This window comes from Telluribacter roseus, assembly GCF_017355915.2.
Taxonomy (GTDB): Bacteria; Bacteroidota; Bacteroidia; order Cytophagales; family Spirosomataceae; genus Telluribacter.
Window position 1 is genome coordinate 1 of sequence record NZ_JAFEUV020000003.1, and the last position, 194,757, is coordinate 194,757.

Genomic DNA, 194,757 nt, shown 5'->3' on the forward strand with positions numbered 1-194,757 from the left:
TCACCTCTTCCCATCCCGAACAGAGAAGTTAAGCCCCGCACCGCCGATGATACTGGGTCTTCGCCCGGTAAAGTAGGTAGCCGCCACACCCTATCAAGCTACAAGGAGCCGCAGCACACGCTGCGGCTCCTTTGCTGTTTATATATACCTACAACCATTACACTTCGTCAACGATAACAAGAGCTCCGCCGATAGGTGGAGTACTTTACTATATCACAAAGAGTACACATTTCTTCTTGACCTGCTAAGCAAGAGCGGTACGGCAACTGCCGTACTGCTCATTTTTTATGAGAAGCTATACTAGTGTTAGGCTCTCATTCTGCTTACTTCCTCAACCTTACTGGCTACAATTTCTATCACCTTTACTGTCTGATCTTCTTTGTTCTGATACTGGCGGTAGTTCAGGCGACCTTCTACGGCTATTAGTTTACCTTTGGCCAGTAGTTGTTCACACGACTGTGCCAGCTTACCCCAGGCGACGATCGTGTGCCAGGAGGTATTCGTAACTTCTTCCTTATGCCGGTTCAGGTAGGTTTCGCTGGTAGCCAGGCTAAAAGTAGCCAGCTTGCCTCCTTCGAATTCTTTTACGGTAATCTCTCTTCCTACGTTACCGATCAATTTCACTGCGTTCATAGTACCTATTGTTTTAGTGTTTTTAAATAATCATTAGTCGTTCAGGCTGTTGCAAACCCGCAGTACAAAGGTGGCTGATCGGACGAAATGGATTCGGTTAGTAAGTGTTTATAGTCGTATAAAAATGCTTGTAGTCGTTTGCAAATGGGTATTATTTTTTGTATCTTGTAGAGAGACAAGAGAATAGAAACTATATAAATGAAATACTGCTTAGAATGTGAAACACCTATTGCGGGAAGGGCAGATAAGAAATTTTGCTCGGATATGTGCCGCAACAGCTACAACAACAGGCTCAACTCCGACTCGTATAATGTGGTGCGGAACATCAATAACCAGCTACGCCGCAACCGGAGGATACTGGAAGAAATCTGTCAGGATGACAAGGCTAAGACAACCAAAAGTAATCTAATCACCAGAGGGTTTGACTTTAGCTTTATTACCAGCCTTCGCACTACTCAAAAGGGCAACATCTATCACTTCGTGTACGACTATGGGTATCTCGAGCTAGAGAATGATATTTACCTGATTGTAAAGGATAGCCGTAGTGAAAAGTAATAAGTAGCCGTGTTTGGCGGCAGCTTGTTGTCCTTTCAGAATAGAGGGTTAGTTCAAAGCCTTGAACTCCTCCCATAGAGCCATATCCGGATCAGGGCTAGTCCGCAGATGTTGCACCCTTATTTTTGGATCTTTGATCCAGCGGTACATCCATGAAAACCCCTCCTTTCCGGTATAGTAGCTGGTAGATTTGTAGACAGGATCTTCCATAGCCTTATCCAGGCTTACAAATTCATAGCCTTCACGCTTAAGTACATCAACCAGTTGTTCGAAGTAATCTGCAGCTAACGGGTTGCCGTGGCAGAGGAATATCTGGCTGATATTTCTGCCATGGATTTGTTGCGACAGTTTCTCGAAGTATCTGAATGACTCTACCGTAAACTGGAGGTACGCGTTAGCTACAGCTTTGGCTTTTTCGGCGTTCCCCTCCTTCTGTGCCTTCACGTAAAGCGCATTATACATATAGTCGGTACTCTCTACGGTGAAGGGGGCCGCAATATACCCTTTTTGTTCAAGGTAATCCTGTATCTGTTTGTGCTGAATGCTGTCGGCACCGAGCCCGTTGTAGGGAAATCGGAAGTACTTTATAGCCTTGCTTTCATTGAGCTGCTTTATCAGGAATTCGTTGGTTATAATCTCTTCCTTAAATACTTCAGAGGGAGTAGTAACGTAGTTGGGATGACTGTACGTATGGTTGCCAACTGTTACGTAAGGATTGTCGATCCACTGCTTCATGATGCGTAGCCTTTTATCAACTTCATTGTTCATAAAGCTCCCCTGCCCGCACAGGAAGGCGGCTACGGGTACCTTGGTAGCGGTTATCCTGGAGAGTAACCGGCCATTGGTCTGCTCGCACTGCTCGCTGGTATAATGCGCAGGCATGGTCAGGAAAGGGTTGTCGTCCATGGTGATAGCCACGTATTTTTTCTGAGCCAGGGCCGGAACTGCTAGTAAGAGAATCAGTAGGAGACGGAGTAGCATAAGAAAGAAGTAGGTTTAGGGGTTATGGATCAGCTTTGTATGGGGTATTCCTGCCTTATTTTGTTTTTGTAAAGTAGTCGTATCCTGTTTGTTTTGCAGATAAGGGTACGGAGAGTAGAGCCTTATCCTTGTGGGGGTAAAGGAAAAATGTAATTTTGACAAATAGACCGGCTTTACCAATACTTTTCATACAAATGCAGGATAGCAAGTACAACGATTTTACGCTGGGAAGCAAAAAGAAGAAAATCTTGCTCATAGAAGATGACGCGCACGTATGTTCGTTTGTCAACAAAGGATTGAGTGAGGAAGGCTACGAGGTAAGTATAGCGATGGATGGAAACGTAGGGCTGCAGATGGCGCTGTCGCTCAGCTATGACCTGATCATTCTGGATATTATGCTGCCATCGATAAGTGGTATAGATGTATGCAAGCACATTCGCGAAAACGACGGGCAGATACCTATATTACTACTTTCGGCATTGGGAAGTACCGAGAACGTCGTGATGGGACTGGACATAGGTGCCGATGACTACCTTACCAAGCCGTTTAAATTTATTGAGCTGGTGGCCAGGGTCAAAGCGCTGCTAAGACGCAAGGAAAATAAAAAGACCGAGGAGGCCAATGGGCACGATACTATGCACTTTGCGGATCTGGAGCTTAATAACTATACCAAAGAAGTCAGACGAAACAACCACGAAATATCACTGACTTCAACTGAGTACCGCCTCCTGCTGATGTTTATGAGTAATCCCCGGCGGGTACTGTCGCGGGTGGAGATACTGGAAGAAGTATGGGGTGTTAATTTTGATATGGGTACTAATGTAGTAGACGTATATGTCAACTACCTCCGGAAGAAACTGGAAAAGGCAGGCGAGCCAAGACTTATACATACCGTAATCGGGATGGGCTATGTGATGAAGGAAAGCCACGAAAACTGAGAGGATGACTTATGAAAATCACGACCAGAATCTTACTGTTACTTACCGGAGTTTTCTTATCCCTGATTTTACTCCTGAGTGGTTTTATCTACTACGCCTCAGCCAACTACTCCTTTGAGGATTTCTACAAGCGACTGGAGATCAGAGCGGCTACTACTGCCAAGATCTACCTAGAAGACAATCAGGATATCAATGCGATCAAGGAGGTCAGGCAAAGCTATCTGGAACAACTCCCTAAAGAGGAGATTCAGATCATGTCTACTCCATCGGGTGACTCAGTGCGTATCAAGGCAAGTACCTTAAATGTACCGGTCTACTTTCTGGAAGAGATCAAGAAGGAAGGGAGTGCCAACTACCGGAAGCAAAACCTGTTCTATACCGGCATTCGGTACCGGTCCTCGGATGCCGATAAGGATTACCTGGTCATTGTTTCGGCCGAAAACTACTACTATACCCACCATATCAGGTATCTGCGCAATCTGCTGGTATCGACGCTGGTCATATCACTGGTACTGGTACTGCTGATTTCATTCTGGATTTCCCGGAAGATCGTCCAGCCCCTGCAGGATATTACTACCCGCGTTAAGGATATAAGCTCCGAAAACCTGAACCTACGACTCAAATCTTCTGATCATAACGATGAGCTAAGTACCCTAGCCAAGACCTTCAATGACATGCTCGACCGTCTGGAAGCAGCTTTCGAAACGCAGAAGAACTTTGTAAGTAACGCTTCCCACGAGCTGAATACTCCCCTGACCTCCATTATCGGTGAAGCAGACGTGATCCTTTCAAAGCCCAGGCAGCCCCATGAGTACCAGGAGGCCATCGCGGCTATACTGGAAGAGGCCGAAAAGCTGAATAAGAAAACCCAGGCGCTCTTGTTCCTGGCTCAGACAGGGTACAATGGAAAAGTGCTGAAGTTTGACAAGGTGCGTATTGATCAGCTCATACTGGATGTAAAAGAAACCGTTGATAAGATTTACCCTGCCAATAAAGTACTTATTGACTTCAGCTTCCTGCCCGAGAGTCCCGAAAAGCTCAAAGTAAAAGGTAACGAACAGTTGCTGCACCTGGCCCTTTCGAATGTAATCATGAATGCCTGTAAGTACTCCAACAACGACATAGTACGGGTGTCGCTGGGGGCATCGTCGCAGCAAATCATCATAGTAGTAAAGGATCAGGGAATAGGCATTCCCGAAGATGAGATCAAGTACATATATGATCCTTTTTTCAGGGCCAGCAACACCAAGCGGTTTGAGGGGTACGGCATTGGTCTGCCCATTACCCGTAATGTAGTGAAGATGCACGAAGGGGAGATACTGGTTAGCTCAGTTATTAATGAGGGAGTCACGGTGGAGATCAGAATACCCATCGGTGGCTACAAATTATAACTTAACAAAGATATTTTTTAAACGTATAGCGGTTTCTAATCCGGCTTTAATCCTGCTCTTAATTCGCTCTAATTTTGTTCTTACAACATTCTAATTTTGCTCTTACTGCATTCTAATTCCGCTCTTAAGCCCCTCTAATACCCCCCGCGTAACTTTGTAAGTATAAAATCAACTTATGAAGCTATGGCGAAGACTATTCTTATTCCTACCGATTTTACAATTGAATCACTGAATGTCGTGAAGGGGGCTCTCAGACAGTTGGAGGAGGAAGAGGTTAATCTCATTCTTGTATATTCTGCTCACCTCTCGGACTGTATCACCGATCTACTTTTTTTCTCTAAAAAGAAGTATCTGGATGACCTGCAGAACGCTAAGTTCAAAGAAGCCTGCGAGATACTGCAGAACAAGTACGCTTCTCAAATCAATGCTTTCAACTTTGATTTGTTTACAGGAGGTACTCAAGGTACCTTCCAGAACTTCCTGCTGGGCAATAAGATCGATACCATTTTTATTCCTAAGACGTACCGGTTAAAGAGCAGCGATAAGTGGGGCTTTGATCTGCTGCCTTATTGTAAAAAGAGTGGTCGGCAGTGTGTGGAGATCTCCTGGAAGGAAACGCGCAATGTGCCTGAGAAAGATAAAGTAGCAGAATTATTCATGATGTCTGATCCTATATAAATGGCGGATCGGGGTATAAAATAAAGAACAAGATATGAGAGGTAGAATTGGCACATACTACGCAGGCTTCTTCTTGACAGCAGGTTTGATCTTTCTGCTTCTCGTTACCAGTGCGTCCAGTCCGAATCAAATGCTGGCTGGTACGTGGGAAGAAGTGGCCTGGGAGTACGAAAAAGTAGACAGATCCCGGGACGGAGATTCGCTTTCAAGCAAAGTGATTTCAGAAGATGTAAAACACTTGATAGCTCAGGATCTGATTGTTCACAGGGCCGAGAAGTGGCAGTTCTGGCCCGACGGTACTCTAAGTCTCATGGCGGAGGGTAATAAACCTATAAAGCGGCTAAACTGGCGGCTCAAAGGTCGGGGACATATACTCTTACTGCATTATAACAATGAGATAGAAGAGAGCTATAATATAGTAAAATTAACTCAGGACGAACTGACGCTGCACTTCTATACCGAAATGCAGGCCCGCGGAATAGCAAAAATTACCTTTAAAAAAGTTCGTTAAGCCATGCTTAGAAAATACAGTAATAGCAGAAGCCTGAGAGATAACATACAGTTAGGGATACTGACGGCATTTTCGGCAGGTATGGTAAACGTAGCATCGCTTATCATATTTTTTGCTTTTTCATCAAACGTAACCGGACACTATGCCATTCTTGCGGAAGAAATCGCCAAGGGGCACTGGTACCAGGTAGCGGTGGTATTTGCCTGGATATTGCTCTTCTTTACGGGGAGCTTTACCGCTAACTTTATCATTATCAACCTCAATAAGAAAAATGCCTACGTAGCTCATGCACTTCCGCTGCTGCTGGAAATGGTGTGTCTGATAACGGTAGGTATATATGGGCAGTACTACTACCGCGAGACGCTCACCGAGACCGAAACCCTGGTTGCCTTTCTGCTGTTTGCGATGGGATTGCAGAATGGCCTTACGGCCAGTATATCCAACTTCGTAGTAAAGACCACCCACCTCACCGGCCTTACTACTGACCTGGGTATCCTGTTCTCTATGTTTACCCAAAAGGAGTTCAGGGATAACCCGACGCTGGTAGGGCGGGCCAAGCTGCTGGTGTCCATTGCTGTTTCGTACGTGGGGGCAGGAGTACTGTCGGCCTTGATCTACCACCGGCTTCAGTTCAGGGTATTCTTTGTCGTAGCCTTTGTGATTGTGATCATTATCTGCTACGACTACTCAAGATTACGATTCCTGCAGCTGATCAAGAGAAGGAACGTTGGCAAGGAGCTCGAAAACAAGATGGAGGCCATACATGAGGATCATGAAACCGTCTAGTGGAACTTACATGAGAAGGATAAGAGTCCTTAAATCAGAAGAGCCTATCTCCGCTAAGTCGGGGATAGGCTCTTCTGATTTACTGGTAGTTGGCTTTTGCTAATCTACTTCGCTTTCGGCCTGTATCCGCTGATAGACCTGCCGCGCGTGCTCATACGCCTTCTGGGCGGCTTCGCGCTCCCGGGCGGCTATCTGCGGCGCTTTCTGACTCCAGCACTGATCTACGGCCCGGGCACACCAGTCGGCGCTCTTGCGGGAGGCACGGATGGGCTTGTTATTGATTTCAATAAAAATCGGATTGGTATGCGACGAAGGCAGGATACGCAGAGCTACCCAGCTACTACGCTCAATGGGTACTTCAAAGGTGAGATTACGGACGGTGCCATCAGCGAGTAGGGCCTTAGTGGCTACTACCTTGCCATTGACTACCACCTCTACGGGTACCTCCCGGCTGGTACCCGTACGGGCGCGTTCCAAATCCCAGTACGGTTGCTTGTCGTAGCTGCGTTTGCGGATCTCCTCGTTAGGTACCTCGTCCAACCGAGCGGCTACCTGGGCCGTTACCTGTACCTTAGCCGGTTGTCGTAGCTTGAGTTCGCTCCCTTTAATGCCGACGGGGAGGCCGTTGACCTGGAAGTCCATCAGGTGACTCTTGCCATCCGACACGTAGGCCCGTCCCTGCCGGATACCTTCCACCCAGTCCTCATAGGTGAGTTTGTCGCTCAGTTGTACATAGCTGCGTCCCAGTCCGACCCGCTCTCCGTATATACAGGGGAAGTCCGTCTCGCCGCTGATGCGGGTCCGGAAACCGCAGTTGAGGGTATGGTACCAGATGTTGAGCTCCCATACCGAGGGAGTATCTACGGTAGAGATAAAGTCCACGGCGTCGTGCGTAACATCTACGATGTACTCATTGGCCCCAATACCGTCAAACTTCGGCATCTCGAAGTGGGGGAGCTGGCTTGTCTTTACTTCCAGTCCCCAGCCCGAGTGCGCGAAGCCCACTACGGCCCCCTGCTTCCTGGCCCACTGCAGTACCGGCAGGTCCCAGGTCGGCCAGTCTTCCAGTACCTTGGTGCCTGGGTAGTCCTGATCCTTGAGGCGTAGCAGTACCAGATGACCACTGTGGCTGGACGGAAAGCCCGATACCTCCAGATCGTAGCGCATGAGGTTGTTGGCGGTGGAAAGGGCGTTGTCCTTGGCTTCAAAAAACTGCTTCTGGTAGTAGTAGCCCGGCCCCCAGGTCAGGACACTACCTACGTGCAGCGCTTCACCCAGTATATGGCGCATCATATCCTGCGGCAGTACCCCCTCCGTAGGTGACTCGTAGTGCATACAGCCCGCCGCGTGGATGTGGTGATCGCCCGAGTACCACCCCTGACGTGCTTGGCCCTTCCGGGCTTGACCCATGCGGGCAGGATCAATCCACCGTTCCAGCCGAACCTTCAGCGTCTGAGACTGTCCGGGCAGTACCGTCAGGGTTTGTTGTTTCTCAAGGTACTCAGGGCCGCGCGTGTACCTGACGCTGTACTCTCCGGCCGGAAGCCGGATGGTTTCGCCGTGCGCGCGGTAGATCTGCGGGTGAAAGTTAAAGTCAGGTGCCAGACGCTTGGCGCGGGAAGGGTAGATGCGCCCCTGCGGGTCCTGGATCAGAAAGGAGGCCGTCGTGGGCTGACCGTGCTCGTCGAGCACCTGAAATTGGACCTCCTGCGAGGGCTGACAGGTAAAGAGGATATCCACGTCGTTGCGAAATCCAATGTCCTGGGTACCCTGTCCTACGTTAAAGCTGATTTTGGCTTCGCGCTTTCCCCTATCGCGGCTGTAGAGCTGGATAATACGGTACTCAAGCTCAAGCCCCGATAGCTGGGGGCGTAGCGGAGGCTTGTCGTACATGCTCATATCCAGCCAGCGATTAGCCACATCAAAGGCAGTAATAGTCTGCTGGGGGCGCGAATCAAAGCTAAACTTAATGTCATTATTGCCCCGGGCGTACACGGGTAGGGCGTGGGGGCTTTCGGCTTTGAGTTGAGCCGTTACACCTGCCTCATTCCGTACCTTAACGAGGTATGTGCGCCACCCTTGCTCGGACAGTACGGGTTTGGCTGCGCCCTGATCTACCTTTACCCGGCTCTCGGGATTAATGTGTACTTCCAGCAGGCAGTACTTGTCCAGTACTTCCTGTATCTGCGTACGGGCTTTGGCTGCATCCATAGTGTGGGAGGCGTGCTCCAGTACCTGTCGGTCGGCGGCAGAGAGCGGCTCTCCCAGGTACTCCATAGCTTCCAGCAGACGCTTTACCTGGGCATTGAGGGGTTGCAGTTCTACGGATTCGACTGTATGCCTATGCTGTGCCGTAGTCACGTATGGCAGCATATCTAGTAAGAATAGAAGTAAAGGTACCTTCCGGTAAATCCGGTACCTGGACAAAAACTGGCGGACTAATGAAAAGACGCTCCTGTGGGTGTGCATATGTACGTGCTTTAGAAAAGGGCAGCAGTAGTGTTGCCTGCTGTATCGCTTGTGAGGGCACAAGTCAAAGCAAGATATAAAGACTTATAGTAAAGCCCAATAAGTTATAGCAGGAAGCTTTTGGGAATGGCAGAGGTTACTAAAAAAGCAGCAGGATTAGGATGTAACCTCTAGTCGATATAATTATTTCGACTATTTAACAATTAGGTAACAAACCGTCAGAAAACAGAGCGCGGTGGTGGGAAAGCGAAGGGCAAAAGTGTAGAACTAAGGCAACAAGTAACTGCTTGCCTCATTTAAGGTTTTTCTGTAAAAATCTATGCCTTACCATCAGGCTGCAAGAGTTGATGTATTGCCTCTTGCTGTTCCCAGACCAATAACATCCTGTATTACGCCACAGATTTCACTCATTTTTTGCTCTTCAAAAAAGGTCAAAAGCGCAGGGAGACAAGCCGGGTTGATGGTCCCAAACATCTCACGAAAGCTGTTTAGATCATCATTAGTATAGTCTACCTCATAACCGCGCTCAACTACTTGCATAGCTTTGATCACTTGAATAATGGAGCCATGGAAATCTCTAACCATTTACACAGAATTTTGCTTTACAACATTTTATTGTAACCATAAGGGTTCACTGGTAGCTAATAGCAAAAGAACTGTACCAGCAGTTACTATACGTTTGGGTTCTGACGGGCTGGGAGTTGTGAGAAAGAGGAGTCTTCCGGCGAAGCTAAGAAGAGATGTAACCTGTCACTGGGAGGGCAGAAGTGGCTACCAGGGGTTAGTTGTACGGGAGTATGCAGGTGTACGCTGAGGTAAATCGGATAGAACATGAGTAGGTCAGCTGACGTAGGAGGTTTAGTACTAGAAGCTTACCAACACCTTGCATACCTATGAAGCAGACCATATGGTGTAGCGCCGCCCTGGCTATCTTCTCACTGGTGACCATTGCTGCTTACCAGAGTACACCATCTGATGAGCAGGAAGACCCTTTTACTACGCCTCGTACCGTCAGCCAGGTACCTACTACACGTCCTCTGCCACCGGAAGAAGCCCTGAAGACATTTCGGCTACCCAGGGGGTATAAGCTGGAAGTAGTAGCCAGCGAACCCATGATCGCGGAGCCGGCTTCGCTGGCCTGGGACGGTAACGGCCGCCTGTACGTAGCCCAGCTGGAGACCTACATGCAGACGATCGATGCCAGGGAGCAGGACGAATCCCGAAGCCGCGTAATGCTGCTGGAGGATACCGACAACGACGGTAAGATGGACAAGAGCTCCGTATTTATTGACGGGCTGCTGTCGCCCCGCATGATCCTGTGCGTAGGGCGCGAGCTACTGGTCAATGAAACCAACTCCTATGATATAATTGCCTATAAAGATACCAACGGGGACGGCCGGGCCGATCAGAAACGGGTAGTGTATAAGCATCCGAAGAAAGCCTTTGGTAACGTAGAGCACCAGCGCAGCGGGCTCGACTGGAACCTGGACAACTGGATATACGTCACTACTGATCCGGTCAGGTTTCGGTACAAGAAGGGGCGATTAGAGGCAGATACACTCGTCAGTGGCTCCAACGGACAGTGGGGGCTTACGCATGATAACTACGGTCGCCTGTTTTTTAGTCGGGCGGCGTCGGGCATTGCAGCCTCCGGCTTTCAGATCAATCCTGTGTACGGGCAGCTTGACCTGGCTGATGCCACCGATAAGGAATTTAGTCAGGTGTGGCCCATCATCAAGACGCCGGATGTCAACGGCGGCCCCCGTACCCTGCGGCCCGACAGTACTATGTTTGGCTTTACGTCGGTGTGTGGGCAGTCGGTTTTCCGGGGCGACAGGCTGCCACGCAGTATGCAGGGGGATTATATAGCGGCTGAGCCGGTGGGACGATTTATCCGCCGCGCCAACATCATCGATAGCGACGGCAAGATCACGCTGAGCAATGTCTACAAGCAGGATGAGTTTATTGCCTCCACGGATATGAACTTCCGCCCGGTCAATACCTATACCGGGCCCGATGGCTGTCTGTACATTGTTGACATGTACCGGGGCATCATTCAGGAGTCGACCTGGGCGCAGCCGGGCAGCTTCCTGTACGATCAGATCATGAGCAAAGGCCTTCACAAAAACGTAAGGAACGGCCGCATCTATCGGCTGGTGTACGAGGGGATGGAGCGGGGACCCAGGCCCCGTATGCTGGATGAGCCGGCCAGCCAGCTGGTCACCTACCTGGACCATCCCAATGGCTGGTGGCGCGATAATGCACAGAAGGAGCTAGTAGTACGGGGAGATAAATCAGTAGTACCCGCCCTGCGCAGAAAGGCAACCGGCCAGACCCGTACCTCAACACTGGGCCGGTTGCACGCCTTATGGACACTGGAAGGACTGGAGTCGCTGGATAAACCAACGCTGCTGGCGGCCCTCAAAGCTACCGATGTACAGATCCGAAAGGCGGCCGTTCGGATGAGTGAGCCTTACCTTCATAAAGCGGACGCCACTGTACTGACTGCGCTGCAAACCATGGCCCACGATGCCAGCCGGGATGTGCAAAGCCAGTTGGTGCTGTCACTAAGTACTTCCTACTCACCGCAGGCGAAACTACTTGCCGAAAAAATAATGGCCCAGAAGCCAGATGACGAACTGCTGGCGGGTATACAGAAAAGCCTTAAGAAGAACGAGGAGGCTCAGCGGTACGGCTACAAACTCCTGGCGCTGGAAGAGCCGGTGCGCAGGTCTATAGTAGAAGGGGCTACTATCTTCAACTCCCTCTGCGCCTCCTGCCACGGTCCGGAAGGGCAGGGGCTGGCTACCCGCATTGCCCCGCCGCTCATCAGCAAATTCAAACTCATCGAGAACAAGGATGAGGTAATCAAGATCATGCTGCACGGCCTGAAGGGCCCCGTAGATGGTCATGTATACAACGACCAGATGCCCCCGATGGGCAGCAACAGCGACGAGTGGATAGCCGCGGTGCTTAACTACGTACGCTACGACCTCTGCATGCGCAGCTTCCCCCAGATGAACGCCGGGTACATCAACTGGGTTATCGTAAAGCCGGAGCAGGTACAAGCCGTCCGGCAGCAAACGGCCGGACGTACCACCGCCTGGACCTGGCAAGAGCTACTGGCCGAGCGGGAAAAGCTGCGTGGAGCCCAGAAGTAGTAGCGGTAGCGGAGTTATGGCTGGGTAGAAAGGTTCATTTCCAGTGCCGATCTATCCCACTGCGCCAGATCAGCGGCCGCCTCGTAGGTACTTCGCAGAAAGCCCAGTAGCATGGCCGAAGGGTTTTCGGCCCGTTGTATGACCTCGTAGGGTAGTATGAATTCTCCCAATTGTGGATGGTAGTACGCTTGTTCGGGTTGTACGGTAGCCTGTTTGTATCCATCCGGCTCGGGGTAGATATAGCTGTAAAAGGCGGCTTGCGGAAATGCCCCACTACCTGGCCAGAAACCACAACTACTTACTTCCTGCGAATACGCTTCCTGAGCTACCCAGTCGGGCAGGTTGGGTACACCGCCCGGGTGCTTCGGCGCCTCGCGGCCCGAGAAGCGCGTAACGGCCAGGTCAAAGCTACCCCAGAAGAAATGCACCGGACTGCACTTCCCCCTAAACTCCGAACGGAAGCGGGTAAATACCTCCTGCGCCCGAAGCAGTGCCTGATGAAGTGCCGCCGCCTGCTGGGGATCGTAGGTAGCGTGTGCATGATCCTCGTGGAAAGGAATAGGATCTACCAACTCGTTGGGTACGGGATGAATATCTACCTCAATACCCAGTTGTCTCAGGGCACTGAGTACCTTCTCATAACAGCCAGCCACCGACAGCTCCTGTAAATCAAAAAAGCGTTCTTCTCCTGCACTGGTCTTAATGAGCAGCTGGTGCTTATGAAAATCAAAGTCAATCTGAAAGGGTTTGTTTACATCCGGGATGGTAGAGGTAGTCAGGCCGGTGGGGGTAACGTACAGCGTTACGTGCCAGGAGTGGTTAATCCAAGGCGTTTTAGTCAGCCGGATCTTCCCTACGATCTGCGTCCACAGATGCAGTGTTTCGTAAGTCGCCCGGGCTTTTTCAAAGGAGAGTTCAGGCCATACTGATTTCATAGTCTTCCAGACTTGGGATTTATATTTCAGGTACTTGCGATTGAGTCTCTTTACAGAAACTACCAGCCAGAGGTTCTGTTTTAAGTCATTATGAAAAGCAGCGTTAGGAGTTTTTATAGTAAGATTTAATAAGGAAATGAAGAGTCGGCGGGAAGGGAAGTAGCCATCTTCAATAAGCCTATATAAACCAAATAGCCCGACTCACAGGAGTCGGGCTATTTGCTAGATACTAGCATTGATTAATCATCTTTGTCGCGGCTCAGGAAGGCGTACAGAGCTGTTACTACCAGTGCCCCGATAGCTACCTTTTTAGCCAGCCCCATTGGATTGTGCTTCAGCTCAGCTTTCATGCCCCGCTCGGCAAATATATTAGGGAAATGCCCCTTCTTGATATCATCAATAATACCTTCCACTACGTTGACGCGGTCGGCCAGGAGTAGCGGGAGCCAGTGGCCATAGCTGGACTCGCTGTACTGAAAGGCATAGCGCCGGAGCTGGCCACTGAGGCCCTGAGGCGGCACTGTGGCTCCAAAGACGGCCGTTACATTCGGGCGCTCGTTGGAGTGCATTACCTCCGTAATGATAGGCTGCTGTGCCGGACGCTCCCAATTATACCCCTTATGCTCATCGTTGTTACGCTGCTTCATGGGGTAAGTCGGATCATTTTTAGGGTCCGCATCTATACCCCAGCCTTTGATGTGTGAGTGGTCACCGCCTCTGTTATTTTCAAAAGGCATGTCTTCAATCTTCTTTTCCATAACGTCCTTTTTTACATTCTGGCTGATGGTGGAATAAGTACTGGCTTAATGCAGTTATCCAGCTTATCGGCAAATATGCGATAGGCATCGGACACCTCTTCCAGAGGTATGCGGTGGGTGATGAGAGCCTTAGGGTCCAAGATACCATTCTGCACGTGCTCAATCAATCTTGGCAGCAGGCGTTTTACCGAGGCCTGGTTGGCCCGGATGGTAATACCCTTGTTCACTACGTTGCCGATAGGTACCAGGTTATCTGTAGGTCCGTATACCCCTACAATGGACACAATACCTCCCTTCTTTACAGAGTTTATGGCCCAGTGCAGTGCCGTAGCTGATCCGGCCTGTAACAATAGCTTCCGACCGGTTATAGTCTGCAGAGTACTGCCCGCGGCTTCGGCTCCTACGGCATCAATACATACATCGGCTCCCAGTGAGTCGGTTGTGCGTTTGATAAATACCACCGGGTCTTCCAGTGACTTAAAGTTGTATGCCTCGCACTGAGCGTAGTTCTTGGCAAATTCCAGCCGGTAGTCTATATGATCAATAATGATCACGCGCCCGGCTCCAAACAGCCACGAGCAGCGGGCTGCCATAATCCCCACCGGACCGGCTCCGAACACAACCACCGTATCACCGGGCTGAATACCGCCCATTTCGGCAGCCTGATAGCCGGTGGGTACCACGTCAGTAAGCATTACGGCATCGTCGGGGTCCATACCCTCCGGTATAATCGTAGGTCCTACGTTGGCATAGGGGACCCGTACGTATTCGGCCTGGCCACCGGCAAAGCCCCCGGTGGTGTGGGAGTAGCCAAATATCCCTCCGGCAGCCGTAGCCATCGGATTAGCCTCATGGCAGTTACCAAACAGTCCCTGCTTACAGAAGGCGCACCGCCCACAGGCAATATTGAAAGGTACCAGTACGGTGTCACCCACTTTGATCTTGTGTACATCCGAGCCTATTTCCTCCACCACTCCGACAAACTCGTGTCCAAATGTTTCGCCGACCCGGGTATCAGGCACGTTGCCATTATACAAGTGCAGGTCAGATCCACAAATACAGGAGCGGGTTACCCGCACAATGGCATCTTCGGGATGCTGTATCTGGGGTAGGGGTTTGTGGTCGATGCGGACCCGTTGCGGTCCTCGGTAGTTCATTGCCAGCATAGTCTGTTCCTTTCCGTTTTATCGTTTCCAAATCAATTAAGCAATCTTACCTCGTAGTTTGGGAAGGGCTACCGGACTAGTACCAGAGTAGATAGACGTACATCCGGTAAAACGTATAAACCGGGATGGGGTAGTATTGTTTGGCCTGGACACCAGTGACAACCAAACTTGTAATTAGGCGTGACTCTGGAAAATCCTGTAAATGGGGAGGTATATCCTACCAGGTATGGCGAACGGCCACCGGGCTGAATCAGGGAGAAGAAGGCTCTCCGGAGTCTAAAAAAGCCGGGGCTTTGGAGAAAATTGGCGCAGATATTGCTTGCTGGGTAAATCAACTTGATAAGAGTAATTTTACACCAAGAATAGACTTGATTATCAATGGAAAATGTCCCTCCCGCTGAAAAAAAACTACTCCTTTGGCAAATGCTCGGAATCTGTGTATTGGTGCTACTTGCACTGGTTCAGATGAGGCGAGCCATACCAGATCCTTCCCCCGTTACTGAACTGATCCCTGAGGCCAATGTGACTGTCGCCCATGACTCCCGAAGGTACAACGCTACCAAGGCCCTCAAGGAAGGCCTGAAAGATCCCGCAAGCTATCAGGAAATCGACTACCGCGAATTTTTTGCTAACAGTTCTGATCCTAACCGGTACTATCAGGCTTCCATTCGATTTAAAGCCAAAGATGCCTCAGGAGCCTATGCTGTGCAGAGGCTTTGCTTCCACTTCACCAGAGAGGGCATCGTAACCGAAACCTTCCTGTGCGACTTCAGGTAGCGCAGGAAGGTTTAGAAATCAGCCGCAGGTACTTGCATCGAAGTACCTGTCTGATTCTCTCTGTAAAGCGGGGATGGAGTGAGGCAACTGGTGCCCGGGTAGTTCGTACTGTGGACTCAGGCAGCTGTTGCCTTGTGTCTTTCGCGTGTCTTTAGCATTGATTTGCTTCGCCGGGTAGTGTTGTTAAACTTGTAGGAACAGATAGCTCCCCAAATACCCACAGACCACATCAGACAGATGATGATTTCGAAGATTCTCATTATGTAGTAGTGTATAGAAAAGTGTGTGTTGTTGTTATCTCCCTTTATTATGGGAGTAATTTTCCCGCAAATTAAAGACATCTCTCGCTACAACCAAAAAAGTTTACTAGATTGTTGTCTGACAGTCTATTGATGGTACTTCGCCTTGTCTTACAAAAGGTACTTAATTTGAAGAAACTGATACAGTAGAGCTGTTATTGATCTTATCGGGCACTGCTTTGGTCGAGGTAGTAGGAACTTGAAAAGCTTTGGAGTAGGCGCGATAAAAGAGACTTACAATAAAGTAAGTTAAATTAAAAAAGCCGCTAAATCGTGAGATTTAGCGGCTTTTGTGGTCTCGTAGGGATTCGGGTTTCTTAACTTAATCGCCAGTAAATGAGTGCCTTAGTACTGTTGTTAAGGTAACTTAATACATGATTGTAACAACAAATTATAGCATATATTTCAATGTGTAGCTTCATGTTACTGAAATACAGCACGGTATACTGACAATGTGTTGTCTCGTTGGTCGATTGTACTGTTTATCATATAGATGTCTGGCGCTTAAGTAGTGGCTTTTACATTTACGAAAAGTCTAGTATATTATGCCCAACTTGATAGATGTACACTTAATGAGTTTTCTAATATGGAAAAAGCCTTTCTTTGCCACAGTAGCGTACAGAAGCCACTTGTTCGATCAGTGATAAGGTATCTTGATGAAGGAAGTTACGAATATGATGAGATAACTTTTGAAGCAGGTAATGATGTGAATTTAGAGATTGAGAGAACATTGACTCAGGCGGAGATTATTGTCCTTTTTATATCTAATGAGTCATTACAATCTGTATGGGTAAAAAAGGAAATGCGGCTGGCTGAAGAAAAGTATAACCAGAAGGGAAGGCATACAACCCTTACATTTCTAGTTGATGAAAATATAGAATACACAGATGATCGTATACCTGAATGGCTTAGAAAGAATCTAATTTTAAGGCATCTAAAAAACCCTAAGATAATTGCGGCAAAAATAAAACATGCCATTAGAGAAAGCATGTACAATAAAAGTGATAAGTTTAGAAGGTTAAGCTCTTCTTTTCTTGGAAGAAACACTGAGATAGGTAAGTTTGAATCTTTTCACTATCAAAATATAAGATCTAAAAATTTAAGTTTTATCATATCTGGACTGGAGGGTGTTGGGCGGAGAAGCTTTTTACTTGCCTCGTTAAAGCATGTTAATGTTGTTCCTTCATCTATATCTGAGATGATACTTTTTTCATTAACATCTAAAAATAGTATAGAAGATTTACTTGCTCAACTTGAGAATGTTCAAGAGGAATTTAACCCTGACGACTTTATGACCTTGTTAAGTTTGGGCTTGGAGGATAAAGTTAATTATGCTATCGATAGAATAAATGAATATCTTGACTTTAATGAAATAGTTTGTATAGTAGATGATGGTTGTATTATCAAACCTAGTCATAGAGTTGCTGAATGGTTTATAAAATTTGTTGAATCTAATAAAATCAAAAGGAAGTATGGATTGAATATAGTAAGTAGATACCGGCCTAATAACTTATCTGAATGGCCTAACTCTCTTATTCATATTCATTTAGAGGAGATGAATAAGTCTGATCAAGTTAAGTTATTTAACTCTTTTATAGGTGATACGGATATAGGGTTAGATGCTGAGCAAAGTAATTATATTTATCAAATTTTGAATGGCTTTCCAGATCAGATAAAGTATGTAGCTCAAACTTTACTGCAACATGGATATCATACTCTTAAAAATAATCCTAAATCTATACAGGATTATTCGGATAAGAGGATTAACGTCGTTGTTAAAGCTTTTTTAGATGATTTGGAAACGAGAGATATATTAATTTTGTTAAGCCAACTAGACTGTGTTTCTGAAAAGATGCTGTTCAAGATAGCGTCAGATCATAAAGCTCTGAATGATGGTTTAATAAAGTTACATGTTGGTGGCGCAATCGAGAGAACAGGTGTAAGTGGGGAATTGATTAAAGTAAGTGAGTCTATTGGAGACTACGTTAAGAGGAGCAAAGTACAGCTTAATCCTAGTTTTCAACAAAAGTTAAGAAAGAGAATAAAGGAGTCTTTAACGATGGATGGCACCATTACAGCGGCTGACTCGTCAGAGTTACTAATAAATATTAAAGCTCTCATTAAATCTGGAAATAAAATTAATTCTAAATATTATATTCCTTCATTTGTACTACAAGCTATATCTGACTTGTATAATAATCAGAATTACAGGTCAGTTGTGGAGCTTGCTGAAATTGTTTTGGAACGGAATAGCCATGATTTAGATATCATTTATCAAGTTAGATATAACTTATGTATGGCACTGGCTCATCTTTCAAGAAAGTCGCAAGAATATAAAGATAGTTTTTTTAGGCACTTGCAATATTTAGAAGGGGCAGATTATAACTTTGTAAAAGGCTTTTTTCATAGAGTTGTAAAACAAGATAACTTTGCACAGAAAGAATTTGAAGAAGCAATCAAGAGGAGACCAACTTTTTCGAGAGCGAAAAGAGAGTTAGTTACTGTTTTATTAGGCCAAGATAAGCCAGTAGAGGCTCTTAAGTGGGCGAAAGCTAATTACGAAGAGGGGTCAAGTAACCCTTATCATATACATGCATACTTTCAGTGTCTGATTAGAGATGCTAAACCAGTGCAGCACAAAGCGTTACTTCAGAAACTTTTAGCTGAAATTCAAAATGTCGTAATCATCAAAGGACAGACTTTTTATTCATCAATGCTTGGGCAGTATACTTGGATTATAGAAAATGATTATGCAGAAGCTATAAGAATTTTTAATAACGCTATCATAAAAGGAGATAAAGTATATGCGCCTAAGGCTTTACATAGACTTGCAACCAAATATGGTATGATTCCATTAGCTAATTCAGTTGCAAAGTATTTTGAGCAGGAAGAGTTAGAAGAATAGTACAATGCTATTTGCTTTTAATAATTGAGCTCGAAGCCTAAAGTATAATGCCTAAAAACATTATATTTTAGGCTTTTCTTTAGTTTGATGCGTCGTAAAGTTTTATATAATCTATATTTTTACTTTTAGTAGTTTGTTAAAATCTTAAATTTTTGGCTTTTTTATACTGTTTAGTTTTTCATCATTAGATACGTCTTCTGCAATATCTTGAATTAAGTTTAGAAAGCCACTGTTTCCTTTCAAGGAGCCTTCTAACTCAGCTTCTTTACCCTTCATTGCTCCTGCAATAATTTCAAACATTCTATTTATGGTGTTAAGACTTTGTTCAACTTTGGCTTTCTCAGCCTGTAACTGAACTATTTCCTTCTCTAACTCTGCAACTCTCTCATTACCTCCTGTCTCTTCACCTAGTAAAGTAGTAACACTCACTCCCAATATATCAGCAATTTCATAGAGCCTCTTCACGGTAAGCTCTATATGACCGTTCTCTACCTTGCCATAGTTGTTTTTGGCCATGCCAATCTTCTCTGACATATCCATTTGGGTAAGTCCTTTGGCTTTTCTCAATTCCCTTATATTCTCTAAATATCTCATCATACAAATATAATTTTCCTAAAAGATTGTTAAAACCATCCAAATGGAAAAATAAGTAGCTCATAATATTGACTTATATTCCTTTTGAATATACTTTTGGCAAAAAGTAAATATATAAGGAATATGCAGACGATCCAACAGAGTGTACAGAACCGATTACAGGAAGTAATTCGGCAAAAGGAAAGAGAAGGTTTTCCTTTCAAACCGTCAAATGAGTTCTACCGTGGAATAAAAATCCATAAACGGCGTTTCGGGCAATTTCTTAGAAACGAGAAACAGCCAACACTAGACGAGCTAGTAAGAATAGCTTCAGTTCTGGCAGTCAGTCCAACAGATCTTTTCAAAAACGAAAGCCCGGCTACTACTGCGAATAGTACCGGGCCAAGTCAAATCATCTAACCTTTTCACAATTAAACTCTTATGACTATGGTAAAATTAGCCAATTCCCATTTAAGTCCTACAATCAACCAGGCAAGCAGGTATATAAGTGATGGTAACAGTACCTCACGTATAGCTTTTTCCGTATCATTTGGCATCCGACAGCCAGACAAGCTACCACGAAACACAGAAGGCTACATCTACATGTGGCTTAACTATGGCCGTAAGCGTTTGGCCTTTAGTACTGGTATTAAGGCTATTCCTAAACGATTTAATTCAAAAACAGGTGAAGTAGAAGGAGAGCCCGAAAAAACTATGGCACTGGCTACTATGAAGCACAATGCCGAAAAGTATGCTTATGAATTAAAAGTCACGGAGCGTACTATTGACCTACCTCTTATCAAAGCCGTTGTACTTAACACTTTCATTGAATCAATACCACTTCTGGTAGAGTGTGTAAGGCTGTTCAATTTGAGGGTAATAAATCAGCTCTATGAAACGGGAGACCTTGAAAAGGGGTCTTACGATAAATTGCAGGGCTGGAACAAGCACATAGAAAGTTGGGTGAGTAAGAAGCTAAGTAGCAAAGCCCGTATAGATGAGTTAGTTCCGGCTGATGCCAACCATTTCTTTTTCTGGCTCAGGAATAAGTGCTTTCTATCTCATAATGTAGCCGTTCGGATAGTAGCCCACCTGAAAAGGATTCTAAATTATGCCGTAGAGAATGAATGGATTATGCGTAATCCATTTATGAACTATCGAAAAAAGCTGGAAAAGAAGAAGCTGGATTATCTGACAGAACAGGAAATGGAAGTGCTTGAAACGGCCAAATTTGCTAGCCAGGCATTAGACCAGCTAAGGGACGTTTTCTTGTTTCAGTGCTATACCTCTCTGAGTTATAATGAGCTTAGGGATTTAACACCCTCCCATATTGCCTATGTGGATGGCTATGCTTACATCAGAATTGCCCGTAAAAAGACCTCTGGTAAAACGGGTATAGATCAGATCATACCGCTTGTACCACAAGCCATATTATTACTTCAACAATACCAAGAACACGAGATTTGCAAAAGGTACGATAGGTGCTTTCCTGTCCAATCAAATCAGAAGTTTAATGCCCTCCTGAAGCAGATTGCTATGGTAACAGGTATCAAGAAACGCCTAACCTCCCACGTAGGCCGGAGAACAGCAGCTACTCACTACCTGAAGCAAGGCGTTCCCCTGGTGTCAGTCTCGGCTATGCTTGGTCATAGCAATACCCAGGTAACACAAAACCACTACACCCATGTACAGCCAGAAATGGTAGTACGTGACTTTAAGCCCTTTCTCAAAGTAGGTTCCTAACTATTTCAGAACCTTTATCAACAAAAAATCCCCTTTCCGGCCAGAAAGGGGACAAATTCAAATTTTTAACACCCGAAATATTATGTCTAAAAATACAAAAAGATTTTCAGATTCTGAAAAGAACAATCAATCCAACGGCAATAAAGTTTCGCAAATCTCAAGCTATTTAAAAGCTAAGTATGATTTCAGGTATAATGAAGTGACGAAAGAAACGGAGTACAAACCTAAAAATTTAGAGGATTATAGCCCTATTGATGAAATGGCTATTGCTGATTTGCGCTTGGATCTGTCAGAACAAGGCTATACGGCTTTCAAAGGATTGCTAGATGATCTCCTGAAGTCGTCACGGTTCCCACAGCGGTTTAACCCTTTCAAAGCGTACTTCGAGACTCTTCCGGAGTGGGATGGCAAAAATGACTTTATCAGCGAACTTACTGACCATGTACGGCTAGAAGATGAAGGTCAAAGGGAATGGTTCAGACTGATGTTTAGAAAGCACTTGATGAGAACGGTTGCTTGTGCCTTACGTAAGCTGTCATTTAATAAGCATTGCTTAGTTTTCTTGGGGAAGCAAAATGATGGTAAAACCTCTTTTATAAGGTTTTTAGCTCCTGTAGAATTAAAGGACTATTATAAAGAAAACCCACCATTAGATCATAAAGATAGTATCACAGCTTTGGGAGATAACCTAATTATCAACCTTGACGAGTTAAACGACCTGAATAAGACAGATGCGAATAAGATCAAGTCTTTACTTTCTCAGGCAGATACTAAGGTCAGGCGGCATTATGCAGTAAAGGACTCTGTACAGGTACGGTATGCTAGTTTTTTTGGGTCTACGAATGAACGTGAGTTTTTGAATGATCCTACCGGAAGTGTTAGGTGGATTGTATTTGAAATTGATGGTATTCAACACGACTACGGCGGGGAAAGGGGGTATTCTAAGCGTGTGAGCATAGACAACATTTGGGCACAGGCTTATACGATGGTAATGGAGGGAGAAGCCTTTGATTTAACAGCAAGCGAAGTAAATAGGGTAGAAGAAATAAACCAGAAGTATCAGCGAAGTACATCGGAAATGGACTATGTAGAGAAATTTATCAAACCCTCTGAGAAGGGAGTCCCTCATACTTTTGCCGTAACCCCTACAATGATTCTGGATGCTATCCATGCAGTTACAAAAACCACAAGCAAGCTAAATATCGTACAGCTCGGTAAAGCCCTGGTTAAGCACAAGTGTAAGAAGGTCTCAATACGGCTGATTCCAGATTCTAACCCTGTAAACAGGTACCTCATAACAAGTGACAATCCCGATTTTTTGAATTTTCTGGCCGCTCATGCTGACTACATAACTACATAGCTTCAATCCTACTCATTGTGCTCTGCTAGACAGCTATTTAGCCTGTATATAACTTCTATATTTCTTCTTAGCTACAAAGGTAAATACTACTATACTACAAACTAGCCAGATTTTGATTTTGAAAGCATAGATGTAGATAAGTTTTACCGCTAAAAGAAAAAGGATAACTAGCTGATAAGAAGATAAGTAGCGCAGTTTGTAGCCATGTATTGAAGTGTAGTAGAGTATTTTAAAAACTAAAAAATAATTCAAGATCCATGACAAATACATTTTATAACAACGCTGAGCTAGTTCAGAAAGCGAAGGAAGTTTCAATAGTAAAGCTTCTCCAGTCAGTAGGAGTGGAGCCAGTAAAAGAGATAGGTAAGGAGCTACTCTATTACTCACCTTTAAGGACTGAGAAAACTCCTTCCTTCTTCGTAAACCCTTCCAAGAATCGCTTCAATGATTTTGGCGGATCAGATGACATGAAGGGCGATTGCATAAGACTTGCTCAATTGCTTCATGAATGTAGCTTTCTAGAGGCCGTAGACAGACTTCTGGCGTTGGAACGGGTAGAACTCCCATCTTTTTCTTTTAGCGGTCTCAGAGCGAAAGAAACGGCCAATAAAAACTTTGAAGTCGTACATACTTGTAAGCTCAGAAATCCAGCTCTTATTGAATATGTAGAGAGTAGGGGTATTACTCTGGATATAGCCGATATATACATTAGGGAAGTCACCTATCGCTATAAGGGAAGAACCTTCTTTGCTGTTGGCTTTGAGAATGACAACGGAGGGTATGAACTAAGAAACGGCTTAGGCTTCAAAGGTGGAAAGACAGCTAATGGTATCACCACCTTTGAACGTGGCTCCCAATCTGCAGCTTTGTTTGAAGGATTCTTTGATTTTCTCTCGGCCTTAAAGTACTACGGCAGATTAAGCCCTACTATCACTACAATAGTACTGAATAGCTGTAACAATCTGAAAAGGGCTTTACCGCTATTGACTAACCGTTTAGTGGTTAACTGCTTTCTTGATAATGACAAAACAGGCGATACTACGCTAGAAAGGCTGGAAAAAGAGGGTATAGAGTGCAAGAACTGGTCTAAAGAGCTGTATCCTACCTGTAAAGATTTCAATGATTTCCTGATACAGAGCCATAACAAAGTAGTAACAAACGGCCCATTACTGAAAAAGTGATTTTACCACCGATTAGACCCCATTTATAAACGATGTTAATCCCATAATCAATTATGAAAAAATGTAAAATATGCTCAAATCGATTTGAGCCAACCCGGTCAGATGCTCGCTACTGCTCCAATGCCTGTAAACAGAAAGCACATAATCTAAGGAAGAATGAGGTACAACAGGCTGACGCTCCGAAGCTGGTGTTTTACCACGATGAGTACCAGGAAGTATGTAATATGTTTGGGTTAGATTATGAAAGCTTGCCTTTCATGTTTTACTGTTTCCTCAGAAAGGGTATTCCCTTGAAGGCTACCGTACAAAATGTCTATGACTACATAAACTCAGTATGGCATCATAATAACTATGACCAGATTCTAAAGACTAATGCGTATCGTAACTTCATTGAAGATTTCTTGGGTGGCGAATTTATTATCCTTTCAAATAAAAGCTGATAATATCTAATGCACAAGTACTCCATTTATATCTAAAAGGAGTACTTGTGTTTTACTTAGCATCTATTTTTATATTTGGAATAGTTCAAGTTGTTGAGATAGGAGCCTGTCTTTTTCAGGCTTTTTATTAGGGTCGGTTATATACTCTGCTATACAGTCAGCTACATACTTACCTAGATTAACAGGTACCGCATTTCCAATCATTTGCTCCCTATGAGTTTTACTTCCAAGCCATACAAAATTTTCAGGAAAAGTTTGTATAAAGCTTCTTTCAAGAGTAGTTAGTGGCCTAACATTATCACTTGGATCACATGGATCACCAGAGTGTTTAGGATATCCTTTTGGAATTGGTCGATTAACACCACGTATGGTAGGACTGGGTTCATGAACACTGAATATGCCCCTCCTTGCGTAGCTTCTTGGATGTCTGTAGTAATATTCTATATCTAATTTGCCTTCGAAATATTCATAAACGGTCAATGGTTTTTTTGATTGGTTCTTTGACAGGTAATAATCTAAGAACCCATCTTTGGAGTTTAGGTGACCAACCATTATAAAACGTTTCCTAGCCTGCGGAACACCACAATAGCTAGCATCAAGTACGGTATAGCTAATGCCGTATCCGCTGTTTTTAAATATTTCTATCGCTTTTCTTAGAACATTACTTTTTAGAATGCGCTCCACATTCTCCATTACAAACCATTCTGGTCTAACATTGGATATAATGTTAGCATATGAAATAGTTAAGTCAGCACGGCCTAAAGATTCATCTCTTTTACCTGCACTTGAGAAGTCTTGGCAAGGAGGGCCACCAATAATAATATCAGGTTCCCACTTTTTGAATATATCATAGTCTTCAATACATGATAAATCCACCTGATGTATAGGATGATTAAAGTTAGCCGCATACACATCACAGGACTCTTTCCAATAATCAAATGCGGCTACAACTTCAAATCCAGATTTCTCAAATCCTAGTGAAAGGCCTCCACAACCAGCAAATAAATCTACTACTTTCATTTCTTATGTTATGCGAATAGTTCAGGGGAATTAAAAATGATTGCATCAAAGCGTCTTTCAGGGCTTAACAAGTTCTGCCCGCCCCCTAAAATAATATCTTTGATCTGATTCTTTGTAATACGTGGTCTAGTTAATACATCACCTTTCATGTAGGTATGGGTAATCTGGCCACTGACAGCAAAGGCCTTGTCATTCTTTGTATCATACGATAATCCATCGATAACTTTTCTATGATCAATTTGCCCTGTAATACTGAAATCATATAACATCTTAAAAAGCCATACAGCGGTTCTTACTTGTCGTGTTATAGTCCTTTGCGTATGTATCTCTTTACGAGCAACATCTAAGAATAGTTGCGCAAAAGCTAAGTTGCTCCAAACGAAAACATCAAGGCAATTCTCACAGAGCCTAGGGCTTTTTCCCTCCGTCTTCCAAATTGGCTGCATAACTAAAGGCTCTTGACGGTCTAATATTGTGGTTGCAATTCTATCTATTGCCGCAGCCATCTTTGAAACTGATGCAAGAATATTAATTCCCTCTTGCCAATCTTCTATTGCATCAAAACCATCTCCGATCAAAGTTCTGAGATTGACCAAGTCATTTTTAAAATGAGCCGCTATGCTACATGCTAGATATACTATTGTATCAGGTCTAATAACAAGTTCGCACCCGAATTGATCTTCATTCAAACTGCAAGTTGTATTATCAGGTAACGCGGTTAGCTTTACCTCAATTCCTCTGAAACATTGTCCACTGGTTCTGCTCATTGTTACTAAATCTACTCTTGGAAAGTGACCTATAACTAATTGTTGGAAAGGAGTGAAAGGGCTCTCAAAGGAATAAAATATCTCATCCGAAAGTGGATTTACGCCATAGAGGTCTGTTGTACTTATTAAATCGTGGTATACTCTATGCCTATCATTAAGTTTTAAATAAACGTTCTTATGGCCAGAACTTTCAAGAAATGCAGCTAATGCGGCAGGGAATGACGAGTTGAACTGATTTTTTCCCCAATTATCTTTATTTGTAAAATCTCTATTGGAGTACCTTAAGCCGAATAGACCAGGTGTGTGTGATAGTGATGGCATTTTTGTTTAAGATGGTTAAGGAGGTGTTAATATACTATTTTATAACTTATGCATAAGATGATTTTTGTTGTATACAAAACTGTAACGACAAAAAAGCCGCTTTACAGGCTGTAAAGCGGCTTTTGCAGGTAATAAGTGGTCTCGTAGGGATTCGAACCCCAAACCTTCTGATCCGTAGTCAGATGCTCTATCCAATTGAGCTACGAAACCGTTGTCGTTGTATTGGATTGCAAAAGTAGGGCATTGGTCGATACGACGCAAGTACTATGGCAAAAAAACTTGTAAAAAATTAGATCGCCAGCTCATATACCCTGATAGTCAGGGGCTCGTTTTTGTAAAAAAGCCTGGATACCTTCAAGCGCGTCCTGCGTTTGGCCAAGCTGGTTCTGTAATTGGGCCTCCAGTTCGAGCATGGCGGGTAGGTCAGACTGGAATGAGCGGTAGAAAGCCTGCTTCATAGCACCAATGGCCTGGGTAGGGGCGGAGCGGTAGTAGGTGATTACCTCCTGTACGGCCTCGTCTAGCTGCGCAGCCGGTACGGCACGGGCGATAAGCCCTATCTGAGCGGCCTCCGGCGCATAGATTCGTCTACCGGTAGAAGCCAGCTCAAAAGCGCGGGCCATACCCACCAGGCGCGGGAGCATGTACGTAGCGCCAGCGTCGGGCATAAGGCCTATACCTACAAAGAGCAGTGACAGATAGGCCTCCTCAGAAGCAATGACCATATCGCAGTCCAGGGCCAGTGAACAACCAGCCCCGGCAGCGAGGCCATTGAGGCGGCATACTACGGGCTTGGGAATAGTACGCAATGCCATGATCATGGGGTTGTAGCGGGTGCGTAGGGCTTCGCCAAAGCTGGCGGCTTCCCCGATGCCTATCTTAAGGTCAGCACCCGAGCAGAAGGCCCTATCGCCGGTGGCGGTAAGCAGTACTACCCTGACACTACTGTCAGCGGCGGCGGCCTGCACGGCGGAGGTAATTTCCAGAATCAGATCAGGACTGAGAGCGTTATAGACTTCGGGGCGATTGAGGGTAATACGGGCTACGCCCTCTATTACTTCATAGAGCAGGTGCTGATACATGTAAAACAGGGACTAGTGGTTATACAGCGGTAGCAGCTCCGCCATCCGCCTAGAAAAATACAAATATGGATACTGAGCTCACCACGATACCCAGCGCCAGACCGGCACCTACCTGGGCGGGGGTGTGGGCATTGAGGTGAAGGCGGGCGCTCATGAGCCAGCCGGTGATCAAGATACCCATAATAAGCGGATAAAACAATGTGGAGTCGCCGTAGCGCAGGAAGAGGCAGGCGATCGCTCCCAGGCAGCCACCCATACCGGTAGCATGGGCGCTGATCTTCCAGCGCAGGCTGATCAGGGCTACTACTGCCATAGAAAACGTAATACTGCCCAGCACTACCGCTATACTGGGAGCCAGATCGCTGATGGGCTCAAACTGCCAGCCAAACAGGTAGGTAGCGAAGGTATAGATAATGACAGTAGTAATATAGGGCAGACGCCGATCGGGCAGGGTGTCGAGGTGCAGGCTCCTGATGTAGCCCAGTTTATAAAAGTAGAAAATGACCAGAGCCGGGGCCAGAAAGGTATTCATAAACAGCAGGAGCAGTAAGCTTCCCTGCGCAGACAGGCTCAGTGTGTTGATACCCAGCACCTCGGGAACAAACAGGAAAAGTAACCCAAACAGGTAAGTGGGCATCAATAGTGGATGCAGTACTATCGATAGAAAAAGCGCGATTCGCGTATTCAACGTATTCGTAACAGCTTGGTTCATGTAACAAACAACAAAATTAGTGTTAAAAGATACACGAACAAGCTGACTAGCACCGAAAACGCCTGATGGAACCTCTATATCTGCTTACGCAGGCGGGCTACCGGTATATTTAGCTGTTCACGGTATTTGGCAACGGTACGGCGGGCAATGTTGTAGCCCCTTTCGTTAAGCAGCTTTTCCAGCTTATCGTCGGAGAAAGGCTTCCGTTTGGGTTCGCTCTCTATCAGCTCGCGCAGTATGTTTTTCACCTCGCGGCTACTTACATCCTCACCTGACTCGGTAGAGATTCCTTCGGAGAAAAAGTACTTAAGCGGATAAAGTCCGAACTCCGTCTGGATGGACTTGCTGCTGGCTACCCGCGATACCGTCGATACGTCCATTTCGATGATGTTGGCAATATCTTTCAGGATCATGGGTTTGAGCTTTGTCTCGTCGCCATCTTCAAAGAAATCATACTGGTACTTCAGGATGGCGTTCATGGTACGCATCAGAGTAGCCTGGCGCTGCTTGATGGCATCTATAAACCACTTGGCCGAGTCGAGTTTCTGCTTTACAAACGTAACCGTCTCGCGGATGTGGCGGTTGGTCTTGTCGCTCTTGTGGTAGGTATCCAGCATTTCGGCAAAGGTACGGTTGACCCGCAGCTCAGGCGCGTTACGTGAGTTGAGGGAGACTACCAGTTTGCCGTTGTGGCTGCTGAGTATAAAATCCGGTGTCAGGTACTGCGCTCCGTTGTCGTCGCCTTCGACGGATCCTGGCTTGGGATTCAGCCGGATGATCATGTTAAGTACCTGGCGGGCTTCCTCCTGGCTCATATTGAGCCGCTTCTGGATCTTCTCGTAGTGCTTCTTGGAGAACTCTTCGAAATAGTGCTCAATGATTTGCAGAGCTAGCTGTACGATCAGGTCGCGCTGGTCTTTGCGGCGGAGCTGAAGCAGGAGGCACTCCTGCAGGTCGCGGGCTCCGATACCGGCGGGCTCTAGGCTCTGAACTTTCTTTAGTACACTTTCCAGCTCCTGCTCGCTGGTATAGATACCTTGTGTAAACACCAGGTCGCTGGCGATGGCCTTGAGCGGGCGGCGCAGGTATCCATCGCCTTCCAGGCTACCCAATAGGTGCAGACCCAGATAGCGCTGCTGGTCGGTAAGGTTCAGAAAGCCAAACTGTTGATACAGGCTGTCAACAAGTGTAAGGCGGGTCGCTACCGGATACTCCCGGTCTTCGTCGTCATTGCCGAAGGAGCCGTCGCCATACATTTTATAGCCACTGAGTTCATCCTGATTAAGATAGCTTTCAATATCAATATCATCATTGGACGCATGGCGCTCATCGTAATCAGCGTCATCTTCCATGTCTGACTCATATTCACTCTTCTGAATCTCCTCTGCTCCTTCCTCCAGAGCAGGATTCATTTCTAACTCTTCCTTAATACGAGCATCAAGTTCGGCAGTGGGTATTTGCAATAACTTAATAAACTGAATTTGCTGCGGAGACAGCTTCTGCAGTAATGTTTGGTTTAAACTCAGTTTTTGCATGTATTAGTAGAGGTTTTCATACGCGGTTTTTTACTCAAATCACTTCACACGAACCTTGAACACCAAACAATCATGATTCGTTTTCAGGGGTATCAATTGTTGTACCAAATTAGTGCAATTTGAGAAATTAGTTAAAAATTTTTTGTAACCATTTCTGACCTAGTTGATTATTAGCCCATTAGCCCGCAAAATACTTTGAAGGGTCTGTAAGGGTAAGATGCTGGGAAACATAGACAAGCACGTATTATTACTATATGATACGTAGGTTTTCGCTATTGCTATTTATAAATTTGCAGCCTTATTTTGCTAAGTCACAACATTTAAGAAGTACATATCAATGGGTCCAGTACAGATCAAGCAGTTAATCCAAGAAGCTCCCGTAGGTGAGTCGGTCGTAGTAAAAGGGTGGGTACGTACCAAGCGTGAAAGTAAGAATGCCATATTTATTGCCCTTAATGATGGCTCTACGATTCATACTATTCAGGCGGTTGCCGAACCGGGACAAATAGCCGAAGAAACACTGCGCCTGATCACTACGGGAGCCTGCCTTAAAGTAACCGGTCAACTGGTGGAGTCGATGGGTTCGGGGCAGTCGGTTGAGGTAAAGATAGAAGAGGTACACGTATACGGCACGGCCGATCCGGAAGTATATCCCCTGCAGCCCAAGAAGCACTCGCTGGAGTTTCTGCGCGAGATAGCTCACCTGCGTCCACGCACCAATACCTTTAGTGCTGTCCTGCGCCTGCGTCATACACTGGCCTACGCAGTACATAAGTACTACAACGATAACGGGTTCTTTTACCTGCATACGCCTATTATCACGGCGTCCGATGCCGAAGGAGCCGGGGAGATGTTCCGGGTAACTACCTTAGATATGTACAATCCTCCTAAGGATGAGGCGGGCAAGATCGACTTCAAAGAAGACTTCTTTGGACGTGAGACCAACCTGACGGTATCTGGTCAGCTGGAAGGTGAGCTGGGAGCACTAGCCCTTTCTAAAATATATACGTTCGGACCTACCTTCCGGGCCGAAAACTCCAATACTACCCGCCACCTGGCTGAGTTTTGGATGATCGAGCCGGAAATGGCGTTCTTTGAGCTGGAAGACAATATGAATCTGGCCGAAGACTTTGTGAAGTACGTGATTGGCTACGCCCTTGAGCACTGTGCCGATGATCTGGCCTTCCTGGAAAAACGTCAGGCCGAAGAGGAAAAGAACAAGCCGCAGAACGAGCGTTCCATGCCGCTGCTGGAAAAGCTGCGCTTCGTGGTAGATAATCCGTTTGAGCGGCTGACGTATACAGAGGCCATTGATATCCTGCTGAAGTCAAAGGCGCATAAGGAGAAGAAGTTCCAGTACCCGGTAGAGTGGGGCATAGACCTGCAGAGCGAGCATGAGCGTTACCTGGTAGAGAAGCACTTCAAGAAGCCCGTGATCCTGACCAACTACCCCCGCGAGATCAAAGCCTTCTACATGAAGCAGGATGAGGAGTCGTCGGCGGCCCCCGGGCCAACCGTTCGGGCTATGGACGTACTATTCCCCGGTATCGGTGAGATCATCGGTGGTAGCCAGCGGGAGGATAACTACGAGAAGCTCCTCCAGCGTGTACACGAAGTAGGTATTGAGCCTGAGAACGTGTGGTGGTACCTCGAAACCCGTAAGTTCGGTTCGGCTCCTCACTCCGGTTTCGGATTGGGCTTTGAGCGTCTGGTGCTGTTCGTGTCGGGTATGGGTAATATCCGCGATGTGATCCCGTTCCCCCGCTATCCCAAGAGCGCCGAGTTCTGATAGTCATTTATATATTTGGAAAGAGCCGTATAGCCAGTAAGCTGTACGGCTCTTTTTGTTTTGCTTCAGCTACTCCCTCTCAAATCCGCCCGTTATCTCCTTTACCTTATTGAAGAAGCCCCGCTTCCGGTCAGAATTGATGCCCCAGTCAGCGGGCATGCTCTGGTAGCCTTCGTGGAAGCCCTCCCCCTCTTTGCGGTAGTCGAAGTACCCCCAGGAGGCGTAGGCCCTGGTGGCATTGATAAAGTTATTGTCCGGCTGGTCAAACGCGAAATGGTCGTCCTCGTTGAAGACGATAGGCTGGTTGCGGTAACTTTCTACCTGCCGGGTTTGCTCCACCATCTTCGTGATCCGGGCCGGGTCCTCCACGCCGTTGCCGTGCAGAAGTATATAGTCGGAGGTACCTACTACATTAGGTTTGGGTATGGCACCCCCTCCGTAGCTGGTACTGACCAGCAGGCGGTAGCCGTTTTCCTCTTTCTGCTTTACCCACTCTATAAGCTCATGTACCCGCTCGGGTTGCAGGATAGCGTGGTCGTACCGGATGTTGCACTCGTTGTTGATCTCGATCAGGACGTTGCGGTAGCCTTTGCGGAACAGCCAGCCCGTAGCGTTGTCGACGGCGTTGATGACCGCCCTTTCGTCTTCCAGGTACTCATCCTGCCCGAAGTAGAAGAGGCCCAGCATCACTACCATTCCCAGCTCGTCGGCTCTCTTCAGGATGCGGTCCAGGCGGGTCATGTAGTCGGGGCGCAGGTTACCTTTGGCATCAAAAGCCGAGTTGAGCCAGCCCTTGTTGCCGTAGCCGGTAGGGCTGCCGCCCTGCAGGTTGAGCGTAAAGCCCAGCAGGCCGTGCCGGTACCATTCATCCATGGCCTTCACAAACTCATTGGTATTACGGTCGGGGTCCCAGGTGCGGGTATCGGGGTAGCCAAACAACTTCCGGGTCTCCGGGTTCAGATCATCAAAGATCCCCTGTACCATTCTTGAATTCATCAGCAGGCCTTCGATTTTGTGTCCGTTCCAGTAGCGGCCTGCGTAGGTAGGCTTCCCATTGATGTAGAATTGTTCCCCCCTTATTTCCACAATCGTCTGGGGACGGCTCTGGGAGTAGCCCGTGTAGCTGGTGAGTATACCTATGATACCAGCTACTATCCATGTACTGATCCTGCTTCGCATATGCCTAAGAGTGAAAGGTTTCTGTAATAATTCCTACTTAATGAAAGCTTATTTGCAAACATGACTACTTAGATATAGTTATGATAGTAAAATAGGTACGGTAGCTACATTACATCTCTTCACTGCTACTGCTAACGCTATTTAATCCTCTGTCTATATACGTAATCTTTCAGAATGCCTTACCCCATGCGGTTGGTACGGATACCGCAATTATAGGGCATACAGTACTTAAAACATGATCTACTCCAGTGCAGCCGGCACTCTCGCTGAGGTGGGTGGCACGTTAATTATGTAGGTATAATTTGAAAAATTAAGAGAAACTATGGCAAAAAGTAAAACCGTATTAGACGATAACCTCCACTGGTATAAGGACGCCATTATATACGAGCTGCACATCAAGGCATTCAGAGACGGCAACGGAGACGGTATAGGCGACTTCCAGGGTATTATGGAAAAGCTGGACTACCTGGAAGATCTGGGCGTTACGGCCATATGGGTACTTCCCTTCTATCCTTCTCCACTCCGCGACGATGGTTATGATATAGCCGACTATTACAGTATTAATCCGTCATACGGAGATATAAAACAATTTAAGGCCTTTCTGGACGAGGCCCATAACCGTAACCTGAAGGTTATTACAGAGCTGGTGATCAACCACACCTCTGACTCGCACCCGTGGTTTCAGCGGGCGCGCAAAGCTCCCAAGGGCTCACCCGAGCGGGACTACTACGTATGGTCAGATGATCCTACCCAGTATAAGGATGTCCGTATTATTTTCCAGGACTATGAAGTCTCCAACTGGACGTGGGATGCTGTGGCGCAGCAGTACTACTGGCACCGTTTTTTTCACCACCAGCCCGACCTTAACTACGATAGTCCGCTGGTACAGGAGGAGGTGTTCAAAATTATAGACTACTGGTGCGAAATGGGCGTGGATGGCTTCCGTCTGGATGCCGTACCTTACCTGTATGAGCGAGAAGGTACCAACGGTGAAAACCTGCCCGAAACACACGCGTTCCTGAAAAAGCTGCGGGCACACATAGATGAAAAATATCCGGGTACCGTGTTCCTGGCCGAGGCTAATATGTGGCCCGAGGACTCAGCATCATACTTTGGAGATGGTGACGAGTGCCACATGAACTACCACTTCCCGGTGATGCCGCGGATGTTTATGGCGCTGCAGATGGAGGACCGGTACCCCATCACCGATATATTTGACCAGACACCCGATATTCCCGAAACCTGCCAGTGGGCGATGTTCCTCCGCAACCACGATGAGCTGACCCTGGAAATGGTAACGGACGAGGAGCGTGACTACATGTATAAGGTATACGCCAAGGACCCCAAGGCCAAGATCAACCTCGGGATCCGGCATCGCCTGGCTCCGCTGATGGAGAACAACCGCCGCAAGATCGAGCTGATGAACTGTCTGCTGTTCTCGCTCAACGGTACGCCGGTGATCTACTATGGCGACGAGATCGGCATGGGGGATAATTACTACCTGGGCGACCGGGATGGCGTACGTACGCCTATGCAATGGACGCCTGATCGTAATGCTGGATTTTCCAATGCGAATCCACAGAAATTATATCTGCCTACTATTCTTGATCCGGAGTACCACTACGAGTCGGTCAACGTAGAGACCCAGCGCCGCAACCCATCGTCGCTGCTCTGGTTCATGAAGCGCATGATCAACATGCGTAAGCGCTACAAGGCGTTCGGCCGCGGTGACATGAAGTTTATCAATGTGGATAATCCGAAGGTATTGGCTTTTGTACGTACCTATGAGGAGGAGACCGTGCTGGTAATGGTGAATCTCTCGCGGTATTCGCAGCCTGCCGAACTGGATCTGAGCGAATACAAGGGTTTCCAGCCGGTGGAAGTATTCAGCAAGAACCGCTTCCCAGCCATCAAGGAAGATAGCCCTTACTTCTTTACACTAGGGTCGTATGGCTACCAGTGGTTTGTACTGGAGAGGGTACACCCCGAAGTAGATGAGGCCGCTCCGCTACCAAGGCTGAATGTAAACCGCTGGGAGGGACTGTTCCTGAAAAGTGGCCTGAAGCAGCTGGAGAGTAAAGTACTGCCCAATTACCTGTCAATGGTGAGCTGGTTCAATGGCAAAGAGCGCACCATGCTGAATGTAGAGGTAGTGAAGCATACGCCTCTGCCATTCGGAGAAAATACCATGCAGCTACTGCTCTTAGAAGTACATTACGAGAGTGGCTTGCCCGAGACCTATCAGATAGCCGTTACCATGGTGACGGGAGATGCGGCCAAGCGCATGAGCGATAGCTGTCCGCATGCGATCCTGGCTGAGGTACAGATAGGTGAGGAGGAAGGACTGCTGTGTGATGCCCTATTTACCACCGAACTGCAGCAGGAGCTATTTAACCTAATGGTAGCCGGTAATCAGCTATCGATGGATAGCGGTGAGTTGGTAGTACACGGAAGTTCTAATCTGTCCGAGCAGATACAGGGACAGGAGGAAATAAAGCCCAAACTGCAATCCACCGAGCAGGACGCTTACATTGCCTACGGTAATAACTATGTACTGAAAGTATACCGTCGGGTGGATCGGGCCCTTAACCCCGACGTCGAAATCACACGATTCCTGTGCGAGCATGCTAATCTTGCCAATATTCCTGCCTACGTAGGTACTATCGACTGGAAGATAGATAAGGATTTTATTGAGCTGGCTATGATGCAGAAGATGGTCGAGAGCCACGGCGACGGCTGGAGCTACATGCAGGAGAGACTCTATAACTACTACGAACGGATTCTGGCGCTGGATCAGGATAAGTTGCCTCAGTTTGAATTAGGAGGAACGCTTGTCGATCCGATTCCTTTTGATGATGTACCCGAGGAGCTCAAAGAGCTACTAGGCGGGCCTATTACAGAAGGTACCCGTCTGCTGGGGGTACGCACCGGCGAGATGCACCTGGCTCTGGCTTCGGATAGTAGTAAGAAAGATTTCGCTCCGGAAGACTTCTCCCTGCACTACCAGCGCTCGTTGTATTCGTCGATGCAGTCACTCGTTCGCGAAGCCTTCCAGAATCATTCGCGTACACTCAAGATGCTCCCGGATGATGTGAAGCAGGAAGCACAGGAAGTACTCAAAAATAAAGAGGATATCTTAAAGCTGCTGAAGAGGATCTACGCCAAGAAACTGGATGTCGTTAAGATCCGTATACATGGTAACTATCACCTCGGCCAGGTGCAGTTTACCGGAAAAGATATGGCGGTATTTGACTTCGGAGGCGACCCTAGCCGCAGTTACAGTGAGCGCAGACTTAAGCGTTCGCCCCTGCGCGACGTTACAGGTATGATTCACTCGTTCTACTATGCTGCTTATTCGGCGCTGCTGCTCAATGATCAGATCCGGGATGAGGACATACCTAAGCTGACACCCTATGCTGAGCTATGGGTACACTATGTGTCTGGTTTCTTCATGGAGTCTTATCTGCAGACGGTGGAAGGCAGTCAGTTTATTCCTAAGGAAAAAGAGGATTTGAACATGATGATTCAGACTTATATGCTTGAGAAGGCCATTTATGATCTGAATCGGGAGCTACGCTACCGTCCTGACTGGGCTATGGTTCCGCTCCGCATTATCAAGACCATCCTGAGTCAGGTGACGGTGCCGAAAGGTGAAGCCGTAGCCGGTGCCTGATCCATTACAGGTGTTACTATTTTTGCATACCTTTGCAGGTAATTGAGTACAACTACTGCAGGGGCAGGTCCACAGCCTGCCCCTGTGTAGTATATATGCTAACCAGTTACCTGACAATGCCCCTTACATTAGTTATTTTCCTGCTCATGGTACCCGGCTTTGTAGTCGTAGGGGTGTACCTTGAGCGTAAGGTATCCGCTTTCATTCAGGATCGTTTGGGGCCCATGGAAGTAGGAAAGTGGGGACTGCTGCAGCTGTTTGCTGATCTGCTCAAACTTCTCCAGAAGGAAGATATCGTTCCCAAAGCCGCCGACCGTTGGCTGTTCCTGCTGGCTCCCATCGTCATTTTTACAGCTATTTTTGCCGGTTACGCCGTATTGCCACTAGCCCCCGATCTGTCCGGGTCAGGTGCTGCCGTGGGAGTATTTTATCTGCTGACTATCGTATCCATTGATGTTATCGGTCTGCTGATGGCCGGCTGGGGCTCTAACAACAAGTACTCCCTCTTCGGAGCCATGCGGGCCGTGTCCCAGATTATATCTTACGAGGTACCGCTGGGGCTTTCGGTGCTGTGCGTGGTCATGATCTCCCAGACGCTGGACCTCCAGGTGATCAGCTATCAGCAGGGAATCTATTCGCCCGATACCAACTACCTCTTTGGTCTGAAAGGGCTGGGGCTGGACGTGACCCAGGTAGGGGGCTTCCTGACCTGGAACATCTTCCGCAATCCGTTTCTGCTTATAGCCTACGTCGTATTCTTTATCGCTTCACTGGCCGAGTGTAACCGTGCCCCCTTTGACCTGCCCGAAGGAGAATCGGAGATTGTAGCCGGATTTCATACTGAGTACTCGGGTATGCGCTGGGCGCTGCTGATGCTGTCGGAGTATGGGATGATGCTGCTCGTTTCGCTGCTGGGAGCTATCCTGTTCCTCGGTGGCTGGAACACTCCTTTCCCGAACATTGGTCCCGTACGCCTCGCCGACTGGACCAGCGGTGAGCCGGGTACTATCTTTGGGTACCTGTCGGGCGCTTTCTGGCTCTTGTCTAAGGCGGTGCTGGCCGTGCTGGTACAGATGTGGGTACGCTGGACGCTGCCCCGCCTGCGCGTAGACCAGCTCATGTACCTGGGGTGGAAGGTACTAACGCCCGTAGGGCTGGTCCTGTTTTTCTTCTCCGGCGTGTGGCGCCTGCTGGGGGTGTAAGGAGCAATTTATTAATTCATACTTATTAAAGTCTTTAACTTTTGACGCCATCGTTGGGGTTTTTCACCAGCGATATGTCAGAGGGTTTACTTAGGCTTCATTTTGCTGTAGAGGGCAAGGCCGTTATGGACAACTCCAGCAACAGTAAGTTAACAAATTGGTAATAAGGTACTAGTAGGTACTGTCCGTGACATATTCATTCTTTGCAGGATAGATTAATTTAGCCTGCACTATGTACACAAAAAAACTAATTTCCGCCTTAGGGTTAGCCGGTTTGGTCGTTGCCAGCTTTTCTTGTCAGGATCACAGCCTTGACATTCCTTTCAATCCGCCTACCATAAGTAATCAGGGTGTGGCTCTTCCCTTCACGGTACTTGGCAATGAACTGGGGGTGGAAATCCGCAATGGAGGGTTTGGCTCTGCCGCTACCGCGCACCCTCATAATCCGGGCGAATTTTATGCCATGACCGACCGTGGTCCCAACACCGACGCCACCGGCGGTAAGTACTTTCCTGTTCCTGACTATACTCCCCGGATAGGTCATTTCAGAATGACTGCGGATGGGAAAATCGAGAAAATTGGCGAAATCCTAGTCAAGAATCCGTCGGGTCAGCCTATTAGCGGTCGGCCTAATCCGGCCGGAAAAGGAGCTACCGGTGAGATTGCTTATGACCTGAAGGACCAAGTTCTTGCTCCGGACGAGTACGGCCTGGACTCGGAAGGCCTGGTTGCCATGAAAGATGGTACTTTTTGGGTGTCGGACGAGTACGGTCCGCACATCGTGCATCTGAAAGCCGACGGAACCCAAATAGAGCGGCTCAGTCCGGTTAATATAAACACCGGTGGCCGTAAACTGCCGGCGGTGCTGGAACGACGCTGGGCAAACCGTGGTATGGAAGGACTCGCGGTAACACCCGATGAAAAAACGCTGGTCGGGATTATGCAATCGCGCTTGTATAATCCTACTAATGCCGCAGCCATTAATCGCACCCTTACCCGTATTGTGACCTTTGACATTGCGACAGGAACTACCAAGCAATATTTGTACCGGCAGGAGATTGACAACAATTCCAACTCGGAAATTACGGCCCTAAGCGCCACCGAGTTTCTGGTCGTTGAGCGTGACGGTAATTTCAGTGCCGATGGCAGTGTGATGAAGCACATCTACAAAATCGATATTTCCAAGGCCACTGATGTTACCGGCGATTTTAATTCAATGGATGGGATGCTGGTAAATGGCAAAACTCTGGAAGCCAACACCTGGGATCAGCTGGCTACGGCGGGCATTGTACCCGTCCAGAAAACCCGGGTAGTAGATCTGATGCAGGCGTTAGGCAACTATCCGCACGATAAGCTGGAAGGAGTGTGGCTGATTAATAGCAATACACTTGGGATAATCAATGACGACGACTTTGCTATCTGGAGCGACCCTGTAAAAAAACTCAGACAAAAGACACTTTCGCCTACCAATGGTACAGTGGTCGATGGAAATCGCCTGTACCTGGTCAAGTTCTAAACCAACCCGGTGGTTTCGTACCATCGCAGGTGTTTTTCACCAACGATCCGACGGAGGTGCCGGATGGGTAAAAGAACAAGCCCATTGTACAAAACACCCGGGCCGGAAGCCGGCCCGGGTGTCAAAAAACAACCCATTCACGTTAGCAGGCCGCTAAGCCTGCACGTACTGATTATGCGTCTTCATCCAGGTGGCACACCAGCAGCGGAGTCTGGCTATCGAGTACCATCGCCTTGGACAAGCTCGGATTTAGTATATTAGACAGCCAATCGCGTTTCTGGTTAGCCAGTACCAGCAAGTCGGCTTTTTCTTTACTTACGTATTCGTTCAGCCCTTCCCGCACCGAGTGAGCCTCCACCTGCTTCAGCATGAAAGTCTCATTAGGGAATAGCTTCTTTATATTCTCAATAAAGTACTCATCATTGTAGATATTCAACTGGTCGGGTGAGTTGATCTTGAGTAGGGTCACCGTGGCCTTGCAGTGTCGGGCCAGTTCAAATACAAAGCGTAGCGCTTCGTTCTCAATGTACTCAAGCTGCGTAGCATACACGATGGTTTCTATCCGGGGGGCATCCAGCGTACCCGGAACTACCAGTACCGGGCAGAGGGATTTGATGGCAATGCGGCTGGCGACACTTCCTAGCAGTTTGTCCAGTACCCGTCCCTGGCCAGTACGTCCCAGTACTACCAGGTCAGGCTTGATCTGTTGAATGGCCTCCATGATACCGTCGGTAGCCACACCATAGCGGAAGTCTATTTCTACCTTGAGACCATCTGTTTCTACCTCTCTCCGTAGCCTGACCAACTGATCGAAGGCCCGCTTCTCTGACTCGTCCATCAGGCTTAGCGTCTGGTCTGAGGGCAGGTTGCTGTCCAGGAGCATCGGACGGAACACGTGTGTCAGGTATATAGTGGCTCCATTCAGCAAGGCTATCCGTTTGGCCAGGGTAAGAGCTACATCGGCGTTGTCGGAGAAGTCGGTAGCAACTAGTATCTTTTTCATGAATCCTGTGTCTGTTTTTTACGATGTAAAATTCATAGAAAAAAATCCCTGCATCCCTGACCTGAGGCAGGATCCAAACATGACAGTTATCAGGTATTTACATTATGTTTACAGACAAATCAGATCCAGAACAGTTGTTTCTGCCAGAGACTCATCTATTTACTCAAAACGCCCCAGATTTTATGAAGCTTCGTAGCCTGTACCTTCCCCTGCTGCTTATTGCCCTAGTGAGCAGTGCGGGCATTGCTCAAAAGTCAGCCAATCCCGCCGCTGATGGATTTAATATGTCCGGCTCTGATCCCAGGGCTGTGGCTCTGGCCGACCAGGTGATGGAAGCCATGGGGGGGCGTAAAAACTGGGACAAGACGCGTTACCTGACCTGGAATTTCTTCGGGAACCGCCGGTTGTTCTGGGATAAGTGGACAGGCGATGTACGGGTAGAGAACCTGAAGAATGACCAGACGGTACTCCTGAATATCAATACCGATAAGGGGCGTGTCTTCAGAAATGGTCAGGAACTGACCCACGCCGACTCTATTGCTAAGTACGTCAAGCAGGCCAAGAGCTCCTGGATCAACGACTCGTACTGGCTGGTAATGCCTTACAAGCTCAAGGATTCGGGCGTGACCCTTAAGTACATAGGAGAAGAGCAGACCGAAGCTGGCGAAAAGGCCGAAAAAATACAGCTCACCTTTGAAGAGGTAGGCGATACACCTCAGAATAAGTACCACGTCTGGATCAGTCCGGAGACGCATCTGGTCAATCAATGGGCATATTTTTCGAAGGCTGACAACGAAAAACCGAACTTTGTACTACCCTGGAAGAGTTATAAGAAGTATGGAAAGGTCATGCTTTCGGGCGACCGGGGGCAGCGGCAGATTACAGATATACAGGTATATGATAAGTTGCCGCCCAGCGTGTTTCAGTTATTTGACAAGCCGAAGCTACAGTAGCTGAGGTACCAAAACATTTGATTTGTACACTTTGTAGTGAGTGTATGTATAGCAGTTAAGAATAGCTTTTTTATGACACCCCAAACTTTATCGGCCCCTTCATCAACCACTAACAAGGCCATCGGCAGGACGGGCGTACTCATCGTAAACTTAGGTACTCCCGATAGTCCTAATGTGCCGGATGTACGGAAGTACCTGCGCGAGTTCCTGATGGACGGCCGGGTGATCGACATCCCCTTCTTCCAGCGCTGGATGCTCGTCAACCTCATTATTGCTCCGTTTCGTGCCCCCAAGTCAGCCAAAGTATACCAGGAAGTATGGACGCCGGAGGGCTCGCCGCTGAAAGTCTATGGCTTTGCCGTCGAAGAAATGCTGCAGAAAGCGCTGGGCGATGAGTATGTTGTAAAGCTGGCTATGCGCTACCAGAGCCCTGGTATCGAGTCGGTACTCAGTGAGATGCAGCGGCAGGGACTTTCGAGGATCGTGGTGATTCCTTTCTTCCCGCAGTATGCGTCGGCTACGACCGGCTCGGTGTACGAGGAGGTGATGCGGGTACTGAAAGGCTGGCAGGTAATGCCCGAGCTGCGGTTTGTCAATAGCTTCCTGGATCATCCCAAGTTTATTGAGGGCTTTGTGCAGCTCGGTAAGAAGTACATAGCCGAGCATCAGTACGACCACTATGTATTCAGCTACCACGGGGTACCGGAGCGCCAGATCTACAAGGGTGATGTGACCAAGCAGTACTGCAAGATCGGAAGTTGTTGTGATACCCTGACGCCCATGAACCAGCATTGCTACCGGGCTCAGTGCTTTGAAACTACCCGTCTGCTGGTGAAAGAGCTGGGCATACCCGAAGGAAAATATACTACCTGCTTCCAATCACGCCTGGGCAAAGATCCTTGGATACAGCCCTATACTGAGGACCTGGTACGGGAATTGCCTAAGAAAGGAATGAAGAGCGTACTGGCTTTCTCGCCCGCATTCGTCGCTGACTGTCTGGAGACTACCATTGAGGTAGGGGAGGAGTACAAGGAGATGTTTGAAGAAGAAGGAGGGGAGCACTGGCAACTGGTAGAAAGCCTTAACGATAGCGAGATCTGGGTCGAAGCATTAGTAGACATGGTCAAAAGAGCTTAGTATTTTTTTATTTAATAATATACCTAACTAATTGTGAAAGTAGCAGTAATATCCACTTCGCCGAGGAAGAATAGCAACTCGTTGAAAGTAGCCAACTACATCAAAGACGTGTTGGCTGAGCAGGGAGCGAAGGAAGTAGAAGTGTTTAGTTTTGAAGAGGTAGATATACCTATGTTGGGACGCGCTAGCCTGAATAAGGCTAACCTCACGCCGTTCCAGAAGGAGCTGTATACTACCTGGAATGAGGCCGACCTCATTATATTTACGCTGCCCGAGTACAACTGGACACTGAGCGGTGAGCTAGTGAATACCATGCACCAGCTTGGCAGCAAGGACTTTGCCCATCTGTTCGATGGGAAGGTATTTGCGATGGTGGGTGTTTCGGCCGGTCGGGGAGGACGTACTCCATGTCTGGATATGATTACCCTGACCAACAAACTCATCAGCTTCCTGAATCAGTACTCAATTGTATCACCTAAGATTTTTGAATCGCACGATACAGGGATCAACCTGGATCAGGACGGCCGCTCAACCGGTAACCCGGTATATGAGAAAGGTGTAAAAGACTTTGTCGATTATACGCTGAAGGTCGCCTGGAAATGGCACGGAGAACCTTGCTTAGCATAAAACAAGAGAGGCGGTGTTAGCACCGCCTCTTCTGTTTTATTAAAGTACCGATTCCTTCTTATACAGCTCGGCCAGCTTTTCTACGGCGTAGTCTACTTCTTCTACGGTGTTGTACTTGCCAAACGAAAATCGGACGTTACCACGATCGGGATCTACATTAAGAGCCGTGAGTACATGCGAGCCTACGTTGGTACCGCTGGCGCAGGCGCTACCGCCCGACACCGATATACCGGCAATATCCAGGTTGAACAGCAGCATATCGCTCATATCCGACGACGGCAGGCTTACACTTAATACCGTATACAGACTCTGATCCAGATCAGCCGAAAGGCCGTTGAAGGTAATGCCTTCAATCTTTTGCAGAAGTTGCTCCATCACCCGTTGCTTTAGCCCTTCTATGTGTCTACGGTGGCTGTCCATGTCGCGGTAGGCTATTTCGAGGGCTTTAGCCAGGCCTACTATTCCGTAGACGTTCTCGGTACCTCCGCGCATATTACGCTCCTGCGCTCCCCCGTGTACAAATGGATGTATCTTGGAGCCGGGGCGGATGTACAGGAAACCCACCCCCTTGGGACCGTGAAACTTGTGCGCGGAGCCTACTATAAAGTCTGTCTTTAGCTTCTGCAGGTCATGTACATAGTGCCCTATAGTCTGCACGGTATCACTGTGGAAGATGGCTTTGTACTGTTCACAAAGTTGCCCCACCGCGTCAAGATCCAGCAGATTACCGATCTCGTTGTTGCCGTGCATGAGCGACACCAGCGAGCGGGGGTTGGTCTGTAGCAGCTCTTCCAGGTGTGCCAGATCTATCCGGCCCTGCGCATCTACCTGCACCAGGCTCAGCTTGATCTTGCCCTGCTTTTCCAGGTGCTCGAGGGTGTGCAGTACCGCGTGGTGTTCGAGGGGGGAGGTGATGGCGTGCTGCAGGCCAAAGGTATCGATGCTAGAGCGGATGGCGGTATTGTCAGCTTCGGTACCCCCCGAAGTAAAGAATATCTCGGCAGGGGCGGCATTAAGCAGCTCGGCTACCATTTTGCGGGATCGCTCGATGGCTGAGCGAACTACCCGTCCGTGCGAGTGTATGGATGATGGATTGCCAAACTGCTCCGTCATCAGCGGGAGCATCACTTCCAGCACCTCCGGATCGAGGCGGGTAGTAGCGGCGTTATCAAAGTATACTTTCATGGTCGAATCAACAATCTGTACACAAAGATACGGCGCTTCGCTGACGATTGCTAAAACAAGGGATGGTTAGGCGGGGGAGGTAGAGGATTCAGGTGTAGTATGGCCGATTGTAAAGTTACCTATCTACCTGGTAGTAGGGGAGGCACAAAAACAACAAGGTACTCCTTACATAAAAGGAGTACCTTGTCAAAAATGATAGTATGAGGACTAGCGACTACTTGCGATCCGAGATTACTTCTCTGATATCTGATATGATTTTATTCGCCAGGTTATCAGCGGTAGTGCGGGTTTCCGACTCGGAGTAGATCCGGATGATCGGCTCCGTGTTGGACTTACGCAGGTGTACCCACTCTTTATCAAACTCTATCCGGACACCATCTATAGTATTGATAGGTTGCTTGGAGTAGCGGGTCTGAATACGATCCAGTATAGTATCTACGTCTATATCAGGTGTAAGCTCGATCTTGTTCTTGGAGATGTAGTAGTTCGGGTAGCTTTTGCGCAGGACAGAAGCTGACTTGCCAAACTTAGCCAGGTGGCTCAGGAATAAGGCTATGCCCACCAGCGCGTCACGGCCGTAGTGTGATTCGGGATAGATAACGCCACCGTTACCTTCGCCGCCGATGATGGCGTTGTGCTCTTTCATCATGTTCACGACGTTGACCTCGCCTACCGCTGAGGCGAAGTAGCTTCCGCCGGCTTTGACGGTTACGTCGCGCAGGGCAGCAGTCGATGACAAGTTCGACACGGTATTGCCCGGCTGGTGCTTCAGTACGTAGTCGGCTACGGCTACCAGGGTATACTCCTCACCAAACGGAGTACCATCCTCGCAGATCAGGGCCAGGCGGTCTACGTCAGGGTCTACTACTATACCCAGGTTGTAAGAGCCATTTTTTAGTTCGTTACGGATCTCACGCAGGTGCTCTGGGAGTGGCTCCGGGTTATGCGCAAAGTGGCCGGTCGGGTCACAGTTTACTTTAAGGATATTTTCCATCCTGACTCCCAGTGCTTCGAGCAGCATAGGTACAGCTATACCACCCGTGGAGTTGACGGCATCGACGACTATCCGGAAGTTGGCAGCCTCAATGGCAGCTCTATCCACCAGCGACAGCGACAGGATGTGGTTGATGTGTTTGGCCAGGTAGGTTTCGTCCTGCTGGTAAGTACCCAGTTTTCGGACTTCCACAAAGTCGAAGTCTTCCTCTTCGGCTATGCGCAGTATTTCACTACCCTCTTCGCCCGATATAAACTCACCGGAGGCATTGAGTAATTTCAGCGCATTCCACTGAATGGGATTATGGCTGGCCGTGAGGATAATGCCGCCGGCAGCCTCTTCAGCAGGTACGGCCAGCTCGACGGTAGGAGTAGTAGAAAGGCCCAGGTCCATGACGTTAAGTCCAACCCCCTGGAGGGCACCCGCTACCAGACGACTTACCATACCACCCGAAAGGCGGGCATCGCGCCCGATCACTACCAGGTTATTGGAGGTGTTGGTTCGACGCAGCCAGGTACCGTAGGCGGCTGCAAATTTTACGACATCAACAGGGGTAAGGGCTTCACCGGTTTTGCCACCAACAATTCCCCTAATCCCGGAAATAGATTTTATCAGCGTCACAGCTCAATTGTACTTATTAGTTCGGGTACAAAAGTAGCGAATTTCCTATGCCGTAACAGGATTAATATATGAAATCGGTGAGGCTCTTACTGAGTGGTACAGGAGGAGCCGTCAGGCCGGATCTATATCTACTTCCGTAGTGAGGGTAGAGGTAGCCTCGCCATGAAAGGTACCCATAACGGGGGCCAGCTGATCAAAGTCAGCGGATGCGCCCAGACTGATATGATTATTGGCGATGGCCTTGCCTTCGGTAGGGTCAAATCCACGCCAGCCGGCTCCGGGCAGGTACACTTCTACCCAGGCGTGAAGTTCGTGCTCCTGCTGCGGGTTGCCATACAGGTAGCCACTCACAAAGCGGGCGGCAATACCCAAGCTACGGCAGGCAGCAATGAATAATCTGGAGTAGTCACGGCACGATCCGTAGCGGTCGCGGAGGGTGTTGTCGGGTGGAAAGGCATCACCTTCTACCCGCAGCTGATAGGCGAAGTTTTCGTAGATGTACCGGCTGAGCTCTACCAGAAACGGTACCGTCTCCCATTTGGCGGTAGCGGCTATCTGGCGGGCAAACTGCTCAATGTAGGGTGTAATCTCGTTGCGGCTCAGGTACGGGATCAGGTACTTGTAGAGGCGCTCCGGGTACTGAAAGGGCATGTTACGGGTACCAAACGGAAACAGTACAAAGTCGAAGACATTGAACTCATCGGAGCTAAGTACCATAGTAGCCTCTACCACCAGACGACTGGTAGGCGCCGCGAAGTACACGATCTGCTGAACATTGTCCTCCGCATCCACATTCCGGACTACCTTAGAGGGCTCCGGCTGAACGTTCAGCGTATACTCGATAAGTTGCTGGTGCGGGTACGAGCGTGGATAAAGGTACAGCGTATGCGGGTTCAGTCCGATGGGTTTATCATATTCATAAACCAGGGAGTGTCTTACTTTAAGATTCATGATGCTGTTCCGTCATTTTAGCACTAATCGGTGTCATCCATTCTACCGGAAGCTTCTGTACCGCATTCTTTAACAAAGCGCTCCACTGATTGGCTATATGATCCAGATCATCCTTCTCGAAGCGGTGCTCAATGATATGGAAAGAGTCTTTCTCGTACATCACTACATCCACGGGGTAGTCGACATCATTGGAACTAACCCGGGTAGAGTCGAAGGACAGTACCCCCATCTTGAGGGCATCCTGCATAGAGGTTTCGTAGCGCAGACTGCGGTAGAGCAGCGGCTTACCGTAGCCGGAGTTACCAATGATAAAGAAAGGAGACCCCGGCCCTACTTCAATCCAGTTGCCCTCGGGGTACAGCAGAAAGAGCTTATGCTCCTCGTCGTCCTCGAGCTGGCCGCCTACAATGGCAAACAGGTTAAACGAAAGACCCGCTTCGTGCAGGGCGGTCTTGTCTTCTTCGGCTACGCGCCTTACCTGTGCTCCAAAGGCATTGACTGCCTTGTATAGCTTGTTAAAAGTATCGTCCTGCTCTTCGAGCACCTCTTTGAAGTAGGTGATCGCCTTATCGCGCACCGAGCGTAGCCCCGAAGTCATGATGAATAAGGAGTGATTTTCGAGCTGATGGACAGATACCTTTTTGTTGCTGGATACTTCCGACCCGGAAGTGAGTCGGGTATCAGCAAGGGCCACGAGACCTGAGGCTACTTTTATGCCGAGGCAATAGGTCATGAGTACAAATACTTTAAAAAATATGGATGCAAAGGATGCGGAGTATAGGTTTCTCTACATTCTTCTAACCGCTAAATTATGAAAAAAAGTCTTGTCATTCCATCCGCTGACTCTGGAATTGTCCGTTGAAGGTTTGGCTTTGTGACTGCACTGGTTTCAGACCAAAGTACACGTCAAAAATGGCGTTGTCGATCTCGTTGTTGCGGGTCTGGAACTGATCGAGGTACTGGTGAAGGCCCGTACGGAAAATATCCTCTATCTCGGTATATTCAATTTCGCTGCGCAGCTTACTCAACGCTTTTTCGGCCGGATTGGTATAGCCTCTTTCGGGGGTAGAGCCGGCAATACAATAGAGCGATAGCTCGGCCTGACGCATGCAGTACGCAATGGAGCGGGGGAATAGCTTGTCCAGGATCAGAAACGCCACAATGTTCATCGGAGTCAGGGCAAGGTGGGTTTGACGGTACATATTGTACGCACTCACCGATTTGAGCACCGCCGTCCACATCATCAGGTCCAGTGTAGAGCCTACGGTATTGGTATCCTGCAGCAGGGTAAAGTACTTTACATCCAGAAAGCGGGAGCTTTTGTCGGCCCGTTCGAGGTGGCGCCCCATGCGGCCGAAGTGCCAGGCTTCGTTGCGGGTAATGGTAGAGTCTACTATGCCATGAAAAAGCTGGCAACGCCTTTTGACCTCGTTAAAGAAGCCTTGCATGTGGTCCATGTTCCGGAGGTCGTCCGGAGAAACATCGCGCAGCCACAGGTAAAACGTGTTGATCGTTTCCCACATTTCCTTCGAGATAGTCTCGCGGATAGTACGGGCGTTTTCGCGGGCCTCGGACAGGCAACTGACGATGGAGTTAGGGTTGCGCTTGTCGAAGGTCATAAACTGAATGACATCCTCCCGGGTGGCCTTCTCGTAGTATTGATGAAACAGGTAGTTGTCGGCTGTAGCAATCAGAAGAGGCTCCCACTGCTCATCCACATTGGGGGGCAGATCCAGAGCCAGATTAAAGTTTACCCCCACAAAGCGGGCGTAGTTCTCGATCCGCTCCATGTAACGGTTCATCCAGTAAATTGAATTAGCAACGCGGCTCAGCATCTTATAGTTGGTGATTAGTCTATAACTTATTCTAGTGTTGTCCTGCTGGTCAGATTACACCATAGGTGATCTGAGGAATTACCAAAAAAGGACTGGTATATGCAAGTAAAGCGCAGATGATCAGGAAAAAGTATAACAAAGACCTTGATCCTTTCAAAATCATTGCTGCTAAGTAACTTGGATCCTCATTTTAAGTAATACCTACTACGGCACGATAGGCACTGCTGACTACTTCTGTCATCTTCCCGAAGTCCAGCGTATCAATGGTATCTGACCTTTTGTGGTAGTTAGGGTTTCGGATAAAAGAGGTATCGTTGATCATAAGGGCCGGATAGCCAAACCGCCAGTAGCTACGCTGATCGGAGAGTCCGGCCAGGCCGTCGCCCGACGGAAAGTGTATCACCTGCACATCAATGGCTGAGCCCTTTGCCATCAGACTATGTACCTTGCTGGTAAAGTCAGAGTAGGGCTGAATACCTACCACAATGATGAAATTGGCGGTATGGGGGTAAATCTTAGCCAGCTCAGGTGAAGGAAAGCCCTGTGAGTTGGGCGCATCCGAGAAGTACCCGATCATTTCGTAGCAGATCATACCAAGTACCTGCACGTTTTGATCGTGCAACGATTTGGCATGAATGTAGCTCCCCATCAGTTCGGTGCTAAAGAAGGGAGGCTCCTCGAGGCAGTAGGCCACGAAGTCGATCTGGTAGTCGAGTTGGGGCTGCTGTTCAAACACCAGCCGTGCCGTCTCCAGCAGGCCGGCCACGGCGCTGGCGTTATCATCCGCGCCGGGCTGGTCACCGCATACGTCGTAATGCGCTCCTACGATCAGCCTTCTGGTGTGGCCGGGGTTATAGGTAGCGATGATATTCTTGTACTCATTACCGGCCGCCCGCCAGGTTTGTAGGCTGGTAGGGGCACCGGCCTTGCCGAATTCACTTTCTATATACTGTACTACCCGTTCCAGGGATTCTAGGTTCTGATAATTTCTGGATGGTGTAATGGATGTTAGGTATTCGACATCTTTATATAATCTTTCGGTGTGTGCTCCCATATCTGGACCCTCTTAGTCAGGTAATCATTCTGTGATAGTCCCTTCTAAACCGATTTAGTGCCAGACTGTTTAGGGCTATTCCAATCCCAGCTCCTTCCTGACCTGCCGGGCACCGGCGCACATGTTAGTCAGTTTCTGCCGGGAGGCCCAGCGGGCGGTCTGGCTGAGGCCACAGTCGGGAGCGATAGCCAGCTTTTCGGCGGGTAAATGTTTCAGGCACTGGCGGATGCGCTCCGCTACGTCAGCTACGCTTTCGACGTAGTAGTTCTTGACGTCAATAATCCCTACGGCCACATCCATCCTCTGCCCAAACTCCGCAATCAGCGCCAGCTCGTCAAACTCGCGATTGGCCATTTCTACGTGTACTTCATCCACGCTCAGGTCCAGGAAGTCGGGCAGCATGGGGTGAATCTTACGATAGCCTACGGGCCGTCCCTTGAAGTTGCCGAAGCACAGGTGCGTGGACAGGCGGCACTTGCCCACGATAGGCGCTACCGTACGGTTAAAGATGTCGACAAAGCGGCGGGTGTCTTCCTTATAGGCGTAGCAGCTCATGGAGGGCTCGTCTACGGTGATCTCGGTGCAGCCTGCGGCTACCAGGTCTTCCAGCTCCTTGCGTACAATGGGCAGGAGTGCTTCGGTCAGGTCGTAGCGGTCTTTGTATAGATCACCGTCCGGGATCATCCGGCCGCTGAGGGTATAGGGGCCGGGTACGGAGGCCTTTAGGGTAGGTCCCTGCGGGGCGAGGCGGCGGAGGCGTCTGTATTCGGCCACAGCTCCCAGTCCGCCCGGAGCGGTGAGAGGCTCCACCACGCTGTGCTTGCCGCGCTGGTCGTGGGCCGGTGGTCCGAATTTCCGCGTTTCGGCGTGGTTGGGTACTATCCCTTTCAGAAATCCGTAGAAGGAGAGGTTGAAGTCCAAGCGGGTCTGCTCCCCGTCGGAGATTACATCCAGTCCCGCCGCGACCTGGTCATGAACAGCGGCTACGACGGCATCTTCAATCATTTCTTCCACGTCGGCCAGTCCAAAGCGGTCCAGGTTCTGCGAAGCGAACTCCAGCCAGCCCGGAAACGGGTAGCTGCCGATCACGGTGGTACGTATGGGTATAGGTTGCATGGGGTATAGGTAGTAAGGGGTTAGGTTTTCAGGTGTTAGGAATTAGGTACTTATAATCTGTTTATCAGGTAGGTAATAGTGTTTTGTAGAGGTAGGTGTGGCTCGTTCTGGATTGCTGCTTTATCGCTATCGTAACTACAAAAAGATAGTAACTTTTCCCTGGCCTGTGTCTCCACAGGCCAGGTTTTCAGATAGTAGCTTTTTCCTGCGGTTGAAAAAGCTAATACCTAAAAGCTAATAGCTCTTAGCTAACAGCTACTTCCCTACGTTGGCGTACAGCCGGGCCAGGCGGTGGGCGTGTTCGTCGTAAGCCGCTTCGAACAGTTCTACGGCGCGCTCAGCTCCTACGACGGCTCCGGCGCTGAGTACTTTGGGCGGCTGCCCTGCCTCGGTCAGCAGGCGCGCTACTTCGGCCTTGAGGCAGTTGACCAGTACGGCACCTCCGAGGGTACTTCCGGGCGCTACGGGCGTGTCCAGCCCCGGTATCTGTACCATAGCATCACCTACGGGTGCGCCGGTATCTAGTACCAGGTCCGCAAAGTCACTCAGTTTGCGGCCATCGGCTCGTTTGGAGGTACTCTGGTCGGAATGTTCTTTGGTGATGAGGGCTACTACTTTTACTCCGCGCTGCTGGAATAGTTCGGCCATCTCGATGGGTACTACATTGCAGCCGCTGGAAGAGATCACCAGAGCCGTGTCCTGATCCGACAAGTCGAAGTTGCGCAGGATGCGGTCGGCCAGTCCGGGTACATTCTCCAGAAACATCGCCTGCCGCTGGCCGTTGGCCCCTACTACCAGGTTATGGAAAGTAAGCGATAGCTCTACGATAGGGTTGAAGCCGGGAAAAGAGCCGTAGCGGGGCCACATCTCTTCTACCATGATGCGGCTGTGGCCACTTCCAAACACATGTACCATGCGTCCGGCCAGGATGGAGTCGGCAAACCAGCGGGCCGCGAGCTCAATAGCCTGCTGCTGTTGTTCTATGGTATCGAGTAGGGAACGGCTCTTAGATAGGTACTGTTGAATAACGTTCATTATGAAAGGTAAGGTTATAGGACTTGTAATTAGATGATGTTCAGCTCCTGCAGGATCTGACGGGTGATTGTCTTGCGCTTTGGACCAAAGTCTTCCATCTTCTGGTCAAGGGGCTTATAGATGCGGGTGGCGAAAAAGTAGACATTCCCCTTCGACTCTACGTAGCCCACGTACCAGCCAATGTCGGATGGGTCTACTTCGGCCCAGCCGGTCTTGGCGCGCAGGGTATAGGCGTCAGTGCGTTCTTCCACCATGATTTCTTTGCCGATCCGGTAGGTACGCTCGCTGAACGGGAGCGACTGGGCGTGTATCTTCTGCAGGAACTTGAGTTGTTCCTCGGGCGAAATCTTCAGACTCGTTCCCAGCCAGAACTGCGTCAGGCCGCCACTTATATCCTGATTGCCGTAGTCCAGCTTCTTGAGGTAGCTCTTGTACTTATCTGCTCCGATGCGCCGGGCCAGCTCCTGATAAAACCACACCGTCGAGTTCTTGTAGGCCATCTTCAGGTCGTTGTCCTGGTTCCAGGCGGGTACCATGCGTTGGGTACCGTCCCACTTCAGTACTTCATTTTCGTCTTTCACGGCCTTTTCTTCCAGCGCAATAAAGGTGTTTGGTACCTTGAAAGTCGAGGCGGGAGAGGTACCTTTTCTGAATTCAGCTTTGTCAGTAGTGAAGTACTGCTTTTTGCCCAGGTCGTACAGGCTGAAGCTACCGGTTACGCCCGCTTCCTGAAAGTACTTGTCGTAGGGGAGTTGAGTCTGGGCGGAGGCTACCAGGCTAACCAGCGACAAGCCTGCTATGACTAGTAAATATTTAATGGCTACGTACATTTTTCTATTATAGTTTTATTCCGAGTTCTGCGAGTTGAACCTCGAAGCTAGATCTCTTTAAGCCAGTGGGCATATCTTTTTCGTACAGTAGTTGTAGGGCCCTTGTATCAGCGGCAGGTATAACTGCCGGACTACTATCTAATAACTCAGCGCTCTCGAGGCTTGGAATGTTAAGTCTACCTAGTAGGTGCTCTTCATGGTAGTACCTCCTTGAGTGCCCTCCTAGCCCTAGGGCATGGCAGAACTCATGCCTGAGTATAGCGTTTCTAAGTCTGTCTTTCAAGAGTGGACTTAGATGGATCTCCACCTGCTTTATCTTGTTTGTTACTGAAAAAGTAGGGCTAGCGAAGCCATCTACATCTACTCCAAGGTCTTTTGCAGCCTTGCTAGCCTCAAATTCACGTTCTGAATCGGGAAAGTGGACCTGCACATTCCCCTCCTCCCTGGTAAGTACTATCTTTGGGAAAGCTATGATCTTCGATAGTTCATCTACGACTTTGGCTACCTCTGCACTGTCTTGACGGCTACAGGAACCAGCTATGCTTACCCTTATTGTCTGGTCCCACCTTTTTACCTTATCCGGGTACCCAAATCCCACATCTGCAAAGTATAAAAGGTCCTCCTTAGAGTACTTCTGTAAGAACAGGAGTGAGTCAATTCTGGTCTGACCATCAATAAAAAGGTAAAGTAGCATGGATAGCACACCTATGCGTAGTATCCAAAGTAGTGGTTTTAGCTTAGCTCTCACCGTAGTAAGATCGTTAGATTTATATCCATACACCTGATTGATTAGCAACTCCGGGACTTACTTCTCACTACGCTTTCTAAGGGCAAAACTGGCCGCCCCGATGGCACCCGCCATATCGCCAAACTGGGCCTGCACCACGGGCGTCTGCTTACCGCCAGGTCGCCACTCATAGATATCCAGAAAGGAGCGGAGCGGCTCAAACAGCGCGTCGTCGGCCAGGGTAATGCCTCCGGCCAGTACAATGCGCTCCGGGGAGAAGGCATTGATCAGTGAGCTGAGGGCTATGGCCAGAGAGCGTACCGACTGGAGCCAGACGTAGGTAGCAAAGTGGTCGCCCTTGCGGTAGGCTTCTACCAGTTCCCAGGTAGAGGTACAGCGATTGCGGGAGCGCTTGGCTACAGAGTAGTTGCCGATGGCGTACTCAAGGCTACCGGGCGTGCCTACGATGCTGCATTCATCGTCGCTGGTATTGAGACACAGGTGTCCCAGGTGGCCAGCCATCTGCGACAGGCCCTGGTGGAGCTCGCCATTGAGCAGAATACCACCCCCTACACCCGTTCCCAGGGTCAGCAGTACTACGTTGCGGTTGTCTCGTGCGGCGCCAAAGGCGGCTTCGGCCATCAGGGCGGCATGTGCGTCGTTGAGAATGTAGGTAGGGAGGCCAAAGTAGTCGCCCCATACATAATTTTCGAGGCCGTTGAGCCGGTTGGGCAGGAAGGCAATACAGCTGTTGGACGCGTTGGGGAGGCCGGGAGCCGACAGACCCACGGTACTGATCGGCTCCTGCCAGTAACTTTGCAGGTACCTGACCATGTCCTTCACGTTTTCCCGCCACAGGCCCTGGGGATCATCGTGGGTAGGTATGTAGTGCTGCTTGAGTACTTCTCCAGCCTCGTTGATCAGGATACCCTTGATGTTGGTACCTCCCAGGTCTATTCCGATGGCGACGCGCATGCTTACGGCCCGTTAGTGGTATTGACCTTCGGTGATTGTCCAGCCGCCATCTACGGTGAGTACCTGACCGGTGGCAAACTTTGAATAATCGGACATAAAATAGATAGCCGCGCCGTCGAGGTCTGAAGGTACCCCGTTGCGTCCGCCGTCCAGGGGTTGTTTCTGCTGGATAAATTTCAGGATCTGATCGTCCTTGGAGGCCCGCTGCGACATGGGCGTATCCACCAGGGCCGGCGCCAGTACGTTGATGCGGATGTTGTACTTGGCGTAGTAGGCAGCCGTGGACTTCGTAAACCCGATTACGGCTGACTTGGAAGCAGCGTAGGCGTGGGTAGAGAAGTAGTGCGGCGAAGGCGACTGCCCCAGTACCGAGCCTATATTCAGGATGGTACCTCCCCGGCTCATGCCCATAAACGCCTGCACGGCGGCCTGGTTGGATAGCATCAGCGAGGTCATATTCATCTCGAACGTACGGTTCCAGCCCTCCAGCGTAAGCTCATGCAGAGGGCCGTCGCCGTACTTGCGGCCGCTGCCACCGGCTACATGGTACAGTCCATCAAAACTACCAAACTCACGTACGCACAACTGAATGGCCTCCAGGGCTGTCTGGGGTTGGGTGGCATCGCCCTGTTTGGCCCGGGCCTGACGTCCCAGCTCTACTTCGGCCATGAGGCAGGTTTCGGGATTACGACCCACTACTACTACGTTGGCTCCATGCTGTACAAAGGCCCGGGCTGCTGAAAGTCCCAGACCGGTAGTACCTCCGATAATAACAATAGATTTATTGATTAGCCAGTTTTCCACGTTGTACTGTATTTTGAAATGATCGTCCAAAATAAGGAAAGTTTATTAAAAAAATACCCCTGCCCTTAATACAAAGGCAGGGGTACTTAGTAAGATAGTAAGTGGATTAAGCCACTGAGCGCAGCAGCGACAGGGACGATTTCTCAAACTTGGCGCGGGCGTAATCCAGCGAAACAGTAAACTCTTTTACTTCATTCATGGATGGCAGCTCAAACATGGCGTCGGTCATGATGGACTCACAGATAGCCCGCAGACCACGAGCGCCCAGCTTGTAGGCATCGGCCTGGTCTACGATAAAGTCCAGTACATCTTCCTCAAAGTGCAGGTCGATGTCCTCCATCTTGAACAGCTTCTTATACTGCTTGACCAGCGCATTTTTGGGCTCCGTCAGGATGCGCTTCAGGGTGTCGCGGTCGAGTGGGTTGAGGTGAGTCAACACCGGCAGACGACCGATCAGCTCGGGGATCAGTCCGAACGATTTCAGGTCCTGAGCCGTTACGTACCGCATCAGATTACCCTTATCAAAAATCTCGATGATACGGTTGTCACCCGAGAAGCCGATCGGGCGGGTGTTGATCCGCTTGGCGATGTGGCGCTCGATTCCGTCAAATGCTCCACCGCATATAAAGAGGATGTTCTCTGTGTTCAGCTGGATCATCTTCTGGTCGGGGTGCTTACGGCCTCCCTGGGGCGGCACGTTCACAACAGAGCCTTCGAGGAGTTTCAGCATGGCCTGCTGTACGCCCTCACCGCTTACATCACGGGTGATAGACGGGTTGTCGGACTTACGCGACACCTTATCAATCTCATCAATGTACACGATACCCCGCTCGGCAGCTTCTACGTTGTAGTCAGCGGCCTGCAGCAGTCGGGTCAGGATGGTTTCGACATCTTCACCCACGTAGCCGGCTTCGGTTACGGTAGTCGCGTCGGCAATACAGAATGGCACCTGGAGGATGCGGGCTATAGAACGGGCCAGATAGGTCTTACCGGTACCGGTTTCGCCCACCATGATGATGTTGGACTTTTCGATCACGACATCATCGTCCGATACAGGCTGGTTGAGACGCTTGTAGTGGTTATATACCGCGACGGCCAGGGTACGTTTGGCTTCGTCCTGCCCGATTACGTATTGTTCCAGAAACTGCTTCATCTCTACCGGTGTCACCAGGTTGAGCTTTGGCAACTTCGGTTTCTTTTCTTTCTTCTCTTTTGGATTAAGCTCATCCATCACCACCTGATGCCCCTGCAGAATACAATGATTGCAGATATGAGCATCTATACCCGAAAGTAACAGTTCGACTTCGTTTTTTCGGCGTCCGCAGAACGAACAACTTACTTGTGCCATTTTATCAGTTTATATAATAGAATAATTAGAGTCAGGTAGTACAATTTCCAGTGTGAGCTTGGGCTCTATTCAGCACGTAGTCGTACAAGTATTTGTCCTGTCTGCTGTTTTGTATTTCAGAAACAGAAGCCCCCGGGAAAATATCTTTTCTTTATATGATTGGAGTATTACCCCAGCAGCTTTGGAAAAGTTTCGTAAAGTTCCGGTTTTTTGAGCGGCTAACCAAGCTTGCCAGGTACCGTAGAATAAAAAAACCTGTAAGGCTCCGACCGGATACCTTACAGGTTAGATACAGATGGGCCCGGGCCCAAAACTCTTTTATTATTTTACGCGGGTAAGGATTTCGTCGATCAGGCCGTACTCTTTGGCCTCGCTGGCCCGGAACCACTTATCGCGGTCAGAGTCTTTCTCGATCGTTTCTTTAGTTTGTCCGGTATGGTTAGCCAGGATTTCGTATAGCTCATCGCGTAGTTTGATGATCTCGCGGGCCGTGATCTCAATATCGGTCGACTGTCCCTGTGCTCCACCCGAAGGCTGGTGGATCATCACGCGGGCGTGTGGCAGGGCTGCGCGCTTACCAGCGGCTCCACCGGCCAGCAGTACCGCACCCATCGAAGCCGCAAGGCTGGTACACACCGTAGCTACGTCAGGACGTACGTACTGCATGGTATCATAAATACCCAGACCGGCATATACCGATCCACCGGGGCTGTTGATGTACATCAGGATGTCCTTCTTGGCGTCGGCCGACTCCAGGAACAGCAGCTGAGCCACTATGATATTGGCGATGTTATCGTCTACGCCGGTACCCATAAAGATAATACGATCAGCCATCAGACGGGAGAATACATCCACCTCGCGGAAGTTCATAGGACGCTCTTCTATGACGGCGCGGGTCATGTTTTCGACAGTGTGTTTTACATAACCGTCCACGGTAAGGCCATTCAGGCCCATGTGGTGTACGGCGTATTTTCTAAATTCGTCTCCGTGGTTCATTAGTATTGAATTAATAATTTGAAAATGACAAGTTGAAAATAAGTGCTAATAAAAACAACTAAAACCGGGAAGAGTTAGTTTGGCTGAATGTTCTGCGGCCCGGCGTTGTTCTGTACAAAAATGCTCATTAATACAGATTATCCTTGTCGGCCAGGCTGATAATTAATCGCAAAAACCGATAAGGCAGGATCACTACTTAACCATTTAAAGAAGTACACGGCTATGAAAACAGTTGAAAATCTACCCGAACGACTGCGCCAGCTACGCTTACAGCAGGAATTATCACAGGAAAATATGGCCGATATGCTGGGCATATCTACCACGGCCTACGGAGATATCGAACGGGGGCGCACCGAACTGACCATCTCCCGGCTGGAGAAGATCGCTCAGGTACTAGGAGTATCCCTGCCGGACCTGCTGGGCCTGTCGGCTACTACCCTCACCGAAACGGAGTGGCTCCGGCGCGAAAACCAGCGCCTGAATCTGGAAAACTCCCGGCTCCGCCAGGCGCTGGACCAGTGGCAGCGTAAGTTTCAGGAGTGGGTGGCCGCGGCGTTGGTCCGCAATGCCCAGGAGAGCCGCGAACGGATTGGATTTAAATAGGTACCCACAGGTAAGTGTTCGGGTGTGGTCAGAGCCTTAGGTACATATAGCATAAAAGGGAAAGGCCGAAGCATTGCTCCGGCCTTTCCCTTTTTATAATTGAAGTAGTTGTTCAGAATCAGGAGAAAGCTAAAAGATAATCCCTGACAACCTAACTCCTGCTTACTCTGCTTTATCTTCTCCGCGGGCGATACGCTCAAACTCGCTTACTTCGATGGTCTTCTCTTCGGTAGCTACCTGACCACGAACTACGTCAAGTACCTTGTTGTCGAATACCTGGTTGAATACGTTCGAGTAGTTGTCGCGCTCTTTGTCGGCCAGGTAACCAGCCGCGATGCGGTCGATGGTCTCGTTCATGCTATCGTCATCACCGTACATACCAAACTGGCTGCGTACCATGTTGCGGGTATACTCGAGCAGCTCAGGGTACTCCACTTTGATACCATGGGCTTCGGCAACCTTGTTTTTGATCAGGCTCAGCTTCAGTGACTTCTCGAAATCATCAAACTGCTCTTCGATCTGCTCACGGGTAAACTTACCTTCGTTGGTGCGCTCGAGCCAGTCTTTCAGGAAGTCGGCAGGAAGCTCAATAGCCACGCTGTTCAGCAGGGCCTGCTCCATGTCGCGACGCAGCAGCGCCTCTGACTCACGCTCGTAGTTGCCCTTGATGATTTCAAGTACTTTCTCACGGAACTGCTCCTCACTCTCTGCCTGACCAGGACCCAGTACCTTATCGAAAAACTCCTGGTTCAGTTCGGCAGGAGCTGAACGGGTAATATCTTCAATCACAAACGTAAACTCGCCCGCCAGTTGGTCGATGTCTTCCTTCTTCTTGCCGGTTACGTGGGCAATGGCCGAAGCATCGTTGAATGTGTTCTGAATATCGAAAGTAACCGTATCGCCTTTCTTCACACCTACAAACTTAGACAGGCTCTCTGCATTAAGCTGCTTGGTAGGGATGGCCGTCTTGGTCGAAAACTCCGACGACTCCTGCTTCAGCTCACCGTACAGCATATCACCTTCTTCGGAAGTCTCCGGGTGGGTGCTGTCCGCAAAGCGCTCACGCAGGTTGGTCAGGGTGCTTTCCAGCTCCTTCTCATCGGCGTTGATGGTGTAGTGAGGTACGGCTGCAATGTTGGTGAAGTCTACCTCAAAGTCAGTAGCCAGACCCAGCTCATACACAAACTCAAAGTCAGTTTGGGTATCCCAGTCAATAGCGGCCGCCTGATCACGGTTGGGTAGGGGATCACCTACTACCTGAAGCTTATTATCACGAATATAGTCGCTCACGGCATGGCTGAGCATGTGGTTTACCTCATCCACCAGGATGCTCTTACCGTACATACGGTTGATGACATGCGTAGGTACCTTACCTGGACGGAAACCTTTCAGATTGACGCGCTTGGAGTAATCTTTGATGGTTTTATCAACCTTGGGCTGGTAGTCTTCCTTGGTAAGCTTCACTCTGAGCGAAGCCGTGGTCGGCGAGCTCTTCTCTAACAGAACTTCCATTGGTTATTTATGCAGTTATATTAAAATAATAATCCTATAATTCAGTTCTAAACCGACGGACTGGTAGCGACAGTCCTTGTACTCGTCCTCCCGGTACTAGTTTTGTACATGTTTTATAGAAGGAGGTGCTTTTGTAAAACATGAAAAATGAAAAAGCCCTCAAAACAAATGGTCCTGAGGGCTTTTGACGGGTGTGCTACGGAGCTATTCGGTTCTAATAACAACTTAATAGTAGGGAATTAAAGCCCCGTCTACCCCATTTTTGAGTACGGGCGGAGGGAATCGAACCCCCACGCCTTGCGGCACTAGATCCTAAGTCTAGCACGTCTACCAGTTCCGCCACGCCCGCGTTTTTCAATCATTTCCTGACAGCAGGATGACTGATTTGGGAGTGCAAAGGTAAAGACATATTTAGAAATGATCCTAATTTTTTTGAAAAATTTAGTGTTAAAAAAAATGCTATTGTAATCCGTAAGGTAATTCGTTATTTTGGTAGAGAGTTTTTAGAAACAAAATGAAGACGTGGAAGCTATTGTGATTGATCTCGAGCAGGAGCGTAAAGAGATACTGAAAAGATATCGTAAGCTGTTACGTACAGCGAAGCCATTTCTTAAAGATAACGATGCTAAGCTAATCAAGAAAGCCTTTAATACCTCTGTAGAAGCCCACAAAGAAATGCGTAGGCGGTCAGGAGAGCCTTATATATATCATCCGCTGGCCGTAGCGCAGATCGTGGTGGAGGAGATTGGCCTGGGTACTACAGGAATTGTGTCGGCTCTGCTGCATGACGTGGTAGAGGACACAGATATGACCATCGATGATATCGAGCGGTTGTTTAGCAAGAAAGTAGCGCAGATTATTGACGGTCTGACCAAGATATCCGGGAAGTTTGAGTACGGCTCCTCACAGCAGGCCGAAAACTTCCGGAAAATGCTGCTCACCCTGTCGGATGATGTACGGGTAATACTTATCAAGCTGGCGGACCGTCTGCACAACATGCGGACGCTGGATAGCATGCCGCGTGACAAGCAGCTGAAGATTGCCTCGGAAACCATATTTATATATGCGCCCCTGGCACACCGTCTGGGGTTGTATGCCATTAAGTCGGAGCTGGAAGACCTGTACCTTAAGTACGCCGAGCCGGATGCCTACCGGGCTGTAGCCCGCAAGTTACGCGAGACCAAGAGCGCCCGGGACCGGTTTATTGCCCGCTTTACGGAACCAATAGAGCACGACCTGAATGAAGCCGGCTTTAAGTACGTGATCAAGGGGCGCCCCAAGTCCATCTATTCCATCTGGAACAAGATGCGCAAGCAGAACAAGCCCTTTGAGGAAATTTACGACTTGTTCGCTATCCGTATTATTCTGGATTCACCCTCCGAGTTTGAGCGCGAAAAGGCCTTGTGCTGGCAGGCCTATTCTATCGTTACGGACCACTACAAGCCCAACCCTGACCGTCTCAAGGACTGGATCAGTACGCCCCGCGCCAACGGGTACCAGTCGCTGCATTCAACGGTCATGAGCAAGACGGGGCAGTGGGTGGAGGTACAGGTGAGGACCGTGCGCATGGACGAGATCGCCGAGAAAGGATACGCTGCCCACTGGAAGTACAAGGGCAACAGTACCACTGTACGCGGCAATATTGAGATGTGGATCAACCAGGTACGTGAAACGCTCGAAAACGGACTGGGTGATAAAACGGCGGCCATCGAGTTCCTGGATGAGTTCCGGAGCAACCTGTTTACCGAAGAGGTATTTGTATTTACGCCAAAGGGAGAGTTGAAAGTACTGCAGCGTGGTGCCACGGCCCTTGACTTTGCCTTTGATATTCACTCCGAGGTAGGAGCCCGCTGTATGGCCGCCAAGGTAGGGGGGACGCTGGTACCTATCAGCTACGTCCTGAACAATGGCGATCAGGTAGAGATCATTACTTCCAATAAGCAGAAGCCCAACGAGGACTGGCTCCGGATTGTGGTTACCTCCAAGGCGAGGGGCCGCATCAAGGAGTACCTTAAGGAGGAAAGTCGCCGGTATGAAACAGACGGGCGGCAGATGGCTGAGAAAAAGCTGAAGACCCTGGGTATAGAGGTCAACTATGAGGTAATCAACCAGCTTCGGGCTTTCTTTGAGTGTAAGACTCCTACGGATTTCTTCTACCGGATCGGAAAAGGGTACATCCAGCTGGATGAGCTCAAGAAATTCAAGAAATACAAGGAAGCCAAAGACCGGAAGACCAAAATCAGTACCGATGAGGTAACCGACGGAAAGGCTTTTACCAAGCTGCTCAAGAAAATCCACGGCGATCAGGCAGATAGCGATACGCTGCTGATCGGGGAGGATATGGATAAGATAGATTACAAACTGGCTGCCTGTTGTAACCCTATTGCCGGCGATGACGTATTTGGCTTTGTGACCATCAACGAAGGCATCAAGATCCACCGTACTACCTGCCCCAATGCCGTGGAACTAATGTCCAAGCATGGCAATCGGGTTATCAAGGCCAAGTGGAAGTCACAGAAGGAAGAGGCGTTTCTGGCGGGACTGCGTATTACGGGTACGGACCGGATGGGTCTGGTCAACGACGTAACCCGGATTATTTCCAATGAATTGCACATAAACATGCGGGGAATCACCATTGACACCAAAGATGGTGTCTTTGAGGGAGATATCAGACTGTACGTTCAGGACACCAAGCACCTGGATATGCTCATCAACAAGCTGGACCGGGTGGATGGCGTTTTTAAGGTACAGCGCTTTGATGCCAACCTGAACATCATATCCTGATATTGAACCCCTACTGAGCAAAAGACGTTATGGATTATTAGACTTTCTGTGATTTGCGTCTAAAAACCACGTAATTTGCACCTGATTTTTGAAGCTATGCCACAAGCACGTACAGCCAACCTGGAAGCCGCCAAGAAAATACTGACGGCACACCTTGAAAATAAGGGGCTCCGCAAGACTCCGGAGCGCTTCGCGATACTGGAAGAAATCTATACGCGCGAAGACCACTTTGACGTGGACGAGCTATATATCAGTATGAAGAATAAGAAGTATCGCGTAAGCCGCGCTACTGTATACAATACACTGGATGTACTGGTGGACTGTGATCTGGTAACCAAGCATCAGTTTGGTAAAAACCTGGCGCAGTACGAAAAGTCCTATGGATTCAAGCAACATGATCACCTGATCTGCACCGAATGCCATAAGGTAATGGAATTCTGCGACCCGCGTATCCAGTCGATTCAGAACATGGTAGGGGAGATGCTGCACTTCAACGTAGTACATCATTCCCTTATATTTTATGGAAGCTGCACCCGTTCCAACTGCGAAAACAAGAAGGATGTTCCCGAAGAAGAAGCAATGGGACAGAGTACGGAAGAGTAAGGCACTAATACACTCATCAACGCTATTCTACAGTAATTCTCCAACATAACTTATATCTATGCGATGCAGATAGGCACTGTTATGTGCCATAGAGCCGCGTGCTCCTGTCAGCGTCCTGTACTTAAATCTCGATAGTAAATGAAAGTTGATGTATTACTTGGTCTTCAATGGGGAGACGAGGGAAAAGGTAAAATAGTGGATGTGCTGGCTCCCCAGTACCAGGTGGTGGCCCGTTTTCAGGGAGGACCCAACGCCGGCCATACTCTGGAATTTGATGGTTTCAAGCACGTGCTGCACCAGATTCCCTCGGGTATTTTCCGGAGTGATATCCAGAATATTATAGGTAATGGTGTCGTGCTGGATCCTATTATATTCCGTAAGGAAATCGAAGGATTAGCGAAATTCAATCTGGAATTGAAGAAGAATCTGTACGTATCCAAGAAAGCCGCGCTTATACTACCAACGCACCGCCTGCTCGATGCCGCTTACGAAAGTGCCAAGGGAGAATCCAAGATTGGATCTACGCTGAAAGGCATCGGACCCACCTATTCAGATAAAGTATCCCGTCAGGGACTTCGGGTAGGTGATATCCTGTCGGCCCGCTTCCGGGAGAAGTACCAGAAGCTGGTGGATGCCCACAAGGTAATACTGGACTTCCATAACTTTGATTACAGCTCGCTACTGCCTCAGGCTGAGGAGGACTTTTTTACGGCGGTTGAGTTCATGAAGGAGTTTTCTCTGGTAGAGAGCGAATACGTAGTGAATGAAGCCCTGCAGAAAGGCCGTCATATTCTGGCCGAAGGAGCACAGGGATCACTACTGGACATTGATTTTGGCTCGTATCCCTTTGTAACCAGCTCCAACACCATGACGGCCGGTGCCTGCACCGGATTGGGTGTATCCCCACGTCAGATCGGAGAAGTATACGGTATATTTAAGGCCTACTGTACCCGCGTAGGGAGCGGACCTTTCCCCACCGAGCTACTGGAGGAAACCGGTGAGCGTATGCGTCAGGAAGGTCGTGAGTTTGGCTCTACGACTGGTCGCCCGCGCCGGTGCGGCTGGCTCGATCTGCCCTCGCTTAAGTATGCTATCATGATCAATGGCGTTACGCAGCTAGTCATGATGAAGGTAGATGTATTGAATATCTTTGACACCATCCGGATATGTACGCACTACCGTCTGGCTGACGGTACTGTGACCGAACAACTGCCCCATGATCTGTGTGATGAGGTTATTGAGCCTATCTACCGTGACTTTGAGGGTTGGCAGCAGTCGCTGGAAAATATCCATAGCTTTGATGAGCTCCCCGCCGCGCTTGCCGCCTATGTGGAGTTCCTGGAAAATGAACTGAAACTTCCTATCCGCTTTATATCTACGGGTCCTGACCGGGAGGCACTTATTCACCGCGAAGCGGCCAAACTGGTAGGGTAGTCCTCTTTTTTACTCTGGGTTTATGAAGATTTCATAAACCCAGAGCTTTTTTTTTTGTTTATGTCCACAGGGCCTCCACGGGTATCATACCCTAGTTAATGCACTGGTATGGCTGAACGCAGCAGCATGAAATTACTGATATTCGATACCATACTGAATGGGCATCATTCTGACTATATTACCTATCTAATTGATTACTGGTATAGCAATCAGCTACCCGGACAGCTCTTTGTAGTAACTCCCCGGGGGCTCGCGGCCTCTCTGCCCGCCGAATATTCGGCTTCTTCCCGACTCCATTTTGTTGAAATTACCGAACAGGAACTGCATCTGGCCCAAAATGCCTCCCGGCTCAGCCGCGCCTTTGCGGAGTGGAACCTGTACATCAAATACGCTGAGCAGATTCGCCCCGCCCACGCCATGCTCATGTACTTCGACCTCTTCCAGTTGGGTATATGGCTGGGTAAGAAGTCGCCCTGTCCGGTGTCGGGTATTTACTTCCGGCCCAGCTTTCATTATGGCATGACTGCTTCGCTGAAGGAGAAAGCGGTGGTACTTCGTAAGAAGTGGCTGCTCAAAGGGGTACTTACCAGCAGTGCTCTGGAAAATCTGTTCTGCCTGGATAAATCCTCCGTACCACTCATTCAGGAGATGGCCCCGAGGGTAAAAGTACTGCCACTCAGCGACCCGGTCAGAAGATATGACGTATCAGACCGCGACGTAGCAGCCCTACGAACCACGCTGGGGGTGGAGGAGCAGCGCAAGGTACTGCTGCTATTTGGGTACCTGGATGACCGCAAAGGCATAGAACCCGTACTGGATGCGATTAGTCTATTGTCTCCTGAGGAAAGCTCCCGACTGGCTCTCATTCTGGCGGGGCCCATTACGGATGAATACCGTAAGGTAGTTGACGCCCGCATTGCATCCATTCAGAATAACGCGCAGATCATCTGCCACTACAAAGAGATCAAGGGTGCTCCCATACAGGCTCTTTTTGATGGGTCGGATTATGTACTGACGCTCTACCAGAGGCACGTAGGCATGAGCTCGATCGTCATCCGGGCCGCTCTGTCCGAAAAACCACTCATCTCTTCTGACTTTGGCTACATGGGAGCTCTGGTCAAAAAAGAGGCCCTGGGTATAGCCGTAAACTCCGAGTCCGCAGTAGCCATCAGTGAGGCGTTTCGTCAGGCCCTCCGCGGCAACATTACCTTCTCACTACCTGCCATGCGTAAGCTGGCCGAGCAGAATACTTCCCAGATGTTTGCCCAGCAGATTCTGGAAGTTATTGCCGAAAATACCGCTACGGCTGCCCATTGATCAAGTACCCCTTCCGGAACAGTACCTTGTCACAGGCCTAAGCTGCCGTAGGGTATCGTTTTGGCAGCCATTTACGTTTATCAATTAGGTAATAATTCCTAACTTTGAGTAGTGACCATCCAAACTCTTCCTGACAGTGTCTTCTAATTCGTACTTCGATCGTCGTGGTTTTCTAAAGAAAAGTACCCTGGTTGCTATGACGGCTGCCCTGGGTACTGAGATTGCTTTTGCCGATAAGCTTCCCAAAGGCTATGTACCCCTGGTATTTGATGAAAAGGATGCCCTGAAAGGCAAGCACAAGGACCTGACCGTGCTTAGCGACCGGCCCTGGAACGTAGAAACGCCAATACATCTGCTGGACGACAAGGTGACGCCGATTGATAAGATGTTTATCCGGAACAACGGTCTGGTACCTGAGAGCATAGATGTTTCCAAATGGACGTTGACCATCGATGGTGAGTCGGTCAAAAAGGCCAGGAGCTATACCCTCGATGAACTGAAAAAGAAGTTCAAACACCATACCTACCAGCTTACCCTCGAATGTGGGGGCAACGGGCGTTCTGGCTTTACACCTACTGCCTCCGGTAACCAATGGGGTGATGGCGCTGTGCACTGTGCCCAGTGGACCGGTGTACGGCTGAAGGATATACTGGCGGAGGTAGGGGTCAAGGAGGATGCTGTGTACATTGGGTACTATGGCAAAGACCTGCACCCGAGCCGTGACCCCGGCAAGTCACCTATCTCAAGAGGAGTACCTATCAAAAAAGCCCTGGAAGACGAAACCCTGATTGCCTGGGCGGTAAATGGACAGCCGCTTCCGGAATTTCATGGCTATCCTTTGCGTTTGGTAATAGGTGGATGGCCGGCGTCTGTATCAGGTAAGTGGCTGCATCGGATTTCTATTCGCAACAAAGTACACGACGGTGCCAAAATGGAAGGCCATAGTTATAAAGTACCTCGCTTCCCAGTACAGCCGGGGGAGAAGCTGGCCGAGACCGACGAGAACTTCCGGATCATAGAGTCGATGCCGGTCAAGTCAATGATTACCTTTCCCAAATCAGGCGCTATGATCCCCGAAGGGCAGAAGCTACCCCTGCGTGGCCATGCCTGGGCGGGTGATCAGCAGGTGAAGAGTATGCAGGTATCCATCGACTATGGCGCTACCTGGCAACCCTGCAAGCTGGAGGCTCCGGCCAACCGCTTGGCCTGGCAGCACTGGTCGGCAGACGTACAGTTTCCTTCCAAGGGCTACTACGAGGTATGGGCTCGTGCCACCGACGATAAAGGAGTAACGCAACCCATGGTGATACCCGCATGGAACCCGGGGGGCTACCTCAATAATGCCTGCCAGCGAATAGCGGTCAAGGTAGGGTGAGGAGATAGAGAAGGTTGCTTAAATTAAAGATGTAAGCTATGAAATTACGAGGAACTACGCTGCTGGGAGTACTTATACTAGGTATATTCCTGCTGAGCGCTTTTCACCAGACTCTATATACACCCCCAACTACCCCGGCCACGGAATTGGCAGTAGCCAGTGATACGTTGAAGAAAGATCCGGATACGGGACTGGTTATAGATGATAACCTGATGATGGTGAAGGCTCAGTGTACCAGTTGCCATTCACCCAAACTGATTAGTCAGAACCGCTTTACCCGGGATGGCTGGCGGCAGAAGATACGCTGGATGCAGGCCAATCATAACCTGTGGGACCTGGGCGACACGGAGAAGGTAGTGCTTGACTACCTTGAAAAGTACTATGCTCCCTCGCAAAGCTACTCGCGCCGTGCTCCGCTGACTAATATAGAGTGGTATCCGCTAAAACTGAAGTAATGAGTACTAACTCCGCATTCTATAAAACCTTATTTCAATACGACACGCTTTTCAGAGTAGAGGAAGATCTTTCTATGCTGAAATTCCCTTCTGTGCCTGCTGAACCTGAAAAGGATTCAACACCTGCTCCCCGAGTGGATACTCAGCAAGCAGATACTGCCGTAGCGGCTGCTCCCGCGGTACACACTCCTAAAGAGGAAACTCCACAAGTAGTGGTTCCTCAGGTAGTAGCGCCGGTTGAGAAGAAAGAGCCTGTTGCTGCACCACCACGACCCGTCGCTCCCCCTCCTCCCGTAGTGCCGGCTGTACCTTTCCCGGCGCTCAAGCATAAGGTGCTGGTACTGGTGGATGAGCCTACCCAGCCTGATCTGCTGCCTTCGGAGTACATATTGCTTTCTAACATTCTTAAAGCGGTAGGCCACTCCATCGACGAGGCCGATATTGTTAATCTTAGCTATGTTCCTGCTACAGATGCCCGTAGCGTATTTGCCGATAAGCTTACCAACCATTTTATCACGTTCGGGGTGCCGCTGATCAAGCTGCAGCTCGACTTGCTACTGCCGCCCTATACCCCCAAGCAGGTCGAAGGTATCTGGTTCCTGCTGGCTGATCCGCTGGCCGTAATTGAAGCGGATAGAAACCTGAAAAAACAGCTTTGGCTTGCCCTTCAGAAAATATTTGCAGTAGGTTGAGCGCGAAGCAAATATTCACCGGCTATCACAATATTTTTGTTTCTTTGGAAGTTTTGGAAGATAATCGTATAGTGATTATTGTCTCTGGTCTATGTATTGTCCAAACGTGCTAGTATTCAGGGTGATAAGTGCGGTTGAAGTAATCATTTAGTCATACACAGTACTACTATATCTATGGCCACTATTTGGAAGCGTATCACAAACCTATTCGGCTCGTCAAAGCCCGGCGATCTGGATTACTATGATGAGGAGGCCGGACCAGAAGGAGAACCCGCTACGCCAGTGGCTGCCGGAGGTACTACTACACCAGAGGCGGTAGTGAGGCCCCAATCACCTATTCCGTCGCGGGTGCAGGCCGATAACGTAACACCCGAGCCCCAACCAGATCTGACACTGCATAAGGTAGAGACACCTATAGTAGAGATACCCTACTGGCTTGAGGACGAAGATACACTCCGTGATGAGGGGGTGCTGTTTGGACTATCGGAGTCGGAGCCTACCGAAAAGACGGAGATCATCAATAACTACTTTGCCCACTTGGCTGCTGACTACGAACGTGCCATCGAGCAGCAGAATGAGCGGGTGCAGGAGCTGAACTTGTTTATAGGTCAGAAAGAAAACCGGATAGAAGAACTACAGGCCAAGCTGAAACAGCTGGAGGAAAGCAAGCCGAGTGGCGAGCATAACCTGCCCCGTACGCTGGTGGGCCTGGCTCTGTCAATAGCCATGTGCGTGGGTAACTACTACCTGATTGAAGAAACGCTGCGCCCCAACTTTGCTACCAGTTCTTTTATAGCGCTTGGCGTATTCCTGGCGGGTATGTTCAACCTGTTCGGAGGTATATCACTGTTTCACGATGCCGACTCCAGCGTAACACGCCGGCGACTACTTGAGGAAGTAGGTATGCCCTTTGCGGCGGCCTTGTTTGTATTGGCTCAGGCCTGGCAGCACCAGGTCTGGTGGCAGGCGGTATCGTTGTTCATCTTTGTGTTCTTCCTGTTCCTGTTTGCTGGTAAGCTGTTCCTGAGCAACATTACCGTACTACGCAATGATCTGCGGGTGTGGCTCGGAGTGAAGCGCGAGCGTATAGAAGCTACCGACCACTCCGGATCCTGGGAAGATGAGATTACCCGCCTGCGGGGTGAAATAGACGAGTTGCGTGTACAAAAATGGCAGGTACTTAAGCAGCAGGGCGAAGCCGAAACGGAATGTGACCGCCTGTACGCCCGTCGTGACATGCTCGTGAAGCTCTTCGAAAGTGAGTTTTATCTGGCCCGCCGCATGAAAGGTCGCCTGACTGAGCGCCAACTGCGGGAGATACGGGGGCAGTAGCCACAGCCTGAGAGCCAGGCGGAATTTCAAGGTATAATTTGATGTTAGTCAGTAAATAACATAAAGAATTTAGATGGAGGATCAACATCCAAATCAACAGCCCGACTACCAGCACGGCTATACGAGTGGTATTGAGGGGATAGATCGTCAGGTGTACGAAGCGTACCTGTCGAGCAAAGTAAGTCATGAGTGGGTAACGGAGCGTCTGGAGGAGAAGCGGGGCGAACTGGGAAAGCTAGAGGGTCGGAAGCAGGATACCATTGCTCAGCGGAAAGCTGCCTTTGATCGCCTGCAGGACCAGCTCATGGGGCTGAACCAGACGGCACGGCGGGTAAAAGAACTGGAGGATACCATCAGCGAAGGCGACCAGCGGACCGAAACCTTACGTGAAAAGCGAGAAAAAGCTGCTGGCGACTACTCGCTCATTGCAGGTATTATATTCCTGGCGGCCGGCATATCCTTTATCCTGGGTGACCTGATTATTTCACACGAAATTGTAGCCTACGCGCTCAACATCCGTAACTCTACTGAGGCCTGGGCGTTTGCGATCGGTCTGGCGATGGTATCTGTACTGCTGAAGCCCGCCTATGATCGTTTGATTGAAGGGCCCTATCAGAAGGAAGATTCGCCTAAGGCCAAAAAGCGCTATGGTCGCTTCAAAGTGATACTGGCGGTATTTGCGGTAATTACCCTAACGGTACTGGGATGGTTCCGCTACGAAGCCTACCGGACTGATAAGCTGAAGGAAGCTATTAACAAGTCGATCAAGAACCTGCAGCTCAATGCCGTAGATCCGCTGACCGGTGCGCCTATCAACAGTCCCGAGCTGACCAATAAAATAGAGCAGGCGCTGCGTGACTCGGATAACCTGAACCTGGATCTGGTCAATAGCCCTTGGGCCCTTCTATCCTTTGTATTAAGTGGAGTCCTGTTTGCCATAGCCGGTGCCGTATCACTCGGAATGGCCCTGCCGGTACTGCAGAGTTTCTGGTACCGCTGGCTACAGATCGACCCGAATCTATGGCGACTCAAGCGCCGCCGGAAGCGGGTACTTAAAGAGCTGGCTGCTCAGGAAAAAATCCTGGCACAGCAGATGGTACAGAAGAACATCATGGAAAACGACCTGGCTACACTGCCTACGCTGGACCAGCTGAAAGAGGAGGAGCAACAGCTCCGCGCTGAGATCGAAAGGTTGGAAGAAGAGCGTAAACTGGCCTTTACCGACAGCCGCATCCAGTCATACAGCGATGGGTACCTGCGTGGTGAAGTAGCCCGTGACATCATGACGGAGGAGGAATACGAGCAGTGGCGCAACAGCCACCTGACGGTGTCGAATCTGGCGCTGCGGGCCCGCTCCAACGCTACCGACCGGGCCGTCCCCCGTACGCGCAGCACCGGCATGCGTCCGCACCAGGCCATCCGCAAAGCCATCACCGATCGTTTTGATCAGGATAATCAGTAGTGCTGATCAACAGGTAATTAGAAAGTACTACAAGCGTATACTCCCCGTGCTAAAGGACTCGGTAGTCCGTCGGCACGGGGATTTTTTATATATTGACCCTAAATATTCAAGTAGTAAAGCAATGATAGAGACTCCCCACTTACGCCTGATTCCTTGTGATGATACTATTTTCGAGGCTATCCAGATGGGTAACAATGTACTGGGCCGTGTGCTGGGTGCTAATGTACCTAAGAAGTGGACCAGCTACCGGGAAGTGTTCACTCCCTCGTTTCACCGGTGGCAGGCACATCCTCCCCTGCGCGACTGGTGGACGCATCTGGTTCTGTACGTACCAGACAATATGCTGATAGGCTCGTGTGGATACAAAGGGGAGCCTGATGCGGAAGGAGTGGTGGAGATTGGCTATGAGATCCGGCCCTCTCACCGGGAGCGAGGATTAGCAACCGAAGCCGCCAGGGGGCTGATAGATCATGCCTTTGCCCATGACTCTGTACGTAAAGTCATCGCTCATACACTCTCCGAAGAGAGCCCCTCCACGAGTATCCTGAAGAAGCTGGGCTTTGAGCGTACTGGCGATATACAGGATCCCGACGACGGTATTATCTGGCGCTGGGAGCTGGCCAAACAGGGTTAGAATCAGACGTTACTGCGCTTTTTCTGATAAATGTCCTCTGTATTCTGACCTCTACCAATGATGACCCTGATCCCGGCTTACCAGAAAGACGACGTACTACTGGCGGATATTGAGCGAACCCGGTCCGAGGAGACGGGCTTTCGGGTGTGGTGGCTAGGGCAGAGTGGTTTCCTGCTGCAATGGCGGGGGCGGCATCTGCTGTTTGACCCCTATCTCTCCGATTCGCTCACCAGGAAGTACGCGACTACCGACAACCCCCATGTACGTATGAGCGAGCGGGCTGTAGATCCGGCCCGGCTGGATTTTCTGGACGTCGTCACGAGTAGCCACAACCATACCGACCATCTGGACGCCGAAACTTTACAGCCTATATTAGCCCATAATACGGAAATACAGTTAGTGATACCCGAGGCTAACCGCTCGTTTGTAGCTGAGCGATTGGGCTGTGATGAGGCGCTTCCGGTGGGTATGAATGACACCCAGGTGAAGGAGGTGGGGGGATTCCGGTTCTATGGCCTGCCTGCCGCCCACAATGAGCTAGAGCGTGACCCGGCGGGGCAGTGCAGGTATATGGGCTATGTAGTGGAGTTCGGGCCTTACAAGGTGTACCATAGCGGCGATACCCTCTGGTACGATGGACTGGCGGAGTCACTGGCTCCTTTTCAGGTAGATGTGGCTTTCCTGCCGATCAATGGTAATAGACCCGAGCGGCGTGTAGCCGGTAATCTCAGCGCGGAAGAGGCGGCCCAGCTGGGACGAGTGATCGGAGCCCGTTGCGTGGTACCTCACCATTACCACCTGTTTACATTCAACACTGAAGATCCCGAACGCTTTGCCGAGGCTGCGGAGCGGCATCAGACCCCCTACCGTATACTTCGGATCGGAGAGGGGATGCAGGTACTTTAGCAAGAGCAGAGCAGGACCTGTGACGTGCGGGGAAAGGTTCTTTTGGAGCAAAACCGTAGGTAAATCCAGTAATGAGGTAGTAATATTGCACATAAGAAATAGCATATATCCAATATTTTTTTAACTTGAAGCATCATTAAGCGTTCTAAAAGAAAATCAGTAACTCATATATCAGAAGAGACCTATGTCAAATCTAACCTCTGAAACCTATCCCTGGCTGAAGTACTACCCCAAAGGGGTGCCCTATGAGATAAATCCGGATGCATATCCTTCACTTATAGAAATGATGGAGGAGGGCTTCTCGAAGTTTACCAATAATCCGGCTTACTCTAATATGGGGAAGGAGATGACCTTCGCCGAAGTAGATCGTCTGTCGCGTGATTTTGCGGCATATCTTCAGAGCCTCGGCCTGAAGAAAGGAGACCGGATCGCGATCCAGATGCCTAATCTGCTGCAGTACCCCATCGCTATGTTTGGTGCCATTCGGGCGGGGCTCACGGTGGTCAATACCAATCCGCTCTATACTCCCCGCGAGATGCAGCATCAGTTTAAGGATTCCGGGGCAAAAGCCATTGTGATCCTGGCCAACTTTGGTAGTAACCTGGAAAAGATCCTAGCCAATACCGACATCAAGCACATCATCATTACCGAGATCGGTGACCGGCTGGGCTTCCCCAAGAAGCTGATCGTAAATGCCGTAGTGAAGTACGTCAAGAAGATGGTACCTGCCTATAGTTTGCCAGGTGCGGTACCTTTCAATGAAGCCCTGGCCAAAGGAGCCGGCGCTACCTATACCCGTCCGCAGGTTTCTAACAAGGATCTGGCCTTTATCCAGTATACCGGCGGTACCACAGGTGTATCCAAGGGGGCTATGCTTACCCACCGCAACCTGATCGCCAATGTAGAGGCCAATAACGCCTGGCTTAAGCCTCTGATTGATGTGGAGGCCGGAGATTTTCATCCGATTATCGTAGCGGCTTTACCCCTGTACCACGTGTATGCCCTCACGGTCAACGCTTTGTTTGCGCTGAAGAGTGGCGCTATGAACCTGCTCATTACCAATCCACGGGATCTGAATGCCTTTATCAACGACCTGAAGAAGTACAAGGTCACGATGTTCACGGGCGTAAACACGTTGTACAACGGCCTGCTCAACCATCCGCGATTCAATGAGATTGACTTCTCTAACCTGAAAGTGACCTCAGCCGGAGGTATGGCTCTGCAAAAGGTAGTAGCGGAGCGCTGGCGGGATGCTACGGGCTGTCTGCCTGCCGAAGGGTACGGTCTGTCAGAAACATCGCCGGTACTATCGTCCAACCCACTGGTTGGTGAAAACCGCGTAGGTACCATAGGAGTACCCTGGCCAAGTACCGAAATGCGCATACTGCGTGAGGATGGTACCTGGGCGGATGTAGGTGAGCCGGGTGAAGTATGCGCTAAAGGTCCTCAGGTCATGCAGGGGTACTACAACCGTTCCGATGAGACAGCGGCTGTGATCTTTGAGGAAGAGAGCGGACGCTGGTTTAAGACCGGAGACATCGGTGTGCGTGATGCAGATGGCTACTTCCGGATTGTGGACCGCAAAAAGGACATGATTCTGGTATCAGGCTTCAACGTGTACCCCAATGAGGTAGAAGATGTACTGGCCCAGTGCCCTGGTGTGCTGGAGGTAGCCTGTGTGGGTGTACCGGACGAAAAAACCGGAGAGGGAGTAAAGGTATACGTGGTAAAGAAAGATCCTGAGCTAACCGCTGAGAAGATCAAGAGCTACTGCCGCGAAAACCTCACCGCCTATAAGTGTCCCAAGCAGATAGAATTCCGGAATGAGTTACCAAAGACCAACGTAGGTAAGATTCTGCGTCGGGCGCTGCGTGATGAGGATGTAGTAAAGGCAAAGTAGAGTACCGCTTTTATTATCTAATATTACTATATATCGTGGAGGATTAGAAAGAGATAGGTTTGAGTTAGTGGATAAGGGTAGTTCTCGTCTTTCCGGAAGCGCATAATCCAGTTCTGTGGATTATGCGCTTCTGAATTTATGGCCTGAGTTTTTTTAACTTGCACGAATAGTAGTAGAAGTTACTTTTAATCTACAAATGATACGTACCATGAGACTTCATAGACAGAATGTTGTGCTGTTGCACGGACACGGTGTAGACGATGCTATTTGGGAGGATCTGGATGCACAGATAAATGATGTTTGTACTGTCATCAGACCTAATGTATCCCTCCTGACCTCGTGCCATAGCATGGAAGACTACGCCGATGAACTGAACAGATTTTTGACTAGTTCGGCCGTAGAGAAATGTATACTTATAGGACATTCGATGGGAGGCTACATAGCTCTTGAATTTGCCCGCAAGTACCCTCATATGCTGGAAGGCTTTGGCTTGTTCCATTCTACAGCTTTTCCTGATGATGAGGCAAAAAAAGAACAGCGGGATAAGATGGCCGAACTACTGCGTAATCAGGGAGCCGCAAACTTCCTGCGCCATACCGGAGCCAATATGTACGGAGAGCGTTATAAAGAGCTATATCCGCATAAGGTGCAGGACCATATAAGCCGCTATGGCAAATTACCAGCCGAAGCACTGGTCGCCGGTATCAATGCGATGCGGAACCGGCTGGACGGTACGGATGTACTGGCGAGTATGCCCTTTCCGGTACTTTTTATTATAGGTATGCAGGATGCCATAGTGCCTTTCGAGCGTAGTATGGAAATGGTGCGGTACCCCAGGCAAAGCTATCCCATCGTTCTGGCCGAAGCCGGACACATGGGCATGGTAGAACGCCCGGACGCTTCTGCCCGCATTATCCGCTGGTATGCCGATCAGCTATGAGTGATAAGTACAGCTGATATTTAAGTCCACTGGGTGAGCATCCGGTGGACTTTTTTCATTTTATTTGTAAATAGTGGAAATAAATTAAGCCATTAACCCAGCGACTATGTCAACTTCTTCTCCCAATAATTTATTAGTGTATGCCATTACGGCGGTGGCGGCTACGGGCGGGCTCCTGTTTGGGTTTGATACCGGTGTCATCAACGTGGCGCTGCCATCGCTCAAGGCTCATTTTCAGTTGCAGGATTCGCCTAGTACAGTAGGCTGGATCGTGAGTGCCGTACTGATTGGGGGGATGGTTGGCCCCTTTATTAGCGGGCCGCTGACGGATATGCTGGGCCGGAAGAAGATCAACATCATCGCAGCCCTGGTATTTGTGGTAGGTTCCATTCTTACCGCCGTAGCCCCTTCGGTAGCCTTCCTGATCATTGGGCGGTTGATGCTCGGTCTTGCTATTGGTATTGTAGCGGCTACTATTCCCCTATACATAGCCGAGATCGCCCCCGCTGATAAGCGTGGGCAGATGGTTACCTTTTTTCAGCTAGCTATTACCCTGGGTATTCTGCTTTCGTACGTAGTAGGCTTTATGTACGGCGAGCTGGCCGATGGCTGGCGTAGTATGTTCTGGGCGGGTTTTATACCGGCGGCTATCCTGCTGATCGGTATGCTGCTGGTACCTGAAAGTCCCCGCTGGCTCATCAATAAGGGCAGGGGCGAAGAGGCCATGGCGGTACTTACCCGGCTGCGTGGCGAAGCGAACGCCCGTCATGAATTCCAGCAGACCATGGAACTGATCGAGCGGGAGCGTATGAGCCGGGCCGACTGGCGTGAGCTGTTTGGCAAGCGACTCCGTATTCCGCTGCTGATCGGGATCGGGATCTTTGCTATCCAGCAGTTTTCGGGTATCAATGCTATTATCTACTATTCAACCGATATTTTCAACTCGGTCTTTCCCTCAACGCGGGAGGCTACCCTGGCTACGGTAGGGGTAGGTGTTGTCAATGCTGCTTCTACACTGATCGCGGTATTCTTCCTGGATCGCTGGGGCCGTAAGCCCCTGCTCTATACTGGTCTGGTAGGTACGGCCGTATCACTGGCTACGGTAGGTTGCGCTTTTCTGTTTCGGGACTCCATCAGTGCTGATGTGCAGCAGATCATGCTGGTAGGAGGTGTGTACGTCTATCTGTTTTTCTTTGCCATCAGCCTGGGGCCCATGGGCTGGCTGCTGATCGCGGAGGTGTACCCGCTGCGTATCCGTGGCTTTGCTACCAGTATGGGTAGTTTCAATCACTGGTTTTTTGATTTCTGGGTAGGCTTTACTTTTCCGCTTATGCAAGCATCGGCGCTGGGAGTCAACGGAGGTATCTTCTTTATATACATGGGTGTAGTACTACTGGGACTGATATTTACCAAGTACATCGTACCCGAAACCAAAGGGCTGAGTCTGGAGCAAATAGAAGGCTTGTGGAAGAAGTAAATAAGCCGTGCGGGAAGGTTATTTCCCTTGCCGCATTCCAAACGAAAAAAGGTTAGGTTACGTTATACTAACTGTGACTTAACTTTTTGGAGATATATATTCATGAAAAAACAACCCAACCAAGTACTACCGGGGAGATTGTGGGGAGTCGTATTGTGGTGCATGCTATTGCTGTCAGGCTGCGATCGGGATGGTTCCAACACTACTCCTCAGAATAAATATTTAGTAGAAAGCAAACAGGTAATCGAACTCTCCCGTGAGCAACTTAGTCAGCAGCTGTCAGCCCTGAGTCCTCTGCTGGCGGGGCTGGTACGGAACGGAGTGAAGGTTCACCGCATTACTTATAAAACCAAGAATACTGACGGAACGGACATTACGGCTTCGGGGGCTATTATACTTCCCTCTACTACGGAGCCGGCTCCCATGATTAGTGTACAGCATGGTACCATCCGGAGCGAGTCAGAGGCTCCCTCTAACTTCAGCCCCGGAACCGAAGCTTACTATGCCGGATCGCTTTTCAGCGCGCTGGGGTACATCATTGTATACCCTGACTACATCGGCTACGGGGCTTCCAAAGACCTGCCGCATCCGTACGAGCACCGGGAGAGCCTGGGCTCGGCTTCGCTGGATATGCTGCGGGCCGCTAAGGAGTTTCTGAGAGAGCAGAAAGATGTAAAGTGGGATGAGCGCCTGTTTATTACGGGCTATTCCGAGGGAGGCTACGCAACCATGGCCTTACAGCAGAAGCTGGAACAGGAAGCCGCCGGGGAGTTTAACCTGCGGGCCTCAAGTGTAGGAGCGGGCGCTTACGACAAGACCTCTACCATGAAGTACCTGGTCAATAACCGGACCAGTGGCGTTGCCAGCCGCAACTCGCTGTACCTATGGGTACTGCTTACGTACGATCGCGTGTATGGGCTCAACCGTCCGGCTTCGTACTACTTCAAGGAGCCTTATGCCACTCAGATCCAGCAGCGGGGTAAGGATGCTATGATAAGTGTGTCCTTCAATGAGATCATGTCGGATGAGTTCAAGCAGAGCCTTGAGAACGGTACTGACAAAGGCTTTCTGGATGCAGTGGCTGATAATAACGTCTATGACTGGAAGCCCGTAACACCTACCCGCCTGTACCACGGCGAATCGGACCGGCTGGTATTTTACTTCAACTCGCAGAATGCCTACGACGCCATGATCAAGCGCGGCGCTACTAACGTAAGTTTAGTGCCAATCAAGGGAGGCGACCACGATACATCCATTGATAAGTTCCTGCTGGGTACGCTGGAGTTTTTTACATCTACTCAGTAGAGTAGCTGCTAAGTAGTGATACGAATATTTCTTTTTTGCCCATAGTTTGTAACAAAAACTATGGGCAAGTTTTTTATGTAGGTAAGAAGGCGCTACTATTCTATACCGGTTGTTTGTATAATCGGTGTCAGCTATTTAACCCAGTGTTGCAGATTCTATGATACCACTGCTTATTCTACTTCAGGCTCATACACCGGCTATCGCCAAAGGGGCAGATAGGATTAGTCAGGGGTTACCGCGTGAGGTGCGGCAATTTCTGGAGTTCAATCTCTTCAAGGTCAAAAACTTTGAGATTACTGTATTTGATATTATTCTGATCCTGGCTATCATTTCGCTGGGGCGGCTCCTGATCATAGTAGTAGCGGGAGTACTCAGGCGTGGATTCTTCCGGCGTAACCAGGTAGATCAGGGACGGCAGGAGGCGGTTATACAGCTTGTCAGGTATTTTATCTATACCATTGTAGTGATAATAGGGCTTGAAGTAGCCGGTGTACAGCTTTCAATCCTACTGGCGGGTTCGGCAGCTCTGCTGGTGGGTGTGGGGCTGGGATTACAGCAGACTTTTAATGATCTGGTTTCTGGATTAATTTTGCTGTTCGAGGGCAGTATCAATGTCGGAGATATTGTAGAGCTGGATAATGGACTGGTGGGGCGCGTGACGGATGTGGGGCTGCGTACCTCAAAGCTCGAAACCCGTGACTCCATTGGAATTATTGTGCCTAACTCTAAGTTTATCAATAACAACATCATCAACTGGTCGCACAATCGCTCGCTGACACGCTTCATTATCAATGTACGTGTGTCTTATCGAAATGATCCCCAGAAGGTGGAGAATATATTGCTGTTGAGTGCCCGCGAACATTCGGAAGTAGCTCAGAATCCGCCGCCTACTGTACGTCTGATGGATTTTGGCGAATCGGGGCTCATGTACGAGCTCTTGTTTTGGACCTACAGCGCGTGGCGTATCGAATACATCAAGAGCGAAATACGCATTGCTGTTTTTGATAGGTTCAGGCATGAAAAAATTGATATACCCTATCCGCAGCGTGATATCAATCTGCACTTTGGGTGGGAAGAGCTGGTCGAGAGAATGATAAATAAAAATAAAGGGAATAGTAACGAACCTGGTACATAAATAGCTTAGATTCTGCTGTCAGAGCGGATAGTATAAAAACAGAATGGCAACACTCCTTGACTTAGTAGGTAACACCCCTTTGGTCGAACTGACCCACCTCAATCCCAATCGTAACGTACGCATATTTGGTAAGCTGGAAGGTAACAACCCGGGCGGTAGCGTCAAAGACCGCGCCGCGCACAGCATGATCAGCGGAGCCATCGAGCGGGGAGAGCTGAAGCCCGGCATGAAACTCATCGAAGCTACCAGCGGTAATACGGGTATCGCGCTGGCTATGATTGCCCGCCTCTATGATATAGACATAGAGCTAGTGATGCCTCAGAACTCTACCCGGGAGCGGGTACTTACCATGGAGGCCTTTGGCGCTACCGTAACCCTCACCGAAACCATTGAAAGCGCCCGTGACTACGCCGAGCAAAAGGTACAGGAGGGCGGCTTCCTGATGCTGAACCAGTTTGCCAACCCTGATAACTGGCTGGCCCACTACCGCACCACCGGTCCCGAGCTATGGCATGCGACCAATGGACGTATCACCCATTTTGTATCGTCTATGGGTACTACGGGTACTATCATGGGGGTTTCCCGATTCCTAAAGGAGAAGAGCCAGGATGTTCAGATTGTGGGCTGCCAGCCTACCGATGGCTCCAGCATACCCGGCATTCGCAAATGGCCCCAGGAGTACCTTCCCAAGATATTTGAAGCGGATCGGGTGGACCGCGTAATAGAGGTATCACAGGAAGATGCTACCCTCATGGCTCGTCGCCTGGCCCGCGAGGAAGGGATCTTTGCCGGAATGAGTAGCGGTGGAGCAGCCTGGTCGGCCATACAGCTGGCTCAGGAGCTGGAAGAAGGGGTAGTCGTATTCATCATCTGCGACCGCGGCGACCGGTACCTGTCGAGTGAACTGTTTGGGTAAAGAGTAGGAGCTGAGGGAGACTGTTTTAAGATAATAATCTGGATTGTAAAGTAACAGAAAGGGTAAAGGGGTAGTTAAAACCTAATCAACCCACTGTAAATATGAACTTTAAATCAGATTGATTATGAAAACAGTACGCAGCTTATCCCTAACACTCCTGTTGGCTGGCTCGGCCCTGGTGTTTACTTCCTGTTTCAGCCAGAATACCCTGCGCAATAACAATGTCAATATCGGCAGGTACGATATCGCGGTTATTGATGGGTGTCAGTATATAGTAGTAGGACGTAACAACAGAGCAGAAACAATGAGTATTACCCACAAGGGAGACTGTAACAACCCTATTCATCGTAGGTAAATCGTATATCGTATAAAGCCGGAAGCCCCGCTGATCCCAACAGACGGCGGGGCTTCCGGCTTTTTTATTCTGTAAAATAATAGTAAAGTTTGGTTTGTTGGTGTAAGGCTTACGGAGCAACTAGCTTATCTTGCTCTTATAGCCCCAAGGGGCTGTCGTATTCACACTTACTCCATTCAAACTACTTCCGAACCATGAGAAATCGTAATGTTCTTTTCGGCACTCTCTTCCTGTTAGGCTCAGCCTTGGGGGCTACTTCCTGCGTTGGCCCCAACACACTGCGCAACAATGACCGAAACATTGGTAAATACGACATCACTACCATTGATAGCTGTCAGTATATTGTGATAGACCGTGGTAGGGATGGAGTAGCTCTGGCTCATAAGGGAGACTGTACTAATCCCATTCATCCACGAGTTAGATAGAGAAAGAAAAGGAGCCGGGCTATGTAGTCCGGCTCTCGATGCTTGGCCTATGGCAGCGCAAACGCTACATAGCTGTCACCCTTAGGAGTACCCAGCTTGGTACCTCCGCAGGCAATCACTACATACTGCTTCCCCTTTGCCTCGTATACAGCCGGTGTGGCAAAGCCCGCAGCGGGTAGCTTCGTTTCAAACAGTACCTTACCCGTCTTCTTATCAAAAGCCCTGAACATACCGTCTTTGGTAGCGGCGATGAAGAGTACTCCTCCGGCGGTCACTACGGGGCCACCGTAGTTTTCGGTGCCGGTAGGCGGTATGCCTTTTGCGGTAAGCTCTTTGAATTCACCCAGTACAGTCTTCCATACGTACTCGCCGGTATTAAGGTTGATAGCGCTTAGCTGCCCCCAGGGAGGTGTGATAGCCGGATAGCCGTTCTTATCCAGAAACTTGTTGTAGCCATCCATCTTGTAGGGCAGAGGGAACGTACTGGTAGGTACATCGCCACCTACTTCTTTCTTTTCCTGTTCAAACAGGAAGTCAATCAGCGCCTGTCGCTCCTCCGCTTTCAGGTGCGAAAATCCTGGCATCATTCCTTTGCCACTGCTCACAATGGCATGGGCGGTGGCCTGGTCGCGGCGTTTGTTGATGCCTTTGAGTGAGGGATACCCACTGGCCGGATTGCCCTGAAGCTCGGGACCGTGGCAGTTGGAGCAGTTGAGGGTATATACTTTATGACCCGGAGATAGACCCACCAACTGATCGGCCTTAGGTACTTCCTCCATACGCATAACCCAAGCCATTTCGTTGGAGTTGACGTAGAGTATGCCCGTTTCGGTATCGTAGGCTGGGCCTCCCCACTCACCGCCGCCGTCAAAGCCGGGGAATATGAGGGTACCTTCCTCGCTGGGCAGCTCAAACTGATTCTTGTGACGGATCTTTTTGAGCCGGGCTAGCAGTTCCTCCCGGTTCTCTGCGAAAGGGCTGATGTCATTGTCGCCGATGGTCTGGCGGGAGAAAGGAGCGGGCTTCTGAGGAACGGGCTGCGAAGGCCACGGATGTTCGCCCGGAAGCCCATTGGTAGGTACCGGTACCTCTTTGATCGGGAACAGCGACTGACCCGTCACCCGATCAAATACAAATACAAAGCCCGACTTGGTGATCTGGGCTACGGCGTCAATGGTTTTGTTTTTGCGACGGACCTGTACCAGCGTAGGGGCCGACGGCAGGTCACGGTCCCATACATCGTGGTGGATAAATTGGTAGTGCCACTTGTGCTTACCGGTAGCGGCATCCAGCGCCAGGAGGCAGTTGGCGTACAGGTTTTTGCCGGGGCGGTTGCCGCCGTAGAAGTCATAGCCAGCCGAACCGGTAGGTACATATACAATACCCCGCTCACGATCAATGGCCATGCCCGCCCAGTTGTTGGCCGCTCCCACGTCCGTATTCTTCCAGTTATCCTTGCCCCAGGTCTCGTAACCCGGCTCACCCGGATGCGGAATGGTCCGGAAGGTCCAGGCCAGTTGGCCGGTTTTGACATTGAAAGCTCGTACATGGCCCGGTGCGGCATCAGGTCCTTCAGACAGCCGTACGGGCATTACGATAAGATCCTTATAGATAGTACCTGGCGTGTTGGAACAGATAAATTTGTTCTGAGCTATGTCGGGTAGGCCCAGGCGCAGGCTGGTGCGGCCTCCTTCACCAAACGACTCAATCATCTTACCCGTGCGAGCGTCCAGGGCGTAGAGCCACGGACCCGCCGTGAAGAGTATGCGTTTGTCGTCGCCCTCGGCCCAGTAGGTTACGCCACGGCTGGTATTGTACCACTGCGGATCGCGCGAGTCAGCAAAGCGCCACAGCTCCTTACCCGTAGCGGCATCCAGTGCAAATACCTGCACCGAAGCCGTGGTAGCAAAGAGCACGCCATCCACCATGATGGGGTTACACTGCATCTGGCCGGAGGTGTCGCGGGTATGGTACTCCCAGGCTACCTTCAGACCTTTTACGTTTTCGGGTGTAATCTGTTTAAGGGTAGAGTAGTGGGTGCGTTCAGGGCCACCCAGGTACTCGGGCCACTCAGCCGTAGAGGTATTTATATCAGTGAAGTTAAACAGGAGAGCACTTCCTGCCAGACCCACTCCGAGCGCCAGTATTGTTACTAATTTTTTCATGTAAAAAAGAAGAAGCCACTTTCGTCATAAAAGTGGCTTCAGAATCATAATTACTCAAATGTCTTATCAGAACCAGCCTGCTCCCAGATCGCGGAAAGGCCAGGGAATAGCTACTAGCATAATGATCAGTGCCATGGCGTAGAAATACAGGACTGTGCGGTGTCTCAGAGCACCCTCTGCCTTGCGTGAACGAACACGACCTACGGTGATCAGCGTGACAGCCAGCAGCATCATGATAGAATGCTCTACCGTAAAGAAGCGGTACAGACGGTCGGCCATCATATCAAAATCTACCTTAGGGCTTATAACATACAGGATTATGCCTATCAGTAGCTGAATATGGGTAGCAATCAGGGCAAACGAATAGAGTTTGTTATCGTTGGTGTCGCCTTTCTGCCAGTTAGAGTAGGCCGAGCCAATTGCAGCCAGCAGGAGGATCAGCACTACGTAGCGTAGCCCTGAGTGAGCATGTAGTAAACCGTTATACATATAGTAAGGTGATTACTGTTAGGATGAGTAGTTAGTAGATTAGATTTACAAATAAAAAGAAAATTACGGAACCGTACGCAATTTATCCCCTCTGACAACCGCCTTGAAACGAATTTTGTTCGGGTACCGTTGAACTCAAATAAAGAAGTACTTATACACCAATTGCCCTACATGATACTTTATAATATAACAATAAGTGTTCTGCTCGAAGCCGAACAGGAGTGGCTTCAGTGGATGAAGGAGGTACATATACCGGAAGTAATGGCTACCGGGCTCCCCGTCGAAAACCGTATGCTACGCTTGCTGATGGAAATGGACAACGGTGGTGCTACCTACACCTGCCAATACTACTTTAAGTCCATGGCCGACTACGATATTTACCAGGCTGTGTACCAGCCCAGGCTTATGCAGAAGCACCATGAGCGTTACAAAGAGCGCTATGTGTCCTTCCGGACACTACTGGAAGAGGTATAATACCCCCCTACAACTCCTGAGGCGGCATTTGCGAAAAAAGCCATCAAACTGGCTTGACATATACCTGCTTTTTCACTAGATTTATTCTACCGATTTCGTCATCCGGCGGTTGTGCACGGGACGCGTAGCGGTTCGGCACCCTGTTTATCGGAGCGCCGAACCGCTATTTTATCCCCGGCCTTCCGCATAGGCTGAGAGGCGGTGCAATTCATGTTTCACCTTAAATTTAGTGTGCTTATGAGACTGCAGATGCGTGCTGTTCACTTTGATGCTGATCAGAAACTATTATCGTTCATTCAGCAGAAGATGAATAAACTGGATACGTTCTATGACCGTATCACTAGTGGTGAAGTTATCTTAAAGCTGGATAAAAGTGAAAACACTAAGATACAAACCAAGCTTCTGGAAGTGAAGCTTTATGTACCCGGTGGTAGGGTGTTTGTGAAAGAGCAGGGAACTACGTTTGAGGAGGCTACCGATCTGGCTCTGGATGCGCTAAAAATGCAGGTAAAGAAATATAAGAATAAACGCAAAGATGGTAGGGCACCTAAGTTGAACCAGGTAGCCCCTACTGAAAGTGAAGAATCAGAATTGGAAGAATTATAATCACGAATAGATCAGATAGTCGCGGGGCGATTCACATAGGTGGGTCGCCCCGTAATGCTTCGGAAGGCCGTTACTTCGTACTATGTTGACTTCCGCTCAATAAATAACTAGAACAAATACTCAGAGGAGCAGTTATTACTAATTCAGAAGAAATTTGATATCTTTATTTGCAGGCTAAGGCTTGCTGATGATGCGATAAGAATGGTTAAAACTGTAAGGGAATGGCCTTCCTTTACTTAAAGCAATACTATATGTCGCTGTATATATCCCGTCCATCAACCTTTAGTAGCCGCTTTTACGCCAGTGTCGAGAGCTTCACGCATACCCGCTACTGGCAGCTTAAGCTGTCAGTAGTCTTGTTTGGGTTTGTACTGCTGACTACCTATCCCAACTATCTGGATATCCTGGTAGATCCTGCTCCCCGCACTACCTTTTCTTACTTTTATGATAAAGTAGCCTCGCCGCTGTCGCCGGTTACATTTGATGAAAAAACACATGGTTCTAAAATAGCCTTCCGGCTTACGGTACCTCTGCTGGCCAAGCTGATCAATGTAGGCCATACGGTTACCGGTAAAGATATACTGCTGATCTACCTGATTCAGTCCCTGCTGCTTATACCATTCCTGCTGATGTTGATCCGGCTGCTGAACCGTTACATGGACTCAGTCAGTACGGTATTTCTGGTGGGTGCGTGCTCGGCTACCTACCTCGCCAAAGCTTTCTTCTGGGACTATGAGTGCTGGTTTGACGGCTACGCCTACTTCTTCCTGTTAGCGGGTATGTGCTTTAGGCGGCGGTGGCTCGTGTTCGCTACTTTATTGCTGGCCTGTTGGACCGACGAACGGGCCGTTATAGCCCTGGGCTCCGTTTACCTGTTTCACCGGTTGCGTGAGAACGACTTTACGCTGCAATCATTGAAAGATCTGCTGCCCCAGCGTCGCTATCTGGATGCTTCCGCGGTAGTGCTGCTGGTAATAGCAACCTACGGCCTGATCAGATGGTGGCTGACTACTACTTTTGGATTGTCAACGCCTTCGGGCCTAAAGGCGGGAGTAAGCCTGTCGTTTCTGCCCTTTCAGCTTAAGCACCGGCTTATAGGTATTCCATTTACTTTCGAAGGGCTCTGGATTCCTTTTGCGCTGGCTATGTGGGCGCTGATAGACCAGCGACTCCGCCTACTGGCGGGCCTGCTGCTGGGGGGTATGCTCATTCACACGATCATTGCCTACTGCGTATTTGATATTACCCGAAGCCTTGCCTACGCTTTTCCTTTGATCATTATTGCGGCTATCCTGATGGCCAGGGACTACGCCCACAACCGGAAGCAGATTCTGATGCTGGTCATGCTTATCTGTGTCCTGATCCCTACGCACTACATAGTGATGTATATCATACAGATCCCCTGGTCGCTATCTTCATTCCAGGAGTTCAGTATGGCATTGCGGGCTTTATAAGTAAAAATAGTGTTGGCCGAGGGGTTAGAATAGTCTATTGTACCTATTATCAGGTAGTAATAGCAGACGTATGTATGTAGCCTGGCAGGTAGTTTGAATCATAAGAGATAAAGAGGTTATACGAAGTACTGGTATGAAGCTGCAAAAAGAAATATTTAGCGGAAAAAGGCCGGGACGTATTGCTCAGTTTGAGCTACTTAGGGTACGTCCTGCCACACATAATATAGTAGTATATGACGTTTAAGGAATTCTACCAGTTAGCCCATTTTGATTACCTGTACCTTTACATTGAACGATTTACCCAATCCCGCTTCTGGCAAGTTAAGCTATCCCTCGTCTTATTTGGCTTTGTCTTTCTTACTACCTATCCCAACTACCTGGATATACTGGCCGATCCCGCGCCACGAACAACGTTTGACTACTTCTATCAAAAGGTCGAGTCACCCTTATCTCCGGCGGTAGTAGGGCACACCGGATCACATGGCGCCAAGATAGCATTCAGACTCACGATCCCCCTGCTGGCCAAGGTACTTCGTATAGGATGGACGGTAACCGGTAAAGACGTAGTGCTGGTCTTCCTCCTTCAATCCCTGCTGCTGTTCCCTTTTCTGCTGCTCCTTACCCGGATAGTGAACCGCCATCTCGACGCCGTAAGTACTGTATTATTTACGGTTGCCTGTTCGGCGACTTATCTGGCCAGCGCATTCTTCTGGGACTATCACTTCTGGTTTGACGCCTACGCGTTCTTTTTTCTGCTGATGGGCATGTACCTCCGCAACCGTATAGGTATTTTCATCTTCTTACTGATGGCCTGCTTTACCGACGAACGCGCTGTTATAGCGCTACTCTCGGTCTATCTGTTTCACCTACTGGAAGAAAGCAACTTCACCATTTCTGGTTTTCGAGACCTCTTTCCCCGCAGTAGTATCCGTAGCAGATCCAGTATTGTACTCCTGGTGGTAGTTTCGTATGTACTCATAAGGCTTTGGCTCACTACCGCCTATAACCTGCGTACACCATCCGGCGAGAATGTAGGCGTAAGCCTGTCTATCATACCCTTTCAGCTCAAGCACCGGCTTATTGGTATACTCTTTACATTTGAGGGGTTATGGATTCCTTTTCTTCTTTCCATTATAGTGTTGATCCTGAGAAAGCAGAAACTACTGGCGGGGATTCTGCTGGCTACACTATTGCTGCATATAGTGGTGGCCTATAGCGTCTATGATATTACCCGTAGCCTGACCTATGGCTTTCCAATTTTTTTCATTGCCTTATTGATAGCGGGCAAAAGCTTTGAAAGGGACAGAAGACACATCTTGCTCATAGTGCTCCTGTGCTGCCTGGTAGTGCCTACGCACTATGTGATCTATAATATCATCCAGATTCCCTGGACTATTACTGCCTACGACGAGCTGAAATTGGTTATGAAAAGCCTTTGACAAGGGCGACGTTATACGTGAAGGGCGGCCTGAGATACGGGTCGCCCTTCACGTATATATACCTCCCTAAGTTCGGCTTTTGTCCATGCAAATAAATTAGAGATAGTGATAGATAGATACCTACTTCCTGTGTCTTCTACATTTATGCATTTAGTATAGCTCGCTGAAGTGCAGGATTGGAGATATCAAAGAGACCAAGCTATTCTGAAACACGGAAGGATGACAGGTGAAATAAATTATTAAAAGCAGTGGATCTGAAATTATTGATTGTTTTTCATAGGTTTGACTTACGATTTGCGTGGTAGGTAAGCCCAATGTTAGAATAAAATTTTAAATATATAATATTAGATTAAAATAAGGTAAAACTTGTATGCGTACAATTATACTAGTAGGTGGAGTCATTGCGCTACTGGCTCTGGGTAAAGTCTTCTATTTTACCAAACCTGATATGGAAAAAGGAGCGGCTGGCGGTCCAGTGGCCGGCGGACCGGCGCCCGGCGGGAGTGCATCGGCTGGTGGTAAAGGAGGTGGAGGTAAGGCCGGAGGGGCAGTGCCGGTGAATGTGTATCTGACAAAACTGGAGACGGTCGAGAATGCTCTGTTTGCTTCGGGTACGGTAGTACCCAACGAAGAGGTAGATATGAAAGCTGAAATATCGGGACGATTGATAAAGCTTAATATCCGGGAAGGAAGCTACGTGCAAAAGGGGCAGCTGATCGCCAAAATCAATGATAAGGACCTGAAAGCGCAACTGTCCAAGATTGAGTACAACGAAGAGCTGGCCAAGCGCATAGAGGCTCGCCAGAAAAAGCTGCTGGATATCGAGGCTATAAGCCGCGAGGAGTACGAGATCACCGCCAATAATATCCGGACCATTGGTGCTGACAAGGAGGTGATCCTGGCGCAGCTCGAAAAGACCGAAATCAGAGCTCCGTTCAGCGGTACCATTGGCCTTAAGAATATCAGCGAGGGGGCTTATCTGTCGCCCGGTACTTCGGTAGCTACCCTGGTACAGACCAATCCGGTAAAGGTTGATTTTACAGTACCTGAAAAATACTCCCGCTACATCCGGCTGGGCAGCCTGGTGAGGCTGAACCTGGACGGTGATAATACTGATTACTCGGCTCGTGTGGTAGCCGTAGACCCCAAGGTAGATGCTGAGCTCCGGACGCTGCGGGTAAGGGCGGTAGCAGCCAACCCCGGCAACCGCTATGTACCGGGTATGTTCGTAAAAGTACAGGCCAACCTGGAAGGCAACAATAACGCCATCATGATCCCGACGGAGGCTATTGTACCGGTACTGAAAGGTAAAAAGGTATACATCGTGAAGAATGGAAAAGCGCAGGAGGCCATGGTGACGACAGGCATGCGTACCGATCAGAAGATCCAGATTACGGATGGGCTCAAAGCGGGTGACTCCCTGATCGTGACGGGAATCATGGCTCTTAAACCAGATGCTCCCGTAAAAGTTGTTAAGCTTTAATCCAACAGGTACTGTAACGATCAACAAAGTATGAGTATCTCTACGCTTTCTATCAAGCGCCCGGTACTAGCCATCGTGATGAACCTGCTCATCATTCTGTTTGGCTTTCTGGGTTTTAAGTACCTGGGTATGCGGGAGTTCCCGTCTATTGATCCGCCGGTGGTATCCATCCGGACCAGCTATACGGGAGCTAATGCTGACATTATCGAGTCACAGATTACGGAGCCCCTCGAGAAGCAGCTCAACAGTATCGAAGGGATCAAGTCCATTAGCTCTACGAGTAGCCAGGGCGTCAGCCAGATCACCGTGGAGTTTGACATTGGCGCCAACATGGAGCGTGCCGCTAACGATGTACGCGATAAGGTGGCATCAGCAGCCCGTACGCTGCCCCTGGACATTGATGGTCCGCCTATCGTTAGCAAGGCCGACGCCAACTCCGAACCCATCATAGTACTTACCTTTCAGAGCAATACCCGATCGCATCTGGAAGTGAGCGACTACGCCGAAAACGTGATAGCGCAGCGCCTCCAGACCATCAACGGGGTGAGTGATATCCGCATATTCGGGCAGAAGAAGTACGCCATGCGGGTATGGATGGACCCCAGTAAAATGGCGGCGCTAGGTATTACAACCCAGGATGTAAAACGAGCGCTGGACCGGGAGAATGTGGAACTACCCAGCGGTAAGATAGCGGGTAACACTACCGAGCTTACCGTAAAGACGCTGGGCCGGTTTAAGACGGAGGAGGATTTTAACGAGATGATCGTGAAGAATACCTCCACGCAAACCATACATCTGAAAGATATCGGCCACGCTGAGCTGGGACCTGAGGTAGAGGAAACCATTCTGCGGCTGAACAACGTGCCCATGATTGGTCTGGCCATTACCCCGATGCCGGGCTCCAACTACCTCGAGATATCGGATGAGGTCAACAAGCGTCTGGCTGATATCAAGAAAGAGCTCCCCGCTGACTACGAACTGGAAACGCTCCTGGACAACACCATATTTGTGCGCCGCTCTATCGAAGAGGTAGGCGAAACGCTCCTGATCGCTATAGTACTGGTAGTACTTATTATCTACCTGTTCTTCCGCGACTGGTTGGTGGCTTTCCGCCCACTGATTGATATTCCGGTATCTCTGATCGGTACCTTCTTTATCATGTACCTGATGGGCTTCTCGGTTAATGTACTTACGCTGCTGGCTATAGTACTGGCTACGGGACTGGTGGTGGATGACGGTATTGTGGTGACGGAGAATATCTTCAAAAAGATTGAGGAGGGTATGAGCCCGATTGAGGCGGCCATCAAGGGGTCCAACGAAATTATCTTTGCCGTTATCTCAACTTCCATTACGCTTTCGTCGGTGTTCCTGCCCGTGATATTCATGCAGGGATTTGTGGGTAAGCTGTTCCGTGAGTTTGGTATAGTTATATCGGCGGCGGTACTGATATCGGCTTTCGTGTCACTGACGCTGACGCCCATGCTCAATGCCTACCTGAACCGGAAGACGCACAAGCGTAGCTGGTTCTACGAAAAGACGGAGCCCTTCTTCGAGCGCCTCACCACCAATTACAGCAATGCCCTTTCCAGCTTCCTGCGGGTGCGGTGGGTGGCCCTGCCGCTGATTGCCCTGACGCTGGGTATGATCTGGTTTTTTGGGAAAGGCCTGCAATCCGAACTGGCCCCTCTCGACGACCGTAACTGGTTCCGTATCTCCATGACGGCTCCGGAAGGCTCTTCCTTTGAGTTCATGGACAGGTACGTGCAGAGCGTCAGCCAGGTACTGATGGACTCTATGCCCGGTAAGAAGGGTATTATGCTGGTTACCTCGCCCAATGGCTTTGGGTTGGGGGCCTCCAATACCGGTAACGGTCGTATAGCGTTGATGGACCGGAAAGAACGGGAGATGACACAGCAGGAGATCGCTGACTGGGTAACCAGGCAACTCAAAAGACTACCCGATGCCAAGTCCTTTGTGGTGCAGCAGCAGACCATTGCCGTAGACTCACGCGGTGGACTACCCGTACAGTACGTCATACAGGCGCCCAACTTTGATAAGTTGCGTGAGTACCTGCCCCGATTTATGGAGGAGATATCCAATGATCCTACGTTTGCGGTAACGGACGTAAACCTCAAGTTCAGCAAGCCTGAGCTACAGGTGGTGATTGACCGCGAAAAGGCCAAGTCGGTAGGGGTGTCGGTGGCCGATGTAGCACAGACCATGCAGTTGGGCTTCGCCGGACAGCGCTTCGGGTACTTCACCATGAACGGCCGTCAGTATCAGGTAATAGGCCAGTACGACCGGGCCAACCGCGATGATCCTTTGGATCTGAAGAGCATGTTTGTCAAGAACGCACAGGGAACACTGGTACAACTGGATAATATCGTGAGAGTGGAAGAGGAGAGCAGTCCTCCGCAGTTATTCCACTACAACCGGTACATGAGTGCTACCGTACAGGCAGCTCTGGCGCCTGGCAAGACCATCGGTGATGGTATTGAGGCTATGGATAGGGTTCGGGATAAGTTGAACGACGAAAGCATTCAGACTGCCCTCAGCGGCGCTTCCCGTGATTACGCCGAAAGCTCATCCAATACCATGTTTTCGTTCTTCCTGGCTCTGGTTCTGATCTACTTCATCCTGGCCGCCCAGTTCGAAAGCTTTGTGGATCCGTTCATCATTATGCTTACGGTACCCCTGGCTATTGGTGGAGCCGTGTTCTCGCTCTGGTACTTTAATCAAACCCTGAATATTTTCAGCCAGATCGGGATGATTATGCTCATTGGTCTGGTTACCAAGAACGGTATCCTGATCGTGGAGTTTGCGAATCAGCTGCGCGAGCAGGGGAGAGGGATCAAAGAAGCCGCTCTGGAGGCCGCTACCTTACGATTCCGGCCTATCCTGATGACCAGCCTTGCTACGATCCTGGGGGCCACGCCTATTGCTATGGCGCTGGGCTCAGCGGGCAAAAGCCGGATGTCTATGGGTATCGTGATCATGGGTGGGCTGGCCTTCTCGCTGGTGCTGACGCTCTACGTCATACCGGCTATGTATACTTTCCTGTCGCGTCAGAAGAACTTCGAGCGGATGCGTGAAATAGAGCGTCTATCGCAGGAGACGCAGACCGAGGAGATGGAGGTAATATAAGGAACGAGACAAGTACCTGTAAGAAGGGCTAGCGATCTGCCAGCCCTTCTTATTTTTTAAGCTTTTGAAAGTTCATCGTAGGCCGCTCCCAAGCTACGCTCAATGCCCTGTCCCTGCATATAGGTTACTCCCGGCACACTGGTCGCTTTAATAATCTCATCCTTCGACTTACCCGCTTTGATCTCACTACCTACGTAGGTGATTAGCTTCTCGAGGTAGTCTCTAAACTGCCTGATCTCCTCTTTGCCCCCCGTGATCTTCTCCGGATCAAAGGCATGGCCGAATACGAACAGCGTCTTGTTGTCGAAGGTTTTGAGCGTCTTGTCTAACACTTTTATCCAGCTGGTAACGCTGGCTCCGGCGGTCATATCCACAAATGGGTAGCGACCGTTGAAGAGCAGATCACCCATGTGAGCTATGTTGGCATTCTCGAAGTGGATAATGCTGTCGCCATTGGTATGGCCGGCTCCGAAGTAGTACATCCTGATGCTCTCATTGCCTACCTTTTGCTTCCAGGTGTCGGTATAGGTAATATCGGGGAGGAGCTGCTTGTCCAGGGCATTCTGCTTCTGGGCTACTTCCTTTTGGTTCTGAAGGGAGTTCTGATGCGCCACTACGTGCTCCGCCAGCCCTTTGAAGGCAATATTACCTCCCGAGTGGTCGCCGTGGTGATGGGTGTTGATGAGGTACCGGATGGGCTTGTCTGACTTCTCTTTCAGCGCGGTAATCAGGTGCTGCGACTGCTCCGGAAACTGGGTATCTACCACGGCCATGCCCTGCTTATTGATGAGGTAGGCAATAGTACCTCCACGTTCGGTAAAGACGCCTACGCCCTCGCGCAGGTCTTTCATCTTGAAAGGATCTTCGGCCAGTATACCTGCCAGTAGTTCTTTACTGGTAAGCATAGCGCCCAGGCTTAGGGCTGTGGTCTGGAAAAAATGTCGTCGGTGCATAGGGAACAGGTGAAAAGTGAGAAACGAATAGAAGTAGACTATGAACTAAAAGTACGTATAGGCAAGGTACTTAACTAGGAAGGCCGCTCTAAATTGAGCGGCCTTCCAGTATTATGTCAAGCTAATAGCTAAAACCTACTAGCTACCAGCTACTACAGTTCGAATGCTTCTTTGATTTGGTCAACGAAGTCAAGCTTCTCCCAAGTAAACAGTTCTACTTCCACCTGCTTTTCAGAGCCATCCGCACCCTTGAAGGTTTTCTGCACTACTTCGTTCTTACGTCCCATGTGGCCATAGGCAGCCGTTTCGGAGTAGATAGGGTTACGGAGCTTGAGGCGCTGCTCGATTGCGTAAGGGCGCATATCGAAGATCTCACCGATCTTCTGAGCGATTTCACCATCGGTCAGTGATACCTTGGCAGTACCTTTAGTATCGATAAACAGACCACAGGGCTTGGCTACCCCGATGGCGTACGATACCTGTACCAGTACTTCGTCGCACAGGCCGGCGGCTACCATGTTCTTGGCCACGTGGCGGGTGGCGTAGGCGGCAGAGCGGTCTACCTTTGAGGGATCCTTACCGGAGAAAGCACCACCACCGTGGGCTCCTTTACCACCGTAGGTATCTACGATGATCTTACGGCCGGTGAGGCCGGTATCACCGTGAGGACCACCGATCACGAACTTGCCGGTAGGGTTGATATAGTAGGTAATTCCATCGGTGAAGAGTTGCTGTAGCTCAGGTCTCAGCTGATCTTTAACCCGTGGAATAACGATATTGATGATATCTTCTTTGATCTTGGCCAGCATAGCCTCTTCGCTGTCAAAGTCATCGTGCTGAGTCGATACTACGATGGTATCAATACGCTGAGGTACGTGGTTGTCGCTGTACTCGATGGTCACCTGTGACTTGGCGTCGGGGCGCAGGTAAGGCATTAGTTCAGGCTCGTTGTTACGAATGTTCGAAAGCGCCTTCAGGATCTTATGAGCCAGATCCAGCGCCAGCGGCATGTAGTTTTCGGTTTCGCGGGTAGCGTATCCAAACATCATACCCTGGTCACCAGCCCCCTGAGCGTTGGCTTTTGCTTCAAAGTCCTCGTTCTCCACCTTACGATCTACCCCCTGGTTAATGTCGGCGCTCTGGTCGTGAATAGCCGAAAGTACACCGCACGAATTGGCCTCGAACATGTATTCGCTCTTGGTGTAGCCAATCTTACGAATTACATCGCGGGTAATCTTCTGTACATCCAGGTAGGTGTTGGTTTTTACTTCACCGGCCAGTACCACTTGTCCGGTCGTAACGAGGGTTTCGCAGGCTACTTTACTGTTGGTATCCCAAGCCAGAAAGTTATCAATGAGGGCATCCGAGATCTGATCGGCTACTTTGTCCGGGTGTCCTTCCGAAACGGACTCCGACGTAAATAGGTAAGGCATAAGTATTCGTTAATGTAGTGATTTATAAAGTACTGGTTTGAATATATTACTAATTACAATAACCAGATAGAGGGCGGGAGACGTGAACGTTGTTTGACCTGACCGCTTTCCGGATGAGGCCCGCATCGTTCATAACCACCGTGGCGCTCTGACTCGGTTGGCGCTTCCGCCGAAGCTTCTGGATGCAATGTGCAAAATTGAATTTTTTCGGGAATATAACCAAAAGATAAACAGTAAATCAAAGATGTTTCTCTTTGATTTAAATCCGCTTTACCAGCGCATGGATCATACCGCGGGTAAAAGCCCCCAGCGGGACGGTCGACATAATACGCAGATCATCCATAAAAGGAGTGTCTTCGTCCAGAAACGCCAGCAGCCGGGGCGTGGGATTACGCTTGTATAACCGCGTAAATACGGTCTTACCCGGATACCGGTTGTACAGGAGTACATTAAGTAAAGTACTATCCATGAGCCCCTTAAAAAATTGCCGGAGACTTTTCTTAGGCCGCACCGGAGCCCCTACCGTAAGCAGTTGCCCCACCAGCTGCTGTGTGAAGCGCTGGGTACGGCTGAAGGCATAGCCGGTAGATGCCTTGACATAACCACCCGAGGTACCAATACGTACTACGTACTTCAGATCTTTGGTATCAGCGGGCTCGTCGGTCATGGGTATTACTCCGAATTCTTCGTGTTCGATGCTGAAATCTTCTATTCTCAGGTAGTCGCGGATGTAGGTATGCAGTTCCGCATCGTACTCGGCCGGCGGTAGTAGCTTATCTGAAAACAGCGTATACTCCACCAGAGCCCGGTGAGAGTCGATGGGTAGTACATAGCCAAAGCGTACCCCTACGCCGTTCTGCTCCACGCGGTAGTCCATCATGATCGGGCAACCCGGGTCGAAAGCCGCCTGTGGTGTGGTGATTTCCCAGCCCTTGAAGTGCTGGAGCATATTGTGGCGCTCGGGTTTGTCGAGTTTGAGGGGGGTGACGCTGTCAAAGACGTAGTCGGCCATGTACTGTCCCTGGTCAGTGATGACAAACCCGCCATTGGCGGTATCACGTATCCGCTCAATGGTAGCCGTAAGAAACGTGATGTTTGGATTGGTGCGGAGATCAGTCAGGACAAAGTCGTAGAAGTCAATGCCCCGTATCCACTTGTAGGTATAGTCGCCCAGGTCAAGCGTTTTGGCAAAGCCCCGGGCTCCGTAAAAGTACACTTGATTCCAGCTTCGGAATACGATCGGGTCGAAGGGGTGGTCGCTGCCTTTCTCCCAGAAACACCAGGTGCGGTCATTCTTAGCCTTGGCTTCTTTATCAATAATCAGAATAGACTTGTTGCGTAGGATCGATTGATTGATATGATAAGCTAAGCTAAGCCCGGCCAGTCCGCTACCTGCTATTATATAGTCGTATCGTTTCATGAAGCCTCGGAGGTCTCCGGGGAGGAGTAGTTTGTGATGAATTCCAAAAGAGAGAGCCTTGCCATGGATTGACAAGGCTCTTCTACGATACAACCTTTAAAATTCTATGTATGTTTCGAAATAAGGAGTACTGGCCTTAGATCGGAACGTTGACGTGGCGCTCGGCGTGGTAGCTTGACCTTACCAGCGGGCCCGACTCTACGTACTTCAGGCCACGCTTCAGACCTTCCTCGCGGTACAGGTCAAACAGCTCCGGTGTGATCCACTCGATCACCTCGTGGTGCATCTTGGTGGGCTGCAGGTACTGGCCCAGCGTCAGGATATCCAGGCCGTGCTCTACCAGGTCATCCATTGCCTTGAAAACTTCTTCTTTAGTTTCACCCAGCCCCAGCATGATACCTGACTTGGTACGCTGACCGAAGTCTTTGGTGCGACGGATCTGCTCGAGGCTGCGGGCGTACTTGGCCTGCGGGCGTACCCCACGGTACAGCCTTTCGACGGTCTCCATATTATGGGATACTACCTCCTGACCGGCTTCGATCATACGGGTAAGGGCCTCCCAGTTACCTTTTACATCGGGTATCAGCGTTTCGATGGTAGTCTCAGGACTCATCTCCTTCACCATCTTCACGGTCTGGTACCATATTTCAGCTCCACGGTCTTTCAGCTCATCACGGTTGACCGAGGTAATAACGGCATGCTTCACGCCCATCAACTTGATAGCCTCCGCTACACGACGAGGTTCGTCTGCATCGTACTCATTAGGACGGCCCGTAGCTACGGCACAGAAGGTACAGCTGCGGGTACAGACATTACCCAGAATCATAAAGGTAGCCGTACCGGCTCCCCAGCACTCGCCCATGTTGGGGCAGTTACCGCTTTCACATATGGTATGTAGCTTATAGTTATCTACAAGTTGGCGTACACGCAGGTAATCAGGCCCGGACGGTAGCTTTACACGTAGCCAGTCGGGACGTTTCTTGCGTTCAGAGGGTATTACAGGTAGTTCAATCATATCAGCGATCACTAATTAGTAAGGGGTAGCCTACGGGTCATGTTCTACACCCTTTTATTGTTTTTATATAAAAACCCTACGGGCTACAAAGGTAGTGATACTTCCTATTTTTTGTTGCCAAAATAGAGTGTTACATAGCCCGAAGTAAAGAAGCTGCGGTTCTGAGCAAAAGGCATAATCATGATCTGACGGGAGAACGCTTCCGCCAAAAATCCAATTTCTAGCCCTGTCATATTATCACGAAAGGCGCTTAGCTCGAAGCTAAGGGCTGTTTTCAGGTGCAGGCCGGGTACTATCTTGGTCTTGTCAAAGCCCTGGAAAAAGCTCCCTGAGCCTACGATAAGCTCAGTCTGAGCGTGTCGGACCGGATCATAAGGCTCCGAAACAATCACACCGGGACGGCTCTGGAACTGGATGACGTAGGGCTTCTCGAGGCCTATGGAGGGGCCGGCCGCTACGATACCACTGATAGAGATGCCTTCGTCGGAGTGGCGGTTAAAAAACATCACCTCCCGGCCGTATTCGGGACGGAGTACAAAGAGGTAGTTCTGCTTGCCGTAGGTGAAGCGGGAGCCCGTGATAAAGTTTTGCGAGGCTAGCTCCTTTGGGTGCTTTACGTTCACTAGCTCCAGAGCAAGGTACCTGAACTGGTGCTTGCCTTTGAGTAGAGTAGGGAGCGCTTTAGAGTGGCGATACACAAATCCGCCCAGGATACCGGAGTTGGTATTGGTGGTGATTCCTATCGACGAAACGGAGTTATAAACTTCTTCTTCGGCATCGGGATCGGTGCGTCGCTGCTGGGCCCATGATTCAGTAAAGAGTAGCAGAGTCAGGGCACCTGCCAGAATATATTTGAAGCGATTCATAAGTAAAGATTTGTAGTCATACATCAAGCACTGGTACTACATGTTGTGGTAAGTGAAAATAGGAACTTTTATCCTAATTTCTACTCGTAAGGTACCTCTTTAACTGTTTTTTGTAAATTTATGTTCTTATAACGAAAAAACTTGCCAAATGCCTACAATCAAGACCGAATACTTGGGTGAACTACGTACTGAAGCGACTCATCTTCAGTCAGGAACGGTAATCATTACGGATGCTCCCACCGACAATCAGGGCAAAGGAGAGGCCTTCTCACCGACTGATCTGGTAGCCGGAGCGCTGGGTAGTTGTATGATTACCATCATGGGCATTGCCGCCCGTCGTGATGGCATAGACCTCAAAGGTTCGGAGATGGAAATAACCAAGGGTATGTCGGCCGATGCCCCCCGGCGGATCGCCCGGGTAGAGGTAAGGCTGAATATGCTGACCGACCGGGAGCTGTCGGCTGAGGAGCAGGCCCGGCTGGAGCGTGCGGCCCATACGTGCCCCGTGGCACTGAGCCTGCATCCGGATATTGAGCAGGCCGTAGAGTTTGTCTGGAATGTAGCTGAAAAAGCCTGATACGAGAAAAGGCCGGATATGTATCCGGCCTTTTCTAATTTAATAAGCTATATAGTCAATATCTATATTTAGGCTGCTTCAAGGGCACTCACTTGTTCTTTTATGGCATCAAAGCTGATGTCAAAATGAGAAGCGTTATAAACGCACTCTCCCCGGCTGATCAGAAGTACCTGAGGTGATTCGTGATCGACGGCAAACTCCTGCGCAATCTTATTGGATACCGAACGGAAAGTCAGCAGATCCAGGTAATATGGATGCAGACTACCTACTTCGTCCTTCTTCCAGTTGCGCTCAAGCCGGGCCCAGGCCGTAGCACTTATCGAGCAGCGGGTGCTGTGTTTAAATATCAGTACCGGGCGCTCGTGCGATTCCTGCTTTATAGCTTCCAGCTGGGCTTCGCTGTCAAGTGGTGTCCAGTTATTCATAACTTAATTTAATATAGGTTGTAGTACTTAGTTTGAAGAGTAGTTTATACTCTCTTACAAACCCTAATACCTTACCATAAAGTTTCATTTGCTTTGATCGTTGCGCACTGATAGATGACGGGTATCCAGCTTCTTGATCATCTCATGCGACAGACTATCAGCATATACACCATAGGCATCAACCAAAGTACCCTTCAGTCCGGTTTTTGATTCGATGGCGTACAGGATGGCCATATCAGATGGATTGGTAGGACCCTCAAACCGGTAAACATCTACGATCTCAAACTCCTCAGGAGAAAGAGTGAGCGGCTTACCATCCTCAAAAAACTCAATGGCATGCGATGTCAGGTTGAAATCGTACTTGTAGCCTCTCTCTTTAAGCTCTTCAAGTACCTCTGTCATGGTATCCAGTTTATTGAATGACTCCATGCCATCCTCATTGGACTGGTCTATTGCTCGGTTGTCCATAGCTGTGTTTGTTTATATAGGTTTAGAGATTAGAAATATTAAATCTGCGTAGCTTTGCAGCGAGATCTAACATTGTAATTCATTGAGTGCTTTCTTATATCAGTTATCCATTCGAATCTATTCGTTTCTCATGCATATAGTGGCCTGGTTTCATCCTAAAGCCAGGCTATGGGTACAGGGGCGAAAGGGATTAGTACAACGACTGGCCGATGAACTACCTGGCCGCATCGGACAACGCCCGGTGGCCTGGTTCCATGCTGCCTCACTGGGCGAATTTGAGCAGGGAAGGCCAGTCATCGAAGCGTTTCGCACGCGCTATCCCCAGTACTTTATCCTGGTTACTTTTTTCTCCCCTTCCGGCTATGAAGTTCGAAAAAACTATGCCCTTGCCGATTATATATGCTATTTACCTGTAGATACACCCCAAAACGCCCGCCGGTTTGTAGAAATCACCAGGCCCGAGTTTGCCTTTTTTATTAAATATGAGTTCTGGTACAACTATCTGCGCGAACTGCGGCAGAAGCAAGCCCGGATTCTTTCCTTCTCGGCTATTTTCCGGCCCCAGCAGCTGTTCTTTCAGGCCTACGGCGGTTTTTACCGTAGCATACTGAGGTACTTCGACCACATATTGGTGCAAAATGGGGAATCGCAGGAGCTGTTGCGGTCGATAGAGATCAGGGAGGTAACCTTGGCGGGAGATACCCGATTTGACCGGGTGAAGCAGATTGCCGAAGCAGCGCGTGAGCTGCCTGACATAGCCGCCTTTGTGAACGACTCGCTTTGTATGGTGGTTGGGTCGGCCTGGGAAGCCGACATGCAGGTACTGGTCCCGTTCCTTAACTCGGTACAGGTACCTCTCAAAGTCATCATCGCTCCCCACGAAATCCATGATGCCGAAATAGAGCGGTGGCGCCAGCAACTGACCCGGCCCTCACTACGCTACTCGGACTATGCCTCGGGTAAGGTAGAAACCGCTGATGTGGATACCACGCAGTACTTATTCATTGATAATGTAGGGATGCTGTCGTCGCTGTACCGCTATGGGCACATAGCCTACGTAGGGGGAGCCTTCGGCGCCGGACTACACAATATACTCGAAGCCGCTACCTTCGGCTTACCCGTGTTTTTTGGAAACCGGAAGTACCAGAAGTTTCAGGAAGCGGTAGACCTGATCAGGCTGGGAGGTGCGCAACCCGTGGCAAATACAGAGGAGCTCCGGCAGTATGTACAGCCGCTCCTGCTGGACAGCGCCCTGCGGCAGCAGAAAGGAGAGAGTTGCCGGCAGTACGTACTGACCCGTACCGGCGCTACAGATAAGGTGATGAGTATTGTGGAGCAGTACATGCTGACTTAGCTACTGCTCCACGGATGTTGTTTAGACGAACTCCTTATTGATCAGATGCTCGAACAGGTGCGCCTGGGTACCCAGCAGACGGGCCTTGGTACCAAGCTGTGATATACGAATGGTTAGGCTGCTCTTGAAGTCGGAGAGACAGTACTTATTGATAGCCTGCTCGATGGGGTTGGAGATAAAAGGTCCCGCATCGGCCAGTACTCCACTTACAATAATGATCTCGGGGTTGAACAGGTGTACCGCGGTAGCGAGTCCCTTGCCAAGCTCAGTACCTACATTGCTGAGCAGGTCAATCGAGAACTCATCTCCGGCGTGGGCCGCCTCTATGACATGATGCGTATCAAGCGTGTCTATATTGCCCTGCACCATTTGCGGAAGTATACTTACCCGTCCGGCTTTGATACCGTCCTGTGCCTGACGGATCAGGGCCATGGCTGATACTACCGTATCCAGGCAGCCGATCTTGCCGCAGTGGCAGAGCATGCCATCCGGCCTTACCTGTATGTGTCCCAGCTCACCGGCATAGCCCGAAGCTCCGTTGAATACTTCTCCATTCAGCAGTATTCCCAACCCTATCCCCCAGTCACTGTTGATGGTCAGCACGTGTGACTTTTCTTTGGCCAGACCAAAGCGGTGCTCGCCGATAGTAGTAGCACGGGTATCGTTGATGAGGCAGATGGGGCGCTGGAAGTGCTCCTGAATACGGTTGGCCAGAGGCTCCCCGGGCTTGGTCAGGCTCAGGTAGGTTTGGTTGATTCCGTACTGGGTATTGATCAGCCCCGGCATGGATATGCCTATTCCCCAGAGCCTGTCCCGACGGATATCGTGGTCATCCAGGAAGTTATCAGTTTCAGTTAGGAGGTTATCCAGAAAGGTAGAGGTATCGTCAAGTTTGATATCAATTTGGCGTCTTACAATAAGCTGATTTTTCAGATCAAATATTACCAGCTGGGTTTGGTGCCGGTTGATGTCCATGATCAGGGTCAGGTACTTCTGAGGATTGAGGCCGTACAGTACGGGAGGGCGTCCAGCCCGCGCCGGACCCGTGCCGGTCTCGATCATCCATCCTTCGCGGATGAGTTCATTAACAATGGCCGTTGCCGAAGGAATACTGGCATGAAACAGGCGGGCCATCTTATTAATGGATGTATCTCCTGACTGAAATAGCTCTAGTAGTAGGTTGCTTCTGAGTCGGTTTTTGCGGATATCAATGACGGAACTAGGCTCCTCTGAAATAGAAGTCATGGGGTTTAGTGGCTAGCGGTGTTAAACCATGGAAATATAAACAGTAAAGCAGTTCAAGCTACTATTTATAATCAAACAATATATGTAAATAAGACATTTAAAATGTATATCTACTTTATCTGACCCTAAATTAATTAATTTAATTTATAAAAGGTTTCTACTTTATTAATAAATTTAATTTAAGGGGTGGTTATTAGCACGTTCTGTGCAGGATCAAGTGCCGTGGCAGAGGTAGTGCAAAGGAGGTGCCATATTTAAAGAGGTATGATTTTGATAGGAACTTCTCTATCTTCGTTCGTTGAGGATTGATACAAGAGTATAACTATATAATCACATCATATAGGTTTGAAAGAAGGATTAGTAATGCGCTCCACGGGCTCGTGGTACGACGTACGTGATCAGCAGGATGGCCATATATGGCAGTGCCGGCTGAAGGGGAAGTTTAAGATCAAAGACCTGAAGGTAACCAACCCTATAGCCGTTGGGGACCGTGTGCAGTTCGATATTGAAGACGAGGTAGAAAATACCGGTATCATACTGGATATACTACCACGTGACAACTACATCATTCGCCAGTCGGTGCACAAGACAGCCCACGCTCACCTGCTGGCTGCCAATGTAGACCAGGCTGTACTTATCGCTACACTGGTTTTTCCGCGTACTTCCCTTGGGTTTATAGACCGTTTTCTGGTGACGGCGGAGTCATTCCGGATACCGGCTGTACTGATATTTAACAAGCAGGATCTGCTCAACGAAGCAGCCATCGAATTTCAGCAGGAGCTGATAGATCTGTATGAGAGCCTGGGGTACCGCTGCCTTACTACTACGGCAACCGAAAGGGAAGGCCTGGATGAATTTGCGCAGCTGCTGGATGGTAAGATCTCCCTGCTGTCGGGCCACTCAGGGGTAGGGAAGTCGTCGCTGGTCAATGCCATAGCACCCGAACTGGACCTGCGTACCCAAAGCGTCTCCACCTTTGCTAATAAAGGCGTACATACTACAACCTTCGCGGAGATGTTTGAATTAGGCCCGGGTACCTTCCTGATCGATTCACCCGGTATCAAGGAACTAGGTCTGGCCGATATGCAGCCGTCCGAAATCAGCCACTATTTTCCGGAGATGCGGGAGCGGCTCAATGAATGCCGCTTTCACAACTGCCTGCACATTAATGAGCCGGGCTGCGCGGTCAAAGATGCGGTAGAAGGCGGGGAGATAGCCATGAGCCGCTTTGAGAGTTACCTGAGTATGCTGGGCAATCAGGACAATCGGAAGTAAAGCTGATGATGAATCGCCATGGCTCCCTTCCGCCACTTTAACCCTATTTTGTAGTACACATCATGCTGACCAACGTTGAACATATCGGTATTGCCGTAAGAAGTCTTGCGGCGTCGAATGAGCTTTTTACGAAGCTTCTTAATGCAACTCCGTACAAGCAGGAGGCCGTAGAGTCAGAGGGGGTAAGTACTTCTTTTTTTAAAGTCAATCAGACCAAGATCGAGCTGCTGGAAGCTACCCGCGAGGATAGTGCCATCGCTAAATTTATTGAGAAAAAGGGGGAGGGAATCCACCACATAGCCTTTGAAGTGGAGGACATACAGGCCGAGATGGAGCGTCTGAAAAACGAAGGCTTTGTATTACTCAACGAAACTCCCAGGCAAGGCGCCGATAATAAGCTGGTGTGCTTTCTCCATCCTAAAGGTACCAACGGGGTACTGGTAGAGTTGTGCCAGGAAATCCGATAAAAAAGTAGCTGGTTACCTTAACCTTATCCATTACCCATACTGCTTCTTAGAACGGGTAGCCAATGGCTATGTTCAGTACCAGGTTTTCCTGCCGCCAGGCTTTGCTTCGCACATTAAACTCATCAAATACCCACGGACTTCGTTGTTCTTCCCGGTTAGGGTTGGTATACCAGGGCTTCCTGAAGGGAGTAGCTACGTCAAGCCGGAGTACCAGGTAGGAGAAGTCAAGTCGTATACCCAGTCCGCCTCCCACTGCCAACTGTTTGTAGAAGTCTCTGGAGAAGGTTGTTTCGGGTGGATAAAAGCCATTGACATCGTAGCGATAGTTCCAGATATTACCGGCGTCTACGAAGGCTGCTCCCTCGATGATGGAGGTAATGTCAAACCGTAGTTCCGTATTTACTTCCAGCCGTATATCGCCAAAAGAGTTATTGCCAAATATAGCTTGAGTGATGGAGTCGGCATGGTAGGTGCCGGGGCCCAGGGTGCGGGCGCGGAAAGCACGAATGCCTGTACTACCACCGGCAAAGTACTGCTTAAACTGGGGTAGTACCAGGGAGTTGCCATATGGAATACCCAGTCCCCCGATAAAGCGGTTAGCCAGGCGCATCTTCGGCGACAGGTCCAGGTAGTACCTGGCCTCCCCGTCAAACCGGGCAAATTGTTCATAAGGAATACCCAGGATCTGTCCCCTTACATCGGAGTCTCTGTTTCCGTTGCGTACCAGCAGGCCGGCCAGGTTACCCGCCAGGTTGATGCCCCCATTGAGCACGAACCGGTGCCTGGTGTAAGGCTTGGGCACAGGGTGGTACGTAATATTATACAGCGATTCCAGAATAAGTCGGTTCTCCAAGATGCGCAGGTAGCGCAGGACATCCTGTGGGTTCTCGCTTAAAAAAATACTTTCAACAAAAGCCTCGGTAATATTGGTAGGACGAATCAGGTTAATGGAGAAGGGCGTCAGTGAGTGCTCCACCTCCTTATTACGCTGCCACAGGTACCCCCACTGCGTACGGGAGGAGGTCTGGGTATACAGGCCTTTCTGCCGGAGTGTTTCGTAGGTAGCCGTCAGGAGGGTCTTGGGAAGGGCCTGATTCGCCACGGGATCATACCTGAAAAAAGGGATAAGAAACCGCGGGAAAGACAGCTCCCCCTGATTAGTAAATCGTATAAAGTCATTGCCGAGGTTCCTGTTGCTTCCGCCTCCTACCTGCACATCCATACCGAAGTTGCTGCTCAGACGCAGTTGCTCAGCTCCCCTGAAGGCATTGCGGTTGCTCCACGTCAGGCTTAGCTGGCTACCCGCCAGGTTATTCGATTTGGTAACGCCACTCAGTTCGCCTCGCAGTGATTTCTTGGGCAGAGGTGTTAGGTAGTAGTACACATTCAGCAGGGCTGAGTCGGAGCCAGGTACCAGCTCGAAACGGTTCTTGACAAACTTAAAGTTACGTAGGTTGATGAGGCGGGAGAGCGATACGTCGTGCATCTCGCTGTTGTATTGCATACCACTCTGGAAGCCAATGGCATCATCAAATATGCGGGACCGGAAGCTACGGTGCTGGTCTACAATGTACAGACCGCGGCGCTTTTGAGCCTGGCTGGGCAGGGTATCCGGTGAGAGGGCATCGTAGTCGGTATACACATAAATATCATTAATGTAGTACTGTTTCAGGGCCGTCTGGGGAGTAGTAAGCTTAGGCTGCAGATACAGGTTTACCTTATGATCACCAATGGTAGAGTCTACCTCCATAATTAGGTAGTCGGGGCTGAAGTAGTAGTACCCGTGGGTTTTGAGGTACCGGTCAACGCGCTGGCGCTCGGTTTCGATAATATCAAAACGGTACGGATCATTAACCCGCAGCAGGGTTTTATCTTTGGCGTCCAGCAGGTGTTTGCTGAACTCGCTGCTGTCGTGTACTACAAAGTTGATCTCATTGATGAAGTAGCGCGGTTTGACATAGGCGGTGTAGTGGGCTTCTACGGTTCTGTTTTTTTTCGGCACCAACTGACCTCTGGCGGTAGACCTAAAGTAGCCGTTGTTGCTCAGATAAGCCTCCATAACCTGGGCATTGGTGGCTACTACCCGCTGGCTGGCATACACCGGTGGCTCCCCAAGCTTTCGTCGAAACCAGCTACGAAAGCCTTTTTCGCGCTTGGGCTCTCCAATAACATAGTACAGCCACACCTTGTACGGAAACCCGAACAGCGTCTTGTTGGGATTGGGCCGCAGCATATCTTCCAGCTGGCCTTCCAGTCCGGATATCTGTGCACGGGCGGATGAGTCGGGTTCTACCTTTACACTTCCTCCTACGTACAGGCTTTCGTTGGGGGGGATGTAGCGACTAATGGAGCAGCTACCCAGCAAGAGACCTGTCAGAACAAGGAATATATAGCGTATACCTGGTTTCATTTCTTATTCTTTTGAAACAATTCGAGGAACTGGTTGTAGTCCAGATTCACAATAAAGCTGACGCCCGTTTCGATGATAAATCCTTCCAGAACCGCCTGGTACTGATTTTTCCGGTAGGCTCGTACCAGATATTGACCATCTTTAGTCAGCGCATAATTCACCGCCAGGTTGTCGATTACTTCATTGGATGAGGGACCATGGGCAGCATTTTCTATTTCGAAGTTCCGGCCCACTGATACCGTCAGGCGATCATCCAGAAAGCTTCTGCTAAGACCTACGTTAAGATCGGTACGGGCACCGGAGGTACCTGAAGTAGAGTTCAGGTCAAAGTTTAGATTAACCCCTTGAACAAAGTTGGTGGCCAGCATATTGAGCTGCTCGCTCAGGAGCTGGCTCACGCTCTGGCGGGCAATGGCCTCGGCATTGAAGCCCGAGCTACTACTGGCGGCCTGCTCACCCATGAACCGGTTTAGTACCAGCAGCGCAAACACCTGCTTGTTCATTTCGGCGGGGTTGTTTTCCAACTGCGCCAGCAGGTTCTCGTTCCGGATTCTGGTAGCTGTTTCCTCGGGTACCTGCGACGAGACATCGATACCAAAGCTGATAATAGGGTTGGTCAGGTTTCCCTGCATTTTCAGGAGTACATCCAGTGGTACCTTTCCGTAGTTCTGGCTGGTGGGGCCGAGGGGAGTCAGATCAGCATTGACAGTATATATTGCCGTAATATCAACCTCAGCTTTCATAGGATCGCCTGTCCAGAGCAACTGGCTGCCTTTCCGGATGGTAAACTGTCTCTTTAGTACCTGGAAGGTAAGATCGTAAGAGCCCTCGCTAAGCTCATACAGCCCCAGCAGGTATAGCTGTCCGTTGGGGGCTATACCCGTATTGAGCTGGGCGTTGCCACGTACCTGCAGGTTGTCTCCGTTCAGCTCATCCACAACAATGGTCAGCTGTGACTCGTCCGTCGCCTCAATGTTGAGTGATAGCTCAGAGGCAAAGTCAACCTGTACGCCTTCGTCGGCCACGGTAGAATCCTCTTCCATCTGGACGGATGCACTCTTATCTACAAACCGGACTACGCCTTCGGTAGACCCAGCTCCCGCAGCGTCATCAGGCAGGATAAGGGTAATGTTGCTACCGGGCTGGAGCCTTACGGTACCGTCAATAACCGACTCGGTACCCACGCCTTTCACATTGATACGAGCGTCAATGGCACCGTTTCCAAACGCCATATCGTTATCGGTTCGCTTCGCGTTCAGGACAACAAAGTTGGTAGCGTTGATGGTCAGGTTGTAGCCTACATTGGGGATATTCTTAATATCGACATTGCCGTTGATCTGCAGGTTCTGGTTAAGCGAATCCTTAATCGCAAAGTTGTTAAAGACGACCTGCTGACCCCGTAGCTGGATCTGCTGCTGATTGATGCTGTAGCGCGTTCCCAATTGGGCGATCTCGAAGGCCAGGCTATCAAACCCGATCTGTCCATTCAGGACAGGGCTTTCAGTACTACCTCGAATGGCTACCTGCCCTGTCAGCGCTCCGCTGGACCGCCGGAGCTGCTCAAAGCTAAACGCTTCGATGGTCTTGGCACCCAGTCGCTGGATGTTGAGGTCGAAGTTAAGTGGGGTATTAGACTCCAGCAGGTAGTATCCGGTCAGCTTTACGTCGTTCTGCTGGCTTTGCAGACTAGCATCAACTGTGATCCGGTTGGCGGTCTGGTTGGTGGCATGAACATCCAGCGCACCAATGGGTATCTGCATGAAGGAAAGATTATTGATCAGGAAGTCTCCCGTAAATGATGGTGACTCCATGTAATTGCTAAGCAGAATATCACCATTAAGAGTACCTGATGCCAGGGTAGTATCCTGAGTGACGAGCGCTACAAACTGGCCGATCTGCAGGCTGTCCGCTACGATACGGAGAGGGCCGTTGGGCTGGTCGGTGCTGGAGTTGATAACCAGTTGCTGATCCGTACGGCGGATAGTGAAGTTCTGAACCAGCAAACCATTGGGGCCATACTGTATAAATCCGGAAGAGTCGGTCTGCCAGGGGCGGTAGTCCAGCAGCAGCCCTTCGCGCAGATGAAAGCGGTACTGGTCATTGGCATAGGCAAGCCTGCCCGATATGGCGTGCCGGTTGTCATCGGTAGAGTCCCTTACGGCAAAGTCAAAGAGCAGATTGTTGTTAGCCGCCGTACCCTCCAGGAAGGCACGACGTACTCTGAACTGATCGTAAAGTACCTGACCTACCTGCCCCGTAAAGCTGGCTTCTCCTCCCACTCCGGATATGTCCATGGATACGTTTTCGATCCGGATGGTATCGTATTCTATCAGTGGAGCCACCATGCTTACCCTTAGGGTAGTGTCGGCCTGGTTGCTAAGCCGGGCAGCCAGCTGTACGGTTTCCATAGTGGTGAGCTCCGGAACGAACGTCTGTATGGCGGGGTGGTTGGCTACACTCGCCTGCACCTGGATGTTGTAAGGGGTTGTGATAGCGGTATAAGCCGTATCGGATACCGTGAAGTACTTGTTGACTTCGGTCATGACGATATCTCCCAGCTGCGGATAGCTGAATTCCCCGCTCATGCGGGCTTTCATGAAGGGAGCGTATAGCACCGCCTCTCGTACACCTTCGTTGTTCTGCAGGAGCAGGTTCAGGCTGTCGATGCTGATGGGGACGCCATCATTGTTGATGACAAACTGGTTGGCACTGACAACTCCCAGCGGATTTTCGGGATTAGTAGATGTGAAGTCAACATTGATGCGACCGGCCAGGCTCACGTTCTCGGAGTACAGATTCAGCGGCTGCAGGTTCAGGCGCTCAACCACGGCATTGGCCTGCACCGTAGGGTACTCCTGCGAGATGTCGGCGTTGGCGGTAATCTGCAGCGCAATGTTCTGGTCCTGGATGCTGGCTTCAAAGTCAGCCTTTCCCCGGTTGATGCCACCCGTCAGGGTAAGGTTATTGTACTCATAGCCCTTGATGCTGGCACTCTGTATGGTACCATCTACCCGCGTCTGCATGGTAGCCGGATCAAATCCCTGTCCCTGTACCTGGGTACTCAGCGTTAGTTTGCCCAGCTCCTCGGGGGGCTGCTTCAGCAAGCGGCCCATGTCAAACTCATCAAAGCTGAGCCGTCCGTTGTAGCGGGCCTGCTCGGGAGTAGTAGCGTTTTTGATATTTCCGTCAAAGGAGCCGGTACCCAGTGAGGTGGTAAGGGTGGCGTCCATGGTAAGGTCACCCATTGTGCCCCGTATCTGCCCCGTGAGTCCGACCCGCTCCGGTAGTTCGATGGAGGTAGGCACTGAGCCTTTGGGAACTATCTGCAGCAGGTCCGACCGGGTCGATGACAACTCCCGGATGTTGACGTCCACTGAAAGCCGATCAGCATTGGGGAGGCCTCTTATGCGTCCCTGCAGGGCCAGTCGGGTACCTTCCAGGGTGCGGAAGTCAGCGTTGGAGATGAGCAGGTTGTCAACCGTGCCCGTGACTAGTCCGGTACCAGAGAGGTAGGAGTTGGGGCTATTGCTGAAAGGCGGCGTTCCGGCCAGGTCAGGTAACAGGGCTATGATATCGCTGTACGCCAGCTGGCTGTTGTTGAGCCGGAGCCGTACCTGTACATTGCCCGGGTTCTCGGATAGCTGTTCCTGGTTCTGATACCGGAGTACCAGCTCATCGCGCAGGACAGATTTGGGTGTCTTGAGATACAGGTTGCGCAGGTAGGTCTCTTTGGCGGTATAGCCAAAGTTAGTACGTAGCTCCTGCAGAGTAAAACCACTTTTTTCCTGAAAGGACATCTGCTGCAGGCGACCCGAAATATTATCCGGGGCAAATACAAAATTGGTAAGGTTGGTGTTGAAGTTGCGGACTTCCAGATGCGCAAAGTCTATCCCTTGGGGTTGCCGGGGCTGGTTAAAGTCGTCGTACATCAGCGCGTTGTTGACCAGTCTGATCTGGCCTACCCGTACGTTCCAGCCCCCCGCCGAACTGGTATCAGCAGCAGCGGACGAGGTCGGCTCCGAAGTCGTTTTACGCGCTGGCTGTGCGGCAAATTCTACAAAGGCTGTGGTGTTCTCGAGTAGGACATTTCTAAGATCAGCGTGCTGGCTACCCATGTAGATCTTGTTGACGCGCCCTTCCAGCCGACCTAGGCTTACCCCGTTTTTCATGCCCGTAGTTTCGTCGGTAAAGTCCCATTTGAAATTACGGATACTCACATCACCCACTCTGATATTGAGCGTATCGGCGGGGTCGGAAGGAGTGGTTGCGGGCTGGGCTACAGTAGGAGTGACCAGGGCTTCATAGAGGCGCAGGTTCGCGCGGGCACCGTTCAGGGACAGGCGGGTGGGGTGATACAGCGAGCGGGTCGGATTGAATGCCTCAAAAAGAATCTGAGCTGAGTTGATTTCGGCTTCGGCATCCGTACCAATGACAGCATCCCGGTAGGTTAGATAGACGCGCCGGAGGTTAAGTTCATCCAGACGCATCTCGAGGGGAGTCGCAACTGTATCGGCCGGAGTAGGAGGCTCATTGGTCACAAAGGCATCCACCACGAACTGATAGTTGAATGTAGTGTCGGGCAGAGTACGATTGATTTTGGCCCTGATTCCCTCCAGTTCCACCTGGTTGATGCCTATGCGCCCCCTGATGAGGCCCATCATGTCCAGATTGACATAAAGCCGGTCACCGGCTATAAGCGTATCTCCCTGTTTATCTTCAATATACACGCCCTCCAGCGTAAGCCAATCGGGAATATCGAAGCGTATTTTGTCTATCTCGACGCGGGTCTGAAGCTTTTTACGCAGGTATGAGTTAGCTTGCTTGGTAAGGAAGTTCTGTCCTGCCGGGGTCTGTAAACCCCAGAACAGCGCCCCCACCAGCACAATGAGAACCATAAAGATAATAGCCAATACGGTTACAGCTTTTCTCATATATTATACTAGCCCCCGTACCTCGTGCGGTGACGGATAGTACGGGGGAAACAGGTCAATAGGTGGTGTTTTTAACGTTTGAAATATTCCTGGTCAATGGCCTCGTTGACATTCAGCGAAGTAGTGACCGTTACTGCTTTTTTGTCTTTTGTATTGGTTTCTATCGAAGTAGCCGGGTACATGATCCCGTAGGCGCACTTCTTGTAATTGGAATAATCTATGACTACTTCCTCACCGGGAAGGATTCTTTTCTGTCGTACCAGCAGGCCGGTAGCGTCGTCAAAGTACAGGTTATACCTGGCTCCTTTTCCCTGTAGTTCCACCTGATTTACCTGCTTGCCGTTGAGGGTTTCCTTGCCGACATAGGTACCTACAAAGCCCCTTGTTCTGTAATCAATGAAGGGGATCAGCAGGTCGTACATTTCCAGGCGCATGGTATTCTGCTCATTCTGACTCAGGTCTTTTACCTGGTAGTTGGCCACCTTATCGTAGCTACCCATGGGCAGTTTCATCCATCCTTCGTTGCCTTTGACGCCGTAGATAAAGTTACGCTTCAGGATTACCTTGCCCTTATACATAGCCTTGTCCGGCAGCGAAACATATATGTCGGCATCGTAGTCAGCAGAGGAGTTGGAACGGTATGTACGCTTCATCGAATACGATTTCAGGTCATTCCATAGCGTCTCCCCGCCCGTAGCCTGGTAGAACTTTGCAAACACTGAGTCAACCGGAACCTTGGTGGCTTGCCCGAATGATAGAGTGGTGGCCATCAATAAGGCCATTAAGGTTACTAATACATTTTTCATGGTTTTTGTTTTAGCTAAATGAATGCATCGTCATCAGATCATAGCGTCGCTTAAAGCAGGTATGATCTGCCTTTAAAACGCATGCAAAAGTAGCTATCGTTCACTGGGAGGGTGTACTTCTTTTATAATACTACTATTAGTGGCAAAAATTGTTCCAGCAAATAGTTGGAAGCCCTCTGGTAGTTTGCTGAGGACGAGCCTCCTACCAAAAAGTACCTGTGGCCCGTCACTGTCAGGAATAAAAGCGGAGGCCAGGGCTAACAAGATGTACTTTACAAAAGTTAGGAAAGCTAGAAGAGTACAACCATAACTCAACTGCTCTATGCACTACTACAATTCAATCATAGATACCATTGGCGATACCCCTCTGGTCAGGCTGCACAAAGTGACCAAGGGGATCAAGGGTACAGTACTGGCCAAAGTAGAGTATTTCAACCCGGGCAATTCGATCAAAGATCGCATGGCGATCAAGATGATTGAAGATGCCGAAAAGGACGGAGTACTCAAACCCGGTGGTACCATCATAGAAGGTACCAGTGGAAATACGGGTATGGGCTTGGCACTGGCGGCCATATCCAAAGGCTATAAGTGTATTTTTACTATGGCTGACAAGCAGTCGCAGGAGAAGATTAACATCCTGCGCGCGGTGGGAGCCGAAGTGGTAGTATGCCCTACCAACGTCGAGCCCGACGATCCGCGTAGTTACTACTCCGTGGCCCGTAAGCTAAATCAGGATATTCCCAACTCGTTCTACCCGAATCAGTACGATAATCCGTCCAATACCCAGGCTCACTACGAAACCACCGGGCCGGAAATCTGGCAGCAGACCGAGGGACGCATTACCCATTTTGTAACGGGAGTAGGTACCGGTGGTACCATCAGCGGCATCAGCAAGTACCTCAAGGAGCAGAAGAAGGATGTATTTACCATCGGGATAGATACCTACGGCTCGGTGTTCAAGAAGTATAAAGAAACCGGGATATTCGATGAGAAAGAAATATTCCCTTACCTGGTGGAAGGTATCGGAGAAGACATCCTGCCCAAGAACGTAGACTTTGACGTCATAGATCATGTCATCAAGGTGACCGATAAGGACTCCGCCATTATGGCCCGCCGACTGGCGCGTGAAGAGGGGCTCTTTGTGGGATGGAGCAGTGGTACGGCCGTACATGGAGCGCTGGAGTACGCCCGCGAGCACCTCACCGATGATGATGTCATGGTCATTATCCTGCCCGACCATGGTACCCGCTACCTCAACAAAGTGTACAACGATACCTGGATGAAGGATCACGGATTCCTGGAGCGCAGCTTTGCGACGGCCCGTGATATCGTACACCGCAAGAAGGGCCAGGCCCAGCTGCTGACGGTTTCGACGGGTACCAAGGTAGGAGAGGCCATCAGCCTGCTCAATCGCGAAGGTATCTCGCAGATACCAGTCCTGGATGGAAACGAAGAGGTAGTGGGTAGCCTGACCGATTCAGTGATCCTGCACCGCCTCATTGAGAACCCCGATGTACGCCAGCAGAATGTAGAGGAGGTGATGGATAAGCCCTTTAAGTTCGTGGCTCTGGACAGCACCGTAGATACCCTGTCGTCCCTGATCGACCGCGAAAATAAAGCGCTGCTGGTACGTGATGAAGCCAATCGGGTGCACATCATTACCCAGGCAGACCTGCTGGCGGCCATGACACAGTAGTTGGTTCCGGCTAATAAAAGGAGCGGCCTTAGCACTCGTATTGGTGCTAAGGCCGCTCCTTTTTGTACTGCTATCAGTGCGTATTACGCGTCGTCACCATCACTGCTGGCGGATATCTTACCAAACTTGTACTGGAAGGTCAGGCCTACGTAGCGGTTGGTGCGTTGCCACAGGGAGTTCTGGGCGTAGGTTTCGGTCCGGAGTTCATTCTTGTAAATCCGCGACAGAAGTATATCCTGCATGTTGAACGACAGGGTAGCCTTACGGTCCAGCAGGTCTTTACGAATACCCATATTGGCTACAAATACTCCCTGACGGGTACCCTGGGCAATGGCGCGGGGACCGTCGTAGTTGAGGTAAGCCGAGGCACGAACGTCGTAGGGCAGCTGCAGGAAGGCATTGAGGTTGCCCGAGTAGCTCCAGGTGCGGTTGTCGATACTGGCCGCGGCCGATACGACCTCAGACCGGAATACCCGGCCACTGGCATTGACTTTCAGTTTCGTTCCCAACTGATGCGATACATCCGTCTCAAAGCCGTAGGCAAGCTCCCGACCCACGTTAGCAAACTGAGTATAGGAGATACCTTCTTCGTCAATAGTACGAAGGCGGGTAATAGCATTATTGGAATAATCTACGAAGACCGAGGGCCCCCAGCCGCCTTTCTGTTCGTAGTCGGAGTAGCCTACTTCCGCCTTATGCGTAAACTCAGGGCGCAGGTTAGGATTACCGGTCTGGATATTACGAGGGTCCGATATATCGGTGAAAGGGTTCAGCCAGTCGGCCTGTGGGCGCTGTACCCGGCGACTGTAGTTGAGCTTGAGCTGTCGTTCGTCGTCCAGTTTGCGGGTGAGCGCCAGCGAAGGTACCAGGTTGAGGAAGTGCACCGAAAAGTCCTGCCCGCGGCTGATCTGGTCGATGTGCTGCGTAGCATCGATGAGGCGAAGGCCCCCGCGTATGCCCCACAGGTCGCTCTTCTGGGTAAAGGTCATGTAGCCGGTATGGATGGCATCGGAGTACCCAAATTCATTACTGATGTTGTTATCCAGTGCATACCGATCCAGAAGTACATCGTAGGTATAGAAGGCGTTGTTATTCTGGCGGCTGTTGAGGCGGGTGCGTAAGCCTACCTCCAGGGTAGCCTTGGTCGTTACCGGCCAGGTGTAGTCCGTATTCAGAAACAGGGACTGGCGGTTGTTGTCGCGCAGGTTCTGCTGGCGACGGACCAGTTCTTCGGCGGCGCTGCGCTGGTCAAACTCTGAGTACCCATCGGAGCCTCCCTCGGAGTAGTTGGCTGTAAAGGTAAGTACATGGTCATTATCGCTGAACACGCGGCGGTAATCAATGTTGGCGCTAAGGTTATTGCCGATGGTGTTGCCGTTGGCCGTACGGTCAAACTGCTGAATAAGCTCTCCGCCAGGCAGGCGCGTTTCGTTGTTGTTGAAGCTGTTGGTGGAGTTGTTGTCCTTCGAGTAGTTGATTGCGGCTGAGATGCTGTTCTTTTCGTTGATATCGTAGCTGACGCCCAGGCGGCCAAAGAGGTTCTGGTTACGATCCCTGCCGTTACCCGTTTGTTGCAGCAGAGTAGTAGTTTCGCCCAGGAAGTTTTCCCGATCGAGTGAGCGGCGGTACATCCACACACGCTGCTGCGCATTGCCCGAAGCCCGCAGGCCCCACTTGCCGCTCTTGTAGCTGATATAGCCCGAGGCGTTGTTGTTCCAGTCGTTGGCGACGCTGGCCCGCATGCTGCCGTTGATACCCCGTATGCGTGTTTTCTTGGTAATGATATCAATCACCCCCGACGCGCCTTCGCCTTCGTACTTGGCTGAGGGAGTAGTCATGACATCAATGCGTTCAATCAGCTCAGCCGGGAACGACTGCAGTACCGTAGGCAGGTCGTTGCCATACAGGGTAGAGGGCTTACCGTCTATCAGTACGATCACGTTGCCCTTGCCACGCAGCATCGGTGTTCCGTTCTCATCCAGCGATACCGAAGGTATTTTTTCCAGAATTTCGCTGGCGTTGTTGCTGGTAGCGAGCAGGTCTTTGCCTATGTTGATGATCTTCTTGTCAATATCGTTGACGATCATCGTCTTTTCGCCCCGTACTACTACTTCGTTCAGGCTTTGTACCGCCGAGGCCAGTCTGATTATCCCCAGGTCGGTGGTGCCGGCTTCGGTGGCTATATTTACGTTAGGAACAAACTGCGTGTCGTAGCCCATCAGGGTAATTCGGATCAGGTAATGGCCGGGAGGAGTATTGGGAATGATAAACACCCCATTTTCATCGGCGGTAGTACCGGTCACGACGGTCGAGTCGGTGCGGAGCAGAGCCACGGTGGCAAAGCTGGCCGGTGTGTTGGTACTGTTTCCTTCTACTACTTTTCCAATAATTTTTCCCTGATCCTTACGGTTTTCTTTGGTTGGTTTGCGGTTAATTCCCGCCACTGCATCCATAGTTGGGGAGGCCAATACCAGCGCACCCACCAATCCAAAGCATCTTAGTCCCTTTTTCACAAGTATTGTATTTTTAAAGTTGGTTACATAGTAGCTCCTGGGTTACTTCCTTCTTCCCCTCTTGCCCGTTTCTCCTGATGTATACCCCGCTTCGTATTAAATAGTTTTGAATATATAAGGTACCCTCCTTCGGATATATACCTGCTTCGGAGGGAAAAAATATAAAAAAAGAAAGATAGGTGGTATTTTTAAGGAAAGTAGCCTTTATTTGAATTTATTTTAAATTATTTTAATAATATCTCCCTAATCTAATCCATGAAACACATTATTACTACAGTGCTCCTGTGTCTGAGCCTGACGGCAGCCTGGGCGCAGTACAACATCCTGCCCCGGCCTTCGCAGCTGACACCGGGTAAAGGTGAGCTGGTGATTACCTCCCGAACTACGGTAGGAGCCCCGACCGATGAGCGCTGGAGCCACGTAGCCCGCCTGTTTGCTGATCAGCTTGCAACAGCCAGTGGTCTGAAAGTAAAGATGACAAACGGGAAGGGTACCATTACTTTTCAGCCCTCTAAAGATGCCTCTCTGGGGCCGGAAGGGTACAAGCTGAACGTGACGCCGAAGCAGATACTCATTGAGGCTACTACGGCTAAGGGAGCCTTCTACGGTATGCAGTCGTTGCTGCAGTTGCTGCCCGTGGAGGTATTCAGCCCCCAGGCGGTGAGCGGTGTGAAGTGGGCCGTTCCGGCGGTAAGTGTTAGAGATGTACCCCGCTACGAGTACCGCGGCATGCACCTGGACGTGGCTCGTCACTTCATGCCCGTTGACTTTATCAAGAAGTACATCGACCTGATGGCCCTCCACAAGCAGAACCAGTTTCACTGGCACCTGACCGAAGACCAGGGCTGGCGCATCGAGATCAAGAAGTACCCCAAGCTGACCGAAATTGGCTCAAAGCGTAAGGAGACTATGATGGGCCACTACGGTGATAAGAAGTGGGACGGACAGCCCTACGGCGGGTTCTATACTCAGGATGAAGTGCGCGAAGTAGTTAAGTACGCGCAGGACCGTTTTGTAAACGTAATTCCTGAGATCGAGATGCCCGGCCACTCCGTGGCGGCACTGGCCGCGTACCCGCAGTATGGTAATAATCCCGACAAGATCTACGAAGTAAGTACTACCTGGGGCGTGATGGATGATATATACATGCCCCACGAGGAGACATTCCTGTTCCTGCAGGATATCCTGACGGAGGTGATCGACCTGTTCCCCAGCGAGTACATCCACATCGGAGGCGACGAAGCACCTAAGAAGCAGTGGAAGGAAAGCCGCTTTGCGCAGGAACTGATCAAAAAGCATGACCTGAAAGACGAGCACGGGCTGCAGAGTTACTTCATCCAGCGCATTGACAAGTTTATCACGTCCAAAGGCCGCAAGATGATCGGCTGGGATGAGATTCTGGAAGGAGGGCTTTCACCTAATGCCATCGTCATGAGCTGGCGGGGTACCGAAGGAGGTATTGCCGCGGCTAAGGAGCGGCACCAGGCCATCATGACACCCGGCGGTTTCTGCTACCTCGACCACTACCAGGCCGATCCCAAGACCCAGCCCGTAGCGTTCGGTGGCTTCACTGACCTGGCCAAGTCGTACTCGTATGAGCCTACACCCACGGAGCTGTCGGCCGAGGAGGCGAAGTACATACTGGGTGTACAGGGTAACGTATGGACGGAGTACATGAAAACACCTGCCTACGTAGAGTACATGGTGTGGCCACGCGCCATTGCCCTGGCCGAGGTGGGCTGGACGCCCAAGGACAAGAAAGACTTTGAGGATTTCAGCAAGCGCTGGGATGTACACAAGAAGCGCCTCGACCTCCTGAAGGTTAACTACTTCGGTGCTCCGATCAACGATCAGTTTCAGTACCAGTGGCCGCTAAAGAAGGCTGCTAAGAAATAGGATCAGATACTACTGGTAATACGGGAGAAGGGGAGCTGCTGAGCGGCTCCCCTCTCTGTTTCAAACCAGAGTGGACGATCGGTTGTTGTGACTTAATATACAATGTGACTTAATATACAATAGGATATCAAACGTACTGTTAATACTATGAACTGGAATGATGTGCTGGACTATGCCAGCAAAGGAAGTCCCGAGCCACCGCGCCGGGTAGAAAAAACCGAAGAAGAGTGGAAGGGATTGCTATCGCCGGAAGAGTACTTCGTGACCCGGCAGAAGGGTACTGAGCGGGCCTTCGTGGGGGAGTACTGTCATCGCCACGATCCCGGCCTGTATGCGTGCCGCTGCTGCGGCACCCCCTTGTTCGACTCTACCGTAAAGTTTGAGTCGGGTACGGGCTGGCCGAGCTTTACGGAGCCGGTGTCGCAGGATGCAATCAAGTACGAGATGGATACCAGCTACGGCATGCGGCGCGTGGAGGTTATGTGCAACGTGTGCGACTGCCACCTGGGGCACGTGTTTCCGGACGGGCCGCCGCCCTCAGGGCTACGCTTCTGTGTTAATTCTATCTCTATTCTGAAACAGGATTAGGGTATAGAAACAGGTACTTTTAATCCTAAAGCTGCTTTCTCTCTGGTGGAGGAGGCAGCTTTTCTTCTTTAGCCCTGGCTTCGAACCAGCGCATCCGGTAGGCATTGATCGCGGTAGTACCCAGGCTATCGATGAGCCGGTAGTTAACTACCAGCCCTACCGCAGCCCCCACACCCGGTATCAGCTGCGCCATCTTCGCCAGATCTATATAGTCACGGTACTCGAGCTGGAAGGTGAGCCAGTCAAACTGGTTGATGTCCTGGGGGAGTTGTTTGCAATGCTCATCCCAGTTTACTATTTGCTGATATACCTCCCGCCGTCGCTCCTGACTCGAAAAAGCCAGTTGAAAAATGTGCAGGATAAAGAGCCGCTCGCGGTAGTCATCCACGGAGTGTCCGTACAGGGCTGCTATCTCGAAGAGCATCTTCATCTTGATACCCAGCAGGAGCGGAAAGTCCGCTACGGCCAGCCAGAAACCCCCGGCCCCCGTTACGGCCCCTTCGGTAGCTCCCGCTTTCTTATAAAAATCAATGCGCTGCCGGACTGTAGCTTCACAAGATTGCAGCCGGCATTCTGTAGCCGGAGCGCGGGTAGTAAAGCCAGCTCCGTACAGCACCGCCCGGGTCATCTGCTTGATGGCAGCCGTCACGGCCTGATGTACCTTATCGGGTATGATGCGGTTGATCCGGCGCTGCATGGCCTTGGCCAGGCGGTTGGCTGTTGAAGGCGGTTTCTGCATTTTGTGTTGCCACTGCTGCAACTCCTGCTGGATTACCTGCTCGTAAAGGGGCATGGCTAAAGGAATTATAGGTTACTATTTGAATACGAATAAACTTATAATATATTAGTAGGCAAATACCTAAGTGCCTGTTGTTGCCGGAGTTCCGGCCTTAGGCTTAGCTGTACAGTAGCGCGAATGAGTACGGTGGCAAGGCTACTCTTCCTGTAGAAAAGTAGTATTGCATGAGTTTGGTTCGAGATTCAGCTCTGCATTACATAGTTAGTACCCCGATCAGTTAGATCAATACCTACCTCCCATTTCCACTCCTTACTCCACTTCTGATGCGATCCGCCTAATGACGGACCGGCAGGGCCGTTTGTCTATGGCTGCATCAGCAAGGGCTGAGCACATTGCTAATACTATATTTTATATCTAAATCCTGTACCTATGTCAACACTATTCAGAACAGGTGTGTGTATTGCCACTTTGGCAGCCTGCGTAGTAACGGTCCCGCTTACCGGTGCTCATGCACAAGCACGTAAGGAGAAGAAGAAAGAGGAGAAAGAGGCAGCACCGGCGGCCACCGCCGACAAAAAAGAGGCCCCTCCCAAGAAACTCGCCGATGTAATCAAGAAATGCAAGGAGTACCCGGGCCTATTTACCATGTACCAGGATACCACCAACGGAACGGCCTACCTGCTGGTGCGCAACGATCAGGTAGATAAGGAGTACATCTACTTCAATCATGTGACGGATGGGGTACTCGACGCGGGCTACTTCAGGGGCGCGTACGGCGACAACGGGGTCTTCTCGATCCGGCGCTACTTTGACCGCATGGAGCTGATCGGGGAGAATACCTCCTTCTACTTTGATAAGGACAATGCGCTCAAGCGGGCCGAGGGAGCCAATATCAACCGTCCGATCATAGCCAGTCAGAAAATCGAAGCACAAAATGATGAGAAGACGGCCTTCCTCATTAAGGCTGACGATATTTTCCTGGGAGAAGTACTGGGGCAGATCAAGCCATCTCCCAACCCCAACAGCAAGCCCGGGCAGTCGTTTGATCTGGGAAAATTAAGTAAAGAGAAAACCAAGACCTCGGCCATCCGGAACTACCCGGAGAATACGGATATCGTGGTAGAGTATGCGTTTGAGAACCCGTACCCCGTCAAGTATGGCTCCAGCGCCGTAACCGACAGCCGTAACGTAGTGGTAAAGGTACAGCACAGCCTGATCCAGATGCCGCAGAACGACTACCAGCCGCGCCGCGACGACCCACGGATAGGGTACTTCAGCGACAAGGTTACCGACATGACCAGTCCGGAGGTAACGCCCTACCGCGATCTGATCCACCGCTGGCACCTGGTCAAGAAAGACCCTACCGCTGCTCTGTCGGAGCCCGTGGAGCCCATTGTCTGGTGGATAGAGAATACTACGCCACTTGAACTGCGTCCTACGATCAAGGCCGCCACCCTCCAGTGGAACAAAGCCTTTGAAAAAGCCGGATTTAAAAATGCCGTGGTGGTCAAAGAGCAGCCGGATGATGCCACCTGGGACGCCGGTGATATGCGTTACAATGTACTGCGCTGGACCTCCTCGCCCATACCTCCTTTTGGTGGCTACGGTCCCAGCTTCGTCAACCCCCGTACCGGCCAGATCCTAGGCGCCGACATCATGCTGGAGTACGTATTTGTTACCAACCGCCTGCAGTCGGGTAAGGTATTCAATAGCGCAGCGCTGGGGCTGGAAGAAGCCGAGGTACAGCAAATGGGCAACCGACATTTCTGTACGCTGGGTAGTACCCTGCATCAGAACAACCTCTTTGGTATGCAGATGATGGATGCCCTGGGCGGCTCGGGTATTGAAGTAGAAAAGGATGAGATGCTCAAGCAGTCGCTGTACTTCCTGGTATTGCATGAGGTAGGGCATACCCTGGGGCTGAACCACAACATGAAGGCCAGTCAGATGATCCACCACAAGGACATCCACGACCGTACCCGGGCGGAGCAGGCAGGGCTCACCGGTTCGGTAATGGACTACCCGGCGGTTAACTACAGCCTGGACCGGACTAAACAAGGGTACTACTACACTACCCAGCCCGGCCCTTACGACCTGTGGGTAATTGAGTACGGCTATGCTCCCGTGGATGAGGCGCAGCTACGCCGGATACTGGCCCGCTCCACCGAGCCGGCCCTTATGTTTGGCAACGACGCCGATGATATGCGCGCCCCCGGCAAAGGTATCGATCCCCGGGTCATGATCAACGATATGTCGGGTGATGCCATCGGCTACGCAGTAGATCGGGTAGAGCTGGTGAAGAAAGCCTATCCTACCCTCCGCAAGAAGCTCATCACCAGCGACCAGTCGTTCCATGAGCTACGCAATGCCTACCTGGTACTTACCGGCGAGCAGGCCAACAGCCTGCGCATCATCAGCCGGTACATCGGCGGTATCTACGTAGATCGTGCCTATAACAACCAGACCGGAGCTACCCAACCCTTTACCCCCGTACCGGCCTCTGAGCAGAAGCGGGCCATGAAGGCACTGGCCCAGCTGGGCTTTGCTCCCGATGCTTTTAACGTACCGGACGGTATCTATGCCTATCTGCAGACGCAGCGCCGGGGATTTGATCATTTTGGCAGCAACGAAGATCCGCAGATACACGGCCGCGTCCTGATGATTCACCAGGACCTGCTGAATCAGCTGATGCACAAAAACGTGTGGGAGCGCATTACCAACACCCAGCTCTACGGCAACGGCTACAACCTGAATAGCTTCGCCAGCGACCTCACCGAGGCTATCTTTAAAGCTGATATGAATAAATCGGTCAATACCATGCGCCAGAATCTGCAGCAGGAGTACGTAGACCGGCTGGCAGGTATCATGCAGGGTAAGGAGTACGATCACGTAGCCCGCACCACCGCTTTTGGTCAGCTAAAAGCCATACAGACGATGCTCGCTACCGCTAAAACGGACGATGCGGCTACCCGCACCCACCGTGATTATCTGAAATACAAAATTGAGACGGCCCTCGAGACAAAGAAAAGCTGACCTGGGTAGTAACAAGCCGGAGCGCCACTTAGTGATAGGTGGCGCTTTGGTGCTTAAGTACAATTCCGGGTGCAGGTCAATTCGGATACTGATAGGGGAGTAAAGGGTGTTAATTCAAAGGGGTCGTGCTTGGTAAGGCGTGGCATATGCGTATAAAAGGCTGCTTTTATAAGAAATGTCGTTTAACCATAGTTAGGGCAGGCTGTTTTATAAAAAATATACTATCCGGAATGAAAAAATAAATCCCCTAACAATCGTTTTCACATCCCCCGAACCTTCTATTTTTGCGGTATGTACAAACGTCTTTTGCTTCCCCTCCTCTTTCTGCTTGACCCCGAGCAGGTACATCATTTTGTGTGTGATGCCCTCCGGTTTTTTTATCGTTTGCCGCTGGTGCCCGGCCTGATGCGGAAGCTCTTTGTATATGAGCATCCATCCCTGGTACAGGAAGTAGCCGGTTTGCGGTTCCGTAATCCGGTAGGACTGGCCGCGGGCTTTGATAAAAATGCTGAGCTGGTGGATGAAATGGCGGCGCTGGGATTTGGGTACGTAGAGATAGGTACCGTTACGCCCCGCCCGCAGTCCGGCAACGACCGGCCGCGCCTGTTCCGTCTGAAGGCTGACCGCGCCCTCATCAACCGCATGGGGTTCAACAATAAGGGAGCTTCGGTAGCGGCCGCTAAGCTTAAGGCACGGAAATCGGACATATTGGTAGGGGGAAATATCGGTAAGAACAAGGTCACCCCCAACGAGCAGGCGCTGGACGACTACATCGCCTGCTTTCATGAGTTGTACGAGGTGGTGGATTACTTTGTAGTCAACGTAAGCTCACCCAATACACCGGGGCTACGTGACCTGCAGGAAAAAGAACCACTCATGCACCTGCTTCGGGAGCTGCAGACCCTGAACCTGACCAAACCCAAAGCCAAGCCTATCTTTCTGAAGATAGCGCCCGATCTGAATCAGAGCCAACTGGATGATATCATTGATATAGTAAAAGAAACAAAGATTGCGGGAGTGATTGCCACCAATACGACTATAGTACGTAAAGGACTGACTACACCGGCCGAAGAAGTGGACAACATAGGGGCGGGTGGCCTGAGCGGGGAGCCGCTCCGATACCGTTCCACTGAGGTTATTCGTTATCTTTGTAGTAAATCGGAGAATGCTTTCCCTGTCATTGGCGTGGGAGGAATAGCATCTCCTGCCGATGCACTCGAAAAAATAAAGGCCGGAGCCTCCCTGGTGCAGGTATATACCGGTTTTATATACGAAGGTCCGGGCCTGGCCCGCCGTATCTGCAAAGCATTAGTCTCGGCAAATGAGCCTCGCGCCTGATGTGACGTTTCGATTAGAGAGAAATTTGTAAATCATTATTGCTACAATGCCCGAGAAAACACCCCGAGGAAATTCAATTCGCCCGAAGGAAAAGAAGGAGGAGACTTCATCCGGATTTCAGCTCTCGCTGAACTGGAGAGGTATCATCTCCAATCCTAAAAGTTCGCTCGCCTGGGGCATGTTCTTTATGCTGATCGGGCTTCTGCTCGAAATCTCTTTCTTATCCTATATTTTCACCGGTACCGCCGACCAGAGCGTGGTGGACGGACTGGGGCAGGAACCCGTACGGGAGGCTGGCCGCCAGACCCGCAATGCCCTGGGGTTATTCGGCGCTACGGCCTCGCATATCTTTGTGTACCGTTGGTTTGGGGTAGCGGCCCTGGCTTTACCGCTGGTACCTTTTCTGTCGGGCTGGAAGCTGGTATTCAGGAGCGAACTGCTTCCCCTGGCGCGCACTACCAAGGAGGTAATCTTCTACACCCTCTGGATCAGCATGCTCATGGGCTACGTGGTACTCATGAGTGGTACCGAGCAAAGCCTGAGTTTCCTGTGCGGGGGCTTTGGCTACGAGGCCAACCTCCTGCTGTTCGGATTGCTGCGCTGGGGTAGTATACTGGCTATCGCCTTCGTCCTCTTCCTCTACGTGGTGTACTTCTACGAGGTTACATCCATTAATCTGAAAAAGAAAGGAGCCACATCTGCCCAGGCTGACTCGTACGCTCCGGCCGACTACCCGTCGGCAGATACGGATGGTGTGGAAACAGGGGAAATGGCCGAAGCACAGCCCGAGCCGGTTAGTACCTACCGGCCGCTGGAGGAGTATACCTACGAAGAAGAAGTACCGCCTCAGCATGTACCACCTGTACATGCTTTGCCCGACGAAGTTTTACCCGAGAGTACCCCAACGGATACGGATCGTACTCCGCTACCAGAGCCGCTACCCAAGCCGGTAGAGCCACTAATGGAGGTGCCGGAAAACTACGAAGAGGTGGAGCGGCGCAACGAATTCTTCCTGGATGAGTCGGTGCTGGCCGCCGCGGAGCCTCCCCTTATTCTGGAGGTAGAAGATGGCCCCGATCTGACGTTGCCGGTGGAGGACGATGAAGAGGACATCAGCGAAAAGATCCTTCGGGAGGCGGGCTACTACGATCCTACGATTGATCTACCCTCGTACCAGTTCCCTACCGCGGATCTCCTGAATGAAATCAACGAGAGCCAGCAGGAGAAGGTATCACAGGAAGAACTGGAGAGCAACAAAAACCGCATTGTCGAAACACTCGGCAGCTATGGTATCAACATCTCCAAGATCAAGGCTACCATTGGCCCTACCGTAACGCTGTACGAAATCATACCGGAAGCGGGCGTGCGTATCTCCAAGATCAAGAACCTAGAAGGAGATATCGCGCTGAGCCTGGCGGCTCTGGGTATTCGTATCATTGCGCCCATGCCGGGTCGGGGTACGATCGGTATTGAAGTACCTAACAAGAATCGCGAGACGGTATTTATCCGTTCGGTACTGGGGAGCGAACGCTTTCAGAAAGCCAACTACGACCTGCCGGTAGTACTGGGTAAAAACATTTCTAACGAAATACACATTGCTGACCTCGCCAAGATGCCCCACCTGCTGATGGCCGGAGCCACCGGACAGGGTAAATCAGTAGGTCTGAACGTGATCCTGGCCTCGCTGATCTATAAGAAGCACCCTTCGCAGCTCAAGTTCGTACTGGTAGATCCCAAGAAGGTGGAGCTTACTCTGTTCAACAAGCTGGAGCGTCACTTCCTGGCTAAGCTGCCTAATAGCGAAGAGGCGATCATTACCGATACCAAGAAGGTAATCTATACCCTTAACTCCCTCTGTATCGAGATGGACGCGCGCTATGACCTGCTGAAGGAAGGCGCTGTACGTAACATCAAGGAGTACAACGCCAAGTTTGTACAGCGTCGCCTGAATCCGGAAAAAGGACATAAGTACCTGCCCTATATCGTCCTGGTCATAGATGAGCTGGCCGACCTGATGATGACAGCCGGTAAAGAGGTAGAGACCCCCATTGCCCGCCTGGCTCAGCTGGCGCGTGCGGTAGGTATTCACCTGGTACTGGCTACGCAGCGGCCTTCGGTCAAAGTTATTACCGGTTTGATCAAGGCCAACTTCCCGGCCCGTCTGTCGTTCCGGGTAACGTCCAGCATCGACTCCCGCACCATCCTGGATACGGGTGGAGCCGAACAACTGGTAGGGCAGGGGGACATGCTCCTGGCGATCAACTCCGACATCGTGCGTCTGCAGTGTCCGTTCATTGATACCCGCGAAGTAGAGGATATATGTGAATTTATCGGTAGTCAGCGTGGCTATGAAGAGGCCTATGCACTGCCGGAGTACGAGGGTGAAGACGGTGGAGAAGGACGCGCCGAACTGAACGTGGAGGACTTCGACCAGTTGCTGGGTGAGGCGGCCCGTCTGATCGTCACGCACCAGCAGGGTAGTACCTCTCTGATTCAGCGCAAGATGAAGCTGGGGTACAACCGGGCCGGACGCATTATGGACCAGCTGGAGGTCATTGGTGTGGTAGGTCCCTTTACCGGAAGCAAAGCCCGTGATGTACTTTTCCACGATCTAGAAAGTCTGGAGCAGCACATGAAGAGCATGGCCATTGCCTAGTAGCTCCCGCTCCCCTAACATCGGGAACAAGGAATCATGCTGCTACGTTAAACCTCATGTAAGTTGGCTTGTCAAATGTATTGAACGCCTGTACGATCAGGTGGAGAGATATTTATCTAAATATAAGTATAGTAACCAATATAAATCATGAAAAGAACAATAGTAGTAGTAGTGTTGGTGATGGCTGGCTTTCTGACTGCTTTAGTCAACCCCACACTGGCTCAGAACGACAAGAAAGCCGCGGCTATACTGGACGCTATGAGCGATAAGTACAAGAACATGAAGTCGTTCAAGGCGGCTTTTACCTATACTCCCGAAGGTGGTAAACCTCTGAAAGGGGATGCTACAGTAAAGGGTACCAAGTTCCGTCTGAAGATGGCCGGGCAGGAGATCTTTAACGATGGTACTACCATGGCTACCTATATCAAGGAAACCAACGAGGTGAATATCCAGGATTTTGATCCGAATGAAGCCGGTGGCCTGGACCCCACCAAGATCTATACGGCCTATAAGAATGGCTTTAAGTATAACTTCCTGAAAGAGACCAAGGAAGGTGGACAAACCTACGAAGTAGTAGAGCTGACTCCAACTACCAATAAGAATGGTCAGGTGGCAAAGGTAGAGATCCAGGTAAATAAGGCAGACAAGTCGATCAGGAGCTGGAGGATCTTCCAGAAGAATGGTCAGCGTGTAACGTACAAGGTGGACAACTTCCAGCCTAATGTAAATGTAGCCGATACCTTCTTTGCCTTCAACGCCAAGCAGTATCCTGGTGTAGAGGTAGTGGATCTGAGATAGGTAGGTGTTAGCTGATAGCTTTTAGTTATTAGCCTTTAGGTATTAGCTAATAATTTTTTACTTTAAATAACAGAAGAGGGTGAAACGGTTAGCGTTTCACCCTCTTCTGTTATTATCTGCTATTATATAAGTGTAGTTAAAAGTAAAGCTAACAGCTAATACCTAATCACTAACACCTAAACAAGTACATTCAGGACCTGCTCCAGGATAATCTTTCCGTCGGTGTTACCCAGGGCGCAGTCAGCGGCGCGCTCAGGGTGAGGCATCATCCCAAATACATTACGGCCTTCGTTGCAGATGCCGGCTATGTTTTCCAGGCTACCGTTGGGGTTAGCTGCGTCGGTGATGTTACCATTCTCATCGCAGTAGCGGAACAGTACCTGATCGTTGTCGTTGAGGCGCTTCAGGGAGTCAGCATCCGTAAAGTAGCGTCCTTCGGCATGGGCGATAGGTATTTTGAAAGCTCTATCCATATCCAAACCGCTGGTCAGCAGGGAATTGTTGGTCTGAGCCTTTAGATGCACATTACGGCAGATAAACTTCTGTCCGTTGTTACGCAGCAGAACGCCGGGGGTTAGTTCAGCTTCGCATAGGATCTGGAAACCATTGCAGATACCCAGTACATAGCCTCCGCGCTTGGCGTGCTGAATCACCTCGTTCATGATAGGTGAAAAGCGGGAAATAGCTCCCGAACGCAGGTAATCACCATATGAAAAACCACCAGGTAATACGATCATATCGCAGCCCTGCAGGTCGTGGTCTTTGTGCCAGAGCTTTACTACCTCCTGGCCCAGGTTATGCTGTAAAGCGTATACGGCGTCATCGTCACAGTTAGAGCCCGGGAATACTACTACTCCAAATTTCATATCTTACTTATATAAAGTATGTTCGGTTAATGATACAAAGATAACGCTTTGACGCAATGATTCATTCATCAAGTACCAATATTAGATTCAGGCCGGTAGAGTAATAGTCAAGGACAGGGTGCTGGCGGCCCCGAAGCTAAGAGTAAATGCTACCTCCTGAAGTACTTTTGCAGGTGAAATTCTTATGTAGCTCACTATCTCCCTTGCTCCCTATGAAATACTGCCTGCTACTTATTGCACTGGCTGTTGGACTGGCCTTTAAAGTACCCCAGCCACCGGCTGATACGCGTCCGAATATAGTATGGATCACCTGCGAGGATATGAGCCCGGAGCACCTGGCCAGCTACGGCAGTAAGCTCACCCGTACCCCCCACACCGACCGGCTGGCGGCGGAGGGCATCAAGTATACCAATATATTCTCTACATCGGGAGTATGTGCGCCGAGCCGCTCGTCCCTGATTACGGGCATGTACCAGACCTCCATTGGTACCCATAACATGCGTACGCTGGCGCTCTCAGCCAATGCCAAAGATGATTATCCGGCTGGCTTTGTACCCTATTCAGCGGTGCTGCCCCAGGGGGTAAAGTGCTTCTCGGAGTACCTGCGGGAGGCGGGCTACTACTGTACCAACAATGTAAAGCAGGACTACCAGTTTGAGGCACCCGTCACGGCCTGGGATGAGAGTAGCCCCCGTGCGCACTGGCGGAATAGTACAAAGACTAAAGAGGGCAGAAAGCCTTTCTTCGCTATCTTCAACTTCATAACCACGCACGAGTCGCAGGTGTGGTCGCGGGAAAAGGAGCCGCTGCTGGTGCGGCCGGAGGATGTAGTAGTACCACCTTACTACCCCGATACCCCGAAGGTACGCCACGACATAGCCCGCCACCAATCCAACGTGATGCGGATGGATGCCCAGGTAGGGGAGGTACTGAAGCAACTGGAAGAGGATGGCCTGCTTGATAATACTATTGTATTCTTTTACAGTGATCACGGCGACGGTCTGCCTTTTGTAAAGCGCGAACTATACGACCGGGGGCTGAAGGCGCCTCTGATCGTGCGCTTTCCGGATAAACGTGCTGCCGGTACTTCTGACAATCAATTAATTAGTTTTGTAGATTTTGCCCCTACGGCCCTGTCGCTGGCCGGACTACCCATCCCGAAGCACATGCAGGGGCAGGCATTCCTGGGTGAGCACAAGGGCAAGGCTCCTCGCCGGTACATCTACGCCGCCCGCGACCGGATGGATTCGGAGATAGATCGGGTAAGGGCGGTACGCGACCAGCGCTACAAGTACATTCGCAACTACCAGCCCGAGAAACCCTTCTATCAGGACATCAAGTACCGGTTGCAACAGCCGGGCATGCAGGACATCATCCGGCTGCGGGACGAGGGCAAGTTGAATAGGACGCAGATGCGGTGGTTCCAGACCAAGCCTCGGGAAGAGCTGTACGACTGCCAGGCAGATCCGATGGAGCTTACGAACCTGGCGGACCAACCGGATATGCAGACCAAGCTGAATGAGCTACGGAAAAAGATGGACGAATGGCAGCAGCGCTACGGCGACTACGGCGCTATGCCCGAAATGGACATGGTCCGGAAATGGTGGGGAACCTCTGATCTGAGCAAAGGAGCTCCCGTTACGGCTACTCCGGTTGTGCAGCAGAAAGAGGGGCGTGTGGCTATACAATCGGCTACTCCGGGCGCATCTATTGGCTACCGCTTTACCAACAGTGGTCCCTGGTCAGTATACAATAAGCCCTTTGGTATGGAGGGGGATTCTTTATACATCATAGCACACCGGATTGGGTATTCACCTTCAGGAATAAAAGCAGAAAAACTGGCACGATGAATGCACGGGGAGTATAGAGTTGACATTGAAACAAATACCCACTCTATATATAGTATCCTCTCTGTGAATGTATGATTAAAAAACTACTCTTAGTAGCCTGCCTCGTCGGAGGTAGTCAGGTGTATGCACAACAAACGTATTTCAGGTCCCGCATGGGCAATTCAGATTTTCAGATTGATTATCGCAACGGTCGCTATCTGATGACGGAGCTGCCCGTAAAGGAATGTCAGGACTCAATGGCCCGGCAGGGCGAATTTATCGTGACGGAGGTGGAAGAGAAAAAAGATAGCTTCTTTCACTTCGGCTATACCATTATGCGGGGTATATGGGTGGAGGGCGTATATGTTCATCATCTGACGCTGGTTTGTAACAGCAGGAAAGATCCTGAGCAGACTTTCGTGCTCTACTACGACAACCGCTTCTTTGCCGGCAACCGCTATCTGGTCAGACGCTGATTTCTGTAGAAAAGCTCAACAAAAAATCCCCGACCAACTGGCCGGGGATTTTTACTATATAAGTACTTGCAAACCTATTAATAACGATATGTATCCGGCTTGAACGGCCCCTGAGGCGTTACACCGATATACTCAGCCTGATCAGACTCAAGAGTCTCCAGACGGGCACCTACGTGAGCCAGGTGCAGAGCTGCTACCTTCTCATCCAGTACCTTAGGAAGTACATATACTTTGTTTTCGTAGTTCTGTGAGTTGTTCCACAGCTCGATCTGCGCCAGGGTCTGGTTAGAGAATGAGCATGACATCACGAATGATGGGTGACCCATGGCACAGCCCAGGTTCACCAGACGGCCTTCGGCCAGTACAATGATGTCCTTACCGTCGATGTTGTACATATCCACCTGAGGCTTGATCTGCGACTTGGTATGACCGTACGCCTGGTTCAGCCACGCCATGTCGATCTCGTTGTCGAAGTGACCGATGTTACATACTACGGCCTTATCACGCATTTTGCGGAAGTGACGATCCGTAATGATACGAACGTTACCGGTAGCCGTAACAAAGATGTTAGCACGCTCAGCAGCTTCGTCCATAGGGATTACTTCGTAGCCATCCATTGCAGCCTGCAGGGCACAGATAGGATCGATCTCGGTTACCAGTACGCGGCAGCCAGCTCCACGAAGTGACTCAGCCGATCCTTTTCCTACGTCACCATAACCCGCTACTACGGCTACTTTACCAGCCAGCATCAGGTCAGTGGCACGACGGATCGCGTCAACCAGTGACTCGCGGCAACCGTACTTGTTATCAAACTTCGACTTGGTTACTGAGTCGTTTACGTTGATAGCAGGCAGGTGCAGCGTACCTTTCTTCTGACGCTCGTACAGACGGTGAACACCGGTAGTAGTCTCTTCTGAAAGACCCTTGATGTTAGGGATCAGCTCAGGATAGACATCAAATACCATGTTGGTCAGGTCACCACCGTCGTCAAGGATCATGTTCAGAGGCTGGCGCTCTTCACCGAAGAACAGCGTCTGCTCGATACACCAGTTGAATTCCTCTTCGTTCATGCCTTTCCAGGCGTACACGGGGATACCGGCAGCAGCGATAGCGGCAGCGGCGTGATCCTGCGTAGAGAAAATATTACAGGAAGACCAGGTAACTTCGGCACCCAGAGCAGTCAGGGTTTCGATCAGTACCGCGGTCTGAATAGTCATGTGCAGACAGCCGGCGATGCGGGCGCCTTTCAGGGGCTGCTGAGGTCCGTACTCAGCACGGATTGACATTAGACCGGGCATTTCGGCCTCAGCCAGGGTGATTTCTTTACGACCCCACTCGGCCAGTGTAATGTCTTTTACTTTGTACGGAATGTACGTTTGTGTTGAAGTTGACATATCAGTATGTTGATTTTAGTCAGAATAATGACAAAGGTACCAGCTAAGACTAACTTTTAGAAGAAAAGTAGATGAATATTGTCCAATGAAGCTTAAAATTGGATATATTATCTAATATGCCTCTACTGCAGCAGAAAGATCTAGAAAGATCATCAGCTATATAACTGCTTTTCAGATATTTTGTCTACGATCATCATAAGCTTAAAGGACAGCCTTCACCAGGCTGTCCTTTAAGCTTATAGCAGGTACTATACCCCTAGCTGCCGCCAGTTTGCAACTGGTGGCTTAGGCTATTAATAAAGTCTATGACTGGCGCATCAATTCATTTTCTTTATGCCTGACTTCCAGATAGGTAGTAGTAGGGTAGTTACCGTTGGGCATACAAGTCAAAGACTTGCAAAATATATCCCAGCAGTTGGAAACTGGCGGGAGCCTCGGGCATCCCATCATACCGGGATCAGTACGGTATAAGTACCATCAGGATAGAAAGTAATCTGTTTTTCATTGTATACATTTCCACCTCGTATACGGAATTGTTTTATTCTTAGCGGTTCGCCGGTTTTGGCATGGCGGACAGGTACTCCGGGTTTTTCCTCTACATTAAACCATCTTTCCTGCTTGGGAGGGCGAATGTACAGTCGGTCCTGAATGACCTCCTGCAGGCAACTAATCAACTCTTTTTTCTGACTTTCAGTCAAGGGGCCCGGTAGATGATCCTGGTTGTAAATAAGGACTACGTACCCATTGAAGGAGGCCCACTGCGTTGGAGGATTGTCCCGGTATCGGTCATCAACGATTGCTTCTAAGTACCACGTCTCTCTCCCCATAAGGTCCTTAGACTTCGTTAAGTGTACCACTCCTTTATCCCCCAAGAAATACCGTTTCTGATAAGATTCTTGTATATATTCCATCAATAAGTTTCGCTGTTGATCGTTATGCAGCTTCACTTCCTGGCATATTTGACCTATACTGGTTGCTGGCTTAAGGAGTAGTAACAGCAAAGGCAATAAGAGATAGAATCTTGGTTTCATACGTGCGTAGCTTTATGGCAGGAATAAGTCGGGCTAGAAGTGGATGTTACATTTGTAAAAATAGAAGCTTGTTTTGCCTGGCAGGAATCTCTTGACGAATAACAAGATAAGAACAAAAACAAATTGACGCCATTTTCATCAAAAAAGCGCAACCTGAATGAGGGTTGCGCTTTTTTAGGCTGAGAAATACTACCTACTACAACAATACGCAGAAGCTCTTGAAGATAGCTCCCAGGCGTACGGCGTCGAAGATACGGGCCTGGGTACCCCCGTGGCCAAGTACCGACTGCTCGTGTGAAGTTACGCACAGTTCGCAGCCATTCAGGGCTGATACCACCAGGCTCAGCAGTTCGAAGAACTCCTTACCCAGTACCGGATTCATCATGATGCTCATCTTGATACCCGCCTGAGTAGTTTCGTAGTACTCTTTCTTCACGAAGTGACGGAAGCGGTAGAATACATTATTGGCATTAAGCAGCGATACGCACGAAGCTACCTCAGCCAGTTCCTTCTCATCAGCTCCTTCTTTGGCGGCCAGTTCTTCCAGCGCGGCGATAAGGGCAGTGCTTTTCTCGTTGATAGCTACACCCAGGGCCAGCAGGAGAGCTTCCTTACGGTTCAGGTTTTGCGATTTAAGTACGTTGCCTACGTTGATCTTGAGGTCCTTGAGGTAACGGTGGTCCTGCTTGGCTAGTTTGTCAAGCAATACGCTTTCAAAATCAGTTGGAAGGTTTACTTCCTTATATAGCGACTCCTTCGGGTTGGTCGCGGCGGCAAATGGATACATGGTAATTGATCTGGTTAAATAAGAATTAAAAAAGAGGGGGAGGCTTTAGGCCACCCCCGGTATAGTTTCTGCCTTTACGAAAGATTAAGCTTCGATAGTAGCCTCACCTTTTGTCCAGTTGCAGGGGCACAGCTCGTCAGTCTGCAGAGCATCCAGTACCCGGATCACTTCGTTTACGTTACGGCCTACCGACAGGTCATTTACACATACCCAACGGATGATACCCTGTGGATCTACGATGTACGTTACACGGTATGCTACTTTCTCGTTGGCTTCAAGGATACCCAGTTCTTCGGCCAGTGACTTCGACGTATCAGCCAGCATAGGGAACTGCAGGCCACGCAGGTCATCGTGGTTTTTGCGCCATGCCAAGTGAACGAATTCAGTGTCAGTAGAAGCACCAATCAGGATCGTGTCACGATCAGCGAAGTCTTCCACGTGCTTGTTGAATTCAGCGATTTCGGTAGGGCACACGAATGTGAAATCTTTAGGCCACCAAAACATCACCATCCACTTGCCAGCATTCTTGTGGTCTTCTGAAGTAATGTCATAAAACTCCTGACCTTTTTCGAGGGATACAACGGCAGTTTTCTTGAACTCAGGGAAAACCGAACCTACAGATATAATTGAGTTTCTCATGATTAGTAGTATATAAGAGTTGCACTTTTTAACGAATGCAAAGTTACAGGCCACCGAAGAGACTCCCAAGTCAGGGCGTAGTATGATTCGTGGAAAATGTTAAACGGAAAGCAGGAGCTGATAAATATCAGTTCGGGGAGGATGTGGATGATAGGGGAGGTGGTAGAAGAGTATTTAGGAATAATAGTATGCATCTAAGTAGGTAAAGGAATAGGCTGCTATTCTTAATCTGGATAAGAACAGCAGCCTATTAAGTACTGGTATAGTATCTGCCTGATTATGAAGAGAAGCTCCTGATGTACTCCAGGGTACTGACTTCTGCCCTCAAAGCAAGTACTTTATAGAAACTGCACCACACTCTCAAGGCCTATCCCCCGTGAGCCTTTGATCAGGATATGGGTATCCTGCTGGGGGTTATCCATGATCCAGTTGTGCAGCGAGAATTTGTCCGGGAAGTAGTACGCCTTGGGTAGGGGAGGTAAGGCGTGCGCTATGAGCTTGCCGGATAGAATAACCAGGTCAAACCCACCCTGTGCGACCAACTGCCCTAGTGCCAGGTGCTCCGCTTCGGTTTCGTCGCCCAGCTCGAGCATATCACCCAGGATCACCATCTTACGGTTGGCTTTGAGTTGGGTAAAGTTGCCAATGGCCGCCGCCATAGACGAAGGATTAGCATTATAAGCGTCCAGTATAATAGTATTGGAGCCTTTCTGGAGTACCTGCGAGCGGTTGTTGTCGGGCTGGTAGTTAGCTATGGCCTCATGAGCATCCACTTCCTCTACACCCAGATGGATACCTACGGCCAGGGCTGCACACATGTTATCAAAGTTATAGCTACCCGGCAGGTGGGTAGTCACGGTTTTGCCGTTATTGCCACGGTATACTACCCGTGGAGTATCTTCAAGTAGGGTAGGATTAACAGCGCCATTTTCCGAGCGATAAAAAACGATTTCTTTAAAAGCATGGCGCTTGCTGATCATTTCCATCAGGGCGTCGTTCTGTGCATTCACAAATACAGTCCGCTTCTTTTTAGACAGGAAGTCATATAACTCGCCTTTCCCCTTACGAACACCTTCAATTCCTCCGAAGCCTTCCAGGTGTGCTTTACCTACATTAGTGATCAGGCCGTGCGAAGGCTCCGCGATGCGGCTGAGCAGGGCTATCTCCTGCTGGTGGTTGGCTCCCATTTCTACCACAGCCATTTCATATTTATCGGGATCAATAGCCAGTAGGGTAAGCGGTACTCCTATGTGATTATTAAGGTTGCCGCGCGTGGCGTAGGTCCGGTACTTCATGGCAAGTACGGCGGCTATCAGTTCTTTAGTGGTCGTTTTGCCGTTGGAGCCGGTCAGGCCAATCACCGGAAAATCGAACGTACGGCGGTGGTGACGGGCCAGGTCCTGCAGGGCCAGTAGTACATCCTCTACCAGCAGGTAGCGATCGTCCTGCACTACCTCCGGGTTGTCTACTACTACGTAGGCGGCACCCTTGGCGAGGGCTTCGGCGGCAAAGAGGTTTCCATCAAATTTGTCACCCTTAAGGGCAAAGAACAGGCAGCCGGGCTCAATCTTGCGCGTATCGGTGGATACCGTCCGGTGGCTGAGGTAGATCTGGTATAGTTCGGCAGTGGTAGTCGACATGTTATAGAATAGTAGCTAAGACCAAATAGCGGTAATTTTCGTTTATTTTAGAGCAGGTCATCCAAAACCTGATTTTATTCGTAGGTCCAAAAATACATGAATATTCTTCAACGATGAGAATACCTCTCCTGTATCTATTTATACTTCTTCAGATACCATTCGGGCTGCGGGCTCAGACGCCCTGGTTCAGGACGGACACCCTGACGCCGGTTACCTATCAGGGCAAGCCTATGCTGAACCCGTGGGCGGGCGGACTCAACGCCGGACAATTCTCCAAAATGCACCTGAACGACGACGGCGTAGAGGATCTGGTGGTATTTGATCGTACCAATAGTAAAGTTACTACCTTCCTGGCCGACCCGGCTGCCAAAGCTTACCGGTATGCCCCCGCCTACGAGGCACGCTTCCCCGCCATGCAAAACTGGATGCTGCTCGTTGACTATGATCGGGACGGACATAAGGATCTTTTTACCTACACTCCGCAGGGTGTACAGGTATACCGGCAGGAGGTGGCGGGTACTACCTGGAGCTGGCAGCTGGTGAAGCCCTTGCTGTACTCGTGGGGGTACTCGGGCCGTATCAACCTGTTGGTAGCTGCTACCGACATACCGGCACTGACCGACATTGACGATGATGGCGATCTGGATGTACTTACGTTTGAGTTGCTGGGCAATTACGTGGAGATGCACCAGAATATGAGCATGGAAAAATACGGTGTTCCCGATAGTCTAGAGTTTGTACGCAACGGGGTATGCTGGGGTAACTTTGTGAAGGAGCACTGCAATGATTTCCAGTTTGGTATTGACTGCGGTTCGGTGGAGAATCTTGCTAGCCGTACGGCTCCCAATGCCCGGCCTATGCATGCGGGAAATACCCTGCTGGTTCAGGATCTTGATGGGGACGGGAAGAAGGATATGCTGATGGGGCATGTGTCCTGCAATAACATAGCCCGCCTGGTCAATACCGGAGGCAACCGCGTGGCGAACTACAGCAGCTTCGACGTGGATTTTCCGGCCAAAGACCCGATCAACTTTACCATTTTTCCGGCTGTATTCTACGAAGATGTAGATTTTGACGGCGTAAAGGACCTGCTGGCAGCGCCCAATGTCTATGCCAACGAAGGTAACCTCATGGACTTCCGCGCTTCGGGCTGGTACTACCACAACAACGGTACAGACACGCAACCGGACTTCGTACTGCGCCAAAAAGGGTTCCTGCAGGACCAGATGATAGACGTAGGAGAGAATGCCGCTCCGGCCTTTTTTGATATAGACGGCGACGGTGACCTGGACCTCCTCATTGGTACGGGAGGCATGCGTAAGACCAATGGGTACCGGGCCAGTATGTGGTATCTGCGCAATGTAGGTACCAGCCGTGAGCCGCGGTACGAAGTAGCCTCCGAAGACTACCTCTCGCTGTCGGAACTGCAGCTGGTTACTAACATGCGTCCCCAGTGGGCTGATTTTAACGGCGATGGGGTGCCGGATCTGGGATGGTCGGGCGTTACCTTCCGGGGGCTGGAGTACCGCTACATTCCCAATCGGGCGACTCGTGGTGAGGCTGCCCGGCTCAATGTTGCGGAGGCAGTAGAGCTGATACTACCTGCCGAGCTGCAGCCCGGCGACGCTCCCTATTTTTATGATGTAGACCGCGATGGCGATCTGGACCTGGTCGTGGGCAAAACGCAGGGAAACATCGCTTACTACCTCAATACCGGCACTGCCCGGCAGCCGGTATTCCAGCACCAGACCGATGAACTGGCTGGTGTTGCCTTCAACTACCGGGGGCGTTTTGTAAGCATCGCCGTTGATGATATAAATATGGACGGCCAGCCCGACCTGCTTACCACCGACCAGAGCGGCATCATGAGGTTATTCCATACCGGTGAGTGGGGCAAGTGGAGCAAGCGGGACAGCCTGCTGGTGGAGAATCCGGTACTTGGTCAATCAGGCCAGCCTTACCTGGGTACTTACCTCCAGCCCACCGTGGCCGACTATAACGGTGACGGAAAGCCCGATGTGGCCATAGGTACCAATGCCGGAGGCCTCCACCTGCTAACCAATATCCTGCCCGTGACCATTACGGCTCCCGAGCCAGCACTTAGCAGGCGTATTGAGGTATTTCCCATCCCGGCCGATGACTACGTATATATAAGGACCGACAGCGATGCCGACATTGAAGTACTTAATACACAGGGCGTATCAGTACTGGCAAAACCAGTGTCAGCTAAAGCCGGGCAGGAGACTGTTCTGAATACTCAGTACTGGGCACCAGGCCTTTATCTATTTCGGATTAGCAACTCCAGAGGTGTAGTAGTAAAGAAAGTGCTGGTGCGGTAGCCAGGCCGGCCTTAGTAGTTTGTTTTTCTTACGCTAAATGAAATAGTTATTGTATTAAACAACTCTTTACTTTTAATTGTTGACGTTGTGTCAGCGATGCTATTCTTATCTTTTCTGACTACAGTCTAATAATTTGCAAAAGTATATTTGCTTGGAAATCGCTTATTTTTTATATGTTTATTGCAAATAATAAACGGGCAACTATTCTATGAGAAAGTCAAATATTTATCTTCTTGTTGAATTAGAGAAGTTTCTGAAAGCACTTGCCTCACATCACCATGATTTGCAAAAAGCCTTTTTAGTTAACGCAGCTTATTTCCAGATTCTGGAGCCTGATTATTTTTCTGATAATCTTCTTATTACATGGAAGGATATAGTCAGACAGGCCAGTGGGTTAAAAGATCCTTTTGCTGTATCAGCTGGAGTCCTGAAAAATCAGATCATGTGTAATATAAGTCAGATGTCGGAGCAGGAATGCTATGAGCTGGCTATGAAAATCAATAACCTGTCGGTAGCGGTAAATGCTGAGTTGAAAGAAGCAGAATCCTATAGTCGTACAGTTTCTTCTGCTAGTAACCTATCTTCTTTTTCAACTTACTACCGGTAAGTAGCCGCCTGCAATTACGTCTGATACGGAAGGTTTTTGCGCAGTAAATGGCGGAGACAAATATAGTGTCTCTGTTGCCATGGTTGTGCATGTCCTTTCATGGGTTATAATTTACCGTTAAAAAATATTTTTTGGGACATATAGTATATATCGGTATACTTGAAGAATATTTTATAAGCATTTCAGAACATATAACGAGGTAGATAGTTGTATGGGAGGCAACTTAAAGACTACATGCTTAGAGTCTTTTTTACATTTATAATGACAGTCTGAGTACTGAATTGACATATATCCATCTTAACCGTTCTCATGAATCAAAAAATACCAAACCCAAAGGTCGCTACCATGGAGCTGACCTTGTTGTTTTGTGCCATCGTTGCTCTTACTGCTACCTACCTGAATGCCAAAAAGAGCCATTTCTCTCCCATATCAATAACGTCCCCCTATATTGTTGCTGCCCAGACTGATAGTGAGGAAATCTTTGATAATACGTATGGGGAATTTCGCGGGGCAATACTGGCCTCGTATGACGATCAGTTTCCCCTGCTATTTAAGCATATCAAAGAGTACGAAGTAGAAAAAGGATTGCGGGATGGAATTATTGTACTGTTACGAAAGAAGACAAAAGTAGTAGTAGTGAAAAGGGATGAATTAGTATCGCTGGTGGAGGTGCAGGCCGGAGAGTATTACAAGAAAAAACTATACGTACTTACGGGCTGTCTGAAAGAGAGCGGAATGGTTATACCGGATAAAAATAATTTCGGTGAACTGGCTACCACCGATCTATGATAAAAAATGAGATAAAAGTGCAATCAAAAATCTTGCCATTTTAGATTTATTTACAGATATTGCTGGTATATTTTATAATCCACCCTACCAATAACTGTGATCATCTAAATGAATAACACTTCCTCGTGTGAAATCTATGAAAAGCTCTACTCAATCATTAATTGCCTGATAGTCGGAAAGGGAGATGTTAAGTCCCGCCTGCTACATAAGGACCGCTATTTTGTCGAGCTTGATGAAGAGAATTTTTCGGAAGCCCTGTTGCCCCTGTGGCTTTCGATCCGAATCCGACTGATGGGATATGGGAAGTATGCGACCCGTAACCAGAAGTTGGCCGCCGTAAAGCAAAACGGAGTGCAGCTGAGTCTGGAAGAATGTTCAAGCATAGCATCTGATTTACATGAACTTTATATAAAGCTGCAGAATGAGTATTATGCTCGTTAGGCTGTAGTTTTAGATCAAAGTCCCCAAAGACTTTTTTACTATACACACACTTAACTTATTCTTCAGGAAAGCCTTACGTTGGTGCCTGATATTAGTATGTTGCTCTTGCCGCTCAAAAAGGAGAAAGGCAAGAGCATTTTTTTTATATCTCCTGAATGCGTGGATGTTCCGTATAGGAATACCGGCTCTACCACTTCTTAAATATAAAGTACACCGCCAGTACGATCAATCCAAAGCCTACCAGGTAGTTCCAGCGTATGGGTTCTTTCAGATAAATGAAAGCAAAGGCTACAAACACCGTCAGACTTACCACTTCCTGAATAGTCTTCAACTCAAAGGCATTGAAACTGTACGACCCGATGCGGTTGGCGGGTACGGCTACGCAGTATTCTACAAAGGCAATCAGCCAGCTGATCAGGATCACCTTCCACAGGTCGGTCTCCCGAAACTTAAGGTGCCAGTACCAGGCGGTAGTCATGAACAGGTTGGACAGAAACAGCAACAATATGGTGCGCATGGATGGGGTAATTTAGAGGTAGTGATGTTTTCAAAGCAAATATCAGCAATGGCCGCCATAAAATCAGAAGCCTGGCGCGTAGCTGTCTTACATGACACCACAGGAAAGTTATTAGTAAAAAGAAATAGTACTTCGGGAGGAAATAGTTAGACTGGTTGACTTTATGTAGGTAGTACAGTACATACAGAAGGCTACCTGGTACTCACGCACGATGCGACTAATAAATTGATATACTCAACTCTTAACCTCCCTGATTGCCCATGAACCTGACCCAGCTTACTGATAAGTTGAACGCCGTCGAAGAATACGAGCGCGAGCGTGTACCGGAGCGAAAGCTACGGAGTAGTAAAAGTTTTCTGGGATTGTACGCGGGAGAGCATACGGCTGGTACAGAGTTCGTAATCGGACCGTTGTTCGTAGCGCATGGGGTAAGTGCAGGGGATCTGGTTCTGGGGCTATTGGTAGGTAACGTTCTGGCGGTACTAAGCTGGGCTTTCCTTTGTGCCCCTATTGCTGTAAAGGAGCGTATCACACTGTACTACAAGCTTGAAAAGATATGCGGGCCGCGCCTGACCAAAGTATACAACCTGGTCAATGCATTGATGTTCTGCTTCCTGGCGGGCTCCATGATCGCGGTATCCGCTACGGCGGTGGGTATACCCTTCAACCTGCCACTGCCTACACTACAGGATATTCTGCCCAATAGCGCCCTGTGGATAGGTATAGTACTGGTGGTGGGGCTGGTGACTACCATTATCGCCATGCTTGGTTATGATCTGGTCTCTTATGTAGCCAATCTGGCGGCTCCCTGGCTGTTCCTGGTGTTTGTGGCGGCGGCCGTGGCGGTGCTGCCCGAGGCAGGAGTTACTTCCATTGGCGACTTCTGGAGTGTGGCCAACGACAAGATCTGGACCGGAGTACCTCTGGAAGGGCAGTCGAAGTTTACCTTCTGGCACGTCATGTTTTTCTCGTGGTTCTGCAACATGGCTATGCATATCGGTATGGCCGATATGTCGGTGCTGCGCTACGCCCGCAGCTGGAAAGCCGGTTTTACGTCAGGAGCCGGGATGCTCCTGGGGCACTACATAGCCTGGGGTGCATCGGGTATCCTGTATGCCATATTTCTGCAGCAGGCGGCTAACAAGCTTGAGTTTTCACCCGGACCGGTAGCCTACTACGCCGCCGGACTGGCGGGAGTGATCTGTGTGGTCATCGCGGGCTGGACTACGGCCAATCCTACCATCTATCGGGCGGGGCTGGCCCTGCAGTCGTGGTACCCCAAGTGGAAGACCTGGAAAATCACCCTGCTGGTAGGGTTGATCACTACCTCGGCGGCCATGTTTCCGGCGCTGGTAATGCGCTTGCTGGACTTTGTCGCCCTGTATGGGCTGCTGCTGATGCCGATGGGTGCTATCATCTTCTCGGATGTATATCTGCTGCCTCGCCTGGGTTTGAGTGAAGAATATGCCCGTAAGAAGGGATTATATATCAACTGGGCCGCCGGACTCACCTGGGTACTGACGCTGGCATTCTGTCTGGTTCTGAACTGGGTGTTCGGTATCGAAATATTCTTTCTGGGGCTGCCAGGCTGGTTTGTGGCGGTTGGGTTGTACCTGGTCATGAGCAAGGTTTTCCAATCATCCAAAGCCAAAGTATCTCACACCGTTGATGTTATATAAGACTCAGCTAGTAAGCTCTTTCAAAACTACGTAGTATGACTTTATCTAAAACACTAGCCTATGTAATCGGTGCCATTGGTTTGGGACTGACCATCGTACCCTCCATGCTGGCTTTTTCGGGTACAATTTCACAGGATCAGAACAAAACGCTTATGGCGGTGGGTATGGTACTCTGGTTTCTGGCCGCATTTCGTATCATGAAAAGAAACGGTTGAAGTGCATCTGCTACGGGAGCCTCTACCATGGAGTAGGGGCTCTCTGTATACCTTTGTCAGAGTTGTACCCATTTTGATATTCTCATTAGGTACCACAGGATCCTCAGGCTACGCCTTTCGGCAGACCAGATCTTAGGAGGTACTGTGTCCTGCCGGCCCGTGGCTGTACTACATGAGCACCACGAGTCGGTACCTTCTTCCCTTTGTGCTAGTGGGCTTCCCATTCGTACATTTCTTAACTCTTTACTACCTTTACCCTACATCATCTCCTCAGTATGTAATGAGATATTTGTCAGGGTACACAAATCAGGTAATACTCTTGCTGATCGTATTTGTAGGATTAGCGGGCTGCTCCGAACCTAATAAAAAAGTAGTAGTAGCTACCGCTGCTAACGTGCAGTACGTAATGCAGGAGCTGAAAGAAGAGTTTGAGCGGGAATCAGATACCGAGATAGAAATGGTAGTAAGCTCATCGGGCAAGCTCACCACCCAGATCCGTGAAGGGGCTCCCTTTGATGTATTCGTATCAGCCGATACCCAGTACCCCGCCGAAATCCATAAGCACGGAGGGAGTGATATGGCTCCCCGCGTATACGCGCGAGGCACCCTGGTACTCTGGACACTGGACTCCACAGCCACCGACCTCTCTGTCAACTCACTGGCAGCAAACTCCATCCGCAAAATAGCAATGGCTAATCCGCGTACGGCTCCCTATGGTGAAGCCGCCGTACAGGCTATGCAGAAAGCAGGTATCTACGAGCTCGTAAAGGGAAAGCTGGTATACGGCGAAAGCATCGCCCAGACCTCTCAGTACATCGCTTCGGGAGCGGCCGATGTGGGCTTTACGGCTATGTCGGTAGTACTGTCACCCGAAATGCGGGGAAAGGGACGCTGGGTAAAAGTGGACAGCTCAGCCTACCAGCCCATCGAGCAGGCGGCTGTACTGCTCCGCCACAGCGAAGATTCCTTCAAGGCCAAGCCCAGCCGCGAGTTTTTTGAGTTTTTGTATTCCGAAAGAGCCAAAGCAATTTTCCGCCGGTACGGCTACTCCGTAGAGTAGCGGCTAATTAAGTACCTGAATCGGCTAATCTTAAACCCCTACCCGCAGCTTACATGGATCCCGAACCTCTCTGGCTTACGTTACGACTGGCTACTCTTACTACCCTGATCCTGTTTGTGATTGCGTTGCCGTTGGCGTACTGGCTGGCGTTTACGCGGTTTAGGGGACGATCTATTATAGAGGCTATCATAGGTATGCCGCTGGTACTGCCGCCTTCGGTGCTGGGTTTTTACCTGCTGCTGGCTTTCAGTCCTTCCCGGGCCTTTGGACAGTGGCTGGAGTCAGCCCTGGGACTGCGGCTGGTATTTTCGTTTCAGGGGTTGGTAGTAGCATCGGTTATTTATAGTCTGCCCTTTATGATCTACCCGTTGCAGGCAGGTCTGCAGTCGCTGCCGCCATCCCTGCGCGAGGCCTCCTATACGCTGGGTAAGAGCGCCTGGACTACCTTTTTCAGGGTGCTGCTTCCCAATAGCAAGTCCGCCATCCTGACGGCGCTGGTACTTACCTTTGCCCATACGGTGGGGGAGTTCGGGGTAGTACTGATGATCGGTGGTAACATACCCGGCGTGACCAAGGTAGCCTCCGTTGCCATTTACAACGAGGTAGAGGCGCTTAACTATGATGCGGCCAACCAGTATGCACTAGTGCTTTTTGTGGTAACATTCTTAATTTTATCCATCATTTATACCATCAATAACCGTCTGCTGCGTGTCCGATACCCCGCTTGACATATCGATCCGGCATAATCTGAATACGGCTCAGGGGGTGATATCCCTGGAGGTAGCGCTGGCGGTTCAGCCCGGGACAATACTGGCGCTGACGGGGCCTTCGGGGGCCGGCAAAACTACCCTGCTCCGGATCGTGGCGGGGCTGATTCAGCCGCAGGCAGGGCTAGTCCGGCACGGCAGCGAAGTATGGACGGATACGACGGGGCGTGTTTTCAGGGCGCCGCAGCGGCGGCCGGTGGGTTTTGTCTTTCAGGACTATGCACTGTTTCCCCACCTGACGGTGCGCCAAAACCTGACTTTTGCGCTGGATAAGGGGCAGGAGGAGGCCATAGTAGACGAACTGCTGCGTGCCGTAGAGCTCACCGAACTGGCCGGCCAGAAGCCGGCTCAGCTATCGGGCGGGCAGCAGCAGCGAGTTGCGCTGGCCAGGGCGCTGGTACGTAAGCCCCAGGTACTGCTGCTGGACGAGCCTCTGGCCGCTCTGGACCGCGACATGCGGTACCGGATGCAGGACTTACTACTGGACCTACACCGCCGGTACCGGTTCACGATGATCCTGGTTACGCACGATCTGGCGGAGATATTCCGGCTGGCCGACCGCGTAGCCCGGATCGAAGGAGGGCGTGTAGCGCAGGAGGGAAGCCCCGGCGAAGTCTATACCCATAGGCAGGAACTGAGTCAGGAGCCCTTGCTGTACGGAGAGGTACTATCGGTAGAGGCCAACGGTGGCGGACTGGTGGTGCTGGCCCTGATACAGCAGCAGGTACGTCGGCTGAGAGTACCGCAGGCGCTGGCCACACAACTAACGCCGGGGCGCTCATTTCTGCTCCGCTACTCTCTTGAAACACCCATGATTGAGCTGATCGACTAGTAGTAAGTGTCCAGGTATGCAGGCTTATAGTATATAAACTAATATGCATTAACTAATGAAGCACTTCGGTATTATAGTAAGTATAGTACTATTGTCAGTACAGGCTCTCCTCGCTCAGCAGCGTCCCAACGTGGTCATTTTTATTGCGGATGATGTAAGCTGGAATGATTTCGGCTGCTATGGCAACCAAGAAGTCAAAACTCCTAATATAGATCGTATAGCCAGGGAAGGGCTACGCTTTACTAATGTATATCTGACAGCCAGCTCGTGCAGCCCCAGCCGCAACAGCATTCTGTCAGGACGGTACCCGCACAACACCGGTGCGGCCGAACTGCATACACCATTACCCGCCGAAGTACCTACCTTTCCGGGGGCTCTCAAAGAGGCCGGATACCACTGCGTATCTGCTGGCAAATGGCACTCGGGACCCCATGCCGTCAAAGATTTTAGTCTGCTACAATCCAAAGGGAATGGAGATGGGGGAGAGGAGCAGTGGGTAAACGTGCTGCGCGACCGGCCGCGGGAGAAGCCTTTCTTTATGTGGTTTGCGGCTCTGGATGCGCATCGGGAGTGGGGCGAAAACCAGTACGCTGGCAGTAACCCTCCTGATGCCATATCGCCTCCTCCCTACCTGGCCAATACTCCCGCTACCCGCAGGGACCTGGCGCAGTACTACGACGAAATAACCCGCTTTGATACCTATATAGGTGAAGTGGAGGAAGAACTTAAAAGGCAGGGCGTACTCGATAATACACTGATCATAATAATGGCTGATAATGGGCGCCCTTTTCCCCGAAATAAAACGCGCCTCTATGACGAAGGAATCAGGACACCTTTTATTGTCAAATGGAAGAATGGGATAAAGGTACAAGAACCTCAGGTGTCGGAGAGCCTGATCAGTGTAATAGACATAGCCCCAACTATACTCGAGCTGGCGGGGCTTCCGGCACTCCCGGGCTTTCAGGGGAAAAGTTTTTCGAAAGTACTCAAAGAGCCCGGCAGGAGCTTCCGCAACTATGTGTTTGCGGAGCACAACTGGCACAACTACGAAGCTTACGAGCGTATGGTACGGACCAAAGACTGGCTCTATATCTACAATGGCCGCCCACAGTTTGCCAGTTCTTCGGCTTCGGACATTCATCGTTCGCCAGCGTTTCAGGATTTAGTGAAGGGCTATCAGACTGGGGAGCTTACCAAAGCACAGCAGGATAATTTTATCCAACCCAGACCCGTCGAAGAGCTGTATAATTGTGCTAAAGATCCTTATCAACTGACTAACCTGGCTGAACAGGCTGCTCACCAAAAAGAACGGCAGAAGTTGAAACAGGTACTTAAGAACTGGATAGACCAGACCGGCGATACCCAACCCGACCATCTTACGCCTGCGGATTCAGATTGGTTTAGTGGCAAAAAGCTGGATACACCACTGGTACGTGGTGAAATGCCGGGTGCCGGAAGCGGGGCCGTCAGCACTACAAACAAAGGACCCTTCTGATGATTTACTTACCCCCGTATTTCCTCTATGCATATACTTATCATTGAAGATGAACCGCTTGTTGCCCGTAACCTACAAAATACCGTACGGCAACTCGAACCCGAGGCTCGACTGGACGGCCCGCTCGAAAGCGTAGAAGCCGCCATCAGCTGGTTCAGAAATAATCAGCACCCCGACCTGATCTTATCGGATATTCAGCTGTCGGATGGGGTAAGCTTCGAGATATTTCGCCAGGTCGACACCGATTGCCCTATTATATTTACTACGGCCTACGACGACTACGCCATCCGGGCTTTCCGCCTCAATAGCATTGACTACCTACTGAAGCCTATCCACGAAGAGGATCTGAAGCGGGCCTTTGACAAGTACCACCGCTGGCGGGGTACCGATAGGCCTGCCCACTTTCCGGCGCAGCTGAGTAGTCTGCTCGAGCAGTTGGATTCGCGTCCCACCAAAGCCTACAAGCAACGCTTCCTGGCGCATCACCAGCGCACGGTGGTGGCTGTACCGGCCGAGCGGGTAGCTTTCTTTGTGCGTGATGAGGTCATCTGGCTGGTCACGTCGGAGGGGCAGCGGCTCATTACTGACTACGCTTCACTCGACGAACTGGACGAACTACTGGATCCGGCTCATTTCTTCCGGGCCAGTCGCCAGTATACGGTCAGGAAGGAGGCGCTGGAAGGCTACCGTACTCACTATACGGGAAAGCTGGAACTGGTCATGCTGGCGGCGCCTGATGAGACTATTTCGGTCAGTAAGGAGAAGGCATCGCAGTTCAGGCGGTGGTTTGAGGAGGGATAGGTAGGTACGGCAGCAGGCATTCTTTCTATTTCAAAACCATTTTCAACCTTTATATGCAAACTTTTTATAAGCTATTACGAATTGCACTTATGACTTTACCCCTGCTGGCCATGCAGCAGGCCAAGCCTACCCGAATCGTATTTTTTGGCGACTCCATCACCCAGGCGGGCGTAGGTCCTAAGGGGTACATTACCCAAATGAAAGAACTCCTGCAGGCGCGTGGCCAGAGTGATCAGTATGAGCTGATGGGAGCAGGTATAGGCGGAAATAAAGTATATGACCTGTACCTGCGTATGGATGAGGATGTACTGGCCAAAAATCCTGATGTAGTGGTGGTATACGTAGGTATTAACGATGTATGGCACAAGCGCACCCACGGCACCGGTACCGATCCGGATAAGTATGTGAAGTTCTACGAAGCCATCATCAAAAAACTACAGGCCAATAATATCCGGGTAGTACTGTGTACTCCGTCGGTGATCGGAGAAAAGACCGACTACTCCAACGAGCAGGATGGGGACCTCAACCGCTACGCCGGATTTATCCGTGACCTGGCTACAAAGCATAATCTGACGCTGATAGATCTGCGGAAAGACTTCCAGGAGTACCTCGTGAAGAATAACCCCGAAAACAAAGAATCGGGCGTACTTACTACCGACCGGGTTCACCTTACTGAGAGTGGTAATAAGTTCTTAGCTGAGCGCATGATCAATGCCCTGGTGAAGAAATAGGAACAACTACTATTTACGTATCAAAAAGGAGAGCCAGTAGGCTCTCCTTTTTGATTATGAAGCTTTGGTAGCTGCTTTTAAATTTTCCTGTCCGAGCTCCTTGATGGGTACGGGCTTCTTCTTCCCGTTGATAACTTCTTTGGCCTTTGCTACATCAATCGGATCACCGAAGAGGTAGAACAGCTTCATCTTGAAGCCTTTGGCGTTCTTCATGTCCTCCCAGATATCCATGTACTCGTGGAAGTTGATGTAGATCGGATTGGCCTTATGCTCTAAGCTGGTGGTAATACCATAAATAGCCTGCTCCTCCTCTTCCTGATAGGTACCAAACATCCGGTCCCAGAATATAAAGGTAGCGCCATAGTTCTTGTTGATGTACTTCTCCTGTGAGCCGTGGTGTACCCGGTGATTGGATGGAGTCGCAAAGATGTACTCGATAGCAGGGTGCAACTTACGGATGTACTCCGTATGTACCCAGAACTGGAACAGTACCGCTATCTGGTTAACAATAAAGAATATGACCGGGTGAAAGCCCATAATAGCAATGGGGAAGAAAAAGATCAGCTTCAGGTGCTGTACCCAGCTCAGGCGGAACGAGACCGTTAGGTTGTAGTTTTCGCTGCTGTGGTGTACCACGTGCGTAGCCCACCAGAACCGCTGTTCGTGTGAAATGCGGTGCGCCCAGTAGCTACACAGGTCAAAGAAAACATAGCAGGGTATAAATGTCCACCAGGCAAAGTGCATACGCCAGGGCACCAGGTTATACATCCAGACTATAATGGAAAACAGCGAGAATTTTAGGAGAAAGGCAACTATCACATTCCCGATTCCGACCAGTACTGAGCCTATGGTCTCATTTTTGTCATACAGGTGCCTGTCGTGCCGGTAGGAGATATACCACTCGATTAGCACAAAGAAAAACATGACTGGTGCGGCCCATACTATAATCTCGGGGGCACTTTTTGTAAGTCCGTCAATTTGGGTGAAGTTAATTTGTGGAGCACCAAAAAGAGTAGATAAATTGAGTAATACTGCCATTCCTTTGTTGAATTGTGTTTAATAAATTATAAGTCAGCTTTAAAAGAAATGTTTTAAAGATCCTCCAATCTATTGTTCAGTAGTTAGGGTTGAAAGATTTATAAGTAGTAAATAACTCATTTTTACCATAGTATCCCAGCCCTATCTGCTTAAATCTGCCAAATCAACTGTAAAAAAATTGTTAAGGGGCCGTTGAGGGCAGATCAGGCTTGCTCAGCGTACGCCAGAGGTAAAAGGTAAGATAGGCTTCCCAGCCACAGAATTTGCTGAAAATGGCGTCCAGTTCGGCCCGCTCAGGTCGCCTTGCCAGGCCTTTTACCTTATGCAATGCATTATACAAGCCTACATCACCGTAAGGAATACAGGTAGCTACTTTCAGGGATTTCATAAGGGCGTAGTTGGCGGTCCACTCACCGATGCCTTTGTACGAAGTCAACTGCCGGATCATGGCTTCGGGCGTAGGCAGGGCAGTGAGCAGCTCTTTAGAAACTTCACCCGTGCTGAAAGCCCTGGCAATTGTAATGAGGTACTCGGCTTTCCGTTCCGAAAACTGATGAGCTCGTAGCGCTGCGGGCGACACCAGAGCTACCTGCTCCGGCTCCGGAAACAGATAGTACGTTTGGTCCTGCCAGTCTATCCGTTCACCAAAGGTCTCTACCAGCCGCCGTTTGAGCTTATAGGCAAAGGACAGGTTGATCTGCTGGCCAATGATGCTCCAGCAAAGGGCTTCGAACAAATCAGGAATACCGATCAGGCGCAGGCCACGGTACTCGTCAGCCATGAAGGCAAGCTCCGGATCAGACCTGAGTAGCTCGTAAAATGGTGCAAGGTCCGTATCCAGATCAAATAGATCGCGTACGTACCTCACCAGAGCTGCTTCGTCTGTCACCTCTCCCCGAAGTACTTCACTGATCAGGCAGCCCTCACCTTCATATATTTTTACCAGTACAGGCTTTCCGGCTATTCTGGCGGGCTTGATGACCGCATCGGGGAGTATCCGGTGCATGATGTCGTCATAGTTGCGGTCCAGAAACCACAGACACTCCTGAAAGTTGAACAGGGGAGGAGTAGGCGTCTGAAAAAGATCCGGTGAGTGTGCTTGCAAAGTGGCCATAGCAGGGTAGGAAATAAAAGAGCCCGACGGAGCCGGGCTTTTATTATATGTAGTAAGGTATATCAAAGGCTTACCACAGGCTGGCAGGGTACTTGCCCGAAGTATGTAACTCAGCAAGGGCTGCCTGTACAGTGGGCTTATCTTCGGGGTAGGTAACGCCAAACCAATCCGACTGGCTCGTAAATACCCTGCACTTGCTCTGATCATTGTAAATCATGTTGGTGACGATGTAGGGAATATAAAACTCGGCCTTAGGGGTGGTGAAGTTAGCCCGGGCATATGATTCGAACAGCTTCCTGGTAATGGGGAAAATAGATGGCTTAAATCCCCAGAAGTTCATGGATACAATGGTCTCGGGAGCAAGTTCGGTCAGCATCTCATCTTCCTCGTAGTAGATCTTGTCCATATCCTGGGATATTTTGGTGCGTTCTACTACTGATGACAAGTTACCGTTCTCATCTACTACACACACACCACGCGACACGGTACCATTTTCGGATAGGGTACGCTTCAGTTCGTAACCGATCATGGCGTGCTGGCTATCATCAGTATCGCTCTGAAGAAACTCAGCCATGGTTGCGAAAGCTTCACGTCCGTAGAAGTCATCGGCATTGATTACCGCAAAAGGGGTAGATGTTTGCTCCCAGGCACACAGCATGGCGTGTCCGGTTCCCCACGGTTTAGTGCGTTCCACAGTTCCCAGGTCTTCAGGAACGTACGACTGTATGCCCTGTATGGCAAAGTCATACTCGATCTTTCCCTGAAGCTTGGGGGCAAAAATGGCCTCTACATCATCCTTTATTTCTTCCCGCACGATAAATACCACTTTGCCAAAGCCACCCCGAATGGCGTCAAAAAGGGAGTAATCTATGATGGTCTCACCATTGGGACCAAACTGGTCGAGCTGTTTGATGCCACCGTAGCGGCTGCCAATGCCGGCGGCCAGTATTAAGAGAGTAGGTTTCATTCGTATGTGTGATTTTGGGTGTATATCTAAAAGGAGCGGCAAGTTAAAAACTTATGCCTAAGCTTTGAGAGGGTTGGCCTGAGTTTTAGAACCAGTACATAAAAAAAGCGCCGCGTGGAAGCTCGCGACGCTTTAAACTACACTTAATCAAAAATAAAACTCTTTGACAACGCCTTCAGCGAGTGTCTCTAAATATCTTATACAGCGAAGCTTTCCCCGCATCCGCAGGTACGCGACGCATTGGGGTTGACAAACTGAAAGCCTTTGCCATTCAGGCCGTCGCTAAAATCTAACGTGGTACCAGCCAGGTACAGAATACTCTTTTTGTCTACCACGATCTTGATGCCTTTATCTTCAAATACCATGTCGGTAGGCTTATACTCCGAATCAAATTCGAGATTGTACATAAGGCCCGAACAGCCACCGCCTACTACACCAACACGGATATGATGTTCGTCCGCACGGTTCTCCTCGTTACGGAGTTCCAGTATTTTATCTTTAGCCTTTTCAGTTACTGTTACCATCGTCTGAGCAAATATTCGTCTTACCTTCAGTACTAATAACTTTTTCTAAAAAAGGAAAGTTCAGCATTTGGGGTGAAGAATGTATATAATGATTGATCAAGTAGGGTAGGTTAATGTCCTAATTAATTCTTATCCAATAGTTTCGGGCCTTCTTTGTTGATGCCAGAGACATGCATTTTGCTGCCGATGCCAGCCTGCTCAAAGGCGTTCTGCATGGCGAGGCCTATACGTTCAGCGTCGCTGCGGCTGCGGCTTAGCGCAAACATGGAGGGACCCGCTCCTGAAATGCTGCATCCAAGGGCTCCGTTGTCAATAGCGGCCTGCTTTACCTCATTGAACTCCGGGATCAGGATGGCCCGTACGGGCTCGATGATAACATCCACCATCGACCGGCTTATCAGATCAAAGTCTTCCTTCATAAGACCCGTGATCAATCCGGCTACGTTACCCATTTGTGAGATGGTATTCTTAAGCGACACCTCATTGCGAAGGATGTACCGGGCATCTTTGGTGTTGACCTCAATGTCCGGGTGTACAAGCGTACAGTGCAGGCTAGCGGGCACCGGAACGGTAAAGACATCCAGGGGATTGTAGCTCCTGATCACTACGAAGCCACCCAGCAGGGAGGGCCCTACGTTATCAGCATGGGCCGATCCGCAGGCGATGCGCTCACCTTCGATGGCAAACGGTAGTAGTTGCTCACGCGTAAAAGGCTTATCAAGCAGCTCGTTGATGGCAAATACACCGGCTACAGCACTGGCCGCACTGGAGCCCATACCGCTGCCTAATGGCATATTCTTATGAAGCGTTACCTCACAGCCTACGTCCAGCCGGTTCAGCTTATTCAGGAAGTGCTGCATCACTACCGTCACCGCGTTACGCGAGGCATCGCGGGGGAGTCGGCCTTCGTCACCCGTTATGTCAGTAATGACAATACCGGGCTCATCGCGCCGACGTACCTCTACGATATCACCGGGCTCGTCCACGGCAAAGCCAAATATGTCAAATCCGCAGGCTACATTGGCAACCGTAGCGGGGGCGAAGGCTTTTATATAGTTCATAGGTTAGAATAGTTCTGCCTGTTACCCCAGGTAGCTACTGATACTCATAATGTCGGCAAATACGCCGGAGGCCGTTACTTCGGCACCCGCGCCGGGGCCTTTTACGACCAGCGGACGGTCCTTATACCGCTCCGTGGTGAATGATACTATGTTATCACTGCCCGATAAGGTATAGAAGGGGTGCTGTGGTCCCACGGTACGCAGCTCTACTTTAGCCACGCCCTCTTCAAGGGTAGCTATGTACCTGAGTACTTCTCCTTTGGCCTGCGCATTGGCCAGCAGCTCCTCAAAGTACTCATTGGAGGCTTCCAGTTCGGCAAAGAAAGCCTCTACACTGGGAGCCCTGAGGCAACTATCGGGAAGTAGCTGGGCTACGGTCACATCTTCCGGCTCCAGGGGTACCCCTACCTCACGCGACAGGATCAGGATCTTACGCGCCACATCGACCCCACTCAGGTCGTCGCGCGGATCGGGCTCGGTATAACCTTTGGCTTTGGCATCACGTACCACGTCCACAAACTGAACGCCGGGCCTGAAGTTGTTGAAGATGTAGGAAAGGGTACCGGATACAATAGCCTCTATTTTCAGAAACTTATCACCGCTGGCCATCAGTCCCTGTATGGTATTGATGATAGGTAGTCCGGCTCCTACGTTGGTCTCGTACAGGAACTTCACCCCGCGCTGCAGGGCGGTGCGCTGCAGGCGCTGGTACTCTTCGTAGCGGCCGGAGTTGGCTACTTTATTAGGCGTAACAACCGAGATGCTGGCGTCAAGCAGCGTCTCGTAGTAGCGTACGATGTCCTTGTCGGAGGTACAGTCTACAAATACGCTGTTTGGTAAGTTGAGCTCCTTGATCCGCTGCACAAAAGCGGGCAGGCTGGTCTTGACACCCTGGTCAGTCAGCTGGTCATGCCAGTCTTTCAGCGATACCCCCACGGGGTCGAGCAGCATTTTCTTGGTGTTGGATAGCCCGATGACATTTACAATCAGCAGCTTTTCGGTGCGCAGGTACTTTTCCTGAACGCAGAGCTGATTGAGCAAAGTACTACCTATTAATCCGACACCCACGATAAACAGGTTAAGCGACCGGGTTTCGGACTGGAAAAATACACCGTGGATGGCATTGAGGGCCTTCGACAGGTCATTCCTGGAAATAACGACGGATATATTCAGCTCCGATGATCCCTGAGCGGTGGCTATAACATTAATACCGTTCTTGCCAAGTACCGAGAAGAGCTTACCGGATACACCGGTACTCTTTTTCATGCCTTCACCCACAATAGCCAGGATAGAGACATTCTTCTCGATGCTGATGCTATCAATATCCCCGATGGCTATTTCGACTTCGAACTCTTTCTCCAGTACCTCACGCGCCCGCTCAGAATTGCGGGGGTCAATCGTGAAGCAGATGGAGTGCTCCGAAGAAGCCTGTGAGATAAGGATTACGCTGATATTATTAACAGACAGAGCCGTGAACAAGCGGGCTGATATACCCGCTACACCGATCATACCACTACCCTGCACGTTCACCAGGGCGGTATCATCAATGGACGAGATACCCGTAATGGCGTAGTCCTTGCCATTGGCGATACGACTTACCAGGGTACCTTCAAACTCTGTATTGAAAGTATTAAGTACTTTTAGGGGTATGTTCTTGGCAAAAGCCGGCTGTAAGCTGGGCGGGTAAATAACCTTTGCCCCGAAGTGCGACAGCTCCATGGCTTCGGCGTACGAAATCGATGGGATGGTGAAGGCATTGGGTACTTTACGCGGATCGGCCGTCATCATACCGTCTACGTCAGTCCAGATTTCGATGACTTCAGCATCAAGGGCCGCTCCAAATATAGAGGCTGTATAGTCTGATCCCCCGCGTCCAAGGGTAGTAGTAATACCGTCGGCCGATGAAGCTACGAAGCCGGTAATACACTGCAGTGCACTACTCTTGGCAAAGTGCTCCAGAATGAGCCGATCCGTAGTGGCAAAGTCTACCTCAGCCATGCCGAAGTTGGCGTTGGTCTTGATCAGCAGACGAGCGTCACAGTACTCAGCGGCTACGCCTCTGTTCTTGAGGGCTTCGGTAATGATGGTCGTAGACAGCCTCTCCCCAAAGCTCATGATCAGGTCGAGGGTACGTGGGGTCAGTTCGCGAATAAGGTACACGCCGCGAAGCAGGTCTTCCAGTTCATTCACCAGTCCCTTTACGGCGGCAAAGGTACTGCTCTGGCTTTTGACACCAATAAGTCCCCGGATGGTCGTAAAGTGACGTTCTTCGACTGCTTTCAGTAAGTCAAGGTACTCTCCATTCCCGGCGGCGGCCATTCGGCCAATCTCGATGAGGCGGTTCGTGACACCTCCCATCGCTGAGAATACCACCGCTATGCGCGTACCCTGCGCCAGATTATCTTCCAGAATACTGATTACCTGCTTGATGCTGTCAACCGTACCGACCGACGTACCGCCAAATTTGAGAACTTTCATTAATTACTGATAGCGAGTTGAAAAAATAGCTACGGAATAGGCCCGGAGGTGGCCAATCCGGCTGCAAATATAGTAATTCGTAGGCTGTCAGGACGAAGCATACCAAAAAGTATAGGGATTCTGCGTCTTTTGTTGGGGGAAAGGCTGAGGTTGGGGAAGACAGGTACTTCCTGTTTCTCTTTACCCGGATGAATTCAGCTTCGGAGCTACGCCGTGAGCTGGAATCAGACAGGACAGTGGATGAGGTAATTCGGGGACAGTCTTTACTAATCAAAGAGGACAATGCTCTTGCTGCCGAGTAAAGGTAAAAGCCCGCGTCTCCACGGGCCTTTCCATAAACAAGTACCTGACTCTTGCTGCGGCCAGGTGTAACAACCTGGTAGTAGTATACTCTACTACTAAAAGTTAAAGGCTAGTCCTGCTCCGGCGTTGAGTACCCCTATGTAGCGTCTCCGACTTTGCAGTGATTCGATGGGTCCTACATCACCTACAAAAGCGTAAGTCGGAACATCTTTGAAGTACATGTTAGAGCCAATCCAGCTACCCGTGATCTGGAAATGGAGTCGCTCCGTAATGGGTACCCGGATGCTGCCACCGGCTCCCAGGCCCAGGGCTTTAGAATTGGCTTGCGCTACCCGTGCCTCCACCGGAAAATTGCCGGTAGAAGAGGTACCAATCACTGATAAACTGGGTGATCTGGCAAAGGCTACTCCTACCTGTACATGCCCCTCCAGTATAATAGGACCCATGCGTAGAAACACGGCCGGGCCCGCCAGTACCGATCCAAATTTCCACTGCGTTACATCCTTCTGCCACGTGTAGGTGTCCCTGTTAGGGAGCAAGATACTGTATTGCTCTATGATGGGGTCCGGATTGGTTTCATTAATATTCAGGCTTCCCGACAGGCGTGCACCCAGCCAGGAGTTGAAGCGTTGTTCGTAGCTAAGCTGGCCAAAGTAGCCCGAGCCCGCCAGTCCCGCGTTGGGGTCATTGAATTGCTTGCTGGCAAACTTCCCGATGGGGATGCTGTATCCGGCGGAGAAGGTAATGGCGTGAGGGGCGGTACTTTGTCCCCAACCGGTAGAAGCCAGGCCGAGGAGTAAAAATAACGCGTACAGAAGTCGAACAGATGAATGCATACTAGGTAGGTTTTTGATAAATGTGTACGAATGCCTCTCGGGGGACCTGGTCATACTCTTTCCGGGTCAGGAAAGGGTTGATCTCGTACAGGTAGGGCTCGTTAGGATGAGGTATTTCCTCGCCAAAAAGCTCCCGTTCGGGCAGGCTGGTACGACGCACCAGTTGTTCATTAAACGATTTTCCCCACCGGGTGTTATCGCCAAGCACAAGTTGAATCTTTTCCCAGTCATCGTAAAAGTACTCCCGTAGCAGGGGTATAATCTTCATCCTGAATACTTCACACAGCTCACTATACGACCGCACCGGCAGCAAATAAGCGTGACCTAAAGTATGATCCCGATCGTAAAGAACTTCGATGCGCTGGTTGATGGTAGCTAGAAGCTGCCGCAGGTCAACGCCCTCTATGATACGCCCGGCCAGTAGCTCGGGTTCGGGGGCGTACTCTTCAAAATCAAATCGTCGGCGGAGGGCCGTATCCAGCAGGGCAATGGAGCGGTCGGCCGTATTCATACTACCAGCTATGTACAGGTTAGCGGGTATACCAAAGCGGCTACGGGAGTAGGGGAGCTGTACGCTCTGCTCATGCACGCTCCCCAGCCTTTTGTCCAGCTCAACAAGGGTAATGAGTTCTCCGAGTACGGCCGATACATTGGCCCGGTTGATCTCGTCAATTACCAGCAGTACCGGCTCGGCTTCGGCAAAGCGTTGGCGCCGGTTGTCGGGTGTATCGCTCAGGCAGCCTTCAAAAGAGCTGTAGTTGGCCTTCCGGAGAGCTTCGAGGCACGCTTCGTAGAAGATCCCCTTCTTTACCTGATAGCTTACCTGACCGCCTACTACCTCGGGACGGATGCCTTCTATGAATTCTTCGTAGCTAAATGAGGGATGGAACGTGACGGAGTAGTGGCTTTTTACCTCCTGCATCAGCTGCTGCAGCCGGTAGGTCTTGCCGGTGCCCGGCGGGCCAAACAGGATGTAGTTGAGCGGAATGCCGGGCCGGGCCGGACTCTTGGGAGAAACATAGCTTTCGCTGCTTTCTGCCACCTGGCTGGGCGCTGGACCGTCATCGGCACTGGCCGGGTTGCTGACTCGCATGAGCAGTTCGCCCCGGAAGGCTTCGTCCGTGGCGGCCCGGTAGGCCGAGTTGTTGTGGTGGTCCCGCTTGGGACTCTGGCCCATCTTTTCGGCTATTTCGTTGATGCAGTCCTGCCAGGCCTTCTGGACCAGTGGGTTTTCGATCCAGTGCTTTTGCTCGTAGGGAATCTGCAGGTGTACGTACCGGCTGCTTCGGGTGAAGTTGACGAACGAGAATTGATTGATCTCCGAAAGCTGCTCACTACCGTCCTGCTTGATCAGCAGCAGCAGGTGGACTCCCTTGTCGCGCCGGATAGCCAGAGCAATGTTGGTGTTGACATTGGCCGAGATCATCTTGTCCTTACGGACTACGATGGCCAGCCGGTTGTCGTTTTCGGAAAGACTATGGTACTCAATCAGGTCGTGGAGAAGTTTGAAAAAAATACGGCAGGCCTCGGGCTGATTGATTTCCCGCAGTTTTTTTATCAGTTGTTCTCTTTGTTCGTCTTTAGGCATAGTCTCTCCTCCAATTGGTGGCCAATATACATAAAAACCCAAAGCTCTGGCCAAGTGGCTTTAAAGGCCATCCAGTGGATAAAATTCTACATTAGCAGGAAAAACAAAAGGGCTTACTACCTGGGTACCTATTGGTACGAAATTATTGCATACTTATTGAAAAACACAGACTATTGTTATGGACAGAAAAGAAATGAATGAAGAAACCCATGCGACCAAAAACACGGCGAATAGCAGAAGAATCTGGCTTTTCGTACTTGGCGTGGGTATTATATTATCGCTTATTGCTCACTTTGGCGGATGGTTTAACCACGGAGAAATGACGCCGAATATGAGACCTAAACAGGATGTGGTACCTTCGGATACTACCAGAGGTGATGTTATTGTAAATCCGGATACTTCGGCAACAGACATACGACGGTAGCACCCATCAGGTGCTACCTTAGCGCTTCCCAGAGAATCTCTACCGGATGCAAGGCAGTGCGTCCGGTTCCGTCTTTGATCTGGTGGCGGCAGCTGGTGCCCGGGGCCGCTATAATGACCTCGTCGGGTTGCTGGCGTACCGTCGGGAACAGTACCAGTTCTCCGATTTTCATCGAAACATCATAGTGCTCGGCTTCGTAACCAAAGGAGCCGGCCATACCGCAGCAGCCCGAGGGAATTAGCTGTACTTCGTAGTTGGCGGGTAGCGAAAGAGCTTTCTTGGCGGGTACCAGCGAGGACAGGGCTTTCTGGTGACAATGCCCGTGTAGTTTGACAAGTCGCTTTTCGGTAGTGAAAGCGTCTTTTTTTATGCGTTTACCATCTATCTCGCGAGCGATAAATTCTTCAAATAAGAGGCTATGCTCCGCAATGCGGCGGGCATCCTCCACCAGGTGCTCAGGAACCAGGTCCAGGTACTCATCCCGGAACGTCAGAATAGCCGAGGGCTCTATACCAATCAGTGGCGTATCGGCTGTGATCAGCTCTTTGAGCAGCTCTACATTCTTTATAGCGATCTGCTGGGCTTCCTTTACAAAGCCCTTGGATAGGTACGTGCGCCCTGACTCTATGTGCTGGGGAATGATTACCTCGTAGCCTAGCTTTTCCAGCAGGAGTACGGCCTTTTGTCCTATTTTAGCATCATTATAATCCGTAAACTCATCGCAGAACAGATATACCTTTCGCTCAAAAGTACCTGCTGACTTCTTGCGGTGCTGCTTGTACCAGTTACGCAGGGTAGTAGAAGACAATTGAGGCATGGTACGGTCGGGGTGGAAGCCGACGGAGCGATTAGCCACGCGCCGCAGGGCCGGATTACCAAACACGGCGTTATACGCCCAGGGGGCCAGTGAGGCCAGCTTCATCTGTTTGGTAAAGTTGGCGATGAGCCTGGACCGGGCCGGAGCGCCTTGCTTGTCGTACTGCTGCTGGGTAAATTCGGCCTTCATCTTACCGACATCCACCGTAGAAGGACACTCAGCCTTGCAGCCCTTGCACGATAGGCACAGGTCCAGGGCCTCTTTCACCATGTCAGCGCTGGTGGCATCCTCCTTAGGGCCCGGCCCCGCCGTATAGTACTGCCGCAGCATGTTGGCACGGGCGCGGGTAGTGTCCTTTTCGCTGCGGGTAGCCATAAAACTAGGGCACATGGTACCTCCGCTCAGCTGTGACTTGCGGCAGTCGCCGGAGCCGCTGCACTTTTCGGCCAGCCGCAGTATACTTTCGTCTTTGGAGAAGTCAAAGGTAGTTTTGGGTGTGGGGGCGGCGTAGTCGGGCAGGTACCGGAGCGACTCGTTCATGGGCGGCGTGTCCACGATCTTATTGGCGTTGAACACCCCATTGGGGTCCCAGATGCGCTTGACCTGCCGGAACATCTCGTATACCTCTTCGCCCATCATAAAAGGGATAAACTCCCCGCGCAGGCGGCCGTCGCCGTGCTCGCCCGAGAGGGCACCGTTGTACTTTTTGACCAGCACCGCCGTATCCGCCAGTACCTGCCTGAACTGTTGCTTGCCTTCGCTGGTCTTGAGATTAATCATGGGCTCTACGTGCAGTTCGCCCGCTCCCGCGTGGGCGTAGTAGGAGGCGTGCAGGCCGTGCCGGGTCAGTAGTTGTTCTACATCGGCTATGTAGTCAGGCAGGTCTTCGACGGCCACGGCGCAGTCCTCGATGAGGTTGACGGGCTGCGTGTCGCCGGGGAGGTTACGGATCAACCCGAGGCCCGCTTTACGGATATCCCAGGCTTTGTTGGCGTCGGCCCCGAACAGGAGCGGATGAGCATAGCCCAGCCCTTCCTGCTGCAGGTCGGCAATAAGGGATACGGCTTTCTGCTTGACTTCCTCTTCGGTATCACCCCAGAACTCTACCATCAGCAGAGCCGCCGGGTCGCCTTCCAGAAAAAAACGGTTCTTGGAGTACTCATGGTGGTCTTTGGTGAAGTCCATGATGTACTTATCCACGAGCTCCGAGGCCTTGGGCTGGTGCTGCATGGCCACGCGGTTGACGTGCAGGGCTTCGGCCAGGGTAGTCGTATGCACGCACAGTACCCCCACGAAAGCCGGTGGAACATCTACCAAACCTATTTTTACTTCGGTTATAAAACAAAGGGTACCTTCCGACCCGGCAATGAGGTGGCACAGGTTGATGTTCTGGTTTTCGAAGCCTCTCACCAGTGCATCCAGGGCGTAGCCGGAGTTGCGGCGCGTAACACTGGGCTTCGGGAATTGCTGCTTGATGAGCTCCTGATCTACCGGGTTGGACAGCATGCCCCACATACCGGCGTAGATAGCCTGCTCGCGCTTGCTGTTGGCCTCTTTATCGGCTAGTCTTTTTACAAAATCTCCCGTACTGAGGTTATGAAAGGTGGCCTCACTACCGTCCGACAGCAGGGCTTTTACTTCCAGCAGATGGTCGCGGGTGGTGCCCCAGGTGATGGAGTGCAGTCCGCAGGAGTTGTTCCCGACCATTCCCCCGATCATAGCGCGGTTGGCCGTAGAGGTTTCCGGTCCGAACAGCAGCCCGTAGGGAGCCAGGTGCTTGTTGAGGTCGTCGCGGATCACACCCGGTTGCACGCGTACCCACTTCTCCTCCGCGTTGATTTCCAGGATCTGGCCGAAGTACTTTGATATATCTACCACGATGCCTTTTCCTACTACCTGTCCGGCCAGCGAGGTACCGGCCGCCCGTGGAATGAGCGTTACCTTCTGCTTATTGGCAAAGTCAATAAGCCGACGAATATCTTCCACCGTGCGGGGCAGAGCCACGGCCAGCGGGAGCTCCTGGTATACAGAGGCGTCCGTCGCGTACAGGTGGCGTTGTGCCTGGTGCAGGGTAGAGTCGTCGTAGTAGAGCTCACCTTCAAAAGCAGACCGGAGGGTATTAAACTGGAACAGGGATACGCGGTTCATAATTAGCTCAAAGCAATTAGCTCCTTAGATATTAGCTTTCTTAGAAGCTATATAATGGTAGGGAGTATGTTCTTTAAATAGATGTAGTAACAAAAGTAGCGTACAAAAGAGGTATACTGTACACGCGGCAGCAAGGATTTCGTGGTGAAGCAAGCTGTAGCTGGCAAAGTTTTTTTATCACTGCACCTACTAATCAACAACCTTACGTACAGGACCTGATATGAAAATCTACAAAGTAGTTCTGGCTCTGCTGAGCCTGCTGATTGCGCCTATGACCTGGGCTCAGAACACAGCGCGCGTAACTATTATAGCGCCGGAAGGTATGAATCAGAAAGTATCCCTGACGGCAGAGCGGGTCAGATTTCACGAGACATTGGGCATGGGCCTGGCTGATACCGAGTTTGATAACCTGGGAGTAGTGGATCTGAGTACACAGAAAAGCGGAGTGTTTGACGTCGAACTGGATAAGCCAACGCTGGTACGGATGACCCTGCCTCCGTCGGGTGCCGGGGGCTCCAGCGAAGGAAGAACCCACATTCTGTACCTGAAGCCGGGCGACAACCTCACGGTGAAGCTCAACAATGACCGGGGGCTTGAGTTTTCGGGGAGTAGCGCAGCTTACCAGCAGTTTCTGCGGGATTACTACCGCGAAAACCACTACCAGTACCTACCGGCCTTCAGCTACAAACCTACGCAGGTAGATAATCAGGCTATTCTGAAGCAGAGTGATAGCCTGCAGCAACTACGCCGGACCCGCTACAACGAGTTTAAATCATCGGCCAGTGTAGACAAAGAATTTGATGCGTACGTACAAGCTACCTCCATGACGGAGCCTTACCTGCTGCAGGCGCTGGTCATGGACCGCGACATGCGCAAAAATCGTCCCGTGAAGCTAACGCCCGACCAGCAGAAGAAACTAACGGAGCTTACTCTGCAGAACTTCAAACCCCTGCCCGACGAAGCTTTGATGAACCAGACCTACCGCAATGAACTGCGCAACTGGATCCAGCTACAGGCGGCTCAGGGTGGACAGGCAAGTACCGAAGGACAAAACACTATGAGTGCGCAGGCGATCGAGAAGGCGTATCAGCTAACGCAGGAAAAACTCAAAGACTACCCCCGTCAGCGGGAGTACCTCTCGACTTACTGGCTCAACCAGGCCACCACTGTTTTCCCGACCACTCAAACTGCCCGTACGCTCCTGGCTGAGTATAAAAAGAGCTATCCGCAGTCGCAGCAGATTGCCTACTTCGAGAAGTGGCTCAACACCAAAGACCAGCTCAAAAACGGTACTATGGCTCCGGATGTAACGCTGATGGGCGTAGATAGTACCCCAATATCCATAAGCAGCCTGCGCGGAAACCCGATGATCCTGGCTTTTGCCTTCAACCTGAAGCAGCATGAGCCCTCGCTGAAAGCGTTGGAAGAGAGCCATAAGGATAAAGTGAACTTTGTATATGTGAGTGTGGCACCGGGTATACCCTTTACTACCTGGAAACAATACGCCGAAGCGCGGCCGGGGGTAATGCACCTGTGGGCGTCGGAAAAGGCAGTGCAGGAGCTGAAAGAAAAATATGCTATTACGCACGGTCATCCGTTTGTACTGATTGATGCGCAGGGACGCATCGCAAACCGCTGGATACCTATGGGCTTTCCTGAAAGCAAAACACTACAAGCCGAACTGGATAGAGTAGCGGGTAGGTAGATTGATACTACGGCTGACATTTGTTTAGGTAGAGGATTTAGCGAATTTTGCAGCGTCTGATACCAACTATGGAAAACATATACTAATGAAGCTTAGTATTTTAAAGTACTTAGGCAGGATAGTTGCGCTGGGCTTTCTGGGAAGTAGTTTACTGATCCAGAATAGCTCAGCGCAGTTTATTATGGATGACTTTACGGATACTACCAAGCATCAGTCTGCTCTTTTTGCTATCTATAAACAAAGCGACCGGCTGCGGTTTAGTGGCTATATTCAGCCGCAATTCCAGATAGCTCAGTCCAAAGGAGCCCCTAGTTATAACGGAGGTGACTTTCCGGAAGGGGTCAACAACCGGTTCATGATCCGGCGGGGGCGGATACGTTTTGACTACTCACACTTCAACAAGAAGGGACAGCAGACCGTTTTTTTTGTTTTTCAGTTTGACGGTACGGAGCGGGGCGTCTTTATCAGAGACTTTTTTGGGCAGTTCTACGAGAACAAGTGGGGGCTCCTTAATTTCACCACGGGTATATTTCCGCGTCCCTTTGGCTATGAAGTCAATCTGAGTTCGGCCAGCCGCGAGTCGCCGGAGCGGGGGCGCATGTCACAGATCCTGATGCGGACCGAGCGTGACCTGGGAGCCAGAGTCTCCTTCGAAGCTCAGGAGGATGATCATCCGCTGGATTTCCTGCGGGTGGATCTGGGGGTATTTAACGGACAGGGACTGACGGCTACGACCGACTTCGACAGCCACAAGGACCTGATCGGGAGAGTGATGCTGAAACCAAGGCTGGTATGGCCTAAAGTGGTGGTATCGGCGGGTACTTCAGTTTTATACGGAGGTATGGAGCAGTTTACCAACGAAATCTACCGGATGGAGAGGGGCGGCTACCGGCTTGATACTTCCCCGGCCAACATTGGTAAGATTGCCCCCCGCCATTACTACGGAGGCGATATACAGATCAAATTTCTGTCCGAAAGAGCCGGTACCGAGTTCCGGGCTGAATACATATCAGGCACCCAGACATCCACCCGAACTACCTCCGAAACCCCCGGTGAAATTCCGGAACTTAACAACGGCCAACGGGCTCCGCTGTTTATTCGGCCCTTTAATGGTGCTTATTTTTACTTCCTGCAGACTTTGTTTAGACCCGAGCACCAGTTGGTACTTAAGTACGACTGGTACGACCCCAACACCGGTGTAGCGGGCAGTGGGATTGGAGAGGGGTATACGGGGGCCGATGTGGCCTTTCGTACATTAGGCATGGGATACAACTACTACGCTACAGACAACCTTCGCTTTCTGCTATACTATGATATAGTAAAAAATGAAAAGACTGCACTGGAAGGCTACCGTCAGGACCTGAGGGACAACATATTTACAATGCGGGTACAGTATAGCTTCTGACAGGAGGCAGTACATAAAAAAAGCGCCCTGACAGCAATATTGCTATCAGGGCGCATATCTGTTTTATCAGCAACTGGATCTACCTACCTAATTATCGGGTAGTGTAAGTATCAGCGGTAGCTCCCGGGAACGGACGAAGAATATCTATGATGATATCTTTGACCATAGCCTGACGGTCATCACGCTTATTTGCAGGCTTTACTCGTCCGGATGCCCATCCCTGCCAAATCATTTTATCCTTGGCCTGATTCTGATAAATGTTCAGAATAAAGCGACCTTCCTGATAGTTGTAGGTAGAGATGTTGTTGTTCATAGGACCATACCACCACCAGTAAGGGCCCATGTTATTGTTGGATCTAACCTGCTGACGATCTTTTACGTCAGTTAGGTACCGCAGTACGATATCCGGATTGTTCTGGTCCAGTACATACCCTTTGCTTTGCATTACTTCAGTAATGGCATCGCTTAGGCGTCTTCTGTTGAGTTCGCTACCTAGTAGAGGGTCCTGCTGAATATCTTTCTCAGCTTCTACCCGGAAGGTCTTGAACTGACGCAGATTTACCGCGGTATCATAATCATGCTGTACCTGAAAAGAGGGACTACAGGCTACTGTTACCGCCCCCACCATCGCTACCATTAAGTAGGCTGCTATTTTACTTATCATTTTCATGGATCTTATTTTTAGTTTGTAAACAGTCTGGCTAGTGTGTATTAAGACACACATAGTATTAACTCAAAAAACCATTCCATTAGTATACTAACCATTTCTTAACTGCAATTTTGTCAGCTCTTTACAAGCTGCTATGGCCATTTTCGGAAAGTTTTTCAGTATCTAATCTGTAGATGTATTCAGGAGCTGACTTTGGGTCTTATAGTTGGAATTACTTACAGATGAGAGCCTTTCTTTTCACACTAGCAGATTAGGGTCTTCTACTTATACCAGATGGTGATACAGTTCTCCCTCAGGTTCTAACGAATGGCTATTTTGAGTTGCCTTCAAGCGTGGACAGATCCACGCCCAGTACCTTAGTGGCTATATCAGCGAGTAGTTTTTTGTCTCCTTCAAAATGAAAGGTGCGGTGGCGGTGGACCAGGCTTTCTCCTTTCTTCAAAGCCTTCACGGAGGAGTTAGATTCGAGTTCATAGAAGGGGCCCATCTGCGAGCCATCTTCCAGTGGCCCGTCGTTGTAAGCATTGAGGGCATCACCCTGGTAAGGCTCCTGATGAATCTCCCAACTCGACTTCAGGTAGTCTCCCTCCGGATTGAGATCATACTGTACCACGGTCAGTATACCTTTTTCGGCATCGTAGCTGCCGGCTACCGGCCGGGCCGACTGGGGTGCCAGCCCTATTTTGCTGCGGTACTTTCCATCGGCGTTCAGTAATACCGCGGTATCGGTCACGCGAAGGCGTTCGCCGGGTATCTTGCCGAAGTAGTTGTCGGTCAGGAGTAGTTGGACTGAGCGCTGCTTGTCAATGGGAGCGATAATGGTTGTTTTCTCCGTGGGTTTGAACATCCCCATTATCCAGATACCCAGTACCCCTTTTTCCTTAGTCCAGTCGTCGCCCCGGTTGATGAGCGTGTTCCTGGATTCATACGCCACGGACTTAACCTGATCGGGCAGCGTAATACCCAGTCTGTCCTGGATAGTACCTTTGTCCAGCATACTTATTTGACGTTCGATGTCAAACGTAAAACGGGTCCCGCTGTAGTTATCCAGCTGCGCGCTCTTTCTGAATAGAGCAGAGGAAGCATTGGATTGAACTACCTCAAAGGGTTCGCTATCGATCAGGGGTGGGGTCTGCCAGTTATCAAAGGTGAAGGCTTTCCCTTTTTCAAAGTATACCGAATACTGCCCTCCCTCCGGCGACAGCCAGAATCGCTCTTCACCCCCGTAGGCATTCATGTGCGGGGTATGCTTGCCGCTGCTGATGTGGGCGTAGTTGAGCCAGCCGTAGCTGCCTCCGTCGGTACCACCGGCCGTGCTGGTCATAACGCGCCCCTGGTAGTCGGGTACCAGTACAGCCTGTGCCATCGGATTGTCCGGGGCTTGTAAGAGTATCACTTCTTTCTGCTTTTTCAGAAAATCTACATCGTAGCCAAAGGTACCTTCCATGGTGGTTGTGTCCTGTTTCGTGGAGGAGTTTGCGGTGTTGTTCTGGTGTTGGCAGGCAAGTGTACTTATAAGTACCGCTACCGCCATAGTAGGGAGGAAAGCTTTTATCATACATTCCTGTTAGTATAGAGCTATACTACTAAAAGCAGCACAAAGGCTATATATAATAGCAGGGATGATGTAAGGCCTTTTTAAGTAGGTAGGCGGAGTACCGGAGGCTCATTTTCAAACATTATTTCGCTAACTTGCCGACTATTTTAAAGCACGCGCTGAATAGGCAAAAAGGCAGATACATACTTCCTCTTTTTCAGCTATTTTAGCGGGTTATAATCCTTTGATTTTTAAGTAATGATAGTAGAAACTGCGCAACGTACGCGTCAGACCTCCGAGTACTACTTTTCTGTGAAACTGGCCGAGGTACGGAAACTGGTGGCCGAAGGACATGACGTAATTAATCTTGGCATCGGTAATCCAGATATGATGCCTTCGGATGAGACCATTGAGGCCCTGACCGAAGCCTCGCATAAGCCACAGGCGCACGGGTATCAGCCTTATACCGGTACCCCCACCTTTCGTAAAGCCGTTGCCGACTACTACCAGCGTACCTATACTGTGACGCTGGACCCTAACTCTGAAGTACTACCTCTTATTGGTTCCAAAGAGGGCATAACACATATATCACTTACTTTCCTTGATCCGGACGATGAGGTGCTGGTACCCGAGCTGGGATACCCGGCCTACCGCGCCGTGAGCCAGATGGTAGGTGCCAAAGTCAAAGAATACCCCTTGCGCGAAGAGGAGGGATGGCAACCCGACTGGAAAGCCATGGGTGAACTGGTGACACCACGTACCAAGCTTCTCTGGCTCAACTACCCCCACATGCCCACAGGTGCTCCCGCTACCCGGGAGCTGTTTGAGGAGGCGGTCGCCTTTGCGAAGGAGCATCGTGTACTACTGTGCCACGACAACCCCTACAGCCTGGTGCTGAATAAGAAATCACCCATCAGCCTGCTATCAATAGAGGGAGCCAAAGAGGTAGCTATCGAGCTGAACTCCATGAGCAAGTCGCACAACATGGCCGGCTGGCGCCTGGGCTGGTTATCAGGAGCGAAGCCTTACTTGGACGCCATACTTAAGATCAAGAGTAACGTAGACTCCGGCATGTTCTGGGCGCTGCAGGAAGCTGCCGCTACTGCGTTAGCGAATACCGACGAGTGGCACCGTGAGCGAAATGCGGTGTACCAGGGACGACTGGAAGCGGCCGAGGCCTTTCTGGCGGCTCTGGGTTGTACCTGGGATCCGAAGCAGGAGGGAATGTTTTTCTGGGGTAAGCTACCTGAGTCCGTCAAATCGGCCGAAAAGCTGGTAGATGAGCTGCTGTACCAAAAGCATGTCTTCATTGCCCCGGGCTTTATCTTCGGCCCTAAAGGCCAGCGCTACATCCGCCTGTCTCTCTGTACCCCCAAAGAGCGCCTCTGGGAAGCGGTGGAGAGGATTAGAATCAATGAGTGATTGAGCGGCCGCCGCTGCGGAGATTTGTGATTGAGTGAATAAAAACAGGGCTAGTTCTTGGCGTCGTGCCGCTTAGGCGCTGAATATCTTTTGGATTAGCGTACCATATGGTCCTCTCTGCCAAAAGGATGTAAAAGGGTAGCTTGAAATCGCAACCTAATTCTGACATAAAAGCATATAGCTTATAGCATACTGCATAAAGCCTTAAAAATGATAGTAAGTATAATAGGAGTAGGGTTATTGGGTGGTTCGTTTGCGCTGGCCCTTCGTGAGAAGTATCCCAACATGAAGTTTGTGGGGGTGGACAAGTCGGAGGTGAACCAGAAGATCGCTCTCGCCAAAGGTATTGTGGACGAGATAATGCCTCTTGAGGAGGCCCTGCAGGTGTCTGACCTCAATGTGCTGGCTACGCCCGTCGATACCATCATGCACCTGCTGCCCGTACTCCTCGACCGCCTGCCCGATGGTAGTACGGTGATGGATCTGGGCTCAACCAAGGAACTGATATGCAACGTAGCTGATGTGCACCCGCGCCGGGCGCAGTTTGTAGCGGTACATCCCATGGCCGGTACCGAAAACTCTGGTCCGGGAGCGGCCTTCCGGGAGTTGCTGCCGGGTAAGAACGTCATTGTCTGCGACCGTGAGAAAAGTAATCCTGACGCGGTAGCACTGGTAGAAGCCCTGCTGCGCGATGTAGGCATGAAGATCCATTACATGACCCCTACCGAACACGACCTGCACTTGGCCTACGTATCGCACCTGAGCCACATCAGTTCTTTTGCGCTGGGGTTGACGGTGCTCGAGAAAGAAGAAGATGAAAAAGCCATTTTTGATATGGCGAGTACCGGTTTTTCCTCTACGGTACGCCTGGCTAAGAGTTCACCCCAGATGTGGGCACCCATCTTCGATCAGAACAAAGCCAATGTATCCAAAGCTCTGGGCGACTACATTGAATTCCTGAAACGCTTCAAGGAAGCTATCGACAGTAAAGACCTGGAAGCCAGTCTCCGCTTTATGGCCCGTGCCAACGACATAGGGCGGGTGCTGGGGGGAATTGAGAAGAAGTAGCAAACAGCAGGTACCGTTTTTTTCGTTACATTTAGTAGATAATCATAAGGCTGCTATGGAAAATGGATTCAGGATTAAAACGGTGGAAGGGCTGACGGACGAGCTGTTTTTTGATCTATGCCAGGCCAATTCAGAGCTACGCATGGAGCGCGATCGACATGGAAATATAATCGTTATGGCGCCTACCGGAGCAGATACAGGACATTTTAATGCTGATATAAACGGACAACTCTGGTATTGGAACCGCCAGACGGGCCTGGGCTATGTATTCGATTCCTCCGCAGGCTTTACGCTACCTGATGGCGCGGTACGTTCACCGGATGTGTCCTGGATTGCCAAAGATCGTTGGGAAAGCCTGACGGAAAAAGAACGTCAGAAATTTGCTCCACTCTGTCCTGACTTTATAGTTGAAGTACGCTCTCTTAGTGATAGTTTGGCCGATCTGCAGGCTAAGATGGAGGCGTATCAGGCAAATGGCTGCCGACTCGGCTGGCTTATTGACCGGCCCGGCAATGCTGTCTACATCTACCGCAGGCACAACTCCCCTGAAATAGTGCGTAATGAGCCGGTAAGGCTGTCAGGTGAAGATGTACTGCCGGGCTTAGAGATAGAGATACGATATTGATTCTGCTTCGCGGTAATTTTCTTCCGCTTCGTGTATATAAGTTTTCCGGTTTCGTAGCTTCCCCTGACCTTTGAAGCACGAAACCGGAATTTTTATATACTCATGAAAAAGTACCTGCTTATTGGATGCCTGCTGATAGGGGGAAGTGCCGCTCACGCCCAGACCATTTTGCACAACGTAGAGGAGGCCCTAACGCTGGCCCGTCGGCACAACCCGGACCTGCAGGCGGCCCGCCAGACTGCCCAATGGCAAGCCGGAGCGGTAGATGTAGCCAAGGCGGGACGCTTGCCTACGCTACGTGCTACCAGTTCACTGGATTATAACTATGCCTTGCCAGTACAACTGGTTCCCGCCGAGTTTCTGGGAGGAAGGCCGGGGGAGTACCAGCGGCTGCAGTTTGGAGTACCCTATAACCTGACCGCCGGACTGGAGGCCAACTATGGGTTGCTCAACCCGACGCTTTCGCACGACATCCGCCTAGCGGACCTGAACCAGCAGGTGGCCGAAGCCCAGGTAGCCGCCCAGCAGGATCAGCTGGCTACGCAGGTGGTACGGGCTTACTACCTGACGGCCCTGGCACGGGAGGCCATGCAGATCTCGGAGGTGAATCTGCGTAATGCCGATACGTTGCTGATACTGGCGCGCGAGCGTTACAACGCAGGTGTTACCGAGCAGCTCGACCTGAACCGTACCCAAAGTACCCGCCTGTCGCTGGCCGACCAACTGGAACAGAACCGGCTGGCCTATACCAATAACCTCCGACAACTAAACCTGCTGGTAGGGCAGGAGGTACTAGTACCGGCTGATGCCGCCAAAGGCTGGGCCGTAAACGAGGAACTACCCGCAGCCACTACCCCTGACGACTACCCCCAGATCCGTCTGAAGGCCAGCCAGCTCAACTATTTTCAGGCAGCTATTCAGCGGGAACAGGCAACCCGGCTTCCGCAGCTATCCTTATATGGCCGCTACTCAGCTCAGGCCCAGCGCCGGGAATTTAATTTTCTGGATTTTGAAAAGCCCTGGTTCAGCATCGGAGTAGTAGGCATCCGGCTGGATGTACCCATTTACAACGGGGGGATTAGGTTGCTCAATATAGCCCGCGCTAAAATACGAGCCGACATAGCCCGGACCGAGATGGAGGCCGAACGCCGCCGGCAACTGGCCCAGGATGAGGAGTGGCAAACTTCCTTTGCGCAGGCTCGTCGGTCGCTGGCCCTGAGCCGCGAAAATCTGGACCTGTCAACTCAGAACCTGGACTTGGCCCTGCTCAAGTACCAGGCTGGTACCTACACCTACGATCAGTACCTGACGGTATTCAACGAGTCGCTGCAGACCCAGAACCGCTACCTCCGTACCCTGGCCGATGCCATGATCTACGGCGGACTTCTGCGCACCCGGCCCTAGCAGCAGGATACTTTTCGATGGAAGATTGAATATTAATGAACATTACTTTAACCAATGTGAAGCTAACGGCTAATCCCTTATAGCTAACACCTACTTACCATGAAATCTACATACATCCCGGCCCTGCTTGCGCTCACCTTTATGAGCTGCAAATCAAGCGAAGAAGGCACTACTCCTACTTACAAAGAGCTAACCGAGGCGGTGTATGCTTCGGGCAACGTATACCCGCAGAATGAGTACAAGCTCTTTGCCGAGGCCGATGGGGTACTTACCCAGCAGCTGGTCAACGAAGGCGACAGCGTAAGTAACAACCAGCTCCTGTTCGTGCTGGCAAGTGCGGCTACCGATGCCCGCTCACAGGCAGCGGCAAACATCTATCGTCAGACGGAGGCGAACCTGGCGCAGAACTCTCCCGTACTTAGTGAGCTGGAAGCGCAGCTACGTACCACCCGTACTCGGTTGGAGAATGACTCGGTCAACTACTTTCGTCTGAGGGGCCTTTACGAACGGAACGCCACTTCACGGGCCGAGTTTGAACGCGCCGAGCTGGCCTACCGCACCAGCCGGAACGAACTGGCGGCACGCCAGCAGTCTCTACAGCGCACCCGCAACCAACTGTACGTTGACCTGCAGAATGCCCGCAGCCAGTACCGTGTTTCCTCCGTTGATGCCAGCAACTACCGTCTGCGTAGCTACGGTAGCGGTAAAGTATATGAAGTGTACAAAAAGCCGGGCGAGCTGGTACGCCGAACCGAAGCCGTGGCTCTGATCGGGAGCGGCAACAGTACCTACGTACAAATGGCGGTGGATGAGAGTGACTTTACGAAGGTGAAAGTAGGGCAGGAGGTACTCATCAAAGTCGATGCCTTCAATCAGAAGGTATATAAAGCCCGCGTCTCCAAGATCTACCCCAAGCTCAACCGCGTGGACCAGTCGTTCCGGGTAGATGCGGAGTTTGAAGGTGAGGCACCTGAAGGGTACTATGGGCTAACCGTAGAGGTCAACATCATTATCAGCCAGAATCCCCGCGCTCTGACAGTACCCAAATCATACATAGTAGGCGGTGATAGCCTATGGGTACAGGAGAGTGGTGAAAAGAAAAAGATCCAAATCAGCAAAGGCGCCGAAAACCTGGACCTGGTGGAGGTGAAGAGTGGCTTGACGGAAACGAGTGTTATTCTTAAGCCTATTTAAGTTTTACCACAGAGTTAAAAGAGTAAAAGAATTGATGTAAATGAAGTGACGCATAAGGTACTAAACTGTGCCTTTGAGGTACATACTGCATTAGGTCCCGGATTGCTGGAGAGTGCTTATAAAAAATGTCTCTTTTATGAACTTACTCTGCGAGGTATTTATGTAGAGAAGGAAAAACCAATGCCCCTAGTGTTCAAAGAGGTAAAGCTCGACTGCGGATATAGGATTGACCTGTTTGTTGAAAACCAGCTGGTAGTAGAGCTTAAAGCGATTGATGCAATCCATGATGTACATATTGCTCAGGTACTTACCTATATGCGATTGAGTAATTCAAAGGTAGGGCTGCTACTCAACTTCAATGTGACAAGCCTGAAAAACGGCATCAAAAGATTAGCCCTCTAAAAACTCCTGTAACTCTGTGCCATAACTCTTTTGACCTCTGTGGTAGAAAAAACTTCCTTAAATATGAATTTAAAAATCGCCTATAACATCGCGCAGACGCACTTGCTGACCAAGAAGAAGCAGACCATGGTGGCCATGTTAGGCGTCACCTTCGGGATCGCCATGTTCATCGTCATGATCAGCTTTATGCAGGGCGTCAATCAGTTCCTGGAAGACTCCGCTCTGGATGCTTCGCCGCACGTACGCATCTACAAGCAGATTACCTCCGACCGTCCCAGCATTATCCAGACCATCAACCCCGACGGCTTCAACGTAGTACACCACCAGAAGCCCAAGCAGGAGCTGGCCCGCATCAAGAATGGCCTGGTCATAGCGCGGCATATCGAGCAGCAACCGGAGGTACTGGGCGTATCGCCGCAGGTAAGTACGCAGGTGTTTTTCAACGTAGGTTCGGTACCCGTGCCGGGCACGCTGGCCGGGGTAGACGTCCAGCGCGAGGAGAAACTCTACCGCCTCAGCAAGCGGATGAAGTCAGGTACCATTGAAGATCTGCAGTCCAATTCCAATGGCGTGATCCTGGGTCGGCTCCTGGCCCGCAAGCTCAACCTCAAAGTAGGTGATAAGGTCAATGTGACCTCCTCGACGGGCGGTACCGCGCTGTTGCGGGTAGTGGGTGTGTTCAGCTTCGGTATCCAAACCGTGGACGACGCCCGGGGCTACGTCAACCAGGCCAAGGTACAGGAACTAATCCAGAAAGATGCCAACTACATCACCGACCTGCACATCAAGATGAAAGACCCCATGCAGGCCATTCCGTTCGGGCAGCAACTGGCCCGGCAGTACGACTATAAGGTGGAGGACTGGGCTACGGCCAACCAAGCCATTCTGGCTGGCGAAAAAATTCGGGGCGTTATGACCTTCGTAGTGTCATTTACGCTGCTGGTAGTGGCGGGTTTCGGAATCTACAACATCATGAACATGAACGTCATGAACAAGATCAAAGACATTGCCATCCTGAAAGCAACCGGCTTTGGTGGCAAAGACGTGATCGCCATCTTCATGATTCAGTCCATCATCATTGGCTTTCTGGGAGCGGTGCTGGGCGTAATGATTGGCTTCAGCCTTAGTTATCTGCTCTCCATTACGCCTTTCAATGCCGGCGACTTTCTGGCCATTGATACCTTCCCGGTCAAGTTTGACCTGAAGTACTACGTCATGGGTGTCCTGTTCGGCGTCATCACCACGCTGCTGGCGGGCTACTTCCCTTCCAAACGAGCCGCCAAAATTGATCCGGTAGAAATACTGAGAGGGTAACAAAACGCGCTGATAAACTCATATACTCTTAACTCATGAACTCTCAAAGAACGGCTGTCCTTAAAGCCACTCATATAAATAAGTACTTTACCGAGCCGGTCAGGTTTCAGGTCCTGAAAGACATCAGCTTCGAAGTACAGAAGGGCGAGTTCCTGTCCATCATCGGGAAGTCCGGCTGTGGTAAGTCTACGCTGCTCTATATTCTCTCCACCATGGATACCAGCTATGAGGGTACTCTGGAAGTAAACGGGCAACCGCTCACCGGCCGGAGTCAAGACCAACTGGCGGCCTTTCGCAACGAGCATCTGGGCTTTGTTTTCCAGTTTCACTTTCTGCTGCCGGAGTTTTCGGTATTACAGAACGTCATGCTACCGGGGCTGAAGCTGGGGAAGTTTCCGGCCCGCGAAGTGGAGGAGCGGGCTTACCAGAAGCTGCGCCTGGTAGATATGCACGAGCACGCTCTGAAGCCCTCGTCCAAGCTATCGGGCGGGCAGCAGCAGCGGGTAGCCATAGCCCGGGCGCTGATCAACGAGCCTACTATCATTATGGGCGATGAGCCTACCGGCAACCTGGACAAGGCTAATTCGGAGATGGTATTTGATATATTCAGGGAAATATCCCGTACCAACGGTCAGACCATTATCACCGTTACGCACGATCCTGACTTTGCCGCGGGTGGTGACCGGATCATGGAGATGTCGGACGGAAAAATAATCTCACACGGCTATGAAGCTAAAATTTAACCTTTACGTTGAGCTGATATTTGGCTTCTTCACCCTTTTGGGCTTTGCTGCTCGTTTTTGGGCAATTCCCGAAGTGGGCGTAGGTACCCATATCATTTTTGCCATTATCCAGTTCATTTCCATGAATCTGATCTGGATCTTTTACTACTGGCTGGACTATAAGCTCAACCAGGTCATGCCTTTTGATCAGGGCATAGGCCGGCGGGTAGTAGTACAGCTGCTGATAGGCTGGGGAGCTCTAAAGCTTTTCCTGATCCCGGTGGGAGCCTTCTTTTTAGTGTTAGCAATACCTTCCATTGTTGCCTACGTTAATAAGCTCAATGTCGTATTCATCGGATTGACTGCATTTTTCGGAAGTACGGTCATGAATTCGGGATTCATTGCCATGCATTTTCTCAAGCGCTGGAAGGAGAATGCCGTCCGGGCGGCCAATCTGGAAAAGGAAAAGGCACAGGTACAGTTCAACAACCTCCGCAACCAGGTCAATCCGCACTTCCTGTTCAACAGCCTGGCCTCGCTGGATACCCTCATTCAGGAAAACCCTGCTCTGGCGCGGCAGTTTGTTCACCAGCTTTCCAAGGTGTACCGCTACGTACTTCAGAGCCAGGAGAAAGGACTGGTCTCGCTGGAAACTGAGGTAGAGTTTGTGAATAATTACATCTCGCTACTGAAGGCCCGCTTCAACGGCTCCCTGCGGGTAGATATACATATCCCCGATGAACTCTACGAACGACCCATCGTACCCGTGACGTTGCAGGTACTGATTGAGAATGCCATCAAGCACAACGTGATCAATCAGGAACATCCGTTGCAGATTGAGGTCGGTGCCAACGAAGATCAGCTGGTCGTGACGAATACCGTCTGGAAAAAGCGGCAGATAGATACTTCCAATGGGTATGGTCTTAAGAATCTGCAGGCTCTGTACCACTACCTCAGCAAGGAGGAGGTACAGATCGAAGAGTCGGCCGATCGGTTTACGGTACGGGTTCCCTGGGCGGTGGAGGGGTAGTTGAGTACCATCTTTGCTGCCAGGTTTTTCTGAACCTAATCCTAATAATGGTTACCTTCGCGGCTGAATTTTAACGGATAAATTGTGGCCTGGTATCATACATTTTTTGAAGGCTTGCCCCAGCAGGCCTGGAAGCTCAATCAGAACGAAGAGTACACGCAGTGGGAGGTAGACTTCCTGGCGGATGTACTCGAACTGGAACCTGAAAGTAGGGTACTGGATGTATTTGGAGGCTACGGCCGCCACGCGCTGCCTTTGGCTGAGCGGGGCTATCATATCACCAGTGTGGATATCGCAAAGGGCTACTCCGAAGAGCTAAGCCAGGCGGCTACGGCCGAAGGCCTGCCGGTAGAAGTGGTGTGCGGCGATTTCCTGACCGTACCGTTGGAAGGGAAGATGTTTCAGGCGGCCTACTGCATGGGCAACAGCTTTAGCTTCTTTCCCTACGAGCAGATGGTACCCTTTATACAGCGCATCGCCGATCTGATGGAGCCGGGCGCCCGCTTTGTATCCCATACCGAACTTGTTGCCGAAAGTGTACTGCCGCATTTTGTAAATCGGAGCTGGATGCCGGTAGGAGAAGGCGAAGAGGAGATGGTCTTTCTGATGAACAGTACCTACGATCCCCTGCAGGGTTGCATCGAAGCCGAGCTTACGTACGTGAAGGGTACCGAGCGCCTGACTCACGTAGTGCAACAGTATATCTACTCCCTGGCTGAGCTGAAGCGCATATTCAGCCAAGCCGGCCTCACCATTACCGAAACCTTTACCGATCTCGACGGCGAACCTTTCCGCCTGGGCGACGAACAGCTATACCTGCTGGCGGTGAAGGATCATTGAGTGATTGGTGATTGAGTGATAGAGCGGGAGGAGGAGAAAGGAGGAAAGAAGAAAAGTGTCGAAGGGAGAAAGGAATTAAGATCAAATCAAAATGATATTTTATTTTCTCCCTTCCTTCGCACGGCGGTCGCCTTTAAGTCTTTTACCAAATCACTCATTCGCTCACTCACTCATTCACCCTTTGCATAGACGGTACGGGGAATGTCTGTTTTGGCCAGGGCACCAAAGCCTCCCTGTATATCCAATACCTTATCAAAGCCCCTTGACTTCAGGATGGAGGCCGCTACCATGGAGCGGTAGCCACCGGCGCAGTGCAGGTATAAGGTTTTGTCTTTGGGATACTCCGCCATTTGCTCGCTAATAGAGTCGAGGGGCAGGTTTAGGGCACCTTCTACGTGTTCGACCTCGTACTCGGTAGGTTTGCGTACATCCACTACCGTCAGATTCCCTTCCTTAATTTGCTCGGCCAGTTGCTCCGCTGAGATGGAATCTATGGTATCTACTTCTTTACCTGCCTTTTCCCAGGCTTCAAAACTACCCTCCAGGTACCCTAGCGTATAGTCATAGCCGACGCGGGCCAGCCGTGTTACGACTTCCTCTTCCCGACCGGGTTGGGTAATGATCAGCAGCGGTTGTTTCAGATCCGGGATAAGAGCGCCCACCCAGGGAGCAAAGCTGCCATCAATACCAATATTGATAGAATTAGGGACAAATCCTTTGGCAAACTCCTGCGCCGGACGGGTATCCAGTACCAGGGCTCCGGTTTCGTTGGCCGCCGCTTCAAATGCCTCTGGACTCAGCGCCTGTACGCCCCGTTCCAGTACCTCGTCTATACTGTCGTAGCCTTCCCGGTTCATCCTGACATTCTGCGGAAAGTACTGCGGCGGGGCCAGCAGTCCATCTGTTACTTCGCTGATGAACTCTTCCCGGGTCATGTCGGCTCGCAGGGCATAGTTGGTCTGCTTCTGGTTGCCCAGCGTGTCGGAGGTTTCCTTGCTCATGTTCTTCCCGCAGGCCGATCCCGCTCCGTGGGCTGGGTATACCACTACGTCGTCGGGCAGGGGCATGATCTTGCTGCGGAGGCTGTCGTACAGGTAGCCCGCCAGGTCGTGCATGGTCAGGTCGCTCTTCTGAGCCAGGTCGGGGCGGCCTACATCGCCGATAAACAGGGTGTCCCCGCTAAACAGCGCAGTAGGTTTGCCTCCTTCATCCAGAAGCAGGTAGCAGGTCGACTCCATCGTATGGCCGGGGGTATGAATAGCCTTTATGGTCACCTTACCTATCTTGAACTCCTCTCCGTTGTGGGCTATATGCGCTTCAAAACTAGGATTAGCCTGGGGACCGTACACAATGGGAGCGCCGGTTTTCTGCGACAGGTCCAGGTGGCCCGACACGAAATCGGCGTGGAAGTGTGTCTCGAATACGTACTTGATGGTAGCCCCTTCGCGGCTGGCTTTGTCGAGGTAAGGAGCTACTTCGCGCAGAGGGTCAATGACCGCCGCTTCTCCTTCTGACTGGATAAAGTAGGCGCCCTGCGCCAGGCAGCCGGTATAGATCTGTTCAATTTTCATGACGTGATGAGTGTAAGGTAGCTTGTTGAGAACAACAGGTCTAAGGTATAGCTATTAAACCGTTTTTTGACAGGTATACAACAAAAAGGGAGGTACCTGCTGGTTCCCTCCCCTTCCATTTGATATAAATACTCTCTCTGTGCGGACCAGTACTTTGTCCTGATTTACACCTGTACCAGTTTCCACTTACCCCGCCGGAATACCCATATCCCCAGCAGGGCCAGCAGCGACTCCGCAATGGGTACTGACATAAATACGCCCAGCGGCCCCATATCCAGCCCAATCGCCAATATATACGCCAGCGGTATCTCCACCAGCCAGAAGCAGACCAGGTTCAGCAGGGTAGGGGTGCGGGTGTCGCCGGCGCCGTTGAGCGCCTGGATGATCACCATCCCAAAGGCATAGAAGCCGTAGCCCATACACAGCACCCGTAGCGCCCGTACGCCCGTATCCACTACTGCCGGGGTGGAGTTGAACCAGCCAATAATGGTACTGGCCTCTATATAGAACAGGAGCGCCACCAGCACCAGGAATACCATGTTGATATAGGCCGAGCGCCAGACCGACGTTTCGGCCCGCTCGGGCTGGTTGGCGCCCAGGTTCTGACCTACCAGGGTAGAGGCGGCATTGGCCATTCCCCAGGAAGGTAACAGGGTAAATATGATCACCCGTATGGCTATCGTATAGCCAGCTACGACATCACTACCAAACTCCGCCAGGATGCGCGTCAGGAATATCCAGCTCGCCGACGATACCAGAAACTGGCCCGTTCCTCCGGCCGCGATACTGAGTATACTCGCTATGACCGGGCGATCAGGCGTAAAGTCGGCCCGGCTGATAGCAATACCCCGGGTAGTTTTGTAGAGGTAGTACAGCTGATAGCCCACCCCGACGGTACGGCCGATGGTGGTAGCGATGGCGGCTCCCGTTACGCCCATTTCGGGGAAGAAGCCCCAGCCGAATATAAAGAGCGGATCCAGTACGATGTTGAGGCCGTTGGCGATCCAGAGTGAGCGCATGGCTGCCGAGGCCGCTCCGGCTCCGCGCAGGGCGCCACTCAGCGAATACAGCAGTACGATCACCGGACTACTCAAAAACTCAATCCGGGCGAAGGTGGTACCTACCGCAATGACCTCTTCCGAAGCGCCCATTAGCCGCAGGATATGCTCCGCCGACAGTACGCCTACCAGCCCCATCACAACCGATACTACCAGCGAGATCAGGATCACCTGCCCGATGGCCCTACCAGCCTGCTCGGGATTGCCCTCACCCACCCGGCGCGATACCATGGCCGATGCAGCCATACTCAGTCCGATGGCTACTGAGTACACCAGCGTAATCACCGACTCCGTAAGGCCTACGGTAGCGACAGCCTCAATACTTACTTTGGATACAAAGAATACGTCCACCACCGCAAAGAGCGACTCCATGACCATCTCCAGGATCATGGGGACCGATAACAGAAATATAGCGCGGTTGATACTCCCGCTGGTATAGGTTTGCTCCGACCCGTCCAGGGCCATACGAAGCAGCTTAAACCACTTTTTCATAGATAATAGGTGCAAATAGGAATAGGAAAGTGGGACACCGGAGCGTAACGGGGACGCAGCGATTCCTTATAAAAATAAACCTGTAAAGGGAGAGAGTTGGCCTGAATTAAGCCAGGGCTGGAACAATCATGGGCGTAGACGTTTTCACAAAAGTAAAAAAGAGTTTTTGACTGTGGCTGATTATCAGGAATAAAATTTTGGTAAAATAGGAGGAGAGGTAGCAGGCAGGTATGAATGGTAGTACCTGCTGGCTGCCTCCGCTGGTATGGGTAAAAGCAAGTATAGTCAGACTACCGGAACAGGGACTGATAAAGGCTGGGAATCCACTAAAATATAGGCCTGGATAACCTGAACTTTTGGCCCCTCTGGCTGGTTATATTTAGCCGACCCAATTAACTTTTTTTTACGGCAACCTTTGCTAGAAAACACATACTGAATGATAGATAAAGATAAAATGATATCAACTGCCAAGCGGCAGGAAACCGCCGTACTCGTGGCGGTAAGCAGCCAGCGGCAGTCTGCGGAAAAAACGCAGGAGTATCTGGATGAACTGGCGTTCCTGGCTACTACGCTGGGCGTTAACACCATCCAGTCCTTTACCCAGAACCTCGACCGTCCTGATATCCGTACCTACGTAGGAAAAGGAAAGCTGGAAGAGATTCAGACCTTTATCGCGGCTAACCCCGTGGACATGATCATCTTTGACGATGATCTGACACCCTCGCAGGTGCGTAACCTCGAAGGTACCTTCAAAGAGATCAAAGTACTGGACCGGGGCCTCCTGATCCTGAATATATTCGCGATGCGTGCTCAGACCGCCCAGGCCAAAACCCAGGTCGAGCTGGCGCAGTATCAGTACATGTACCCGCGTCTGACCCGTATGTGGACGCACCTGAGCCGCCAGAAAGGGGGCGTAGGGATGCGCGGACCTGGTGAAAAGGAACTTGAAACGGACCGCCGTATCGTGCAGGACCGGATTGCTTTCCTGAAGGACAAGCTCGAGAAGTTTGACCGGCAGAGCATCACGCGCCGCAAGGAGCGTAACCGCCTGGTGCGCGTAGCGCTGGTAGGGTATACCAACGTGGGTAAGTCCACGCTGATGCGCCGCCTGGCCAAGGCCGACGTATTTGCCGAGAACAAGCTCTTCGCTACGGTGGACTCTACGGTACGGAAAGTTACGTTGGAAAATATTCCTTTTCTGCTCACCGACACAGTAGGGTTTATCCGGAAGCTGCCTACTACCCTGATCGAGTCGTTCAAATCGACGCTGGACGAGGTACGCGAGGCCGATGTACTGCTGCACGTAGTGGATATCTCGCACCCGTCCTTTGAGGAGCACATCGAAGTAGTTAACAGTACCCTGGCCGATATTGGTGCCGCCGACAAGCCTACCATCCTGGTCTTTAACAAGATTGATCTGTACCAGCAACCTGCCGAAGACGAGTATTGGCACGACGAGGAGGAGGGAGCAGGTGAGCCGCTGGTAGAGCAGGTACCCGCCGAAACGCTCATCGAACGCCTCAAGAAGAGCTACATTGCCCGCAAGGCCGACCACGTAGTGTTTATATCGGCTGAGCAGAAGGAGAATATGGAAGAACTCCGCGACCTGATTTTCAAGCTCGTGAAGGAAAAACACTTCACCATCTACCCCAACTGGGAGAACGTCAGCCTCTCCGACTTCGATTGGGAAGAATAAGGGTTTGGTATAAATAGGAAAATTTCAGAAATTCGCACACGGTTTCCGGGCAATGCTCTGGAAACCGTTTCTTTCTGACCCCGTAGTTCAACGGATAGAATAGAAGTTTCCTAAACTTTAGATATGGGTTCGATTCCCGTCGGGGTCACAGTACAACTTGATAGATGCCTGTAAGCCAGTGGCTTATGGGCATTTTTGGTATTAACGGGGCCATTATGGGGCCATTTTGTGCAGGAAAGTTTAGATAAGGGCTATTTATCAGAAGTAAGACCAACAAGTAGACACCGAGAAGCGAACACATGAGCAGTGTATTAAACAGAAGTTGTTACTTAGGTTGTTTATGGTCTAGCGGTTCTCGAATACATGAAGCAGGTTTCGTTAAAATCAGCGTATATCTACACCATGTAGGTTAGGTCAGAAGCCCAGGAGGGATAGCTGTAGATCATACTTTGTAGCGTCTTTGCCGGAATACCAATAGCGACAGTCAATCAGATAAGAACGGAAGGGTTCAGGCCAAGCAAAAGTCATGGTTTTCCAGACTTGTTTGATTTCGGCTTCTAGAGCCTTAATCTCCTTTTGAGATTGAGTCTATTCCTTGGTGCCGCCCTGTAGACTTCCATGGGCTTTTTTTGCATCCGCAAGCTTTTGTTCCAGCAGACCCAGCTCATTGATGGCCGGCTTGCCGTCTATCTTCAGACGCCAGGTTGATTCTTCTACAAGTTGCATGGCTAATACAGAAAAAGGTACTTTACGAAATTGTAGGGTGCCTTTTTCTGGGAGTAGGACAGTATTTGAGAAGGATGTTAAGCCTTTAAGAAGGTATAGAAGTCTTTATTAGAATAATCAAAACATAAAAATAGCTTTATTTACTATTTCTATACAACAGTATTATGCAACTAGCTAAACTAAGGTATCATGACTTTTATAATGATTACGAATATGTAGATCCAAAGGGCCTGATAAATGATATTCCTTCTATATTTATTCTAAAAAAGGTTGCTTTAACAATCATGAAGCTGTTTTATGGTAGAAATAATAATTTGACTCAAATAGGATTGTTTAAAGAATGGACACATAGGCTTCCAAGTCATTATGTTTATTGTCTTGATTATGTAGTTAGTAGGGTAAATACAGATATACGAAGTATTTCATTTATTGATAATCATGCTGCACTTTCTCTTGTTGATCTTGTTTTAGCTAACTATAACGATTTGCCGAATGTAGATTCTATTTCTGTCGATCAAGAAGAGAGGCTTTTCAAAGCTTATATGTACTGTGTACAGAGGTGGAATGATAAGCAGGAAGATGGTATCAAAGAAATTTCAAAGGAGGAAAGTCCAGCAGAATATATGCTTTGTTCCCAGTTCTTTCTAAAAGAGGGTCTTGCTTTTAGAGACTCTAGTTTGCAGATTGTAAAATCAATTTATTTTTTTGAATTCTGTGAGAAAGAAGAGGTGTTCGCTGAGTATCTCAGGTTATTTTTAAATGAAGTAAATGTTGATTCATGGCGAAGCTACCTCAAAGGGATATTAAGTTTGTACGGTATCCACTTATTTAGTACATATCTTGATAGAGGAGTATTATTAAATGTTGATGAACAATGGGGAGATAATATTGATTTTATTGATAGTCTGACTCTTGATGTTGATAATTATAGAAGTACCGAAGATCTTTTAATGTTACGAGAATTTCCGCTTATCAAAGTAGATCCAGGAGTATATCTAATACTCAGTATGATCTACTTTGTTGATAAACTTTACCAAGGTATTCAATTTGATTTTGCCCGAGTGCTCGTTAAAAATAAAGCAGAGTTCAAAGGGAATGTTATCAAAAGTAAACCTGCATTTTTTGAAATATTTGGTAGGGAGGCAGAGCAATTTCTTTTCTACAAAGCATTGGAGAGATGCTTTGAGAGTACTAACTGTGTAAAAATTAGAGGTGATCGTTTTTCGCAACAAGGAGTGGATGGTGGTCCTGATTATTATATCAGAAGGCATAAGACAATATTTATTTTTGAGTTCAAGAATACTTATGTTGCTTCTCAGTATAAACTCTCTACTGACATTAACACGATTAAAGATTCGATTCTCTCAAAGTTTTGCTATGATGATGGGAAGAAAAAAGTTGGTGTTCCGCAGATCGTTAGGGTGGTCAAGAAGTTAAGTAATAGTGAATTTAATCGTGAAGATTTAGATACTTATAATTTGGAGGGAATTAATGTATATCCGATTCTAGTATACGTTGACCCTTCATTAGATACCCCAGGTGTTAATCATTTATTAAACTATGAGTTTAACAAGAGGGTGCAGTCTGAAAATATAGGTCCAAGTATTATGATAAAGGATTTGACTTTAATAAACATTAATTCTTTTATTGAGTTTCAGGATTTGTTTTATAGAAAGGTTGTTCGGCTAGATGAAAATATAGATAATTATATAAAAATGGGTCGTAAATCTATCAATATCTATACTAAATATGCTTCATTTAGTGATCATTTACCTGTTTCTGTGTCAAATAAGAAGTTCAATACATATGCTGTGAGAGATTTTATTGTTAAGCATTTGTATAAGGATGTTAATTAATGAATGCTCTAGTCATTTCTTTCGTAGTATTCTTTTGGTAGTGGTAATTTAAGGGATGACTTGTTATGTTTGATTTATAATAAGTGAAACAACCCATTGTAAGTGCCAGTGCTGTGGTAGTCTGAACTTACGGAAGAATGGCCATTCCACTTCCGGTAAGCCGAAATATCACTGCAAGAACTGTGATAAGTATGGTACCATCAGCAACGTAGCTCAACAGCGAGCCAAACGCTACGAGCAAGTGGAAAAGCTCTTGGTAGTACGGACCTCCCTACGTGGTATTCAACGCGTGACGGGTGTAAGTACCCCTTCAATCATAAAGCTAGTGTAAAAAAGCAGTGGTGACCACAGTGAGTACTGTGGGCAGTTGCTCTGAATAGCTTACCATTTTATTACCAACAATATGCAATCTTCTACAGATCTGTATCCTGTTTACAAAAGAGTTATTCCTGTTCAGAGGCATCACCAGAAAGCAGGTGGTACTTCCGCTTCGGCGACCCGCAATACTCTCAGGCAACGCCAGCCGCATCTGACTCCGAATACATTAGCCTTTGCCAAAACGGATGACAGTCACTTTGCCCGAGTTCTTAACTTCATCAACTACTACAACAAATCTAGATCACCTTAGTATTTACCACTACCCATAGAAGAGGAGCTGTCTTTTACCCCACTGGTGTCTATAATATTGTTTATCTGCTCCTATAAAGTTACCAGAGAGATCAAAGCAGCTCCCGGTGCCTGGCTAGGTACTTCTTGTTGCCTTCAGTAAGGCTATAAATCCTCATGCTCCAGTTTATACCCAACTGGACTAGATCCTTATCACTTAATTTACGCGAGATGATTATTTTTCCCTCATCATCAAAACTTATCAGGTGTCTGTCAAATAAGGCATCCAGGGTGGGGCTGAGCAGAATACCGTTTTCAGGGTCCAGACGCTCTTGATCGGAGGATTCAGCCCACGGGATAATGTGGGACGCTATCAATACTTCCTTTACAGAGCACCCTGTGATAGCACATTTACCTTCCCATCGTTGAAGCAGTTGCTCTCTGTACCAGCCTTGACCTACACGGGAGGTAATAAGTCCGCTCCGCTCAGTTTCATTGGGGAAATTAGAATTGTATGTTACAGTTGTTTCGCCTACTGCTGAAGCTGTTCTTAATAAATGTCCGGAGAACAGCTCTGGTACTGGGGTGATTTTATCTTTATTTATAGCTCTAATGAATTTATAGCGGTTAAAACCATACACCGGGTGCTGTGAATCAATCTTTAACGGTGTTTTATATATTTTAGCATCACCAAGCTTGAACCGAATATTGAAGATATCTTCACCGACATAGCCTGAAAAGCCCTTTTGACTTGGTCTTAAAGTGTAGATCTGTTCTATCATTTCATCTAGCCATCCCTTCTGTTTATACGTATTGAAGGCCATGTTAATTTCTTCTTCTTCTAGGACATAAACATTTTGGATATGGCCTACCCAATACCTCGTCCTTGTAGAGCCATCTATTGTATATAGCCAGACATCAAAGATCTTACCACGGTAGCAGTTAGACTCTTCTCGTATGGGCTCTAAAAATGCATAATGGTAGCCATCTATTTGTTTATCAAAGTTTAGTAGCCATTCTTCATAGCCATAGCCATACTTATGTTCATGAGAGTCGGCATATGTACTCTTACCAGCTGGACCAGATGGATATTTCCAGCCATTTGTGTTATAAGCAAGTCGTGCAAGTCGAACCTCATTCGGCTTTACGCTATTTTTAGAGGATTCTGTCTTAGGAACCATTGGTCATATATATTATCCAGAACGTTACTTTTTTGGCTCTAAGCCTGACCCCTGCTACTGCTTTTTCTTTCGCAGTAAGAAGTGGTACACGTTCTGGTTGCTTATAGACAGCGCATAGGCATTTACAAATTCATAGCCGTTACTGCTCATGAAGTTTAAGGCATCGATCATAGAGTTGAAGTTCAGTAGCTTCCCGTTGGTGTCCTTGACCTGTGTATCTTTTGACTTAAAAACCTTATTCTCCTGTCCAAAGTCTATTTCAATAGTGACCTTGTTGCTAAGTAGCTTTGAAGTGCCAACAATTTGTACATATTCTACATCAATGTCTCTAATAGGAACATCATTGACAGTTTGTGAAAAAGCGGCGGTAAGAGTAAATACAAAGAGGGCAATCGTTAGTAAAATAGACTTCATTGGGAATGACGTTTAAGTAAATCCTACTCGTGAGGCTTTTCGGTTTCGCCCTGTTTTTATAGTGGTTGCTGTCTCCACTTTTGCTGTTAATATCTGTACGTGGCAGTACTACTTTATAGACTTCTACAATTCTGTTATTTCTTCTACCGGATTGTTTACTACCTCCTCTGCCTGAAATGCCCCATGTAGGAGGGCTTTGAAAAGCTCAACAGTGGCCTCACGTTCGGTACTTAGCTCCGCCCGTAGCTGCTATACCTTTGATATTGTCCGCTCTACTGCTTCTACGCTAGTTTCCTGCTCAGAAAAGGGAGGGAGAGCAATGTGTTCAGTAGTTTTGATCCATTAAAGTTAACTTAGCTATTCTGTTGGATGATGTAAGGCTCCAATTGAGTTTCACGATAGACTATGCAGTTAATCCATATGTTAGCATATTTGGAAACTACCTCCAGGGGTCTTACTCTGATTATGATAAATATGATGCGTAAGTGAATCTAAAATCTTATTCTTGGAGTCAAATGTCTCGTTATTAGAGATTTTCCTTTGATATTACTATAGAGCGTGTATACATAGCATAGTGGGGCTCAAGTTAATAATTTAGAGATACATTGTTGACTTTTGTTAACTTCATATATACATGCTCCTATTGTGGGCATATGTATGCAGAGCTAGAGGCTGTTGGTGCTTGCTATTGATTACTGTGTAGTAAATAGTAAGCATAAGGTTTTTTCCAGCTTTCAACGTTGTTTACAGCTTCTACTCAAAAGAGCAAAAACGTTGGAAATTAGGAAACCCTTATATAGGCAATTTCCAACTTCCAACGTTCCGGTGTTCCTGTGGCCACCAGGTCAAGGCCCTCCGACGGAGTGCCCGCCTGGCGCTTCACACCCATGGCATCCGTCACCCGCACGATCCACTTGTGCCACTGCATCGCTTTCAGCATCTGGCGGATGGGGGCCGTATCCCCCGGCACAAATGTTGTCGCATTGACCGCGTACAGCGAGCCGTGCTCCGTCAGCTGCTCGTCTTCTTCGTAACTTTTCGTATTCACCGACCCGTAGATCCGCAGCCAGGGCGCTGCCGTGGTCAGTACGACCGGGCCGAGTGGCAGGCTGGTAAGCCCGCCGTGGAGCAATAGCTGGGGGCTGCATTCCAGCAGCAGTACCCCCGCCGGGTTATTATCTTGGATCCTGGCTATCTCATTCATGTCCCGAACCTACTGTCCCCCAACAAAAAACCCTTCGACACTACCGGCCGAAGGGTTTCAAATATATATCCACACCATTAAAATAAGTCAGCTCAAAAGTACCTAACCCGAACAGAGTCAGGTTAGACAGTCAGTCTATCACTCGAATATTTTTTTGAAAAATGATGTTATATGTAGACTGTCCTTACAACAAAGACAATCAATAATACCTATGGAAGAAAAATCAAGCGAAACTAATAAACATGGTCTGCCCAGATATATAAGTGCAGATGTTATGCGGAAGGTCAGACAAAATTCAAAGTTTGGATGTGTGGTGCCAAATTGTAGAAATGCCTTTTATGAGTATGAGCATATCATTCCTGAATGGAATGATGCAAAAGAACATGATCCTGATAAAATTTGCTTAGTGTGCAATAATCACAATCCAAGAAGAGAGGGAAAAACCGGGAGAGCCAACTATAACAAAGAGCAAATCCAGAAGTATTATGAAAGAATAAGGGCAAGTGACAAAGCTCATAGACCTAAAAACCATGATTTTTTTAATGGTTTTGAAAGTGAACCTAATATATACCTTGGCAATAGTAGATTTTATAATACCCCATCCATAATCAATGTAAATGGAGAGGATATCTTCTCATTTAAGAAAAATACAGATGAAGATGAGTTCGCGCCCCAATTCTTATTTTCAGGAATGTTTAAAGACTCAATGGGTAACCTATTGTTTCAGATTGAAAACAACACTTGGAGCTCTCCAACAGATCATTGGGATATAGTCACAAAAAACGGAGAAATTGCTATCTGGGATAGAAGCAAAAAACTTGTTTTCAAAGCCATTAAGGTGCCCTCAAACAACTCCATAGTTGTAACTCACTTAAACATGTGGTTCCACCCCTATCATATTTTGGTGAAAAAGAACTACTTCGGCATAGGCTGTTTTTCGCAGGATTTAAAAAGATATATATATATATACTTTGATTGCGATATCAATTATGGTGAACATGGTATTTTTCTCAACTCAGATGAGCTGTTGGAGGCCCCACCAGTAACGGTTAAACCTACTGATATTGTACCTGCAAATCTCCTAATCGAAGGGGGAAAAGGACTCATTGTCCCAGGATATGGCATTTGGGTTGGTAAAGAATCTGGCCAAATGTATTACCGCTATATTGGGACCAGCAGTAAATAGAAGATTCTCCCCGTGCTACGGTTTGAAGCATGGCACGGATCATCCCAGATGATCATTCAGCTAGTCATCCACTGGTGCCCGGTAGTGCTGAGGTATCACATCCTGTTGGCTTTCTCAATTGTTTAGGTGACCATTAGATAAATATTTATGGTATAAAGAAGCGTAAAGCCATTTATAGTATCACCACTTTACTCTTTCCTATCATGCCAATTACACATAGATTCAACCCCGAGCTCAATGCTCTCGAAAACAACCATACATTTTTTGGGCATCCTGTACATCCCCAAAGCCGTTTTTTATTCATTGGTACCTTCAATCCTAGTGATGATAGTTGTTTAGAACCCAATACTTCAGAGTGGTTCTACGGACGGGTAAAAAATAAGTTTTGGAAATACATGCCAACTGCTTTAACGGGTGTATCCTTACATCCGGCCGATGGTCACCTAGGCTATCCCCAAACATGGAAAGATTATTGTGTTGATCAAAGAATTGTGATCATAGACTTGATAAAGACAATAGAAACTGACGATGTATTACCTAATTTTAGTGACCGTGTGGTTGATTCCAAGATCGCTGACGACCTAGGTAATACTGTTTATTTCGATATTAGAGCAGCTTTTGCCGGTATAACCTTTGAAAAGGTTATTTATTCTCTAAGATGGACAGACAACATGCTTCAAAGATTACCGCAAGTACGTGGGATTGTAAATGAGGCACTTCTTGATACTGGTTGTATTCATAATATTAACCAAATCCGTTATTGTACCACTCCTTCTCGTAATGATGCCTTTAATTCTTGGGACCTAGCAATCAATCACTAAGTCTATACCTTCATGCCTATCATTAATACACTATCCGGAACTGGCTCTCCCATTGATTACCGAAAGACTTCAAGTGGATACCAGGTTAAATGGGGAAGTACATCATTCTCATTTACTAACACGCAAGTAGAACAGTTACTTACTGATTACTTTCAGGATCCGAAAGTATTATATCCACTTGGAGCAGACATGGTTAACCCTACTCCTGGTGGTATGGGAGAATACCTTAAAAACAGAATTAGAAGATTTACCCCTAGACATGCTTCGGCAATAGCGGCAATATTAGTTAATGACGAGAACCAATTATCTTTTAAGACGATTGGTAATGCTATATATCTCCGGAAGACTCTGAGTAACGTATAGAGATCCCGTAACTCTGTACCTGATCCATAACAAAACCCTTCACCCCTATCGGCCGAAGGGTTTTTCTTGTATACTACATTTTGCAAACCCTTTCACAAATATCTAACCATCTTAATGCCTAACATCACATTAACCACGAATATGAAATACCTCAGGTCTTTAAGTCCTTACTACATCCTGATCATCTTTTCTGTGAGCATCATTATCATTCCTTTACTCTTATATTTTAGTCAGTTTCCTAATAATCTATTGAGCAGGCTTGCCTTCTCCGACGACCCAGAACGATGGGCTCATTTCAGCGACTTCTTAAACGTATGGGTAAGCATAGCAAACCTAGTACTCTTGGGAATGCTTACCTTCCTGATCCATCGGTATGAGGTAAAGAAGGAGGAAGAAAGGGATGAAGATGAAAAAAGAAAAAACCGGCCAATCCTGGTATTTACCTTTAATCGTCATAGTGGATTATGGTCTATTAAAAATGCAGGAGTTCAGGTTGCTCTGAATATAGTTGTTGACTTCAAAAATCCAGACGGTAACAATTGGGTTAATGCACATAAGATATATTCTCTTATACCAGGTGAAGCAAAAGAACTAGATCATGTCCACAGAGCCAATACCCTATGTGCAATCTATGAAGACATCTTTGAAAACAATATTGTATCCATTGGTAAAAACCACGAAACAAAAGTTTACACTAATCAGCAGGATCTACTCGTCCTTAAAGATAAGCTAAAACATCTGTTCAACTATCGGGATGAAGATAGGGGCTGGATGGATATCTAACCCAACAAAAAACCCTTCGACACTACCAGCCGAAGGGTTTCACATATATATCCATGTCTTAGCCCCCTAAATGGTTGGACAAAATTGTTGAACAGTTTAGTTTATTTAATTTAGGAATCATGAGTAAACAAAGACGAACATTCAACGCAGAGGATTGCTATTCGATTGTACAAGAGTCACTTCGTGACGGGCATGCCGATGTTAGCAGGAAGTACAATTTGTCGCCTTCTCTTTTGCGGAGATGGAAGCAAAAGTATCTGGATAGTGGTAAGATGGCCTTCGCGATTCATATGTGCGCGTTGATCCTCAATTACGTGCCTTAGAGGAAGAATATACCTATTCTCCGGTTGCGCCAGCGACCTTACCGGACACCTTTTCCTGCGGTCCGCCGCTGCGGGATGAACTCTACTTTTCCTAGATTTTTCTCGTTAGCCAGGTGCAGGATGTCCGCCTTGTTCTTTTCTAGGTCCTGATCTATGGTAGACACACGTAAATAGGCAATAGTACGAGGCATTTTATAGAGATTAGATGAAAACCTAATTAAATGATTAATTCTATAAGAATAGAGACGTAATATTAAAAGCTTTTTATCTAATTATCTATATCGTTTATAAGACCGTTTATTTCATAATTTTCTGATAGTTTAAGTACATCTTACTAGATCCTGCTGACCCTTCTTTCTGCCATTGATTATTTTGCTATATAAATTAGCTAAGTGTAGTATATTCTCTTGTTGAGTAATGTAAACAATATGATCAAGATAGAAAATACGCCCGTGTTTAAACGGAGCGGCTGACCGTCTGTGAATCAGTGAACATCATCCGCGAGCGAACTAGTGCAGGATTGGCGGCCGCGAGCCAGAGTACGTCAGTGCGATAGGCCAAAGAGACTCAGCGAGCGGCACCAGAAGATTGCTCCGGAGGTGAAGACGATCTATGAACGTAATAGCCATAGCACGGAAGCTACTAAGGAAAGGTTTTAGATAAAAATCAGCCAACGCTCTTCATGTTTCCGCAGTACATCGATCTAATGGTTATAAGCAATCTTCAATGACAGAATAAGAGTTAAAGCTTTTTACAAAGAATAGATTACTCTGGCAGATGTAAAAGATGCTTTTGTATAAGGAGATGACTGCCATTCACCAGATAGGAAAGAGAGGGGCAACAAAAATAGTACCAGAGTTTATGATTTAGTATAAACTACCTAAAAATACCATAAATAGGGTATTGACATACAGGGTATTAGTATTATACTTTGCGTCTGCATTAGGTCTGCTTTCCACAGGATTTTTAAATTCCCTTATTCTACTGTGAGCCTGTCGGCTGATCCTGGTAGATTTGATAGTAGGAAGAAACAGAGAATGGAGTGATTGGTGCCAGATAAGAAGTAGTCCTGATAGAAAGTAAAGTTTATACCCACAACTAAATACCCTCTCTTATGCCAAAACTCTACATGTCTTCATTGCTGCTCTAATCCGCTACTAGTCTCCTGATGTCGTCTATTTCCAGGTATATCTCCGTGAGATTGCCGGATCGGTATGCTCTACCTAGCCTAAGCAGGCAAATAATCAGGTTGTTTGGCTGCCTATGCTAAAGTAGTTCAGCATATTCTATGTCCTTGATCTGAGAAATTCATTATGCACTTACTCTAACCTCTATAAACACACCATTTCATATGCTTCTATCTGTACTCCCTTTTTATCCAAAGCAATGGCTATGCCTACTAGTTATGTTTTGGTGCTTTACTTTTAGTAGTAGAGCCCAAATAATAAATACTTATGCAGGTGGTGGGGACGGCGGACCAGCCACTAACATCAATCTATTTGGCCCTTATGGAATAGCCGTGGATGCGGCCGGCAATTTTTACATAGTTGAAAGAGATAACCACCGCATCCGCCGGGTGAGCGCCAGTGATGGGACGATCAGTACCGTAGCAGGTAATGGTATATTTGGATATGGTGGGGACGGCGGCCTTGCCACCAGTGCCAGTCTTAGAAGCCCAAGTGGAGTAGCCGTGGATGCGGCCGGAAATCTTTACATAGTTGATAGGGGTAACCACCGCATCCGCCGGGTGAGCGCCAGTGATGGGACGATCAGTACCGTGGCAGGTAATGGTACACCTAGATATAGTGGGGACGGCGGCCTTGCCACTAGCGCCAGTCTTTGGAGTCCAAGTGGAGTAGCCGTAGATGCGGCCGGTAATCTTTACATAGCTGATCAGACCAACCACCGCATCCGCCGGGTGAGCGCCAGTGATGGGACGATCAGTACCGTAGCAGGTAATGGTACAGCTAGATATAGTGGGGACGGCGGCCTTGCCACCAGTGCCAGTCTTTGGAGCCCAATTGGAGTAGCCGTAGATGCGGCCGGAAATCTTTACATAGCTGATCTAAACAACTACCGCATCCGCCGGGTGAGCGCCAGTGATGGGACGATCAGTACCGTAGCGGGGAATGGCACAGTTGGATATGGTGGGGACGGCGGCCTTGCCACCAGCGCTAGTTTTAGAGATCTTAGTGGTGTAGCCGTGGATGCTATTGGTAATATATACATAGCAGATATACTAAACCATCGCATCCGCCGGGTGAGCGCCAGTGATGGGACGATCAGTACTGTAGCAGGTACTGGTACACAGGGGTATAGTGGGGATGGCGGCCTTGCCACTAGCGCCAGTCTTTGGAGTCCTCGTAATGTAGCCGTGGATGCGGCGGGTAATCTTTACATAGCAGATCAGAGCAACCAGCGCATCCGCCGGGTGAGCGCCAGTGATGGGACGATCAGTACCGTAGCGGGGAATGGCACAGCTAGCTATGGTGGGGACGGCGGCCTTGCCACCAGTGCCAGTCTATACTATCCTAGTGATGTAGCCGTGGATGCTATTGGTAATATATACATAGCAGATCAGAGCAACCAGCGCATCCGCCGGGTGAGCGCCAGTGATGGGACAATCAGCACCGTAGCAGGTAATGGCACCTATGGATATAGTGGGGACGGCGGACCTGCCACCAGTGCCAGCCTTGCAACTCCTCGTTATATAGCCGTGGATGCGGCCGGTAATCTTTACATAGCTGATCTAAACAACTACCGCATCCGCCGGGTGAGCGCCAGTGATGGGACAATCAGTACCGTAGCGGGGAATGGCACAGCTGGATATGGTGGGGATGGCGGCCTTGCCACCAGCGCTACTTTAGGAAATCCAGGTGGAGTAGCCGTGGATGCGGCCGGTAATCTTTACATAGCAGATCAGAGCAATCAGCGCATCCGCCGGGTGAGCGCCAGTGATGGGACGATCAGTACCGTAGCAGGTAATGGTGCCTATGGATATGGTGGGGACGGCGGCCTTGCCACAAGCGCTAGTTTTAGAGATCCTAGTGATGTAGCCGTGGATGCGGCCGGTAACCTATACATAGCTGATCAACACAACCAGCGCATCCGCCGGGTGAGCGCCAGTAATGGGACAATCAGTACCGTAGCAGGTACTGGTGTTTTTGAATATAGTGGGGACGGCGGCCCTGCCACCAGCGCCAGAATAAATAATCCAAGCGGAGTAGCCGTGGATGCGGCCGGTAACCTATACATAGCTGATTTTGGAAACCAGCGCATCCGCCGGGTGAGCGCCAGTGATGGGACAATCAGTACTGTAGCAGGTACTGGTACACAGGGGTATAGTGGAGACGGCGGCCCTGCCACCAGCGCCAGTTTTAGGTATCCTTATGGAGTAGCCGTGGATGCGGCCGGTAACCTATACATAGCTGATAGAGATAACTACCGCATTCGCTGGGTGAGCGCCCCTGCAGCACCTACCATTACTTTAGGTCCTGTTGAAGCTATTTGCCAGGGAGCTACTACTTTTAAGATTACCTATACGGCTACCACCCACGATCCTGATCAGTACACTGTCACCGGTGCCGGTGTCAGTGCTAACCAAACCGGACCCTTGACAGGCACCTCTGGTACAATCACTGTAAATATAGATCCTGCCACCTTTACCGGCAGCTTTATCCTTATAGTAACCAACTCCAGTACAGGTGCTTCTTCTAGTCCTGTTCAAGAGTCTGTTCCCATTAATGAACCTATTACTTATTATCTTGATGCTGATAATGATGGCTTTGGTGTCACTGCCGCAACACGATCTTGTTCCCCACTAGCTGGCTATGTCACCCAGGCTGGTGACTGCAACGACCAAGACAACACTATCTACCCAGGTGCTCCTGAAATCTGCGACGGCAAGGACAACGACTGTGACGGTGATACTGACGAAGAAGGAACTACCACCTACTATGCT

162 protein-coding genes, 3 tRNA genes, 1 rRNA gene and 1 riboswitch are annotated in these 194,757 nt (G+C 49.8%); of the genes, 94 read left to right on the forward strand and 72 right to left on the reverse strand.

All coding sequences use genetic code 11. The annotated features are described in order from the left end of the window. Positions 1 to 89, forward strand: a 5S ribosomal RNA gene (gene rrf / locus JTN23_RS06190); the annotation flags it as partial. Between the two features lie 217 nt (positions 90 to 306). Here the strand turns inward: rrf and JTN23_RS06195 are convergent. Continuing rightward, positions 307 to 633, reverse strand: coding sequence for a single-stranded DNA-binding protein (locus JTN23_RS06195; RefSeq protein WP_247233149.1), 327 nt, complete (start codon positions 631 to 633; stop codon positions 307 to 309). A 198-nt stretch (positions 634 to 831) separates the two neighbouring features. Here JTN23_RS06195 and JTN23_RS06200 point away from each other — a divergent pair, with 198 nt between their 5' ends. Beyond that, the gene (locus tag JTN23_RS06200) at positions 832 to 1,188 is read left to right on the forward strand and encodes a hypothetical protein (protein ID WP_247233151.1); all 357 of its coding nucleotides are present in this window, start codon (positions 832 to 834) and stop codon (positions 1,186 to 1,188) included. Between the two features lie 48 nt (positions 1,189 to 1,236). Here the strand turns inward: JTN23_RS06200 and JTN23_RS06205 are convergent, their stop codons facing one another. Next, on the reverse strand, positions 1,237 to 2,169 hold the full coding sequence (locus JTN23_RS06205; RefSeq protein WP_247233152.1) for a polysaccharide deacetylase family protein: 933 nt from the start codon (positions 2,167 to 2,169) through the stop codon (positions 1,237 to 1,239). Positions 2,170 to 2,363: 194 nt separating this feature from the next. Between JTN23_RS06205 and JTN23_RS06210 the strand changes: the two genes are divergently transcribed. The 5 genes from JTN23_RS06210 (at position 2,364) to JTN23_RS06230 (ending at position 6,473) form a co-directional block, all read left to right on the forward strand. Next, on the forward strand, positions 2,364 to 3,107 hold the full coding sequence (locus JTN23_RS06210; RefSeq protein ID WP_247233154.1) for a response regulator transcription factor: 744 nt from the start codon (positions 2,364 to 2,366) through the stop codon (positions 3,105 to 3,107). 11 nt (positions 3,108 to 3,118) lie between these two features. After that, positions 3,119 to 4,498, forward strand: coding sequence for a sensor histidine kinase (locus JTN23_RS06215; protein ID WP_247233155.1), 1,380 nt, complete (start codon positions 3,119 to 3,121; stop codon positions 4,496 to 4,498). Positions 4,499 to 4,681: 183 nt separating this feature from the next. Continuing rightward, the gene (locus tag JTN23_RS06220) at positions 4,682 to 5,176 is read left to right on the forward strand and encodes a hypothetical protein (RefSeq protein ID WP_247233156.1); all 495 of its coding nucleotides are present in this window, start codon (positions 4,682 to 4,684) and stop codon (positions 5,174 to 5,176) included. Between the two features lie 34 nt (positions 5,177 to 5,210). Next, positions 5,211 to 5,687 (forward strand): hypothetical protein, encoded by a 477-nt coding sequence (locus JTN23_RS06225; RefSeq protein WP_247233157.1) that lies wholly within the window; start codon positions 5,211 to 5,213, stop codon positions 5,685 to 5,687. Positions 5,688 to 5,690: 3 nt separating this feature from the next. Next, positions 5,691 to 6,473, forward strand: coding sequence for a YoaK family protein (locus JTN23_RS06230; RefSeq protein WP_247233158.1), 783 nt, complete (start codon positions 5,691 to 5,693; stop codon positions 6,471 to 6,473). 99 nt (positions 6,474 to 6,572) lie between these two features. On the opposite strand, the gene JTN23_RS06235 is transcribed toward JTN23_RS06230, so the two are convergent. Both JTN23_RS06235 and JTN23_RS06240 read right to left on the reverse strand, forming a co-directional pair. Then, positions 6,573 to 8,846, reverse strand: coding sequence for a CehA/McbA family metallohydrolase (locus JTN23_RS06235; protein WP_247233159.1), 2,274 nt, complete (start codon positions 8,844 to 8,846; stop codon positions 6,573 to 6,575). 426 nt (positions 8,847 to 9,272) lie between these two features. After that, positions 9,273 to 9,527: a hypothetical protein gene (locus tag JTN23_RS06240; RefSeq protein ID WP_247233160.1), complete on the reverse strand. Its 255-nt coding sequence runs from the start codon at positions 9,525 to 9,527 to the stop codon at positions 9,273 to 9,275. A 308-nt stretch (positions 9,528 to 9,835) separates the two neighbouring features. Here JTN23_RS06240 and JTN23_RS06245 point away from each other — a divergent pair, with 308 nt between their 5' ends. Next, complete coding sequence (locus tag JTN23_RS06245; protein ID WP_247233162.1) at positions 9,836 to 12,103, forward strand: DUF7133 domain-containing protein; 2,268 nt, start codon at positions 9,836 to 9,838, stop codon at positions 12,101 to 12,103. Between the two features lie 14 nt (positions 12,104 to 12,117). Here JTN23_RS06245 and JTN23_RS06250 read toward each other — a convergent pair whose 3' ends face one another. From JTN23_RS06250 to JTN23_RS06260, 3 genes are all read right to left on the reverse strand, one after another. Then, positions 12,118 to 13,038 carry a DUF5996 family protein gene (locus JTN23_RS06250; protein ID WP_247233164.1) on the reverse strand — a complete coding sequence of 307 codons (921 nt, stop codon included), beginning with the start codon at positions 13,036 to 13,038 and terminating at the stop codon, positions 12,118 to 12,120. Between the two features lie 239 nt (positions 13,039 to 13,277). Beyond that, a complete protein-coding gene (locus JTN23_RS06255) occupies positions 13,278 to 13,796 on the reverse strand; it encodes a hypothetical protein (protein WP_247233166.1) in 519 nt (172 codons plus the stop codon). 11 nt (positions 13,797 to 13,807) lie between these two features. After that, entirely contained in the window at positions 13,808 to 14,962 is a 1,155-nt protein-coding gene (locus JTN23_RS06260) for a zinc-dependent alcohol dehydrogenase (protein WP_247233168.1), read from the reverse strand. Between the two features lie 465 nt (positions 14,963 to 15,427). On the opposite strand from JTN23_RS06260, the gene JTN23_RS06265 reads away from it, so the two are divergent. Together JTN23_RS06265 and JTN23_RS06270 are read left to right on the forward strand one after the other, a co-directional pair. Beyond that, positions 15,428 to 15,739 carry a hypothetical protein gene (locus JTN23_RS06265; RefSeq protein WP_247233169.1) on the forward strand — a complete coding sequence of 104 codons (312 nt, stop codon included), beginning with the start codon at positions 15,428 to 15,430 and terminating at the stop codon, positions 15,737 to 15,739. 885 nt (positions 15,740 to 16,624) lie between these two features. Continuing rightward, complete coding sequence (locus JTN23_RS06270; protein ID WP_247233170.1) at positions 16,625 to 18,943, forward strand: toll/interleukin-1 receptor domain-containing protein; 2,319 nt, start codon at positions 16,625 to 16,627, stop codon at positions 18,941 to 18,943. A gap of 144 nt (positions 18,944 to 19,087) precedes the next feature. Here the strand turns inward: JTN23_RS06270 and JTN23_RS06275 are convergent, their stop codons facing one another. Continuing rightward, the gene (locus JTN23_RS06275) at positions 19,088 to 19,540 is read right to left on the reverse strand and encodes a helix-turn-helix domain-containing protein (protein ID WP_247233171.1); all 453 of its coding nucleotides are present in this window, start codon (positions 19,538 to 19,540) and stop codon (positions 19,088 to 19,090) included. A gap of 423 nt (positions 19,541 to 19,963) precedes the next feature. On the opposite strand from JTN23_RS06275, the gene JTN23_RS06280 reads away from it, so the two are divergent. The 3 genes from JTN23_RS06280 to JTN23_RS06290 all read left to right on the forward strand — a co-directional run bounded on the left by JTN23_RS06280 (position 19,964) and on the right by JTN23_RS06290 (position 23,800). Further along, on the forward strand, positions 19,964 to 21,259 hold the full coding sequence (locus JTN23_RS06280) for a tyrosine-type recombinase/integrase (RefSeq protein WP_247233172.1): 1,296 nt from the start codon (positions 19,964 to 19,966) through the stop codon (positions 21,257 to 21,259). Between the two features lie 82 nt (positions 21,260 to 21,341). Further along, positions 21,342 to 22,619, forward strand: coding sequence for a VapE domain-containing protein (locus JTN23_RS06285; RefSeq protein ID WP_247233173.1), 1,278 nt, complete (start codon positions 21,342 to 21,344; stop codon positions 22,617 to 22,619). Between the two features lie 257 nt (positions 22,620 to 22,876). Next, a complete protein-coding gene (locus tag JTN23_RS06290) occupies positions 22,877 to 23,800 on the forward strand; it encodes a DUF8464 domain-containing protein (RefSeq protein WP_247233174.1) in 924 nt (307 codons plus the stop codon). 509 nt (positions 23,801 to 24,309) lie between these two features. On the opposite strand, the gene JTN23_RS06295 is transcribed toward JTN23_RS06290, so the two are convergent. The 6 genes from JTN23_RS06295 to rpoN all read right to left on the reverse strand — a co-directional run bounded on the left by JTN23_RS06295 (position 24,310) and on the right by rpoN (position 29,677). Next, positions 24,310 to 25,260, reverse strand: a complete 951-nt coding sequence (locus tag JTN23_RS06295) for a DNA cytosine methyltransferase (protein ID WP_247233175.1) — start codon at positions 25,258 to 25,260, stop codon at positions 24,310 to 24,312. An 8-nt stretch (positions 25,261 to 25,268) separates the two neighbouring features. Further along, positions 25,269 to 26,348: a HindVP family restriction endonuclease gene (locus JTN23_RS06300; protein ID WP_247233176.1), complete on the reverse strand. Its 1,080-nt coding sequence runs from the start codon at positions 26,346 to 26,348 to the stop codon at positions 25,269 to 25,271. A 136-nt stretch (positions 26,349 to 26,484) separates the two neighbouring features. Further along, positions 26,485 to 26,558 (reverse strand) — tRNA-Arg (locus JTN23_RS06305). A gap of 92 nt (positions 26,559 to 26,650) precedes the next feature. After that, entirely contained in the window at positions 26,651 to 27,430 is a 780-nt protein-coding gene (locus JTN23_RS06310; protein ID WP_247233177.1) for an enoyl-CoA hydratase/isomerase family protein, read from the reverse strand. Between the two features lie 49 nt (positions 27,431 to 27,479). Further along, positions 27,480 to 28,067 carry a hypothetical protein gene (locus tag JTN23_RS06315; protein ID WP_247233178.1) on the reverse strand — a complete coding sequence of 196 codons (588 nt, stop codon included), beginning with the start codon at positions 28,065 to 28,067 and terminating at the stop codon, positions 27,480 to 27,482. Between the two features lie 149 nt (positions 28,068 to 28,216). Further along, entirely contained in the window at positions 28,217 to 29,677 is a 1,461-nt protein-coding gene (gene rpoN / locus JTN23_RS06320; protein ID WP_247233179.1) for an RNA polymerase factor sigma-54, read from the reverse strand. A 337-nt stretch (positions 29,678 to 30,014) separates the two neighbouring features. On the opposite strand from rpoN, the gene asnS reads away from it, so the two are divergent. Beyond that, complete coding sequence (gene asnS / locus JTN23_RS06325) at positions 30,015 to 31,466, forward strand: asparagine--tRNA ligase (protein WP_247233180.1); 1,452 nt, start codon at positions 30,015 to 30,017, stop codon at positions 31,464 to 31,466. 69 nt (positions 31,467 to 31,535) lie between these two features. Here asnS and JTN23_RS06330 read toward each other — a convergent pair whose 3' ends face one another. Further along, entirely contained in the window at positions 31,536 to 32,645 is a 1,110-nt protein-coding gene (locus JTN23_RS06330) for a hypothetical protein (protein ID WP_247233181.1), read from the reverse strand. Positions 32,646 to 32,967: 322 nt separating this feature from the next. Here JTN23_RS06330 and treS point away from each other — a divergent pair, with 322 nt between their 5' ends. The 3 genes from treS to JTN23_RS06345 all read left to right on the forward strand — a co-directional run bounded on the left by treS (position 32,968) and on the right by JTN23_RS06345 (position 39,036). Next, positions 32,968 to 36,318 carry a maltose alpha-D-glucosyltransferase gene (gene treS, locus JTN23_RS06335; RefSeq protein ID WP_247233183.1) on the forward strand — a complete coding sequence of 1,117 codons (3,351 nt, stop codon included), beginning with the start codon at positions 32,968 to 32,970 and terminating at the stop codon, positions 36,316 to 36,318. 116 nt (positions 36,319 to 36,434) lie between these two features. Beyond that, positions 36,435 to 37,520, forward strand: a complete 1,086-nt coding sequence (locus JTN23_RS06340) for a complex I subunit 1/NuoH family protein (protein WP_247233184.1) — start codon at positions 36,435 to 36,437, stop codon at positions 37,518 to 37,520. Between the two features lie 352 nt (positions 37,521 to 37,872). Further along, positions 37,873 to 39,036: an esterase-like activity of phytase family protein gene (locus JTN23_RS06345; RefSeq protein ID WP_247233185.1), complete on the forward strand. Its 1,164-nt coding sequence runs from the start codon at positions 37,873 to 37,875 to the stop codon at positions 39,034 to 39,036. A 172-nt stretch (positions 39,037 to 39,208) separates the two neighbouring features. Here JTN23_RS06345 and JTN23_RS06350 read toward each other — a convergent pair whose 3' ends face one another. Next, positions 39,209 to 40,039 (reverse strand): universal stress protein, encoded by an 831-nt coding sequence (locus tag JTN23_RS06350; protein ID WP_247233186.1) that lies wholly within the window; start codon positions 40,037 to 40,039, stop codon positions 39,209 to 39,211. A gap of 182 nt (positions 40,040 to 40,221) precedes the next feature. Between JTN23_RS06350 and JTN23_RS06355 the strand changes: the two genes are divergently transcribed. The 3 genes from JTN23_RS06355 (at position 40,222) to JTN23_RS06365 (ending at position 42,756) form a co-directional block, all read left to right on the forward strand. Then, positions 40,222 to 40,992 (forward strand): DUF6503 family protein, encoded by a 771-nt coding sequence (locus JTN23_RS06355; RefSeq protein ID WP_247233187.1) that lies wholly within the window; start codon positions 40,222 to 40,224, stop codon positions 40,990 to 40,992. Positions 40,993 to 41,064: 72 nt separating this feature from the next. Then, positions 41,065 to 42,129 carry a ferrochelatase gene (gene hemH, locus JTN23_RS06360; protein WP_247233188.1) on the forward strand — a complete coding sequence of 355 codons (1,065 nt, stop codon included), beginning with the start codon at positions 41,065 to 41,067 and terminating at the stop codon, positions 42,127 to 42,129. A 33-nt stretch (positions 42,130 to 42,162) separates the two neighbouring features. Further along, positions 42,163 to 42,756 carry an NAD(P)H-dependent oxidoreductase gene (locus JTN23_RS06365; protein ID WP_247233189.1) on the forward strand — a complete coding sequence of 198 codons (594 nt, stop codon included), beginning with the start codon at positions 42,163 to 42,165 and terminating at the stop codon, positions 42,754 to 42,756. Between the two features lie 39 nt (positions 42,757 to 42,795). On the opposite strand, the gene JTN23_RS06370 is transcribed toward JTN23_RS06365, so the two are convergent. The 14 genes from JTN23_RS06370 to JTN23_RS06435 all read right to left on the reverse strand — a co-directional run bounded on the left by JTN23_RS06370 (position 42,796) and on the right by JTN23_RS06435 (position 57,227). Further along, positions 42,796 to 43,941, reverse strand: coding sequence for a cysteine desulfurase family protein (locus tag JTN23_RS06370; RefSeq protein WP_247233190.1), 1,146 nt, complete (start codon positions 43,939 to 43,941; stop codon positions 42,796 to 42,798). Between the two features lie 214 nt (positions 43,942 to 44,155). Further along, positions 44,156 to 45,556: a phosphoglucosamine mutase gene (glmM, locus tag JTN23_RS06375; RefSeq protein WP_247233192.1), complete on the reverse strand. Its 1,401-nt coding sequence runs from the start codon at positions 45,554 to 45,556 to the stop codon at positions 44,156 to 44,158. A gap of 111 nt (positions 45,557 to 45,667) precedes the next feature. After that, entirely contained in the window at positions 45,668 to 46,507 is an 840-nt protein-coding gene (locus tag JTN23_RS06380; protein ID WP_247233194.1) for a transglutaminase family protein, read from the reverse strand. Then, on the reverse strand, positions 46,497 to 47,240 hold the full coding sequence (locus JTN23_RS06385) for a proteasome-type protease (protein WP_247233196.1): 744 nt from the start codon (positions 47,238 to 47,240) through the stop codon (positions 46,497 to 46,499). Before JTN23_RS06385 ends, JTN23_RS06380 begins: the two co-directional genes overlap by 11 nt. Before the next feature lie 94 nt (positions 47,241 to 47,334). Next, positions 47,335 to 48,342, reverse strand: coding sequence for an alpha-E domain-containing protein (locus JTN23_RS06390; protein ID WP_247233198.1), 1,008 nt, complete (start codon positions 48,340 to 48,342; stop codon positions 47,335 to 47,337). Between the two features lie 190 nt (positions 48,343 to 48,532). After that, on the reverse strand, positions 48,533 to 49,396 hold the full coding sequence (locus tag JTN23_RS06395) for a M28 family peptidase (protein ID WP_247233199.1): 864 nt from the start codon (positions 49,394 to 49,396) through the stop codon (positions 48,533 to 48,535). Positions 49,397 to 49,471: 75 nt separating this feature from the next. Next, positions 49,472 to 50,512, reverse strand: a complete 1,041-nt coding sequence (locus tag JTN23_RS06400) for a methionine synthase (protein ID WP_247233200.1) — start codon at positions 50,510 to 50,512, stop codon at positions 49,472 to 49,474. Positions 50,513 to 50,767: 255 nt separating this feature from the next. Continuing rightward, positions 50,768 to 51,547 (reverse strand): sugar isomerase domain-containing protein, encoded by a 780-nt coding sequence (locus JTN23_RS06405; protein ID WP_247233201.1) that lies wholly within the window; start codon positions 51,545 to 51,547, stop codon positions 50,768 to 50,770. A 29-nt stretch (positions 51,548 to 51,576) separates the two neighbouring features. Then, on the reverse strand, positions 51,577 to 52,377 hold the full coding sequence (blaOXA, locus tag JTN23_RS06410; RefSeq protein WP_247233202.1) for a class D beta-lactamase: 801 nt from the start codon (positions 52,375 to 52,377) through the stop codon (positions 51,577 to 51,579). 7 nt (positions 52,378 to 52,384) lie between these two features. Then, on the reverse strand, positions 52,385 to 53,071 hold the full coding sequence (locus tag JTN23_RS06415; protein WP_247233203.1) for a DUF2927 domain-containing protein: 687 nt from the start codon (positions 53,069 to 53,071) through the stop codon (positions 52,385 to 52,387). Positions 53,072 to 53,182: 111 nt separating this feature from the next. Continuing rightward, entirely contained in the window at positions 53,183 to 54,079 is an 897-nt protein-coding gene (locus JTN23_RS06420; protein ID WP_247233204.1) for an ROK family protein, read from the reverse strand. A gap of 12 nt (positions 54,080 to 54,091) precedes the next feature. Next, on the reverse strand, positions 54,092 to 54,913 hold the full coding sequence (locus JTN23_RS06425; protein WP_247233206.1) for an SDR family NAD(P)-dependent oxidoreductase: 822 nt from the start codon (positions 54,911 to 54,913) through the stop codon (positions 54,092 to 54,094). A 76-nt stretch (positions 54,914 to 54,989) separates the two neighbouring features. Next, positions 54,990 to 56,231 (reverse strand): ATP-dependent Clp protease ATP-binding subunit ClpX, encoded by a 1,242-nt coding sequence (gene clpX, locus JTN23_RS06430; protein WP_247233207.1) that lies wholly within the window; start codon positions 56,229 to 56,231, stop codon positions 54,990 to 54,992. Between the two features lie 321 nt (positions 56,232 to 56,552). Continuing rightward, positions 56,553 to 57,227: a ClpP family protease gene (locus tag JTN23_RS06435; protein ID WP_262918473.1), complete on the reverse strand. Its 675-nt coding sequence runs from the start codon at positions 57,225 to 57,227 to the stop codon at positions 56,553 to 56,555. Between the two features lie 222 nt (positions 57,228 to 57,449). On the opposite strand from JTN23_RS06435, the gene JTN23_RS06440 reads away from it, so the two are divergent. Continuing rightward, positions 57,450 to 57,830 carry a helix-turn-helix domain-containing protein gene (locus tag JTN23_RS06440; RefSeq protein ID WP_247233208.1) on the forward strand — a complete coding sequence of 127 codons (381 nt, stop codon included), beginning with the start codon at positions 57,450 to 57,452 and terminating at the stop codon, positions 57,828 to 57,830. Positions 57,831 to 57,992: 162 nt separating this feature from the next. Here JTN23_RS06440 and tig read toward each other — a convergent pair whose 3' ends face one another. Together tig and JTN23_RS06450 are read right to left on the reverse strand one after the other, a co-directional pair. Further along, positions 57,993 to 59,342 (reverse strand): trigger factor, encoded by a 1,350-nt coding sequence (tig, locus tag JTN23_RS06445; RefSeq protein ID WP_247233209.1) that lies wholly within the window; start codon positions 59,340 to 59,342, stop codon positions 57,993 to 57,995. 267 nt (positions 59,343 to 59,609) lie between these two features. After that, a tRNA-Leu gene (locus tag JTN23_RS06450) sits at positions 59,610 to 59,691 on the reverse strand. Positions 59,692 to 59,864: 173 nt separating this feature from the next. Here JTN23_RS06450 and JTN23_RS06455 point away from each other — a divergent pair. The 19 genes from JTN23_RS06455 to JTN23_RS06545 all read left to right on the forward strand — a co-directional run bounded on the left by JTN23_RS06455 (position 59,865) and on the right by JTN23_RS06545 (position 80,789). Then, positions 59,865 to 62,126: a RelA/SpoT family protein gene (locus JTN23_RS06455; protein WP_247233210.1), complete on the forward strand. Its 2,262-nt coding sequence runs from the start codon at positions 59,865 to 59,867 to the stop codon at positions 62,124 to 62,126. Positions 62,127 to 62,222: 96 nt separating this feature from the next. Further along, positions 62,223 to 62,729: a Fur family transcriptional regulator gene (locus tag JTN23_RS06460; protein ID WP_247233211.1), complete on the forward strand. Its 507-nt coding sequence runs from the start codon at positions 62,223 to 62,225 to the stop codon at positions 62,727 to 62,729. Positions 62,730 to 62,867: 138 nt separating this feature from the next. Further along, a complete protein-coding gene (locus tag JTN23_RS06465; protein WP_247233213.1) occupies positions 62,868 to 64,163 on the forward strand; it encodes an adenylosuccinate synthase in 1,296 nt (431 codons plus the stop codon). Between the two features lie 126 nt (positions 64,164 to 64,289). Beyond that, positions 64,290 to 65,480: a glycosyltransferase gene (locus tag JTN23_RS06470; protein ID WP_247233214.1), complete on the forward strand. Its 1,191-nt coding sequence runs from the start codon at positions 64,290 to 64,292 to the stop codon at positions 65,478 to 65,480. A 196-nt stretch (positions 65,481 to 65,676) separates the two neighbouring features. Beyond that, positions 65,677 to 66,855 carry a sulfite oxidase gene (locus JTN23_RS06475; RefSeq protein WP_247234098.1) on the forward strand — a complete coding sequence of 393 codons (1,179 nt, stop codon included), beginning with the start codon at positions 65,677 to 65,679 and terminating at the stop codon, positions 66,853 to 66,855. A 38-nt stretch (positions 66,856 to 66,893) separates the two neighbouring features. Continuing rightward, positions 66,894 to 67,310 carry a hypothetical protein gene (locus JTN23_RS06480; RefSeq protein ID WP_247233215.1) on the forward strand — a complete coding sequence of 139 codons (417 nt, stop codon included), beginning with the start codon at positions 66,894 to 66,896 and terminating at the stop codon, positions 67,308 to 67,310. Between the two features lie 134 nt (positions 67,311 to 67,444). Then, on the forward strand, positions 67,445 to 68,002 hold the full coding sequence (locus JTN23_RS06485) for a hypothetical protein (RefSeq protein ID WP_247233216.1): 558 nt from the start codon (positions 67,445 to 67,447) through the stop codon (positions 68,000 to 68,002). 174 nt (positions 68,003 to 68,176) lie between these two features. Continuing rightward, positions 68,177 to 69,334 (forward strand): hypothetical protein, encoded by a 1,158-nt coding sequence (locus tag JTN23_RS06490; protein ID WP_247233217.1) that lies wholly within the window; start codon positions 68,177 to 68,179, stop codon positions 69,332 to 69,334. A 73-nt stretch (positions 69,335 to 69,407) separates the two neighbouring features. Beyond that, positions 69,408 to 70,796, forward strand: coding sequence for a hypothetical protein (locus JTN23_RS06495; RefSeq protein WP_247233218.1), 1,389 nt, complete (start codon positions 69,408 to 69,410; stop codon positions 70,794 to 70,796). Between the two features lie 121 nt (positions 70,797 to 70,917). Next, entirely contained in the window at positions 70,918 to 71,430 is a 513-nt protein-coding gene (locus JTN23_RS06500; RefSeq protein ID WP_247233219.1) for a GNAT family N-acetyltransferase, read from the forward strand. A 60-nt stretch (positions 71,431 to 71,490) separates the two neighbouring features. Then, complete coding sequence (locus tag JTN23_RS06505; RefSeq protein ID WP_247234100.1) at positions 71,491 to 72,336, forward strand: MBL fold metallo-hydrolase; 846 nt, start codon at positions 71,491 to 71,493, stop codon at positions 72,334 to 72,336. A 184-nt stretch (positions 72,337 to 72,520) separates the two neighbouring features. Continuing rightward, complete coding sequence (locus JTN23_RS06510) at positions 72,521 to 74,236, forward strand: AMP-binding protein (RefSeq protein ID WP_247233221.1); 1,716 nt, start codon at positions 72,521 to 72,523, stop codon at positions 74,234 to 74,236. A gap of 208 nt (positions 74,237 to 74,444) precedes the next feature. Beyond that, positions 74,445 to 75,176 (forward strand): alpha/beta fold hydrolase, encoded by a 732-nt coding sequence (locus JTN23_RS06515; protein ID WP_247233222.1) that lies wholly within the window; start codon positions 74,445 to 74,447, stop codon positions 75,174 to 75,176. Positions 75,177 to 75,282: 106 nt separating this feature from the next. Then, positions 75,283 to 76,653, forward strand: a complete 1,371-nt coding sequence (locus JTN23_RS06520) for a sugar porter family MFS transporter (RefSeq protein WP_247233224.1) — start codon at positions 75,283 to 75,285, stop codon at positions 76,651 to 76,653. 102 nt (positions 76,654 to 76,755) lie between these two features. Further along, positions 76,756 to 77,958 carry an alpha/beta hydrolase family protein gene (locus JTN23_RS06525; RefSeq protein WP_247233225.1) on the forward strand — a complete coding sequence of 401 codons (1,203 nt, stop codon included), beginning with the start codon at positions 76,756 to 76,758 and terminating at the stop codon, positions 77,956 to 77,958. A 157-nt stretch (positions 77,959 to 78,115) separates the two neighbouring features. Next, positions 78,116 to 79,093 (forward strand): mechanosensitive ion channel family protein, encoded by a 978-nt coding sequence (locus tag JTN23_RS06530; protein ID WP_247233227.1) that lies wholly within the window; start codon positions 78,116 to 78,118, stop codon positions 79,091 to 79,093. Positions 79,094 to 79,136: 43 nt separating this feature from the next. Next, positions 79,137 to 80,009: a cysteine synthase CysM gene (gene cysM, locus JTN23_RS06535; RefSeq protein ID WP_247233230.1), complete on the forward strand. Its 873-nt coding sequence runs from the start codon at positions 79,137 to 79,139 to the stop codon at positions 80,007 to 80,009. A gap of 124 nt (positions 80,010 to 80,133) precedes the next feature. Further along, a complete protein-coding gene (locus tag JTN23_RS06540; protein WP_247233231.1) occupies positions 80,134 to 80,364 on the forward strand; it encodes a hypothetical protein in 231 nt (76 codons plus the stop codon). Positions 80,365 to 80,558: 194 nt separating this feature from the next. Beyond that, positions 80,559 to 80,789: a hypothetical protein gene (locus JTN23_RS06545; protein ID WP_247233232.1), complete on the forward strand. Its 231-nt coding sequence runs from the start codon at positions 80,559 to 80,561 to the stop codon at positions 80,787 to 80,789. Positions 80,790 to 80,836: 47 nt separating this feature from the next. On the opposite strand, the gene JTN23_RS06550 is transcribed toward JTN23_RS06545, so the two are convergent. Next, the gene (locus JTN23_RS06550) at positions 80,837 to 82,954 is read right to left on the reverse strand and encodes an outer membrane protein assembly factor BamB family protein (protein ID WP_247233233.1); all 2,118 of its coding nucleotides are present in this window, start codon (positions 82,952 to 82,954) and stop codon (positions 80,837 to 80,839) included. Between the two features lie 66 nt (positions 82,955 to 83,020). Beyond that, on the reverse strand, positions 83,021 to 83,443 hold the full coding sequence (locus tag JTN23_RS06555; protein WP_247233234.1) for a cytochrome B: 423 nt from the start codon (positions 83,441 to 83,443) through the stop codon (positions 83,021 to 83,023). A 171-nt stretch (positions 83,444 to 83,614) separates the two neighbouring features. Between JTN23_RS06555 and JTN23_RS06560 the strand changes: the two genes are divergently transcribed. From JTN23_RS06560 to JTN23_RS06585, 6 genes are all read left to right on the forward strand, one after another. After that, on the forward strand, positions 83,615 to 83,917 hold the full coding sequence (locus JTN23_RS06560) for a DUF4286 family protein (RefSeq protein ID WP_247233235.1): 303 nt from the start codon (positions 83,615 to 83,617) through the stop codon (positions 83,915 to 83,917). A 237-nt stretch (positions 83,918 to 84,154) separates the two neighbouring features. Next, positions 84,155 to 84,523: a ribosome hibernation-promoting factor, HPF/YfiA family gene (gene hpf / locus JTN23_RS06565; RefSeq protein WP_247233236.1), complete on the forward strand. Its 369-nt coding sequence runs from the start codon at positions 84,155 to 84,157 to the stop codon at positions 84,521 to 84,523. A 251-nt stretch (positions 84,524 to 84,774) separates the two neighbouring features. Then, positions 84,775 to 85,977, forward strand: coding sequence for a hypothetical protein (locus JTN23_RS06570; RefSeq protein WP_247233238.1), 1,203 nt, complete (start codon positions 84,775 to 84,777; stop codon positions 85,975 to 85,977). 233 nt (positions 85,978 to 86,210) lie between these two features. Next, the gene (locus JTN23_RS06575; protein WP_247233240.1) at positions 86,211 to 87,416 is read left to right on the forward strand and encodes a hypothetical protein; all 1,206 of its coding nucleotides are present in this window, start codon (positions 86,211 to 86,213) and stop codon (positions 87,414 to 87,416) included. Between the two features lie 370 nt (positions 87,417 to 87,786). Next, positions 87,787 to 88,899 carry an efflux RND transporter periplasmic adaptor subunit gene (locus JTN23_RS06580; protein WP_247233242.1) on the forward strand — a complete coding sequence of 371 codons (1,113 nt, stop codon included), beginning with the start codon at positions 87,787 to 87,789 and terminating at the stop codon, positions 88,897 to 88,899. 30 nt (positions 88,900 to 88,929) lie between these two features. Beyond that, a complete protein-coding gene (locus tag JTN23_RS06585; RefSeq protein WP_247233244.1) occupies positions 88,930 to 92,043 on the forward strand; it encodes an efflux RND transporter permease subunit in 3,114 nt (1,037 codons plus the stop codon). A 56-nt stretch (positions 92,044 to 92,099) separates the two neighbouring features. On the opposite strand, the gene JTN23_RS06590 is transcribed toward JTN23_RS06585, so the two are convergent. From JTN23_RS06590 to JTN23_RS06610, 5 genes are all read right to left on the reverse strand, one after another. Further along, entirely contained in the window at positions 92,100 to 92,996 is an 897-nt protein-coding gene (locus JTN23_RS06590; protein ID WP_247233245.1) for an MBL fold metallo-hydrolase, read from the reverse strand. 152 nt (positions 92,997 to 93,148) lie between these two features. Further along, on the reverse strand, positions 93,149 to 94,429 hold the full coding sequence (metK, locus tag JTN23_RS06595; protein ID WP_247233246.1) for a methionine adenosyltransferase: 1,281 nt from the start codon (positions 94,427 to 94,429) through the stop codon (positions 93,149 to 93,151). Between the two features lie 79 nt (positions 94,430 to 94,508). Then, a riboswitch (SAM-I-IV-variant riboswitch) is annotated at positions 94,509 to 94,620 on the reverse strand. A 68-nt stretch (positions 94,621 to 94,688) separates the two neighbouring features. Further along, positions 94,689 to 95,849: a lycopene cyclase family protein gene (locus JTN23_RS06600; protein WP_247233247.1), complete on the reverse strand. Its 1,161-nt coding sequence runs from the start codon at positions 95,847 to 95,849 to the stop codon at positions 94,689 to 94,691. A gap of 136 nt (positions 95,850 to 95,985) precedes the next feature. Further along, positions 95,986 to 96,864 carry a lipoyl synthase gene (lipA, locus tag JTN23_RS06605; RefSeq protein WP_247233248.1) on the reverse strand — a complete coding sequence of 293 codons (879 nt, stop codon included), beginning with the start codon at positions 96,862 to 96,864 and terminating at the stop codon, positions 95,986 to 95,988. A gap of 104 nt (positions 96,865 to 96,968) precedes the next feature. Next, on the reverse strand, positions 96,969 to 97,730 hold the full coding sequence (locus JTN23_RS06610; RefSeq protein ID WP_247233249.1) for a hypothetical protein: 762 nt from the start codon (positions 97,728 to 97,730) through the stop codon (positions 96,969 to 96,971). Positions 97,731 to 97,878: 148 nt separating this feature from the next. Between JTN23_RS06610 and JTN23_RS06615 the strand changes: the two genes are divergently transcribed. After that, positions 97,879 to 98,307, forward strand: a complete 429-nt coding sequence (locus JTN23_RS06615; protein ID WP_247233250.1) for an OsmC family protein — start codon at positions 97,879 to 97,881, stop codon at positions 98,305 to 98,307. Positions 98,308 to 98,375: 68 nt separating this feature from the next. Here JTN23_RS06615 and ytxJ read toward each other — a convergent pair whose 3' ends face one another. Both ytxJ and JTN23_RS06625 read right to left on the reverse strand, forming a co-directional pair. Then, positions 98,376 to 98,732, reverse strand: coding sequence for a bacillithiol system redox-active protein YtxJ (gene ytxJ / locus JTN23_RS06620; protein ID WP_247233252.1), 357 nt, complete (start codon positions 98,730 to 98,732; stop codon positions 98,376 to 98,378). Positions 98,733 to 98,816: 84 nt separating this feature from the next. Further along, positions 98,817 to 99,200 (reverse strand): hypothetical protein, encoded by a 384-nt coding sequence (locus JTN23_RS06625; protein WP_247233254.1) that lies wholly within the window; start codon positions 99,198 to 99,200, stop codon positions 98,817 to 98,819. 130 nt (positions 99,201 to 99,330) lie between these two features. On the opposite strand from JTN23_RS06625, the gene JTN23_RS06630 reads away from it, so the two are divergent. Then, positions 99,331 to 100,554, forward strand: a complete 1,224-nt coding sequence (locus JTN23_RS06630; RefSeq protein ID WP_247233255.1) for a 3-deoxy-D-manno-octulosonic acid transferase — start codon at positions 99,331 to 99,333, stop codon at positions 100,552 to 100,554. Positions 100,555 to 100,575: 21 nt separating this feature from the next. Here JTN23_RS06630 and JTN23_RS06635 read toward each other — a convergent pair whose 3' ends face one another. Next, complete coding sequence (locus JTN23_RS06635) at positions 100,576 to 101,799, reverse strand: ROK family protein (RefSeq protein ID WP_247233256.1); 1,224 nt, start codon at positions 101,797 to 101,799, stop codon at positions 100,576 to 100,578. A gap of 363 nt (positions 101,800 to 102,162) precedes the next feature. Here JTN23_RS06635 and rsgA point away from each other — a divergent pair, with 363 nt between their 5' ends. Both rsgA and mce read left to right on the forward strand, forming a co-directional pair. Further along, the gene (rsgA, locus tag JTN23_RS06640) at positions 102,163 to 103,074 is read left to right on the forward strand and encodes a ribosome small subunit-dependent GTPase A (protein ID WP_409049439.1); all 912 of its coding nucleotides are present in this window, start codon (positions 102,163 to 102,165) and stop codon (positions 103,072 to 103,074) included. A gap of 62 nt (positions 103,075 to 103,136) precedes the next feature. Next, positions 103,137 to 103,541, forward strand: a complete 405-nt coding sequence (gene mce / locus JTN23_RS06645) for a methylmalonyl-CoA epimerase (RefSeq protein WP_247233258.1) — start codon at positions 103,137 to 103,139, stop codon at positions 103,539 to 103,541. A gap of 46 nt (positions 103,542 to 103,587) precedes the next feature. On the opposite strand, the gene tamL is transcribed toward mce, so the two are convergent. The 3 genes from tamL to JTN23_RS06660 all read right to left on the reverse strand — a co-directional run bounded on the left by tamL (position 103,588) and on the right by JTN23_RS06660 (position 111,688). After that, positions 103,588 to 105,951: a translocation and assembly module lipoprotein TamL gene (gene tamL / locus JTN23_RS06650; protein ID WP_247233259.1), complete on the reverse strand. Its 2,364-nt coding sequence runs from the start codon at positions 105,949 to 105,951 to the stop codon at positions 103,588 to 103,590. Then, positions 105,948 to 110,882, reverse strand: coding sequence for a translocation/assembly module TamB domain-containing protein (locus tag JTN23_RS06655; RefSeq protein WP_247233261.1), 4,935 nt, complete (start codon positions 110,880 to 110,882; stop codon positions 105,948 to 105,950). Before JTN23_RS06655 ends, tamL begins: the two co-directional genes overlap by 4 nt. Positions 110,883 to 110,953: 71 nt before the next feature. After that, positions 110,954 to 111,688 (reverse strand): hypothetical protein, encoded by a 735-nt coding sequence (locus JTN23_RS06660; RefSeq protein WP_247233263.1) that lies wholly within the window; start codon positions 111,686 to 111,688, stop codon positions 110,954 to 110,956. A 322-nt stretch (positions 111,689 to 112,010) separates the two neighbouring features. Here JTN23_RS06660 and JTN23_RS06665 point away from each other — a divergent pair, with 322 nt between their 5' ends. Continuing rightward, complete coding sequence (locus JTN23_RS06665; protein WP_247233265.1) at positions 112,011 to 113,384, forward strand: cystathionine beta-synthase; 1,374 nt, start codon at positions 112,011 to 112,013, stop codon at positions 113,382 to 113,384. Positions 113,385 to 113,467: 83 nt separating this feature from the next. Here JTN23_RS06665 and JTN23_RS06670 read toward each other — a convergent pair whose 3' ends face one another. Continuing rightward, complete coding sequence (locus JTN23_RS06670) at positions 113,468 to 115,897, reverse strand: TonB-dependent receptor (protein ID WP_247233267.1); 2,430 nt, start codon at positions 115,895 to 115,897, stop codon at positions 113,468 to 113,470. 255 nt (positions 115,898 to 116,152) lie between these two features. On the opposite strand from JTN23_RS06670, the gene JTN23_RS06675 reads away from it, so the two are divergent. Both JTN23_RS06675 and msrB read left to right on the forward strand, forming a co-directional pair. Continuing rightward, a complete protein-coding gene (locus JTN23_RS06675; RefSeq protein WP_247233269.1) occupies positions 116,153 to 117,793 on the forward strand; it encodes a beta-N-acetylhexosaminidase in 1,641 nt (546 codons plus the stop codon). A 147-nt stretch (positions 117,794 to 117,940) separates the two neighbouring features. Next, entirely contained in the window at positions 117,941 to 118,381 is a 441-nt protein-coding gene (gene msrB, locus JTN23_RS06680) for a peptide-methionine (R)-S-oxide reductase MsrB (protein WP_247233270.1), read from the forward strand. 25 nt (positions 118,382 to 118,406) lie between these two features. On the opposite strand, the gene JTN23_RS06685 is transcribed toward msrB, so the two are convergent. After that, on the reverse strand, positions 118,407 to 119,174 hold the full coding sequence (locus JTN23_RS06685; RefSeq protein WP_247233271.1) for an EcsC family protein: 768 nt from the start codon (positions 119,172 to 119,174) through the stop codon (positions 118,407 to 118,409). A 375-nt stretch (positions 119,175 to 119,549) separates the two neighbouring features. Between JTN23_RS06685 and JTN23_RS06690 the strand changes: the two genes are divergently transcribed. From JTN23_RS06690 to lolA1, 4 genes are all read left to right on the forward strand, one after another. Beyond that, the gene (locus JTN23_RS06690) at positions 119,550 to 122,153 is read left to right on the forward strand and encodes a zinc-dependent metalloprotease (RefSeq protein ID WP_247233272.1); all 2,604 of its coding nucleotides are present in this window, start codon (positions 119,550 to 119,552) and stop codon (positions 122,151 to 122,153) included. 291 nt (positions 122,154 to 122,444) lie between these two features. Then, positions 122,445 to 123,491, forward strand: coding sequence for a quinone-dependent dihydroorotate dehydrogenase (locus JTN23_RS06695; protein WP_247233273.1), 1,047 nt, complete (start codon positions 122,445 to 122,447; stop codon positions 123,489 to 123,491). A gap of 46 nt (positions 123,492 to 123,537) precedes the next feature. Beyond that, the gene (locus JTN23_RS06700) at positions 123,538 to 126,147 is read left to right on the forward strand and encodes an FtsK/SpoIIIE family DNA translocase (protein ID WP_247233274.1); all 2,610 of its coding nucleotides are present in this window, start codon (positions 123,538 to 123,540) and stop codon (positions 126,145 to 126,147) included. A gap of 147 nt (positions 126,148 to 126,294) precedes the next feature. Further along, positions 126,295 to 126,945 (forward strand): outer membrane lipoprotein periplasmic chaperone LolA1, encoded by a 651-nt coding sequence (gene lolA1 / locus JTN23_RS06705; RefSeq protein WP_247233276.1) that lies wholly within the window; start codon positions 126,295 to 126,297, stop codon positions 126,943 to 126,945. Positions 126,946 to 127,121: 176 nt separating this feature from the next. Here lolA1 and purQ read toward each other — a convergent pair whose 3' ends face one another. Next, positions 127,122 to 127,811: a phosphoribosylformylglycinamidine synthase subunit PurQ gene (gene purQ / locus JTN23_RS06710; protein WP_247233277.1), complete on the reverse strand. Its 690-nt coding sequence runs from the start codon at positions 127,809 to 127,811 to the stop codon at positions 127,122 to 127,124. Between the two features lie 212 nt (positions 127,812 to 128,023). On the opposite strand from purQ, the gene JTN23_RS06715 reads away from it, so the two are divergent. After that, positions 128,024 to 129,661 carry a sulfatase family protein gene (locus tag JTN23_RS06715; protein WP_247233278.1) on the forward strand — a complete coding sequence of 546 codons (1,638 nt, stop codon included), beginning with the start codon at positions 128,024 to 128,026 and terminating at the stop codon, positions 129,659 to 129,661. 71 nt (positions 129,662 to 129,732) lie between these two features. After that, complete coding sequence (locus tag JTN23_RS06720) at positions 129,733 to 130,116, forward strand: hypothetical protein (protein ID WP_247233279.1); 384 nt, start codon at positions 129,733 to 129,735, stop codon at positions 130,114 to 130,116. A 77-nt stretch (positions 130,117 to 130,193) separates the two neighbouring features. Here the strand turns inward: JTN23_RS06720 and ahcY are convergent, their stop codons facing one another. The 5 genes from ahcY to JTN23_RS06745 form a co-directional block, all read right to left on the reverse strand. Continuing rightward, entirely contained in the window at positions 130,194 to 131,510 is a 1,317-nt protein-coding gene (ahcY, locus tag JTN23_RS06725; protein ID WP_247233280.1) for an adenosylhomocysteinase, read from the reverse strand. Between the two features lie 446 nt (positions 131,511 to 131,956). Next, complete coding sequence (locus tag JTN23_RS06730) at positions 131,957 to 132,337, reverse strand: hypothetical protein (RefSeq protein WP_247233281.1); 381 nt, start codon at positions 132,335 to 132,337, stop codon at positions 131,957 to 131,959. A 400-nt stretch (positions 132,338 to 132,737) separates the two neighbouring features. Further along, on the reverse strand, positions 132,738 to 133,328 hold the full coding sequence (locus JTN23_RS06735; protein WP_207509491.1) for a carboxymuconolactone decarboxylase family protein: 591 nt from the start codon (positions 133,326 to 133,328) through the stop codon (positions 132,738 to 132,740). A gap of 84 nt (positions 133,329 to 133,412) precedes the next feature. Further along, positions 133,413 to 133,967 (reverse strand): peroxiredoxin, encoded by a 555-nt coding sequence (locus tag JTN23_RS06740; RefSeq protein WP_247233282.1) that lies wholly within the window; start codon positions 133,965 to 133,967, stop codon positions 133,413 to 133,415. A 338-nt stretch (positions 133,968 to 134,305) separates the two neighbouring features. Next, positions 134,306 to 135,607 carry a UDP-N-acetylmuramoyl-tripeptide--D-alanyl-D-alanine ligase gene (locus JTN23_RS06745; RefSeq protein WP_247233283.1) on the reverse strand — a complete coding sequence of 434 codons (1,302 nt, stop codon included), beginning with the start codon at positions 135,605 to 135,607 and terminating at the stop codon, positions 134,306 to 134,308. A gap of 113 nt (positions 135,608 to 135,720) precedes the next feature. On the opposite strand from JTN23_RS06745, the gene JTN23_RS06750 reads away from it, so the two are divergent. The 4 genes from JTN23_RS06750 to JTN23_RS06765 all read left to right on the forward strand — a co-directional run bounded on the left by JTN23_RS06750 (position 135,721) and on the right by JTN23_RS06765 (position 139,783). Next, complete coding sequence (locus tag JTN23_RS06750) at positions 135,721 to 137,946, forward strand: FG-GAP-like repeat-containing protein (RefSeq protein ID WP_247233285.1); 2,226 nt, start codon at positions 135,721 to 135,723, stop codon at positions 137,944 to 137,946. Between the two features lie 208 nt (positions 137,947 to 138,154). Then, positions 138,155 to 138,553, forward strand: a complete 399-nt coding sequence (locus JTN23_RS06755) for a hypothetical protein (RefSeq protein ID WP_247233287.1) — start codon at positions 138,155 to 138,157, stop codon at positions 138,551 to 138,553. A gap of 309 nt (positions 138,554 to 138,862) precedes the next feature. After that, complete coding sequence (locus JTN23_RS06760; protein WP_247233289.1) at positions 138,863 to 139,342, forward strand: hypothetical protein; 480 nt, start codon at positions 138,863 to 138,865, stop codon at positions 139,340 to 139,342. Between the two features lie 108 nt (positions 139,343 to 139,450). After that, positions 139,451 to 139,783: a hypothetical protein gene (locus JTN23_RS06765; RefSeq protein WP_247233291.1), complete on the forward strand. Its 333-nt coding sequence runs from the start codon at positions 139,451 to 139,453 to the stop codon at positions 139,781 to 139,783. Positions 139,784 to 139,970: 187 nt separating this feature from the next. On the opposite strand, the gene JTN23_RS06770 is transcribed toward JTN23_RS06765, so the two are convergent. Next, positions 139,971 to 140,300 (reverse strand): DMT family protein, encoded by a 330-nt coding sequence (locus JTN23_RS06770; RefSeq protein ID WP_247233293.1) that lies wholly within the window; start codon positions 140,298 to 140,300, stop codon positions 139,971 to 139,973. Between the two features lie 260 nt (positions 140,301 to 140,560). On the opposite strand from JTN23_RS06770, the gene JTN23_RS06775 reads away from it, so the two are divergent. The 8 genes from JTN23_RS06775 to JTN23_RS06810 all read left to right on the forward strand — a co-directional run bounded on the left by JTN23_RS06775 (position 140,561) and on the right by JTN23_RS06810 (position 147,880). Next, a complete protein-coding gene (locus JTN23_RS06775) occupies positions 140,561 to 141,979 on the forward strand; it encodes a purine-cytosine permease family protein (RefSeq protein WP_247233294.1) in 1,419 nt (472 codons plus the stop codon). Positions 141,980 to 142,014: 35 nt separating this feature from the next. After that, positions 142,015 to 142,194 carry a hypothetical protein gene (locus tag JTN23_RS06780; RefSeq protein ID WP_247233296.1) on the forward strand — a complete coding sequence of 60 codons (180 nt, stop codon included), beginning with the start codon at positions 142,015 to 142,017 and terminating at the stop codon, positions 142,192 to 142,194. A 319-nt stretch (positions 142,195 to 142,513) separates the two neighbouring features. Further along, positions 142,514 to 143,254 carry a molybdate ABC transporter substrate-binding protein gene (gene modA / locus JTN23_RS06785; protein WP_247233298.1) on the forward strand — a complete coding sequence of 247 codons (741 nt, stop codon included), beginning with the start codon at positions 142,514 to 142,516 and terminating at the stop codon, positions 143,252 to 143,254. A 53-nt stretch (positions 143,255 to 143,307) separates the two neighbouring features. Continuing rightward, positions 143,308 to 143,982 (forward strand): molybdate ABC transporter permease subunit, encoded by a 675-nt coding sequence (gene modB / locus JTN23_RS06790; RefSeq protein WP_247233300.1) that lies wholly within the window; start codon positions 143,308 to 143,310, stop codon positions 143,980 to 143,982. Further along, positions 143,963 to 144,853 (forward strand): ABC transporter ATP-binding protein, encoded by an 891-nt coding sequence (locus JTN23_RS06795; protein ID WP_247233302.1) that lies wholly within the window; start codon positions 143,963 to 143,965, stop codon positions 144,851 to 144,853. The genes modB and JTN23_RS06795 overlap by 20 nt, the downstream gene beginning before the upstream one ends. Before the next feature lie 55 nt (positions 144,854 to 144,908). After that, the gene (locus JTN23_RS06800; RefSeq protein WP_247233304.1) at positions 144,909 to 146,348 is read left to right on the forward strand and encodes a sulfatase family protein; all 1,440 of its coding nucleotides are present in this window, start codon (positions 144,909 to 144,911) and stop codon (positions 146,346 to 146,348) included. Between the two features lie 27 nt (positions 146,349 to 146,375). After that, positions 146,376 to 147,149 (forward strand): LytR/AlgR family response regulator transcription factor, encoded by a 774-nt coding sequence (locus tag JTN23_RS06805; protein WP_247233306.1) that lies wholly within the window; start codon positions 146,376 to 146,378, stop codon positions 147,147 to 147,149. Positions 147,150 to 147,202: 53 nt separating this feature from the next. Beyond that, positions 147,203 to 147,880, forward strand: coding sequence for an SGNH/GDSL hydrolase family protein (locus JTN23_RS06810; protein ID WP_247233307.1), 678 nt, complete (start codon positions 147,203 to 147,205; stop codon positions 147,878 to 147,880). A 54-nt stretch (positions 147,881 to 147,934) separates the two neighbouring features. On the opposite strand, the gene JTN23_RS06815 is transcribed toward JTN23_RS06810, so the two are convergent. From JTN23_RS06815 to JTN23_RS06850, 8 genes are all read right to left on the reverse strand, one after another. After that, positions 147,935 to 148,918 (reverse strand): sterol desaturase family protein, encoded by a 984-nt coding sequence (locus JTN23_RS06815; RefSeq protein ID WP_247233309.1) that lies wholly within the window; start codon positions 148,916 to 148,918, stop codon positions 147,935 to 147,937. Positions 148,919 to 149,099: 181 nt separating this feature from the next. Then, the gene (locus JTN23_RS06820; protein WP_247233311.1) at positions 149,100 to 150,032 is read right to left on the reverse strand and encodes a DNA-3-methyladenine glycosylase family protein; all 933 of its coding nucleotides are present in this window, start codon (positions 150,030 to 150,032) and stop codon (positions 149,100 to 149,102) included. Positions 150,033 to 150,102: 70 nt separating this feature from the next. Then, a complete protein-coding gene (locus tag JTN23_RS06825) occupies positions 150,103 to 150,999 on the reverse strand; it encodes a nucleotidyltransferase family protein (RefSeq protein WP_247233312.1) in 897 nt (298 codons plus the stop codon). Between the two features lie 197 nt (positions 151,000 to 151,196). Next, positions 151,197 to 151,523: a HesB/IscA family protein gene (locus JTN23_RS06830; RefSeq protein ID WP_247233313.1), complete on the reverse strand. Its 327-nt coding sequence runs from the start codon at positions 151,521 to 151,523 to the stop codon at positions 151,197 to 151,199. 122 nt (positions 151,524 to 151,645) lie between these two features. After that, positions 151,646 to 152,584: a homoserine kinase gene (locus JTN23_RS06835; protein ID WP_247233314.1), complete on the reverse strand. Its 939-nt coding sequence runs from the start codon at positions 152,582 to 152,584 to the stop codon at positions 151,646 to 151,648. A gap of 21 nt (positions 152,585 to 152,605) precedes the next feature. Beyond that, positions 152,606 to 155,062: a bifunctional aspartate kinase/homoserine dehydrogenase I gene (gene thrA, locus JTN23_RS06840; RefSeq protein ID WP_247233315.1), complete on the reverse strand. Its 2,457-nt coding sequence runs from the start codon at positions 155,060 to 155,062 to the stop codon at positions 152,606 to 152,608. A 398-nt stretch (positions 155,063 to 155,460) separates the two neighbouring features. Further along, positions 155,461 to 156,201, reverse strand: coding sequence for a hypothetical protein (locus JTN23_RS06845; protein WP_247233317.1), 741 nt, complete (start codon positions 156,199 to 156,201; stop codon positions 155,461 to 155,463). Between the two features lies 1 nt (position 156,202). Next, positions 156,203 to 157,789 carry an McrB family protein gene (locus JTN23_RS06850; RefSeq protein ID WP_247233319.1) on the reverse strand — a complete coding sequence of 529 codons (1,587 nt, stop codon included), beginning with the start codon at positions 157,787 to 157,789 and terminating at the stop codon, positions 156,203 to 156,205. A gap of 178 nt (positions 157,790 to 157,967) precedes the next feature. On the opposite strand from JTN23_RS06850, the gene JTN23_RS06855 reads away from it, so the two are divergent. Continuing rightward, a complete protein-coding gene (locus JTN23_RS06855) occupies positions 157,968 to 158,213 on the forward strand; it encodes a hypothetical protein (protein WP_247233321.1) in 246 nt (81 codons plus the stop codon). A 13-nt stretch (positions 158,214 to 158,226) separates the two neighbouring features. On the opposite strand, the gene JTN23_RS06860 is transcribed toward JTN23_RS06855, so the two are convergent. Then, the gene (locus JTN23_RS06860; RefSeq protein ID WP_247233323.1) at positions 158,227 to 161,178 is read right to left on the reverse strand and encodes an FAD-binding and (Fe-S)-binding domain-containing protein; all 2,952 of its coding nucleotides are present in this window, start codon (positions 161,176 to 161,178) and stop codon (positions 158,227 to 158,229) included. Between the two features lie 220 nt (positions 161,179 to 161,398). On the opposite strand from JTN23_RS06860, the gene JTN23_RS06865 reads away from it, so the two are divergent. Continuing rightward, the gene (locus JTN23_RS06865) at positions 161,399 to 162,883 is read left to right on the forward strand and encodes a TlpA family protein disulfide reductase (RefSeq protein WP_247233325.1); all 1,485 of its coding nucleotides are present in this window, start codon (positions 161,399 to 161,401) and stop codon (positions 162,881 to 162,883) included. Between the two features lie 85 nt (positions 162,884 to 162,968). Continuing rightward, positions 162,969 to 164,288 (forward strand): porin, encoded by a 1,320-nt coding sequence (locus JTN23_RS06870; protein ID WP_247233326.1) that lies wholly within the window; start codon positions 162,969 to 162,971, stop codon positions 164,286 to 164,288. Between the two features lie 91 nt (positions 164,289 to 164,379). Here JTN23_RS06870 and JTN23_RS06875 read toward each other — a convergent pair whose 3' ends face one another. After that, positions 164,380 to 164,958, reverse strand: a complete 579-nt coding sequence (locus JTN23_RS06875; protein ID WP_247233327.1) for a DUF4136 domain-containing protein — start codon at positions 164,956 to 164,958, stop codon at positions 164,380 to 164,382. A 310-nt stretch (positions 164,959 to 165,268) separates the two neighbouring features. Beyond that, positions 165,269 to 166,516: a DUF6786 family protein gene (locus tag JTN23_RS06880; protein ID WP_247233328.1), complete on the reverse strand. Its 1,248-nt coding sequence runs from the start codon at positions 166,514 to 166,516 to the stop codon at positions 165,269 to 165,271. Between the two features lie 237 nt (positions 166,517 to 166,753). Between JTN23_RS06880 and JTN23_RS06885 the strand changes: the two genes are divergently transcribed. The 10 genes from JTN23_RS06885 to JTN23_RS06930 all read left to right on the forward strand — a co-directional run bounded on the left by JTN23_RS06885 (position 166,754) and on the right by JTN23_RS06930 (position 176,516). Then, on the forward strand, positions 166,754 to 167,917 hold the full coding sequence (locus tag JTN23_RS06885; protein ID WP_247233329.1) for a pyridoxal phosphate-dependent aminotransferase: 1,164 nt from the start codon (positions 166,754 to 166,756) through the stop codon (positions 167,915 to 167,917). 210 nt (positions 167,918 to 168,127) lie between these two features. Further along, entirely contained in the window at positions 168,128 to 168,985 is an 858-nt protein-coding gene (locus tag JTN23_RS06890; protein ID WP_247233331.1) for a prephenate dehydrogenase, read from the forward strand. Between the two features lie 55 nt (positions 168,986 to 169,040). Continuing rightward, entirely contained in the window at positions 169,041 to 169,610 is a 570-nt protein-coding gene (locus JTN23_RS06895) for a Uma2 family endonuclease (RefSeq protein WP_247233332.1), read from the forward strand. Between the two features lie 102 nt (positions 169,611 to 169,712). Continuing rightward, on the forward strand, positions 169,713 to 171,014 hold the full coding sequence (locus JTN23_RS06900) for a TolC family protein (protein ID WP_247233333.1): 1,302 nt from the start codon (positions 169,713 to 169,715) through the stop codon (positions 171,012 to 171,014). A 99-nt stretch (positions 171,015 to 171,113) separates the two neighbouring features. Then, positions 171,114 to 172,208 (forward strand): efflux RND transporter periplasmic adaptor subunit, encoded by a 1,095-nt coding sequence (locus JTN23_RS06905; protein ID WP_247233334.1) that lies wholly within the window; start codon positions 171,114 to 171,116, stop codon positions 172,206 to 172,208. Between the two features lie 45 nt (positions 172,209 to 172,253). After that, positions 172,254 to 172,610, forward strand: a complete 357-nt coding sequence (locus JTN23_RS06910) for a GxxExxY protein (RefSeq protein WP_310586709.1) — start codon at positions 172,254 to 172,256, stop codon at positions 172,608 to 172,610. A 63-nt stretch (positions 172,611 to 172,673) separates the two neighbouring features. Beyond that, positions 172,674 to 173,924, forward strand: coding sequence for an ABC transporter permease (locus tag JTN23_RS06915; RefSeq protein WP_247233335.1), 1,251 nt, complete (start codon positions 172,674 to 172,676; stop codon positions 173,922 to 173,924). A 35-nt stretch (positions 173,925 to 173,959) separates the two neighbouring features. Beyond that, the gene (locus JTN23_RS06920) at positions 173,960 to 174,667 is read left to right on the forward strand and encodes an ABC transporter ATP-binding protein (RefSeq protein WP_247233336.1); all 708 of its coding nucleotides are present in this window, start codon (positions 173,960 to 173,962) and stop codon (positions 174,665 to 174,667) included. Beyond that, positions 174,651 to 175,676 (forward strand): sensor histidine kinase, encoded by a 1,026-nt coding sequence (locus JTN23_RS06925; RefSeq protein WP_247233337.1) that lies wholly within the window; start codon positions 174,651 to 174,653, stop codon positions 175,674 to 175,676. Before JTN23_RS06920 ends, JTN23_RS06925 begins: the two co-directional genes overlap by 17 nt. An 84-nt stretch (positions 175,677 to 175,760) precedes the next feature. Next, positions 175,761 to 176,516: a class I SAM-dependent methyltransferase gene (locus tag JTN23_RS06930; RefSeq protein WP_247233339.1), complete on the forward strand. Its 756-nt coding sequence runs from the start codon at positions 175,761 to 175,763 to the stop codon at positions 176,514 to 176,516. 170 nt (positions 176,517 to 176,686) lie between these two features. On the opposite strand, the gene JTN23_RS06935 is transcribed toward JTN23_RS06930, so the two are convergent. After that, positions 176,687 to 178,087 (reverse strand): MBL fold metallo-hydrolase, encoded by a 1,401-nt coding sequence (locus JTN23_RS06935; RefSeq protein WP_247233341.1) that lies wholly within the window; start codon positions 178,085 to 178,087, stop codon positions 176,687 to 176,689. Between the two features lie 164 nt (positions 178,088 to 178,251). After that, entirely contained in the window at positions 178,252 to 179,637 is a 1,386-nt protein-coding gene (locus JTN23_RS06940; RefSeq protein ID WP_247233342.1) for an MATE family efflux transporter, read from the reverse strand. 454 nt (positions 179,638 to 180,091) lie between these two features. Here JTN23_RS06940 and hflX point away from each other — a divergent pair, with 454 nt between their 5' ends. After that, positions 180,092 to 181,333, forward strand: a complete 1,242-nt coding sequence (hflX, locus tag JTN23_RS06945; protein WP_247234104.1) for a GTPase HflX — start codon at positions 180,092 to 180,094, stop codon at positions 181,331 to 181,333. Between the two features lie 76 nt (positions 181,334 to 181,409). Next, positions 181,410 to 181,481, forward strand: a tRNA-Arg gene (locus JTN23_RS06950). A 440-nt stretch (positions 181,482 to 181,921) separates the two neighbouring features. On the opposite strand, the gene JTN23_RS06955 is transcribed toward JTN23_RS06950, so the two are convergent. Next, entirely contained in the window at positions 181,922 to 182,059 is a 138-nt protein-coding gene (locus JTN23_RS06955; protein WP_247233343.1) for a hypothetical protein, read from the reverse strand. Between the two features lie 164 nt (positions 182,060 to 182,223). On the opposite strand from JTN23_RS06955, the gene JTN23_RS06960 reads away from it, so the two are divergent. The 3 genes from JTN23_RS06960 to JTN23_RS06965 all read left to right on the forward strand — a co-directional run bounded on the left by JTN23_RS06960 (position 182,224) and on the right by JTN23_RS06965 (position 184,543). After that, positions 182,224 to 183,915 carry a hypothetical protein gene (locus JTN23_RS06960; RefSeq protein ID WP_247233344.1) on the forward strand — a complete coding sequence of 564 codons (1,692 nt, stop codon included), beginning with the start codon at positions 182,224 to 182,226 and terminating at the stop codon, positions 183,913 to 183,915. 79 nt (positions 183,916 to 183,994) lie between these two features. Beyond that, positions 183,995 to 184,246 carry an IS1/IS1595 family N-terminal zinc-binding domain-containing protein gene (locus tag JTN23_RS26090; protein WP_491630933.1) on the forward strand — a complete coding sequence of 84 codons (252 nt, stop codon included), beginning with the start codon at positions 183,995 to 183,997 and terminating at the stop codon, positions 184,244 to 184,246. Positions 184,247 to 184,318: 72 nt separating this feature from the next. Beyond that, positions 184,319 to 184,543, forward strand: coding sequence for a hypothetical protein (locus JTN23_RS06965; RefSeq protein WP_247233345.1), 225 nt, complete (start codon positions 184,319 to 184,321; stop codon positions 184,541 to 184,543). Positions 184,544 to 184,634: 91 nt separating this feature from the next. Here JTN23_RS06965 and JTN23_RS06970 read toward each other — a convergent pair whose 3' ends face one another. The 3 genes from JTN23_RS06970 to JTN23_RS06980 all read right to left on the reverse strand — a co-directional run bounded on the left by JTN23_RS06970 (position 184,635) and on the right by JTN23_RS06980 (position 187,164). After that, positions 184,635 to 185,702, reverse strand: a complete 1,068-nt coding sequence (locus JTN23_RS06970) for an HNH endonuclease (protein WP_247233346.1) — start codon at positions 185,700 to 185,702, stop codon at positions 184,635 to 184,637. Positions 185,703 to 185,756: 54 nt separating this feature from the next. Continuing rightward, positions 185,757 to 186,116, reverse strand: coding sequence for a hypothetical protein (locus JTN23_RS06975; protein ID WP_247233347.1), 360 nt, complete (start codon positions 186,114 to 186,116; stop codon positions 185,757 to 185,759). Positions 186,117 to 186,897: 781 nt separating this feature from the next. Further along, positions 186,898 to 187,164: a hypothetical protein gene (locus JTN23_RS06980; protein WP_247233349.1), complete on the reverse strand. Its 267-nt coding sequence runs from the start codon at positions 187,162 to 187,164 to the stop codon at positions 186,898 to 186,900. A 367-nt stretch (positions 187,165 to 187,531) separates the two neighbouring features. On the opposite strand from JTN23_RS06980, the gene JTN23_RS06985 reads away from it, so the two are divergent. The 4 genes from JTN23_RS06985 to JTN23_RS07000 all read left to right on the forward strand — a co-directional run bounded on the left by JTN23_RS06985 (position 187,532) and on the right by JTN23_RS07000 (position 190,796). Further along, the gene (locus JTN23_RS06985; protein WP_247233351.1) at positions 187,532 to 188,506 is read left to right on the forward strand and encodes a hypothetical protein; all 975 of its coding nucleotides are present in this window, start codon (positions 187,532 to 187,534) and stop codon (positions 188,504 to 188,506) included. A 203-nt stretch (positions 188,507 to 188,709) separates the two neighbouring features. After that, entirely contained in the window at positions 188,710 to 189,327 is a 618-nt protein-coding gene (locus tag JTN23_RS06990; protein ID WP_247233353.1) for a hypothetical protein, read from the forward strand. A gap of 504 nt (positions 189,328 to 189,831) precedes the next feature. Then, positions 189,832 to 190,473 (forward strand): hypothetical protein, encoded by a 642-nt coding sequence (locus JTN23_RS06995; RefSeq protein WP_247233355.1) that lies wholly within the window; start codon positions 189,832 to 189,834, stop codon positions 190,471 to 190,473. 119 nt (positions 190,474 to 190,592) lie between these two features. Further along, positions 190,593 to 190,796: a transposase gene (locus JTN23_RS07000; RefSeq protein ID WP_247233357.1), complete on the forward strand. Its 204-nt coding sequence runs from the start codon at positions 190,593 to 190,595 to the stop codon at positions 190,794 to 190,796. Between the two features lie 38 nt (positions 190,797 to 190,834). Here the strand turns inward: JTN23_RS07000 and JTN23_RS07005 are convergent, their stop codons facing one another. Then, entirely contained in the window at positions 190,835 to 190,987 is a 153-nt protein-coding gene (locus tag JTN23_RS07005) for a hypothetical protein (RefSeq protein ID WP_247233358.1), read from the reverse strand. A gap of 1,328 nt (positions 190,988 to 192,315) precedes the next feature. Here JTN23_RS07005 and JTN23_RS07010 point away from each other — a divergent pair. Continuing rightward, positions 192,316 to 194,757, forward strand: a 2,442-nt coding sequence (locus JTN23_RS07010; protein WP_247233359.1) for an NHL domain-containing protein, incomplete at its 3' end; no start/stop codon positions are given.

Excerpts from the sequence above, each read along its gene's own strand:
- metK (WP_247233246.1), bottom strand. The coding sequence starts at position 94,429 with ATGCCTTACCTATTTACGTCGGAGTCCGTTTCGGAAGGACACCCGGAC.
- JTN23_RS06760 (WP_247233289.1), top strand. The coding sequence starts at position 138,863 with ATGAATCAAAAAATACCAAACCCAAAGGTCGCTACCATGGAGCTGACC.
- JTN23_RS06715 (WP_247233278.1), top strand. The coding sequence starts at position 128,024 with ATGAAATACTGCCTGCTACTTATTGCACTGGCTGTTGGACTGGCCTTT.
- JTN23_RS06740 (WP_247233282.1), bottom strand. The coding sequence starts at position 133,967 with ATGAGAAACTCAATTATATCTGTAGGTTCGGTTTTCCCTGAGTTCAAG.
- JTN23_RS06765 (WP_247233291.1), top strand. The coding sequence starts at position 139,451 with ATGAATAACACTTCCTCGTGTGAAATCTATGAAAAGCTCTACTCAATC.
- JTN23_RS06385 (WP_247233196.1), bottom strand. The coding sequence starts at position 47,240 with ATGACCTATTGCCTCGGCATAAAAGTAGCCTCAGGTCTCGTGGCCCTT.
- asnS (WP_247233180.1), top strand. The coding sequence starts at position 30,015 with ATGGGTCCAGTACAGATCAAGCAGTTAATCCAAGAAGCTCCCGTAGGT.
- JTN23_RS06895 (WP_247233332.1), top strand. The coding sequence starts at position 169,041 with ATGGAAAATGGATTCAGGATTAAAACGGTGGAAGGGCTGACGGACGAG.
- JTN23_RS06905 (WP_247233334.1), top strand. The coding sequence starts at position 171,114 with ATGAAATCTACATACATCCCGGCCCTGCTTGCGCTCACCTTTATGAGC.
- JTN23_RS06520 (WP_247233224.1), top strand. The coding sequence starts at position 75,283 with ATGTCAACTTCTTCTCCCAATAATTTATTAGTGTATGCCATTACGGCG.
- lipA (WP_247233248.1), bottom strand. The coding sequence starts at position 96,864 with ATGATTGAACTACCTGTAATACCCTCTGAACGCAAGAAACGTCCCGAC.
- thrA (WP_247233315.1), bottom strand. The coding sequence starts at position 155,062 with ATGAAAGTTCTCAAATTTGGCGGTACGTCGGTCGGTACGGTTGACAGC.
- JTN23_RS06660 (WP_247233263.1), bottom strand. The coding sequence starts at position 111,688 with ATGAAAAATGTATTAGTAACCTTAATGGCCTTATTGATGGCCACCACT.
- JTN23_RS06820 (WP_247233311.1), bottom strand. The coding sequence starts at position 150,032 with ATGGCCACTTTGCAAGCACACTCACCGGATCTTTTTCAGACGCCTACT.
- JTN23_RS06810 (WP_247233307.1), top strand. The coding sequence starts at position 147,203 with ATGCAAACTTTTTATAAGCTATTACGAATTGCACTTATGACTTTACCC.
- JTN23_RS06290 (WP_247233174.1), top strand. The coding sequence starts at position 22,877 with ATGACAAATACATTTTATAACAACGCTGAGCTAGTTCAGAAAGCGAAG.
- JTN23_RS06260 (WP_247233168.1), bottom strand. The coding sequence starts at position 14,962 with ATGCTGGCAATGAACTACCGAGGACCGCAACGGGTCCGCATCGACCAC.
- JTN23_RS06415 (WP_247233203.1), bottom strand. The coding sequence starts at position 53,071 with ATGCTACTTTACCTTTTTATTGATGGTCAGACCAGAATTGACTCACTC.
- JTN23_RS06745 (WP_247233283.1), bottom strand. The coding sequence starts at position 135,607 with ATGTCGACTACCACTGCCGAACTATACCAGATCTACCTCAGCCACCGG.
- JTN23_RS06675 (WP_247233269.1), top strand. The coding sequence starts at position 116,153 with ATGAAACACATTATTACTACAGTGCTCCTGTGTCTGAGCCTGACGGCA.
- JTN23_RS06900 (WP_247233333.1), top strand. The coding sequence starts at position 169,713 with ATGAAAAAGTACCTGCTTATTGGATGCCTGCTGATAGGGGGAAGTGCC.
- treS (WP_247233183.1), top strand. The coding sequence starts at position 32,968 with ATGGCAAAAAGTAAAACCGTATTAGACGATAACCTCCACTGGTATAAG.
- JTN23_RS06890 (WP_247233331.1), top strand. The coding sequence starts at position 168,128 with ATGATAGTAAGTATAATAGGAGTAGGGTTATTGGGTGGTTCGTTTGCG.
- JTN23_RS06935 (WP_247233341.1), bottom strand. The coding sequence starts at position 178,087 with ATGAAAATTGAACAGATCTATACCGGCTGCCTGGCGCAGGGCGCCTAC.
- JTN23_RS06550 (WP_247233233.1), bottom strand. The coding sequence starts at position 82,954 with ATGAAAAAATTAGTAACAATACTGGCGCTCGGAGTGGGTCTGGCAGGA.
- mce (WP_247233258.1), top strand. The coding sequence starts at position 103,137 with ATGCTGACCAACGTTGAACATATCGGTATTGCCGTAAGAAGTCTTGCG.
- JTN23_RS06805 (WP_247233306.1), top strand. The coding sequence starts at position 146,376 with ATGCATATACTTATCATTGAAGATGAACCGCTTGTTGCCCGTAACCTA.
- tig (WP_247233209.1), bottom strand. The coding sequence starts at position 59,342 with ATGGAAGTTCTGTTAGAGAAGAGCTCGCCGACCACGGCTTCGCTCAGA.
- JTN23_RS06295 (WP_247233175.1), bottom strand. The coding sequence starts at position 25,260 with ATGAAAGTAGTAGATTTATTTGCTGGTTGTGGAGGCCTTTCACTAGGA.
- JTN23_RS06880 (WP_247233328.1), bottom strand. The coding sequence starts at position 166,516 with ATGATAAAAGCTTTCCTCCCTACTATGGCGGTAGCGGTACTTATAAGT.
- JTN23_RS06210 (WP_247233154.1), top strand. The coding sequence starts at position 2,364 with ATGCAGGATAGCAAGTACAACGATTTTACGCTGGGAAGCAAAAAGAAG.
- JTN23_RS06990 (WP_247233353.1), top strand. The coding sequence starts at position 188,710 with ATGCCAATTACACATAGATTCAACCCCGAGCTCAATGCTCTCGAAAAC.
- tamL (WP_247233259.1), bottom strand. The coding sequence starts at position 105,951 with ATGAAACCAGGTATACGCTATATATTCCTTGTTCTGACAGGTCTCTTG.
- JTN23_RS06575 (WP_247233240.1), top strand. The coding sequence starts at position 86,211 with ATGACGTTTAAGGAATTCTACCAGTTAGCCCATTTTGATTACCTGTAC.
- JTN23_RS06695 (WP_247233273.1), top strand. The coding sequence starts at position 122,445 with ATGTACAAACGTCTTTTGCTTCCCCTCCTCTTTCTGCTTGACCCCGAG.
- JTN23_RS06350 (WP_247233186.1), bottom strand. The coding sequence starts at position 40,039 with ATGAAAAAGATACTAGTTGCTACCGACTTCTCCGACAACGCCGATGTA.
- JTN23_RS06560 (WP_247233235.1), top strand. The coding sequence starts at position 83,615 with ATGATACTTTATAATATAACAATAAGTGTTCTGCTCGAAGCCGAACAG.
- JTN23_RS06875 (WP_247233327.1), bottom strand. The coding sequence starts at position 164,958 with ATGAAAATGATAAGTAAAATAGCAGCCTACTTAATGGTAGCGATGGTG.
- JTN23_RS06985 (WP_247233351.1), top strand. The coding sequence starts at position 187,532 with ATGGAAGAAAAATCAAGCGAAACTAATAAACATGGTCTGCCCAGATAT.
- JTN23_RS06635 (WP_247233256.1), bottom strand. The coding sequence starts at position 101,799 with ATGACTTCTATTTCAGAGGAGCCTAGTTCCGTCATTGATATCCGCAAA.
- JTN23_RS06525 (WP_247233225.1), top strand. The coding sequence starts at position 76,756 with ATGAAAAAACAACCCAACCAAGTACTACCGGGGAGATTGTGGGGAGTC.
- JTN23_RS06515 (WP_247233222.1), top strand. The coding sequence starts at position 74,445 with ATGAGACTTCATAGACAGAATGTTGTGCTGTTGCACGGACACGGTGTA.
- JTN23_RS06955 (WP_247233343.1), bottom strand. The coding sequence starts at position 182,059 with ATGCAACTTGTAGAAGAATCAACCTGGCGTCTGAAGATAGACGGCAAG.
- JTN23_RS06655 (WP_247233261.1), bottom strand. The coding sequence starts at position 110,882 with ATGAGAAAAGCTGTAACCGTATTGGCTATTATCTTTATGGTTCTCATT.
- JTN23_RS06285 (WP_247233173.1), top strand. The coding sequence starts at position 21,342 with ATGTCTAAAAATACAAAAAGATTTTCAGATTCTGAAAAGAACAATCAA.
- JTN23_RS06330 (WP_247233181.1), bottom strand. The coding sequence starts at position 32,645 with ATGCGAAGCAGGATCAGTACATGGATAGTAGCTGGTATCATAGGTATA.
- JTN23_RS06280 (WP_247233172.1), top strand. The coding sequence starts at position 19,964 with ATGGTAAAATTAGCCAATTCCCATTTAAGTCCTACAATCAACCAGGCA.
- JTN23_RS06585 (WP_247233244.1), top strand. The coding sequence starts at position 88,930 with ATGAGTATCTCTACGCTTTCTATCAAGCGCCCGGTACTAGCCATCGTG.
- JTN23_RS06370 (WP_247233190.1), bottom strand. The coding sequence starts at position 43,941 with ATGAAAGTATACTTTGATAACGCCGCTACTACCCGCCTCGATCCGGAG.
- JTN23_RS06395 (WP_247233199.1), bottom strand. The coding sequence starts at position 49,396 with ATGGGAGCACACACCGAAAGATTATATAAAGATGTCGAATACCTAACA.
- JTN23_RS06245 (WP_247233162.1), top strand. The coding sequence starts at position 9,836 with ATGAAGCAGACCATATGGTGTAGCGCCGCCCTGGCTATCTTCTCACTG.
- JTN23_RS06700 (WP_247233274.1), top strand. The coding sequence starts at position 123,538 with ATGCCCGAGAAAACACCCCGAGGAAATTCAATTCGCCCGAAGGAAAAG.
- JTN23_RS06825 (WP_247233312.1), bottom strand. The coding sequence starts at position 150,999 with ATGAAACCTACTCTCTTAATACTGGCCGCCGGCATTGGCAGCCGCTAC.
- clpX (WP_247233207.1), bottom strand. The coding sequence starts at position 56,231 with ATGGCACAAGTAAGTTGTTCGTTCTGCGGACGCCGAAAAAACGAAGTC.
- JTN23_RS06340 (WP_247233184.1), top strand. The coding sequence starts at position 36,435 with ATGCCCCTTACATTAGTTATTTTCCTGCTCATGGTACCCGGCTTTGTA.
- hpf (WP_247233236.1), top strand. The coding sequence starts at position 84,155 with ATGAGACTGCAGATGCGTGCTGTTCACTTTGATGCTGATCAGAAACTA.
- JTN23_RS06390 (WP_247233198.1), bottom strand. The coding sequence starts at position 48,342 with ATGCTGAGCCGCGTTGCTAATTCAATTTACTGGATGAACCGTTACATG.
- msrB (WP_247233270.1), top strand. The coding sequence starts at position 117,941 with ATGAACTGGAATGATGTGCTGGACTATGCCAGCAAAGGAAGTCCCGAG.
- JTN23_RS06400 (WP_247233200.1), bottom strand. The coding sequence starts at position 50,512 with ATGCAACCTATACCCATACGTACCACCGTGATCGGCAGCTACCCGTTT.
- blaOXA (WP_247233202.1), bottom strand. The coding sequence starts at position 52,377 with ATGTACGTAGCCATTAAATATTTACTAGTCATAGCAGGCTTGTCGCTG.
- JTN23_RS06625 (WP_247233254.1), bottom strand. The coding sequence starts at position 99,200 with ATGGACAACCGAGCAATAGACCAGTCCAATGAGGATGGCATGGAGTCA.
- JTN23_RS06495 (WP_247233218.1), top strand. The coding sequence starts at position 69,408 with ATGGAGGATCAACATCCAAATCAACAGCCCGACTACCAGCACGGCTAT.
- JTN23_RS06215 (WP_247233155.1), top strand. The coding sequence starts at position 3,119 with ATGAAAATCACGACCAGAATCTTACTGTTACTTACCGGAGTTTTCTTA.
- JTN23_RS06195 (WP_247233149.1), bottom strand. The coding sequence starts at position 633 with ATGAACGCAGTGAAATTGATCGGTAACGTAGGAAGAGAGATTACCGTA.
- JTN23_RS06845 (WP_247233317.1), bottom strand. The coding sequence starts at position 156,201 with ATGCATTCATCTGTTCGACTTCTGTACGCGTTATTTTTACTCCTCGGC.
- JTN23_RS06750 (WP_247233285.1), top strand. The coding sequence starts at position 135,721 with ATGAGAATACCTCTCCTGTATCTATTTATACTTCTTCAGATACCATTC.
- JTN23_RS06540 (WP_247233231.1), top strand. The coding sequence starts at position 80,134 with ATGAAAACAGTACGCAGCTTATCCCTAACACTCCTGTTGGCTGGCTCG.
- JTN23_RS06205 (WP_247233152.1), bottom strand. The coding sequence starts at position 2,169 with ATGCTACTCCGTCTCCTACTGATTCTCTTACTAGCAGTTCCGGCCCTG.
- ytxJ (WP_247233252.1), bottom strand. The coding sequence starts at position 98,732 with ATGAATAACTGGACACCACTTGACAGCGAAGCCCAGCTGGAAGCTATA.
- JTN23_RS06830 (WP_247233313.1), bottom strand. The coding sequence starts at position 151,523 with ATGGTAACAGTAACTGAAAAGGCTAAAGATAAAATACTGGAACTCCGT.
- JTN23_RS06355 (WP_247233187.1), top strand. The coding sequence starts at position 40,222 with ATGAAGCTTCGTAGCCTGTACCTTCCCCTGCTGCTTATTGCCCTAGTG.
- JTN23_RS06835 (WP_247233314.1), bottom strand. The coding sequence starts at position 152,584 with ATGAACTATATAAAAGCCTTCGCCCCCGCTACGGTTGCCAATGTAGCC.
- JTN23_RS06500 (WP_247233219.1), top strand. The coding sequence starts at position 70,918 with ATGATAGAGACTCCCCACTTACGCCTGATTCCTTGTGATGATACTATT.
- JTN23_RS06435 (WP_262918473.1), bottom strand. The coding sequence starts at position 57,227 with ATGAACCACGGAGACGAATTTAGAAAATACGCCGTACACCACATGGGC.
- JTN23_RS06490 (WP_247233217.1), top strand. The coding sequence starts at position 68,177 with ATGGCCACTATTTGGAAGCGTATCACAAACCTATTCGGCTCGTCAAAG.
- JTN23_RS06250 (WP_247233164.1), bottom strand. The coding sequence starts at position 13,038 with ATGAAATCAGTATGGCCTGAACTCTCCTTTGAAAAAGCCCGGGCGACT.
- JTN23_RS06200 (WP_247233151.1), top strand. The coding sequence starts at position 832 with ATGAAATACTGCTTAGAATGTGAAACACCTATTGCGGGAAGGGCAGAT.
- JTN23_RS06300 (WP_247233176.1), bottom strand. The coding sequence starts at position 26,348 with ATGCCATCACTATCACACACACCTGGTCTATTCGGCTTAAGGTACTCC.
- JTN23_RS06965 (WP_247233345.1), top strand. The coding sequence starts at position 184,319 with ATGCAATCTTCTACAGATCTGTATCCTGTTTACAAAAGAGTTATTCCT.
- JTN23_RS06665 (WP_247233265.1), top strand. The coding sequence starts at position 112,011 with ATGCACTACTACAATTCAATCATAGATACCATTGGCGATACCCCTCTG.
- JTN23_RS06275 (WP_247233171.1), bottom strand. The coding sequence starts at position 19,540 with ATGATGAGATATTTAGAGAATATAAGGGAATTGAGAAAAGCCAAAGGA.
- JTN23_RS06915 (WP_247233335.1), top strand. The coding sequence starts at position 172,674 with ATGAATTTAAAAATCGCCTATAACATCGCGCAGACGCACTTGCTGACC.
- ahcY (WP_247233280.1), bottom strand. The coding sequence starts at position 131,510 with ATGTCAACTTCAACACAAACGTACATTCCGTACAAAGTAAAAGACATT.
- JTN23_RS06475 (WP_247234098.1), top strand. The coding sequence starts at position 65,677 with ATGACGGCTGCCCTGGGTACTGAGATTGCTTTTGCCGATAAGCTTCCC.
- JTN23_RS06690 (WP_247233272.1), top strand. The coding sequence starts at position 119,550 with ATGTCAACACTATTCAGAACAGGTGTGTGTATTGCCACTTTGGCAGCC.
- cysM (WP_247233230.1), top strand. The coding sequence starts at position 79,137 with ATGGCAACACTCCTTGACTTAGTAGGTAACACCCCTTTGGTCGAACTG.
- JTN23_RS06870 (WP_247233326.1), top strand. The coding sequence starts at position 162,969 with ATGAAGCTTAGTATTTTAAAGTACTTAGGCAGGATAGTTGCGCTGGGC.
- JTN23_RS06465 (WP_247233213.1), top strand. The coding sequence starts at position 62,868 with ATGAAAGTTGATGTATTACTTGGTCTTCAATGGGGAGACGAGGGAAAA.
- JTN23_RS06755 (WP_247233287.1), top strand. The coding sequence starts at position 138,155 with ATGAGAAAGTCAAATATTTATCTTCTTGTTGAATTAGAGAAGTTTCTG.
- JTN23_RS06780 (WP_247233296.1), top strand. The coding sequence starts at position 142,015 with ATGACTTTATCTAAAACACTAGCCTATGTAATCGGTGCCATTGGTTTG.
- JTN23_RS06995 (WP_247233355.1), top strand. The coding sequence starts at position 189,832 with ATGAAATACCTCAGGTCTTTAAGTCCTTACTACATCCTGATCATCTTT.
- JTN23_RS06720 (WP_247233279.1), top strand. The coding sequence starts at position 129,733 with ATGATTAAAAAACTACTCTTAGTAGCCTGCCTCGTCGGAGGTAGTCAG.
- JTN23_RS06865 (WP_247233325.1), top strand. The coding sequence starts at position 161,399 with ATGAAAATCTACAAAGTAGTTCTGGCTCTGCTGAGCCTGCTGATTGCG.
- JTN23_RS06610 (WP_247233249.1), bottom strand. The coding sequence starts at position 97,730 with ATGAATCGCTTCAAATATATTCTGGCAGGTGCCCTGACTCTGCTACTC.
- JTN23_RS06960 (WP_247233344.1), top strand. The coding sequence starts at position 182,224 with ATGCAACTAGCTAAACTAAGGTATCATGACTTTTATAATGATTACGAA.
- JTN23_RS06600 (WP_247233247.1), bottom strand. The coding sequence starts at position 95,849 with ATGAAACGATACGACTATATAATAGCAGGTAGCGGACTGGCCGGGCTT.
- JTN23_RS06770 (WP_247233293.1), bottom strand. The coding sequence starts at position 140,300 with ATGCGCACCATATTGTTGCTGTTTCTGTCCAACCTGTTCATGACTACC.
- JTN23_RS06975 (WP_247233347.1), bottom strand. The coding sequence starts at position 186,116 with ATGAAGTCTATTTTACTAACGATTGCCCTCTTTGTATTTACTCTTACC.
- JTN23_RS06440 (WP_247233208.1), top strand. The coding sequence starts at position 57,450 with ATGAAAACAGTTGAAAATCTACCCGAACGACTGCGCCAGCTACGCTTA.
- JTN23_RS06555 (WP_247233234.1), bottom strand. The coding sequence starts at position 83,443 with ATGTATAACGGTTTACTACATGCTCACTCAGGGCTACGCTACGTAGTG.
- JTN23_RS06380 (WP_247233194.1), bottom strand. The coding sequence starts at position 46,507 with ATGAATCTTAAAGTAAGACACTCCCTGGTTTATGAATATGATAAACCC.
- JTN23_RS06230 (WP_247233158.1), top strand. The coding sequence starts at position 5,691 with ATGCTTAGAAAATACAGTAATAGCAGAAGCCTGAGAGATAACATACAG.
- JTN23_RS06685 (WP_247233271.1), bottom strand. The coding sequence starts at position 119,174 with ATGCCCCTTTACGAGCAGGTAATCCAGCAGGAGTTGCAGCAGTGGCAA.
- JTN23_RS06920 (WP_247233336.1), top strand. The coding sequence starts at position 173,960 with ATGAACTCTCAAAGAACGGCTGTCCTTAAAGCCACTCATATAAATAAG.
- JTN23_RS06850 (WP_247233319.1), bottom strand. The coding sequence starts at position 157,789 with ATGCCTAAAGACGAACAAAGAGAACAACTGATAAAAAAACTGCGGGAA.
- JTN23_RS06590 (WP_247233245.1), bottom strand. The coding sequence starts at position 92,996 with ATGCACCGACGACATTTTTTCCAGACCACAGCCCTAAGCCTGGGCGCT.
- JTN23_RS06855 (WP_247233321.1), top strand. The coding sequence starts at position 157,968 with ATGGACAGAAAAGAAATGAATGAAGAAACCCATGCGACCAAAAACACG.
- JTN23_RS06480 (WP_247233215.1), top strand. The coding sequence starts at position 66,894 with ATGAAATTACGAGGAACTACGCTGCTGGGAGTACTTATACTAGGTATA.
- JTN23_RS06405 (WP_247233201.1), bottom strand. The coding sequence starts at position 51,547 with ATGAACGTTATTCAACAGTACCTATCTAAGAGCCGTTCCCTACTCGAT.
- hflX (WP_247234104.1), top strand. The coding sequence starts at position 180,092 with ATGATATCAACTGCCAAGCGGCAGGAAACCGCCGTACTCGTGGCGGTA.
- JTN23_RS06800 (WP_247233304.1), top strand. The coding sequence starts at position 144,909 with ATGAAGCACTTCGGTATTATAGTAAGTATAGTACTATTGTCAGTACAG.
- JTN23_RS06240 (WP_247233160.1), bottom strand. The coding sequence starts at position 9,527 with ATGGTTAGAGATTTCCATGGCTCCATTATTCAAGTGATCAAAGCTATG.
- JTN23_RS06730 (WP_247233281.1), bottom strand. The coding sequence starts at position 132,337 with ATGGGGAGAGAGACGTGGTACTTAGAAGCAATCGTTGATGACCGATAC.
- JTN23_RS06885 (WP_247233329.1), top strand. The coding sequence starts at position 166,754 with ATGATAGTAGAAACTGCGCAACGTACGCGTCAGACCTCCGAGTACTAC.
- JTN23_RS06545 (WP_247233232.1), top strand. The coding sequence starts at position 80,559 with ATGAGAAATCGTAATGTTCTTTTCGGCACTCTCTTCCTGTTAGGCTCA.
- JTN23_RS06460 (WP_247233211.1), top strand. The coding sequence starts at position 62,223 with ATGCCACAAGCACGTACAGCCAACCTGGAAGCCGCCAAGAAAATACTG.
- JTN23_RS06815 (WP_247233309.1), bottom strand. The coding sequence starts at position 148,918 with ATGGCAGTATTACTCAATTTATCTACTCTTTTTGGTGCTCCACAAATT.
- rsgA (WP_409049439.1), top strand. The coding sequence starts at position 102,163 with ATGCGCTCCACGGGCTCGTGGTACGACGTACGTGATCAGCAGGATGGC.
- JTN23_RS06530 (WP_247233227.1), top strand. The coding sequence starts at position 78,116 with ATGATACCACTGCTTATTCTACTTCAGGCTCATACACCGGCTATCGCC.
- JTN23_RS07005 (WP_247233358.1), bottom strand. The coding sequence starts at position 190,987 with ATGCCTCGTACTATTGCCTATTTACGTGTGTCTACCATAGATCAGGAC.
- JTN23_RS06925 (WP_247233337.1), top strand. The coding sequence starts at position 174,651 with ATGAAGCTAAAATTTAACCTTTACGTTGAGCTGATATTTGGCTTCTTC.
- JTN23_RS06970 (WP_247233346.1), bottom strand. The coding sequence starts at position 185,702 with ATGGTTCCTAAGACAGAATCCTCTAAAAATAGCGTAAAGCCGAATGAG.
- hemH (WP_247233188.1), top strand. The coding sequence starts at position 41,065 with ATGACACCCCAAACTTTATCGGCCCCTTCATCAACCACTAACAAGGCC.
- JTN23_RS06570 (WP_247233238.1), top strand. The coding sequence starts at position 84,775 with ATGTCGCTGTATATATCCCGTCCATCAACCTTTAGTAGCCGCTTTTAC.
- JTN23_RS06220 (WP_247233156.1), top strand. The coding sequence starts at position 4,682 with ATGGCGAAGACTATTCTTATTCCTACCGATTTTACAATTGAATCACTG.
- JTN23_RS06470 (WP_247233214.1), top strand. The coding sequence starts at position 64,290 with ATGAAATTACTGATATTCGATACCATACTGAATGGGCATCATTCTGAC.
- JTN23_RS06505 (WP_247234100.1), top strand. The coding sequence starts at position 71,491 with ATGACCCTGATCCCGGCTTACCAGAAAGACGACGTACTACTGGCGGAT.
- modB (WP_247233300.1), top strand. The coding sequence starts at position 143,308 with ATGGATCCCGAACCTCTCTGGCTTACGTTACGACTGGCTACTCTTACT.
- JTN23_RS06580 (WP_247233242.1), top strand. The coding sequence starts at position 87,787 with ATGCGTACAATTATACTAGTAGGTGGAGTCATTGCGCTACTGGCTCTG.
- JTN23_RS06310 (WP_247233177.1), bottom strand. The coding sequence starts at position 27,430 with ATGTATCAGCACCTGCTCTATGAAGTAATAGAGGGCGTAGCCCGTATT.
- JTN23_RS06315 (WP_247233178.1), bottom strand. The coding sequence starts at position 28,067 with ATGCCCACTTACCTGTTTGGGTTACTTTTCCTGTTTGTTCCCGAGGTG.
- JTN23_RS06420 (WP_247233204.1), bottom strand. The coding sequence starts at position 54,079 with ATGCGCGTCGCCATCGGAATAGACCTGGGAGGTACCAACATCAAGGGT.
- JTN23_RS06940 (WP_247233342.1), bottom strand. The coding sequence starts at position 179,637 with ATGAAAAAGTGGTTTAAGCTGCTTCGTATGGCCCTGGACGGGTCGGAG.
- JTN23_RS06265 (WP_247233169.1), top strand. The coding sequence starts at position 15,428 with ATGAGGCGAGCCATACCAGATCCTTCCCCCGTTACTGAACTGATCCCT.
- JTN23_RS06255 (WP_247233166.1), bottom strand. The coding sequence starts at position 13,796 with ATGGAAAAGAAGATTGAAGACATGCCTTTTGAAAATAACAGAGGCGGT.
- JTN23_RS06510 (WP_247233221.1), top strand. The coding sequence starts at position 72,521 with ATGTCAAATCTAACCTCTGAAACCTATCCCTGGCTGAAGTACTACCCC.
- JTN23_RS06860 (WP_247233323.1), bottom strand. The coding sequence starts at position 161,178 with ATGAACCGCGTATCCCTGTTCCAGTTTAATACCCTCCGGTCTGCTTTT.
- JTN23_RS06735 (WP_207509491.1), bottom strand. The coding sequence starts at position 133,328 with ATGTATCCATTTGCCGCCGCGACCAACCCGAAGGAGTCGCTATATAAG.
- JTN23_RS06630 (WP_247233255.1), top strand. The coding sequence starts at position 99,331 with ATGCATATAGTGGCCTGGTTTCATCCTAAAGCCAGGCTATGGGTACAG.
- JTN23_RS06615 (WP_247233250.1), top strand. The coding sequence starts at position 97,879 with ATGCCTACAATCAAGACCGAATACTTGGGTGAACTACGTACTGAAGCG.
- JTN23_RS06775 (WP_247233294.1), top strand. The coding sequence starts at position 140,561 with ATGAACCTGACCCAGCTTACTGATAAGTTGAACGCCGTCGAAGAATAC.
- JTN23_RS06235 (WP_247233159.1), bottom strand. The coding sequence starts at position 8,846 with ATGCTGCCATACGTGACTACGGCACAGCATAGGCATACAGTCGAATCC.
- JTN23_RS07000 (WP_247233357.1), top strand. The coding sequence starts at position 190,593 with ATGAGTAAACAAAGACGAACATTCAACGCAGAGGATTGCTATTCGATT.
- JTN23_RS06225 (WP_247233157.1), top strand. The coding sequence starts at position 5,211 with ATGAGAGGTAGAATTGGCACATACTACGCAGGCTTCTTCTTGACAGCA.
- JTN23_RS06270 (WP_247233170.1), top strand. The coding sequence starts at position 16,625 with ATGGAAAAAGCCTTTCTTTGCCACAGTAGCGTACAGAAGCCACTTGTT.
- rpoN (WP_247233179.1), bottom strand. The coding sequence starts at position 29,677 with ATGCAAAAACTGAGTTTAAACCAAACATTACTGCAGAAGCTGTCTCCG.
- purQ (WP_247233277.1), bottom strand. The coding sequence starts at position 127,811 with ATGAAATTTGGAGTAGTAGTATTCCCGGGCTCTAACTGTGACGATGAC.
- lolA1 (WP_247233276.1), top strand. The coding sequence starts at position 126,295 with ATGAAAAGAACAATAGTAGTAGTAGTGTTGGTGATGGCTGGCTTTCTG.